The sequence below is a fragment of the Sulfitobacter sp. SBS6 genome (assembly GCF_048285585.1).
Classification (GTDB): Bacteria; Pseudomonadota; Alphaproteobacteria; order Rhodobacterales; family Rhodobacteraceae; genus Sulfitobacter; species Sulfitobacter pontiacus.
On record NZ_JBLWBA010000005.1, the window covers coordinates 783,620 to 1,014,305 of the forward strand.

General features: G+C 59.9%; 207 protein-coding genes, 1 tRNA gene, 1 other RNA gene, 3 pseudogenes and 1 other annotated feature (2 of these 213 cut by a window edge). Of the genes and pseudogenes, 83 read left to right on the forward strand and 129 right to left on the reverse strand.

Going from position 1 to position 230,686, the window contains the following annotated elements:
- The 5 genes from ACNQ62_RS07270 to ppx all read left to right on the forward strand — a co-directional run.
- Positions 1–1,257, forward strand: partial view of an FAD-dependent oxidoreductase gene (locus tag ACNQ62_RS07270; protein ID WP_418094508.1) — the 3' portion only. It extends 105 nt beyond the left edge of the window; the window shows 1,257 of its 1,362 coding nt (coding positions 106–1,362); the start codon falls outside the window, past its left edge; its stop codon occupies positions 1,255–1,257.
- A gap of 148 nt (positions 1,258–1,405) precedes the next feature.
- Positions 1,406–2,485 (forward strand): AI-2E family transporter, encoded by a 1,080-nt coding sequence (locus ACNQ62_RS07275; RefSeq protein ID WP_184582600.1) that lies wholly within the window; start codon positions 1,406–1,408, stop codon positions 2,483–2,485.
- A gap of 4 nt (positions 2,486–2,489) precedes the next feature.
- Positions 2,490–3,173 carry a chromosomal replication initiator DnaA gene (locus ACNQ62_RS07280; RefSeq protein ID WP_418094509.1) on the forward strand — a complete coding sequence of 228 codons (684 nt, stop codon included), beginning with the start codon at positions 2,490–2,492 and terminating at the stop codon, positions 3,171–3,173.
- A gap of 52 nt (positions 3,174–3,225) precedes the next feature.
- Positions 3,226–5,400: an RNA degradosome polyphosphate kinase gene (locus tag ACNQ62_RS07285; RefSeq protein ID WP_039911814.1), complete on the forward strand. Its 2,175-nt coding sequence runs from the start codon at positions 3,226–3,228 to the stop codon at positions 5,398–5,400.
- 179 nt (positions 5,401–5,579) lie between these two features.
- Positions 5,580–7,154 carry an exopolyphosphatase gene (gene ppx, locus ACNQ62_RS07290; protein ID WP_037954289.1) on the forward strand — a complete coding sequence of 525 codons (1,575 nt, stop codon included), beginning with the start codon at positions 5,580–5,582 and terminating at the stop codon, positions 7,152–7,154.
- A 6-nt stretch (positions 7,155–7,160) separates the two neighbouring features.
- Here the strand turns inward: ppx and ACNQ62_RS07295 are convergent, their stop codons facing one another.
- The 7 genes from ACNQ62_RS07295 to ACNQ62_RS07325 all read right to left on the reverse strand — a co-directional run bounded on the left by ACNQ62_RS07295 (position 7,161) and on the right by ACNQ62_RS07325 (position 13,548).
- On the reverse strand, positions 7,161–7,580 hold the full coding sequence (locus ACNQ62_RS07295) for a hypothetical protein (RefSeq protein WP_418094510.1): 420 nt from the start codon (positions 7,578–7,580) through the stop codon (positions 7,161–7,163).
- Between the two features lie 42 nt (positions 7,581–7,622).
- Positions 7,623–8,648, reverse strand: coding sequence for an endonuclease/exonuclease/phosphatase family protein (locus ACNQ62_RS07300; RefSeq protein ID WP_418094511.1), 1,026 nt, complete (start codon positions 8,646–8,648; stop codon positions 7,623–7,625).
- Positions 8,648–9,328, reverse strand: a complete 681-nt coding sequence (locus ACNQ62_RS07305; RefSeq protein WP_418094512.1) for a TerB family tellurite resistance protein — start codon at positions 9,326–9,328, stop codon at positions 8,648–8,650. The genes ACNQ62_RS07300 and ACNQ62_RS07305 overlap by 1 nt, the downstream gene beginning before the upstream one ends.
- Positions 9,329–9,360: 32 nt before the next feature.
- Positions 9,361–9,846, reverse strand: a complete 486-nt coding sequence (locus ACNQ62_RS07310) for a GNAT family N-acetyltransferase (protein ID WP_418094513.1) — start codon at positions 9,844–9,846, stop codon at positions 9,361–9,363.
- Positions 9,843–10,457 (reverse strand): VOC family protein, encoded by a 615-nt coding sequence (locus ACNQ62_RS07315; RefSeq protein WP_418094514.1) that lies wholly within the window; start codon positions 10,455–10,457, stop codon positions 9,843–9,845. Before ACNQ62_RS07315 ends, ACNQ62_RS07310 begins: the two co-directional genes overlap by 4 nt.
- Before the next feature lie 69 nt (positions 10,458–10,526).
- Positions 10,527–12,656 (reverse strand): methylmalonyl-CoA mutase, encoded by a 2,130-nt coding sequence (gene scpA / locus ACNQ62_RS07320; RefSeq protein ID WP_418094515.1) that lies wholly within the window; start codon positions 12,654–12,656, stop codon positions 10,527–10,529.
- Entirely contained in the window at positions 12,619–13,548 is a 930-nt protein-coding gene (locus ACNQ62_RS07325) for a hypothetical protein (protein WP_418094516.1), read from the reverse strand. The genes scpA and ACNQ62_RS07325 overlap by 38 nt, the downstream gene beginning before the upstream one ends.
- Before the next feature lie 168 nt (positions 13,549–13,716).
- Here ACNQ62_RS07325 and ACNQ62_RS07330 point away from each other — a divergent pair, with 168 nt between their 5' ends.
- The gene (locus ACNQ62_RS07330) at positions 13,717–14,178 is read left to right on the forward strand and encodes a DUF4174 domain-containing protein (RefSeq protein WP_418094517.1); all 462 of its coding nucleotides are present in this window, start codon (positions 13,717–13,719) and stop codon (positions 14,176–14,178) included.
- 94 nt (positions 14,179–14,272) lie between these two features.
- Here ACNQ62_RS07330 and ACNQ62_RS07335 read toward each other — a convergent pair whose 3' ends face one another.
- The 6 genes from ACNQ62_RS07335 to ACNQ62_RS07360 form a co-directional block, all read right to left on the reverse strand.
- A complete protein-coding gene (locus ACNQ62_RS07335) occupies positions 14,273–16,318 on the reverse strand; it encodes an acetyl-CoA carboxylase biotin carboxylase subunit (protein WP_009826508.1) in 2,046 nt (681 codons plus the stop codon).
- Between the two features lie 116 nt (positions 16,319–16,434).
- On the reverse strand, positions 16,435–16,641 hold the full coding sequence (locus ACNQ62_RS07340) for a hypothetical protein (protein WP_005852327.1): 207 nt from the start codon (positions 16,639–16,641) through the stop codon (positions 16,435–16,437).
- Positions 16,642–16,825: 184 nt separating this feature from the next.
- Positions 16,826–17,173 (reverse strand): hypothetical protein, encoded by a 348-nt coding sequence (locus ACNQ62_RS07345; protein ID WP_005852325.1) that lies wholly within the window; start codon positions 17,171–17,173, stop codon positions 16,826–16,828.
- Between the two features lie 99 nt (positions 17,174–17,272).
- Complete coding sequence (locus tag ACNQ62_RS07350; RefSeq protein WP_005852323.1) at positions 17,273–17,416, reverse strand: hypothetical protein; 144 nt, start codon at positions 17,414–17,416, stop codon at positions 17,273–17,275.
- 214 nt (positions 17,417–17,630) lie between these two features.
- On the reverse strand, positions 17,631–18,083 hold the full coding sequence (locus tag ACNQ62_RS07355) for a DUF6497 family protein (protein ID WP_418094518.1): 453 nt from the start codon (positions 18,081–18,083) through the stop codon (positions 17,631–17,633).
- 62 nt (positions 18,084–18,145) lie between these two features.
- Positions 18,146–19,678, reverse strand: coding sequence for an acyl-CoA carboxylase subunit beta (locus ACNQ62_RS07360; RefSeq protein WP_037943769.1), 1,533 nt, complete (start codon positions 19,676–19,678; stop codon positions 18,146–18,148).
- A gap of 178 nt (positions 19,679–19,856) precedes the next feature.
- On the opposite strand from ACNQ62_RS07360, the gene ACNQ62_RS07365 reads away from it, so the two are divergent.
- Complete coding sequence (locus ACNQ62_RS07365; protein ID WP_418094519.1) at positions 19,857–21,074, forward strand: multidrug effflux MFS transporter; 1,218 nt, start codon at positions 19,857–19,859, stop codon at positions 21,072–21,074.
- A gap of 71 nt (positions 21,075–21,145) precedes the next feature.
- Positions 21,146–22,546, forward strand: a complete 1,401-nt coding sequence (locus tag ACNQ62_RS07370; RefSeq protein WP_005852316.1) for a helix-turn-helix domain-containing protein — start codon at positions 21,146–21,148, stop codon at positions 22,544–22,546.
- A 4-nt stretch (positions 22,547–22,550) separates the two neighbouring features.
- Here the strand turns inward: ACNQ62_RS07370 and ACNQ62_RS07375 are convergent, their stop codons facing one another.
- From ACNQ62_RS07375 to ACNQ62_RS07410, 8 genes are all read right to left on the reverse strand, one after another.
- Positions 22,551–23,237 carry a thermonuclease family protein gene (locus tag ACNQ62_RS07375; RefSeq protein WP_418094520.1) on the reverse strand — a complete coding sequence of 229 codons (687 nt, stop codon included), beginning with the start codon at positions 23,235–23,237 and terminating at the stop codon, positions 22,551–22,553.
- Between the two features lie 105 nt (positions 23,238–23,342).
- Positions 23,343–25,001: a choline dehydrogenase gene (gene betA / locus ACNQ62_RS07380; protein ID WP_418094521.1), complete on the reverse strand. Its 1,659-nt coding sequence runs from the start codon at positions 24,999–25,001 to the stop codon at positions 23,343–23,345.
- Between the two features lie 261 nt (positions 25,002–25,262).
- A complete protein-coding gene (betB, locus tag ACNQ62_RS07385; protein WP_418094522.1) occupies positions 25,263–26,714 on the reverse strand; it encodes a betaine-aldehyde dehydrogenase in 1,452 nt (483 codons plus the stop codon).
- 57 nt (positions 26,715–26,771) lie between these two features.
- A complete protein-coding gene (locus tag ACNQ62_RS07390; RefSeq protein WP_005852309.1) occupies positions 26,772–27,956 on the reverse strand; it encodes a choline transporter in 1,185 nt (394 codons plus the stop codon).
- A 63-nt stretch (positions 27,957–28,019) separates the two neighbouring features.
- Positions 28,020–29,528, reverse strand: a complete 1,509-nt coding sequence (betC, locus tag ACNQ62_RS07395; protein ID WP_418094523.1) for a choline-sulfatase — start codon at positions 29,526–29,528, stop codon at positions 28,020–28,022.
- A complete protein-coding gene (gene betI / locus ACNQ62_RS07400; RefSeq protein WP_074635535.1) occupies positions 29,525–30,100 on the reverse strand; it encodes a choline-responsive transcriptional repressor BetI in 576 nt (191 codons plus the stop codon). Before betI ends, betC begins: the two co-directional genes overlap by 4 nt.
- Positions 30,101–30,222: 122 nt before the next feature.
- Positions 30,223–31,125 (reverse strand): DMT family transporter, encoded by a 903-nt coding sequence (locus ACNQ62_RS07405; RefSeq protein ID WP_418094524.1) that lies wholly within the window; start codon positions 31,123–31,125, stop codon positions 30,223–30,225.
- A 37-nt stretch (positions 31,126–31,162) separates the two neighbouring features.
- Positions 31,163–31,759 (reverse strand): LysE/ArgO family amino acid transporter, encoded by a 597-nt coding sequence (locus tag ACNQ62_RS07410; RefSeq protein ID WP_037943761.1) that lies wholly within the window; start codon positions 31,757–31,759, stop codon positions 31,163–31,165.
- Positions 31,760–31,959: 200 nt separating this feature from the next.
- Here ACNQ62_RS07410 and ACNQ62_RS07415 point away from each other — a divergent pair, with 200 nt between their 5' ends.
- Positions 31,960–32,199, forward strand: a complete 240-nt coding sequence (locus tag ACNQ62_RS07415; RefSeq protein ID WP_009826495.1) for a hypothetical protein — start codon at positions 31,960–31,962, stop codon at positions 32,197–32,199.
- A gap of 144 nt (positions 32,200–32,343) precedes the next feature.
- On the opposite strand, the gene ACNQ62_RS07420 is transcribed toward ACNQ62_RS07415, so the two are convergent.
- On the reverse strand, positions 32,344–33,084 hold the full coding sequence (locus tag ACNQ62_RS07420) for a YebC/PmpR family DNA-binding transcriptional regulator (protein ID WP_005852303.1): 741 nt from the start codon (positions 33,082–33,084) through the stop codon (positions 32,344–32,346).
- Positions 33,085–33,252: 168 nt separating this feature from the next.
- Here ACNQ62_RS07420 and ACNQ62_RS07425 point away from each other — a divergent pair, with 168 nt between their 5' ends.
- Positions 33,253–35,025, forward strand: coding sequence for an SLC13 family permease (locus ACNQ62_RS07425; protein WP_418094525.1), 1,773 nt, complete (start codon positions 33,253–33,255; stop codon positions 35,023–35,025).
- A 325-nt stretch (positions 35,026–35,350) separates the two neighbouring features.
- On the opposite strand, the gene ACNQ62_RS07430 is transcribed toward ACNQ62_RS07425, so the two are convergent.
- The 3 genes from ACNQ62_RS07430 to ACNQ62_RS07440 all read right to left on the reverse strand — a co-directional run bounded on the left by ACNQ62_RS07430 (position 35,351) and on the right by ACNQ62_RS07440 (position 42,083).
- Positions 35,351–36,004, reverse strand: coding sequence for a hypothetical protein (locus tag ACNQ62_RS07430; protein WP_418094526.1), 654 nt, complete (start codon positions 36,002–36,004; stop codon positions 35,351–35,353).
- A 136-nt stretch (positions 36,005–36,140) separates the two neighbouring features.
- Positions 36,141–39,482: an SIR2 family NAD-dependent protein deacylase gene (locus tag ACNQ62_RS07435; protein ID WP_418094527.1), complete on the reverse strand. Its 3,342-nt coding sequence runs from the start codon at positions 39,480–39,482 to the stop codon at positions 36,141–36,143.
- Positions 39,483–40,586: 1,104 nt separating this feature from the next.
- Positions 40,587–42,083, reverse strand: coding sequence for a recombinase family protein (locus ACNQ62_RS07440; protein WP_418094528.1), 1,497 nt, complete (start codon positions 42,081–42,083; stop codon positions 40,587–40,589).
- Positions 42,084–42,439: 356 nt separating this feature from the next.
- Between ACNQ62_RS07440 and ACNQ62_RS07445 the strand changes: the two are divergent.
- Positions 42,440–42,634: pseudogene (locus tag ACNQ62_RS07445) on the forward strand (SLC13 family permease); the annotation flags it as partial.
- A 79-nt stretch (positions 42,635–42,713) separates the two neighbouring features.
- Here the strand turns inward: ACNQ62_RS07445 and ACNQ62_RS07450 are convergent.
- From ACNQ62_RS07450 to mgtE, 4 genes are all read right to left on the reverse strand, one after another.
- A complete protein-coding gene (locus ACNQ62_RS07450; RefSeq protein ID WP_418094529.1) occupies positions 42,714–44,486 on the reverse strand; it encodes an SLC13 family permease in 1,773 nt (590 codons plus the stop codon).
- Between the two features lie 151 nt (positions 44,487–44,637).
- The gene (locus tag ACNQ62_RS07455) at positions 44,638–45,450 is read right to left on the reverse strand and encodes a TIGR00282 family metallophosphoesterase (protein WP_009826492.1); all 813 of its coding nucleotides are present in this window, start codon (positions 45,448–45,450) and stop codon (positions 44,638–44,640) included.
- 77 nt (positions 45,451–45,527) lie between these two features.
- Positions 45,528–46,079, reverse strand: a complete 552-nt coding sequence (locus tag ACNQ62_RS07460; protein WP_418094705.1) for a 5-formyltetrahydrofolate cyclo-ligase — start codon at positions 46,077–46,079, stop codon at positions 45,528–45,530.
- Between the two features lie 5 nt (positions 46,080–46,084).
- Complete coding sequence (mgtE, locus tag ACNQ62_RS07465) at positions 46,085–47,488, reverse strand: magnesium transporter (protein WP_005852296.1); 1,404 nt, start codon at positions 47,486–47,488, stop codon at positions 46,085–46,087.
- A gap of 117 nt (positions 47,489–47,605) precedes the next feature.
- On the opposite strand from mgtE, the gene guaD reads away from it, so the two are divergent.
- Positions 47,606–48,898 (forward strand): guanine deaminase, encoded by a 1,293-nt coding sequence (gene guaD / locus ACNQ62_RS07470; protein ID WP_418094530.1) that lies wholly within the window; start codon positions 47,606–47,608, stop codon positions 48,896–48,898.
- An 81-nt stretch (positions 48,899–48,979) separates the two neighbouring features.
- Here the strand turns inward: guaD and ACNQ62_RS07475 are convergent, their stop codons facing one another.
- The 4 genes from ACNQ62_RS07475 to ACNQ62_RS07490 all read right to left on the reverse strand — a co-directional run bounded on the left by ACNQ62_RS07475 (position 48,980) and on the right by ACNQ62_RS07490 (position 52,057).
- Entirely contained in the window at positions 48,980–49,414 is a 435-nt protein-coding gene (locus ACNQ62_RS07475) for a CAP domain-containing protein (protein ID WP_418094531.1), read from the reverse strand.
- A gap of 67 nt (positions 49,415–49,481) precedes the next feature.
- Positions 49,482–50,822 (reverse strand): 8-oxoguanine deaminase, encoded by a 1,341-nt coding sequence (locus ACNQ62_RS07480; RefSeq protein ID WP_418094532.1) that lies wholly within the window; start codon positions 50,820–50,822, stop codon positions 49,482–49,484.
- On the reverse strand, positions 50,819–51,613 hold the full coding sequence (gene hisN, locus ACNQ62_RS07485) for a histidinol-phosphatase (RefSeq protein ID WP_037944969.1): 795 nt from the start codon (positions 51,611–51,613) through the stop codon (positions 50,819–50,821). Before hisN ends, ACNQ62_RS07480 begins: the two co-directional genes overlap by 4 nt.
- Before the next feature lie 69 nt (positions 51,614–51,682).
- Positions 51,683–52,057, reverse strand: a complete 375-nt coding sequence (locus ACNQ62_RS07490; RefSeq protein WP_005852284.1) for a helix-turn-helix domain-containing protein — start codon at positions 52,055–52,057, stop codon at positions 51,683–51,685.
- An 859-nt stretch (positions 52,058–52,916) separates the two neighbouring features.
- Here ACNQ62_RS07490 and ACNQ62_RS07495 point away from each other — a divergent pair.
- Positions 52,917–53,693 carry a Bax inhibitor-1/YccA family protein gene (locus tag ACNQ62_RS07495; protein ID WP_418094533.1) on the forward strand — a complete coding sequence of 259 codons (777 nt, stop codon included), beginning with the start codon at positions 52,917–52,919 and terminating at the stop codon, positions 53,691–53,693.
- Positions 53,694–54,026: 333 nt separating this feature from the next.
- Here the strand turns inward: ACNQ62_RS07495 and ACNQ62_RS07500 are convergent, their stop codons facing one another.
- The 7 genes from ACNQ62_RS07500 to gatC all read right to left on the reverse strand — a co-directional run bounded on the left by ACNQ62_RS07500 (position 54,027) and on the right by gatC (position 58,939).
- Positions 54,027–54,716: a VIT1/CCC1 transporter family protein gene (locus tag ACNQ62_RS07500; RefSeq protein WP_009826483.1), complete on the reverse strand. Its 690-nt coding sequence runs from the start codon at positions 54,714–54,716 to the stop codon at positions 54,027–54,029.
- Positions 54,717–54,843: 127 nt separating this feature from the next.
- The gene (gene rpmG / locus ACNQ62_RS07505; RefSeq protein WP_005852281.1) at positions 54,844–55,011 is read right to left on the reverse strand and encodes a 50S ribosomal protein L33; all 168 of its coding nucleotides are present in this window, start codon (positions 55,009–55,011) and stop codon (positions 54,844–54,846) included.
- 181 nt (positions 55,012–55,192) lie between these two features.
- An RNA gene (gene rnpB, locus ACNQ62_RS07510) (RNase P RNA component class A) lies at positions 55,193–55,604 on the reverse strand.
- 101 nt (positions 55,605–55,705) lie between these two features.
- The gene (locus ACNQ62_RS07515; RefSeq protein WP_418094534.1) at positions 55,706–56,374 is read right to left on the reverse strand and encodes an N-acetylmuramoyl-L-alanine amidase; all 669 of its coding nucleotides are present in this window, start codon (positions 56,372–56,374) and stop codon (positions 55,706–55,708) included.
- Between the two features lie 5 nt (positions 56,375–56,379).
- Positions 56,380–57,126 carry a hypothetical protein gene (locus ACNQ62_RS07520; protein WP_074635520.1) on the reverse strand — a complete coding sequence of 249 codons (747 nt, stop codon included), beginning with the start codon at positions 57,124–57,126 and terminating at the stop codon, positions 56,380–56,382.
- Positions 57,127–57,164: 38 nt separating this feature from the next.
- On the reverse strand, positions 57,165–58,652 hold the full coding sequence (gene gatA / locus ACNQ62_RS07525; protein ID WP_418094535.1) for an Asp-tRNA(Asn)/Glu-tRNA(Gln) amidotransferase subunit GatA: 1,488 nt from the start codon (positions 58,650–58,652) through the stop codon (positions 57,165–57,167).
- Positions 58,652–58,939: an Asp-tRNA(Asn)/Glu-tRNA(Gln) amidotransferase subunit GatC gene (gene gatC, locus ACNQ62_RS07530; protein ID WP_005852277.1), complete on the reverse strand. Its 288-nt coding sequence runs from the start codon at positions 58,937–58,939 to the stop codon at positions 58,652–58,654. The genes gatA and gatC overlap by 1 nt, the downstream gene beginning before the upstream one ends.
- Positions 58,940–59,127: 188 nt before the next feature.
- On the opposite strand from gatC, the gene ACNQ62_RS07535 reads away from it, so the two are divergent.
- On the forward strand, positions 59,128–59,820 hold the full coding sequence (locus tag ACNQ62_RS07535; protein WP_418094536.1) for a metal-dependent hydrolase: 693 nt from the start codon (positions 59,128–59,130) through the stop codon (positions 59,818–59,820).
- Between the two features lie 6 nt (positions 59,821–59,826).
- Here ACNQ62_RS07535 and ACNQ62_RS07540 read toward each other — a convergent pair whose 3' ends face one another.
- The 3 genes from ACNQ62_RS07540 to ACNQ62_RS07550 are packed head-to-tail and all read right to left on the reverse strand — an operon-like array spanning position 59,827 to position 61,340.
- Positions 59,827–60,261, reverse strand: a complete 435-nt coding sequence (locus tag ACNQ62_RS07540; RefSeq protein WP_418094537.1) for a hypothetical protein — start codon at positions 60,259–60,261, stop codon at positions 59,827–59,829.
- Positions 60,258–60,878: a DUF5671 domain-containing protein gene (locus ACNQ62_RS07545; RefSeq protein ID WP_418094538.1), complete on the reverse strand. Its 621-nt coding sequence runs from the start codon at positions 60,876–60,878 to the stop codon at positions 60,258–60,260. Before ACNQ62_RS07545 ends, ACNQ62_RS07540 begins: the two co-directional genes overlap by 4 nt.
- 6 nt (positions 60,879–60,884) lie before the next feature.
- Positions 60,885–61,340, reverse strand: coding sequence for a nucleoside deaminase (locus tag ACNQ62_RS07550; RefSeq protein WP_180829047.1), 456 nt, complete (start codon positions 61,338–61,340; stop codon positions 60,885–60,887).
- A 64-nt stretch (positions 61,341–61,404) separates the two neighbouring features.
- Between ACNQ62_RS07550 and ACNQ62_RS07555 the strand changes: the two genes are divergently transcribed.
- The 10 genes from ACNQ62_RS07555 to dtd all read left to right on the forward strand — a co-directional run bounded on the left by ACNQ62_RS07555 (position 61,405) and on the right by dtd (position 69,894).
- On the forward strand, positions 61,405–62,412 hold the full coding sequence (locus ACNQ62_RS07555) for a pseudouridine synthase (RefSeq protein ID WP_005852272.1): 1,008 nt from the start codon (positions 61,405–61,407) through the stop codon (positions 62,410–62,412).
- 97 nt (positions 62,413–62,509) lie between these two features.
- Entirely contained in the window at positions 62,510–62,740 is a 231-nt protein-coding gene (locus ACNQ62_RS07560) for a hypothetical protein (protein WP_418094539.1), read from the forward strand.
- A 3-nt stretch (positions 62,741–62,743) separates the two neighbouring features.
- Positions 62,744–63,631: a 5-bromo-4-chloroindolyl phosphate hydrolysis family protein gene (locus ACNQ62_RS07565; protein WP_418094540.1), complete on the forward strand. Its 888-nt coding sequence runs from the start codon at positions 62,744–62,746 to the stop codon at positions 63,629–63,631.
- A gap of 36 nt (positions 63,632–63,667) precedes the next feature.
- A complete protein-coding gene (locus tag ACNQ62_RS07570; RefSeq protein ID WP_243251582.1) occupies positions 63,668–64,843 on the forward strand; it encodes a toxic anion resistance protein in 1,176 nt (391 codons plus the stop codon).
- 26 nt (positions 64,844–64,869) lie between these two features.
- A complete protein-coding gene (locus ACNQ62_RS07575; RefSeq protein WP_050766222.1) occupies positions 64,870–65,829 on the forward strand; it encodes a DUF2927 domain-containing protein in 960 nt (319 codons plus the stop codon).
- A 33-nt stretch (positions 65,830–65,862) separates the two neighbouring features.
- Positions 65,863–66,981 (forward strand): SPFH domain-containing protein, encoded by a 1,119-nt coding sequence (locus ACNQ62_RS07580; protein WP_005852267.1) that lies wholly within the window; start codon positions 65,863–65,865, stop codon positions 66,979–66,981.
- A 42-nt stretch (positions 66,982–67,023) separates the two neighbouring features.
- On the forward strand, positions 67,024–67,578 hold the full coding sequence (locus tag ACNQ62_RS07585) for a cytochrome b/b6 domain-containing protein (RefSeq protein WP_418094541.1): 555 nt from the start codon (positions 67,024–67,026) through the stop codon (positions 67,576–67,578).
- A gap of 66 nt (positions 67,579–67,644) precedes the next feature.
- Entirely contained in the window at positions 67,645–68,775 is a 1,131-nt protein-coding gene (locus ACNQ62_RS07590) for a primosomal protein N' (replication factor Y) - superfamily II helicase (RefSeq protein WP_418094542.1), read from the forward strand.
- A complete protein-coding gene (locus ACNQ62_RS07595) occupies positions 68,772–69,446 on the forward strand; it encodes a nitroreductase family protein (RefSeq protein ID WP_418094543.1) in 675 nt (224 codons plus the stop codon). Before ACNQ62_RS07590 ends, ACNQ62_RS07595 begins: the two co-directional genes overlap by 4 nt.
- Before the next feature lies 1 nt (position 69,447).
- Positions 69,448–69,894, forward strand: a complete 447-nt coding sequence (dtd, locus tag ACNQ62_RS07600; protein WP_180829035.1) for a D-aminoacyl-tRNA deacylase — start codon at positions 69,448–69,450, stop codon at positions 69,892–69,894.
- Positions 69,895–69,954: 60 nt separating this feature from the next.
- Here dtd and ACNQ62_RS07605 read toward each other — a convergent pair whose 3' ends face one another.
- The 4 genes from ACNQ62_RS07605 to ACNQ62_RS07620 form a co-directional block, all read right to left on the reverse strand.
- Positions 69,955–71,145: an HlyD family type I secretion periplasmic adaptor subunit gene (locus ACNQ62_RS07605; RefSeq protein WP_418094544.1), complete on the reverse strand. Its 1,191-nt coding sequence runs from the start codon at positions 71,143–71,145 to the stop codon at positions 69,955–69,957.
- Complete coding sequence (locus ACNQ62_RS07610; protein WP_340288974.1) at positions 71,142–73,364, reverse strand: ATP-binding cassette domain-containing protein; 2,223 nt, start codon at positions 73,362–73,364, stop codon at positions 71,142–71,144. Before ACNQ62_RS07610 ends, ACNQ62_RS07605 begins: the two co-directional genes overlap by 4 nt.
- Complete coding sequence (locus ACNQ62_RS07615) at positions 73,361–74,668, reverse strand: TolC family protein (protein ID WP_418094706.1); 1,308 nt, start codon at positions 74,666–74,668, stop codon at positions 73,361–73,363. The genes ACNQ62_RS07610 and ACNQ62_RS07615 overlap by 4 nt, the downstream gene beginning before the upstream one ends.
- A gap of 136 nt (positions 74,669–74,804) precedes the next feature.
- Positions 74,805–78,275: an Ig-like domain-containing protein gene (locus tag ACNQ62_RS07620; protein WP_418094545.1), complete on the reverse strand. Its 3,471-nt coding sequence runs from the start codon at positions 78,273–78,275 to the stop codon at positions 74,805–74,807.
- A gap of 367 nt (positions 78,276–78,642) precedes the next feature.
- Between ACNQ62_RS07620 and ACNQ62_RS07625 the strand changes: the two genes are divergently transcribed.
- The 6 genes from ACNQ62_RS07625 to ACNQ62_RS07650 all read left to right on the forward strand — a co-directional run bounded on the left by ACNQ62_RS07625 (position 78,643) and on the right by ACNQ62_RS07650 (position 86,834).
- Positions 78,643–80,637: a CocE/NonD family hydrolase gene (locus ACNQ62_RS07625; RefSeq protein WP_418094546.1), complete on the forward strand. Its 1,995-nt coding sequence runs from the start codon at positions 78,643–78,645 to the stop codon at positions 80,635–80,637.
- A gap of 132 nt (positions 80,638–80,769) precedes the next feature.
- The gene (locus ACNQ62_RS07630) at positions 80,770–82,374 is read left to right on the forward strand and encodes an ABC transporter substrate-binding protein (protein ID WP_243251565.1); all 1,605 of its coding nucleotides are present in this window, start codon (positions 80,770–80,772) and stop codon (positions 82,372–82,374) included.
- Positions 82,375–82,388: 14 nt separating this feature from the next.
- Positions 82,389–83,345, forward strand: coding sequence for an ABC transporter permease (locus ACNQ62_RS07635; protein WP_005852247.1), 957 nt, complete (start codon positions 82,389–82,391; stop codon positions 83,343–83,345).
- Between the two features lie 133 nt (positions 83,346–83,478).
- Positions 83,479–84,294 carry an ABC transporter permease gene (locus tag ACNQ62_RS07640; protein WP_009826461.1) on the forward strand — a complete coding sequence of 272 codons (816 nt, stop codon included), beginning with the start codon at positions 83,479–83,481 and terminating at the stop codon, positions 84,292–84,294.
- On the forward strand, positions 84,291–85,928 hold the full coding sequence (locus ACNQ62_RS07645) for an ABC transporter ATP-binding protein (RefSeq protein WP_418094547.1): 1,638 nt from the start codon (positions 84,291–84,293) through the stop codon (positions 85,926–85,928). The genes ACNQ62_RS07640 and ACNQ62_RS07645 overlap by 4 nt, the downstream gene beginning before the upstream one ends.
- A gap of 69 nt (positions 85,929–85,997) precedes the next feature.
- A complete protein-coding gene (locus ACNQ62_RS07650; RefSeq protein ID WP_418094548.1) occupies positions 85,998–86,834 on the forward strand; it encodes an alkaline phosphatase family protein in 837 nt (278 codons plus the stop codon).
- A 9-nt stretch (positions 86,835–86,843) separates the two neighbouring features.
- On the opposite strand, the gene ACNQ62_RS07655 is transcribed toward ACNQ62_RS07650, so the two are convergent.
- The 5 genes from ACNQ62_RS07655 to ACNQ62_RS07675 form a co-directional block, all read right to left on the reverse strand.
- Positions 86,844–87,788 carry an alpha/beta hydrolase gene (locus tag ACNQ62_RS07655; protein ID WP_418094549.1) on the reverse strand — a complete coding sequence of 315 codons (945 nt, stop codon included), beginning with the start codon at positions 87,786–87,788 and terminating at the stop codon, positions 86,844–86,846.
- On the reverse strand, positions 87,785–89,662 hold the full coding sequence (locus ACNQ62_RS07660) for an acyl-CoA synthetase (RefSeq protein ID WP_009826457.1): 1,878 nt from the start codon (positions 89,660–89,662) through the stop codon (positions 87,785–87,787). The genes ACNQ62_RS07655 and ACNQ62_RS07660 overlap by 4 nt, the downstream gene beginning before the upstream one ends.
- A 218-nt stretch (positions 89,663–89,880) precedes the next feature.
- Positions 89,881–90,312 carry a peptidoglycan-binding protein LysM gene (gene lysM, locus ACNQ62_RS07665; protein WP_037943733.1) on the reverse strand — a complete coding sequence of 144 codons (432 nt, stop codon included), beginning with the start codon at positions 90,310–90,312 and terminating at the stop codon, positions 89,881–89,883.
- Between the two features lie 67 nt (positions 90,313–90,379).
- Entirely contained in the window at positions 90,380–92,179 is a 1,800-nt protein-coding gene (locus ACNQ62_RS07670) for an ABC transporter transmembrane domain-containing protein (protein WP_064217385.1), read from the reverse strand.
- Between the two features lie 137 nt (positions 92,180–92,316).
- Positions 92,317–92,390, reverse strand: a tRNA-Gly gene (locus ACNQ62_RS07675).
- Positions 92,391–92,545: 155 nt separating this feature from the next.
- On the opposite strand from ACNQ62_RS07675, the gene ACNQ62_RS07680 reads away from it, so the two are divergent.
- Positions 92,546–94,060, forward strand: a complete 1,515-nt coding sequence (locus tag ACNQ62_RS07680; RefSeq protein ID WP_286759420.1) for a malonate--CoA ligase — start codon at positions 92,546–92,548, stop codon at positions 94,058–94,060.
- Here the strand turns inward: ACNQ62_RS07680 and ACNQ62_RS07685 are convergent, their stop codons facing one another.
- From ACNQ62_RS07685 to ACNQ62_RS07700, 4 genes are all read right to left on the reverse strand, one after another.
- Positions 94,061–94,672 (reverse strand): hypothetical protein, encoded by a 612-nt coding sequence (locus ACNQ62_RS07685; protein WP_353628290.1) that lies wholly within the window; start codon positions 94,670–94,672, stop codon positions 94,061–94,063.
- On the reverse strand, positions 94,669–96,909 hold the full coding sequence (locus tag ACNQ62_RS07690) for a xanthine dehydrogenase family protein molybdopterin-binding subunit (RefSeq protein ID WP_353628289.1): 2,241 nt from the start codon (positions 96,907–96,909) through the stop codon (positions 94,669–94,671). Before ACNQ62_RS07690 ends, ACNQ62_RS07685 begins: the two co-directional genes overlap by 4 nt.
- 1 nt (position 96,910) lies before the next feature.
- On the reverse strand, positions 96,911–97,369 hold the full coding sequence (locus ACNQ62_RS07695; protein WP_005852225.1) for a (2Fe-2S)-binding protein: 459 nt from the start codon (positions 97,367–97,369) through the stop codon (positions 96,911–96,913).
- A gap of 176 nt (positions 97,370–97,545) precedes the next feature.
- On the reverse strand, positions 97,546–98,658 hold the full coding sequence (locus ACNQ62_RS07700; RefSeq protein WP_418094707.1) for an S-(hydroxymethyl)glutathione dehydrogenase/class III alcohol dehydrogenase: 1,113 nt from the start codon (positions 98,656–98,658) through the stop codon (positions 97,546–97,548).
- 234 nt (positions 98,659–98,892) lie between these two features.
- On the opposite strand from ACNQ62_RS07700, the gene pcaC reads away from it, so the two are divergent.
- The 5 genes from pcaC (at position 98,893) to ACNQ62_RS07725 (ending at position 102,585) form a co-directional block, all read left to right on the forward strand.
- Positions 98,893–99,273: a 4-carboxymuconolactone decarboxylase gene (pcaC, locus tag ACNQ62_RS07705; RefSeq protein ID WP_037954272.1), complete on the forward strand. Its 381-nt coding sequence runs from the start codon at positions 98,893–98,895 to the stop codon at positions 99,271–99,273.
- Positions 99,270–100,001, forward strand: coding sequence for a protocatechuate 3,4-dioxygenase subunit beta (pcaH, locus tag ACNQ62_RS07710; RefSeq protein WP_418094550.1), 732 nt, complete (start codon positions 99,270–99,272; stop codon positions 99,999–100,001). The genes pcaC and pcaH overlap by 4 nt, the downstream gene beginning before the upstream one ends.
- Positions 100,001–100,606, forward strand: coding sequence for a protocatechuate 3,4-dioxygenase subunit alpha (gene pcaG, locus ACNQ62_RS07715; protein WP_317937843.1), 606 nt, complete (start codon positions 100,001–100,003; stop codon positions 100,604–100,606). The genes pcaH and pcaG overlap by 1 nt, the downstream gene beginning before the upstream one ends.
- A complete protein-coding gene (locus ACNQ62_RS07720) occupies positions 100,599–101,435 on the forward strand; it encodes a 3-keto-5-aminohexanoate cleavage protein (RefSeq protein ID WP_418094551.1) in 837 nt (278 codons plus the stop codon). The genes pcaG and ACNQ62_RS07720 overlap by 8 nt, the downstream gene beginning before the upstream one ends.
- A 133-nt stretch (positions 101,436–101,568) precedes the next feature.
- Positions 101,569–102,585, forward strand: coding sequence for a glycosyltransferase family 2 protein (locus ACNQ62_RS07725; RefSeq protein ID WP_418094552.1), 1,017 nt, complete (start codon positions 101,569–101,571; stop codon positions 102,583–102,585).
- An 80-nt stretch (positions 102,586–102,665) separates the two neighbouring features.
- On the opposite strand, the gene katG is transcribed toward ACNQ62_RS07725, so the two are convergent.
- Positions 102,666–104,882 (reverse strand): catalase/peroxidase HPI, encoded by a 2,217-nt coding sequence (katG, locus tag ACNQ62_RS07730; protein WP_418094553.1) that lies wholly within the window; start codon positions 104,880–104,882, stop codon positions 102,666–102,668.
- A 164-nt stretch (positions 104,883–105,046) separates the two neighbouring features.
- Between katG and ACNQ62_RS07735 the strand changes: the two genes are divergently transcribed.
- Positions 105,047–105,928 (forward strand): hydrogen peroxide-inducible genes activator, encoded by an 882-nt coding sequence (locus tag ACNQ62_RS07735; RefSeq protein ID WP_009826441.1) that lies wholly within the window; start codon positions 105,047–105,049, stop codon positions 105,926–105,928.
- Between the two features lie 28 nt (positions 105,929–105,956).
- Here the strand turns inward: ACNQ62_RS07735 and ACNQ62_RS07740 are convergent, their stop codons facing one another.
- The 11 genes from ACNQ62_RS07740 to ACNQ62_RS07790 form a co-directional block, all read right to left on the reverse strand.
- A complete protein-coding gene (locus tag ACNQ62_RS07740) occupies positions 105,957–107,117 on the reverse strand; it encodes a lytic murein transglycosylase (protein WP_418094554.1) in 1,161 nt (386 codons plus the stop codon).
- Positions 107,118–107,210: 93 nt separating this feature from the next.
- Positions 107,211–107,684: a CreA family protein gene (locus tag ACNQ62_RS07745; protein WP_418094555.1), complete on the reverse strand. Its 474-nt coding sequence runs from the start codon at positions 107,682–107,684 to the stop codon at positions 107,211–107,213.
- Positions 107,685–107,751: 67 nt separating this feature from the next.
- Positions 107,752–109,179 (reverse strand): DUF6880 family protein, encoded by a 1,428-nt coding sequence (locus tag ACNQ62_RS07750; protein ID WP_418094556.1) that lies wholly within the window; start codon positions 109,177–109,179, stop codon positions 107,752–107,754.
- 57 nt (positions 109,180–109,236) lie between these two features.
- Positions 109,237–109,989 (reverse strand): adenosylcobinamide-GDP ribazoletransferase, encoded by a 753-nt coding sequence (locus ACNQ62_RS07755; protein ID WP_037943715.1) that lies wholly within the window; start codon positions 109,987–109,989, stop codon positions 109,237–109,239.
- Positions 109,989–111,014: a nicotinate-nucleotide--dimethylbenzimidazole phosphoribosyltransferase gene (cobT, locus tag ACNQ62_RS07760; RefSeq protein WP_289081951.1), complete on the reverse strand. Its 1,026-nt coding sequence runs from the start codon at positions 111,012–111,014 to the stop codon at positions 109,989–109,991. The genes ACNQ62_RS07755 and cobT overlap by 1 nt, the downstream gene beginning before the upstream one ends.
- Positions 111,015–111,064: 50 nt before the next feature.
- Positions 111,065–111,601 carry a bifunctional adenosylcobinamide kinase/adenosylcobinamide-phosphate guanylyltransferase gene (gene cobU, locus ACNQ62_RS07765; RefSeq protein ID WP_418094557.1) on the reverse strand — a complete coding sequence of 179 codons (537 nt, stop codon included), beginning with the start codon at positions 111,599–111,601 and terminating at the stop codon, positions 111,065–111,067.
- Between the two features lie 54 nt (positions 111,602–111,655).
- A complete protein-coding gene (gene cobO, locus ACNQ62_RS07770) occupies positions 111,656–112,279 on the reverse strand; it encodes a cob(I)yrinic acid a,c-diamide adenosyltransferase (protein WP_037943712.1) in 624 nt (207 codons plus the stop codon).
- Positions 112,280–112,282: 3 nt separating this feature from the next.
- Positions 112,283–113,137 (reverse strand): ABC transporter substrate-binding protein, encoded by an 855-nt coding sequence (locus tag ACNQ62_RS07775; RefSeq protein ID WP_418094558.1) that lies wholly within the window; start codon positions 113,135–113,137, stop codon positions 112,283–112,285.
- Complete coding sequence (gene cobD / locus ACNQ62_RS07780; RefSeq protein ID WP_418094559.1) at positions 113,134–114,111, reverse strand: threonine-phosphate decarboxylase CobD; 978 nt, start codon at positions 114,109–114,111, stop codon at positions 113,134–113,136. The genes ACNQ62_RS07775 and cobD overlap by 4 nt, the downstream gene beginning before the upstream one ends.
- Before the next feature lie 12 nt (positions 114,112–114,123).
- Positions 114,124–115,065, reverse strand: a complete 942-nt coding sequence (gene cbiB, locus ACNQ62_RS07785) for an adenosylcobinamide-phosphate synthase CbiB (protein WP_418094560.1) — start codon at positions 115,063–115,065, stop codon at positions 114,124–114,126.
- Positions 115,062–115,943 carry a hypothetical protein gene (locus ACNQ62_RS07790; protein ID WP_304949998.1) on the reverse strand — a complete coding sequence of 294 codons (882 nt, stop codon included), beginning with the start codon at positions 115,941–115,943 and terminating at the stop codon, positions 115,062–115,064. The genes cbiB and ACNQ62_RS07790 overlap by 4 nt, the downstream gene beginning before the upstream one ends.
- Before the next feature lie 267 nt (positions 115,944–116,210).
- On the opposite strand from ACNQ62_RS07790, the gene ACNQ62_RS07795 reads away from it, so the two are divergent.
- Positions 116,211–122,036: a GEVED domain-containing protein gene (locus ACNQ62_RS07795; RefSeq protein ID WP_418094561.1), complete on the forward strand. Its 5,826-nt coding sequence runs from the start codon at positions 116,211–116,213 to the stop codon at positions 122,034–122,036.
- 135 nt (positions 122,037–122,171) lie between these two features.
- Here the strand turns inward: ACNQ62_RS07795 and ACNQ62_RS07800 are convergent, their stop codons facing one another.
- From ACNQ62_RS07800 to ACNQ62_RS07810, 3 genes are all read right to left on the reverse strand, one after another.
- On the reverse strand, positions 122,172–122,930 hold the full coding sequence (locus tag ACNQ62_RS07800) for a glutaredoxin family protein (RefSeq protein ID WP_260005106.1): 759 nt from the start codon (positions 122,928–122,930) through the stop codon (positions 122,172–122,174).
- A gap of 7 nt (positions 122,931–122,937) precedes the next feature.
- On the reverse strand, positions 122,938–123,414 hold the full coding sequence (locus ACNQ62_RS07805; protein WP_009826428.1) for a DUF305 domain-containing protein: 477 nt from the start codon (positions 123,412–123,414) through the stop codon (positions 122,938–122,940).
- Between the two features lie 143 nt (positions 123,415–123,557).
- Complete coding sequence (locus ACNQ62_RS07810; protein WP_005852172.1) at positions 123,558–124,055, reverse strand: lactoylglutathione lyase family protein; 498 nt, start codon at positions 124,053–124,055, stop codon at positions 123,558–123,560.
- A gap of 93 nt (positions 124,056–124,148) precedes the next feature.
- Here ACNQ62_RS07810 and ACNQ62_RS07815 point away from each other — a divergent pair, with 93 nt between their 5' ends.
- Positions 124,149–125,033: a LysR family transcriptional regulator gene (locus tag ACNQ62_RS07815; RefSeq protein WP_418094562.1), complete on the forward strand. Its 885-nt coding sequence runs from the start codon at positions 124,149–124,151 to the stop codon at positions 125,031–125,033.
- A 20-nt stretch (positions 125,034–125,053) separates the two neighbouring features.
- Here the strand turns inward: ACNQ62_RS07815 and ACNQ62_RS07820 are convergent, their stop codons facing one another.
- The 11 genes from ACNQ62_RS07820 to ACNQ62_RS07870 form a co-directional block, all read right to left on the reverse strand.
- Positions 125,054–125,461: a universal stress protein gene (locus ACNQ62_RS07820; RefSeq protein ID WP_037963283.1), complete on the reverse strand. Its 408-nt coding sequence runs from the start codon at positions 125,459–125,461 to the stop codon at positions 125,054–125,056.
- Positions 125,462–125,548: 87 nt separating this feature from the next.
- Positions 125,549–126,301 carry a transcriptional regulator FnrL gene (gene fnrL / locus ACNQ62_RS07825; protein ID WP_168593173.1) on the reverse strand — a complete coding sequence of 251 codons (753 nt, stop codon included), beginning with the start codon at positions 126,299–126,301 and terminating at the stop codon, positions 125,549–125,551.
- 48 nt (positions 126,302–126,349) lie between these two features.
- Positions 126,350–127,525, reverse strand: a complete 1,176-nt coding sequence (gene kynU, locus ACNQ62_RS07830; RefSeq protein WP_418094708.1) for a kynureninase — start codon at positions 127,523–127,525, stop codon at positions 126,350–126,352.
- Between the two features lie 11 nt (positions 127,526–127,536).
- Positions 127,537–128,367, reverse strand: a complete 831-nt coding sequence (locus tag ACNQ62_RS07835; RefSeq protein ID WP_418094563.1) for a tryptophan 2,3-dioxygenase — start codon at positions 128,365–128,367, stop codon at positions 127,537–127,539.
- Entirely contained in the window at positions 128,364–129,134 is a 771-nt protein-coding gene (locus ACNQ62_RS07840; RefSeq protein ID WP_418094564.1) for a GntR family transcriptional regulator, read from the reverse strand. Before ACNQ62_RS07840 ends, ACNQ62_RS07835 begins: the two co-directional genes overlap by 4 nt.
- Positions 129,135–129,240: 106 nt before the next feature.
- A complete protein-coding gene (locus tag ACNQ62_RS07845; protein WP_418094565.1) occupies positions 129,241–130,200 on the reverse strand; it encodes a 2-hydroxyacid dehydrogenase in 960 nt (319 codons plus the stop codon).
- A 3-nt stretch (positions 130,201–130,203) separates the two neighbouring features.
- Positions 130,204–130,365: a hypothetical protein gene (locus ACNQ62_RS07850; protein ID WP_005852160.1), complete on the reverse strand. Its 162-nt coding sequence runs from the start codon at positions 130,363–130,365 to the stop codon at positions 130,204–130,206.
- 12 nt (positions 130,366–130,377) lie between these two features.
- On the reverse strand, positions 130,378–131,724 hold the full coding sequence (locus tag ACNQ62_RS07855) for an amidase (protein ID WP_418094709.1): 1,347 nt from the start codon (positions 131,722–131,724) through the stop codon (positions 130,378–130,380).
- A 4-nt stretch (positions 131,725–131,728) separates the two neighbouring features.
- Complete coding sequence (locus ACNQ62_RS07860; RefSeq protein WP_005852158.1) at positions 131,729–133,147, reverse strand: TRAP transporter large permease; 1,419 nt, start codon at positions 133,145–133,147, stop codon at positions 131,729–131,731.
- A complete protein-coding gene (locus ACNQ62_RS07865) occupies positions 133,144–133,728 on the reverse strand; it encodes a TRAP transporter small permease subunit (protein WP_005852157.1) in 585 nt (194 codons plus the stop codon). The genes ACNQ62_RS07860 and ACNQ62_RS07865 overlap by 4 nt, the downstream gene beginning before the upstream one ends.
- Before the next feature lie 73 nt (positions 133,729–133,801).
- The gene (locus ACNQ62_RS07870) at positions 133,802–134,932 is read right to left on the reverse strand and encodes a TRAP transporter substrate-binding protein (protein ID WP_037943698.1); all 1,131 of its coding nucleotides are present in this window, start codon (positions 134,930–134,932) and stop codon (positions 133,802–133,804) included.
- Positions 134,933–135,124: 192 nt separating this feature from the next.
- Between ACNQ62_RS07870 and ACNQ62_RS07875 the strand changes: the two genes are divergently transcribed.
- The 4 genes from ACNQ62_RS07875 to ACNQ62_RS07890 all read left to right on the forward strand — a co-directional run bounded on the left by ACNQ62_RS07875 (position 135,125) and on the right by ACNQ62_RS07890 (position 137,855).
- Entirely contained in the window at positions 135,125–135,811 is a 687-nt protein-coding gene (locus ACNQ62_RS07875; RefSeq protein ID WP_418094566.1) for a ZinT family metal-binding protein, read from the forward strand.
- 65 nt (positions 135,812–135,876) lie between these two features.
- Positions 135,877–136,182 carry a DUF6525 family protein gene (locus ACNQ62_RS07880; protein ID WP_278424732.1) on the forward strand — a complete coding sequence of 102 codons (306 nt, stop codon included), beginning with the start codon at positions 135,877–135,879 and terminating at the stop codon, positions 136,180–136,182.
- Between the two features lie 110 nt (positions 136,183–136,292).
- Complete coding sequence (locus ACNQ62_RS07885; RefSeq protein WP_418094567.1) at positions 136,293–137,243, forward strand: class II glutamine amidotransferase; 951 nt, start codon at positions 136,293–136,295, stop codon at positions 137,241–137,243.
- A gap of 3 nt (positions 137,244–137,246) precedes the next feature.
- On the forward strand, positions 137,247–137,855 hold the full coding sequence (locus ACNQ62_RS07890) for a poly-gamma-glutamate hydrolase family protein (protein ID WP_418094568.1): 609 nt from the start codon (positions 137,247–137,249) through the stop codon (positions 137,853–137,855).
- Here the strand turns inward: ACNQ62_RS07890 and ACNQ62_RS07895 are convergent.
- Complete coding sequence (locus tag ACNQ62_RS07895; protein ID WP_418094569.1) at positions 137,839–138,915, reverse strand: alpha/beta hydrolase; 1,077 nt, start codon at positions 138,913–138,915, stop codon at positions 137,839–137,841. The genes ACNQ62_RS07890 and ACNQ62_RS07895 overlap by 17 nt on opposite strands.
- Positions 138,916–139,120: 205 nt before the next feature.
- On the opposite strand from ACNQ62_RS07895, the gene ACNQ62_RS07900 reads away from it, so the two are divergent.
- The 4 genes from ACNQ62_RS07900 (at position 139,121) to ACNQ62_RS07915 (ending at position 144,230) form a co-directional block, all read left to right on the forward strand.
- Complete coding sequence (locus ACNQ62_RS07900; protein WP_418094570.1) at positions 139,121–140,071, forward strand: asparaginase; 951 nt, start codon at positions 139,121–139,123, stop codon at positions 140,069–140,071.
- A 161-nt stretch (positions 140,072–140,232) separates the two neighbouring features.
- Positions 140,233–141,660 carry an alanine/glycine:cation symporter family protein gene (locus tag ACNQ62_RS07905; RefSeq protein ID WP_037943691.1) on the forward strand — a complete coding sequence of 476 codons (1,428 nt, stop codon included), beginning with the start codon at positions 140,233–140,235 and terminating at the stop codon, positions 141,658–141,660.
- 163 nt (positions 141,661–141,823) lie between these two features.
- Complete coding sequence (locus ACNQ62_RS07910) at positions 141,824–142,981, forward strand: saccharopine dehydrogenase family protein (RefSeq protein ID WP_418094571.1); 1,158 nt, start codon at positions 141,824–141,826, stop codon at positions 142,979–142,981.
- Positions 142,982–143,147: 166 nt separating this feature from the next.
- Complete coding sequence (locus ACNQ62_RS07915; RefSeq protein ID WP_418094572.1) at positions 143,148–144,230, forward strand: SMP-30/gluconolactonase/LRE family protein; 1,083 nt, start codon at positions 143,148–143,150, stop codon at positions 144,228–144,230.
- Positions 144,231–144,265: 35 nt separating this feature from the next.
- Here the strand turns inward: ACNQ62_RS07915 and ACNQ62_RS07920 are convergent, their stop codons facing one another.
- The gene (locus ACNQ62_RS07920) at positions 144,266–145,444 is read right to left on the reverse strand and encodes an aromatic amino acid transaminase (protein ID WP_418094573.1); all 1,179 of its coding nucleotides are present in this window, start codon (positions 145,442–145,444) and stop codon (positions 144,266–144,268) included.
- Positions 145,445–145,449: 5 nt separating this feature from the next.
- Positions 145,450–146,370, reverse strand: a complete 921-nt coding sequence (locus ACNQ62_RS07925; protein WP_418094574.1) for a DMT family transporter — start codon at positions 146,368–146,370, stop codon at positions 145,450–145,452.
- A gap of 114 nt (positions 146,371–146,484) precedes the next feature.
- On the opposite strand from ACNQ62_RS07925, the gene ACNQ62_RS07930 reads away from it, so the two are divergent.
- Positions 146,485–146,943: an Lrp/AsnC family transcriptional regulator gene (locus ACNQ62_RS07930; RefSeq protein ID WP_418094575.1), complete on the forward strand. Its 459-nt coding sequence runs from the start codon at positions 146,485–146,487 to the stop codon at positions 146,941–146,943.
- A gap of 6 nt (positions 146,944–146,949) precedes the next feature.
- Here the strand turns inward: ACNQ62_RS07930 and ACNQ62_RS07935 are convergent, their stop codons facing one another.
- Positions 146,950–147,423 (reverse strand): MarR family winged helix-turn-helix transcriptional regulator, encoded by a 474-nt coding sequence (locus ACNQ62_RS07935; protein WP_005852132.1) that lies wholly within the window; start codon positions 147,421–147,423, stop codon positions 146,950–146,952.
- Between the two features lie 96 nt (positions 147,424–147,519).
- Between ACNQ62_RS07935 and ACNQ62_RS07940 the strand changes: the two genes are divergently transcribed.
- The 4 genes from ACNQ62_RS07940 to ACNQ62_RS07955 all read left to right on the forward strand — a co-directional run bounded on the left by ACNQ62_RS07940 (position 147,520) and on the right by ACNQ62_RS07955 (position 153,328).
- On the forward strand, positions 147,520–150,663 hold the full coding sequence (locus ACNQ62_RS07940) for a 2Fe-2S iron-sulfur cluster-binding protein (RefSeq protein WP_418094576.1): 3,144 nt from the start codon (positions 147,520–147,522) through the stop codon (positions 150,661–150,663).
- 118 nt (positions 150,664–150,781) lie between these two features.
- Positions 150,782–151,837, forward strand: a complete 1,056-nt coding sequence (locus ACNQ62_RS07945; RefSeq protein WP_418094577.1) for a methionine ABC transporter ATP-binding protein — start codon at positions 150,782–150,784, stop codon at positions 151,835–151,837.
- Positions 151,827–152,501, forward strand: a complete 675-nt coding sequence (locus ACNQ62_RS07950; RefSeq protein WP_260005069.1) for a methionine ABC transporter permease — start codon at positions 151,827–151,829, stop codon at positions 152,499–152,501. Before ACNQ62_RS07945 ends, ACNQ62_RS07950 begins: the two co-directional genes overlap by 11 nt.
- A 50-nt stretch (positions 152,502–152,551) precedes the next feature.
- Positions 152,552–153,328, forward strand: coding sequence for a MetQ/NlpA family ABC transporter substrate-binding protein (locus ACNQ62_RS07955; RefSeq protein WP_064217347.1), 777 nt, complete (start codon positions 152,552–152,554; stop codon positions 153,326–153,328).
- Positions 153,329–153,391: 63 nt separating this feature from the next.
- Here the strand turns inward: ACNQ62_RS07955 and ACNQ62_RS07960 are convergent, their stop codons facing one another.
- The 10 genes from ACNQ62_RS07960 to ACNQ62_RS08005 form a co-directional block, all read right to left on the reverse strand.
- Positions 153,392–155,293: a beta-galactosidase gene (locus ACNQ62_RS07960; RefSeq protein ID WP_418094578.1), complete on the reverse strand. Its 1,902-nt coding sequence runs from the start codon at positions 155,291–155,293 to the stop codon at positions 153,392–153,394.
- A 6-nt stretch (positions 155,294–155,299) separates the two neighbouring features.
- On the reverse strand, positions 155,300–156,145 hold the full coding sequence (locus tag ACNQ62_RS07965) for an SMP-30/gluconolactonase/LRE family protein (RefSeq protein WP_418094579.1): 846 nt from the start codon (positions 156,143–156,145) through the stop codon (positions 155,300–155,302).
- Positions 156,142–156,750 carry a 2-dehydro-3-deoxy-6-phosphogalactonate aldolase gene (locus ACNQ62_RS07970; RefSeq protein ID WP_418094580.1) on the reverse strand — a complete coding sequence of 203 codons (609 nt, stop codon included), beginning with the start codon at positions 156,748–156,750 and terminating at the stop codon, positions 156,142–156,144. Before ACNQ62_RS07970 ends, ACNQ62_RS07965 begins: the two co-directional genes overlap by 4 nt.
- A complete protein-coding gene (locus ACNQ62_RS07975) occupies positions 156,747–157,661 on the reverse strand; it encodes a 2-dehydro-3-deoxygalactonokinase (RefSeq protein ID WP_418094581.1) in 915 nt (304 codons plus the stop codon). Before ACNQ62_RS07975 ends, ACNQ62_RS07970 begins: the two co-directional genes overlap by 4 nt.
- A gap of 11 nt (positions 157,662–157,672) precedes the next feature.
- On the reverse strand, positions 157,673–158,443 hold the full coding sequence (locus tag ACNQ62_RS07980) for an SDR family NAD(P)-dependent oxidoreductase (protein WP_064217342.1): 771 nt from the start codon (positions 158,441–158,443) through the stop codon (positions 157,673–157,675).
- Entirely contained in the window at positions 158,443–160,152 is a 1,710-nt protein-coding gene (locus tag ACNQ62_RS07985; RefSeq protein WP_418094582.1) for an IlvD/Edd family dehydratase, read from the reverse strand. The genes ACNQ62_RS07980 and ACNQ62_RS07985 overlap by 1 nt, the downstream gene beginning before the upstream one ends.
- The gene (locus ACNQ62_RS07990; RefSeq protein WP_418094583.1) at positions 160,149–162,230 is read right to left on the reverse strand and encodes an alpha-galactosidase; all 2,082 of its coding nucleotides are present in this window, start codon (positions 162,228–162,230) and stop codon (positions 160,149–160,151) included. Before ACNQ62_RS07990 ends, ACNQ62_RS07985 begins: the two co-directional genes overlap by 4 nt.
- A 6-nt stretch (positions 162,231–162,236) precedes the next feature.
- Entirely contained in the window at positions 162,237–163,085 is an 849-nt protein-coding gene (locus ACNQ62_RS07995; protein ID WP_005852118.1) for a carbohydrate ABC transporter permease, read from the reverse strand.
- Positions 163,085–164,017: a carbohydrate ABC transporter permease gene (locus ACNQ62_RS08000; protein ID WP_418094584.1), complete on the reverse strand. Its 933-nt coding sequence runs from the start codon at positions 164,015–164,017 to the stop codon at positions 163,085–163,087. The genes ACNQ62_RS07995 and ACNQ62_RS08000 overlap by 1 nt, the downstream gene beginning before the upstream one ends.
- Positions 164,018–164,130: 113 nt before the next feature.
- Positions 164,131–165,390, reverse strand: a complete 1,260-nt coding sequence (locus ACNQ62_RS08005; protein ID WP_180828926.1) for an ABC transporter substrate-binding protein — start codon at positions 165,388–165,390, stop codon at positions 164,131–164,133.
- Between the two features lie 177 nt (positions 165,391–165,567).
- Between ACNQ62_RS08005 and ACNQ62_RS08010 the strand changes: the two genes are divergently transcribed.
- From ACNQ62_RS08010 to ACNQ62_RS08020, 3 genes are all read left to right on the forward strand, one after another.
- Entirely contained in the window at positions 165,568–166,353 is a 786-nt protein-coding gene (locus tag ACNQ62_RS08010) for an IclR family transcriptional regulator (protein WP_005852114.1), read from the forward strand.
- A 13-nt stretch (positions 166,354–166,366) separates the two neighbouring features.
- On the forward strand, positions 166,367–167,425 hold the full coding sequence (locus ACNQ62_RS08015) for an ABC transporter ATP-binding protein (protein ID WP_418094585.1): 1,059 nt from the start codon (positions 166,367–166,369) through the stop codon (positions 167,423–167,425).
- Positions 167,426–167,594: 169 nt separating this feature from the next.
- A complete protein-coding gene (locus ACNQ62_RS08020) occupies positions 167,595–168,374 on the forward strand; it encodes an ion channel (RefSeq protein WP_418094586.1) in 780 nt (259 codons plus the stop codon).
- Between the two features lie 33 nt (positions 168,375–168,407).
- Here the strand turns inward: ACNQ62_RS08020 and rlmF are convergent, their stop codons facing one another.
- From rlmF to ACNQ62_RS08055, 7 genes are all read right to left on the reverse strand, one after another.
- Positions 168,408–169,334, reverse strand: coding sequence for a 23S rRNA (adenine(1618)-N(6))-methyltransferase RlmF (gene rlmF / locus ACNQ62_RS08025; RefSeq protein ID WP_418094587.1), 927 nt, complete (start codon positions 169,332–169,334; stop codon positions 168,408–168,410).
- A 133-nt stretch (positions 169,335–169,467) separates the two neighbouring features.
- Positions 169,468–170,010 carry a cytochrome b gene (locus ACNQ62_RS08030; RefSeq protein ID WP_340241509.1) on the reverse strand — a complete coding sequence of 181 codons (543 nt, stop codon included), beginning with the start codon at positions 170,008–170,010 and terminating at the stop codon, positions 169,468–169,470.
- 182 nt (positions 170,011–170,192) lie between these two features.
- Positions 170,193–170,903: an arsenical resistance protein ArsH gene (arsH, locus tag ACNQ62_RS08035; protein WP_132996975.1), complete on the reverse strand. Its 711-nt coding sequence runs from the start codon at positions 170,901–170,903 to the stop codon at positions 170,193–170,195.
- On the reverse strand, positions 170,896–171,318 hold the full coding sequence (gene arsC, locus ACNQ62_RS08040; RefSeq protein ID WP_074635384.1) for an arsenate reductase (glutaredoxin): 423 nt from the start codon (positions 171,316–171,318) through the stop codon (positions 170,896–170,898). The genes arsH and arsC overlap by 8 nt, the downstream gene beginning before the upstream one ends.
- Positions 171,315–172,382 carry an ACR3 family arsenite efflux transporter gene (gene arsB, locus ACNQ62_RS08045; protein WP_074635383.1) on the reverse strand — a complete coding sequence of 356 codons (1,068 nt, stop codon included), beginning with the start codon at positions 172,380–172,382 and terminating at the stop codon, positions 171,315–171,317. The genes arsC and arsB overlap by 4 nt, the downstream gene beginning before the upstream one ends.
- A gap of 103 nt (positions 172,383–172,485) precedes the next feature.
- Positions 172,486–172,818, reverse strand: a complete 333-nt coding sequence (locus tag ACNQ62_RS08050; RefSeq protein WP_418094588.1) for an ArsR/SmtB family transcription factor — start codon at positions 172,816–172,818, stop codon at positions 172,486–172,488.
- A gap of 161 nt (positions 172,819–172,979) precedes the next feature.
- Complete coding sequence (locus ACNQ62_RS08055; protein WP_418094589.1) at positions 172,980–173,975, reverse strand: zinc-binding alcohol dehydrogenase family protein; 996 nt, start codon at positions 173,973–173,975, stop codon at positions 172,980–172,982.
- Between the two features lie 101 nt (positions 173,976–174,076).
- On the opposite strand from ACNQ62_RS08055, the gene ACNQ62_RS08060 reads away from it, so the two are divergent.
- The gene (locus tag ACNQ62_RS08060) at positions 174,077–174,982 is read left to right on the forward strand and encodes a LysR substrate-binding domain-containing protein (RefSeq protein WP_418094590.1); all 906 of its coding nucleotides are present in this window, start codon (positions 174,077–174,079) and stop codon (positions 174,980–174,982) included.
- 191 nt (positions 174,983–175,173) lie between these two features.
- On the opposite strand, the gene ACNQ62_RS08065 is transcribed toward ACNQ62_RS08060, so the two are convergent.
- A complete protein-coding gene (locus ACNQ62_RS08065) occupies positions 175,174–176,028 on the reverse strand; it encodes a MurR/RpiR family transcriptional regulator (protein ID WP_418094591.1) in 855 nt (284 codons plus the stop codon).
- A 174-nt stretch (positions 176,029–176,202) separates the two neighbouring features.
- On the opposite strand from ACNQ62_RS08065, the gene ACNQ62_RS08070 reads away from it, so the two are divergent.
- Both ACNQ62_RS08070 and ACNQ62_RS08075 read left to right on the forward strand, forming a co-directional pair.
- Positions 176,203–177,531 (forward strand): aspartate aminotransferase family protein, encoded by a 1,329-nt coding sequence (locus tag ACNQ62_RS08070; RefSeq protein WP_418094592.1) that lies wholly within the window; start codon positions 176,203–176,205, stop codon positions 177,529–177,531.
- Positions 177,528–178,307: a 3-keto-5-aminohexanoate cleavage protein gene (locus ACNQ62_RS08075; RefSeq protein ID WP_418094593.1), complete on the forward strand. Its 780-nt coding sequence runs from the start codon at positions 177,528–177,530 to the stop codon at positions 178,305–178,307. Before ACNQ62_RS08070 ends, ACNQ62_RS08075 begins: the two co-directional genes overlap by 4 nt.
- 353 nt (positions 178,308–178,660) lie before the next feature.
- On the opposite strand, the gene ACNQ62_RS08080 is transcribed toward ACNQ62_RS08075, so the two are convergent.
- From ACNQ62_RS08080 to ACNQ62_RS08110, 7 genes are all read right to left on the reverse strand, one after another.
- Positions 178,661–180,211, reverse strand: a complete 1,551-nt coding sequence (locus tag ACNQ62_RS08080; RefSeq protein ID WP_418094594.1) for a TniQ family protein — start codon at positions 180,209–180,211, stop codon at positions 178,661–178,663.
- Entirely contained in the window at positions 180,211–181,179 is a 969-nt protein-coding gene (locus ACNQ62_RS08085; protein ID WP_386173305.1) for a TniB family NTP-binding protein, read from the reverse strand. Before ACNQ62_RS08085 ends, ACNQ62_RS08080 begins: the two co-directional genes overlap by 1 nt.
- A 2-nt stretch (positions 181,180–181,181) precedes the next feature.
- Complete coding sequence (locus ACNQ62_RS08090; protein WP_418094595.1) at positions 181,182–183,389, reverse strand: Mu transposase C-terminal domain-containing protein; 2,208 nt, start codon at positions 183,387–183,389, stop codon at positions 181,182–181,184.
- A gap of 92 nt (positions 183,390–183,481) precedes the next feature.
- On the reverse strand, positions 183,482–183,643 hold the full coding sequence (locus tag ACNQ62_RS08095) for a hypothetical protein (protein ID WP_386173301.1): 162 nt from the start codon (positions 183,641–183,643) through the stop codon (positions 183,482–183,484).
- Between the two features lie 131 nt (positions 183,644–183,774).
- Entirely contained in the window at positions 183,775–184,452 is a 678-nt protein-coding gene (locus ACNQ62_RS08100; protein WP_418094596.1) for a hypothetical protein, read from the reverse strand.
- 1,050 nt (positions 184,453–185,502) lie between these two features.
- Positions 185,503–186,075 carry a transposase gene (locus tag ACNQ62_RS08105; RefSeq protein WP_386173294.1) on the reverse strand — a complete coding sequence of 191 codons (573 nt, stop codon included), beginning with the start codon at positions 186,073–186,075 and terminating at the stop codon, positions 185,503–185,505.
- Positions 186,076–186,239: 164 nt separating this feature from the next.
- Positions 186,240–186,563: a hypothetical protein gene (locus ACNQ62_RS08110; RefSeq protein ID WP_386173292.1), complete on the reverse strand. Its 324-nt coding sequence runs from the start codon at positions 186,561–186,563 to the stop codon at positions 186,240–186,242.
- Positions 186,564–186,714: 151 nt separating this feature from the next.
- Between ACNQ62_RS08110 and ACNQ62_RS08115 the strand changes: the two genes are divergently transcribed.
- Complete coding sequence (locus tag ACNQ62_RS08115) at positions 186,715–186,903, forward strand: hypothetical protein (protein WP_418094597.1); 189 nt, start codon at positions 186,715–186,717, stop codon at positions 186,901–186,903.
- A gap of 75 nt (positions 186,904–186,978) precedes the next feature.
- A protein-coding gene (locus ACNQ62_RS08120) for an IS3 family transposase (RefSeq protein WP_418094598.1) occupies positions 186,979–188,207 on the forward strand; the annotation gives its coding sequence in 2 pieces (ribosomal slippage) (positions 186,979–187,273 and positions 187,273–188,207; 1,230 coding nt in all).
- Positions 187,266–187,382 (forward strand) — a sequence feature (AL1L pseudoknot). Its footprint overlaps the gene before it by 117 nt.
- A gap of 254 nt (positions 188,208–188,461) precedes the next feature.
- On the opposite strand, the gene ACNQ62_RS08125 is transcribed toward ACNQ62_RS08120, so the two are convergent.
- Positions 188,462–189,385 (reverse strand): alpha/beta hydrolase, encoded by a 924-nt coding sequence (locus ACNQ62_RS08125; protein WP_386173288.1) that lies wholly within the window; start codon positions 189,383–189,385, stop codon positions 188,462–188,464.
- Positions 189,386–189,677: 292 nt separating this feature from the next.
- Here ACNQ62_RS08125 and ACNQ62_RS08130 point away from each other — a divergent pair, with 292 nt between their 5' ends.
- Positions 189,678–191,357: a hypothetical protein gene (locus tag ACNQ62_RS08130; RefSeq protein WP_418094599.1), complete on the forward strand. Its 1,680-nt coding sequence runs from the start codon at positions 189,678–189,680 to the stop codon at positions 191,355–191,357.
- Positions 191,358–191,375: 18 nt separating this feature from the next.
- Here ACNQ62_RS08130 and ACNQ62_RS08135 read toward each other — a convergent pair whose 3' ends face one another.
- A complete protein-coding gene (locus ACNQ62_RS08135) occupies positions 191,376–193,112 on the reverse strand; it encodes an ATP-binding protein (RefSeq protein WP_418094600.1) in 1,737 nt (578 codons plus the stop codon).
- Positions 193,113–193,142: 30 nt separating this feature from the next.
- Positions 193,143–193,685, reverse strand: coding sequence for a heme NO-binding domain-containing protein (locus ACNQ62_RS08140; RefSeq protein ID WP_418094601.1), 543 nt, complete (start codon positions 193,683–193,685; stop codon positions 193,143–193,145).
- Between the two features lie 294 nt (positions 193,686–193,979).
- On the opposite strand from ACNQ62_RS08140, the gene ACNQ62_RS08145 reads away from it, so the two are divergent.
- The 10 genes from ACNQ62_RS08145 (at position 193,980) to galU (ending at position 204,407) form a co-directional block, all read left to right on the forward strand.
- Positions 193,980–195,155 carry a PP2C family protein-serine/threonine phosphatase gene (locus ACNQ62_RS08145; protein ID WP_418094602.1) on the forward strand — a complete coding sequence of 392 codons (1,176 nt, stop codon included), beginning with the start codon at positions 193,980–193,982 and terminating at the stop codon, positions 195,153–195,155.
- 2 nt (positions 195,156–195,157) lie between these two features.
- Positions 195,158–195,502, forward strand: a complete 345-nt coding sequence (locus ACNQ62_RS08150; RefSeq protein ID WP_353628481.1) for an STAS domain-containing protein — start codon at positions 195,158–195,160, stop codon at positions 195,500–195,502.
- A gap of 17 nt (positions 195,503–195,519) precedes the next feature.
- Complete coding sequence (locus tag ACNQ62_RS08155) at positions 195,520–195,954, forward strand: ATP-binding protein (protein ID WP_353628480.1); 435 nt, start codon at positions 195,520–195,522, stop codon at positions 195,952–195,954.
- A gap of 8 nt (positions 195,955–195,962) precedes the next feature.
- The gene (locus tag ACNQ62_RS08160) at positions 195,963–197,723 is read left to right on the forward strand and encodes a DUF3131 domain-containing protein (RefSeq protein ID WP_418094603.1); all 1,761 of its coding nucleotides are present in this window, start codon (positions 195,963–195,965) and stop codon (positions 197,721–197,723) included.
- Positions 197,720–198,871 (forward strand): acyltransferase, encoded by a 1,152-nt coding sequence (locus ACNQ62_RS08165; protein ID WP_418094604.1) that lies wholly within the window; start codon positions 197,720–197,722, stop codon positions 198,869–198,871. Before ACNQ62_RS08160 ends, ACNQ62_RS08165 begins: the two co-directional genes overlap by 4 nt.
- Position 198,872: 1 nt before the next feature.
- A complete protein-coding gene (locus ACNQ62_RS08170) occupies positions 198,873–200,699 on the forward strand; it encodes a glycosyltransferase (protein ID WP_386173271.1) in 1,827 nt (608 codons plus the stop codon).
- The gene (locus ACNQ62_RS08175; protein WP_418094605.1) at positions 200,696–202,048 is read left to right on the forward strand and encodes a DUF3131 domain-containing protein; all 1,353 of its coding nucleotides are present in this window, start codon (positions 200,696–200,698) and stop codon (positions 202,046–202,048) included. The genes ACNQ62_RS08170 and ACNQ62_RS08175 overlap by 4 nt, the downstream gene beginning before the upstream one ends.
- A 119-nt stretch (positions 202,049–202,167) precedes the next feature.
- The gene (locus ACNQ62_RS08180) at positions 202,168–202,725 is read left to right on the forward strand and encodes a peptidoglycan-binding domain-containing protein (RefSeq protein WP_418094606.1); all 558 of its coding nucleotides are present in this window, start codon (positions 202,168–202,170) and stop codon (positions 202,723–202,725) included.
- 140 nt (positions 202,726–202,865) lie between these two features.
- A complete protein-coding gene (locus ACNQ62_RS08185) occupies positions 202,866–203,135 on the forward strand; it encodes a hypothetical protein (RefSeq protein ID WP_418094607.1) in 270 nt (89 codons plus the stop codon).
- Positions 203,136–203,498: 363 nt separating this feature from the next.
- Positions 203,499–204,407, forward strand: a complete 909-nt coding sequence (gene galU, locus ACNQ62_RS08190; protein WP_418094608.1) for a UTP--glucose-1-phosphate uridylyltransferase GalU — start codon at positions 203,499–203,501, stop codon at positions 204,405–204,407.
- A 109-nt stretch (positions 204,408–204,516) separates the two neighbouring features.
- On the opposite strand, the gene ACNQ62_RS08195 is transcribed toward galU, so the two are convergent.
- The 4 genes from ACNQ62_RS08195 to ACNQ62_RS08210 form a co-directional block, all read right to left on the reverse strand.
- On the reverse strand, positions 204,517–205,140 hold the full coding sequence (locus tag ACNQ62_RS08195) for a response regulator transcription factor (RefSeq protein WP_418094609.1): 624 nt from the start codon (positions 205,138–205,140) through the stop codon (positions 204,517–204,519).
- Between the two features lie 703 nt (positions 205,141–205,843).
- A complete protein-coding gene (locus ACNQ62_RS08200; RefSeq protein ID WP_418094610.1) occupies positions 205,844–207,430 on the reverse strand; it encodes a choice-of-anchor L domain-containing protein in 1,587 nt (528 codons plus the stop codon).
- Between the two features lie 265 nt (positions 207,431–207,695).
- Complete coding sequence (locus ACNQ62_RS08205; protein ID WP_418094611.1) at positions 207,696–209,087, reverse strand: sensor histidine kinase; 1,392 nt, start codon at positions 209,085–209,087, stop codon at positions 207,696–207,698.
- A complete protein-coding gene (locus ACNQ62_RS08210; RefSeq protein ID WP_418094612.1) occupies positions 209,057–209,530 on the reverse strand; it encodes a hypothetical protein in 474 nt (157 codons plus the stop codon). The genes ACNQ62_RS08205 and ACNQ62_RS08210 overlap by 31 nt, the downstream gene beginning before the upstream one ends.
- A 305-nt stretch (positions 209,531–209,835) precedes the next feature.
- Here ACNQ62_RS08210 and ACNQ62_RS08215 point away from each other — a divergent pair.
- The 4 genes and pseudogenes from ACNQ62_RS08215 to ACNQ62_RS08230 all read left to right on the forward strand — a co-directional run.
- Positions 209,836–210,139 (forward strand): annotated as a pseudogene (locus ACNQ62_RS08215) (transposase); the annotation flags it as partial.
- Between the two features lie 396 nt (positions 210,140–210,535).
- On the forward strand, positions 210,536–211,426 hold the full coding sequence (locus ACNQ62_RS08220; protein WP_418094613.1) for a metallophosphoesterase: 891 nt from the start codon (positions 210,536–210,538) through the stop codon (positions 211,424–211,426).
- 232 nt (positions 211,427–211,658) lie between these two features.
- Positions 211,659–212,036: a DUF6634 family protein gene (locus tag ACNQ62_RS08225; protein ID WP_418094710.1), complete on the forward strand. Its 378-nt coding sequence runs from the start codon at positions 211,659–211,661 to the stop codon at positions 212,034–212,036.
- A 327-nt stretch (positions 212,037–212,363) separates the two neighbouring features.
- Positions 212,364–212,714: a hypothetical protein gene (locus ACNQ62_RS08230; protein ID WP_418094614.1), complete on the forward strand. Its 351-nt coding sequence runs from the start codon at positions 212,364–212,366 to the stop codon at positions 212,712–212,714.
- A 163-nt stretch (positions 212,715–212,877) separates the two neighbouring features.
- Here the strand turns inward: ACNQ62_RS08230 and ACNQ62_RS08235 are convergent.
- A pseudogene (locus ACNQ62_RS08235) lies at positions 212,878–213,153 on the reverse strand (integrase core domain-containing protein); the annotation flags it as partial.
- 56 nt (positions 213,154–213,209) lie between these two features.
- On the opposite strand from ACNQ62_RS08235, the gene ACNQ62_RS08240 reads away from it, so the two are divergent.
- Together ACNQ62_RS08240 and ACNQ62_RS08245 are read left to right on the forward strand one after the other, a co-directional pair.
- Positions 213,210–213,527, forward strand: a complete 318-nt coding sequence (locus ACNQ62_RS08240) for a helix-turn-helix transcriptional regulator (RefSeq protein ID WP_418094711.1) — start codon at positions 213,210–213,212, stop codon at positions 213,525–213,527.
- A 124-nt stretch (positions 213,528–213,651) separates the two neighbouring features.
- A complete protein-coding gene (locus ACNQ62_RS08245; protein ID WP_418094615.1) occupies positions 213,652–214,284 on the forward strand; it encodes a tyrosine-type recombinase/integrase in 633 nt (210 codons plus the stop codon).
- A 256-nt stretch (positions 214,285–214,540) separates the two neighbouring features.
- On the opposite strand, the gene ACNQ62_RS08250 is transcribed toward ACNQ62_RS08245, so the two are convergent.
- Complete coding sequence (locus ACNQ62_RS08250) at positions 214,541–214,651, reverse strand: antitoxin Xre/MbcA/ParS toxin-binding domain-containing protein (protein WP_418094616.1); 111 nt, start codon at positions 214,649–214,651, stop codon at positions 214,541–214,543.
- Between the two features lie 18 nt (positions 214,652–214,669).
- Positions 214,670–214,921, reverse strand: a complete 252-nt coding sequence (locus ACNQ62_RS08255) for a hypothetical protein (RefSeq protein ID WP_418094617.1) — start codon at positions 214,919–214,921, stop codon at positions 214,670–214,672.
- A 464-nt stretch (positions 214,922–215,385) separates the two neighbouring features.
- On the opposite strand from ACNQ62_RS08255, the gene ACNQ62_RS08260 reads away from it, so the two are divergent.
- The 4 genes from ACNQ62_RS08260 (at position 215,386) to ACNQ62_RS08275 (ending at position 219,583) form a co-directional block, all read left to right on the forward strand.
- The gene (locus ACNQ62_RS08260; protein WP_418094618.1) at positions 215,386–217,050 is read left to right on the forward strand and encodes a phosphoethanolamine transferase; all 1,665 of its coding nucleotides are present in this window, start codon (positions 215,386–215,388) and stop codon (positions 217,048–217,050) included.
- The gene (locus ACNQ62_RS08265) at positions 217,047–217,448 is read left to right on the forward strand and encodes a diacylglycerol kinase (RefSeq protein WP_237271140.1); all 402 of its coding nucleotides are present in this window, start codon (positions 217,047–217,049) and stop codon (positions 217,446–217,448) included. Before ACNQ62_RS08260 ends, ACNQ62_RS08265 begins: the two co-directional genes overlap by 4 nt.
- A gap of 114 nt (positions 217,449–217,562) precedes the next feature.
- The gene (locus ACNQ62_RS08270) at positions 217,563–218,219 is read left to right on the forward strand and encodes a response regulator (RefSeq protein ID WP_418094619.1); all 657 of its coding nucleotides are present in this window, start codon (positions 217,563–217,565) and stop codon (positions 218,217–218,219) included.
- Positions 218,216–219,583 carry a sensor histidine kinase gene (locus ACNQ62_RS08275; RefSeq protein ID WP_418094620.1) on the forward strand — a complete coding sequence of 456 codons (1,368 nt, stop codon included), beginning with the start codon at positions 218,216–218,218 and terminating at the stop codon, positions 219,581–219,583. Before ACNQ62_RS08270 ends, ACNQ62_RS08275 begins: the two co-directional genes overlap by 4 nt.
- Before the next feature lie 84 nt (positions 219,584–219,667).
- Here ACNQ62_RS08275 and ACNQ62_RS08280 read toward each other — a convergent pair whose 3' ends face one another.
- From ACNQ62_RS08280 to ACNQ62_RS08295, 4 genes are all read right to left on the reverse strand, one after another.
- Positions 219,668–219,898: a hypothetical protein gene (locus ACNQ62_RS08280; protein ID WP_386173244.1), complete on the reverse strand. Its 231-nt coding sequence runs from the start codon at positions 219,896–219,898 to the stop codon at positions 219,668–219,670.
- A 184-nt stretch (positions 219,899–220,082) separates the two neighbouring features.
- A complete protein-coding gene (locus tag ACNQ62_RS08285) occupies positions 220,083–220,256 on the reverse strand; it encodes a ribbon-helix-helix protein, CopG family (protein WP_418094621.1) in 174 nt (57 codons plus the stop codon).
- 155 nt (positions 220,257–220,411) lie between these two features.
- Positions 220,412–221,083, reverse strand: coding sequence for a hypothetical protein (locus tag ACNQ62_RS08290; protein ID WP_418094622.1), 672 nt, complete (start codon positions 221,081–221,083; stop codon positions 220,412–220,414).
- A 324-nt stretch (positions 221,084–221,407) separates the two neighbouring features.
- Positions 221,408–223,690: an adenosylcobalamin-dependent ribonucleoside-diphosphate reductase gene (locus ACNQ62_RS08295; protein ID WP_064217329.1), complete on the reverse strand. Its 2,283-nt coding sequence runs from the start codon at positions 223,688–223,690 to the stop codon at positions 221,408–221,410.
- Positions 223,691–223,824: 134 nt separating this feature from the next.
- Here ACNQ62_RS08295 and ACNQ62_RS08300 point away from each other — a divergent pair, with 134 nt between their 5' ends.
- A complete protein-coding gene (locus tag ACNQ62_RS08300; RefSeq protein WP_005852088.1) occupies positions 223,825–224,256 on the forward strand; it encodes a DUF1489 family protein in 432 nt (143 codons plus the stop codon).
- Positions 224,257–224,391: 135 nt separating this feature from the next.
- On the opposite strand, the gene hisG is transcribed toward ACNQ62_RS08300, so the two are convergent.
- The 3 genes from hisG to hisS are packed head-to-tail and all read right to left on the reverse strand — an operon-like array spanning position 224,392 to position 227,665.
- The gene (gene hisG, locus ACNQ62_RS08305; RefSeq protein ID WP_418094623.1) at positions 224,392–225,081 is read right to left on the reverse strand and encodes an ATP phosphoribosyltransferase; all 690 of its coding nucleotides are present in this window, start codon (positions 225,079–225,081) and stop codon (positions 224,392–224,394) included.
- A complete protein-coding gene (locus ACNQ62_RS08310; protein WP_180828887.1) occupies positions 225,078–226,157 on the reverse strand; it encodes an ATP phosphoribosyltransferase regulatory subunit in 1,080 nt (359 codons plus the stop codon). The genes hisG and ACNQ62_RS08310 overlap by 4 nt, the downstream gene beginning before the upstream one ends.
- Positions 226,157–227,665 (reverse strand): histidine--tRNA ligase, encoded by a 1,509-nt coding sequence (hisS, locus tag ACNQ62_RS08315; protein WP_418094624.1) that lies wholly within the window; start codon positions 227,663–227,665, stop codon positions 226,157–226,159. Before hisS ends, ACNQ62_RS08310 begins: the two co-directional genes overlap by 1 nt.
- Before the next feature lie 158 nt (positions 227,666–227,823).
- Here hisS and ACNQ62_RS08320 point away from each other — a divergent pair, with 158 nt between their 5' ends.
- A complete protein-coding gene (locus ACNQ62_RS08320; protein ID WP_037943646.1) occupies positions 227,824–228,018 on the forward strand; it encodes a SlyX family protein in 195 nt (64 codons plus the stop codon).
- A 45-nt stretch (positions 228,019–228,063) separates the two neighbouring features.
- Here the strand turns inward: ACNQ62_RS08320 and dnaE are convergent, their stop codons facing one another.
- On the reverse strand, positions 228,064–230,686 hold the 3' portion of the coding sequence (gene dnaE / locus ACNQ62_RS08325) for a DNA polymerase III subunit alpha (RefSeq protein ID WP_418094625.1). 911 nt of this gene lie beyond the right edge of the window; the window shows 2,623 of its 3,534 coding nt (coding positions 912–3,534); its start codon lies off the right edge, out of view — the gene reads right to left on this strand; it ends in the stop codon at positions 228,064–228,066.

Genomic DNA, 230,686 nt, shown 5'->3' on the forward strand with positions numbered 1-230,686 from the left:
GCCCGCGCCGGGGCAGAGGTGACGCTGCTCGACCGGTTCGGCTGCTTTGGCGGCAATATCACCGTGGTCGGGGTCGAAGGCTTTGCCTGGTACCGCCATGAACAGACGATAGAGGCCGGCGGCATCGGCTGGGAATTCGAGGAACGCGCCAAGGCGATGGGGGCAGCCAGCCCTGAATCCCAATCGCTCAGCTATGAGCTGGACAGCGAGGGGTTCAAACTTGTCGCCGACCGGCTGGTGACCGAAGCAGGCATCCACCCGATGCTGCACCGCCAGTTCGTAGCGCCCATCATGGAGGGCGACACGATCCGGGGTGTCATCGTCGAATCAAAAGCGGGCCGCGAGGCGATCCTCGCCAAGATCGTGATCGATGCCACGGGCGACGCCGATGTCGCCCACCGTGCCGGTGCCCCGACCTACAAGACCCCGGTCGAGGAGATGCAGGCCGCCTCGGTCATGTTCCACATCTCGGGCGTCGATAAGGCGGCCTTCATGGCGGGGGTCAAGGCCGACCCGCAGACTTACGCCAATTGGTCCACAGGCGAATGGGTGGTCGAAACCGATGGCAAGGAAGACGCGATGTTCTCTCCGTTTCTGGCCAAACCCTTTGCCCAGGCCATCCGCGACGGGCGTATGCCCGCCAACCTCAATACCATCGGGGGCACATGGGGCGCTGTGCATGACAGTGGCGAAATGACCTATATGAACCTGATCCACCTTGCGGAATGCGACGGCACCGACCCCGACAGCATGACCCGCTTCGAGATCGAGGGCCGCGCGCAGGCGATGCACGCGATTGACGCGCTCAAGGCCTATACGCCGGGCTGCGAGACCGCGCGGCTGCGCAATTTCGGCATGAGCATCGGCATCCGCGATACGCGCAAGATCGACGCGGTCTACAATATGACCGAAACCGACGTGCGCCAGCAGGCCCGCTTTGACGACAGTATCGGCATCTACCCCGAGTTCATCGACGGCTACGGCGTGTTGATCATCCCCACCACGGGGCGCTACATGCATATCCCCTACCGTGCGATGCTGCCCAAAGGGGTGAAGAATCTGCTCGTCGCGGGCCGCGCCATCGGCGGCGATAAAATTGCCCATGCCGCCACGCGCAACATGGCGTGCTGCACAGTGGCGGGCCAAGGCGCGGGCGTCGCGGCGGCCATCGCGCTGGCTTCGGGCTGCCCGCTGGACGCCGTCCCGCTGGAGCGCGTGCAAAAAACCCTGCAAGATCAGGGCGTCCGCCTGCATTGACCGCGCCACGCCCGCTTCCAAATGGCTCTAAATCCTCGCCGAAGGCACCTGCCCTATCGGCGGGTGCTGCCGATCCATTTCACCTCGGGCCTTGAAAAACCGGCCCCGTTGCGCAATGTCGACCGAAACCAGAATGCGAGGATGCGGCATGGGCCTGCCTATCAGAGATCAGATGAAATACTGGGGTGTCGCGGGGGCGCTTTTTCTGGTGTTCCTGTGGTTCACCGGTGACGTGCTGCTGCCGTTTCTGATCGGGGCGGCGATTGCCTATTTCCTGGATCCCGTGGCCGACCGGCTTGAAGCCATGGGGCTGAGCCGCGCGATGGCCACGATGGTGATCACGCTCGTCGCCTTGCTGATCTTCGTGCTGATGGCGCTGCTGGTGATCCCGACCTTGATCAATCAGGCCGTCAACCTGTTCGAGGTCGCCCCCGAGCTGGCCCGCAATTTCACCAATTTCCTGACCGAACGTTTCCCCGCCCTGCTGGACGAAGGATCGACGCTGCGCAGCTCGATCAACTCTATCGGGTCGACCATTCAGGAACGGGGCGGCGAGGTGCTGAACACGGCGATCTCCTCGGCGGCGTCGCTGCTGAACGTGATGGTGCTGTTTGTGATCGTGCCGGTGGTTGCCGTCTATCTGCTGCTGGACTGGGACCGTATGGTCGCCCAGATCGACCGTTTGCTGCCACGCGACCACGCGCCGGTGATCCGTCGCCTTGCGCGTGACATCGACCGCACGCTGGCGGGGTTCATCCGCGGCATGGGCACCGTCTGCCTGATTTTAGGGGCCTACTATGCCATCGCACTGATGCTGGTGGGGCTGCAATTCGGCCTTGTCGTGGGCTTTATCGCGGGTCTGGTCACCTTCATCCCCTATCTCGGCGCGGTTCTGGGCGGAGCCTTGGCCATCGGTCTGGCGCTGTTCCAGTTCTGGGGGGATTGGTTCTCGATCGGGATGGTGGCGGGCATCTTCGTGCTCGGCCAGATGATTGAAGGCAACTTCCTCACCCCCAAGCTGGTGGGCAATTCGGTCGGGCTGCATCCGGTCTGGCTGATCCTCGCGCTGTCGGTCTTTGGCTCTTTGTTCGGCTTTGTCGGCATGCTGGCCGCCGTGCCGATTGCCGCCGCCCTTGGCGTGATTGCACGCTTCGCGACCGAGCAATATGTCGAAAGTTCGCTGTATCAGGGCACGCAGCGCAAGACCTTGGACGAAACGGCGGACTGACACGATGGCACAACAGCTTGGACTTGACCTTCCCAGCCGCCCCGCACTGGGACGGGACGACTTTTTCGTCGCCCCGTCCAACGCGATTGCCGTGGCCATGATCGAGGGCTGGCAGGCCTGGGCGGGGCGCAAGATGGTGCTGACCGGCCCGCCCGGATCAGGCAAGACGCATCTGGCGCATGTCTGGGCCAATCTGTCCGGCGCAGGTATCGTCGACGCGCGCGACATTGCCACAGGCGATATCCCCGCGCTGGCCCAAGGCCCGCTGGCGGTCGAGAACGTCCCCGACATCGCGGGCGATAATGCGGCCGAGACGCATCTTTTCCACCTGCACAATCTGGTCCTGGCCGAAGGCCATAGCCTGCTGCTGACCGGCACCCCGGCGGTGCCCCAATGGGGGCTGCATCTGCCTGATCTGACCAGTCGCATGCGCGCGGCGACGGCGGCCGCACTTGAAGCGCCCGATGACAGCCTGCTCACGGCCGTCATGGCCAAGCTGCTGGCCGACCGCCAGCTGACCCCCAAACCCGACGTGATCCCCTATCTGCTGCTGCGCATGGACCGGTCTTTCGCAGCTGCCGGTGATCTGGTCGCGGCCCTGGATGCCGCCAGTCTGGCGCAACAAAAACCGGTGACACGGGCGCTGGCCGCACAAGTGCTGGACAATGGGTTTAACGCCGCGCGATAATCTTCTCAGATTTCGTCACAAACCCATTACAATGCAACGCCATAAGGCCGTCATGACAAACGCTGACTTTCTCGAATCCGCCTTCGTGCCGCCGCAGGATATGCCCGATCTGGACATCACCGGCCCCGGTCGTTTCTATAACCGCGAGCTCAGCTGGCTCGGGTTCAACTGGCGTGTTCTCGAAGAGGCCAAGAACCCCCGCGTGCCGCTGCTGGAACGCCTGCGCTTCCTGTCGATCTCGGCGGGCAACCTTGACGAATTCTATACCGTGCGTGTCGCCGGCCTGCGCGAGCTGGCTCAAGCGGGCAACACCACCCCCGCCAGCGACGGGCTGACCCCTGCCCAGCAACTGGTGCTGATCAACGAAGACGCGCGCAAGCTGATGACCGAACAACAGCGCGTGCTGGTCGATCTGATGTCCGAGATGGACGACCAGAATATCATGCTCGAACGCGCCGCTGATCTGGACGAGGCCGATCTGGCCTATCTTGACGATGTATTCCTGCACCGCGTCTTTGCGGTTCTGACCCCGCTGGCGATTGACCCCGCGCACCCCTTCCCCTTCATCCCCAACACCGGCTACGCGCTGGCGCTGCAACTGGAACGCACCAGCGACAAGCGCCCCCTTCAGGCGCTGCTGCCGATCCCGGCGCAGATCGACCGTTTCGTCGCCCTGCCCGCCGCCGAAGGGTCGCTGCGGTTCCTGCCGCTCGAAGATCTGCTGGTGCTCAAGGTGCCGGGGCTGTTTCCGGGCTACAAGCTCAAGGCGCATTTCGAATTCCGCGTGCTGCGCGACAGCGATCTTGAGGTCGAGGAAGAGGCCGAAGACCTGGTGCGCGAATTCGAGGTCGCCCTGAAACGCCGTCGCCGCGGCGAGGTCGTGCGCCTGACCCATTCCGCCGGTGCCCCCGAAAAGCTGAAATCCGTGGTCATGGCCGAACTGGGCGTGCGCCCGCAGGATGTGATCGAACTGGACGGGATGATCGGCATCAACGACCTGTCCGAACTGGTGACCGATAGCCGCCCCGATCTGCTCTGGCCGCAATTCACCCCGCGCATCCCCGAACGCGTGACCGACCACGAAGGCGATATGTTCGCCGCGATCCGGTCCAAGGACATGCTGCTGCACCACCCCTACGAGACCTTCGATATGGTGGTCCGCTTTCTGGCACAGGCCGCGCGCGATCCCGATGTGGTGGCGATCAAACAGACGCTCTACCGCACCTCGCGCGACAGCCCCATTGTCGAGGCGCTGTGCGAAGCCGCCGAAGACGGGAAATCCGTCACCGCGCTGGTCGAGCTCAAGGCGCGCTTCGACGAGGCTGCCAACATCCGCCAGTCGCGCCGGCTGGAACGCGCAGGCGCACATGTCGTCTATGGGTTTCTCGACCTCAAGACCCATGCCAAGATCTCGACCGTGGTGCGCCGCGAGGGCGATCAACTGGTCACCTATACCCACTATGGCACCGGCAACTATCACCCGATCACCGCACGGATTTATACCGATCTGTCGCTGTTCACCTGTGACCAGAAGCTGGGCCGTGACGCGACCAAAGTGTTCAACTACCTGTCGGGCTACGCGCAACCCGACACGCTGGACAACCTCGCCATCTCGCCCATCTCGTTGAAGCCGCGACTGCTGGCGATGATCGCCGCCGAGGCCGACCATGCCGCCGCTGGCAAACCGGCAGAGATCTGGGCCAAGATGAACTCCATCGTGGATGCGGATGTGATCGACGCGCTTTACGCCGCGAGCCAGGCCGGGGTAAAAATCAGCCTGGTGATCCGCGGCATCTGCGGGTTGCGCCCCGGCATCAAGGGGCTATCCGAAAACATCCGCGTGAAATCCATCGTCGGGCGCTTCCTGGAGCATTCACGCATCGTCTGCTTTGGCAATGGCTACGGGCTGCCGCATAAGAAATCGCGGGTCTTCATGTCCTCCGCCGACTGGATGGGCCGCAACCTGACCCGCCGCGTCGAAACCCTGGTCGAGATCGAGAACCCCACCGTCAAGGCGCAGATCACCAGTCAGGTCATGGCGGCCAATCTTGCGGATGTGGCGCAAAGCTGGGTCATGTCCCCCGATGGCAGCTTTGCCCGCCCCGAGATTGCAGAAGGCACCTTCGCCTTCAACTGCCACCGCTTCTTCATGGAGAACCCCTCTCTCTCCGGGCGTGGCACGGCGGGCGCATCCGACGTCCCGAAACTGACCCATACCGAAGACTAACCGCTTCATTTTGCCTGTAAACTCTCGCCGAAGGCGCATCTGTCCGATTGCGTTCCCGCTGGCGTTTATATCCCCCCATCACGGCGGGGTTTTTCACTTGCCCGTTTGCGTTAACGATTGACGCGGCGGGCCGGCTGGGCCAACTTGCCCCCCAAACAAAGGCCCCCGCAGGAGCGTCCGTGGCAGATAAAACCGACACCCCTCCGCCCTCTCCCGTCCCCGAAACGGGCGTCGCTGATCTGGGCCTGTTCGGCAAACCCCTGTTCCAAGACCCATCGGCCCGTGCGCTGGCGCGTGTGGGTGTGGTCGATGTGGGGTCGAACTCTGTCCGGTTGGTGGTGTTTGACGGGGCCGCGCGGTCGCCTGCCTATTTCTACAACGAAAAAATCATGTGCGCCCTTGGGGCGGGCATGGCCGAAACAGGTCATCTGTCGCCCGAAGGCCGGGTCCGCGCCCTCTCTGCCATGCGCCGCTTCAGCAAGCTGGCACAGGGCATGGGCCTGTCCGAGCTGACCGTCGTCGCCACCGCCGCCGTGCGCGATGCCAGCGACGGGCGTGATTTCTGCGACGAGGTGCAGCGCGAGACGGGCCTGAAGATCTGGGTCATCGACGGCGAGGAAGAGGCGCGGCTGTCAGCGCAGGGTGTTTTGCTGGGCTGGCCCGGTGCCTTTGGTCTGGTCTGCGACATCGGCGGGTCGTCGATGGAGCTGGCGGAAATCTCGGGCGGGCGCGTGGGCAAACGGGTGACCTCGGCGCTCGGGCCGCTGAAATTGCGCGACATCAAGGGCGGTGCCAAGGCACGGCAGGCGCAGATCAAGACGGTGATCGAAGGGCTGGCCGAAAAGATGGGCGCACAGCGCGACCGTCTGTTTCTGGTGGGCGGCTCATGGCGCGCGATTGCGCGCATCGACATGGTGCGCCGCGGCTACCCGCTGCACGTGCTGCATGAATACCGGATGACCCCGAAATCCGTCCGCGAGACGGTGAAACACATCCAGACCAGCGACCATGAAGAGCTGCGCAAGATCAGTGGCGTCTCCTCCAGCCGGATGGCGTTGGTGCCCTTTGCCGCCGAAGTGCTGTCGCGGCTGGTCAAGACCTTCAAACCCAAGGATATCGCGATCTCCAGCTACGGGATCCGCGAGGGGATGCTGTACGAACAGATGCCCCAACGCCTGCGCGACCGCGATCCTCTGATCGAGGCCTGCCGCTTTGCAGAAGCCAAGGACGCGCGCACACCGGGGTTCGGCAAGGCGCTGTTCGACTTTATCCTGCCGCTCTATAAATCTGCGCCGCCGCAGCGCAAACGTCTGGTCAAGGCCGCCTGCCTGCTGCACGACGTCAGCTGGCGCGCGCATCCCGACTACCGCGCCGAAGTCTGTTTCGACAATGCGACGCGGGCGAATCTGGGCGGGCTGAAACACTCAGAACGGATCTATCTGGGGCTGGCGCTGCTGCACCGCTATTCCAACAAGCGCGAGAATACCCGTTTCGAAGACCTCTATGAAATGGTCGATGAAAAGACACGGCTAGAGGCTGAAATTCTGGGCAAGGCCATGCGCTTTGGCGCGATGCTGTGGATGAACCCCGAGGAAGAGCGCGGCCACCTGCGCTGGTTCCCCAAGAAAAAGCTGCTGGAGCTGTGGCTGACCGACGACATGATGCCCCTGTTCGGAGAGGTCGCCGAAGCGCGGCTGAATTCCCTCGCCCTGTCCCTGGGGGCCGAGGTCCAGCTTAAGACCTGCAAGAAATAGCCTGTCTTACAGGTCGATCTGCGGCACCTCGTCCAGATAGATCGCGGGCGGGGGCGGCGTTTCCTCGGGTGTCTTGTCTTCGGGCATGCCATCTTCCGGCGCGGGGTCTGGCTTGCGGCGGATCACGATATCACCATTGGGCATCTTTTGGGGCGGCTCATAGACGCTCCAATCCTCGACCTCTTCCAGCAGATCGGTAAAGGCGGGCCCCATCTCGGAGATGAAATTCCGCAGCGCGGGGCTGGCCTTGCGCCCCCACTCGCCCAGTCCTTCCAACGCGGGGGCCATCTCTTTCTTCATACCGTCAAAGAAATCCCGCGCCCCGCGTTCCATCAAGGAAAAGCCGGAGCCGTCGTTTTCCTGCTCTTGTGCCACGGCGACACTGGACAGGCAGATCAGGGTGGTGGTCAAAAGAAACTGTCTCATGCGGTGAAGACTGCCCTATTTCATCTTGTGATGAAAGCGGGATTAAAGGCGGGTCGACAGGTCCAGATCAATCGTCACCGGAAAGTGATCCGACGCCGTGATCAAGGCGTCGCGCAAGGCGGCATCCCCCCAGCATTCGGGGTCGTCCAACGGGTGCCAGATGCGCCAGTGCGGCCGATGCGCGGTCAGCGCCGGGCTGATCATGATGTAATCCAGTAGCGCCTGCAGATAGCGTTTTTCGGGCGCGATCCAGAAGCGTGACGTGGTGGGCATCGCCCCGATCCGCTGGCCCAAGGCGCGGGTCGCATGGGGATCGACGAGCGCGCGATCCTGCCGGTGGCCCATCACAATCTCGACCGAGGACCGCCCAAAAAGGTCCTCGAAACTGTCCAGGCCCGGCCCGTCGTTCAGATCGCCCAAGACCATCAGCGGCGTGCCATCGTCGAGCCGCGCATCGATCCGCCGACGCAGCCAGATCGCCTGCGCCAGCTGCTTGCGCCGGTTGGCGATGCCGATGCGCAGCGCATCCTGCGGCGTCTTGGCCCCATGGGGGGCCTTGGATTTCAGATGCGCGCCGATCATGTGAAACGCCACCCCTTCGCGGGTAACGATATCCAGCTCGAGCGGCGGCTTGGAAAAGACGACATGATCCTCGCGCGCGTCGATATCCAGATCAATGTCCAACGTCCCGTCAAAGCGCGGCGCCTCCCCCTGCCCGACCGAACCACCGGGCGCATGGGTGGCCGACAGCCGGTCCGGATCGAACAACAGCGCGATTTCCTGCTGCGTGTCATTGGCAAAGCCGATCACCGCCTTGCGCGTGCGCAGATCGAAATGCGCGGCAAAGCGTTCCAATGCGGCCACGGTGCCGCGTTTTCGGCTTTGGTCTGGGGCCTCGATCACCATCACAGCATCGGCATCCATCGCCCGAAACACGGTGCCCAAAGCCTGCGCCTGCTGCGCACGGGTGATATTGTGGCGTGCCGACCAGCCGTCATCCAGCAACAGTTGGTCCTCATCGTCGAACAGATCTGTGAACCATTCAACGTTATAGGTCGCGATCCGCATTACTGCGCCTTGCCTGACCAGGTCTCCCACGCGCGGTTGATGTCGATCATGCGTTTTTCGGCCATGGCGATGGCCTCTTGTGGCAGGCCACGGGCGACCAGAGCGTCGGGGTGATTGGCCCGCACCAGCTTGCGCCAGGCCGCGCGCCCCTCTTCAAGCGAGGCATCGGGCGGAATGCCCAGAACCGCATGGGGCAACGGCGAGGTATCGGGCACGAACCGCGCCCGAAGCGAGGCAAAATCGCTGTCATCCATCGCGAAGATCTGCGCGACACGCACCAGAAACGCATCCTCGTTCGGATGGTACATGCCATCGGCCATGGCAATGTGGAACAGCCCTTCGATCAGGTCATGCAGCGTCTCGGGCTGGTCCGCGAACATCTGCGCAATGCGCCCGGCGTAATCCTCGAACCCGGCCACATCGTGCCGTGCCAGATTGAACACCCGCGCCGCCCCCTGCTGGTCGGCCTCGGCAATCTGGAACACTTCGCGAAAGGCGGTGACCTCGTCGCGGGTCACCTGCCCGTCGGCCTTGGCCATCTTGGCCCCAAGCGCGATCACCGCAATGGTAAAGGCCACCGACCGCTCTGGCGGGGTGCGCAGACGGTCGAAAACGGCCGACAGCCCCTCACCGGCGGTGAGCGCTGACAAAGCTTCGGTGATGCGAGACCAAATAGACATGACGCCCACCATACGGGGCAGCGCCGGGGAAGTCAGCGGGGCGTCAGCATTTTCTGCATCAAAATTAGGTCAAGCTGCTGCCCGTTCTTCTGCCCGATGCGCGGCATCCTGCCCACGTGGTCAAACCCGAGCGCTGCATGAAAGCCGACGGCACCCGGATTGGCCCCGCTGATCGCCGCCACCATGACGCGCCGCCCCTGTGCGACGGCCGCATCACAGGCGGTTTGCATCAAGGCACGGCCGGCACCCGCGCCCTGTGCAGCGGCATCAAGCACGATCGAATGCTCCACCGCATCGCGATACCCCACCCCGCTGCGAAAGGCCCCGTAGGTGATGAAACCGGCGACACCCTCCGCGTGGGCCACCCAGAACTGCCCCGCGCGACCGGCGATCAGCGCCGCGACCTCTGCACCGGTCTTGGGCTGCGACGTGAAGGTGAACAGCGTTTGCGTGATCATCACATTCCACAGGGCCGCCACGGCCGCGGCGTCGCTGCCCTTTGCTGGCCGGATGATCACGCCAGCGCAGCACGGCCCGCAGGCGTGTCAAAACGGGCAGACAGCGCCGGTGTCCCGACCTCGAACACCACGCGCGCATCGGTGAAGATCGGGGCGAGCGTTGCCGCCAATGCCTCGGCCTGCGGATGCTGGACCGTCAATGTCACCAAACGACAGCCAGAGACATCAAGCCGCTGGGTCGGATGGGCCTCGCCCTCCCATTGCATGAAGGCCGGGGCGCAATTGTCATAGGGCAGCATACCGGTTTCCGGCACCGCCATACGCCAGCGCAGATCCCCACGCTGCAACGCCACCGGCGCGCCATAGCCTTCGGGCAAGACTTCCAGCGTCGCGTCAAGATCATCGCAGCGGCAAATCCAGTTGGACAGCCGCGCCGGGCCGTTGAACCGGTCCAGATCAAACCAACGCGCATAGGCAGGCGCAGGCGCGTCGGGGTCTACGGCAATCGCCTCCAGATACAGCGCATCGCCAAGCCCCAGCAGATGGTTATGCGTGCCAAACACCGCATGCGCGCCGCCCGGTTGCAACGGCACCCCAAGCACCTGTGCGGCCAAGTCAGACGCGGCTGTCAGGCTCTCGCCCGCGACGGCAAGATGGTCCAGTTCGATCATTGGTCCTGCTTCCAGATGGTTCAAATCCTCGGGGGAGTGTGAGGGGGCAGACAGCCCCCTCGCGTCCGTTTAGCTGCGTGCGGCACGGATCAGTTTCAGGATATCCTGCGCGGCATTGGGGATATTGGTCCCCGGCCCGAAGATCGCCTTGACCCCCGCATCCTTGAGGAACTTGTAATCCTGCTGCGGAATGACCCCGCCGCAGATAACCAGAATATCCTCGGCTCCTTGATCCTTCAGCGCCTTGATCAGCTGCGGGGCGAGCGTTTTGTGACCCGCCGCCTGGGACGAGATGCCGATGACATGCACGTCGTTGTCCACGGCATCCTGCGCGGCCTCGGCGGGGGTCTGGAACAGCGGCCCCACATCCACGTCGAACCCGATATCGGCAAAGGCGGTCGCAATGACCTTGGCCCCGCGGTCGTGCCCGTCCTGCCCCATTTTGACCACCAGCATACGCGGACGGCGGCCTTCGGCTTCGGCGAAATCCTCGACCGATTTCTGGATTTCCGCAAAGCCGCTGTCGCCCTCATATGCCGCGCCATAGACGCCGGCCAATGTCTTGACCTCGGCGCGGTGACGTCCGAATTTTTCTTCCATCGCCATGCTGATCTCCCCTACGGTGGCGCGGGCGCGGGCGGCTTCGACCGCCCCTTCCAACAGGTTTCCGCCCTCTGCGGCGCGGCGGGTCAGCTCGGCCAGGGCGGCTTTGCAGGCCTCTTCGTCACGCGCGCCACGGATCGCTTCGAGACGCTTGATCTGGCTGTCGCGCACCTTGACGTTATCGACGTCCAGAATGTCGATCTCGTCCTCGACCTCGCGGCGGTATTTATTGACCCCGACGATCACCTCGGTGCCGCGGTCGATCTTGGCCTGACGGGTGGCGGCGGCCTCTTCGATGCGCAGTTTCGGCATGCCGGAGGCGACGGCCTTGGTCATCCCGCCGAGTTCTTCCACCTCTTCGATCAGCTTCCATGCGGCGTCTGCCAGATCGGCGGTCAGCTTCTCGACATAGTAGCTGCCGGCCAGCGGATCGACGACATTGGTAACGCCGGTTTCTTCCTGCAGGATCAACTGCGTGTTGCGCGCAATGCGCGAGGAGAAATCGGTGGGCAGGGCAATCGCTTCGTCCAGCGCGTTGGTGTGCAGCGACTGCGTGCCGCCCAGAACCGCGCTCATCGCCTCGTAGGCGGTGCGGATCACGTTGTTATAGGGGTCTTGTTCCTGAAGGCTCACGCCGGAGGTCTGGCAGTGGGTCCGCAGCATCGAGGATTTGGGGTTCTTCGGTTTGAATTCATCCATGATCCGCGACCACAGCAGACGCGCCGCGCGCAGTTTCGCGGCCTCCATAAAGAAGTTCATGCCGATGCAGAAGAAGAAGCTCAGGCGGGGTGCAAACCGGTCCACATCCATGCCCGCCGCAATCGCCGTGCGCACATATTCGCGGCCATCGGCAAGGGTAAAGGCCAGTTCCTGCACAAGGTTCGCGCCCGCCTCTTGCATGTGGTAGCCCGAGATCGAGATGGAGTTGAATTTCGGCATGTGGTCCGAGGTATATTCGATGATATCCCCGATGATCCGCATCGAGGGCTCGGGCGGATAGATATAGGTGTTGCGGACCATGAATTCTTTCAGAATGTCGTTCTGAATGGTGCCCGAGAGCACGGATTTATCATGCCCCTGCTCTTCGCCCGCGACGATGAAATTCGCCAGGATCGGGATCACCGCGCCGTTCATCGTCATGGAGACCGATACTTTGTCGAGCGGGATGCCGTCGAACAGGATCTTCATATCCTCGACGCTGTCGATCGCCACGCCCGCCTTGCCCACGTCGCCCTCGACGCGCGGGTGGTCGCTGTCATAGCCGCGGTGGGTGGCCAGATCGAAGGCCACCGACACCCCCTGCTGCCCCGCCGCAAGGGCGCGGCGGTAAAAGGCGTTCGATTCCTCTGCCGTAGAGAACCCCGCATATTGGCGGATCGTCCACGGGCGGCCGGCGTACATGGTCGCCTTCACCCCGCGGGTAAAGGGTGCCTCGCCCGGGATGCCGCCCAGATGGTCCAGCCCTTCGGTGTCTTCCGCGGTGTAAAGCGGTTTTACATCAATGCCTTCCAGCGTGTGCCACGTCAGATCATCGAGGCTACGCCCGCGCAGTTCCGCCTCAGCCAGATTGCGCCAGTTTTCTTTGTCCGCTGTCATGGTGGTGTCCTTTTCTTCTATCGCCGTCTGGCCAGTTTGTGCCGGCTCTTGAGGCGGTTGAGGTCTCTGTCAGGGTGGCAAGACCATCCGCACCGGCTGTCAGCCAGAACAGATCGTCCGCATAGGTTTCACGCAAGGCCGCGGCCTGCGCGTCGCTAAAGGGGTGCCAGTTGCCCAGCCCGTCGCTGCGCAGCCCTGCCGCGGCAGGGCCCATCTGCGCACGCAGGCTGGCCTCGTCCGGGCGGCGGTTCAGCCAATAGCCTTGGGTGGTGGCGGGGGCAGCACGACCGGTGAGCTGCGTAAACAGCGCATCGGGGCGGCCAGCGTAATCGTCATAGCGGGCGATGCTGATCTTCGCCTCGGGCAAGGCGCAGGCAAGATCGGTGATGACATCGCGCCAGCCGCGCCGGTCATGGGCGATGCGGTCAATCTGGTCGGCATCCGGTACGGGATGCCCGCGCCCCACGGTATAGGCCAGCGCAGAGGCCCACCAATGGTCCGTCTGCCGGATGGTCAGCACCACCTGCGTCACGCGCCCGCCAAAGCTGGCCCCGAACCGCGCCATACGTTCGCCGATGGCCGGAAACAGCCGCCCGCTGCGCACCGAATGGCGCGCCGAGCCGATCATATTCTCGTCCGAGATCAGCAGCTGATCCGCCCCCAGGTCCCGCGCCTTGCCCATCAGCAGCGATACGCGCCCGTTTACCAAATTCGGCCCCGAGGCCAGCATTCCCGACGCCGGAAACAGCCCTGCAAACAGCCCGCCACGGGTCTGGCGCGGCCCCCAGACGCAGGTGCCCTGCGCCGCGATGGGATCGGCGTGATCCGCCAGATAGCGTTGAAAACTGGTGGTTCCTGTACGGTGTGCACCGACGTGAAGAAGAATATCCATGATCTGCTTGCCCAATCCTTGAACGGGGGCCAGCCATTGTGGCCCACTAAGAGTTTGAGCCACAGTCATGCCCGCAAACCTGTTGCAGAGTGCTTAATATGCGCAGATGTCCGGTTGTGCATCGCAATTGCGTCGCGCAAGCTTATATCTGTACGGACAGGAGACAAAATGAAACCAGTGATAGCCCTTGTTTTTGCAGGATTGTTTGCGGTCTCGGCGGGGGCGCAAACGGCCACGGAACCCCAGGTTCCCGCGTTGTTCCTGCCCGCAGATATGGAAGATTTGAGTGAATTCCACTGGAAAAAAAGACCGGTTCTGGTCTTTGCGGACAGCGAGGATGACCCCGCCTTCCAATCCCAGATGGAGCTTTTACGCGAACAGCCCGAAGACCTGATCGAGCGTGATGTGATTGTCCTGACCGATACCGATCCAGCCGCACGCAGCCCGTTGCGGCTGCGGATGCGGCCGCGCGGGTTCATGTTGGTGCTGGTGGGCAAAGACGGCGGGATCAAACTGCGCAAGCCCCGCCCCTGGGATGTGCGCGAAATCACCCGCAGCATCGACAAAATGACCATCCGGCAACGCGAAATTCGCGAAGCCAAGGAAAAGTCAGGTAAAATCTTTGACTGAACAGCCAGCAGCCGCTGCAATATGGGCCGGTGCTGCGAAGGGATTCCCCGCAGCGCCGTGTTGTATCCCATGATGGCAACGGCTGGCATGGCGCTTATTCGAACTCGATGATGACATCATCCACAGCGAGGCTGTCACCCGCTGCGGCATTGACCTTGGACACTTTGCCCTTCTTCTCGGCGCGCAGGATGTTCTCCATCTTCATCGCCTCGATGGTGCAGAGGTTCTGGCCTTCCTGCACCTCGTCGCCGACCTCTACATCGATTTTCACCACCAGACCCGGCATCGGGCACAGCAGCATTTTCGATGTGTCGGGCGGCAGTTTCTCGGGCATCAGACGGGCCAGTTCGGCCTGACGCGGGTTGCGCACATGCACTTTCATATCCGCGCCACGGGCCCGCACGCGGAACCCGCCAGAGATTTTGCCGACCTTGAACACCAGCGGTGCGTCGTCGATGGTCATCTCGGCCAGTTGGTCGCCCGGTGTCCAGTCGCCCGCGACGCGCAGCGCTGTGCCGTCGTCGAACGTCACCGTCGCGCCCTTTGGGTCGGCCTGAATTTCCACATCGAACGACTGGCCTTGCAGCGCGACGTTCCAGGCGGTGCCGACCTTGCGTTCGTGGTTGTCCATGCGGCCCGACACGCGAGTCCGGCGGATCTCTCCGACGCGGTGCATTGCTGCAGTGGCCGCCGCGATCCGGCGCAGTTCGGCCTCGGGCAGCTCTACCCCGTCAAAGCCGTCGGGGTATTGTTCGGCGATAAAGGCGGTGGTCATGTTGCCTTCGACAAAGATCGGATGATCCATCACGGCAGAGAGGAACGGCAGGTTGTGCCCGATGCCTTCGACCTCGAAGCTATCCAGCGCCACGCGCATGCGTTCAATCGCCTCGGCGCGGGTCGGTGCCCATGTACACAGCTTGGCGATCATCGGGTCGTAATACATCGAGATCTCGCCGCCCTCGTAGACGCCGGTATCGTTGCGCACAGCCGTGTCACCCGCTGGCGCATCGCCCTGCCATTTGTCGTTGGTCAGCAAGGGGCCCGCCGCGATCTCCATCGGAGGGCGGTAGCGCGTCAGACGCCCGATGGAGGGCAGGAAGCCGCGGTACGGATCTTCGGCATATAGCCGGTTTTCGATGGCCCAACCGGTCAGTTTCACGTCGTCCTGGGTGATGGTCAGCTTTTCGCCATTGGCGACGCGGATCATCTGTTCGACCAGATCGACACCGGTGATCAGCTCGGTCACGGGGTGTTCCACCTGAAGACGGGTGTTCATTTCAAGGAAGTAGAAGTTCTTGTCGCCGTCCACGATGAATTCGACCGTACCGGCAGAGGTATAACCAACGGCCTGCGCCAAGGCGACGGATTGCTCGCCCATGGCTTTGCGGGTGGCTTCGTCAAGGAAAGGCGACGGGGCCTCTTCCACGACCTTCTGGTTGCGGCGCTGGATCGAACACTCGCGTTCGCCCAGATAGATACCGTTGCCGTGGGCGTCGCAAAGCACCTGAATTTCGATGTGGCGCGGCTGGGTGACGAATTTTTCGATAAAGATACGGTCATCGCCAAAGCTGTTGGCGGCCTCGTTCTTGGACGACTGGAACCCCTCGCGGGCCTCTTCATCGTTCCACGCGATACGCATCCCCTTGCCGCCCCCACCGGCAGAGGCTTTCAGCATCACCGGATAGCCGATTTCGTTCGAGATCTTCACCGCCTCGTCCGCGTCTTCGATCAGCCCCATGTAGCCGGGGACCGTGGAAACACCGGCTTCCTGCGCGATTTTCTTGGAGGTGATCTTGTCGCCCATCTTCTCGATCGCGCCCTTAGGGGGGCCGACAAAGGCGACGCCAGCGGCCTCGAGCGCCTCGGCGAATTTCGCGTTCTCGGACAGGAAGCCATAGCCCGGGTGTACGGCCTGCGCGCCCGACTGCTTGATCGCGTCCATGATCTTGTCGATCACGATATACGACTGGTTCGCGGCAGGCGGGCCGATGTGGATCGCCTCATCGGCCATCTGGACGTGCAACGCCTGCGCATCAGCGTCGGAATAGACGGCGACGGTTTCGATGCCCATCTTCTTGGCGGTCTTGATAACGCGGCAGGCAATCTCGCCGCGGTTGGCGATCAGGATCTTATTGAACATCGACTGTCCCTTTTGGTCTTGAGTGAACGGAAAAACCCCGCATCAGCACGCGGCTGAGCGGGGCAAAATCTTTGGCAATGCAGCTACCGCGACCCGAGGCCGCGGCACATGTCAGATTATTGGCAGCGCACTGCGCCGGTTTGGCACGCCAGTACGTTTGCGCCGGCACCGATGGCCGCGCCTTGCGCGAGGCTACCGCCTGTGACGGCTGCTGCACCGGCACCCACGACACCACCGCCGAGCGCTTGTTCGCCCAGTGTGTCACCGCATGCAGCGAGGCCAGCGGAGGCAGTAACGGCGAGAAGAATTGTTTTGATGGACATGGGATTAAACCTTTTATTGATCGTGCGTTATTCGTGATGTGATACTGACAAACGCATGGTTTCGCAGAAGGTTCCACCGCGGTTTGAATAACCGCGCGCGCCCCTGCCCCGACGGGCAAATTACCGCCCAACATGCCGCGCATGTGGCAAAAACCAGCCGAACGGAAGGGGGCGACGCGCATGATCAATCCTCGAACGCGTCGGGGAAAGACGCCCGGGCAAGGGCTTCGTTGATGACCAGCATCGCGTCATAGTCGGCTGGATCAAAGGGGTCGTCTACCGCGACGACCTCGCGGCCAAAGAGCCAAGACAGACGGCCCGCGTCCAGATTGCCCCTTTCGAACGGCTGGTCGCCAAAGGCTTCCCACAGCGCGCGCATAAAGGCCGTGTCAACGCGACGGTCCGCCGCCTTGCGGTCGGAGCGGCGTTCGCGACGGGTCAGCGGGGTGACCCCACGCGGATTGGCGCGACGGATAACGAATTGATAGTCTGATCCGGGCATACGCCCCGGAAAACCGCGATGTTTCAGCATGATACCCCCCAGACTGCGAGGGCGATGCGCGGTGCTACCCCTGCGTTACATGCCGCAGAGGGGTTGGAGACAGGCGCAGAGGCCTGTCCCCGACAAGCATTACTTGTACTTGCCTGTGTACACGGGCTCAACCGAGATGGGCTCGGGTGCGACCACGACATATTCTTCTTGCTGCTTGGGTGCGCATGCCGCAACGGCTGCGATAAGGCCGAATGCGGCCAGCATTGTGATGCTCTTGGACATCTAAGTCTCCTGTCACTGTTTAAAGGGCCCGGCACTGCCTCATGCCAATCAGACCCCGATGTTAAAGTAAGAAATACGTCGGTATTCCCCGCCGCGACATTATCGCAGTTCATTGGCGTTGCATACGGTGTGCTTTCCAATGCGGCCAGATGTGACGCCAAAGCCGCAGTTCGGCGCGCTGGTGCCGCAGCGCTCGCAAGATGTTGTGGGTGCATCAAAGGCCCTCCCAGATACAGGTGTCGTTGCTCAGGCGAAATGCCTCGAAAAACTGTGTGGCCTCGGGGTCGGACACCCCGAATTCCGTGACGCGATCAGCCAAAGAGATCACGATGACCTCTCCGTCCAGCGCATGTTGCGCCATGTAGGGAATGGCCAGCGCGTCGCACAGATAGGTCATATCGGCCCCAACCCGCGCAAAGTCCACAGCGCCCGTATCGCGCGCGATATAAGGGGCCACAAAACGGAAGCGCAGCCATGTCTGCACCCCCACCTCGTCTATCAGCACCTCTTGCAATTCGATGCTTTCGCCCGACGGCACCTCGACCGGCTGCGCCGCGGCAGAGGCCGTGGCGAAAGCTGCGCCAACCGCAAGCCACTTCAGTGCCGCACCCGCTGGATGCAGACCGTAAGCCAAAGACGCGGAAAGAGAGGGGTGATCGATAACCAAAGCGGTCTCCTGCCCCTCGCGGTGCCCGCAAAGGCCCCGCGAGGGATATGGATTAAACGACGTTAGAGCGGGATGTTGTTATGCTTTTTCCAAGGCATCGCGGCTTTCTTGTTGCGCAACGAGGCAAAGGCGCGGGCAATCCGCTTGCGCGTGGTACGCGGCTGGATCACCTCGTCGATAAAGCCACGCTCTGCCGCGACAAAGGGGTTCGCGAAACGCTCTTCGTAATCGGCGGTATGGCGTGCGATCTTTTCAGGGTCGTTCAGATCGGCACGGTGGATGATCTCTGTCGCGCCCTTGGCCCCCATCACGGCAATCTCGGCTGTGGGCCACGCGTAGTTGAAGTCGGACCGCAAGTGCTTGGACGCCATCACGTCATAAGCGCCGCCATAGGCTTTGCGGGTGATGACCGTCACCATCGGCACCGTCGCTTCGCCATAGGCGAACAGCAGCTTGGCGCCGTGTTTGATCACGCCGCCATATTCCTGCCCCGTACCGGGGAGAAAGCCGGGCACGTCCACCAGCGTCAGGATCGGAATTTCGAACGCATCGCAGAAGCGCACAAACCGCGCCGCCTTGCGCGAGCTGTCGATATCAAGGCAGCCCGCCAGCACCATCGGCTGGTTCGCGACCACACCCACGGTGCGCCCTTCGATACGGATAAAGCCGGTCAGGATGTTCTTGGCGAAGTCTTCCTGAATTTCGTAAAAGTCGCCTTCATCCGCGAGCTTGTGGATCAGCTCTTTCATGTCATAGGGCGTGTTGGCGTTGCTGGGCACCAATGTATCAAGCGACGCCTCGATCCGGTCGGGTTCGTCAAAGAACGGGCGCACAGGCGGCATGTCGCGGTTGTTGGCGGGCAGGAAATCGACCAGACGACGCACCTCGGCCAGTGCTTCGACGTCATTTTCAAACGCGCCATCCGCGACGGAGGATTTGCGCGTGTGCGTCGTCGCGCCGCCCAGTTCTTCTGCGGTGACCTGTTCGTTGGTCACGGTTTTGACCACGTCAGGGCCTGTCACGAACATATAGGACGTGTCTTTCACCATGAAGATAAAGTCGGTCATCGCAGGGGAATAGACCGCCCCGCCCGCACATGGCCCCATGATCACGCTGATCTGCGGGATCACACCGGAAGCTTCGATATTGCGCTGGAACACCTCGGCATAACCCGCGAGGCTGTCGACGCCTTCCTGAATACGCGCACCGCCGGAATCGTTGATCCCGATGACAGGCGCACCGTTCTGGATCGCCATATCCTGAATCTTGCAGATTTTCTGCGCGTGGGTCTGGGACAGCGATCCGCCAAAGACCGTGAAATCCTGACTGAAGACATAGACCAGACGGCCATTGATCGTGCCCCAACCGGTGACAACGCCGTCACCTGCGGGTTTTTGCTGCTCCATCCCGAAGTCGGTGCAGCGGTGGGTAACGAACATATCGAATTCTTCAAACGACCCATCATCAAGCAATAGGTCGATCCGCTCGCGGGCGGTCAGCTTGCCACGGGCGTGCTGCGCATCAATGCGCTTTTGCCCTCCGCCCAGTCGGGCGTCGTCGCGGCGGGTTTCAAGCTGTTCCAGAATATCTTTCATCACGCACCTCTATAAGATTTCCGCCACCGTAACGCCGCCCCCGCGCGAACCAAAGCGCATTTTTGCAAATTTGCAAAAACTATACACCCTTCTCTTTGCTAATTGAAAATTTGCAAATCGTTCGGTTACCGTATGGTTCTGGATAGACAAGATGCAACCGCAGGCATACTGATATGCAATGATCAAGGATAACCCCGTCCGTTTTCTGGATAAAACATCCCCCCCGCATATTTCCACACTGATCCTTCTGTCGGGGATCGGGGCGCTGGCGATGAATATGTTCCTGCCAAGCCTTCCCGCTATGGCTGAGTATTTCGACGCCGATTACGCTGTGATGCAGCTTTCCGTGCCGCTTTATCTACTGTGTAGTGCGGTATTGCAGGTGCTGATCGGCCCGATTTCGGATAATCTGGGCCGCCGGAATGTGCTGCTGTGGGGGTTGGCTATATATATGGTCGCGACGGTGGGCTGTATCTATGCCCCCACGACGGCTGTGTTCCTTGCCTTCCGCTGCGTGCAGGCCATCGTCGCCGTGTCGATGGTGCTGAGCCGCGCCGTGGTGCGCGATATGTTCGCCCAAGATAAAGCCGCCTCGATGATCGGCTATGTCACGATGGGCATGGCGCTGGTGCCCATGATCTCCCCCGCGGTGGGCGGGTTGCTGGAACAATCTTTCGGCTGGCAGGCGACCTTCTGGGCGATGTTTTGGATCGGGGCGCTGGTACTGGCGATCACATGGTTCGACCTTGGCGAGACCCACATCGCGTCAGGGCGCACGCTGACCCAGCAATTCGCCGAATACCCCGAGCTGCTCGGCTCTCCGCGGTTCTGGGGGTACTCGATGGCGGCGGCCTGCTGCTCGGGCGCGTTCTTCGCCTACCTTGGGGGCGCACCCTTTGTGGGCAGCGTCGTTTTCGGCATGGAACCGGCCGAGCTTGGCATCTATTTCGGCGCGCCCGCCGTGGGCTATTTCCTTGGCAACTTTATCACGGCCCGCAAAGCGACCATGGTTGGCGTCAACACGCTGGTGCTTTGGGGCTGTCTGGCCAATGCGATTGGCGGGTCGGTGTCGATGATGATCTTCCTGCTGGGCTATGGATCGCCGCTGTCGTTCTTCGGGATGATGACGCTGGTGGGCCTTGGCAACGGGCTGTGCATCCCCAACGCCACCGCGGGCCTGTTGTCGGTGCGCCCGCATCTGGCGGGCACGGCGTCGGGGCTTGGCGGCGCGATCATGATTGGCGGTGGTGCGGGGCTGAGTATTTTAGCCGGTGCCCTGCTGAGCGAGGAGACCGGAGCCTATCCGCTGCTCTGGATCATGCTGGCCACCGCCGTCGCGGGCGTCGCGTCGATCTTGGTCGTGATCCGCCGTGAACGGGCACTAGGCATCGCCTGACGGGCCTTGCCGCCGTTAGTTTGCAAAGATACGCTTTGCAGAACTAATAACTTTGCAAAGGCCCCACCCCGATGGCGATCCAAAAGCTATACGCTGGCGCAAAACTGCGCGAGCTGCGCACCAATCTGGCTCATACCCAGAAAGAATTCGCCGCGCGGCTTGGCGTATCCCTCCCGTACCTTAACCAGATGGAGAACAATAACCGACCCGTCAGCACCACGGTCGTCTTGGCACTGGCGTCTGAATTCGGGATGGACGTCACCGAACTGTCGAGCGGGGACAGCGAACGGTTGGTCAGCGACATGCGCGAAGTCCTGTCTGATCCGGTGTTCGAGGGCGATGTGCTGCCACTGGCCGATGTGCAGCTTGCGGCCTCCAACGCGCCGGGATTGGCGCGGGCGTTCATCAAGCTGCACCAAAGCCACCGCCAGACCCAAGAACGGCTGGCCTATCTGGACGAAGCCTTGGGCCGCGAAGATGCCCGCCCCTCCCCCAGCCCGTGGGAAGAGGTGCGCGACTTCTTCCATTATTGCGACAATTATCTGGATGCCGTGGACCGCGCGGCCGAGTATTTCGCCCGCGACACCGGCACCGGCCAAAGCCTGCGCGACACCACGCTAGAGGCGCTGTCCAGCGCAGGCATCACCGTCGCCTTCGACGAGACAGATGCCCTGCGCCGCTATGATCCGGCCAGCGGCGTATTGCATGTCTCGGCCCGCGCATCACAAGCCACACAGACGTTCCAGATGCTGCTGCAGGTTGCCCTTGTGCGCCAGAACGACCTGCTCGAGGCAACTTTGGATTTCGCGCGTTTCAACAGCCCTGCGGCCCGTGACATCGCGAAGATGGGGCTGGCGAACTACTTTGCCGGGGCCGCGCTGATGCCCTACGCCCGGTTTCTGGAGCGCGCCCAAAGCTGCCGCCACGACCTGGAGGTGCTGGCCTCTGATTTCGGGGCGTCGATCGAACAGGTCGCGCATCGGCTGTCGACGCTGCAACGCCCCGGGTCAAAGGGGATTCCGTTCTTCTTTGTCCGTGTGGATCAGGCGGGCACGATCACCAAACGCCATTCGGCCACCCGTCTGCAATTTGCGCGGTTTGGCGGAGCCTGCCCCCTGTGGAATGTGCACAGCGCCTTTGAAACGCCGGGCCGCTTCCTGCGCCAGCTGGCCGAAACGCCGGACGGGGTACGCTATATCTCGTTGGCGCGGGACATCTCGAAGCCGGCGGGGCGGTTTGGCGCGCCCGTGCGGCGCTATGCGATTTCACTGGGGTGCGAGGTGCGCCATGCGCCCGCGCTGGTCTATGCAGACGGGATGGACACCACCCGCGCCTCGGCGTTTGAACCCATCGGCATATCTTGCCGTATTTGCGAACGTAAACATTGCCACCAGCGGTCTGTGCCGCCGCTGGAACGCCAACTGGTGGTGGACCCGAACCTGCGCGACGTGCTGCCCTATCAGGTGGATTGACCGCTTACCGCTTGGCCGCCCGCCACCCGGCGGCACGCGCCTGCGCCGCGGTGCAGAACCAGCGTTCGCCCTTGTCGGTGCGGATCACGGTCCGGTCATAGTCGTGCTGTCCGGGCATGTGAAAGATCCGCGTGCCCTTGCTGCTGACATTCCCCTTGATCACACATCTGCCCGGTCCCGATGATGCAACGGGCTTTGGCGCTGCTTTAGAGGCTTTGCGATAGGCTTCAGGGCGCTGCGTTTCATAGGCATACACCCCGCGTCCCGCCCGCTTGGCCGCCGCTTCACGCGCGACATAGGCGCGGCTGTAGCGCGCGTAGGAAAAGGCCAGCCCCGCCGCGACCAAGACTTGCCCCATATCCTGCCCCAAGGCGGCACAGCGCGCGACAATCCGGCCATAGCGGTCGGTATCCACCCGCTGGCAGTCGGCCCGCTGACCGTCATAGGTGGCGCGCACCTGCGCCGTCACCCAAGCGCCGCAGTTCAACACGCGCCCATCCGCTGCACGGCAAGGCTGATCCCCTTCGACCGCATCGATGCCGAAAAGCCGGATCCGCGTCTCACCCAATGCGATCGTATCGCCGTCGATCACCCGGATCTCGCCCGTCAGGCGCGGTTCAACCGCCGCAGCGGGTTGCGTGAAAACGGCAAGCAAAGCCGCTGCGAAACATGAATGAAGGACGGCTTTCATATCCCGTTGATTGGGCCGTTTCCACGCCCCAATCAACCAGAGATATTAACTAAGGTTAACTTTCGTTAACACTTGTGGCCTCTCGACCAAGGGAGGGGCAGCCCCTTAGCGCTGCGCGGTTTCCCAGTCGGGGTGAATCCAGGGCACGTCATTCGCCGCGGCCAATGGATCAAGCCCCAACACATGGTCCGAGATTTTCTCGCCCACCATGATCGACGGAGCGTTCAGGTTGCCATTGGTGATCCGCGGGAAGATCGAGCTGTCGGCGACGCGCAGCCCCTCTACCCCGATCACACGGCCCTGCGGATCGACCACCGCCTGCGGGTCGTCGGCGCGGCCCATGCGGCAGGTACCACAGGGGTGATAGGCGCTTTCGGCATGTTCGCGGATGAAGGCGTCAAGCTCTGCGTCGCTTTGCACATCGGCCCCCGGCTGGATCTCGTGTTTGACGAAGGGTTTGAAGGCGTCCTGCGCAAAGATCTCCCGGGTGAGGCGAATGCAGGTGCGGAATTCCTCCCAATCCTTGTCTTGCGACATGTAGTTGAAAAAGATCTTCGGCGCGTCGGCCGGATTGCCCGAGGCCAGCGTGACAGACCCGCGCGAGGTCGACCGCATCGGCCCCACATGCGCCTGAAACCCGTGGCCTTCGGCAGCGGCCTGCCCGTCATAGCGCACGGCGATCGGCAGGAAGTGATACTGGATATCGGGATATTTAATCCCTGCCTTCGACCGGATGAACGCCGCGCTTTCAAACTGGTTCGACGCGCCCATGCCGGTTTTCGTAAACAGCCACTGCGCGCCGATCACGGCCTTGGAAAAGATGTTCCAGTGCTTGTACAGCGTAATCGGCTGGCTGGCGGCCATCTGGATATAAAGCTCAAGGTGGTCTTGCAGGTTCTGCCCCACACCGGGGCGGTCCGCGATCACCTCGATGCCATGCTCTGCCAGATGCGCGGCAGGGCCGATGCCCGACAGCATCAGCAGCTTGGGCGAGTTGATGGAGGACGCCGCGATGATCACCTCGCCGCTGGCACGCAGCACCTCGGTCTTGCCACCGCGCAGCACTTCGACCCCGACAGCGCGACCGTCTTCGATCACGATCCGCTGCGCCAAGGCGCGGACGAGTTCGACGTTGCCGGTCTTTTGCGCGGGCCGCAGATAGGCGTTGGCGGCGGACCAGCGACGGCCCTTCCAGACCGTCTGCTCCATCGGGCCGAAGCCTTCCTGTTTCTCGCCGTTATAATCGTCGGTCGCCTCATAGCCCGCTTGTTTGCCCGCCTCGACAAAGGCTTCGAACAAGGGGTTTTCACGGGGGCCACGGCTGACATGCAGCGGGCCGTCAGTGCCGCGCCAGTCGGGGTCGCCCCCGTGGCCGCCATCGTGCCAGCTTTCCATGCGTTTGAAATAGGGCAGCACATCGGCATAGCCCCAGCCGTCGGCCCCCTGCTCTTCCCAGTGGTCATAGTCCATCGCGTGCCCGCGCACATAGACCATCCCGTTGATCGACGACGATCCGCCGATCACCTTGCCGCGCGGGGTCGCCAGCCGACGGTTGTTCAGATGCGGTTCGGGTTCGGACTGGAACCCCCAGTCATAGGTTTTCATGTTCATCGGATAGGACAGCGCCGCCGGCATCTGGATGAACGGGCCCGCATCACTGCCACCATGTTCGATCACCATCACCTTGCGCCCTGCCGTGGCCAGGCGGTACGCCATCGCGCAGCCCGCGCTGCCCGCCCCTACGATAATAAATTCAGCTTCCATCCTATCGCCTTCCTTCCGTGAGTCTTGCGCGGGTCAAGGAGGCCGCAGGCCCCGCGCCCCCGGCGCGGCTTGTCCCTGACGCGCGCAAGACTCGCATCCCAACATTGACGAGGTGACTTGAGGATCAGACCGATCCCTCAAGCACCTCTCAGCATATTCCCGCACGCCCTGCCCAAGCCCCCCTTTGTTGCCGAAGGAAAGCTTGGGCCGGATGCGCGCCCATCTATCGCATACGCGTCAGCGCAGCGTTGGATCAGCGCCCTAGAAAGGCGCTTCCATATCGCCCATGCGCACATAGACGGTTTTCAACTGGCTATAGTGATCAATCGCCGCCTTGGAGTTCTCGCGCCCCACGCCCGAATTTTTCATGCCGCCAAAGGGAGCTTCGACCGGTGCGTCGTTATAGGTGTTGATATAGCAGGTGCCCGCCTCGAACCCCGCCGCGACGCGGTGCGCGCGGGACAGGTCTTTGGTGAACACACCGGCGGCGAGACCGAATTCGGTCGCATTGGCGCGGGCCATCACCTCTGCCTCGGTCTCGAAATCCAGCACCGACATGACCGGCCCGAAAATCTCTTCGCGGGCGATGGACATGTCGTCGGTCACATCGGCAAAGACGGTGGGCTGCATGTAAAACCCGTCGCGGTCGATTGCTGCCCCGCCATAGACCAGACGCGCGCCTTCGGCCTTGCCCTTTTCGACATAGCCAAGCGCGATCTCCATCTGACGTCTTGATACCATCGGGCCAAAGCTGGTGTCAGGGTCCAACGGGTCGCCGATCACGGCGGTGTCCAGACGTTCGGCCAAGCGTTTCAGGAACGCCTCTTTGATGTCGCGGTGCACGAAGACGCGGGTGCCGTTCGAACAGATCTGACCCGAGCTGTAGAAATTGCCCAAGATCGCGCCGCTGATGGCGTTTTCGATATCGGCGTCCTCGAACACGATCATGGGGGACTTGCCGCCCAGTTCCATCGTGACATGTTTGATGCCTTCCGCGGCCGCGGCATAGACCTTGCGGCCCGTGGGCACAGAACCGGTGAGCGAGACCTTGTCGACGCGCGGGTCGGTCACGAGGGAGGCCCCCACTTCGCCCATGCCTTGCACAACGTTATAAAGACCGGCGGGCAGCCCTGCCTCTACCAGAATTTCCGCGACTTTCAGCGCGCAAAGCGGCGTCGTCTCGGACGGTTTGAAGATGATCGAGTTCCCGCAGGCCAGCGCCGGTGCGCCTTTCCAGCAGGCGATCTGCGTCGGATAGTTCCATGCGCCGATGCCGACACAGACCCCCAGCGGTTCGCGGCGGGTATAGACCCAGTCTTCGCCCAGCTGGATATGCTCCCCCGTCAACGAGGCCGCCAGACCGCCGAAATATTCCAGCGCATCCGCACCGCTGGTCGCATCCGCAACCGAGGTTTCCTGATAGGGTTTGCCCGTGTCATAGGTTTCAAGGATCGACAGATCGTGGTTGCGTTCGCGCATGATGTCGGCGGCGCGGCGCAGGATACGGCCCCGTTCGGTACCGGTCATCGCGGCCCAAGCAGCCTGCGCGTCCCGCGCGGCGGTGATGGCTTTCTCGACGATTTCCGGCGTGGCGGCATAGACGGTCGCGATGACCTCGCCCGTGGCCGGATAGATCACCTCGATCGGGGTGCCGTTGGTATCTTCGACATATTCGCCGTTGATGAAATGGCTGGCGATGGGTTGCGTTTGCATAGGTCTCTCTTTTCGGTTGGGCCCCGCCCGTATGGCGGGGCCGCTTAGGTTTAAGGGTTATTCGGCCGGGATATTGGCGTTGCCATCCAGCCCGTGCAGGTGACGGCGTTTGACAAAGAACATATAGCCAAGCGCCAGCAGGTAGATGCCGATCACGATGGTCCCGACCCACTGGATCTGCAGCCATTGGCTTTGGAACAGCAGGGTCAGCACGAACAGGCCGATGGCGTTGGCCAGCACGTAAGACACCGTGCCAAAGCGTTCGGTCGTGAAGTTGAGGTTATCGGTGTAAAGCCGGATCAGACTGTCGAAAGAGTTGATCACGAACACGATGCCCACGATGGTCATGGCCCAATTCGGGAAGCCCGCGGTGCCGATGCCGTTCAGGTGGTAGTAATACAGCACCGAGAACCACAACCCCAAGGGGATCGACGGGAATACCAGCAAGGACGCCAGCAGTTGCCATGTCTTCAGCCCGCCGACAAAGCGGCTGACGAACTGCCCGATCATGATTGACCAAGCGAACCACCAGAACAGGTAGAATTCGTGGTAATCCGTCAGCGGGATGATGAACTTGTGGATATTCGCGAAATAGCCGCCAAGGTTGCTGGCGCTAGAGGCAAATTCGCCCAACCCCATGCCGGCGTTCAGCCACATGTAAGCGATCAGCGCCAGAAACAGCAGGGTCGAGCTGACCGACAGCACACGCACGAACTTCAGATCGGTGGAGCTGAAAGCCGCAATCAGGATCACGAGGAAGCAGATCAGGTAGAAGACCGGCAGGATCGTCTCTCCGTCGCCGACCTCGGCGATGTAATACGGCATATAGATCAGGAACAACGCACCGGTGAAGGCGCAGGTGGTGATGATCACGATGTTGTTCAGCAGTTTGATCGCGGGGATTTCAAAGAACTTCACCCGCGGCTCGATGGCGCAGAAATAGAAGGTCGTCAGGAAGTAGAACGTCCAGATCAGAAAGCCCCAGAACCCGAATTCAAGCGCCAGCGGGTTGGTGAACCCATAGGCCGGCTCGGTCGCCGTATCCGCATAAAGCGGGAAGTCGAAGGCCAGCGGGAACATGATCAGCCCCACATCCAGCCCCGACGTGAAGAGGATCGCGATAAAGGTGAACAGCGGCACCGGCGTCACGCCGGTCAGCGGCAGGTTCCACCACTTGATCGTACAGAAAATAGTTAAGCCCAAAGCCAGTATGACCCCGAACGAAATGATGGTCGTTAACATTGTGTCCCTCCGTGTTGGGGGTGCATTATTGGTTTGGTTGCCCGCACCCCTTGGGCAGTCGTTCTATTCGCCGCGCGGAAAACGTTTGTTCTCTTCCAGCACGTTCAGATCCATGTGGTTGCGCATGTATTGCTCTGACGCATTGCGCAGCGGCTGGTGATCCCACGGATAGTACCCGCCCTTGCGCAGCGCCTCGTAGACGACCCAGCGGCGGGCTTGGCTTTTGCGCACATCGGCATCAAAGGCGGCCAGATCCCAGCGGGCGTCGGCCTTGGCCGACAGGGTCAGCCGCGTGCCCTGATGGGCAGGTTCTTCGGCAAGGTTGGTCAGCTCTTGCGGATCGGTTTCCAGATCAAACAGTTGGTCAGGATCAAGGGCGCAGCGGTTGAACTTCCACTTGCCGTAGCGCAGTGAGACCATCGGCGCGTAAGACGCCTCTGCCGCGTATTCCATCGCAACGGGTTCGGTGCGTTCCACCCCCTGCCCCATGGGCACCAGCGATTGCCCCGTGGTCCATTCCATCACCTCGTCCATGGACACGCCTGCCAGATCACAGACGGTCGGGCACACGTCGATATTGCTGACCGGCGTGGTCTGCAAACCGGGTGCCATCTGCGGGGCGGCGATCATCATCGGGACGCGGGACGACCCTTCGAAAAAGCTCATCTTGAACCAGAGCCCCCGCTCGCCCAGCATATCGCCGTGATCCGAGCAGAAGATGACAATCGCCTCTTGGCGCGTGTCCTCTAGCGTTTGCAGGATCTCACCGATCTTGTCGTCAAGATAGCTGATGTTGGCAAAGTAAGCCTGACGCGAACGTCTGATGTCGCGTTCGGTGATGTCGAAACTGCGCCAATCGTTGGCGTCAAAGATACGTTTCGAATGGTTGTCCTGATTTTCATACCCCAGATCCGGCACCTCGGGCAGCAGGTGATCGCAATCGTTGTACAGATCCCAGTATTTCTTGCGCGCGACATAGGGGTCATGGGGGTGCGTAAAGCTGGCGGTCAGGCACCAAGGGCGCGGATCCAGACCGCGGGACAGGTCGTAAATCTTGCGCGTCGCCTCATAGGCCACGGCGTCGTCATATTCCATCTGGTTGCTGGTTTCCGCCACACCTGCGCCGGTCACCGACCCCATATTGTGATACCACCAGTCAATGCGTTCCCCCGGCTTGCGATAGTCCGGCGTCCAGCCGAAATCGGCGGGGTAGATATCGGTGGTCAGGCGTTCCTCGAACCCGTGCAGCTGATCGGGGCCGACGAAATGCATCTTGCCAGACAGGCAGGTCTGATAGCCCGCACGCCGTAGATGGTGGGCGTATGTGGGCACGCTCGACGCGAACTCTGCCGCGTTGTCATAGACGCCTGTGGCCGACGGAAGTTGCCCCGACATGAACGCCGCCCGCCCCGGCGCGCACAGCGGGCTGGCGGTATAGGCGTTCTTGAACCGCGTCGACCGCGCCGCCAGCTTTTTGAGGTTCGGGGCATGCAGCCAGTCAGCTGGGCCGTCGGGAAACAGCGTGCCGTTCAACTGGTCGACCATCAAGATCAGGATATTGGGCTGGGTCATTCTTTGGTCCCCACAAGCATATGAAGCACCGACAGGGCGCGGTCGCTGGCGGCACGGGCGCTGCCCTCGTCCGACAAGGCGGCACGCAGGTAAAGCCCGTCGATCAGGGCGGCCAGCGTATCGGCATCCCCTGCCGGATCATCCGAGATCGGGCGCAGCGCATAGGTCAGGTTCGACCGCAGCCGCTTTTGATACACCACCAGCAAACGGTAGGTTTCGGTATTGGTCCGCGAGGAAGCATAGAGCGTCATCCAGGCGCTGACCGTTGCCGGATCGAAATAGCTTTCGTCAAAGCTCGCGCGGATGATCGCCTCGGCCCGTCCCAGCGGGGATTTGTTCAGACGCAGCTCGCGGCGGACCTCGGCGCTGTATTCCGTCAGGATATAGCGCATGGCCGCCAGAAAGATCTGGTCCTTGCCGCCAAAATAGTGATGCGCCAGCGCCGAGGACATCCCAGCGCGGCGCGCGATCTGGCCGACTGTCACATCCAGTGACTGGGCAGCACCGATTTCGGCAATCGTCGCTTTGACCAAGGCGTCGCGGCGAATAGGCTCCATTCCGACTTTGGGCATAAAGAATCCTTAGTGGTTTGATAGCGTCTGGCCATCAAACCTACGTTCATTGACTGACAAGTCAATAAAAACCTGAGAGCGGATCAACTCAGGGTTTAGTCATTTTCCAGCCGGCGGCGTTGCTAGAATTTCGTCGCCGGCGTGGCGGGGGTGATCTGGCGTTTCAGCATCGCCTCGCGCCATGTGATAAAGGTCACCGACCCCAGGATTACCGCCCCGCCGAGAACGACCCAGATATCAATGGGTTCAGCAAAAACGACAGCACCTAGCGCCGTGGCCCAGACCAGTTGCAGGAAGGTCACCGGTTGGGTCACCGTCAGCGGTGCTGCGGCAAAGGCCAGCGTCATGGTATAGTGGCCTACGGTTGCAAAACACGCGACAGCGGCGAGGATTCCGATCTCTTCCCACGTAGGCGTGATCCAGTTGGCAAGCGCGAAGGGGGCCAGAAACAGCGTCACGAACAGCGACATCATCGCGACGACGACCGACGGGCGCACCTCATCCGCAAGCACTTTGGCCAGCAAATAGGCCCCGCCAAACACCACCGCCGCGATCAGCATCGCGAAATGCCCGCCGGTCAGCTCTCGAAACCCCGGTCGCAGGATAATCGCGGCCCCGACCAGCCCCAGCACGACCGCAATGATCCGGCGCAGGGCCAAGCTCTCGCCCAGAAACAGCGCGGCCCCGATGGTGACATAGATCGGCGCAAGATAGTTCATCGCCGTCACCTCGGCGATAGAGATACGCGTCATGGCGTAGAACCACAGGATAACGCCCACCCCATGCAGCCCGCCGCGTACCGAAAAAAGCGCCCATTGGCGGCGCGACAGCTTCGCCTCGCGCAGCGCGCCAATCGCGGGCAGCAGGAACACCAAGCCAAAGCCATAACGGATAAAAGCAGCTTCGGAGGACGGCAGGCGCGGGCCCATATGTTTGACCAAGGCGGTCACGCAAATGAAACACAGGCCGGTCACGACCATCCAGAAGATACCGGTGACGGGGCGTTGGGGATGTGCAGTTGTCATGGGCGCAACATTCCCCAACCCTTCCCCAAGGGCAAGGTCACATCAGCAGAAGTTTCAACGCAATCGCCCACATGGTCAGCGCAATCACACCATCCAGAATTTGCCAGCTGCGCGGCTTGCTGAAAAACGGCCCCAACAGGCGCGCGCCATAGCCCAGGCTGAAAAAGAAAACAAAGCTCGCCGTGACCGCACCTGCCCCGAAGGCGAGGCGGCTTTCATATTGCGCGGCGATGGACCCCAGCAGCACGACGGTATCAAGATAGACATGCGGGTTCAGCCAGGTCAGCGCGAGCAAGGTCAGGATCGTGCGGCGCAGGCTGGTTTGCGCGGCCCCGTCAGCGGCCAGCGCATGTCCGCCCTGCCAAGCCGATCGCGCATTCTGGAAGCCGTACCAGATCAGGAACGCCGCCCCGCCGTAGCGCATCAGCGTTTCGAACCACGGCACCGCCGTTGCCAGCGCACCGAACCCCGCCACCCCTGCGGCGATCAGCACCGCATCCGACAAGGCGCAGGTCAGGCAGACCCAAAAGACATGCTGCAACCGCAAGCCTTGGCGCAAGACAAAGGCATTCTGCGCCCCGATAGCCAGAATCAAGGTCAGGCCCAAGGCAAAGCCGGGAAAGAAGGCGGTCATATATCAAAAGCTCCGTCGGGAATCTGGGCCGGTCTCGGGCAAGATGCACCGCCGGACCCCACCCAAAAATAAATTTTCATCCCCTGCAACCCCAACTTTATTGTTGCGGCCGCGAAACATTTGCGTGATTGGGCCCGTTACTACTAGCGAACCACAGATACAGCGCCTATCTGACCCGCATACAACCAAGGAATAATGTCATGTTCGACGACAAACAGAAGCTGGAAATCAGCCAAGATGAATTGGCGCTTATCGAAGCAGCCCTGCACACACAGTCCAAAATCCTGAGCGTTCAGGCAAGCGCAGGCGGATCAAAGGCCTTGGGGCACCTGAATGAGGTCAAACGCGTCCTCGCCTCTATCTCGCAGCAGCGCGTGCGCGACACCACGACCAAACCGGCCTGGGGTGGTCTTTTTCGCATGGCGCGCCTTTTGGGATAAATTCGGCCCCAAACGCTGACACAAAAAAACCGCCCCGCAGCTAAGCCAGGGGCGGTTTTTTTGTGTCTCGCGGGCGCGTGACGCACCCGCCCCCCGCCAAAGCAAAGCCCCGCCGCGACATGGGTCGCTGGCGGGGCGTAAATGTTACAGCTGCTCCATCACCTCGTCAGAGGCTTCGAAGTTCGCGGTGACCCGCTGCACGTCGTCGTCGTCTTCCAGGGCGTCGATCAGCTTCATCAGCTTTTCCATCCCTTCCAGATCCATCTCGGTCGTGGTGGTCGGACGCCAGACCAGCTTGGTGCTGTCGGATTCGCCCAACTCGGCCTCCAGCGCGGTGCTGACATCGTTCAGGTCGGTATCCATGCACCAGATCACATGCCCGTCGTCCGAGCTTTCGACGTCTTCCGCACCGGCTTCGATGGCGGCCATCATGACGGTGTCGGCATCGCCAACGCTGGCGGGATAGGTGATTTCGCCCTTACGGTCGAACATAAAGCCGACGCTGCCTGTCTCGCCCAGATTGCCACCGTTCTTGGTGAAGGTGGACCGCACGGTCGACGCGGTGCGGTTGCGGTTGTCGGTCATCGCCTCGACAATGACGGCAACACCATTGGGGCCGTAGCCTTCATAGCGGATTTCTTCGTAATCCTCGCCCTCGCCGCCGACGGCTTTCTTGATCGCGCGTTCGATGTTGTCCTTGGGCATGGACTGACCCTTGGCCTCTTTCACCGCCAGACGCAGACGCGGGTTCTTGTCCGGATCGGGTTCGCCCATCTTCGCCGCGATGGTGATTTCTTTGGAGAGCTTGGAAAACACCTTGGCGCGCAGTTTGTCCTGACGGCCCTTACGGTGCTGGATATTTGCCCATTTTGAGTGACCTGCCATGGTGACCTCACATGCTAAAATTCTCGGTTGGCTCTCTATACGGCAGCCCACGCGCCTGAACAAGTCACCGCGCACGACCGCGCACGCGGGCGGTATGGCCGGGTTTGGGGCAGACAGGCGCGCGGGCGGCTGCTAGGGCTTTGGTCGCAGTTCACGCAAGGTACGCTCATGACCACCGACCAAATCATCCTGTTCACCCTGTTTGCCGCCGTGTTTGGCATGCTCTTGTGGGGGCGGTTCCGCTATGACCTTGTCGCCTTTGCTGCGCTGATGGTTGCCGTGGTGCTGGGGGTGGTCGACAGCAAGGACGCCTTTGCCGGCTTTGGTCACCCTGCGACGCTGGTGGTCGCGCTGGTGCTGATCGTATCGGCGGGGCTGACGCGGTCTGGCGCGGTGTCGCTGATCACCCGCACCCTGGTCGATGCCTCGCGTAGCCTTGGCGGGCATATCACGCTGATGGGGGTCATCGGCGGGGTGCTGTCAGCCTTCATGAACAACGTCGCGGCCCTCGCGCTGCTGATGCCGGTCGACATCCAGACCGCCCGCAAAGCCGGAAGATCCCCGGGATTGAGCCTGATGCCGCTGAGCTTTGCCACGATCCTTGGCGGCATGGCGACGCTGATCGGGACGCCGCCCAATATCATCATCGCCTCGATCCGACAGGAATCCCTTGGCGAACCGTTTCGCATGTTCGATTTCGCCCCTGTGGGAGGGATAGCGGCGGCGGCGGGGCTGGCCTTTGTCGCGCTGATCGGCTGGCGCTTTATCCCACAGCGCGAGAACAATGTGCTGGGCCCCGAAGACCTGTCCCCCTATCTGGCAGAGCTGACGATCCCCGAAGGCAATGCCCAGATCGGTAAACGTCTGGCAGAGCTTCAGGACGCTGCCGAGAAGGCCGATGTCGCCATGCTGGGGGTGATCCGGGACGGCAAGCGCCGCTACGGCCAGTCACGCAACCTGCCCCTGCGCGCAGGCGACGCGCTGGTGCTTGAGGCGACGCCCGATGCGCTGGACGAATTTCGCAGCACGCTGGACCTGCATGTCGCCGACGCCGACCGCGAAGACCGTCTGCGCGCCGATGGCGAAGGGGTTGAGATCATCGAGGTCGTGGTCACCAGCGATTCCCGCCTGAACGGCCGGTCGGCTCAGGCGGTTGGCCTGTCGTGGCGGCAGCGCTCCGTGCTGCTGGGGGTATCGCGGCGCGGCAAACGCATCACCTCGCAACTGCGCAAGACCGAGCTGCAGGTGGGTGATATTCTGCTGCTGCTCGTACCGCGCGATACCGCGTCCCATGTGGTCGAATGGCTGGGCGTGCTGCCTCTTGCTGACCGCGGGTTGGCAGTGACCGAAAACCACAAGGTCTGGCTGGCGATCGGCCTGTTTGGCGGCGCGGTCACGGCGGCGAGCTTTGGGTTGATCTACCTGCCCGTCGCCCTGGGACTGGTCGTCATCGCCTATGTGCTGGCGCGGATCGTCCCGCTGTCGGAGCTGTATACCCATATCGAATGGTCGGTCGTCGTCTTGCTGGGGTCGATGATCCCGTTGGGGGCAGCGCTCGAAAGCTCTGGCGGGACGGAGCTGATTGCCGGCGCGCTTGTCGGATTAACCCAAGGGCTGCCCGCATGGGTGGTGCTGACGGTGCTGATGCTGGTCACCATGACCCTGTCGGATGTGCTGAACAATACCGCCACCACCATCGTCGCCGCCCCCGTGGGCATCCAGATGGCGGCAAGCCTTGATGTCTCGCCCGACCCGTTCCTGATGGCGGTCGCCGTCGCCGCATCGAGCGCGTTCCTGACGCCCATTGGGCATAAGAACAACACCTTAATTCTATCCAGTGGTGATTACCGCTTCGGGGACTATTGGCGTATGGGACTACCCTTGGAGATCATAGTCGTATGCGTTTCGATACCTGCTATCCTTTACTTTTGGCCTTTGTAGCATAGAAAAAATGGGGGATTTACCCGGCATAGCTTAAGAAATCCAAGCCTCGCTGAAGTACACCTCACGCCCCCTTACAGCCTCACTGAGGGGCAAGATAGGGGTATGCCACGCAACCCACCTATGACACCCAATCCCCGCCTCCCTTTACGACAAGCCGGGGGAAACGAGGGGGCAAGGGGGGGGAATGGATAAAAGGCTCAGGTACAGTAAGGACCTCGAATTTTTGGGGCTAAATCGAAGAGACCTCTAGCCCTCGCGATGCAACCTAACTTGGCACTGCAGCATGCCTGTGGCCATCAAAAGCGGCAAACCCATTCAATAGTCACTTTGCTTCCAGCCGCAACACAGGAACAAGAAAGTCCTCAATCAGCTTAACCTGCTCTTCGATCAGCACGTTCATACGGTTCGGTCTGTCGCGTCCGCTGGAGCTGCTTAGCTCTTCGCGAAGGGTACGGGCAAAGTCGGGGTCGTTTCCATCCTCGCTATTCGCATCTACAGCTATGCTTACCAAGTGGAATTGACGGTTTAGCAACTCCAAAGCTTTCTCGACCTGCTCACCAAACAAAGCACGTGCCATCGGAAGACATTCCTCCACTGCGCGCCGTTCATCCAGTACAGCGTTCAATCGGTTGTAGTGGCCTTGCGCCGAGATCAGCCTCTGCTTCCGGTCGGCATCGACAGTGGACCAGAAACCCTTTGCGTTGAGGTGCTCCTCTGCCGCACGGAGCTCATGCGCTTCCATCAAAGGGCTTCGGACGTAGCCCAGCGCACGACGTGCATTGTATGCCGCCGTCAAAATGCGCTCCGCCTGATCTATGCGCCGCTCGGACAACTTCTGTCTTCGCCATCCATCAAAGGTGTTGGAGGCTAATACAGCGGCAACAATGACTGCCACGGCCCCGATGACGGCTCCCGTGCCCGAAAGCACCGCGCCAAGTGCCGTCAATTCTGCTGCTGTCCAACCAGGTTCCGCCATTTCGCTCCGTCAATCTACGTCGACTGATTATGGCGAATTTGGTCTCTCCCCGCCAGTGCTATTGGATTGGCTTGAATAACCTTAACAAGTCCAGTTCCATCACTAGTGATCGATTGGCGTTTGACGTGACCATTTCTTAGAATAGCGTCCCTTTGGATTTACGCACCTCAGGTAGCGGGTCTTCGCTAAGTTCGCTTACGGTAACTTGGAGGTGACTAGATCGGTCAAGAAGTAGTGACGCCAATCTATGGACGCGTTTTCTAACGAGAGGTAAGTCAGCCAGCGAAGGAACTTCGAGGCGAACCTGATCGTAACGATACTCCTCCAGTAAGGTAGGGATGGTGGCAACTATGCGATCTTTATTTGCGTCACTTAAGCGGCCGTTGACAACTAGATCACCGATGAGATCGAGCGCACTGCTCAAGCCGGGTTGAGTGCGCTGTTCGATGGCGTGCATCAGCAGCTCAACAATTGATCCACGGCTCGGGCTCTCCAAAGCCTCATCTTGGGTATATTGCATCATCGCGACATATGCGGGATAGACGCGATCTGGGTCTCGGCTAGCCAGTGCCATTCGCACTTGTGAAAGTGCAAAAAACGCATGTTCAGGAAAAAGGCGTTCTACTTGACACGCAACGGCAACGAGTTGTGGCAGCCGTTGATAGCTTTCACTCGCAATAAAACGTGATCTAAGCTCTTCACTAAAGGGCGTTTCATGGTTCAGCTTCGGTAGAAGTGTCCGCGCTAGAACCTCACCAATCTCCCGTGATGTAATTCGATTGACCTGCATATCGCCATCAAGTGCGATTTCGAAGTCAGATCGCCCTTCCAAGTTGATAGGGCTCCAATTTAGGCATGTCGTAATGCATGATGCCAGAGTTTCCTGGTCTAACTGAATTTCCCCCACCCTGATGCCAAGCCTGAGGCTCACTAATAGATCATGGCTGACGCTCCCATTTGCAACAGCCTCTATGATGTTCGAACGGAATAGCGCTGACGCTTTTTTTTGGCCGGGCAAATCGAGAAATAACCATGGATACAAATCGGTGTCGGCTGGCCAGCCGGTTTCGTCTGTCCTATTCCAGATCGCGACTTCAAAAGCTTTGGACTGATCTGAAGTGAGTTTTCTAGCTTTAAATAGCTTATAAAGACGGCGAACGGCACGGCCACGATCAAGCTTTTCGCCGTCTGCGGCGTGTAAGATCAGTTCGTCGATACGAAGCGAAGTAGAAATTGATATTTCTAGACCACTGGCATCTTCATCAGAAAATGCATCTATTGGCTCTGGCCAGTCGCGCTCTATTGCAGTTGCGCCACCCTCGCTCGGAGTTTTGAGATCGACGGCCGTAATTAGAGCGTCTTGCCTGTGTGTGGAATTCATTGCTTCTACTGCCGCCTCGAGCACAGCATTTCCCGCAGAGTAGCCACCCCACCAAATGGTTGGCTTACTAAACAACGATACGGCCCAATTAAATAACTCAAGCGCTTTAATCGAGGACGCACGAATAGCGACCCTCGACAAAACCTCCAGGAGGAACGCCAAATGGTTCTCCCCTTGACGGCGATCACCGAGCGCACGCAAACGCACAACTCGCTTTGGAATTCCTTCTAGTAGCTGTTCAATGGCTCCCGCACTTAGCTGCGCGACCTTCGTTCTTGGCAGCAGCCAGTCGAGCATCTTTCGGTCCGTACCACGGTAACGAGCTAAAAATGCCATGAAGTCATCTTCGTCAGGATTAGTGATAGCTCTATACGCTGTCTCGAGACGGGTAGAAAACATGTCAAAATTCGAAATTGTTTCCGGAGCGCCTGTGCGCTCCATGAGTTCAAGCAATCCATAAAATGGGCACTGTGCGTCTCCGCCGAGACGGGTCGCCCCGCCTTGTCGGTAACTACCGGGTTTGAACGCAAGGGACCACAGTTCGTTCTCTTTCCTGTTTCTATCAATTCGCTTAGTTGTCAGCTTGTCGTAGTAAGAAATCGTGTCCCATGGGTCCGCTTTCGCACCAAGAAAACGCATGCGCGTTTCGTCGGTCTCATCCTCTAGGTAACTGGAATGCTTGTCGTTTAGCGCAGATTTGGAACCCCGATGGCAGAAAGCTGCCCAGCCTTCCAAAGAAATAAGCCACGCAGACTTCGGGTCAGATACCTGCCTTTGCCTGACCCTTAAAAGTGCAGCCTGATACAGTTCAGCAGCGTCGCGGTGGTGGTACAACATCGCCAATAAACTGGCGCGTCGCATCATCCAAAGAGGTTCTTCGGATTTAAGGCGATTGGCAGCTTCCAGGATTGCAGCATCATCCCATCGCAAAAGTGCTTGTTGAGCAGTCTCATACGCATGTACGAGCTGCGCTTCCTCGCTACCGATCGATTGCAAACGCTCCATCCAGACAGACCACTTGGGCCAATTCTGAAATCTACGCCACTCTGTCGCACATGCCGCGCACAGTACGATGCGCTCAGATGATGAGAGATGAGAATGTTCAGCTTCATAATGCTGATCTGCTTCGTCGAGATCGGCTGGAGGTATCCAGATACATGCGGTGCGGTGCCGCCAAATCTTCTCTGCTGCAAATCTCAAATGGGCTTCTGGCGTTTCTGGACCTTGTTGCAAAGTCGGGAAGCCGTACGTCAAGGAGTTGGTTTGCCGAACTGGAGCTATAAGCCAGCCGGGATAAGAAATACGATCTCCGGCCCATACCTCGGCAACGTGCTTTCTACTCGCCTTCTCATGATCCAGGGCGTTCGGAGGCGCTGAAAACCGATCAGGGGATTTTACCCACTCGAAAGGAGACGGTGGTTTGGCTTGGTTCAGAGCTTCAAAGAATATCTCAAGTGCTCTCTCATGCTTTTCGCTGCGGTGAGTATTCTCGACCAACGGCCACAAATCTATCGGCGTTACGTTTCTTGCTTCAAGAAGGGCTCTAGCCGATGGCGATAGGTTCAACGATCCGACAAGCCTGATCCGCCGTGTCGACGCTCCTAATGTATCGCGAGCCCAGCCGCTCCAAGCAAGGAAGTTTGGATCAATGCCCGAAAAGCCGATGAGACAAAGTTCATGCTCAAGCATAACCTGTTGTGCAAGATTGACGAAGGGGGCGAATTTAGCTGGGTAGGTACGGAATTCATCCTCAGTGAAAATGAATGGCTTATGTGAGGGTAGCGACCCGTGAAGCTTAACGATCCGGGGAGATGCTTGGTGTGCAATATCCTGCACTGTCCTCACACAACTATAAATACGATCAGGCGTCTCAAGTGTGGTTCGCTCCAGTAATGTATCCCAGTTGGTGGTCAACACATCTCGCCAAGGCAGCTCAAGTAGCTGTTTATGAAGCGGACCTGGCGACCAGCGCCCATCCGGCACTAACTCACGGATCAGCCGATCTAAACCGTCCTCTCCGTGGAGGGTCCGGTATTCCTGCGCGAGGCGTAGAGCATCAGGTCCATCACCAGAACTGTATCCTAGCGCGATTTCCATCCTCTCCTTGAAGTCTCCCCACAGCGGTGGAAAAGGTGCTGTCGGTTCGCGTAGGCATGACCTGCTAAAACCTGAACCGACCATAACCGCAGCTTGCTTTTCCCAAAGTGCACGAGCGAAACTTTGAAATGCTGGAAAATCTGGTAGTTTTTCAAAATCTTTTGGCCAGCTGCCGGTCGGACTAGACTGCAAAACTCTTACCTCAATTTAATGTCACAATTACTTTAGCAGACATAAGTGACTTGGGCTACGCATCTGTCTCGGGGTTGATCTGCTTAGTCGATATGGTGAGCAGAACGGCGACATTCACGCTAGAAAACAAAAGCCTGCTATTGGCGGGAAGCGGTTTTCTCATCTATTTCGCAACAATGATGGCGTCCGGTGCATAGCCTGCAGTAAGACCCCATTCCAAAGTTCATTGAAGGATATTGCACGCAGTCGATTGACGGCAATGTATTAGAAACTGAAAGATTGATTTGTATAATGCTGTGCCCGCCTACTTGGAATTTATGGCAAAAAAGGTTGGGTAAGCCGGAAGCAACCTATCAAAAGCGTATGTCTGCAACGCAGTCTAAAACCTTGGTTAAATTTACGCCCTCACATTTCGCATTGTGTGCGCTGGGCCTGCTGCAAAGCCTTCAGCGCATCAAGCCTCCACTTGGTATGAATTCATCTGTAATCGCCCCACACAGCCAACTCTGCAAGCCTAGAGAAAAGCTTTGCGCCATCGCTGCGGAACAAGCGAGATTGCTGCAACGGGTTGCATACTAGACCTCCTTGCTGATTGCTTTAAGTGTCAAGCAAGACGTCACAGCCAGCTTAAGGCACTTGGCAGGTCTGCTTAGGGGGGTGGCATTGGAGATAACCCACCTTCAGGGTCTGATACTAATCGTCCATACACCGATTACATCAGCAGACGAGAAACTGCTGTTCACCCGGTGTACAAACTACACGTGGTTTGTCGTGGGAGGATCACTATTCACTAATACGCACCGTGCACTAAAGGTAAACCTGACGAATACTCGTATAGGAACTATAGTTTAATCTCTCGTATGTCTTATCATAAGGGGGGTACAATTCCCTACCCCTCAACATTTGGCTCAGTTAGGCCCGTGGCCGAAGCCCTACAGAGGCGTCACCGATAGACAAGCTCACACCGTTCTTCAAACGGAGCCAGATCGATATTCGTTGGCTAGAACCTCGCCCATCGCGATAAACCTTAGCTTCTTCAATCAGCTTGCGGACCCACTGGTTGGCCTCTGGAATGGACAGCAGGACTATCTCGGAAGGAACTGAACCGAAGACGCGAGTTGATCTCGAGACAGTTTCTAGATTTCGAAGGCACTCTTCCACCTCCGCTTCGGCTGCAAGAACAAGCCTATCTAAAGCAGCATTGGGGCGCTTTCCAACACGAGCGTGGAGATACTCTAGGTTGTCCTGGGCGGTAGTGAGTTCCTCCTCGAGGCCTTCAGCTTCTGCACTCGTTTCTACACCAAATGCTTTGACGACTTCTGGCCATTCATCCATTAAAACTTGATCAATATAAGACACAGCGCCCATGTATTTGTTGGTGACATAGTCGACGTAAGACACCGACCTATTGTTCCTCTTAGCCTTGGCCTTGTTGCCACCATCAGACTTCAAGACACCCACCAGACGGCCTCGACACTGGCCCTGCTGTTTGGTTTTGACCGGTGCGGAACCACTTTGAATGCGATGGCGAACGCGGCGGGCGATTTCCTCGTCGACTATACGTGGGTAATAGTCTGCGACAGTATCGATGATCCTTCGCTCCTTTTTAGTCCCTTTACCGATCTGAAGCGTTCCAAAGGGGGTCACTTCGCGAACCAACATGTATATTAACGCACCTGTCCAGTTGCCCTTTCCAGACAACGTGGGGACACCTCTGTCTCGAAGATCAGTCGCCATGCCGCTGGTTGGTTCACCGTTCGCATACCGCTCAAAGAGTTCTCTGATAACGGCAGCCTTGTCTTCGATGACTGTAAATGTGCCATTCTCTAGGCTGTCACCGTTGAACTCGATCCAAGCTGGCACTTTGGTGGAACGCTTACGGCTACCATCAACCACCTTTGCAGCGTTGCTTTTCCATGCCGCACCTACCCGCTCAGATTTATACCTGCTCTCTTGGTTCGCCCTATCGAAACCAGCCAGCATAATGAAGGCATCTCCAAGTGAGAGTGGCTCCCGAGCTTGATATACCTTGTTGTCACTCAATGTGACCGCATTGATACCAGCCACAGTGATACGCTTGATCAGCATGTACCCCTCGTCGAAATGCTGACGTGACAAGCGGTCGAGGTTCTCGACTATGAGAATTGAGCCCTCATCAATCGCCCCCTTCTCTACGGCTTCAAGGAATGCACCCAACTTCCCTACATCAGCGTTGGCACCCTTGAAGGCTGAAACACCCTTATCTTCGAAGGTCTCTGTCGAGAGGGTGTAGCCTTCCCGGCTGCACCATTCCTGCGCCCGTTTGGTCTGTCTCTCAATGGAGTTACCATCTCTCTGTCCCTCCGAGGAAAACCTGACGTAACTATAAGCGATAGTCTGATGTTGATCCGGCATGTTGTACATGTTCATGGCGTATCCTCTCGAAGCGGTCATACGGTAGTGGAGTAAGTCAAGGGGGAAGCAGATGGGGTCCCGAGGGGACCGTGAGAAACGGCCCATCCCCAATCGCCTAACTGACAAGGCAAAACGTCAATGCCAGCTATCCTGTTCATGAGATAGGCAAAACCTTGTTGGAGTACTTTGTGCCCATAAGAACGAGGCCGACAAGTGGGTCCTTGAGGACAGTTGAAGTGGCATGTTGAAAGGCTGCTCCTAGTACCTCAAGACGCTTTAGGTTCACGTATTACCCAACTTATCCTAAATTCAGATCAGCCACCTCCTGCAACACATCTCCTAAAAAAACAAGAAATCAAATAAAAAACAAAACCATAGCTAAGAACCCCATAGGCATTCCTGCTCCATTCTCGACAGCATTAAGCTATACCCCATATAGAAACAACACGCTGATCCTTGGTCCCGGGGGCTATAGCTTTGGCGATTACTGGCGCATGGGCCTGCCGCTTGAGATCATCGTCGTCGCGGTGTCCATTCCGGCTATTCTGGTGTTCTGGCCGCTTTAGAGGCAGAGCCAGGGGAAGGAGCCGGGGGCCAGCCCCCGGGCCCCCGGGATTTTTGCCATTTGGAAGCGCGGGGTCGGCGCTACCAGAAGAGCGGGATCATCATGGAGACGAGCAGCGACATCGACAGGTTGAGCGGAATGCCGATGCGCATGAAGTCGGTGAAGCGGTAGCCGCCCGGCCCATAGACCAGCGTGTTGGTCTGATAGCCGATGGGGGTGGCAAAGGCGCAAGACGCCGCGATCATCACCGCGACCACCAGGGGGCGCGGGTCCATGCCAAGTGCGGACCCGAGGCTGATGGCAATCGGTGTCATGATCACCGCCACCGCGTTGTTCGACACAATCTCTGTCAGGGTTGTGGTCAGCAGGAACACCGCGAAGATCACATAGAAAGGCGACAGCGTGCCGAGGAAGGGTGCGATATTGTCAACGATCAGGCTGATCGCGCCGGAGTTTTGTAACCCTGCCCCGACCGCAAGCATCGAGAAGATCAGCGCCAGCAGACGGCCATCGACAAAGCTGAAGGCCTCTTCCGCGTCGATACAGCCCGTGACCAGGACCAACGCCACGGCCAGCACGGCCAGCAGCAAGATCGGCGCGACGTTCAGCGCGGCCAAGACCACGATCCCCACCAGCGCCGCGATGGCGATCGGGGCATGCCCCCGCCGGAAGGCCCGTGCCGACGGCTGCGAGACGTCGACCATATCCATATCCGAGGCAAGGCGCTGGATATCCTCCATCGCGCCTTCTAGCAGCAGCGTGTCACCGACCTTGACGATGAGGTCGTCAAGCTGGCGACCGATGTTCTGGTTCCGCCGGTGTACCGCCAAAGGGTACACCCCATAGCGCCGGCGCAGACGCAGCGCGCCGAGGGTGCGGCCCACCATCTTGCAGCCCGGCGTGATCAGCACCTCTACGGTCGAGGTTTCCACCGCCGACACCTGATCGACGCGCTTGAGCTCTTTATTCGCCTGAAGGCTGAGCAGTTCCGTCATCTGGGTCCGCAGAACCACACGGTCACCGACCCGCAGTTCGACACTGGCCAGATCGCGGCGCAACGACTGATCCCCGCGCACCACGTCGATCAGCCGCACGCCTTCGCGTTTGAATAGCTGCACGTCAAGCACCTCGCGCCCGATCAGGTTGGAGTCGGGCGGGATCACGGCTTCGGTGAAGAACTTCATCTTGGAGCGGTCGGACAGCATATTCGCCATACTGTCGCGCGCGGGCAGCAGTTTGGGCGCGAAGACGACCATATAGATCAGGCCCCAGGCGCAGACGACCAGACCGATGGGCAGGATTTCGAAAATGCCAAACGGCTCCAGCCCCTGCGACCGTGCGACACCGTCCACCAGAAGGTTGGTCGAGGTCCCGATCAGCGTCAGGGAGCCGCCCATGATCGCCGCATAGCTCAGCGGGATCAGCAGTTTGGAGGCTTTGGTGCCAAGCGTCTGGCTGAGCTGCACCACGACCGGAATCATCACCACCACCACGGGCGTGTTGTTCATCACCGCCGAGGCCGCCATGACGGCCACGATCACGCCCACCACCGCCGTTTTCGGATGCGTCTTGGCATAGCGTTCGGCCATGCGCGTCAGCACATCCAGCGCGCCCGTGCGCACCAGCGCGCCCATCACGATGAACATCGCGGCAATGGTCCAGGGGGCAGAGTTCTGCAGCACCGCCTGCGCATCGTCATAGGGCAAGATGCCAAGCGCCAGCATGATGGCCGCCCCGGATAGGGCCACGACCTCGGTCGGGAGGGATTCGCGCAGGAACATGACGAACATGATCACAACGACGGTCAATGCCAGGATGGCAGAGGTGCTATCCGACAGGTTTAGAAAGTCCATTCAGGTATATCCGGCCTTGGGCAGATGAAAATCAAACTGCAGTGTCGTTGATTGCAACGTCCACGGCAAGCGTCGCCTTGGGGCAAGCGTCAGATGCGCCTGCCCTGCGCTATTCCGGATACGGGTCTAAAGCGCGCCAGCCGCAACGCGGTCAGGGCGCGCTTTGCTGCAGCTTGCCGCCCTGACGCACGGGCACGATACGGGTCGCCTTGCCGGTGCGGTCGTCGGTTTCGATATAGACGCCGGAGAGGGTCGCTTCCTCGTTGGCGGGGGTGAAGCGGTCTTTGGGCATGCCGGTGATGAAGCGGCGCAAAGGCTCTGTTTTCTCCATCCCGATCACCGAATGGTAATCGCCGCTCATGCCTGCATCTGTCAGATAGGCCGTCCCGCCCGGCAGGATCATCGCGTCAGACGTGGGCACATGGGTATGCGTGCCCACAACAAGGCTGGCGCGGCCATCACACCAATGCCCCATCGCCATCTTTTCCGAGGTCGCCTCGCAGTGCATATCGACAATCACCGCCGATGCCATGCCGCCCAGAGGGTGGGTCTTGAGCACGGGTTCAAGCGCCGAGAACGGATCGTCAAAGGGACGCTTCATAAAGACCTGACCAAGCGCTTGGGTGACCAGCACCTTGCGCCCGTTCTTGGCGGTGAACAGACGCGCGCCCTTGCCCGGTGCGTTTTTCGAAAAATTCAGCGGCCGGATGACACGCGGCTCCTGCTCGATAAAACTCAGCATGTCTTTTTGGTCAAAGGCGTGGTCGCCCAGGGTCAGACAATCGGCCCCTGCGTCCAGCAGCGTTTTGGCGTGGCTGCCAGACAGCCCCATGCCAGAGGTGGCATTTTCACCGTTCACCACCACAAAATCCAGCTTCCATTCCGTCCGCAGACGGGGAAGGTTTTCGCTGATTGCGCGGCGGCCCGCGCGGCCCATGACATCGCCGAGGAAGAGTATTTTCATGCCCCAAGCGTTAGGCTGCGCAGCGCCCGAGGGCAAGGGGCGGAGCTGCGGTTTTTGCGCGCGGGGTGCGGGCGCGCCTAGGCGATCTCGATCACGCCCGTCTCTGTCACGATCAGATCAAGCGGCTGGTCGGTGGGTTCAAGCGGCAGATCGTCAACCTCTTGCCCCGCAAAGGCAAAACCGATCGCCAAGGTCGCCCGCCGCGCACGTAGCTGTTCCAGCGTGCGGTCATAAAACCCGCCGCCATACCCCAGACGCCCGCCAGCGCGGTTGAACGCCAGCAGGGGCACGATCACGATTTCAGGGTCAAAGAAATCCTCGACCGCGGGGATCTGAGCGCCAAAGGCACCGTCCACCAAAGGGGTATCCGGGGTCCAGCGCGAAAACCGCAAAGGCTGCGCCGCGCCCATGATCACCGGCACGCCCACGGGGCCGTGGGCCGCCGCCTCGGCCATGGCGGGGCGCGGGTCAATCTCTGTGCGTATGGGTAGAAAACCGGACAGCGGGACGCCGCGATACCCCGCGAGCACTTCGCTCAGATAGCCGGCTTGCGAAGCGTTGGCAGCATCAAACAGCGGCTTGCGGCGGGCGAAGGCCGCCTTGCGCGCTGCCGCCTTGACCGCCGCCATATCCGTCACAGCAAGACCGCCGCCGCCAGCCCCAGAAAGGCGAAGAAGCCCACGACATCCGTCACCGTCGTCACAAAAGCACCAGAGGCAAGGGCCGGATCCACGCCGAAACGTTCCAGCAGGATCGGGATGCCCGTCCCCGCAAGCCCCGCCACGACCATGTTGATCACCATCGCCGTCGCGATCACATAGCCAAGCGCGGGTGACCCGAACCACAGGATCCCGACGATCCCCATGATGATCGCGAAAATCAGGCCATTCACCAGCCCCACAAGACATTCACGTCGGATCACGCGCCAGACGTTCGATCCGGTCAAATCCCGGGTCGCGATGGCGCGCACGGCCACGGTCAGACTTTGCGTACCGGCATTCCCCCCCATAGAGGCCACGATGGGCATCAACACCGCCAACGCCACGATCTGCGCGATCGCTGCCTCGAACTGCGAAATCACCATAGAGGCCGCGATGGCCGTCACCAGGTTCACCGCCAGCCAGGGCAACCGCTGCTTTGTCGTCTCGATCACACGGTCAGACAGCGACCCTTCGCCAACACCGGCCAGACGCAGGATGTCTTCTTCGTGTTCCTCGTCCAGCACCGACATGGCGTCATCAATGGTGATCACCCCGATCAAACGCCCCTCATCATCGACAACGGGCGCAGAGATCAGGTGATACTGGTTGAACGCATAGGCGACATCGCCCTCGTCTCGCAGGGCGGGAATGACCTGAAACGTATCCTCCAGAATGTCGCGCATGGGGGTGGCGCGTTTGGACCGCATCAGCTTGCCAAGAGTGACATTGCCCACAGGGTGCAACCGCGGATCAACCATGACGATGTGATAGAACTGGTCCGGCAGGTCTTCCTCGGGCGTGGCGCGCAGGTGATCAATCGCCTCGCCCACGGTCCAGTGTTCCGGGGCCATGACAACTTCGCGCTGCATCAAACGACCAGCGGAATATTCGGGATAGGTCAGCGCCTGTTCGACAGCGACCCGGTCCGCATCTTCCAGGGCCCCCAGAATGGTCTCGGCCTGCGCATCCTCAAGGTCTTCGATCAGATCGACAACATCATCGCTGTCCATGTCGCGCACGGCGTCCGACAGCACCTCGGGCGTCAGAATCGCAACGACTTCCTCGCGGATCGATTCGTCGAGCTCCGACAGAATCTCGCCATCGAACTCGCGGTCATACAGCCGGATCAGCTTGGTCCGTTCAAAGGCGCTGATCTGTTCCAGAAGGTCGGCGATGTCGGCCGCGTGCAGCGGCTCCATCAGCTCTGTCAGCTTGGCGGCGTCATCGATTTCCACCGCATAGAGAATGGACGCCACGGCCTTCTTGTTCAGCCGATATGCCTCGCCTTCATCCTCGGCGTCGGGGGAGAGTTCAAGTTCCTGTGCGTCGTCAACCATGGCTGCCCCCACTTGCGATTTTGCGCAGACCATAAGCGTGCCACAGCGCGGATACAATGGCGCGGAACCCTGCGCTATCGGATTGTCGGCACGGCGGGCTGCGGTTAGACAGGCGGCATGAAAACACAAACACTCCTCCTCGGCCAAACGCTCCGGTTTACGGGCACTCCCCTCTCTGACCCGTGGGAGGAGACGGTTCATATCGACAGCGACGGTGGCGTGCTGATTGAAGGCGCGCAGATCAAGGCCGTGGGCCGCGCCGACGACCTGCGCAAGGCGTACCCGCAGGCAGCGGTGCAGGACTATGGCGACCGGCTGATCTGCCCGGGGTTTGTGGATGCCCATGTGCATTATCCGCAGACCGCCATCATCGCGAGCTGGGGCAAACGGCTGATCGACTGGCTCAACAGCTATACCTTCCCCGAGGAAATGCGCCTGTCAGACCCCGCCTATGCCCGCGACATCGCCGGGCGCTATCTGGATCTGACGCTGGCCAACGGCACGACCACTGTCTGCTCTTTCGCCACCATCGCCCCCACCAGCGTCGACGCGATATTCGACGCGGCAGCAGAGCGTGGTCAGCGGATCGTGGCGGGCAAGACCTGTATGGACCGCAACGCCCCCGACGGGCTGCGCGATACGGCGCAATCGGCCTATGACGACAGCAAGATGCTGATCGATCGCTGGCACGGCAAAGGCCGCGCCAGCTATGCGATTACGCCCCGTTTCACGCCGACCTCGACGCCGGAACAACTCGCGGCCTTGGGTGCGCTCTGGACGGAGCGCCCCGACTGCCTGATGCAGACGCACCTGAGCGAACAGATCGACGAGATTGCTTGGGTCCAAGACCTTGTGCCCCACGCCCGCGATTATCTGGACACCTACGAGGAACACGGGCTGGTGCGTGATCGCGCCGTCTTTGGCCATGCCATCCACCTGACCCCGCGCGAGATCGACCGACTTGCGGACAGCGGCGCATCGGTGGTGCATTGTCCGACCTCGAACACCTTCATCGGATCGGGACTGTTCGACATGGCGCATATCGCCGCGCAGCGGATACCGATTGGCTTGGCCACGGACACCGGCGGCGGATCGTCTTTCTCGATGCTGCGCACAATGGCTGCGGCCTATGAGATCGGTCAACTGCGCGGCACCCCCACCCATGCGGCGCAGTTGATGTGGCTTGCCACCGCCGGCTCTGCCCGCAGCCTGCATCTGCACGAAAAGATCGGCACACTCGCCGAAGGCTTCGAGGCCGACATCACCGTGCTCGACCTCGCCTCCACCCCCGCGATCAAGCAGCGCAGCGACAATGCGCACAGCATATGGGATCAGCTTTTCGCCACAATCATGATGGGCGACGACCGCGCCATCAGCGATGTCTGGGTCAACGGGGTGCGCCGAGGCTGACGCCAGCCTCCTTCATTTTGCCTTTAAACTCCCCGCGGCACGTCCCGTAGGCGCGCCTTGCGAGACGGCTTCGGGCCCATCCTAACAGGGTGCGGCCAGAACCATTGCCCAAATCCGGTCCGGCCCCTGAAACAGGCCAAAACCCGTGGCATTCCGGCTCATCATATTGCGGTAATGCGGCGCCGATTGCGCCCATCCCCGCATGACCTGCGTCAGATCCCCCTGCCCCTTGGCAAGATTCTCGGCCACATAGCACCAGCGATAGCCCTGCGCCCGCACCCGATCGCCGACACCAGACCCATCGCGCCCCGTGTGCGAGAAATACCCGTGCCGCGCCATGTCCAGCGCATGTGCCCGTGCGGCGGCCTCTAGCCGCGGTGCATAGGACAGCGGGGCCACCCCCTGCTGCGCGCGCATGGCATTCAACATCTGAACCGCCTGTGGGTCGGCGCGCAGAGGCGATATCGCGGCAATCATCAGAGCCACGGCCAAAGCCAGCCTGCGTAGAATATTCATACCGTCAACTCCCCCGCTTTCGCGCTACCCGCGTCTCTACTTCCTCCCAAGACCGAGGCACGCGTGTTTATATCGCGTCCCGCAGCGCCCGCGCGAGCCTGTTTTGTTGCGCGATCTGCGCGGGCAAATCTATGGTCACGACCTGCGCATCCCGCACGACGCTGCGCCCTTCAACAAGCAAATCGCGGACTGTTGTCGGCCCCGCAAGCAACAGTGCCGCAGGATCCCAGCTCCCGGCGCTTTCAATCCCGCTCACGTCCCAGATTGCGATGTCTGCCCGCGCCCCCACCTCGATCCGCCCGCATTCGGGGCGGCCCAGGATGTCTGCACCGCCGCGCGTGGCAATCTCGAGCGCTTCGCGTGCGCTCATCGCATCCGCCCCGCCAGCAACGCGCTGCAAAAGCATCGCCTGCCGAGCCTCTGCGACAAGATTTCCGGCGTCATTGCTTGCGGATCCATCGACCCCGAGCCCTACGGGAACCCCGGCATCTCGCATCGCACGAAGGGGCGCGATCCCCGAGCCCAAACGGCAGTTCGAACAGGGGCAATGTGCAACGCCAGTCTTGGTCTGCGCGAATAACGCGATCTCGCTCGGGTCGAGCTTCACGCAATGGGCATGCCAGACATCGGGCCCGACCCAGCCCAGATCCTGCGCATATTGACCCGGACGACAGCCGAATTGCGCCAATGAATAGGCGATATCCTCCTCGTTCTCGGCAAGATGCGTATGCAGCATCACGCCTTTGTCCCGCGCCAACAGCGCTGCGTCCCGCATCAAGTCCCGACTTACCGAGAAGGGCGAACAGGGCGCGATGCCAACCCGACACATGGAAGAGGCCGATGGGTCATGAAAACCGTCGATCACACGAATGCAATCTTCCAGTATCGCAGCCTCGCGTTCCACCAAAGCATCAGGTGGCAACCCACCGTCGCTTTCCCCGATGCTCATCGCGCCGCGCGTGGGCTGAAACCGCATCCCGATCTCTGCCGCGGCGTGTATTGTATCCTCCAACCGGCTGCCGTTCGGATACATATACAGGTGGTCCGAGCTTAACGTGCAGCCGGACAAGGCAAGCTCTGCCAACCCCACCTGAGCCGAGACATACATGTGATCCGGCGTAAACCGCGCCCAGATCGGATAAAGCGTTTTAAGCCAGCCAAACAGCAGCGCGTCCTGCCCCCCCGGCACCGCCCGCGTCAGACTTTGATAAAGGTGGTGATGGGTGTTCACCAACCCTGGCGTCACAACGCACCCTGATGCTTCTATCACCTCCCCTTCAGTTGTCAGGTTTTGTCCCACCGCCACGACAACCCCATCGCGCAGCAAAACATCAGCCGATACCAATTCGCGCCGCGTCTCATCCATCGTCAAAAGACAATCAGCGTTGCGTATCAGCAGTTCGGTCATATCGGACAATTCCTAACAAACTCTAAAGCTTCGGCGTGAATATCGGCATTGGCCGCCGCGATGGCACGTCCCCCATGATGGGCGGGGCCGCCATCCCAGTCGGTAACGATGCCACCCGCTGCATGGACAAGAGCGATTGGTGCTTGAATATCATAGGGTTGCAGGCCCGCTTCGATGACCAGATCGACCTGCCCCGAGGCCACCAAAGCATAAGCATAGCAATCCATCCCAAAGCGCGCCAAACGCGCATGTCGCGCCACCTCGGCAAAGGCGGCCCCTTCGGATGTCGTCCCGACCTCTGGAAAAGTAGTGAAAACGGTCGCCTGCGACAGTGCACGCGCCCCACGCGTCCGCAGCGGATGAACGCCAGACGGGCCCGACACCTCTGCTTGGCCGCTATGCCCAACAAAACGCTCGCGAATGTAGGGCTGGTCGATGATCCCGAAAAACGGCCCATCCGCATTGCTGACCGCGATCAACACGCCCCAGGTCGGCGTGCCGGAGACAAAACCCCGCGTGCCGTCAATGGGGTCCAAAACCCAGGTGAGCCCGGAGGTCCCTTCCGCGATACCATATTCTTCGCCTAGGATGGCGTCGTTGGGGCGCTCGCGTGCCAAGATATCGCGCATGGCCCGTTCGGCCGCACGATCGGCTTCTGTGACGGGATCATAGCCCGACTGGAATTTGTTGTCCGCAATCAGATCTGCTTGACGAAAATGCGGAAGTATCGCGGCACGGGCGGCGTCCGCCAGCAAATGGCCCACACGCAATATATCGGGATCGGAGTGCATATTTGGTATCATAGCTACCGATCTGACACTTTCGCCAGATCCTTGCAAGATAACACTTCCCGCTAAAGGTTAAGCCACATCACTGAGGACACGCGCCAATTCGAACAGGCGGCGACGCTGGTTTTCGGGGATCGCATAGTAAGAGCGGATCAAATCCATCGCCTCTTTATCGCCGCTCAGATCGGCGGGGATATTGTCCAAGGCCTTTTCGGGCTGCGGTTTTTCGGCTTCCAGACCTTCAAAGAAATGCGAAACGTCCACGTTCAGGGCAAAGGCGATGTCCCAAAGTCTGGACGCGCTGACACGGTTTGCACCGGTTTCATACTTTTGGATTTGCTGGAATTTTATGCCAACAAGTTCTGCTAAGCGCTGCTGTGTCATGCCTGTCAGCCAACGGCGCTGCCGTATTCGCTGACCAACATGAACATCTACTTTATGAGGCATCACGATCTTCTTTCTAACTCAGCGCCCATAATTTCGACGCTTGTATTTGTGGAGAGGAAGTGACCAATTCACGTGGTCATTTCCGACAAAACGTGCTACTTGCAAATATACTCACTATGCGCAAATAAAATGAAAATGGACATACGTTCAGTTATCATTCCAATCAGCGCCAGCACTTAATCAAGCGTTGTTTCCGCGAGAAAAATACCCCTTATACGCGAATTGAACGTAGCAAGCGTTCGGGAACTCGCAAAACTTTTTACCTGAGCCGAGCACCATAAATTCGCCGCAATGCTGTGTGTCAGCATTTCCAACACATTGAGACCTGCTCCTCTCACGTTCAAGAATACCATATTTGTCAGTAAGATAGCCCCGCCCGTCAGCTTCGCCACTACATTCTGCGCGGGTGCGCGATGTTTTGCTCACGGCACCCGAATACCGCCTGATTAACGCAAATAACAAAAACGTTACGGCACAATTGCGCCCGTCGCGGGGAAGAATCATCTTTTTCATGGGCAAAAGGCTTGCAGTCTAAACCTTAAGATACCGTTCAGAGCCGTGAGAACGACGCAGTAAAGCGTCGCGACGCAAAATTCGCAAATGCGTTAGGCAAATCTTCATATCTCTTCTTTAGCTCATTCACCACGGACACGCAGATGTTCAACCGAAAGGCTGCGTGTTTCGAAGGTAGAAATGCCTATGTTGCGCCACATTTGGCAAAGCAAAACGCCAATAGTGCCCACTGCGCTAGAATTGGATGCGAAAGCTCTTGAAAACAAAGACGTGTGTGCCGATATTTGACCCAATACCGAGGTCGGAGAACCGACTTTGCAACACGTCTATTATTTGGAGGATATTCATGGCCGACGTGAACACAATCCGGTCTGCGGCCGGATCCCGCGCCGCCGCTATCGATGAAGGGCTGCGCACCCATATGAATAAGGTGTATGGCACCATGTCGATTGGCATGTTGATCACCTTTGCAGCGGCTTGGGCCATTTCCGGCCTGGCCGTGACGACCGATCCTTCCGGCGCGGTTGCGCAGATTGGCACGGACAAATACCTGACCTCCTTCGGCTCTGCGCTGTATATGTCGCCGCTGAAATTGGTTGTGATGTTTGCACCTTTGGCGTTTGTCTTCGGCTTGGGTGCCGCGATGAATAAAATCTCGGCCGCGACTGCGCAGACATTGTTTTATGTTTTCGCTGCCGTCATGGGCGTTTCGATCAGCTCGATCTTTCTGGTCTTTACGGGCTATTCCATCATCCAGATTTTCTTGATCACCTCGATCGCTTTCGCGGGCCTGTCGCTTTGGGGCTACACCACGAAAAAGGATATCTCCGGCTGGGGTAGCTTCCTGATCATGGGCGTCATTGGCCTGGTTGTTGCGTCGATCGTGAACATCTTCCTCGCCTCCCCTGCCCTTGTGTTCGCGATCTCGGCTATCGGCGTTCTGATTTTCGCTGGCCTTACCGCCTATGACACTCAGAACATCAAGAACACTTACTTGGCGCATGCACATCACGGTGACCAAGAATGGCTGCAGAAGTCCGGTATCATGGGCGCTTTGAGCCTGTACCTGAACTTCATCAACATGTTCATGATGTTGCTGCAATTGTTCGGCAACCGCGAATAACAGACTGCCCCACGACGCGGGGAAATACCTAAGATCGAGCGCCCATCGACATCCGTTCGGTGGGCGCTTTCTTTTGTCCTAGGCGTGATCACAACCGTCGGCCCGACTACCTAATCTGCCCGCGACGCTTCCGTATAACTGCGATCCCCCTTACGCAGTCTGTTCAGTAACATTCGGTGTAACAAGCGTGCTGGCACGACCTTGCGACTGTACGTCTTCCAGTCGGACGAGCAGAGAAGCACACCCGCAGAGGAGCAAACCTCCACTCGAAATGCTCACAGAAGTGATGAATCCAAACGTCTTAGCTTAGGCGCCAGCTCACCCCCGACCAAGCTAAACCGCAACATGGAAGGCTTGCCCCAATGCAGCGGTCACGGCCATCGCAAGCGCGCCCCAGACCACCGCACGGATAATCGCCGAACGCATGGGCGCACCGCCAAGCCGCGCACCGCCGCCGCCAAGCAGTGCCAGAGCGAGCACAGCGGTCACGGCAATCGCGATCAAAGCGTACCCGGCAGGGGCGACAAGTGCTGCGATCAACGGAAAGGCCCCACCCAGAGCGAAGGCGAGCGCGGAGGCCCCGGCGGCCTGCAGCGGATTCGCTTGCCCTGCCAGGCCAAACATACCGAGCTCTTCGCGCGCATGCGCACCAAGAGCGTCGTGGTCGGTCATCTGCGTGGCAACCTTGACGGCGAGCGCGGCATCGACGCCGCGGTTCTCCAACCCTTCGGCAAGCTCTTCCAGCTCGTAGTCCGGGTCTTCCTCCAACGCGATACGCTCACGCTCCAGATCGGCGGCTTCCACATCGGCCTGCGCCGAGACAGAGACATACTCCCCCGCGGCCATGGACAGTGCGCCCGCGGTCAATCCGGCGAAACCGGTCAGGGCGACATTTCCGGTCGCCATCCCTGCCGAGGTAACGCCGACCAGAAGGCTAGAGATGGAAACAATCCCGTCATTCGCCCCCAGTACAGCGGCACGCAACCAGTTGCTCCGGTTGATGTAATGGCCTTCTTTGGGCATTGCCCGTCTCCTTGCGATCACATCCGGTACTCAGCCGCGACAGCAGGGCTGTTCCCATGTCCGAGGTAGAAAAACGCAAAAGGCCGCGCACGAGGCGCGGCCTTCATATCGCGTCGACGGTAAGATCTTACTTGATCTTGCCTTCTTTGTATTCAACGTGCTTACGAATAACGGGGTCGTACTTTTTGATGACCATTTTCTCGGTCATGGTACGTGCGTTTTTCTTGGTTACGTAGAAATGGCCTGTGCCCGCGGACGAGTTCAGACGGATCTTGATCGTGGTTGGCTTCGCCATAGTCGTTCTCCTGCAACGACGAGCAGGCCGCTGATCGACCGCTCGTGAAATCCTGAGTTTTGGGTTCTAGTCACGCCTGCGCCTGAGTCAACCGCTATTTCCTGCCCATGGCCCAAACGAACCGGAAAAATTGAAGTTTTCCGGACCAAGCCCCCGAAGAACAGGGATAAAGACCATGATTATGCGCGGAAGGCCTATAAGCCGGATTTTGTCCCCGTCTTGCGACAGGGGATGACCATTCCTCTGACCATGCAGTTGCCTGCACAGCTACAGCTGCCAACCCGGACCTGCTGGGGCAGAAGTGGCCCCGCCTTGCCTGTTGCCAGACGCGGCGCGCGGTCCCTATTTGGCATTGCTCCCGGTGGGGCTTGCCTTGCCAGAGATGTTGCCACCTCCGCGGTGCGCTCTTACCGCACCGTTTCACCCTTACCTCCCCGGTGGTATCGGTTGCCCGACCCGTCGAAGCGGCGGTCTGTTTTCTGTGGCGCTTTCCGTCGGGTTACCCCGCCCGGGCGTTACCCGGCACCGTTTCTTCTGGGAGTCCGGACTTTCCTCGACCTTGTTGCCAAGACCGCGGCCATCCAGCCTTCCGCGCGCTGCACGCCTAGCGCCTAACTTCAGTTGGGGTCAATCAGTTTCACCCGCCGCGATGCCTTCGGCGAGGATTTTTAACCATTTGGAAACGGGTGTGGTGCTAGAGATCATGCCCGAGGGACATATCCGCGGCGCAGAGCGGCCCCTTGCGCCAGGGGGCATACCGCAGACGCGTGCTGTGCAGCAGGAGGTCAATATCATCGGTGGCGGTGTAGCCTGCCGCATGTGCCGCCGCGATAAAGGCAGCCGGCGTGGGGTCGGATTCGCGGTTTTTCTCCGCGTACTGACGGCCTTTGCCGGCAAGGTTCTGACGCGCCAGACGTTGCCAGTCGAATCGCGGTCCGGGGTCGATCTTGCGTCCGGGGGCCATATCCGAATGGCCGATGATCCCTTCGGGCGGGATCGACCACCGCTCCATAATCCCGCGCAGCAGGGTTTCGAGCGTGACCATCTGCGGTTCGGAGAAGGGGTGATTGCCGCGGTTATCCAGCTCTATCCCGATAGAGCGTGAGTTGATGTCATCGCGACCCCGCCATTCCCCTGCACCGGCGTGCCAGGCACGCTGGTCTTCCGGGACAAGTGGTACAGCCTCGCCCTTGCACGTGATCAGATAGTGGGCGGAGACTTCGGCCGCAGGGTCGCAAAGGCGCGCGCAGGCCGCTTCTGCGCTGTCCATCGCGGTATAGTGGAGCACGATCAAAGAGGGCCGCAACCCGTTGCGGCGCGGCCCATGGTTCGGGGAAAGGTAGCGGTCAGGCGCGTCTGCCATAGGGCCTAGCCCTGCACCCCTTTGCGATAGGGGCTCGGGTCCCAGTTGCAGGCGTATCCGTCGCCGTCAGGGTCCATGCCGGAGCGGTCCTTTTCAGGGCCGCCCGCACTGAGGAAGGCGATCTGCGCCTGATCCGGGTGCGAATACTGGGCGCAGGCCCGTGCGAATTTGCGCTGCTTGTTGAACCCCCGACGGGTGTAGATCGGGGTGCCGACAGCGTGATTGTTCTGCAAAGCATAGGCCACGATATTGGGCCCGGCATCGGCGCGGTCCGGCAGGGCTTCGGGTTGCACCACACGGTATTGCGCGCGGTTGGCCGCGATGCGGGCCGCGTCGCCTTCGATGCTGCGCTCATCAGCCACGGCGTCAAAGTTGTTCTCTTGCGAAATTCCCCCTGCCCCCAGCACCGGTGGCGCAGGATTGGACGGGCTGGCGTTCACAGGGGCCACGCCCGAATTGGTCGCGGCATCATTGCCAAGCCCACCAGGGCGCGTGGCATCCAGGATACGTGCCGTTTCCGCAGCCGTCGCCGCAGCGGAGCCATCATCGACAGCGTCCAGCGGCGTGGCGTCCACCGTGGCGGGTGCTGGCATCGTTGCCACCGCCCCGCCTGCCAAAGCTGTATCCCGCTGGGATTGCGCGGCGTCGAACGACCCGTCAAAACCGACACCCCGTCCACTGTCGGGGATTGCGGGCTGGCAGGCCGCCAGGGCGAGCCCCAAGGCTGCAACAATTGAACAACGTATCATCATCGGACCTGCTTTATCTGCTCTGGTTTATCGGCGGGGGTTTACCACCATTTCTGCGGCTTGGCTACAAAGCCCGCCGCCTGCTCCAGCGCATAGGCGGTAGACAGCAGATCGGCCTCTTCCCATGGGCGGCCGATCAGCTGCAAGCCAAGCGGCAGGCCGGTCTCGCTCGTGCCGGTGGGCAAGGCGATACCGGGCAGCCCCGCGAGGTTCACGGTGACCGTGAAGACGTCGTTCAGATACATTGCCACAGGATCCGTATCCGTCATCTCGCCCAGACCGAAGGCCGCCGAGGGGGTGGTCGGGGTCAGGATGCTGTCGATACCGGCCGCAAAGGCGTCTTCGAAGTCTTTCTTGATCAACGTGCGGACCTTGCGTGCCCGGTTGTAGTAGGCATCGTAGAAGCCCGCGCTTAGTACATAGGTACCGACCATGACACGGCGCTGCACCTCGGCCCCGAAGCCTTCGGCGCGGGTCTTTTCGTACATCTCGGTGATGCCGTCGCCGTGGTCCAGCTTGGCGCGGTGACCATAGCGCACCCCGTCATAGCGCGCGAGGTTCGACGAGGCTTCCGCCGGTGCGATCACGTAGTAGGCAGGCAAGGCGTATTTCGTATGCGGAAGAGAGATATCAACGATCTCGGCCCCGGCGTCGCGCAACATGGCGATACCGTCCTGCCACAGCTTGTCGATCTCGGCAGGGATACCGTCGATGCGGTATTCCTGCGGGATGCCGATCTTTTTGCCACGGATGTCGCCGGTCAAGGCGGCTTCGAAATCAGGGACCGCCAGCTCGGCAGAGGTGCTGTCCTTGGGGTCATACCCCGCCATGGCGCCCAGCATGATCGCCGCATCGCGCACGGTCTTGGTCATCGGGCCCGCTTGATCCAGCGACGAGGCAAAGGCCACGACGCCCCAGCGGGAGCAGCGGCCGTAGGTCGGCTTGATCCCCACGGTGCCGGTAAAGGCCGCGGGCTGGCGGATCGAGCCGCCGGTATCGGTGCCGGTGGCCGCAAGACAAAGATCCGCCGCCACAGCTGCCGCCGACCCACCCGAAGATCCGCCGGGTGTCAGCGCTGTCTCATCGCCCGACCGCCGCCACGGGTTGACGGCATTGCCATACACGGAGGTTTCATTGGACGATCCCATCGCGAATTCATCCATGTTGAGCTTGCCCAACATGACGGCCCCGCTGTCCAGCAGGTTCTGCGATACGGTGCTTTCATACTCGGGCAAGAAGCCTTCAAGGATGCGCGATGCAGCTTGCGACGGCACCCCTTTGGTGCAGAACAGATCCTTGATACCGATGGGCAGACCACACATGGCAGGCGCTTCACCGGATTTGATCCGCGCATCGGCTGCCTTGGCCTGATCCATCGCCAGATCACCGGTGTGGTGCACAAAAGCATTCAGCGCGCCCGCGCCCTCGATCGCGCTCAGACATGCCGCCGTCAGCTCGGCCGAGCTCACATCCCCCTTGCGCAGCGCGTCACGTGCATCGGCAAGGCCCAGTTTATTCAGATCAGCCATTATTCAACCACCTTCGGAACCGCAAAAAATCCTTCGCGCGCGTCGGGCGCGTTGGCCAGCACCTTGGCCTGTTGGTCGCCATCGCGCACCACGTCCTCGCGCTTTTTCAACACCTGTGGCGTGACCGATGTCATCGGCTCTACCCCGTCGACATCGACTTCGTTCAACTGTTCGATAAAGCCGAGGATATTGTTGAACTCTTGCGCCAGCGCGGGCAAGGCGTCGGGTTCGACCTTGATGCGGGCCAGTTTCGCCACCCGTGCGGCTGTGGACTCGTCAATGGACATGGGCGCTCCTTCATCTGATTGGGTGCCGTTTATCGCCCCCTGCCCGCCCCCGCAAGTCTGGGGGCTGCCTCTGACCCGCAATCGCGCCGGTTGATCCTTCATTTTGCCAAATAAACTCCCGCCGGAGGCTCCCCAAAGCGGCATCACGCGCTACAGTCCGCTAAAGACACGGAATAAGGGAGACCCAAATGGATATCATCTGGCTAGGCCACGGCAGCTTTCGCATCGAGATCGAGGATCAGATTCTGCTGGTCGATCCCTGGCTCACCGGCAATCCGATGCTGGACGACGCGCAGCACGAGGCCGCTCTGGCCGGCGTGACGCAAATCCTGGTGACGCACGGGCATTTCGACCACACCCAGGACCTCAAGATGGTGGCCGAGAAAACCGGCGCGCCGGTTGCAGGCATGGTCGAACTGATGGGCTATTTCAGTGCGCAGGACGTGGAAAACACCACCGGCTTCAACAAAGGCGGCACCATCCGCTGCGGCAAGGTCGATGTGACCATGGTACCTGCGTCGCATTCCTCTTCCGTCGATGGGGACGCGGGGCCTGTCTATATGGGGGCCGAGATCGGCTTTATGATCAAGGGCGAAGGCCGCACGATCTATGTCTCGGGTGATACGGATATTATGGCGGATATGGATTGGATGGGCGACTACCACAAACCCGACATCGGCATTCTCAGCGCGGGCGGCCATTTCACCATGGATATGGCCGGTGCGGCCTATGCGGCCAAACGGTATTTTGACTTCAAAACCGTCATCCCCTGCCACTACCGCACCTTCGACGCGCTCGAACAATCTGCGCAGGTGCTGATCGACGGCTTGCCCGGCGTGGATGTGATCGAGCCCGAAGTGCTTAAACCGATCAGCCTGTAAAACGGCCTAGTTCACAGAACCGGCGCGATCCCCGATGAAACAAAGGGTGTCGTTGGCGCGCAGGGCGATGGTGTCTTGATCAAACGCAGCTTTGCGCGCCTCTGCCGGATCAAGCGCCAGTGTGGCGCAGACCTCGAACGCGGTATCGCTGAGGCGGTGATAGGCGTAAGGCGCGCCCGTTGCAGGGTCGCCTTGGGTCAGCACATCGCGCAATCCGGGCCGCATTCCGGGACAATAGCTGTCATCCGCAAGCGCTTGCGGCAATGGTTTGCCCGGGTGACCAAGGCACATCAGATGCCTGTGCAAGGTCCGCAGATCGCTTAGGCGCTGACTGTCCTGCTGGGCGAGCCTTGCGTGCTGCGGGCCACCCACCACGACCAGGCCGCCGATGATGGCACCGCCGACCAGCACAGACATGCAAATCAGCAGCAACTTGTTCACGCCGGGGCCTCTTCGCGCAGATCCCGCAGATAATAGGCAAAGATGCCCCCGGCGACGACCAGCACCACCAGCGCCTTGAGCAGGAATTGCGCCGTCAGGTCACCGGTCAGCAGCGCATAGATGGTGGCAATCGAATCCCCTAACATCGTCAGCGCGGCCAAAAGCAGGCCGATGTAGATCATCCATTTGCGGATCGCAGAGCGGTAGAGCGCAGGGTCGCGCGCCAGTTTCCGCCGCTCGCGCAAGGTCAGCCACAGATACATCGGTCCGGTCACGATCAACACCGCAACACCCCAGCGGATCGACCGGTCGCTGCCGCCGTCGCCCGTGGCAAAGACCACATCGACCAGCGCCTGTAACACGACAACCAGATTGAACGCGCCAAGGATCAAGACGCAGAACGTCAGCGCATAGGTAAAGAAGTCCCGCGCAGACACCGTCGCCACAGGCCGCGGAATGGGCGGAGAGAACGGCATCTCGTCCCAGCCGTTCAGCGCATCCTGCACCTCTGCGCTGCGCCAACCGGCATGGGTCAGCGCGGCTGTGATCTCGGCCCGTGACTTGCCCGCGGCCAAGGCGTCGCGCACGAAAATGCTCAGCTCGTCCCGTTGGGCCATATGGGTCTATCCTTTTCGTTTCTCTGCAAAAAACGCCTTTAGCAGATCTTCGCTTTCGGGCGCTGCGATGGCGTCATAGACGTCGGGGACGTGGTGACATTGCGCGTGGGAAAACACCCGCGCACCCTGCGCCACACCGCCAGACTTGGGGTCTGACGCGCCGTAGTACAAGCGTGCCACCCGCGCGGCAGAGATCGCGGCAGCACACATGGCGCAGGGTTCCAGCGTCACATAAAGCGCATGCCCGCCCAGCCTTTCGGACCCCGCCGCCGCACAGGCAGCCCGGATCGCCAGCACCTCGGCATGGGCGGTGGGATCGTTCAGCTCGCGCGTCCGGTTGCCCGCCTGCGCGACGACCTGTCCGTCGGGTGCCACGATGACCGCGCCCACGGGCACTTCACCACGGGCAGCGGCGGCGCGGGCCTCTTCCAGCGCTTGGGACATATAGGACGTAAAGCTCATACACCTCTCTTGCCCGCAAACGCCGCCCTTTCGCAAGCGCGGGAAACAGGGTAAGCGCTGAAGTATGAGCGCAGATACACCCTCCCAGCCCCCGAAATCCGGCACCCCTCCCGGTGACCGCATTGCCAAAGTCCTGTCCCGTGCCGGCATCGCCAGCCGCCGCGAGGCCGAACGCATGATCGAGGCCGGTCGCGTGCGCGTCAACGGTGCGCAGATCGATTCGCCCGCGTTGAACGTGACGCCCTCGGACGCGATCACCGTCGACGGCAAACCGGTGGGCGAGCCCGAACCGCCCCGCGTCTGGCTGTTCCACAAGCCCACGGGGCTGGTCACCACCAACCGCGACGAAAAGGGCCGCGGCACGATCTTTGACGATCTTCCCGAAGACATGCCCCGCGTCATGAGCATCGGTCGGCTTGACCTCAACTCCGAAGGGTTGCTGCTGCTGACCAATGATGGCGAGGTCAAGCGCCGCCTCGAATTGCCCTCGAACGGCTGGCTGCGCCGTTACCGCGTGCGCGTCAATGGCCGCCCCACCGACGATATGCTTGAACCGCTGCGCAAGGGCATCACCGTGGATGGCGAGGACTTTCAGCCGATGACGGTCACGCTGGACCGGCAACAAGGGGCGAACGCCTGGCTGACCGTCGGGCTGCGCGAAGGCAAGAACCGCGAGATCCGCCGCGCGATGGAGGCGGTGAACCTGTCGGTGAACCGGCTGATCCGCACCAGCTATGGCCCGTTCCAGCTTGGCGAGCTGAAAACCGGCGAGGTCGAGGAACTCAAGCGCAAGGTGGTCCGTGACCAGCTGGGCCTCGAGATTGCCGATACCACCGGCACCGCGATCAAGAAAAAGCCCGCGCGCATCATCAAGCGCAAGGCCCGCAAACCCGGAGAGCCGGGCCCCGGTCGCCCAGGCCTGCCCAAGGAACCCGGTGACAAGACCGCGACAGGCAAGACCATCCCCGGCAAGCCCAAGCCCGGCTATGGCAAGTCCAAGCCCGCACGGCCCGCGTCCGACCCCGCGCCGCGCAAGTTCGGCACCCGCGTAAAATCCACCCGTAAACCCTGATTTCTGTGGGTTTACGGCCCTTTGGCCGCTACTTTTGCGTGCGTGACCCTAGCGGGTGGCGGGCACTGCGACTATATGTCGTGCAAAGGAAGGTCCGATGGGTCGATTGCTTGTCTTTGTCGCCACGCTGGCGCTGATTGTTGCGTTTGGCGCCGTTTTGGTGACAATCATCGCAAGGATTCTGGACGCGGGCCGTCGTGCATCGACACCAGCGCATGGACAGGAGGTTTATCGCCCCATGGCACCGACACCGTTTCAGAAAATCACCTATGCCGCGCTTGTTGTCTTGCTGTTCGGTGTCTCTACCGGCTGGCTCGGGGGGCTTTGATCCATGGCGCAGCGCTTTGGCGGTAAATACAGCAATCATGACACGGACGGCAGCACGCCGCCCCCGCAGGGCACCCGTGCCAAACGGATAGAGGTCGACCCCGCAAGCGGGCGGGCGAAAATCTTGTTCATCCCCGCCATTCCGCTTGTGTTCATGTCGTTGAACGACGGGGCGCAGGGGCTTGCATTGGGGCTGCTGGCGGCGGCGACGTTGACCGGTGCCGCATGGATGCTGCGCGAGGGGCTGAAAGCCGAAGCCGCTTATACCGCGCGCAAGGTTGCTGAACGCCCCGCCCTGCCGCGCAAGATCATCGCCAGCCTGCTGACCGGTGCCGGCGTGGCGCTTGCAGCCTATAAGAATGACCCCGGACTGGCCGCCCCTGTGCTTTATGCGCTCGCCGCGATGGGGCTGCATGTGTCGGCCTTTGGCATCGATCCGCTGACATCCAAAGGGATGGAGGGCGTGGACAGCTTCCAGAAAGACCGCGTCGCCCGTGTCGTGGACGAGGCGGAAAAACACCTTGCCGCGATGAACACCGCCATTGCACGCGCGGGCGATCGCAAGGCGCGCGACCGGCTGGCGCAGTTTCAGGACACCGCCCGCACGTTGATCCGCACCGTGCAGGATGATCCGCGTGATCTGACCGGTGCGCGTAAATATCTGTCGGTCTATCTGCTGGGCGCGCGTGACGCGACAATCAAGTTTGCGGATATCTACGCCAGCACCGGCGATGCGCAGGCACGCGCCGATTATCTGGCTTTGCTCGATGATCTGGACAAAAACTTTGCCGCGCGCACCCAAAAATCGCTATTGGAAGACAAGACCGATCTGAACATCGAAATCGACGTGCTGCGCGAGCGGCTTTCCCGAGAAGGCGTGCGTCTCGACTGACGCGCCCCGCCCCAAGAGCATAGGAATACTTGAAACATGTCTGATACCGTTCGTGACAAAGCGACCCAATCCGTAGCACTGGTGGAAGAGGTCAACGCGCAGATCCTGCCCGACCCCGCCCCTGCGGATGCCGTCGTCTCGCTTGAGAAAGCCGATGCGCCACAATCGGCAGAGATCAAAAGCCGCATGGCAGAGATCGACATGGGCGACACGCAGTCGATCATCGGTTTCGGGTCCGGCGCACAGGCCGAGCTGCAGGAGATCAGTCAGGCGATGTTGCAGGACGTGCGCAACAAGGATGTGGGCCCCGCCGGTGACAGCCTGCGCACGATCGTGACAACCATCCGCGGCTTTTCCGTGTCCGAGCTGGACGTGCGCCGTGAACGCAGCTGGTGGGAACGCCTTTTGGGCCGCGCGGCCCCCTTTGCCAAATTCACCGCCAAGTTCGAAAAGGTACAGGGTCAGATCGACCGCGTCACGGACGAGCTGCTGACTCATGAACATACCCTGCTCAAGGATATCAAATCCCTTGATATGCTGTACGAAAAGACGCTGCAGTTCTATGATGAGCTCGCGCTTTATATCGCCGCGGGCGAGGCCAAGCTGGCAGAGCTTGACGCGACCACAATCCCCGCCAAACAGGCAGAGGTCGACGCCGCACCAGAGGCGGATCAGGTCATGGTCGCACAGGAACTGCGCGACATCCGCGCCGCGCGGGACGATCTGGAACGCCGTGTGCATGACCTGAAACTGACCCGTCAGGTGACGATGCAATCGCTCCCCTCGATCCGCTTGGTGCAGGAGAACGACAAGTCGCTGGTGACCAAGATCAACTCGACCCTCGTGAACACCGTGCCGCTGTGGGAAACCCAGCTGGCGCAGGCGGTCACCATCCAGCGCAGCGTCGAAGCCGCCGCCGCCGTGCGTGACGCCAATGACCTGACGAACGAGCTGCTGACCTCTAACGCGCAGAACCTGCGCGAAAGCAACAAGGTCATCCGGACCGAGATGGAACGCGGTGTGTTCGACATCGAGGCCGTCAAACAGGCCAATGCCGACCTGATCGGGACCATTCAGGAATCGCTGCAGATCGCCGACGAAGGCAAGGCGCGCCGTGCCTCTGCCGAGAAAGACCTGCAAGAGATGGAGGCCAATCTGCGCGACACGCTGGCCTCTGCCAAAGCGGCCAAGCCCGCAGCCCCTGCGGCGTAACCCCGTCAAGACCTGGAGCGCGCGATATGGTATGGCAACGGTTGGGGCGAACAGGATGGATCGGCACGGCGGCTGTGGTCGCCGCGTTGGCCGCCTGCACCCCGCAGCCCCCTGTGGAACCGACGCTGAAACCCATCGCGCGCCCCGACACGCCGCCGGCACCGCCCCCCGTGGTGGCCAAGCCCACGTCGCAAAAAAGCGCCAAGCTGCGCAGCTATTTCAACCAGGTGCAGCAGGCCCAGTTGAGCCAGGGATTGCTGCGCCGGGATGGTGGCGGGCAGGACACGCCCTTTACCGCCGACATGCTGGTGCGCAACTTTGAACAGATCGCTTTTTACAACGAATATAACGCCACCCTGACCGGACGGGGCGATAAGACCCCCATGCGCCGCTGGGAACGCCCCGTCCGGATGGAGGTCGTCTTTGGCGACAGCGTTCCCCCGTCCGAACGTGACCGCGATGCGGCCTCGATCCGCGACTATGCCACCCGCCTCGCCGCCACGACGCAGCATTCCATCACCGTGGGCGGCAAGCCGAACTTTATGGTGATTATCGCGGGCGAGGATGACCGCCCCGCCGCCCTCGCCCAAGCCGCCGAACGCATCCCCGGTGTGACCGCCGAAAGCCTTGCCGCGCTCAGCGATCTGCGCCGCGACACCTATTGCATCGTCGCCGCCTATGCCGGTGGCGCGGACCCCAGCACCTATACCGCTGCCGTCGCCGTCATCCGTGCCGAGAACCCCTCGCTTATGCGGCTGTCGTGTATCCATGAAGAGCTTGCGCAGGGCCTTGGCCTTGCCAACGACAGCCCCACCGCACGCCCGTCGATCTTTAACGATGACGATGAGTTCGCGCTGCTCACCCGTCACGACGAGCTGCTGCTGAAAATGCTCTATGACCCGCGCTTGCACGCCGGCATGACCGCCGAAGAGGCGACCCCCGTGGCCCGCAAGATCGCGTTCGAACTGATCGGCGGGCCCGTTTAACCCGCCACCGACCTCCCCCGAAAGGACCAAGACATGGGTATTCTCGATTTTCTCTCTGGCCAATTCATCGACGTTATCCATTGGACGGATGACACCCGCGACACGATGGTGTCCCGGTTCGAGCGCGAAGGCCACGAGATCAAATACGGGGCCAAGCTGACGGTCCGCGAAGGGCAAGCCGCTGTCTTCGTCCACGAAGGTCAACTGGCCGATGTGTTCACGCCCGGCCTTTATATGCTTGAAACCAACAACATGCCGATCATGACATCGCTGCAGCATTGGGATCACGGCTTCAAAAGCCCCTTCAAATCCGAGATCTATTTCGTCAACACCACCCGTTTCAACGATCTGAAATGGGGCACCAAGAACCCGATCATCGTGCGCGACCCCGAGTTCGGCCCCGTGCGCCTGCGTTCCTATGGCACCTACTCTGTCAAAGTGTCGGACCCCGCGCGGTTCCTGACCGAAATCGTCGGCACCGATGGTGAATTCACCATGGACGAGATCAGCTATCAGATCCGCAATATCATCGTGCAGGAATTCTCGCGCAGCATCGCGCTGTCCAATATTCCGGTCATGGATATGGCCGCCAACACCCGTGAGCTGGGCAAACTGGTGAGCACCGAAATCTCGGCCACCATTGCAGAATACGGGCTGACCATCCCCGAACTTTATATCGAAAACATCTCGCTCCCCCCCGCCGTGGAGGAAGTGATGGACAAACGGTCGTCGATGGGGGTGATCGGGGATTTGAACAAGTTCACGCAGTTCCAGGCGGCAGAGGCATTGGGCCGCGAGGGCGCTGCTGGCGCAGCAATGCAGACCGGTCTGGGCGCCGGATTGGGCATGCAGATGGGCCAGGCCGCCGCCGCGCAGGCAGGCCCGTGGGGCCCGCGCCCCGCGGCTGCGGCCCCCGCTGCACAGACGCCACCGCCCCCGCCGCAACCTGAAAAGGTCTGGCATCTGGCAGAGAACGGCCAGACCAAGGGCCCGTTTTCAAAGGCCGCATTGGGTCGCATGGCCACGGATGGCGGATTGACCCGCGAAACCTATGTCTGGACCCCCGGTCAGGATGGCTGGCTGAAAGCAGACGATGTGGCCGAGCTGGCGCAGCTCTTTACCGTGCTGCCGCCGCCGCCGCCTCCTGCGTAAGGCTCTGTGAAACTTGGAACGGGCAAGCCGCGTGTCTAGGCTATGACCCCACGCCGTCGCCCCTTGCTGCCCCACCGTCGGACCCTGATGAAGCTTTTGCATTGGGGCATGGTGCCGCTGTTTATCTGGTTCCTGCTGGTGCAGCCGGCGGATGTGGCGCGGATCGGGCCTGCGGCGGTGCGGTTCCATTCGGTCATGGGCTTGGTCTTTGTCAGCGCGGCCCTGCTGTGGTGGGTGTCCTACATGCGACGCGGCCTGCTGGGGCGCCCCGGCCCCAAGCTCCGGGGCTGGGCCCGTTGGCTGCATCCGGTGCTGCATAAGACCTTGATCTGGGGTATCTTTGGCGTCGCCCTGACAGGGCTGCTGATCGGGGTGACCTCGACCGTGCAGCTTTGGGCCGGTGGGATTGTCCCGATTGCCGTGCCCCTTGATATGCCGCGCGCCAACGACCTCGTCGGGCTGATCCACAGCATTGAATTCTACGCTCTTGCAGGCATCGCGCTGGCCCATGCCGCATTTCACATCTGGCGTCACCTTCGCCTGCACGACAACGCCCTGCGCATCATGGCTCCGAAAGTGCTGCACCGTTTTTTGTGACCCTGCTCTGGCGGCAGGGGGCGCACTGCCCTATGTCTGGGGCAGGCCTGACCAAAGGACAGCTCTATGCCCGCCAGCACCGGCTTTGACGACCCCGACCTGCCCCCCACACCGACCGAGGAACACCGATTCCCCTGTGACACCTGCGGGTCCGATCTGCGGTTTGATCCTGAAAGATATCTGCTGGTCTGCGACCACTGCGGCAATACCGAAGAGATTTCAGGAACGCGCGGCCTGCATAACCCGATCGCCGAGCTGGATTTCCAGGCCGCACTGGCCAGCGCTCTCCCCCAATCGCAGATGGAGGATACACGGGTCACAACCTGCCCCAACTGCGCCGCACAGGTAGAGTTCGACCCCGGCAAACACGCCACCGAATGTCCGTTCTGCGCCACCCCTGTGGTGATCGATACAGGGGTGAACCGCCATATCAAACCCCGCGCCGTGCTGCCCTTTGGCCTGACCGAGGATACAGCACGCGATGCTATGACCGACTGGCTGGGCAGCCTGTGGTTTGCCCCCAATGGCCTGCAGGAATACGCGCGCAAGGGCCGCAAGATGCAAGGCATCTATGTGCCCTACTGGACCTATGACGCCGACACGCGCTCCAGCTATTCGGGCGAAATGGGCACGGTCTATTACGTCACCCAGACCGTCATGCGCGACGGCAAACGCGTGCAGCAGCAGGTGCCGAAAATCCGCTGGCGGGCGACTTCAGGTCGGGTGGCGCGGTTCTTTGATGATGTGCTGGTGCTGGCGTCGAAATCGCTCCCCAAACGGTTCACCGATGCGTTGGCCCCGTGGGATCTGGCGGCCCTTGAACCCTATGCCCCGGAATACCTCGCCGGGTTTCGCGCCGAAGCCTATGCGGTGACGCTTGATGAAGGCTATGCACAGGCACGCGAGGTGATGGACGCGATGATCCAGCGCGATGTGCGTTTTGATATCGGCGGCGACCGTCAGCGCATCCACAATATCCAGACGCAGGTCAGCGATGTGACATTCAAACATATCCTGCTGCCGGTCTGGCTGGCAGCTTACAAGTACCGCGGCAAGACCTATCGTTTTGTGGTCAACGGCCGCACAGGCAGCGTACAGGGCGAACGCCCCTATTCAGCTGTGAAAATCACCTTTGCCGTGATCCTTGGCCTGATTGTCGCCGGGGTCGTTGGCTATTTTATGGCGCTCCAGAAATGACCCAGATCGATACATTCACCGATATCCTGCGCGCGCGTTCTTCGTGCCGCGCCTTTCGCCCCGATCCGGTCGACGACGCGCTCATCACCCGTATCGTCGACGCAGCGCGCCACGTGCCGTCGTGGTGCAATGCGCAGCCTTGGCAGCTGACCGTCACCAAAGGGGCCGCGACCGACCGCTTCCGCGACGCTTTGGCGCTAGAGATTGCGAAGGGCACACCCCCCGCCCCCGATCTGGACTGGCCGACCTCTTACAGCGGCGTCTACGGCGACCGGCGGCGGACCTGCGGGTTCCAGCTTTATGACGCCGTCGGGATCGAGAAATCGGACCATGCGGGCCGCATGGCGCAGATGATGCGAAACTATGCGTTGTTTGACGCGCCCCATGTGGCGATCGTGACCTCCCCTGCTGAGCTTGGGGCTTACGGGGCAATGGACAGCGGCGGCTTTGTCACGGCCTTTACGCTGGCGGCAACGGCGCTTGGGGTGGCCACCATCGCCCAGGCCGCTATCGCTGCCTATGCGACCACCGTGCGACAGCATTTCGACCTGCCGCAAGACCGCCTGATCCTTTGCGCGATTTCCTTTGGCTATGCGGACGACGCGGCACCGATCAACCGGTTCCGCACGCAGCGGGCCACCCCTGAAGACATCATCGATTGGAAATCCTGATATGCGCGCACTCCTACAACGCGTCAGCAACGCCTCCGTCACTGTCGATGGCCAGATCATCGGTCAAATCGACCACGGGCTGCTGATCTTCGTCTGCGCCATGCCCGACGACACACATGCGACCGCGCAAGGACTGGCACAAAAGATCGCCAAGCTGCGTCTGTTCAAGGATGATGCTGGCAAAATGAACCGCAGCCTGCCGGATACGGGCGGCAGCGCGCTGATTGTCAGCCAGTTCACCCTTGCCGCCGATACCTCCCGCGGGACCCGCCCCGGTTTCTCGCGCGCCGCCAAGCCCGATCAGGCCAAAACGCTATACGAAGATTTCATCACCTGCGTCGACGCCCTCGGCATTCATGTCCAAACCGGTTCATTCGGAGCCGATATGTCCGTCGCGCTCACCAACGACGGCCCCGTCACCCTCTGGCTCGACACAGAAAACCCCTGATCTTCCAAATGGAAAAAATCCTCGGGGGGTCAGGGGGGCAGACAGCCCCCCTTGCCAAACCTACGGCTCCCGAAACGCCTCTTTGGACTTGTAAAGCGGCTTCAACAGATACTGCAAAACCGTCTTTGACCCTGTGTGCAACTCCACGCTTGCCTGCATGCCGGGTCGGATCTGCAAAGACGCCTGCCGCGGGGTGAGGTGTTCTGTGTCCACCTGCAACGTGACCTTATAGTGCGGATCCCCATCCGGCGCGCGGGATCGTTCGTCCTTGAACGTATCGGCCGAGATCAATTTGACCGTGCCCTTCAACGTGCCATAGATCGTATAGTCATAGGCCGACAGCTTGACCGTCGCCTCTTGGCCGGGGCGCACGCCGGCGATATCTTCGGGCTTGACGCGGGCCTCGACGAAAAGCTCTTCGTCCAGCGGGATGATCTGCAAAATCTCCTCGCCCGGGCGCACGACGCCGCCGATGGTGGTCACGCTCAGGTTGTTGACGATGCCGCGCAGGGGGCTGACCAGGACGGTGCGGTTCAACTGGTCCGTGCTCGCCTTGAGGTTCTGTTTCAGCGTCGCCAATTCCTTGAGCACATCGGAATATTCCTGCGCACGCTCCAGTTCTGTGCCGGTGACGATCTCGTCCAGCTTGATCCGCGCATCCGCATGGGTCTTGCGTGCGCGCGTCACCTCGATCAGCGAAACGATCTTTTTCTTGAGCATATTCTCAAGCAGTTCACGCTCTTTCAACGCCTCGGTCAGCACCCGCCCCGCCCCTTCGGAGCGCGAGACAAAGTCCGATTGCCGCGCTTTCAGCAATGCCCGTTCAGAGGCGACGATATCGGGCGTGCGCGTGGCATAGGCGTCGGGCACGTCAAAGTCGTACTGTCCGGCCAGCTCTGCCTCCAGACGCAGACGGCGGATTTCAAAGGCGCTGATCTGGTCGCGCAGCTCGTCCACGGCGGATTGGAACTGGGTACCATGCAGACGGGCCAACACGTCGCCCTTCTCCACATGATCGCCCTCGCCCACGGCAAGCTCTGCCAGAATACCACCTTCGAGGTTCTGGATGATCTGGGGTCGCGAGCTGGAAATCATCGATCCTTCGGCGCGCACGATTTCATCGACCCAAGCAAAGGCAGCCCACAGCAGGAAGACCAGTACCGACGCGCCGCAGAGCCAGATCACCATGGACGGCCCGCGCATCTGCCCCGTCATCTGCGCGCCCAGTGGCGTGGTGCTGAAACTGCTCATGCGACGTGCCCCTTCTGACCGGCCAGATGGGCAAGCACTTTTTCCTTAGGCCCGTCGATGGTCATGCGGCCATCCTGCAGCACCAGCGTGCGTTCGGTCAGCGCAAGGATCGGGGCGCGGTGGGTCGCGATGATCGCGGTGCGCCCTGCCATCCAGCTTTGCAACCGCGAGACCAGCGTTGCCTCCAACCTTTGGTCCAGCGCTGCTGTTGGTTCGTCCAGCAGGCAGATCGCAGGATCCTGCAACCATAGGCGCGCCCAACCGATGGATTGACGCTGCCCGATGGACAGGCCCGCGCCCGCGTCCTTGATCTCTAGGTCCAGCCCCTTGTGGTGGTTGCGCACGAACGGCCCCAGCCCTGCGAAGTCAAGGGCTGCGTGCAGGCGGTCGTCGTCGCGTTCCAGCATGGTGAGGTTCAGGTTGTCGCGCAGCGTGCCCGAGAACAGGCGCACGTCCTGTCCCAGATAGCCGATCAGCCGGCGCAGGTCGCGCGGCTCGATCTGGCCCAGCTCTGTGCCGTCCACCAGAATGCGCCCTTCGGTCGGGGCATAAAGCCCGCTAAGCATCTTCAGCAATGTCGATTTGCCCGATCCATTGGCCCCCAGCACGGCGACATGCTGCCCCGGCTGGATCAACATGGCTTTGATGTCCACCGTCGGGGCACCGTCATCCTCGTAGCGGAAGATCACGTCGCGCAGTTCGAACTGGCCTTTCAGCTTTTCACGGCGCAGATAGGTGCGCGCCTCTGCGGTGTCCTGTGGCGCGGCGACAATCGCGTCGAGCCCGTCAAGCGCGCCTTTGACATTGCCCCACCGCGCCATGGTACCCGACAGTTGTGTCAGCGGCCCCAGCGTCCGACCCGTCAGGATACCGACCGCGATGATCGACCCCACGGTAAATTCCCCTGCAAACACCAGATAGGTGCCCACGATGACCGCCGCGACATAGGTGGCCTGCTGAACCCCTTGGCTCCAGAACGTGAGGAAGGACGCGAGCTTGCGTTGTTCTGACGATTTGACTGACGACAGGGTGTTCAGCTCGGTCCACAGGCGCAGCACGCGGTCCTCTGCCCTTTGGGTCTTGACCGTATCAAGCTCGAATATCGCCTCGTGCAGCAGCCGCGAGGATTTGGTCGACGCGCCTTGGGTCTCCTGCGTCAGTTGGATCGCTTTCTTTTGCAGAAAGAACCCCGGCACAAGCATCAGGATACCGCCAAGCACCAACACCCACACAACATTCCCCGCAATGCTGGCCACGAGGAAGAGGAACACGAAGATAAAGGGGATATCCGCGATCGTGCCAATGGTCGACGCGGTAAAGAATTCACGCACCGATCCGAATTCGCGCATCGCGGAAAACAGCTGGTTTGGGGCTTGGCCGCGCGTGTCGGAGCGCATCCCCAGCAACCGGCGCATCAGGATGTCCTGCACCGACAGCTCGATCTGCCGCCCTGCCCCATCCATCAGACGCGCCCGCGCCATCTTGAGGAAAGCTTCCATCAGCAACGCGAGCCCCGCACCGGCGGCGAGCACCCAAAGCGTCGCTTCGGACTGATGCGGGATCACGCGGTCATAGACCTGCAAGGAAAACAGCGCCACAGCGACGGCCAGCAGGTTAGCCACGAAAGACCCCGTCGCGACCTCTATCAGCTGGCGGCGAAAGCGCGGAAACTGCCCCCAGAACCAATGCGCAGGCGCGCCATCGGTCTTATGGGTTTCGGCCACCGTTTTCAGCGAGGCTTCGGCCCGCAGGATCAGCCCCGCAAAGAAGGGTTTGAAATCGCTGATCGGCACCATCGCGCGATTGTCGGTGCACGTCGTGTCATACAGGATCAGATCGCCACGCTGCTGCCCCATGACAAGCAAGACCTGCCCCGAGGTCATATAGGCCAGCGCAGGCCACATATCCTTGGAAATCCCCCGCGCACGGCTGACTTGTGTTACCAGTCCGGCGCTTTCCATCCCGCGGGCCAGTGCTTCGGCTTCTACCTGCGGATCATTGCCCTGCAAGGGGGCCGTGGCGACGATGTCAAAGATGTCGCGTGGCGCGGTGGTGACGCCCAGCAATCCGGCATAGGTCGCGGCCAGTTTTGCCCGCGCCATCAGACGGTCTTCGGGGCGGTTGGCGTTCTCTGCCTTGGGCCGGGCTGCATCCGCCGCCGCCATCCGACCCTGATTGCCGTTGGTGATTGTCAGCGTAAAGGTCGGCTTCTGGGTCAAATCGCGCTCCCGTCCGCCAACACGCCCTGTATCTGCGCCATCTCGATCTTCAGACGCACGGCCTCGTACTTGAGGGTGATCTGCGACTGCTGCTGACGCGCATAGGTTTCGTAGACGCCGACAACATCCATGACCTGACGCTGACCGGCGTCATATTGTTCCTGAAACAGGTCGAGGTTGCGTTTGGCCTGTGCCGCAAGGGTCGCTGCCTCGGCGGCCTGACGGGTCTTGGCGCTCAGCTGTTTCTCCAGACGGCGCAGCGCGCGGTTGGCATCCTCGACCGATTGCCGGACCTTGCGGGTCGCGGTTTCCTCGGCCATGGCCGACGCATCAAGCGAGGCTTTGGTGCCCAGACCCAGAAGCTGATCCGATTCAAGGCTCAGCCCTGCGCCGCCCCCTTCACCGATGGTCGCACCCGCCGACAACCCCGGCAGCAATCCGGCGCGTTCCACCTTGGCGGCGGCGATGGCGCGGGTCTTTTCGGCCTCGGCACGCACCACGGACAACGGCGCACCGGCAAAGCTGTTCACGGGCACTTCGGGCAAGCCGTGCAGCGTATCCAGCGGGCGGATCGACATGGCGTTCAGCTCGGACATCGACGTGGCTTCGCGTTCGACAGAGGCATCAAGCGTGGCGCGGATTTCAAGGAGCTTCTGGCGCAGGATCGTCAGGTCGGACACATCGGACACGCCGCCTTTGACCCGTTCCTTCATCACCCATTCGAAATGCGTCATATCCTTAAGCGCGACACGGTTCAGCGCGGCGGTATCGCGCGCCTCGATCGCATTGGTATAGAGCTTCAGCGCGGTCGCCACGCGGTCGTTCGTATCTTGCGCCAGCGACACGGCAGCGACCTCGACATCGGCCACGGCAAAGGCGCGTTCACCCGCACGGCGGCCATTGTCAAACAGCACCTGATCCACCACCAGATTGGCCGCCAGCGACCCCAAGGATGTCAGGCTGACCTGCGGCCCGATCTTGGGCAACCAGTTCTTGCTTGCCGCTTCCGAGCGCAGGGTGGCGGCGCGCAGCTCTGCCTCGGCGGTGCGGCTGTTGGCGGCCAGCACGGCAGAGGCCACCTGATCCGACACGGTGTCATCGGGCAAAACAGAAGACCGCAGCGCCAGACCCTGAATGATCTGGCTGTCTGCGGTGATTTTTTCGGCGTAGGTGGGTTTGATCGCCTGCGAGGCATCGGGGGTGCGGAACCGGGTAACGATGTCAGATTGCATCAGGTCACCGGGCACCATGCCGCTGCCGAAATCCGACATGCAGCCGGATAGGGCCAGCGCTGCTGCGCACATGCCCCCTGCCCGTTTTACACTCTGCCTCATTATCCTGCCCTTAACGTGCCGGTTTTTTTATTCTGGAAACGCCTGCGGTCGTTGCCGCCTGCGTGTGCCAACCGCGCCCCCTTGAACAGAGGGCGCGGTGCAATCTTTAGACGATGACGTTGATGTCGTTGTCGATCATCAGCGTGGCTTCGTCGCCCAGTGTATAGATGTCATAGGTTTGATCCCCACGCACCTCTGAACCGCCACGTACCGCGCCTGTGATCGTCACGGTGTCGTCGTTATGCCCGTCGATGATCAGCTCGTTCGTATTGCTCGACAGGTTGACCAGCGCGGTTTCCGTGATCGTCAGATGCGCCTCTTCGGCGAACTGCAGATCAACGGTTTCGATGTTGTAGTTTCCCAGGTTCGGGTTGGTCAGGGTCAACTGCGTGTTCGCCGCTTCATCATCCAGCGCCAGATACGTGCCGGAAAAGTTTCCCGCAGCGTCAGTGGCTGTGACAATCAGGTCGGACCCGTCTGGCACATTGCTTTCGAACTGGAAGTTACGCTCGCCAATGGCTTCGATGTCAAAGCTGGTGGATTCCACTTCCGAGATGGAGCGGTCTGCGTTCACCTGATGCACCTCAAGCGTATCGGGGCTGATCTCGGTCGAGATGCCACGGATACCGTCGCCATCGCGGGTATAGGACGCGATGACCGGACCTTCGGGCGCATAGGTATCGATTGCGAGCGTGTCGGTGATCGACGCGATGTTGCCCACATGGTCCGTCGCGGTGACAGAGATGTCGGCATCATAGGTGCCCTGACGGATTTCCGAAGGCGGGATCGTGACCGACCAGTTGCCCGCACCGTCCACAAACGCGGTGTAGTTGGTGCCGTCAAAGTTGACCACAACGCTAGATCCCGCCTCGACCTGACCGTTCAGATCAATGCCGGTCTGGGCTTCACGTGCGCTAACCACAGCGTCGCTGCCGCCCGCTTGGTTCATGTCGAGCGGATCCACGACCGTGTCGATCAGCACCGCGTGGCTTGCCGTGGCAGAGTTGCCCGCGGCATCCGTCGCCTTGACCGAAACGGTGGTGTTGATCGTGCCCTCGGGCACTTGACCCGGCGCAAAGGTGACGGACCAGTTGCCATTCGCATCCACCGCGCCGTTCACCGATGCCGCGCCAAGCGACACGACGACGGACGAGCCGATTTCAGAGGTGCCGGTGACCAGAACGCCGCCATTCGCCAGACGCTCTGCCCCGCTCACGATGTCATCGCCTTCGACGGTGTTCAGCGACAGATTGTCGACGCGCGTGTCCACGCGCACGCTGTCAGAGGCGCTGCGGCTGTTGCCCGCCGCGTCGGTCGTGGTTGCGGTGATGTCGGCGGTATAGACGCCTTGGGCAACTTCGCCCGCGGCGTAATAGGCGGTCCACTGACCGTTGCCATTTGCAACAACCGTATGGGTGACACCCGCCAGCGTGACCTGCACAACGGCACCCGCATCGGCGGTGCCCGAGATCGCCACACCGTCGCTTGCCTCGGCCGCGTTCACCACATCGTCGCCCTCGACGGGCAGCGGGCTGATGGTCAGCGAACCGGCTTCGGTATCGACTGATACAGACTGCGATACGCTATCAACGTTACCTGCCGCGTCGGTGGCGGTGGCGGTCATTGTGCTGGTGTAGGTGCCTGCGGGGATGTCGCTGGGGGCGAAGCTGACGGTCCATGTGCCGTCCGCCGCAACCGTGGCCGCACGCGACACCTGGCCAAGCTGGACCATAACAGTCGAGCCGGGTTCAACCGTGCCCGTCATCACGATGCCCTGCGCCGCCTCTGCCGCGTTCACGACCCCGTCGCTGCCGCCGGTCTGGCCGGTGAAGGCAAGGTTGTTGACCAAAGTATCGACATCGACTTGGCCGGTTGCGGTGGCCGTGTTGCCCGCCGCATCGGTCGCGACTGCGGTCACTGTCGCCGTTGTCTCGCCCGTTGGGATTTCGGAGGCCGCGAAATCTGCGGACCAGTTGCCGTTTGCATCAACCACCGCATCACGGGTCACACCCCCAAAGGTGACCTGAACGGTCGACCCGGGCTGCGATGTGCCGGTCAGCGTCACGCCGTCGCCACGCTCTGCCGCGTTGATCACGCCGTCAACTTCGACAGTATCCGCCGCAATCGCGACTTCAGAGACGGTATCGACGACCAGCTGCTCGGTCGAGGTGGAGCTGTTGTCGAAAGCATCGGTGGTCACGATGGTGACATCGCTGACGTATTCGCCTTCGGGCAAGGTGCCCGCCTGCCATGTCGCGGACCATGTGCCGTTGTCGCCCACAGTTGCGGTGCGGGTGATGCCACCGATGGTCAGCTGCACAGTCGAACCGGGCTCCCCCGTGCCGTTCAGGGTGACACCGTTGCCAAACGATGCGGCATTATAGCTGTCGCCCACGGATTGCGTGCCCGATGTCACAGCGACGGTCGGTGCGATGGTATCAACCACCAGCGTTTCGGTGGTGGTGGAGGTATTGCCGTATTGATCGGTGGTCTTGATCAGCACCTCTGTCTCGTATTCGCCCCCCTCCAGCGTGCCGGGTTCGAATGTGACGGACCATGTGCCGTCTTCGCCGACGGTGGTGCTGCGCGTGACATCCGCGACAGTCACGTCAACGGTCGCGCCCGCTTCACCGTTCCCGGTCAGCGTGACGCCATTCGCAAAGGAGTCACCGTTAAAGAAGTCGCCGACACTCTGCGTGCCTTCGGACATGGTGACCGTGGGCGCTGTGGTGTCGATGACAAAGCTCGGCCCGTCAAGCACGATCTCATTGCCGTCCGTGGTCACGACGACCTCGGCTTCATAGGTGCCGTCGTCGGGGAAGTTATCGCCTTCGAACACGGCTTCGAATGTGCCGTCGTCGCCAACTGTTGTTGTGACTTCTTTATCGCCGATGGTGACCACGACCTCGGACCCGGGCTCGCCGCCGCCGGTGACAACGACCTGCTCTACCGCGCCGTCGCCGCCGACCGTGCCGGTTGCGTCGGGCTCATTCACGAACGGAGGTGCGACCGAAGGGCTGCCGCCATTGCCACCGCCGCCGCCACCGATGACAGCTGCCCCACCGACAACCGCCGCACCGGCTGCTGCCGCGGCACCACCACCGCCAACGACGCCGCCCAGCAAGGGCGCTGCCAACATCGACACTTCGTCGTCACCCGCGCCCGGCATGACACCGCCCGGCACAGACGCCACATCGCTGCGGCCCAGATAGATCAGATCGTCAGAGGGGCTCCATTTGCCCCACTGCTCGGTCGGGCCGTATTGCGCATAAAGCCCGCCGCCTTCGGCCTCGACGAATGCGACTTCGTTCAGATAGCCATCTGACGAAATGAACAGGCGGTTCGCGGCACCGGTTTCGTTAAAGTAATTCTCGATGGTGATGACCGACCCGTCATTCAGCGTGAGCACAAGATCGTTGCCCGACCGCTGGTGCGATTGGAAATCGGTCTGACGCAGGTTCAGCGAGATTTCCTGACCTGATGTCGCTTGGATAACATGGAAGTTTGCGTTTTCCGCAACCGTGCCACGCTGCAATGCGCCCGCTTGATCGCGAACGACGAAATCTATCGTCTTCATAATATCTGCTCCACCTCGGTGCGCATTCTGCGCGCGACACCTGAGAAATTTTATGACCGCCAACGCGTTGATCGCATCATGCAGCCGCCTGATTATGTCCGTCGTAAAAAACGAAACGTATTATTGAGGCAGAAGGTAGCCGCTTAGACACATAAAAGCCAAGGTTAAAGTGGAACGCCACATTCTTGCCTTATTTCAACAGTGCAACACGGCCACAGTTTCTACCACTGCGGGAAAGCGTTAATAATAGTTAACGTTGCCAGATAATTAACCACCTCATTTCACTCAGGAAAAATCCCCATGGGTACCACACCGCAAGCCCGTGCAAACGGTTGACAATATTGGGCTCCCCCCTGACCTTCGCGGCATGGATACCGCCCAGAACACCCCGCTATCACTGATCGAAGACCCCGACATGGGCATCACCCTCTCGGATGGGTGCCGGCTTTCCGCACGAGTCTGGCGGCCTGAAAATTCCGATACCGCGCCTGTGCCCGTGATTCTGGAATACCTCCCCTACCGCAAACGCGACGGCACCACCGCACGGGATGCGCTGACCCACCCTTGGTTTGCCGAACGCGGATATGCCTGCGTGCGGGTCGATATGCGCGGCAATGGCGACAGCTATGGCGTGATGGAGGATGAATACACCCCTCAGGAACAGGCCGACTGCATAGAGGTGATCAACTGGCTTGCCGCGCAACCGTGGTGCAGCGGGACGGTGGGCATGATGGGCATCAGCTGGGGCGGCTTTAACGGGCTGCAGGTCGCAGCCCATGCGCCAGAGCCGCTGAAGGCGGTGATTACGCTATGTTCCACCGTCGACCGCTTTGCCGATGACATCCACTATAAGGGCGGGTGCCTGTTGAACGAGAACCTTGGCTGGGGGGCGACGATGTGGGCCTATTCCAGCCGCGCGCCCGACCCTGCCCTGCGCCCTGACTGGCGCGAAATGTGGCTGGAGCGGCTAGAGGCAGAACCGTTTCTCCCCGCGCTTTGGCTGCGCCACCAATCACGCGACGCCTATTGGAAGCAGGGGTCGGTGATCGAGGAGTATAGCGCGCTCAAGGCCAAAGTGCTGGCAATTGGCGGCTGGGGCGATTCCTACAAGAACGCGGTCCCTCAGCTGGTCGAGGCGTTGCCCGGTGCGAAGGGGATCGTTGGGCCTTGGGTGCATAAATACCCGCATTTCGCCATCCCCGAACCCCGTATCGGCTTTCTGCAAGAGGCGCTGCGCTGGTGGGATAGGTGTCTCAAGGGGATCGACACGGGCGTCGAGGAAGACCCCGATTATCGCGCGTATCTGATGGACGGCATGCGCCCCGCCACGTGGACACATGAACGCCCCGGCCGCTGGATCACCGAACCCACAGGCGCGACATCGCATCTGCCCGTCAAAACGTTGCATCTAACGGATGAGGGCCTGCAAGACACCGCTGCCCCGCTGGACCGCAGCGTCGCCTCCCCCGCGCATTGCGGGGCGGATGGCGGGGAATATTGTGCGATCTGGCTTGGCCCCGAAATGCCCGGCGACCAAAGGCAAGATGATGCGCTGTCGGTCTGCTTTGACAGCGGGCCCCTGGCGCAGCAGATGGATATCCTTGGCGCGCCGCGTCTGCGCCTGCGTCTGGCCTGCGACAAACCACAGGGCCAGATCGCGGTGCGGTTGAACCATATCCACCCTGATGGGGCCTCGGCGCGGATCACCTATGGCGTGCTGAACCTGTCCCATCGCGACAGCGCCGAACATCCGCAGGCGATGGCGCCCGGTGCCATGACCGACATCACGCTGGACCTTGACCACATCGCCTATCGCATCCCCAAGGGGCACCGGCTGCGGGTGTCGATCTCTACCGCCTATTGGCCCCTGCTCTGGCCTGCGCCCGAAGCGGCAGAGGTCACGCTGTCGTCAGGCCAGATCGACCTGCCGCAGCGCCCGACCAGCGGCGGGGACGAATACAGCTTTACCCCGCCCACCTCTGCCGCCCCGTGGGAGACAGAGACACTGCGCCCCGAAAACCACATCCGCCGCCAAGAGATCGACCGCGTCACCGGCATCGTCTCTTTGATCATCGAGGATGACTTCGGCAAGCTGCGCGATGCCGATCACGGGCTGATCGCGGGCTCTGTCGCGCGGGAGGTGTGGCGCATTCACCCCGACGATCCGCTGTCCGCAAAAGGCACCTGTCACTGGACCGAAGAGCTGGAGCGGGACGACATCATCCTGCGCACAGAAACCCGGTCGCAGATGTGGTCGGACGCGACCCATTTTCATCTGACGGCCCGTCTTGAAGCGTACGAAAACGACAAACTGATCTATGAACGCGACGTGACGGAAGACATTAAGCGACACTTTATGTAACAAACTCGTCACATGGCCGCCGGTATTACCACTTGCGACACGGGCCGAAATGCTTAACGTTGTGCCACCAGTCAATAAAAAAACCTGCGCACCAATGCGTGGAAGTATCACCTAAAACAGGGAGTTCTCATCATGGATGATCAACTGAAACATATGACCGGCCAAGTGGCCAAGGGCACTATGACACGCCGCGAATTCGTCGGGCGTGCCGCTGCTTTGGGCGTGACAGCCGCCGTCGCCAACTCGATGCTGGCGAACCACGCGCAGGCCGCAGCCCACGAAGCACCGATTCGCGGTGGCACACTGAAAATCGGGTCGTCGGGCGGTGAATCCACCAACACGCTCGATCCTGCGCTGACCGCCTCCGAAGTGCCGCTGAACAACCTGCGCCACCTGTACGAAAGCCTTGTAGAGGTCGATCCCAACGGGGAAATCGAAAACCGCATGGCCGAAAGCTACGAGGCCTCGGCCGATGCGAAAACCTGGGCGTTCAAGATCCGCAAGGGCATCCAGTTCCACAACGGCAAGGAAATGACACCCGAAGACGTGCTGAAAACCATGCAGCGCCATTCGGATGAAAACAGCCAATCCGGTGCCTTGGGCATCATGCGCGGCATCGAGAACATGAAGGTCGATGGCGACAACTTCATCGTTGAACTGGGCGTCGGCAACGCTGACCTTCCCTACCTGCTGGCCGACTACCACCTGATGATCCAGCCCGATGGCGGCATGGACAACCCCGGCGCGGGCATCGGCACCGGCCCTTACACACTGGAAGTCGACGAGCCCGGCGTGCGCCACGGCTTCAAGCGCAACGAAAACTACTGGGACGCCGACAACCGCGGCCACACCGATTATAACGAAGTGCTGGTGCTGAACGATGCCACCGCGCGGACCGCGGCGCTGCAGTCGGGTCAGGTCAACATGATCAACCGCGTTGATCCCAAGGTTGCCGCCCTGCTGGACCGCGCGCCCAACCTGACGGTGAAATCCGTTGCCGGTCGGGGCCACTATGTGTTTATCGCTCATGTCGACACCGCACCGTTCGACAACAATGACCTGCGTCTGGCGCTGAAATATGCGATCAACCGCGAGGAAATGGTCGACAAGATCTTGCGCGGCTACGGCACCATCGGGAACGACATGCCGATCAACGGCTCTTATCCGCTGTTCGATGAATCGATCCCGCAGCGCGAACATTCCATCGAGAAGGCGAAAGAGCATTACGCCGCCTCCGGTCACGATGGCAGCCCGATCATCCTGCGCGTTGCAGACGGTGCCTTCCCCGGTGCGGTCGATGCGGCATCGCTGTTCCAAGAATCCGCCAAAGCCGCCGGTATCCCGCTTGAGATCAAACGCGAGCCGAACGATGGCTACTGGTCCGAGGTCTGGAACAAACAGCCGTTCTGCGCCTCTTACTGGGGTGGCCGTCCGGTGCAGGACCAGATGTATTCGACCGCCTATCTGTCGACCGCGGACTGGAACGACACCCGCTGGAAACGCCCCGAGTTCGACGAGATGCTGCTGTCGGCCCGCGCCGAACTGGACGAGGCCAAGCGCAAAGAGACCTACTCCAAGATGGGTCAGATGATCCGCGACGAAGGCGGGTTGATCCTGCCGATGTTCAACGACTTTGTGGATGGTGTCGCCAACAATGTCGGCGGCTGGGTCGAAGATCCCAACGCGGAACTGTCCAACAACAAAGCCGGGATCAAATGCTGGGTCAAAGACGCATAAGGTAAACCCAGCTTATGCATCCCATCGTCAAACTGATCGCCCAACGCTTAGCGTTGGGCCTTCTTCTCCTTTTTGCCGCGTCGATCCTGATCTTCGTAGGCACTTCGATTTTGCCCGGCGACGTGGCACAATCCATCCTAGGTCAATCCGCCACGCCCGAAGCGCTTGCGAACCTGCGCCGAGAGCTTGGCATGAACGATCCCGCCATGACCCGCTATTTCGCCTGGCTGGGCGGCGTGCTTCAAGGAGACTTGGGCACCGCGCTGACCAATGGCCGCGACATCGCAGAAAGCCTTGGCGGGCGTCTGAAGAACACGCTTTTCCTCGCCTTCTGGGCTGCTGCAATCTCTGTGCCGCTGGCGATCTTTCTGGGTCTGCTGGCTGTGCGCTACAAAGACCGCTGGCCCGACAAGCTGATTTCGGCCGTCACGCTGACCACGATCTCTATCCCGGAATTCATGATCGGCTATGTGCTGATCTATTGGGTGGCGATCAAATGGCGGCTGTTTCCATCGGTGGCGATCATCAACGACAGCATGAGCCTCGGGGCCAAGCTGAACGCGATTGCCATTCCGGTGATGGTGCTGACGCTGGTCGTATTGGCGCATATGATGCGCATGACCCGCGCCGCGATCCTGAATGTGATGCAATCGGCCTATATCGAAACAGCCGAGCTTAAGGGCTTGGGCATGTTGAAGATTATCCGCAAGCACGCCTTCCCCAACGCCATCGCCCCGATCGTCAATGTGGTGATGCTGAACCTCGCCTATCTGGTCGTCGGCGTCGTGGTGGTAGAGGTCGTCTTTGCCTATCCCGGCATGGGGCAATATCTGGTCGATCACGTCAGCAAACGCGACGTGCCCGTGGTGCAAGCCTGCGGTCTGATCTTTGCGGCCGTCTATATCGGGTTGAACCTTGTGGCCGACATCGTGTCGATCCTTGCCAACCCGCGCCTGAGGCATCCCAAATGAGCGCCGCGCACCTCCCCCCGAGGCAATGCGCGACGCACGGGGCCGCAGTTCAGCTTCGCATCAACGCGACCCCCTGCCGCATGCCCGTATCGCCACCTGACGTTGACCCATTCATTTGTTTGGGAGCGAACCCATGAAAAACATTCCAATCTCCGCCATGATCGGCCTGTTCTTTACCAGCGTCTATTTCATCATGGCCGTCTTTGCCCCTTGGCTCGCCCCCTATGGCATGGCTGAAATCGTCGGCGACGTGTGGGAGCCTTCATCGTCGGAGTTCCTGCTGGGCACCGACAGCATCGGGCGCGATCTGCTATCGCGCATGATCTACGGTGGGCGCACCACAATCTTTATCGCCACCGCAGCCACCATCCTCAGCTTTACGCTGGGGTCCATTCTGGGCTTCTTCGCAGCCGTCTCGGGCGGTTGGGTCGACCAAGCCATTTCGCGCTTTGTCGATCTGATCATGTCGATCCCGTCGCTGATCTTTGCGCTTGTCGTGCTGTCGGTGATGCCGACCACTGTGCCGATCCTGATTATCCTGATGGGTCTGCTGGACAGCACCCGTGTCTACCGTCTGGCGCGCGCTGTGGCCGTGGACATCACCGTGATGGACTATGTCGAGGCCGCCCGTCTGCGCGGTGAGAAGATCGGCTGGATCATTTTCCGTGAAACCCTGCCGAACGCGCTGTCGCCGCTGATCGCCGAGATGGGCCTGCGGTTTATCTTTGCGGTGCTCTTTGTGTCGACGCTGTCGTTTTTGGGTCTGGGCGTACAGCCCCCTCAAGCCGACTGGGGCGGCATCGTGAAAGAGAACAAGGAAGGCATCAACTATGGTATTCAGGCGGCGCTCTATCCGGCCTATGCCATCGCCACGCTTTGCATCTCTATCAACCTTGTTGCGGACTGGATTTTGAACCGCACCACATCGCTGAAAGGGGGCCGCGGATGACCGAGCCACTTCTCAAGGTACGCGGCCTGAAAATCGGCGCGACCGCCTATCCGCCCGGCGAAAAGCCGATTGATATCAATATCGTGCACGGCGTCGACTTTGATCTGCAACCCGGCAAGGTACTGGGGCTGATCGGGGAATCCGGCGCGGGCAAATCCACCATCGGGCTGGCCGCGATGGCCTATGGCCGCGGCGGGGTAGAGATCACCGGCGGCGAGGTTTGGGTCAACGGGCGCGACATCCTCAAGGAGCGTCTGCGCGCCGTGCGCCGCCTGCGCGGGGCCGAGGTCACTTATGTCTCGCAATCCGCGGCGGCGTCTTTCAACCCCGCGAAAAAAATCATGGATCAGGTGACCGAAGCCGCGATCTATCAGAACAAGTTCACCAAGGCCGAGGCCGAGGAACGCGCGGTTGATCTGTTCCGCAAGCTTGGTCTGCCGGACCCTGAAACCATCGGCAACCGCTACCCGCACCAGGTGTCTGGCGGGCAGTTGCAACGCTGCATGACCGCGCTGGCACTGTGTCCGCAACCCGATCTGGTGGTCTTTGACGAACCCACCACCGCACTGGATGTGACCACGCAGATCGACGTGCTGGCCGCCATCAAAGAAGCCATCGCCGCCACCGGCGTTGCCGCGCTCTATATCACCCATGACCTCGCGGTTGTGGCACAGGTCAGCGATCATATTATGGTGCTGCAACAAGGGGATATGGTCGAATACGGCACCGTTGACCAGATCATCAACGCGCCCAAGGAAGACTACACCAAGGCGCTGGTTTCAGTCCGGTCGATCCGCCACGAGGAAAAGACACCGACAGATACCCCTGTTCTGCGGGTCGAAAACGTCACCGCCCGCTATGCCGGCACGGATTTTGATGTGCTCAAGAAGATCAACGTCGATATTCACCCGGGCCAGACATTGGCTGTCGTGGGGGAATCCGGCTCGGGCAAATCCACGCTGGCCCGCGTGATCACCGGCCTGCTGCCCCCAAGCGACGGGACGATCACCTTTGACAGGCGCGAGCTTGCCCCCGCCCTGGCGCAACGCCCTATCGAAGACCTGCGCGAGATGCAGATGATCTACCAGATGGCCGATACCGCGATGAACCCGCGCCAGACCGTGGGCACCATCATCGGCCGCCCGCTGGAGTTTTATTTCGGGCTGAAAGGCAAGGCAAAGCAGAAGCGTATTCAGGAACTGCTGGACGAGATCGAATTGGGCGACGGGTTTCAGGACCGCTATCCGGCAGAGCTGTCGGGCGGGCAGAAACAACGTGTCTGCATCGCCCGTGCGCTGGCCGCCAAGCCCAAGCTGATCATCTGCGACGAGGTGACAAGCGCGCTTGACCCGCTGGTGGCAGATGGCATCCTCAAGCTGCTTTTGAACCTGCAAAAGATCGAGGATGTCGCCTATCTGTTCATCACCCACGATCTGGCGACGGTAAAAGCCATCGCAGACAGTATCGCTGTGATGTATCGGGGCGAAGTGGTGCGGTATGGCACCAAAAGTCAGGTGCTGTCACCGCCCTTTGACGATTATACCGACCTGCTGCTGAGCTCTGTCCCCGAGATGAAAATCGGCTGGCTGGAAGAAACCATCGCACATCGCAAAATGGAAAGCGCTGGCAATTAAGCCTGTGGGCAACGAGGCGGATTGCATCGGACAAATACAAGCGCTGTGGCCGGCCGAAAAGGTATCGACATGAAGAACAAGCTGCTTTTGATCATCCTCGACGGTGTGCCCTACCGCAATTTCCGTCGGCTGTTCGGCAATCTGGAAGGCTGGGTCGATAGTGGCGAGGCGCGGGTCTGGACCCAGCGTGCGGTGCTCCCGTCAATCTCTGCCTCCTGCTATGCCTCGATCCACACGGGTGTGGCACCGGCTGAACATGGCTGTACCGGCAACGGCAATGTGTTCCGGCTAAAGCACAAGGACGTCTTCGCCCAGACCCGTGCGGGGGGCGGTGTGACAGGGGCCGTGGCCCATTCTTTCTGGTCGCAATTCTTCAATCGCCACCCCTTCGACTATGTGCGCGATGTGGAATACGACGAACCCGATAGCGACACGATCAACCACGGCCGGTTTCACACGATGACCGGCTACGGGCTGGTGAACCAGATGACCCCTTCGGATGTGGATCTGTTTGGCTCCCTCACCAATCTGGCGCTGCGGTTCGGGCTGAACTACGGAATGCTGCACACCTGCACGCTGGACAGCATGGGGCATCGCTTTTTCCACGACTGTCAGGAAATGGACCACGCCTGCGCCGTCATGGACGAGATGCTGGCCCCCTTCATCCCGAAATGGCGCGCCTTGGGGTATGAGGTGATCGTCACAGCAGATCACGGGCAGGACGAACGCGGGCACCACGGCGGACGCAGTGCCTTACAGCAGGAAACCGCGCTGTATTACTTTGGCGATGCCGAAGGGCCGTCCGAAGATACGGTGATCGACCAGCTGCAGCTCGCGCCGACGATCCTTGGCCGTCTGGGTGCGCCGGTTGCTGATACCATGAAGGCGCAGTCTTTCCTGAAATAATGCCGTTTCTTAGGCCGTGCTAATGGCAGGCCACTGCCCTGCCCCGACAGCGCCGATCGCCGCTGTCACCTGATCAAAGAATGCCGCCGCCTTGCGTGACATCACCCGCGCGCGCAGACAGCCGTGGACAAGGCCCGCTGCCTCGTGCCAATGGGCCTGCCCGCCTGCCCCGTTGATCGCGGCGGCATAGGCTTCCCCGTCGCTCGACAGCGGGTCACAGGCGACCGTGAGGATCACCGTAGGCGGCAGGTCGGTAAAGTCGGTATCGTGCAGCGGGGCGTAGCGTGGATCGTCCACAGGCGGTGCCCCACCGGATCGCACCTGCTGGTAAAACTCCATATCCGCAACCGTCAGCTGCGGCGCGTTGGCGTGGGTGATATAGCTGCCCTTGCTGCGATCTCCGCCCAGTCCGGGATAGATCAGAACCTGACCCGCTATGCGCCCGTCATGAGATCCTCGCGCGGTATGGGCGACGGCGGCAGCAAGATTGCCGCCCGCACTGTCCCCCGCCAATACAATCCCGCCGCCATATGCGGCTGCAATCGCTTGAAACGCAGCCCATGCGTCGTTGAAGCAAGCGGGAAAGACGACCTCGGGGGCGAGCGCGTAGTCGACAGAGATCACACGGCAGCCGGTCGCGGCGCAAATTTCGGCGCAAACATCATCGTGACTGTCGAGCCCGCCAACAACAAACCCGCCGCCGTGATAGTAGACGACCGTGATCGCGGATGTGTCGGCCTCGTAAACGCGACATGGGACGCCGCCGAAGGCCACGTCCCATGTGCGGACCCCATCAGGGTGGGGTTGGTGAAAAGCAGCGCACATCCGGTTATAGACAGCGCGCTGCTGGTCGATGGTGAGTGACACCGCGTCCGGTGGATAGAAACTGTCCGAGCGGTCCATATAGGCCCAGATTTCCTCATCCAGTAGAACGCGGTAGTCGGGTTGGATCACGCGGCCTCCCAACCGAAGGTAAAGACGTCCAGCGATGCGCCGACATCAGCCTCGCTTGCGCCATTCATGGCGATTTGCGCAACCAGACCGCGTTTCTTGTCATCGGTGACAGAGGCAACACGCGCGGGCAGACCGGCGGCTTCCAACGTCTCGTCATAGACGCGCGTGATCGCGTTTTTGCGCAGGTCGGGCTTAAAGATCTTGCCGACGGCGGTTTTGGGCAGCTCGCTCATGATGGTCATATGCTTGGGCTGCGCCGCGCGTTCCTGCACGTGCTCTTTGCAGAACTCCAGCAGTTCCGCTTCGGTGATCGACGCACCTGCGACCAGTTCGACAAAGGCGCAAGGCACTTCGCCCGCGTGGGCATCCGGCTGGCCGATGGCACCGGCAAAGGCGACCGCCTCGTGACCCAGAAGCGCCTCTTCGATCTCGGCGGGGTCGATGTTGTGACCGCCACGGATGATCAGGTCTTTGGCGCGGCCCGTAATCCAGAGGTATTTGTCGCTGTCGATACGGCCCAGATCCCCTGTGCGCAGGTGCGTGCCCTGATAGTAGAGATCCTTGTTCTTATCGGCTTCGGTATAGGTATTGCCCGCATAGACGCCGGGGTTCGAGATACAGATCTCTCCGATCTCGTCGACCTCTGCCTCGACCAGCCCGTCGCTGGTGCTTTTGACAATCTTCACATCCGTATAGGGGAAGGTGATGCCAATACTGCCTACCTTGCGCACGCCGTCCGTCGGGTTCGACGACACAAGGCAGGTCGCCTCTGTCAGGCCGTAGCCTTCGATCAGCGTGATGCCGGTGGCCTTTTCAAAGCGGCGGAACAGTTCCAGCGGCAAGGGTGCCGAGCCGGAGAAGGCGGTTTTCACGGTCGAGATATCAGCGTTGATCGGGCGCTGCATCTTGGCGGAAATCGCCGTAGGGACAGTGATGATGAAAGTGATTTTCCAGCGCTCGACCAGTTTCCAGAAATTGTCGAACACCCCGTCCCCGCGATAGCCCTGAGGCGTCGGGAAGACCACATGCGCACCGGATTTCACCGCGGCCATAAGGATCACGTGGCAGGCGAAAACGTGGAACAACGGCAGCGGACACATGATGTTGTCGTTTTCCGTATACAGCAGCGTATGCCCAAGCCAGCCGTTATAGACCATGCCGGAATACTTGTGCTGCGCCACTTTCGGCATGCCCGTTGTACCGCCGGTGTGGAAGTAGAAGGCGACGCGATCCTCTTGCGGATCGTCGAATGTTAGCTCGGCCGGTTGCTTGGCGATTTCGGAATTGAAATTCTTGTAGGTCGCCTGATTGGTGACCTTCAACTTTGGACGGATCAGCGGCACGATCCACGACTTTGGCGCGGTCAGATAGCGGCACAGGTCCACTTCGAGCACGGTCGTGACATTCGGTGCCAGCTTGACCGCCTCGGCGGTTTTCTCGGCCACATCCGTCTTGGGGAAAGGCCGCAGGGTCACAACGACCTTGGCATTGGTTTCACGCAGGATCGATCCGATCTGCTCTGCCTCGAGCAGCGGGTTGATGGGGTTTGCGATCCCTGCGACGGCACCGCCCAGAAGCGTGATGACCGTCTCGTTACAGTTTGGCAGGACATAGGCGACCACATCGGTCGGCCCCACACCCAGCGACCGAAACAGATTGGCCGCACGACCCACCTGCCCCCGCAGCTGCGACCAGCTTAGGGTTTCCGCGTGATCTTTCGGCCCAGAGAAAATCTGGTAGCTGATTGCGTCGTGGCTTGGAAACTTTCCGGCGGTTTCGCTCAACATGCTCCAAAGTGTTTTGGGCACGTCGCGGTCAGCCCACGGCATTTCTGCTTCGATTGCGTTACGGTCTTCTACACCGGCAAATGACATTATTTTCCTCCCTTAGTGGTGCGGTTTGCCCGCATCCCGTTATTCCCTGTTGTCAAAGATGATTGCTAATTTCAGCTTTCGCAAGCATTTGCAGGCGCTCAAACGCTGCGTTCAAGCCCACTGACCCAACGGAAGGCTCGAAAAAGAGCGGCAGACGCCGCCTGCCGCTCTCTTTTATGGGGTAAAAGCACGTGGCGCACCCCTTTTGTGTAGTGCGATTACTTGGCAGGAATACGCAGCATCTGACCGGGATAGATTTTATCGGGGTGGGTCAGCATGGGTTTATTCGCTTCAAAGATTTCTTCATAGCGCGCGCCATTGCCAAGGGTCTTGGCAGCGATAGCCCAAAGCGTGTCGCCCTTTTCAACGGTGTGGAAGGTGCCGTCCCCCTCGCCGCCGTCCATGTCTTCCTCAACCGCGGCAACGCCTTCGACGTTCCCCACGGCCAGAATGACCTTTTCTTTCATCTCTTGGCTCGCCGCCTTGCCCGAGACCTTGACCTTGTCGCCTTCGACAGAAATATCGAGCCCTTCAGCATCAAGCCCGAGGTCTTTCAATTCATCCTGAAGCGCGGCTCCGGTGACTTCGGTATCATCACCGCCGCCAAACACTTTCTTGCCGGCGTCTTTTACGAAACTCCACAAACCCATGTTGTTCTCCTTCTGGATCCATTCGGGTGTGATTGTTTCCATTTAACCGTAAAATTCACAAGGTTTTTTATACGTCCGCGAGACCATCGGTGAATTGCAGCCGCGCCAGGCGCGCATAGAGCCCCCCCTTGGTAACCAGCTCGTCATGGGTGCCCATATCGACGATCCGCCCTGCTTCCAGCACGACAATGCGGTCGGCCTTTTTCACCGTCGCCAGACGGTGCGCGACGATCAGGGTGGTGCGGTCCGCGCTCAACCGATCCACGGCGGCCTGCACGGCGCGTTCGCTTTCGGCATCCAAGGCGCTTGTGGCTTCGTCGAGCAGCAGCACCGGCGCGTCGCGCAGGATGGCGCGGGCGATAGCGATACGCTGCTTTTGCCCGCCCGACAGCATCACCCCGCGTTCGCCCAGATAGCTGTCGTAGCCGTCGGGCAATGCGCTGATGAACCCGTGGGCGGCGGCGGCCTCGGCCGCGGCGTCAATCTCGGCGTCTGTCGCGTCGGGGCGGCCAAAGCGGATGTTCTCGCGGGCAGAGGCGGCGAAGATCACCGGGTCTTGCGGCACCAAGGCGACCGACCGGCGGAAGGCCGCACGCGAGACATCGCGCAGATCGACCCCGTCAAGGGTGATCCGCCCGGAGGCAGGGTCATAGAACCGCAGAATCAACTGGATGATTGTGGTTTTGCCTGCACCCGAGGGCCCGACGAACGCGACCGTTTCACCGGGGTTGATCGACAGGTTGACCCCGTCCAGTGCCTGCACATCAGGTCGTGCAGGGTATCTGAAATGCACGTCTTCAAAGGCAATCCGACCGGCGACCGGGCTGGGCAAGGCGATGGCCGCAGCGGGGTCTTGCACGGTGTCTTCGGTCCGCAATAGCTCTACCAGACGTTCCGTGGCACCGGCGGCGCGTTGAAGTTCACCCCAGATCTCGGACAGCGCTGCGACCCCGCCTGCCACCATTACGGCATAGATCACGAATTGCACCAAGGCACCGGGGGTCATCTGGTCGGCACGCACATCCCGCGCGCCCATCCACAAAACGCCCACGACGCCGGCAAATACCAGAAAGATCACAATAATCGTCATCAGCGCGCGGGTCTTGATCCGACGCTGCGCCGCATCATAGGACGCTTCCGTCATCTGTGCGAATTGCGATTGGCTGGCGGCCTCGTTGGTAAAGGCCTGCACGGTCTGCACCGCGCCCAAACTCTCGGACGCATTGCCCGAGCTTGCCGCGATCCAGTCCTGATTTTCACGGCTCAGCACCCGCAAGCGCCGCCCCAGAACAAGGATCGGCACGATTACCGCCGGTACAATCAACAACACCATCGCCGTCAGCTTGGCCGAGGTGAACAGCATCAGCACCAACCCACCGGTCACGATCAGCATATTGCGCAGCGCGATGGACACGGACGACCCGATCACCGACAGGATCAGCGTGGTGTCCGTGGTGATCCGGCTCAGCACCTCGCCGGTCATCAGGTTCTCGTAGAACGCCGGGCTCATCGAGATCACGCGATCGAACACCGCCTTGCGGATATCGGCAACGACCCGTTCGCCAAAGCGCGTCACCAGCGCATAGCGCAGCCCCGTGCCCACAGCCAGAAGTGCGGCGATGATCAGGGCGGCGACGAAGTACTGGTCCAGCAGTTCGGCCTCGCCGGTGCCGAAGTTATCGATCACGCGGCGCACGGCCAGCGGCAGCGTCAAAGAGATCATCGCCGTGAGCACCAGCGCCAGAATGGCCGCGATCATCAGCCCGCGATAGGGCGCAAGAAACGGCAGCAGCGCGCGCAGGGCCCCCAACTCACGCGATTTTTCGCGTTCTTCGGTGCCGGGGCCGGGCGTCGGGGTACGTGCCATGAGATATCCTTTGGAGTGCTGCCGTGTCATCGCCCGCACATCGCGCGGGGTCAAGGGCTGCACCCCTAAGGCGCTTGCGACAAAAGCGCATTGATCCAGCGCAAACAGCGAAAATCAAAAGGATGTCGGGAAAGGAGTGGAGCGGGCGGCGGGAATCGAACCCGCGTCTTCTGCGTGGAAGGCAGAGGTCTTACCATTACACAACGCCCGCGCTACGGGAGGAGGGGTAAGTCATACGCTGCGGGTCGTCAAGGCCGTCTGCACGCGCGAAATGCAGCAAAGATCAAAATGCGCCATTTGCTGCCCTTTACCTGGCCCTGCCGATGGCGCAAATTCCGCGCTACCAAAGGTCAGAAGGAGACGACGATGCCCAACCCGCTTTACGACGCTTTATTCGGTCGCCACATCGGGCAAAACACGCCGTTCCTGATCCTGCCGGACGGGCGCACCATCACCCACGACCAATTCATCCGCTCTGCCGCGCGCTATGCCAATGCGTTTTCGGACAAGGGGCTGACAGCGGGCGACCGTGTCGCGGTGCAGGTCGGCAAATCGCCGGATGCGCTGGCGCTTTATGCCGCTTGCGTGCAGGCAGGGCTGGTGTTCTTACCGCTCAACCCCGGCTACACCGCGTCCGAGGTGGATTATTTCGTCGGCAACTCGGGCGCGCGGCTGCTGGTTTGCGATCCTGCCGATGTTCCCGAACTCACGCCGGTCGCTGCCGCCGCCGGTGCTGCGGTAGAGACGATGGACAACACCGGCCGCGGCACGCTGCGCGATCTGGCAGCCACCCTGCCCGACACATTCGATACCGTCGACCGAGCGGCCGAGGATCTGGCCGCCTTCCTCTATACCTCGGGCACCACAGGCCGATCAAAAGGCGCAATGCTGAGCCAGCGAAACCTGCTGAGCAACGCCGAAACGCTGGTTGATGTCTGGCAATTTACCAAGGCCGATGTGCTGCTGCATGCGCTGCCGATTTTCCACACACACGGGCTGTTCGTGGCGACCAATATCATGCTGCTTAGCGGTGGCGCGATGGTGTTCCTGCCCAAGCTCGACATCGATCAGTTGATCCGTTTCATGCCGCAGGCCACCGCGTTGATGGGCGTGCCGACCTTCTACACCCGTTTGCTGGGCTCTGATGACTTCACCGCCGGTTTGACGGCGCATATGCGTCTGTTCATCTCGGGCTCTGCCCCCTTGCTGGCCGAGACGCACAAGCAGTTCGAGGAACGCACAGGCCACCGTATTCTGGAACGCTACGGGATGACGGAAACCAATATGAACACCTCGAACCCCTATGACGGGCCGCGGCGCGGCGGTACCGTCGGCACACCCCTGCCGGGGGTCGAGCTCAAGATTTGCGACCCCGATACCGGCGAAACCCTACCACAGGGAGAGATCGGCGTCGTCGAGGTCCGCGGGCCGAATGTTTTCCAAGGCTATTGGCAGATGCCCGAAAAAACCGCCGCTGAACTGCGCGCGGACGGGTTCTTTATCACCGGCGATCTCGGGCTGATTGACGAAGACGGCTATGTGCAGATCGTCGGGCGCGGCAAGGATCTGATCATATCCGGCGGCTATAACATCTATCCCAAAGAGGTCGAACAGGTGCTGGACGATCAACCCGGCGTGCTGGAAAGCGCCGTGATCGGCGTGGCTCATGGGGATCTGGGCGAGGCACCGGTTGGTGTGCTGGTCGCCGATGGCAGCCGTGATCTGGACCTGGAGGCGCTGTCGCAGACCGTCGCGCAATCGCTGGCGCGGTTCAAATGTCCGCGCAAGCTGGTGGTGGTTGATGCCCTGCCCCGCAATACGATGGGCAAGGTGCAAAAGAACCTGCTGCGCGAAACCTATGCGGATCTGTTCAAGGGCTGACTACGGGTGCGGATCGCCCACACAGGGCGTGCCGCCTGCCACCCAGATCGCCAGTGCCTCCTGCATCTCGGGGATGCTACCGGGGGCCGCCGCGCGCCCTGCGCCGGGGTCAAAGCCCCATGCCACAAAGGCCGACGTTCGCAGGTGATCGGACAGGTCTTCGGGCGTAAAGGCACCGTTGCTGTCGGGGTCACGCAGTTGTGCGCATATCTCGGCGCTGGTCTTGCCTTTCCACGCCATCTCAATCGGGGGAAGCCGCCATGCGTCCGCAATCATCGGCGGCGCGTGCGGGACGTTGTTTTCCGACGCGGCGCTGATGTGACAGGTACGGCAGGGCATCGTCTCGGCCCCGATGCGGCTTTCATCGGCAAGGATGTTCATGCCGTGCACGGGCGCTTGGTCGCCAGCCTCCTCGTGGCCCAACCCCTCCCAGAGCGGCACGCCAGCGGGGCCCACGTGGCAATTGGTACAGCGCGGATGCGAAACGACCGTGTGGATATCATCCCACGCCGCCAGCGCCGCCGCGCGATCGGGTGCTTCTTGCGCAAAAGCACCGCCCGCGTAGGCCAGCGCGATGATCCCGCCGATGATCGCCCCGCGAAGGGAGATCATACAAAATCAATCGACTTGGACAGCGGCAGTTCGCGGATACGCTGCCCCGTCGCGGCAAAGATCGCATTGACCAAAGCAGGTGCTGCGGGGGGGACGGCGGGTTCACCGATGCCCCTGATCTTGTCGCCATTCTCAAGCCCGCGCACCATGATCAAAGGCGTCTGGTGCAGGCGCATCCCTTCGTAGGCGTGGTAGTTATCCTGCTCTGCCACGCCGTCGCGGTAGGTCAGCTCGCAGTTCATCGCGTGGCCCAAGCCAAAGATCACACCGCCTTGCAGCTGCGCCTCAAAGTTCACGGGGTCCAGCACGCGGCCCACATCGGCGGCGACGAACACCTTGTCGATACGGATGCCGTCGGGGGTGTTGGTGACCTCGACCACCTCGGCCACGGGCACGCCGAAGGCTAGCGTAAAGGCCAGCCCCCGCCCCCGGTTCGGCCCCAGATCGCTGCCCCACTCAGACATCTCGCCCACGGCCTCCAGCACCTTGCGCGATGCGTCGTGCCAACACAGGCGCAGCCGCTCTTGCAACGGGTCTGCACCCGCGGCGTGGCACATCTCGTCCATGAAGCTTTCGTGCATGAACCCGTTGCCCGATGCCCCGACCGACCGCCAAGAGCTGATGGGCACCATCGCTGGCGTGCGGTAGCCGGTGACGCGGTAGTTGGGGATCTGGAACGGCTGGTCCCAGGCCCCCGCGACAATCGCCACATCAGGGCCGAAGGCGGGCTGGTTCAACCTTGCGAGCGACGATTCAGCGACCGAGGGGGCCGCGATCGACAGATCAAACGTCGCGATACCGGCATCCGCCACAGCACCGCGCCCGCGCGCAATGGCCAGCGGGCGGGGGAAATCATGGGTGAAGTCTTCCTCGCGCTGCCAGATCATCTTGATCGGCGTGTCAGGCATCTGCATCGCGATCTCGACCGCTTGGGCGATATAATCATCCTCAAGGCGCCGGCCAAAGCTGCCACCGGACATCAGCACATGCACGTGGATGTCATCCCCGTCCAACCCTGTCAGCCGCGCCATATTCGCCTTGACGAAACGGGGGATTTGCGTGCCGGTCCAGATATCCAGCCGCCTCTCGGTCAGCTTGACCACGACGCTCATCGGTTCCATCGGGGCATGGGCCAGATAGGGGATGCGGTATTCCGCCTCGACCACCGAGGCATCTTGCAACGCCTCTTCTACATCGCCTTCGTCCTTGAACCGGCTGTCGCGGTGATCCTCGGTGAAAGAGGCCGCCACAGCGGCAAACTGATCGGCGCTGTCACCGATATAGGGCGACGGGCCCCAGTCACATTCAACCGCCTGCGCCGCCTGAAACGCGCGCCATGTGTTATCCGCCACCACAGCGATGCCGCCGGTGATAGGCAAGACCGCGCTGACCCCGCGCATCTGGCGTGCGGCCTCGGCGTCAAAACCGTTCAGCCCGCCGCCAATCGCAGGATTGGTGCGGGTCGTGGCGATCACCATACCGTCCATCTGCATGTCGATGCCGTAGATCTGCCGACCGGTGGATTTCGCCACGATGTCGGTCCGCTTCTGCGGCTTGGTCAGATAGCGCCATTCCGACGGATCACGCAGGGTGACATCCTGTACCGGCTCGATCTCGGCGGCGATGCTGGCAAGGTCGATGTATTCGATCTTCAACCCATCGGGCAGCACGATGCAGCCGTTCTCTGTCCCCAGTTGGTCCCGCGGCAGGCCGGTCTGCTTCATCGCGGCCTTGATCAGCGTCTCGCGTGCGACGGCACCGGCCATGCGCAGGCGATCATACATATCAGGCACGGTGGACGAGCCGCCGGTGATATGCAGCCCCATCAGCTTGCCCATGACATCGACCGCACCGCGCCCGCCGCGTGCCAGCATCGTGTCAGAGGTCGCGGCAATCGGCAGCGCCTCTGCCCCGACAACGCCGTTGTAGTAAATCGCATCCGCCGGACCGGGCGACAGCTTGGCGCTGCGTGGGTCAATGTCGAGCTCTTCGGCGATCATATGCGCCTGCATCGACCACGCGCCCTGCCCCACATCCGCGCGCGGCGTGATCAGCGTGATCCCTTGGGCGTCTATTTTAACGTAGGGGGTGATCGCGGTTTCGCCGGGTTTCAACCCGTCGAGCAGCGGGTTCTCCCCCTCGCGTTTGTAAAGATAGGTGCCAAAGACGACGCCGCCTGCGACAGCGGCAGAGCCGATCAGGAAGCTGCGGCGGGCAATTGTTTTCACACGTCCCATATCACACCGCCTTCAGCTTGATCGCGGCGGATTTCACCGCCTCGCGAATACGGGGATAGGTGCCGCAACGACAGAGGTTCCCGCTCATCGCGGCGTCAATCTGGTCATCCGTAGGGGTCGGGTTCAGCTCGAGAAAAGAGGCGGCCTGCATGATCTGCCCCGATTGGCAGTAGCCGCATTGCGCGACCTGCAGGTCGATCCAGGCCTCCTGCACCGCATGGCGCACCGCCGGAGAGCCCAATCCTTCGATGGTGGTAATCTCGCCCTCGACATCGCCCGCGGCCAACTGGCACGACCGGACCGCGATCCCGTCCATATGCACGGTGCAGGCCCCGCATTGCGCGATCCCGCAGCCGTATTTCGGGCCGGTGATCCCCAGAACGTCGCGCAAGACCCAGAGCATGGGCATGTCTTCCTCGACGTCCACATCATGGGTCACGCCATTTACTGTAAGTTTCATGCCTTGTCTCCCGACGTTCACTCTATAAATACCAGCGGGATCGGGGTGGTAAACCCAATCTGTCCCGCATCCCTTCGTGCCCTCACGTCAAAACATCGTGTCACGAGGGGGTTCAGAAAACATAAAACGCCGCCCCCGTGAGGACGGCGTTTGTCGCAAGTTTTACGAATGCGCGCCTAGAATTCAACGACGGCGCGAATGGATTCACCTTTGTGCATCAATTCGAACCCTTCGTTGATCTGATCCAGCGTCAGCTTGTGGGTGATCATCGGGTCGATCTCGATCTTGCCGTTCATGTACCAATCCACGATCTTGGGCACATCGGTGCGGCCCTTGGCCCCGCCGAATGCCGTGCCTTTCCAGACGCGGCCCGTGACCAGCTGGAACGGACGTGTCGAGATTTCGGCCCCCGCCGGTGCGACGCCGATTATGATCGACTCCCCCCAGCCCTTATGCGCGGCTTCAAGCGCCTGCCGCATGACCTTGGTATTGCCTGTGGCATCAAAGGTGTAATCCGCGCCGCCCTTGGTCAGCTCGACCAGATGCGCGACCATATCGCCCTCGACCTTGGTGGGGTTCACAAAGTCGGTCATGCCGAAGTAGCGGCCTGTCTCTTCCTTTTCGTCGTTCAGATCGACGCCGACGATCTGGTCGGCCCCCGCCATGCGCAGGCCCTGAATGACGTTCAGCCCGATGCCGCCCAGGCCAAAGACCACGCAGCGCGCGCCGATCTCTACCTTGGCGGTGTTGATCACCGCGCCGATGCCCGTGGTCACACCGCAGCCGATATAGCAGATCTTGTCAAAGGGCGCGTCCTTGCGGACCTTGGCAAGGGCGATCTCAGGGATGACCGTGTGATTGGCGAAGGTCGAACAGCCCATGTAGTGGTGGATCGGCGTGCCATCCATCATCGAGAACCGCGTGGTGCCATCGGGCAGCAGCCCTTGGCCTTGGGTCACGCGGATCGCCTGGCAGAGGTTGGTTTTACCCGACAGGCAATATTCACACTCGCGGCATTCGGGCGTGTAAAGCGGGATCACATGATCGCCGACCTCGAGCGTGGTGACGCCCTCGCCGACCTCAAGCACGACGCCTGCGCCCTCGTGGCCCAGAATGGCCGGGAAAATCCCTTCGGGGTCGTCGCCCGAACGGGTGAATTCATCGGTGTGGCACAGGCCGGTGGCCTTGATTTCGATCAGGACTTCACCCCGCTTGGGGCCTTCGAGATTTACGTCCATCACTTCAAGCGGTTGCCCTGCGGCAACGGCGACGGCGGCGCGTGTTTTCATCATAAGAAGCGTCCTTTTGCTGTTTCGGCCAAAAGGACGAAAAAGCGCTGCGATGTCAAGGTCAGGGGGATGCCGGACAGGCATAAGGGGGCGCTGCCCCCGGCACCGCATTGCGGCCCCTCCCCCGGGATTTCCATCCATTTGGAAGGGCGGATATGCGTTTGCGCGCCGCGTGTTTTTCCTGTCCAATCGGTAGCGCGACAATGAACACCCACCGTGACCGAGGAGAAGAACATGGCCGACCGAACCGAGATCGGTATGACCACCCGCCGCGCCGTTTTGGGCGATGCCCATGTGGACCGCGCTGAAGCCGCCAAGACCGAGCTGGACGCGCCGTTCCAAAGTCTGATCACCGAAAGCGCCTGGGGCACCGTCTGGGCCAGCGACAAGATCAGCCGCCGCGAACGGTCGATGCTGACCTTGGCACTGCTGGCGGCGACCGGCAATTTCGAGGAAATCCCCATGCATATCCGCGCCACCGCCAATACCGGCGCCAGCAAATCCGATGTGATCGAGGCGTTCCAGCATGTTGCCATTTATGCGGGGGTGCCAAAGGCGAACCATGCGCTTAAACTCGCCAAACAGACCTTTCAGGAAATGGAAGCCGCCGAATGACCGATCAGAACGGAGCGTTCTTTCACCGTGACCGCAGCTGGCACCCGCCCGCGCTGGCACCGGCCTATAAGACATCGGTGGTGCGGTCGCCGCAAAAGGGGCTGATCTCGATGAATACCACGCTGAGTGAGCAGACCGGCCCGGTCTTTGGCCACAATATGCTGGGGGCGTTGGATAATGACCTGATCCTCAACTACGCCGCCGAGGGCGAAATGGCGATTGGCCAGCGGATCATCGTGCATGGTCGTGTGCTCGACCAGAACGGGCGCGGTGTGCCTGGTGTGTTGCTTGAATTCTGGCAAGCCAATGCGGGCGGACGCTATCGCCACAAGAAAGAGGGCTATCTTGCCCCGCTCGACCCCAATTTTGGTGGGTGTGGCCGCACGGTGACCGATGCGAACGGCGGCTATAGCCTGCGCACAGTCAAACCGGGTGCCTACCCCTGGCCCAATGGGGTGAATGACTGGCGCCCTGCGCATATCCATTTTTCCGTTTTCGGACAGGGTTTTGCGCAGCGCTTGATCACGCAGATGTATTTTGAGGGCGATCCGCTGATCTGGAAATGCCCCATCGTGCAGACGATCCCGTCGCGCGCCGCGGTAGAGCAGTTGATCGCGCCGTTGGACATGGACAATACCGTGCCTATGGATGCGCGGGCCTATAAATTCGACATCGTGCTCAGGGGGCACCGGTCCACCATGTTTGAAAACCGGATGGAGGGGAACTGATGCAAGAGCTGACCCAGTTGAAAGAAAGCCCGTCGCAGACCGCAGGGCCCTATGTGCATATCGGCTGCGTGCCGAATTTTTGCGACATCACTGGCGTCTACCCCGAGGATCTGGGCGCGCGTATGGTCAATGCCGAGACCAAAGGTGAACGGATCACGGTGAAGGGCACGATCTATGACGGCACCGGTACGCCGCTGAAAGACGCGCTGGTCGAGATCTGGCAGGCCGATGCGGCGGGGCTGTATCCGGGCAATGACCCCCGTGGGGCCGCCGATCCGAACTTTACCGGATGGGGCCGCCAGGCGGGCGATTATGACACCGGCGAATGGCAGTTCGACACCATCCGCCCCGGTGCCGTGCCCTTTCCCGACGGGCGTATGATGGCCCCGCATATCAGCTTGTGGATCGTCGCGCGCGGGATCAATATCGGTTTGAATACACGTATGTATTTCCCCGATGCCGATAACAGCGCCGACCCGCTGCTGACCCGTATTGAACATCAAAACCGCGTTGCGACCCTGATCGCGGAGAAAGAAGCCGATGGCGTCTATCGGTTTGATATTTACCTTCAGGGCGAGAAAGAAACAGTATTCCTAGATGTCTGATCCATGCATTCTTTGCGTTGCCATCACCGGCAGCGTACCGACCAAAGCCGCCAACCCCGCCGTGCCCGTCACGATCACCGAGCAGATTGAAAGCACCCACGAAGCCTTTGAAGCCGGGGCAAGCATCTGCCACGCCCATGTGCGCAATGACGACGAGACGCCCTCCTCTGACCCAGAGAAATTCGCGCGGTTGAAAGAGGGGCTGGAGAAACACTGCCCCGGGATGATCATCCAGTTCTCGACCGGCGGGCGGTCAGGTGCGGGCAAGGCGCGCGGCGGCATGCTGTCACTGCGGCCTGATATGGCCTCGCTGTCGGTGGGGTCGAACAATTTCCCCACCCGCGTCTACGAGAACCCGCCGGATCTGGTGGATTGGCTGGCGTCCGAAATGCGCGCCCATGAGGTTGTGCCCGAGATCGAAGCCTTCGATCTGAGCCACATCCTGCAGGCGATCCAGCATCACAAGGACGGCAAGCTGTTCGGGCGGCTTTATGTGCAATTCGTCATGGGGGTGAAAAACGCCATGCCCACGGATAAAGAGGTTTTTGACTTTTACGTCGCGCAGTTGAAGGCCCGCGCGCCTGAGGCCGCGTGGTGTGCCGCAGGGATCGGGCCGAACCAGATCGTCGTAAACGAATGGGCGATTGCGGCGGGCGGTCACACGCGGGCCGGCCTGGAAGACAACGTGCGTCTGGACCGTAACACGCTCGCCCCATCCAACGCGGCGCTGATCAAACGCGCGGCGGATCTATGCGAGAAATACGAACGCCCCGTGGCGACCTGGCAGCAGGCGCGCGACATTCTGGGGCTGCGCAGCGTCGCAGGATAACCGCTGTCGCCTCGTGCTTACATAAAGTCTCAAGCCGGCGCGGCATCGCCTGTGGCAAAGATTGACTTGCCCTGACCCGCATGAGAGTCATTTGCCCAACCTTTGATATCCTGACCCAAGGGACCGCCCGCCCGTGACACGTATCCTTGCCGTAACCTGCATGCGCAACGAAGGGCCCTATTGCCTTGAATGGATCGCGCATCACCGCGCGGCGGGGGTGACGGATTTTCTGATCTTTACCCATGATTGCACCGATGGCACGCCGGCCCTGCTGGACCTGCTGGATGATGTGACCCATGTGCCCTTCACCCCGGAGGGCGACACATCGGTGCAATGGCAGGCCATGCGTCTGGCCGACCGCCATGACCTGATGAAACAGGCCGATTGGGCGCTGTTTTTTGACGCGGATGAGTTTCTAACCCTCGCAGCACCGATGCGCAGGCTGCCCGATCTGATCGCCTCTGTCCCCGCGGATACCGACGCGATTGCCCTGCCTTGGCGGTTTTTCGGCGCGGACGGGCAAGAGGCGTTGCAAGATAATCTCACCCCGCTGCGGTTTCGTCATGCGGCCCCTGATCCGTTCTTTCTGCCTGCGGGAAGCTTCTTCAAGACCCTGCACCGGCCCGCTGCCTTTCAGAAGCTCGGCGTGCATCGGCCCAAGAAAAAGCGCGATGTCAGCCCGCTGTGGAATCTCGGCGGTGTTCAGGGCGCCCCCGGGGGCTTTGCCGAAACTGACAACCGGATCAACTTGTTCGGCGTGATGCAGACCCAAGCGCGGGCGCGGCTGAACCACTATTCCCTGCGCTCGGCGGGCGAGTTTATGGTCAAACGCGGGCGCGGTCTTCCCAACCGGACGACAAAGCGGCTGGATCTGCATTACTGGGCGGAGCGTAATTTCAACACCGTGACTGACACGATGATTGACCCGATGCTGGACGCAACAATGGCAGAGGTCACCCGCCTGCGCGCCCTACCCGGTGTCGCCAATGCGCACGCGCAGGTGGTGCAGTGGCACCATGACAGCTTTGCCGCATTGATGACCGATCCGGCCGAGGTGCAATTCTACTGGCATCTGCTGTTGCTGGGCGGCAGCACCCCACCCACGGCAAAGCAGGCACAGGCCCATCTGCTGCGCCACGCGGGCAGATAAGCCCCGTTACATCTGACACCACGACATAAAAAAGGGCGCGACCGGATACCGGCCGCGCCCTTGGCACTCGTTACCTACCCTTAGGCGAGGTCAAAACGGTCGAGGTTCATCACCTTGGTCCAGGCGGCGATGAAGTCGGTCACGAATTTGTCTTTCGCGACATCACCTGCGTAGACCTCTGCAATCGCGCGCAGCTGCGAGTTCGACCCGAAAAGCAGATCAACAGCGGTCCCGGTGTGCTTCAGCTCACCCGTGGCGCGGTCGCGGCCTTCATAGATGTCGTCCGTCGCGGTCTCTTCCGCCTTCGACCACACGGTGCCCATATCCAGCAGCGTGGTGAAGAAGTCGTTGTTCAGCGTGCCGGGCGCATCGGTGAACACGCCGTGTTTGGCGCGGCCCACGTTCACGTCCAGTGCACGCATCCCCCCGACCAGAACCGTCATCTCTGGCGCGGTCAGCGTCAGAAGCTGGGCGCGGTCGACCAGCAGCTCTGCCGTGGTGACCGAATAGCGGGTCTTGGCAAAGTTGCGGAAACCGTCGGTGACGGGTTCAAGATAGGCAACCGAGTCAACCTCGGTCTGTTCAAGCGAGGCATCGCCGCGGCCCGGTGCGAAGGGCACGGTCACGTCATGGCCCGCGTCCTTGGCGGCTTTCTCGATCCCGGCGGCACCGGCCAGCACGATCAGGTCAGCGACAGAGATTTCTTTATCCCCCGACTGCGCGTTGTTGAAGTCTGCGCGGATCGTTTCCAGCACGCCAAGCACTTTGGCCAACTGATCGGGTTCGTTCACTGGCCAGTCTTTCTGCGGTGCCAGACGGATGCGCGCGCCATTTGCACCGCCGCGCTTGTCGGACCCGCGGAAGGTCGCGGCAGAGCCCCAAGCGGTGGCCACCAGTTCCTGAACGCTCAGCCCCGACTCCAGCACTTTGGCTTTCAGCGATGCCACATCTGCGTCATCGACCAGCGTATGCGTCACGGCGGGGATCGGGTCCTGCCAGATCAGCTCTTCGCTGGGAACGTCCTTGCCGAGATAGCGGGCAATCGGTCCCATGTCGCGGTGGGTCAGCTTGAACCATGCACGGGCAAATGCGTCGGCAAATTCCTCGGGGTTTTCGTGAAAACGCGTCGAGATTTTAAAATACTCGGGGTCTTCGCGCAGCGCGAGGTCGGAGGTGAACATGATAGGCGCGTGACGTTTGGACGGATCATGCGCATCCGGCACGGTGCCTGCGGCGTCGCCGTTCTTTGGGGTCCACTGTACGGCACCGGCAGGGCTTTTGGTCATTTCCCATTCGAGCCCCAGCAGGTTGTCGAAGTAAGTCATGTCCCAGCTTGTCGGAGTTTGCGACCATGCGCCTTCAAGCCCGCTGGTCAGGGCGTGGATGCCGTGGCCGGTCTCGTGCTTGTTGGTCCAGCCGAAGCCCTGTGCTTCCAATGGCGAGGCTTCGGGATCGGGGCCGGCATTCTCGCCGCCCACGGCACCATGCGCCTTACCAAAGGTGTGACCACCCGCGATCAGCGCGACGGTTTCATAGTCGTTCATTGCCATCCGGCCAAAGGTGTCGCGGATGTCATTGGCAGAGCCTTGCAGATCGGGTTTGCCGTCCGGCCCTTCGGGGTTCACATAGATCAGGCCCATCTGCACAGCGGCCAGCGGGTCTTCCAACGCGCGTTCCTGGCTGTAGCGTTTGTTGCCCAGCCATTCGTCTTCGGGGCCCCAATAGACATCCTCTTCGGGTTCCCAACGGTCCACGCGGCCACCGGCGAAACCGAATGTTTTCAGCCCCATCGATTCCAGCGCGATATTGCCGCACAGGATGATCAGGTCACCCCAAGAAATCTGGTTGCCGTATTTTTGCTTGATCGGCCACAGCAGGCGGCGCGCCTTGTCGAGGTTGGCGTTATCCGGCCAGCTGTTGAGCGGCGCGAAACGCTGCGTGCCCGTGCTGGACCCGCCACGGCCATCCGCCGTCCGGTAGGTGCCTGCCGCGTGCCATGCCATACGAATGAAAAACGGGCCATAGTGACCGTAGTCCGCGGGCCACCAGTCTTGCGAATCCGTCATCAGCGCATGCAGGTCAGCCTTGACCGCGTCAACGTCGAGCTTCTCGAACTCTTCGGCATAGTCAAAGTCTGGCCCAAGCGGGTTCGAATCGATGGTGTTCTGGTGCAGCAGCTTGAGGTTCAGCTGGTTCGGCCACCATTCGTTCAACGACCGCGCACCGCGCTTTGAGTTGCGGCCGTGGCTGCCGACGACCGGGCATTTGCTGATGTTTTCGACGTCATTTCCGTCCATGGTGGTCTCCGATATTATCTGTCTGGTGCGCGGTTTTGCACCGCGTCACGGGGGATGGATGTCGGGGGCGCGATACGGTCTGCCCCGTCTTTCTGGAATTGTTCTAACAGCAGTTATTGATTAGTTTAAGTTGGCATTTCCTATCAGTTTGATAATAATTAACTATGACCAACATCACCCTTAAACAGCTTCGCTACTTCGAGGCCGTTGCCCATCACCGTCACTTTGGCCACGCCGCCGAGGCCTGCGCGATCTCGCAGCCCGCCTTATCCGTGCAAATCAAGGAGTTGGAGCAGAACTTGCAAACGCCTCTCTTTGATCGCGGCGGGCGGAATATCACGTTGACCAGCTTTGGCGTCGATTTCGCGCCGCGCGCGCGGGCGATCCTGCAGGGGGTGGACGAGCTTCAGGATATGGCGCGCGCCTCCAAGGACGGGCTGATGGGCCGGCTGAGAATCGGCATCATTCCCACCATCGGCCCCTATCTGCTGCCCTCGATCATCACCAAGCTGACCCGGATGAACCCCGCGCTGGATATCCACGTGCGCGAAACCATGACCCCGCGGCTGATCACCGAGCTGACCGAGGGGCGGATCGACACCGCCATCGTCGCCCTGCCCGTGTCAGAACCCTCGCTCACCGAAGTCACCCTGTTTGACGAGAAATTCATGCTGGTGCGCCCCGAGGCTGATCGCGGCAAGCCGATCCCCAGCAGCGCACATCTGAACGAGATGAAGTTACTGCTGCTTGAGGAAGGGCATTGCTTTCGCGATCAGGCGCTGTCGTTTTGCGATATGCAGTCGGAAACCGCGCGCGAGGGGCTGGATGCGAGCTCCCTGTCCACGCTGGTGCAGATGGTCGGCGCGGGCATTGGCGTGACGCTGATCCCCGAGATGGCCGTCGCCGTGGAAACGCGGTCGGCGCAGGTGGCGGTCAACGCCTTTCCCGCGCCCGAACCGACGCGCCGTGTGGGGATGATCTGGCGCAAGACCAGCCCGCTGGCCAGCAAACTGTCCGAAATCGCCGACCTGATCCGCCCGAGCTAAGCGGGCGGATTATCCTTTCATCGCGGTATCAGCCCAACCGCGCCAGCAGCTCGCGCGACGGGTCACCGGTTGCGGGCAGCCCCTGGCTTTGCTGATAGGCGGTGATCGCCTTGCGGCTGTTCGGGCCAATCACACCATCGGTGCCGTCTGTGTCAAAACCGCGGGCGGTCAGCCGTTCTTGCAACGCCTTGCGGTCATCAATGGTCAGCCCGTATTTATCGGGGCCAAAGCTGGCCTGAATAGGCCCGCCCCCTACGATACGATCCGATAGATGCCCGACGCCAATCGCGTAATTGTCCGAGTTGTTATAGCGCTTGATCGCCTTGAAGTTGTTAAAGATCGCAAAGCGCGGCCCGCCCGCATCCGGCTGGAGGATCTGCACCGGCGTGGCAGAGCTTGCCGCCGCGGTGCCCATCTCTGCGCCCCATTTCTGGCCGGACTTCCAGCCCGACTTCGCCAGATAGGCGGCGGTGGAAGCAAGTGAATCCGACGGGTCGTCAGACCAGATGTCGCGTTTGCCGTCGCCGGTGAAATCTACCGCGAAGGATTGATAGGATGTGGGGATGAACTGCGTGTGGCCCATGGCACCGGCCCAGCTTCCGGTCAGACCGGCAGTCGAGACATCGCCGCGCTCAAGGATACGCAGCGCCGCGATCAGTTGTTTCTCGAAAAAGGCCCCGCGACGACCGTCATAGGCCAGCGTCGATGTCGCCGACACGACCGGCACATTCCCGCGCCGTTCCCCGTAAAAGCTTTCCAGCCCCCACACGGCGGTGACGACTTCGGCAGGCACGCCGTAGCGCGCCTCTATCTGGCGCAGCACGCCTTGGTGGCGCGCGAATGCTGCGCGCCCCTTGGTGACACGCTCGTCCGATGCCGCAATGGCAAGGTAATCTTCAAGCGAGCGGCTGAATTCCGTCTGGTTACGGTCCCGTTTGACGACCCCCGGCAGATAGCCCGCCCCCGCAAAGCCGCGACGCAGCGTGCTGTCGGAAATGCCCTGCGCCGCAGCGCGTGACTTGAACGCCGAAACCCACGCGTCATAGCCCGCGTTCGGTTGGGGTTGCAGGTCCGGTGCCAGCCCCGCATCGCTGCGCGGCGCAAAGCTGCCTGCCCTGTTGCCGGTGCTACAGGCCGCAAGGCCCAATGCTGCCAATCCGACGGTGAAACTTCTTCGAGAAATGCTCATACTGCCCGCGCCCTTGTTTGTTATGACTTCGGCATAGAATAGCCGAAGCACGGGGGCGGGCAAAGCGGATGATACGCCTTGGCAAAGCTTTGCCTATTTGGTCGGCACAAAGAGCGGCACAGTCGACATCGACATTTTGGCAGATCCGTTCTGCACATCGCGCGCGTGGCTGATATAGACCAAGGTGTTGTTTTCTTCGTCGAAAATCCGTTTGACCTTCAGCGTCTTGAAGATCACGGAGCGGCGCTCGCTGAACACCGTCTCGCCCTCTTCATCGCGCGAGATGTCCCCAATCTCGATCGGGCCGGTCTGGCGGCAAGAGATGGAGGAATTCGACGGGTCCTCGAACCAATTACCCTTTTGCAGCCGGTCGATCAGACCGCGTTCAAAATAGGCCAGATGGCAGGTGACCCCCTTGACCTCGGGGTCTTGGACCGCCTCTACCACGATGTCATTGCCCAGCCAGTCCACATCGACATTGCCCACCACATCAGCGGTAGCTGCAAGAGGAAGGGCAAAGCCAAGGGCGGCAATGGGGGCGAAGGCGGCGCGTTTGAAAATACTCATGCATCCATACGCGCGGCGTGCCTGTTGGTTCCCGCGTCGTGGCAAGAAAAGCCCCAGCACGCGCAGATCAGGTGACCCGCGTCCAGAACCCCGCCTTATGGGCATAGCGTTTGCGCAGGCGCCGGACAAAGGCGTCGTGGCTTTCGAAAGCTCCGTAATCCTCGATCTCGATATCCGCGGCGGCGCAGTCCATCAGGTGATCTGCCGCCTGCGCGTACCGCGACTTGGCGCTTTCCCACAGCGCGGCTTCGATCATGGCGCGCCAACACAGCGCTGCCGCCAGAGGATGGCGCGCCCGCAGCGCATCGGCGGCATCACAGAGTGGGGCGACATGGGTGCCATTCAACGTCTCGGCGCGCGCTTCGATCATCGCTGCAAGCCCGCGCAGGTCGGGCCACGCGAGGAAAAAGGCGATCGCCGCGTTGAGATCCTTGAACGTGGCCGCATGGGCCTTGGCGGCCTCCTCTACTTCAAGGTCATCGAAATCCGGTAGCTGTTTGAGGTGCGCCCGCAGCATCTCTGGGTCGAGCGTTTCGGTAAAACAGCGCCAGCGGTGGGCTTGCGCCTCGTCCTCGCGCCCCGATGCGATCAGCGCGTGGATATAGGCCGCGTCCCATGCCTGCCGCCCCGCCTCTTTCCCCTTGGGGCGCGCGCCCTCAAGCACCTCACGCGCGGCATCGTGATTGCCAGCAGCCGACCAGAGCGCCGCCACCTCGACCGCGACAATGGCGCGCGCCAGATCGGTGGGTGAAAACAGCGAGATGTAGGTCTCCGTATCGCCCTGCGCCAAGGCCACCTCGCGCAGGTGCATCTGGACAAAGCGTTTCTTGCGTTGCGCGGCGTAGTTTGCATTGCGCCCGCGCAGTTCGCGCAGGAATTGCAAGGCGGGGTGATCCTCTGTCGCGTCCAGTGGCGCGGCCTCGAAGGTCTGGATCAGCTCCTTCAGATGTGCGAGCCCGCTGTCGCCCAAGGACGGGGCCATGCGCGTGATAATCCCGTCAAAAGCGCCGTCGGTATTCCCCTGCACCGCCTCCCACGTGCGTTCCGCCAGCGCGATCGGGTCCAGCGGGGCGCGGGCGGCAATCTGGCCGATCTCAGCAAGCGCGTCAGCAAAGACGGCCCCCACATCCCCCTTGCTGTCGTCCACCCGATCCATGACCGAAGGGGCGAGCGCTAGAAACTCCCACAGCAGGTCGAAGGCGTCGGCGGGGGCGTCTGGCGCGATCTTGTCGATGATCATCGCGGATTGGGTGCGCAGGTCTTTGATCAGCGCCGTCCGCTTGCGCCACCCGACATAGCTTTTGGCCCGCCGGATCGTGACCAGCCGCTTGCGCACATCGCGCGCGAGTTCAGCGGGGCCGAGGTTGTGGCTCAACTCAAGCCGCAGACGACGTTTCATATCGGCGCTGCCGGTGCTGACCTCGATCAACAGTTCGGCCAGCCGCTCCGCCCCTAGGGCGGCAAGATTTGCGGTGTTCAGGGTCTTTTTCGACATGGGCCCTTGCTACATCGGATTTGCGGCCGGTCAAAGGGGGCGCGCGGCTCGGACGCGTCAGGCAAAGAGATAGACGGTGACGCCCCAGCCCGCCAGTTCGGCCAGTTTCTGCATCGCGCCGATCACGTCGCCGGTCTGCCCGCCGATTTGCCGCAGCGCCAGCGCGGCCACCAGCGCGGTGGCCACGACGACCCCCGCAAAGATCACCGCCGCCGCGCCAAAGCCCAAGGGCAGCAGCCCAATCAAGCCAAAGGCGACCGCGATATAGACGCAAGTCGCCGGCACCTGCGCCGCGCCGTGCCCCAGCCCGTCGGCCCGCGCGGCAGGCATCCGCGCCAGCCAGAACGGCAGCATCGCGCGGCTGGCCATCGACAGACCAAGCGCGGCAGGCACGACCAGTGCAGGATGATCCAGCCGTGCGATCAGCGCCACCTGCAGCGCCACCGTCAGGATCAGGGCCATCACCCCGTAGCTGCCAATGCGGCTGTCGCGCATAATCTCGAGCTTGCGCGCGCGGGTCTGCCCGCCGCCGAACCCGTCGGCCATATCGGCCAGCCCGTCTTCGTGCATCGCGCCGGTCAGCAGTGTCGTGGCAAAGATCAGACCAAGGGACGCAACCGTCGGGCCAAAGCCCGCCGCGTGCAGCACCCAGTAGATCAGACCGGCAGGCAGCATCGCGACCGCCCCCGCCAAAGGCCAGCCCCAGGCCGAGGCTCCTGTCGCCGGGATCGGATCGCGCAGATATCCCACGGGGATACGGGTCAGCAGCAGCATCGCCAGCCGCGCCTCTGCCACCCGGGCGCGCAGCATCAGCCGTCCGCCACGCCGGCTTCGGCAAAGGTCGCCATGCCGCTGTGGCACGCCAGCGCCGAGCGCAGGATACCAAGCGCCAGCGCGGCGCCCGATCCTTCGCCCAACCGCATGTCGAAATCAAGCACGGCCGTCTTGCCGATCGCATCCAGCAGACGTTTATGCCCGGGCTCGACGCTCAGGTGCCCGATCAGACAATGGTCCAGCGCCGCAGGGGCCAGCGCGAAAAGCGGTGCGACAGAGGCGGTGCAGATGAACCCGTCAAGGATCACCGGAATACGCCGTTGCCGTGCGGCCAGCACCGCGCCGCAGATCGCCGCCTGCTCGCGCCCGCCCAAGGTCATCAGGATAGACGCCCCATCCTGCGGGGTAGCGGCGTGGCGGGCAAGTCCGCGGGTGATGGCGTCGACCTTGCGGCGCAGACCTTCGTCGTCCGAACCGGTGCCGCGCCCGACCCAATCTTGCACAGCCCCACCAAAGACCGCCGCCGTCAGCGCTGCCGCGACCGTCGAATTACCAATCCCCATTTCGCCCAGGATCAAGACACTGGCCGCCGGATGCAGCGCCGCCGCCCCCGCGTTGAGGGCCGCGACACAATCCGCCTCGCTCATCGCGGGGCCTTGTGTGAAATCGGCAGTGGGGCGGTCAAGGTCCAGGTCAATCACCGACAGCTGCGCGTCGTTGGTGCGGCACAGCTGGTTGATCGCAGCGCCCCCCGCCTTGAAGTTCTGCACCATCTGGGCAGTCACCTCTTGCGGGAAAGGGTTCACCCCCTGCGCGCAGATCCCGTGGTTACCGGCAAAGACGAGGGCCTGCGCCATGTCGATCTGCGGCATCGCCTGTTGCTGCCACCCCGCCATGAACACCGCCAGCTCCTCCAGCCGGCCCAGTGATCCGGGCGGTTTGGTCAGCGCATTCTGCCGGTCGCGCGCGGCGTCTTGAGCGACGGCATCAACCTGAGGCAAATCGCGGGTCAGCGCGTCAAGGTCGGACAGGGAAGTCAGGGGAAAAGTCACATGCGCCATGCAAAGGGGTCTCTTTCGTTTGGAAATCTATCGTATGTCGGGATCATGGGTCAGGCAAGCGAGGCCGGAGCCGACGCACTGCCCTTCAGCGTCAGGGGCAGACCACAGCTGACCAACACGACATGCCCCGCCACCGCTGCAATGCGCTGGTTCATCAGGCCCGAGGCATCGCGGTAGCGCCGTGCCAGCGCGGACATCGGCACGATGCCCCCGCCCACCTCATTCGTGACCAGCACCACCGGAGAGGACTGTGTGCGCAAGCTGTCCAGCACTTTTTCAAGCTCCGCCTGCCAGTCGCGTTCGGCATGCATCACGTTGGACAGCCACAGCGTCATGCAATCGACCAGCCGCGCGCCCGCCCCATCGGTGCGCATCAGCGCGCCGCGTAGATCAAGGGGCTCCTCCACCGTGTCCCAACCGTCACCGCGTTGCACCCTATGTGCGGCGATGCGGTCCTCCATCTCGGGGTCGAAGGCCTGGCTGGTGGCAATATAGACCAGCGGCAGCCCGTAGGCGCGTAGGTGGTTTTCGGCAAAAAGGCTCTTGCCCGATTTTGCTCCGCCGGTGACCAGCGTGATCTTGTCCATGATATCCGCCCTTTGCCAAGCGGGGCGCGGGCGAATGCCCTGCCCCGGTGGCGATCAGAATTCCACACCGGCCTGTGCGGCGATACCCTGTTTGCGGAAAGGATGTTTGATTTCCTTCATCTCGGTCACCAGATCCGCAATCTCGATCAAGGCGTCGGGCGCGTTGCGGCCGGTGATCACCACATGGGTCATATGCGGCTTCTCGGCCTGCAGGAAATCGACCACATCCTGCACGTCGATATAGCCATAGCGCAGCGCGATGTTGAGCTCGTCGAGCAGCACCATGCGGTTGTTGGGGTCGCGGATCAGCTCTTTGGCTTTTTCCCATGCGCGTCCGGCGGCGGCGATGTCGCGTTCGCGGTCTTGCGTGTCCCAGGTAAAGCCCTCGCCCATCACATAGACCTGACAGATGTCGCTAAAGCGGTCCTCAAGCAGTTGACGGTCCGCCGACACCCGTGCGCCCTTGATGAACTGCACCAGCGCGCAGGGGAACCCGTGCCCGATGCAGCGCATGATCATCCCGAAGGCAGAGCTGCTTTTACCCTTGCCGGTCCCGGTGTGGACGATGATCAACCCCTTGGTCACGGTCTTTTCCGCCATCATCTTGGCGCGGGCCGTCTGGACCTTCGCCATCTTTTCGGCGTGGCGCTTGTTCTGGTCTGGGGTGCTGTCGGTCATCTGTTATCTCTCCTCGTGGCGTATCTGGTTGCCTGCCCTGCGTACGTCTTGCACCGCCCGCAGCGCCAACGGCGTGCCGCAGACCCAATCGGGCGAGCTATACACCATTCTTCCGGTCTTGGCGTATTGTGCGAGCGCAGGATGTAGCATGATCTCTTCGGATCGGGAACCTCCGGGATAGGGTGTCGTGGTGACCAGAACATCGGGGGCGTTCATCACCAGTTCTTCCAGCGCCAGACGCCCGCTGGTCCGGCGTCCGAGTTTCTGCGAGAGGTTGCGCAGTCCGCCGGTGGTCACGATGTCGTGCCCCAAAGTATCCACCCCCAGCGAATAGCCGTTCGGGTAATAGAACGCCGCAACAGGGGCATCGGGGGCCAATGCGGGCTGTGCGGCCAATGTCTGTTCGACGTCGCGGGCCATCGCCTCTGCCCGCGCGGGCTGTTGCAAGAGGTCGCCCATCCACCGGATCTGCGCGGGAATATCGTCAAGCGCCTTGGTGATCGGCATCTGCTCTACCCGCAAGCCGAGGTGGCGCAGCATCGCGAGGGTCGCTTTGTCGGAGTATTGCCCCGCCAACACCAGATCCGGCGCGGAAAGGTATATTTCTTCAGCACCGCCCGCGTTCTGCGGATGTGCCGAGGCTTCCTGCGCCAACGACGACGATCGCGGATCGCGCGCCAATCGGCTGAGAGAGGTGATTTGATCAGAATCCGCCAGTAGCAGCACCATCTGGTCCGTGCACAGGTTCATCGACACCACACGGGGCAGGTCTGCGGCGCTGGCTGACGTGACGGCTATCAGGGCGGCCACCAGCCCCAGCAGCACCCGCCGCGCCGTCAAAGTGATCCGCCGGATCACGCGCCGTCTTTCAACGCGGTCTCCAACCGGGCCCAATCACCGGCCGGACCGGGCAGGCCCAGACGGATCCAGCTGTCGGAATAGGGGAAGATCCGCGACCAGATGTGATGTGCGGCCAAGGCGTTTTGCGCAGCCGTGGCTTCCGGCGTCGCGTAGGTGCGAAACAGCGGGGTGCCGCCTACCAGCCCCCACCCTGCCCGCGCCGCCATCGCATCCAATTGCGCCGCCTCTCCTTGCAGGCGCGCGGTGGTCTGCGCCGCCCAATTCGTGTCGTTCAGCGCGCGCAAGGCGACCTCTATCGCTATGCCGGAAACGGGCCATGGCCCCGTCATCGCGCGCAGCCTTTCGGCCAAAGGCTCTGCCGCCAGCACAAAACCCAAGCGCAGCCCCGCCAGCCCGTAGAACTTGCCAAAGGACCGCATCACAAGGATATTTTTCGGCAGTTCGGCCCCGCCGTGGACCAGCGACACCTCTGGATCAGGGTCGGCAAAGCTTTCATCCACGATCAACAGCTCGACCGTTTCGGCAAGCGCGCGCAAGGTGTCAGGGGCGTGGCGCTGCCCGTCGGGGTTGTTCGGGTTGACCACCACGGCAAGGGCATACCCTTCAAGCGCGGCAAGATCCGTGGCCTCGGTGATCTGCCAGCCTTCGGCCCGTAGTGCGGCGGCATGTTCATTATAGGTGGGCGACAGGATCGCGGCTTGCCCGGGCGCGATCAGGCGCGGCACCAGTTGGATCGCCGCCTGCGCCCCTGACACAGGCACAACAGCACAGCTTGCGTCATAGGCCCGCCGCGCGGCGTCTTCCAGCGCGCCAAGGGCACTGCGTTCGGGCAGACGGGTCCATGCCTCTGGCGAGATCGGCCCCACCGGATAGGGCACCGTGTTGATCCCCGTGGACAGATCGATCCAATCGGTGCGGTCGCCGCCGAACGCCTTGATCGCCCCATCCAGATTGCCGCCGTGGTCCCGCATCGCTTGCCCCTGTCAGATCAGCGCCACCAGCGCCAACACGACTGCTAATACGAACATGGCGCGAAGGTAAAGCGTCAGCGCCCGTCGCAGGGTGGCTGCATCGGCCTCGGTCCCTTCGGCATTGAGCCAGGGTTCATCCGCGATCTCTGCGCCGTACACACGCGGGCCGGACAGGCGCACGTTCAGCGCACCGGCCATCGCCCCTTCGGGCCAACCGGCATTGGGGGACCGGTGGTGACGCGCATCGCGCAGCATCACGGCGGCGGCGCGCCGTGGCTGGCCCGAGACGATCACGAACAGCAGCCCCGTTGCCCGCGCCGGGATCAGATTGACCAGATCGTCGAGCCGCGCAGCCACCATCCCGTAGTGACGGTAGCGCGCGGACCGGTGCCCGATCATCGAATCCATCGTGTTGATTGCCTTATAGGCCACCAGCCCCGGCAGCCCCAGCAGCACGCCCCAAAACACCGGAGCCACCACCCCGTCCGAGGCATTCTCGGCCAGGCTTTCGATAGAAGCACGGGCAATCGCGGCAGCGTCCAGCTGATCAGGATCGCGCCCGATGATCATCGATACGGCATAGCGTGCCCCTGCAATATCTCCCTGTATCAAAGGCGTAGCGACGGCCTGAACGTGGTCGAACAGCGACCGCGGTGCCAGAAAGGGCCACGCCAGCAGCCCGCCGACAACGTAGCCCGCCCAGCCAGAGGGTAGCACCGCGGCAACCACAATCGCAGGCAAGACCGCAAGCGCAAGCACGAGGCAGACCCCAACACCGCCCAACAGGCGCAACCGTGCGGGCGATGTATCGGCGCTATTCAACTGCGCCTCGATCGTGCGAATGGCGCGGCCGATCCAGGACACCGGATGACCGATTTTCGCATAAAGCGGCGCAGGCCAGGACAAAGCCGCCTCGATCACAAACCCCAGCAGGATGCCCGCCGCGCCGATCATGCGTCCCCTCCGGTTGTAAATCGCATCGCACCGGTCAGCCCGTGGTCGGCCAACAGCTGTTCAGCATCATCCGGGGCAGTGCCCGGCGCAAAGATGAACGCGCGCGCGGACCCTGTGTGTGCGCGCGCATAGCCCAAAGCACCGAGCCGCTGCGCCAGTATCGTGCTCGGGTCGTTCAGAGGGCCGCGCAACGCGGTGGTGCGGTCTGCGCTGATGCGCGCCAATCGCGCCACCTGAGGCAAATCACCCTGCGCCACGGCGCTTTCCCAGGCTGGCAACAGGTCGGCAATATCCGCAAAACCGCTATCCGCCGCATCGGTCCGGATCGGCTCGCCAAAGTAGCCGCCGATGATGTCAGCCCGTGGCGGCGCGCCCAGCGCCCCCTTGCTTTGCGCCAACCGCGAGGCCCAGATCACGCGGTCCGGATGCGGTAACATTAACGGATCGGTGGCCCCTTCCACCGCCAAGCACAGCGACGGCAAACGGTCCTCGGCAATGCCCGCAGCCCGCGCCAAAGCCACCAGCGCCGCAGTGGATGCACCTGCCCCGACCCCGACAGGAAGGTTACCAGACAAGGTAAAACTGCCCCCATTTTCCCCTGCGGCCTCTAGCAGGTGTCGAAGCTGCGCGAGACTCACCGCTGCGGGTTCACCCTGCGTCAGGCCCAATGCCCCCCCGCGGGCAAACTGCGCCCTCACCCCATGTGCACGGCACAGCATCGTGACCAGAACCACAGGGCCCTCCGGCCCCAGCCGCCCCTGCACCCATTCACCGAAGTGTCCGAAAACAGGTGGAGTTTCTGCAGACGCCCCTGATTTGTCGAAAATTGTCTGCAAAATACTGGCTTTCGTGCGGCGCGAGAGAATTGGTGCCGACATATTCACCATCCGCGGGCAAACGGCAACAGAGCAAGGGCCTATGGATTAAAGGCTTTTCCGCATCGCGCCGCCTACCGATTCTGGGTGGGACGCTCTCGAAAGTATAGGGCGCTATTCTGGAAGGCAGGGGGATTGTACCTGCGCATTGTCGCTCGCGTTAACCTTGTATGAGAACTTTAGACATATCCCGGGGGGCAGGAAAGACGGCGAGGTCGTCTCCGGCCAATGTACAAGGTGTTTGGGACACCGCAACAAGAGGTCCGTCTGATGTCGATTTCAAAGTTAACCTTTACAACACTGAATTGTGCTGCCGCTTTGGCGGCTTTGGTCGTTACAGGCGCCGGCAAAGCTGATGCCGGCGAGTTCGAACTTGATTGGGGCACATACGACTGGCCCGGCGGCAATCTTGGCCCGCTGACACGCACCTTGCGGGACCAATACGGGTTCGAGGTTGACCTGACCTTTGAACATACAGGCAACTACACTGGCTTCAGCGGCGAAGGGACACCCAACGATTCTGCTATCTTTGGGGGCAATGTGGAATCGCTCGTAGTCATTTCCAACGCGCCGCGAAACCGCGGGCGTATCGGGGATGCGCGGACAACGTCCTCCATCTCCTCCAGTTCGGGCGGGGTCGCCTTTCCGATCGACAATCTGCAGATCGACATTTTGGATATTGACGCCAGCGATAGCAACGCCGGGTCTGACCGTTGCGATTTTGTGACCGCCTTTGGCGATAACGGCAATCCGACGCTGGCACCGGTGAGCGCCGCACCCGCACTTCTGGTCGGCCCCGGCCCCGGGTCTGGCTTCACCGGCACCATCGGCGCGAACCAGGCCCAATGTATCTATGTCGAAGGGTTCGGGGCCTCGCCTACATCGAACAACGATGACACCGGCACCGTGCGCGCGACCTTCCCCGACAGCACCTCGACGGTCACTTTCTGGTATGATGAATCTATTGCCGACGTGCGCAATTATAACCAGTTCACCAATTATGACCCCGCCCCGCGGGGTATCGGGATGTTCGGTGCGGCAACGTTCAACGTGGATCAAAGCATTTCATTGACACGTACCGCCAGCCCCAGCACAGGGACGCAGGGTGAGACTGTGACCTATACTTACACGGTCACAAACACCGGCGCGCTGCCGTTCAACACCGGGCAGGACATTGTGATCGACGACGATCTGCTGGGGCCTGTGCTCTGCCCCGCGATCACCACGCCTGTCGCCCCGGGTGGAACGGTCGTCTGTCAGGAGGACTACACCATTCAGGCGGCCGATGTGCTGACGGGGTCCGTGGACAGCAACGCGGTTGCGGGCATTGGCCGCATCGGCCAGCCTTTTGTTTCACGGTTGCAGTCGAATTCTGAATCCCTGTCCATCGTCAGCAGCGTGCTGTCAGGCGAGACCGGTTCGCAAAGCTGCACGCCTCAGTCCGTCTTCCGCCAGCCATCGACCCAGTTGGCAGGGTCCGGCAGCCGGACGAATGTAACCCCGTCAGACATCTTCCTGTTCGACGACGTGACAACCGATATAAACGGCAACCCGATCGATGTCGTCATGCAGGTCACCAGCATCAATAATGCGACCGCGCTTGAGCTGGACACCTCGCTTGAGGCGCGCATGACGCCAGAGGACGACGCATACATCACCTACCGTCTGCGACTGGTCCAGGATGGCACGGCCACGGCGGCCAACCCGCAAGGTCTGGCCATTGACCAAAGCCGCATCAACGGGGTCATTGTACAGCAAACGGATGTCGACAGCCGCGGCGAGGGCGATGACTCTTCGGATGTGGTGGGCACGCTCACCAACCCGACGGTGACCTCTTTCTTCAACACCGCGCCCTTATCCTCCTTTCCCGCCGGGCCGAACGCGATCGCGATGGATCCTGCCAAGACAGGCAACCCGCTTGATTGGGTGGACGAGCCGAATGAATCGAGTTTTGACAACTACGCCACCTATGAATTCAACACCTTCGTCGAAGCTGAATTTATCCACGGCTACACAGGGTCATCCGACCGTCGCGCGACGCGGGGGTCCGGCATCCAGCTTTGCGCAATCTCGAACACCTCGCCCGATATTGTGGCGCAAGACGACGACTACACCGCGTCGCCCGTGAACACCTTGCTGGGCGGCACCGCAGGCGAAGTCATGTCGAATGACACAATCAACGGCCTGCCCGCCGCCTTCCCGACCGCGACGCTGACTGTATTGACCGAAGCCGTGCCGCAGAACACGGGCGATCCTGTGCCGATTCTGGAAACAGCCGGTGCCGAAGCCGGTCGCGTCATTGTGCCCGCGGGCGTTCCCGCTGGCGTCTACACCATCGAATACCAGCTCTGCGATGCGCTGGACCCCGCAGATTGTGACCGCGCGTTGGTCACGGTGGCGGTCTTTGCAGGGCTGGGTGTGGATTTTGGCGATGCACCGCTTAGCTACCTCACACCGACCCACGGCGTTGATGCCTCTCCGGGTGTGTATCTGGGCCTGATCGAGCCGGATATCGAACTGGTTGCACAATCGGATGCGACGGCAACGGCGGATGACCTGATCGGCACCGACGACGAAGACGGGATCACCTTTCCCGTCCTGACCCAGGGCACGATCAGCACGCTCGACGTGACCGTAACAGGCAATGGTAACCTGCAGGCCTGGATCGATTTCAACGGCGACGGTCTGTTCGAAGAGACACTCGGCGAGCGTATCGCGCTTGACCTCAAGGATGACGGCACGCAATTCGACAATGTCGCGGGCGATGGCGTGATCCAGATCGACGTGACCGTGCCTTCGGATGCGACCACATCGACCACCTACGCGCGCTTCCGCTACAGCTCCGAGACGGGGTTGAGCACATCGGATTTTGCCGTGGATGGCGAGGTAGAGGATTATTCGCTGGTCATTGCGGCTGCTGATCTGTCCGACCGCGGCGATGCGCCCGCGACCTATGGCGATCCGCGTCACATCGTGGTCCAGGACATCTATCTGGGTGCCGCCGAACCCGACACCGAACAGACCCCTCAGCATAGCCCCGATTCCGATGCGGATGACCTGTCGGGCTTTGACGACGAGGATTCCATCGCCGTCTTTCCCATCCTGGAGGCCGGCACAACCGTGCCCCTGACCATCGTGACCCATGAAACCCTGAGCGCTCAACTTGCCTTGGGCATCCCGGTAACCGCGGGGATCACGAACCTGCAGCTTTGGGTCGATTTTGACCAAAGCGGCACCTTCGATCCCTCCGAACACATCGCGGTCGACTACCGTGATGGGGGCGCGGGCGATACGGATGGGGTGTTCAACAACCAGATCACCCTGAACATCCCTGTCCCTGCGAATATCACCAGTGGCTTTACCCATGCACGTATCCGCTGGTCGACCTCCAGCGCCGTCGCGGCGGACCCTTTTGATGGTCTGAATTTCGATGGCGAGGTCGAGGACTACAAAGTGATCCTCTCGGCCGGGGCGGTGCCCTTTACCTGCGATGGCTCGCTCTATCGTGTGACGCAGACGGATACGCAGCTGCAGCGGCTCAGCTTCGCGGAAAGCGCTGGCGTGTACAGCATCACCGCGACCGACATCGGTGCCCCTGCGGGCGTGCAGTATGACGGCGGCTGGGGCTATAATGCGCTCGACGGGTTGTTCTACGGGGTGCGCAGTGCAACGCGCGAGCTGATCCGCCTGGACTCCACCGGCAACTACGAGGTCGTCTCGACCCTCCCCGCGTCGGCGGCGGTGGGCTCCACCGCGGGCGACATCCTGCCCAACGGGGTGATGGTCTATCGTGTGAACGGGGCCAACGCGTTGCAGCTGCTGGATCTTTCCGATCCGTCCGCACCCGTTGATCTGGGCCTGATCACGCTGTCGGCTGCCGTTGAACCGTCGGACATCGCCTATAATCCGAACGACGGCATGTTGTACGGCGTCAACGAGGCCTCTGACCGTTTGTTCTATATCGACCCTGCGGATGGTACGTCTGGCACCCGCGCGCCGGTTGAATTCGGCCCGACCGCCTGGACAGGGTCCTATGGCGCGGTGTGGTTCGATTTCTACGGCCGCATGTACATCAACCAGAACGCCACAAACGAGGTCTATGAGGCCGACGTGGGACTTCAGGGCTCCGGCTCGGGCGGGGGGCAGTTGATCAATACGGTACCCGTCGGCGAGGGTGGCCTGAACGACGGTGCCGCCTGCCCGTCGCGCTTTGGCCCGCTGCCGCCCGAAGGTGACCTGTCCGGCGTCGTCTACCGCGACACCAACTATTCGGACAGCTACCAGCCCGGTGAAACCGTGCTCAGCGCCGTGACCGTGTCCCTGTACGACGACAATGGCACAGCCGACACCGCGGATGACACGTTCCTGACCAGCGTAGAGACAGCCAGCAACGGCACCTATCTCTTCTCTGACCTGTCTGCCACAGCGACCTACCGCGTAGAGGTCGACGCAGCCGATCCCGACATGCCCCCCGGGCTTGTGGCCGGTACCGTGAACCCGCAGACGGGCGTATCAATCACCGCCGGCAGCGTGCGCACCCTTGATTTCGGGTTTGTGAACGGCGGGGCGACGGCGGACCTGTCCCTGACCAAGGGCGTGTTCGACACCAGCGGCCAGCCGGTGACCCAAGCGGGCCCGGGCACAGAGCTTGATTTCGTGCTCACCGTGACGAACGACGGCCCTGACGGTACCACCGGTGTGCGGGTCCGTGACCTGATCCCCGACGGGTTCACCTTTGTCTCTGCCACACCGGCGGATGGCACCGATACCTATGACGCCAACACCGGTACATGGGACGTCGGCGAGGTGGCCAATGGCGCGAGCGAAACCCTGACCGTGCGGGTCACGATGAACGCCACAGGCGAGCATACCAACGTGGCCGAGATCATCGCCTCTGACCTGCCGGATCCCGATAGTGATCCGCTCGTGGGTCCGCTGACGGACGATCTGGGCGACGGGGTTGGCGATGACGACGAAGCCGCCGTGAGCGTGAGTTTTGCCGGATCTGGCCCAAGCTTGTCTGGTAAGGTCTTTATCGACAATGGTGCAGGTTCCGACACAGCCTATGACGCGCTGCAAGGGGCCTCGGAAGCCGACACTGGTGCGGCCGAAGTCCGGATCACCGATAGCAGCGGCACGTTGATCGGGTCGCCGCAGGTTGCCAGCGATGGCAGCTGGAGCCTGACCCTGCCCGAAGGCTTTGCCGATGACGTCACCATCACCGTGGTCCCGGACAACGGCTTGCTCACCGTGTCCGAAAACCCCGGTGCCCTGCCCGGCTTGGTCAACCCGGCCAGCGGCGATGGTACCTTTACCTTCACGCCTGCGGCGGGGACATCCTATCCTGATCTGGATGTCGGCCTGATCGAGGACGCCCGGCTGAGCGAAAGCCAGCAAAGCGCGATCCGTCCGGCACAGGTGGTGACCCTGCGGCATGAATATCTTGCCGATGCAGAAGGCTCTGTGGTGTTTGACACCGATATCCAGTCGATCACCGCGCCGGGGCTCTTTTCCGTCGCCCTGTTCGAGGATGCCGCCTGCGACGGGACGGCCACCAACCCCATCACCACCGCCCTGCCCGTGACCCCTGACACGCGTATCTGTCTGGTGGCTCGTGTCGCCGCCTCGGGTGCGGCGGCACCGGGATCGACCATCGCCTTTGATGTGGTCGCCGACACGACCTATGGCGCGACCGGCGCGACCGAGCAGGACCGCAACACCGATCTGGTGCGGGTAGAATCCTCCGAAGGGGTGCTGAAACTGCGCAAGACGGTCCGCAATGTGACCCAAGGCACGCCCGAAGGCGTCAGCAACGGTGCCGCTGCGGGGGATGTGCTTGAATATCGCATCTTCCTCGACAACCCTGGCGAACTGCCCGCGACCAACATCGTGATCCACGACCGCACGCCGCCCTACACAGAACTGGCAACCGCCATCCCAAGCCCCGTCTCCATCGGCGGCGATGTGGTCTGCACGATGACCACGCCCGGGGCGGATACGGCGGGCTATGCGGGGGCGCTGCAATGGGACTGCACCGGATCACATGAACCGGGTGCAACGGGGTCTGTGTCCTTTGAGGTGCGGATCGCCCCCTAAGGCGGCGCTTGTCAGGCGCGGAAGGGGGTGTTTCCCGCGCCCCACACGAACAAAAATCCCCCCGTACCGCGGATGCGGCGCGGGGGGACTTGCAATAGGAATAGGCTTCAATTCCGCTGAGCAGGTGCCAGAATATCACCCGAAGAGCCGTACCAGCATCCAAAGCCCCATGCCCAGCATCATCACGTTCTCGGTCAGGGACACAAAGCCAAGCGGCACATTGCTACTGCCGCCCACGCAGGCGCATTTCAGCTCGCGTTTGTCGATATAGACCGCCTTGATCACCGAGATCGCCCCGATGCCACCGATCACGATCGCGATCGGTGCCGCCAGCCACAGCAGCGCCCCTGCGGTCATGGCGATGCCTGCAAAGGCCTCTCCGAACGGGTAGATCTTGCCGTAGGGCACCCAGCGTTTTGCCAGCAGGTCATAATTCAGGAACATGGTCGAGAAACTCTCGATATCCTGCAACTTTTGCACGGCGAGGAAACACATGGAGATCGAGATAAACCACTGGAACGCCTGTACGGTAAAGATGCTTTCGAAGGCAAACCACGACAGGCCAAGCGCCATCAGAAAGGCGACCGAAAAGATGGCGATCACCGGCTGGTACGACGTGTCAGATTGCTGATCCTTGGGTTTATCCAAGCCAAAATAGACCCGCAGATCGTCATAGCCGCCGATCCGTTCCCCGCCGATAAAGCTCTGCGGCGTCGTTTCGACATCATGCTCCGCTTTGAACGCGTCTGTCTCTTCGCGCGTTGTCAGGTGGTGATCCTCGACCTCGAAGCCCTGACGCTCCAGCAGGTCTTTGGATTTCAGACCGTAGGGACAGGTATGGTCAGGCATCACCATACGGTAGAGTTTTGCCGGTTGTGTCTGCTGTTGCGTCATTATGTCCTCACTTCCCGTCGATTTCTGGTGTTGCGGCTGGCCCGCCTTCAAGATCCGCGATCAGGGCCTTCATCTCGTCGATCTCAAGCCGTTGCGCTTCGATGATATCGTCCGCCAGCTTGCGCACCCGCGGGTCCGAGATATTGGCACGCTCGCTCGTCAGGATCGCAATGGAGTGGTGCGGGATCATCGCACGCATCCACGCCGTATCATCGACCGTGGACTGGCTGCGCACCAGAAACAGCGACACCGCAAAAACCAGCGCGCTGCCTGCAAAAATCGCGATATTCACCCCACGGTTGCTGTACATCCCCAGCATGAACGCCAGCATGATGACCGCCATCACCGCGCCCATATACAGCGCCATATAGCTGCGGGTTTCGCTAAAGAACACGTGATCGATTGCGTAGGTGTTCAGATACATTAAGCCGAACATCACCACGGTAGAGGTGATGATCATTGCAAAGAAGCGCCAGTATGACATGAGAAGACCTTTCGTGATGTTGCTATGACAACAAAACCGCCTTCCCGCGCAGGAGGGTTCCCGCCGACCTGCATTATTTGACATATCTTGCGCTGATGACTGCGGGCGAAAGCCCTGCATTCGCCCGCAGAACAGACTTGAGTTTAGCTATAGGCACCGGCGGAATAGGTCAGCTCGTAGCTGTGGCTGTACAGCTCGAACACGATGCCAAAGGGGTCTTCGACATAGACCATGCGATAGGGTTTATCGTCGGGGAAGTATTCGCGCACCGGCATCCGCTGCTTGCCCCCTGCCGCGACAATCTTGGCCAGCAGGTCTTCGAGGTTGGGATCCTGAATGGCGAAATGGAACGTGCCGTGCTGGCGGAAATTCAGCGGGTCTGCGGGCGCGTGGTTGCCGTCAAATTCAAACAGCTCGATCCCGATACGGTCTGCCGTGGCAAGATGCGCGATACGCAGGCGGCCCCAGCCTTCGCCAAAGACATCGGTACACATCTGCCCGATATCGCTGCCGTCTTCGACAATCTCTGTCGGTTGCATGATGACGTAGAACCCCAGCACGTCGGCGTAGAATTTTACGGCTTGGTCCAGATCCGGCACGGAAAGCCCGATATGAGAGAAACTGCGTGGTGTCGGTGTCATGGTCTATCCTTTGTTCTGTGATACCCCGTGATTTAGGTGGACCGCGCGCAAACATAAAATTATCATATTAAATTGAAATGATAACTTTATGGAATGATCCGCGTGCTAAACGCCTCCTGGCTCGAAACCTTCACGACCCTATGTGACATCGGGCATTTCACCCGCACCGCAGACCGGTTGGCCATGACCCAGCCCGGGGTGTCGCAGCATATCCGCAAGCTGGAACAACAGGTCGGCCAGCCGTTGATCCTGCGCGAGGGAAAATCGTTCACCCTCACCCCCGCCGGAGAAGAGCTGCTGTCGATCGGCCGTGCCCGCCGGACAGAGGAGCGCGGCTTGCGCGAAAGGATGCAGCGCGATGATCCTTTATCAGGCACGGTCAGGATAGGGTGTTCTGGCAGCTTTGCATTACGGCTGTATCCGTATCTGATCGCGCGGATGCAGGAGGCCCCGAAGCTGGAAATGCACCTCAGCGCCGCGCCGCAGGCGCGTATTCTGGCGGATATACTGGCAGGGACGCTTGATCTGGGCGTGGTGACCGCGGTGCCCGATATGCCCCGCGTTCAGGCCACGCCCCTGTCGCAAGAGGAACTTTGCCTCGTGCTGCCCGCCACCTTTAACGCGGCGGATCTGACCCTGCAGAGGCTTGATGACTTGGGGTTCATCGCGCATCCCGATGGCAATGCCTATGCCGATGATCTTCTCGGGCGCAACTTTGATGACTACCGCGGGGCAGAGCATTTGCGGCTGCGCAGTTTTATCAACCAGATCGGGCAAATCCCCCTGCCCGTGGCCCAAGGACTGGGCTATACCATCCTGCCGCGGTCGGGGGTGGAGGGGTTTGCGCACCGCGACGCGCTGGCGGTGCATACCCTGCCCCAACGGCGGTTTCACGACCTCTGGCTGATCGCACGCAAAGACCGCGCCGCATTCGCCCGCGTTGCTGCCACCGCTGACGGCATACTTGGGCTGCAATAGCCCGTTGGCGGTGCCCCGACCTATCTGACCACATGCACCGCACATTTGGCGTGACGCACCACATATTGCGCGACCGACCCCAGCAGGATGTCAGACAACGCGGGCTGATGCGACGCGATCACGATACAGTCGGTCCCGTTTTCCTCGGCCCAGCGTGTCGCCCGTGGCCCGGCGCGCCCGTCCGCAATCGCTGTCGCGGCCCCCGGCACGCTTAGCGCCAGCGCATCCAGCCGCGCCTGTACCGCCTCGCGCGTGGAGGTCACGATGTCGGTGGGAATGTATTCAGCGACATAGACCGGCACCGCCTCTATCACATGCAGCAGGGTCAATCTGGCGTCCGGTGCCGCCAGCGCCTGCGCCGCATCAAAGGCGGTCTGGGTGATCTCGGGGGTCTCGAAAACAACGGGGATCAGGATATTCTTGTACATGCTGCACTCTCCTATGAAGGTGCAGACAGGGAACGCCTTGGGGTGCCCTGCGGCGTTGATACAGATCAAATCAAAGGGAATATTTCCCTAGTCGCAGTCGTCGCCCGAGGCCGCGTGCAGCGCGTCCACATCGGCCACGCGGAAACGGCGACGGTCGACAAAGCTCAGGATACCCTCTTTCTTCATCGCGCCGAGCTGGCGGCTGACCGTTTCAAGCGTAAGCCCCAGATAGTTGGCGATCTCGTACCGTGTGAGAGGCAAGACCAGCTCTTGCCCAGGGGTATCCGCATTGGCCAATTGCTGCCGCCGCGCCAGCATTTCAATGAAGGTCGCGATCTTTTCGCGCGCGGTTTTGCGGCCCAGCAACAGCATCCAGTCGCGCGCCGCGTCCAGTTCATCGAGTGCCATCTCCATCAACCGTTGGGCGATATGCGGCGTGGTCTCGATCAGCGCCTCGAAGGGTTTGCGCTGGAAGCAGCACAGCGTCACATCGGTAACGGCGACCACGTCGAAATCAATCGCCGCGCGGCCCGGACGGCCGATGAAATCCGACGGGAAAAGCAGCCCGACCATCTGGGTGCGCCCGTCTTCCATCGTTTTGCCAAGGCTCGCGACGCCCGACACAACCGACGCGACATAGGTCAGCCCGTCGCCCCGCCAAAGCATCGGATCACCCGCCTTGAACGACCGATAGGTCTTGATCTGCTCCAGCATCAGCAGTTCATCATCATCGCACCGCGCACAAACGGCGCGGTGGCGGATCGGGCATTCACTGCATTTCGGGCGCGACTGAAGATCAAGCATGGTGCGATCATAGCGTTCATTCGCGCGGACCACCATCACCAAGACGCACCGCCACCGCGCTGCGTCCCGATGTCGCTTGGCCCTTCAGGTCACGTCGCGCTTCTGGTGATACTCGGGCCGGTCCCAACTGCGGGTCGCAAGGATGTCGGCAAGGATATCGACCGCGCCACGTACGTCGTCTTCGTCGATGTACAAGGGCGTGAAGCCAAAGCGCATGATGTCAGGCGCGCGGAAATCACCGATCACGTCCCGTGCGATCAACGCCTGCATCACCGCATACCCGTTCTTTGACGCGAAAGACACCTGACTGCCCCGTTGGTCTGCATCCCGTGGGCTGGCCAGCACAAGCTCGGGGCATTTTTCTTCGACCAGCGCGATGAACAGCTCGCTCAGCGCGACAGACTTGTCCCGCAGCTCGGCCATATCCACCGCGTCCCAAAGCCCAAGCGCATGTTCCAGCGCGGTCATCTGGATCACAGGGGGCGTGCCGACGCGCATGCGTTCGATGCCCGCAGCGGGGCGGTATCCGGTCTCGAAGGCGAAGGGCGCATCATGCCCCAGCCACCCGGCCAAAGCGGGCTGGATGTCCGCGACGATATCGGGGCGCGCATAGATGAAAGCAGGGGCCCCCGGCCCGCCGTTGAGGTATTTATAGGTGCAGCCGACGGCGAATTCCGCGTCGCAGGCCGCCACATCGACGGGCACCGCGCCTGCGCTATGGGCCAGATCCCACAGCATCACCGCCCCTGCCCCATGGGCCGCCGCAGTCACCTGCGCCATGTCATGCATGCGGCCCGTGCGGTAGTCGACTTGGGTGATCATGGCGACAGCCACGTCATCGGTCATGGCGCTGGCGACATCCTCGGGGGCGACGATGCGCAGCTCGTAGCCTTGCCCCAACTGCTGGATCAGCCCCTCGGCCATATACAGATCCGACGGGAAGTTGCCACTGTCCGACAGGATCACCCGCCGGTCGGGGCGCATCTTGAGAGCGGCAGACAGAGCCTGAAACACTTTGACCGACAGCGTGTCGCCCATGGTGACCGACCCCTCGGGTGCGCCGATCAGGCGGGCAATACGGTTGCCGACCCGTGCGGGCTGCGCCATCCAGCCGTCAAGGTTCCAGCCCTTGATCAGATGCGCGCCCCATTGCGCCTGCACCACATCCTGCACCTTTTCGGCCGTCCCCACAGGCAGCGGCCCAAGCGAGTTTCCATCAAGGTAGATCATGCCCTCGGGCAGGGAAAAGCGGTCTTTCATCGGCAATCGGGTCACAGGGCACCTCGTACGTTCCAGAGTTCGGGGAAAAGTTCGACCTCGAGCATCCGGCGCAGGTATTTCACCCCCGACGTGCCGCCCGTGCCGCGTTTGAAGCCGATGATGCGTTCCACCGTGGTCACATGGTTGAAACGCCAGCGGCGGAAATAATCTTCGAGATCGACGAGCTTTTCGGCCAGCTCATAGAGCTGCCAATGGGCGCGCGGGTCTTGGTAGACGCGCACCCATGCCTGCATCACCGCATCATCCGCCGCATGAGGCGTGTCCATCGCATAGGCCTGCGGGGCAAAGCTTTGCCCCGTTGCCTCTGCCAGCAGATCAAGCGCCACGTGGTACAACGATTTTGTGCCCAGTTCCTGCGTCAGCATGTGGTGCAGTTCGGGGCGATGTTCATGCACTTTCATCATCGCGCGGTTGCGGTTGCCGAGGATGAATTCGATCAGCCGGTATTGATGCGACTGAAACCCCGAGGACGCGCCAAGGTCGTCGCGAAAATCGCTGTATTCACTGGGGGTCATCGTGCGCAGCACATCCCACGCGCTGTTGAGCTGTTCAAAAATGCGCGCCACACGGGTCAACATCTTCATCGCAGGCGCAAAATCGCCCGCCGCGAGATGGGTGCGCGCCGACGACAGCTCGTGCAGGCACAGGCGCATCCATAGCTCTGAGGTCTGATGCTGGATGATGAACAGCATCTCGTCATGGGCGTCGGATTTGCAATTTTGCGCCCCGAGGATCGGGTCGAGCGACAGGTAATCGGTATAGGACATATCCTTGGCAAAGGACATTTGCGCCCCTTCGTCAGCGGGGTTGTAGCCGGTCATGCGGGGGTCTCCGATTGGGGGCCTAGGGTTCTTGCAAAGGGTGAATGGGCCGGCATCAGCGTCGAAAGCTCCTCGAACGCGGCGATGCTCAGGCCGGTGTGATGGCGAAAGGCCGCAAGCGCCGCCGCCGGATCATGATCAACTGCTGCCTGATAGAGCGCGCGATGCGGCTCTAGCGCCATACCGGCAGAGAATACCTCTGCCGCTTTGGCCGCCAGCGGGGGCGCGCTTTGGGTCAGATCGCGCAGGCCCGCCTGAATAAAACGGTGGTAGCGTCCCAACTGATCCTGCAACTGCCCCGCAAACCGCGCCATCCATTCTGACCGCGCCCCCGCCACCAATGCCTGATGAAAGGCCAGATGCCGCCGCGTCCATTGGGCCAGTGCCTCGTCATTATGGATCACCGAAGGCACGGGCGTTTGCGACAGATGGTGATAGGCGCCGATCACCCCTGCCTCCCACGTGTCATCGGCGTGGCTGACGGAATGGGCCAGCATCGCGCCCTCGATGGCATCGCGGCTGCGTTCCAGATCCAGAAGATCGGCACGGGTCAGCGGGGTGACGCAAAAGCCCTTGTTATGCTCGGGCACGACAAGCTGTTCAGCCGCCAGCCGGTTCAGACATTCGCGCAGCGGCGTCAGGCCGATGCCATAGCGTTCCGACAGGGCCGGTAGGCGCAGCGCCATGCCCGGTTGCAGATCCAGCGTCAGGATATCATGGCGAAGCCGGTCAAATAGAATGTCCGATTTCGATTGCCGAAGTGTCATGATGCGCCCCTTTCGAAACACACCATGACAAATAAATACGATCATGTAAATCGTATACGATTTTTTTCGCGTAGGTCCGCATTGAGTTCTTCGGACCCCTTCTAGACTAGAGCGCGTTCGGCGGGGACTCTCCACGGAAGAACGCGTCAAGATTATCCAGTGCCTTGAACCCCATCGCATCGCGGGTCTGCACCGTGGCGCTGCCCACATGGGGCATCATCATCACGTTGTCATAAGACGCGAAGGCCGGATTGCCCCCCGGTTCGGTGACAAAGCAATCCAGCCCCGCCGCCCCGATATGCCCCGCATCCAGAGCGTCGACCAAAGCGGCCTCGTCGATCAAATTGCCGCGGGCCGTGTTGACCAGCACCGCCCCTTTGGGCAGCTGCGCCAAACGGTCGGCGTTCATCAGCCTGACCGTCTCGGGCGTCGCGGGGCAATGGAGCGACAGGAAGTCGGACACGGCCAGCAGGCTTTCCAGCGTCTCGTGATAGATCGCGCCCGCTTCATCCTCGGGCGACAGACGGCTGCGGTTGTGATAGTGGATCTCCATATCAAAGCCGCGCGCCTTGCGGGCAAAGGCACGACCCACACCGCCCATCCCCACGATCCCCAGCCGCGCACCGGTCATCTGTTTGCCCACCAGAAAGGCCGGCGACCAGAAATCCCATGTGCCGGACCGCACAGTCCGGTCCCCCGCGACCGCATTGCGCGCAGCCCCCAGCATCAGCATCATCGCCAGCTCTGCCGTGGCATCCGACAGCACATCGGGCGTGTTGGTGACGACGATCCCCTTGCCGCGCAGTGCGTCCAGATCGCAATGGTCCACCCCGACCGAATGGTTCGCGACGATTTTCAGCCGCGGGTCGAGCTGCGCCACGACATCTGCGCTGAAATGTTCGGAGTGGCACGGGATGATCCCGTCGACGGATGCGCTCATCCTGATGATATCCTCGGCGCTGCCGGGGGTGTCGGCGGCATCCCAGATCACCTCGTAGTCGCGGCGGGCGCGTTCCAGCGTGGCATTCGACAGGGTGCGGGTGATCCAGATCACGGGCTTGGACATCGGCTAGTCTTTCTTGTTGCGACTGGAGGTGAACAGATCAAAGGCGATGAACGCCAGCGTGATCGCCACGATGATCACCAGATCGGGGCTGGGCACCTTGACCGCCAGTATCAGCAGAAAGGTGGTGATGGTCGCAAACGCCACAAGTGCGAGAAGTCGGTTCATGTCAGATATCCTTTATGCAGAGGCACCGGCGGCCCAGTCGGTCAGCCATTGTGCCGTGCGCAGCAACCGCGCGTCATTGTGGCGTGCGCCGACCAGCTGGACGCCCATGGGCAGCCCTTCGGTCGAGGTGAAAAGCGGCAGGTTGATGCAGGGCGTGCCGCAGAAGGTCCACAGCCCGTTGAACACCGGATCGCCCGTGGTTTCCAACCCTTTGGGGGCCGGACCGGGGGCCGAGGGGCACAGGATCACATCGCAGCGGGTGAACATCTCGTCCAGCGCGGCGTTCAGCACCTTGGGCATGTCGCGGGCAGACAGGTAATCGCGGGCAGGCACGGCGTTGCCTTGCTCTATCGCGTCGCGGGTGATCGGCCCCAGCTTGTCCGCGCCCCGGTGCCAATAGGGGTAGTAGTGATAGGACATCTCGGCCAGATTGATCAGCTTGCGCTGGTCTGCTGCCGTGTCGAACACCGTTGGCAACGGAAGCTCGAACGCCTGATCGCCAAGCGCGTCCAGCAGCTCGGCAAAGGCGTCATGCAGCTGCGGCTCCGCATCCTCCCATCCCGGCGGGCGGATGAAGCCGAACACGGGCGGCAGCGGCGGGGCCGAGGTCGCCGCCGCATGCAAGGCGGGCGCGGCGCAAAGCGTGGTCGCGCTGTCTTCGTCATCCTGCCCGAAAAGCACCTCGGCCAGCAGCGCGGCCCCTGCGGGATCGCTGGCAAAGACCCCGATCGTATCAAGCGAGGGCGATTGCGTCAGCACCCCCCGCCGCGGGATCGCGCCGAAGGTGGGTTTATATCCGGTCACCCCGCAGAAGGACGCCGGACGGATCACCGACCCGCCGGTCTGGGTGCCGATGGCAAGCGGCACCATCCCGTCCGCCACCGCCGCGGCAGAGCCTTGCGACGATCCGCCGGGCGTATGCGCCAGATTATGCGGGTTCGCGGTCTTGCCGGGCTGCATGAAGGCAAGCTCGGTCGTGACCGTCTTACCCATCAGGATCGCCCCTTCCTTGCGCAGCCTCTCAACCACAAAAGCGTCGCGCAGGGGCACGCGCCCAGCATCCTGAACGCAGCCGTTTTCCGTGGGAATGCGTTGGGTGTCGATCACGTCCTTCAGCGCGACCGGCAACCCGTGAAGCCGCCCCAAGGGACGCCCTGCCCGGCGATGCGCATCCAGCGTGCGGGCCTGTGCGCGCGCGAATTCGGGATCGAACCACGCCCATGCACCCACCTGCGGCTCGCGCGCCTCGATCCGTTTGATATAGCTGTCGACCAGCGCCAGCGCATCCAGCGCGCCGGACGCCAGCCTGTCACGCAGTAGTGTCACGCTGGGGGTGCCGTCCACCCCGTGACCCGTCATCCGATTACCGTCCATAAAACAGATCCGGCAAATAGAAGACGATCTGCGGGAAGACATACATCAGCACCATCGACAGGATCACGCAGAAGAGGAACGGCATGACCCCCTTGAAGATCTGCGTCAGCAGGAGCGACGGCGGCGCGATGCCCTTGAGGTAATAGGCCGACATCGCCATCGGCGGGGTCAGGAAACTGGTCTGCAGGTTCAGCGCCACGAGGATACCGAAGAACAGCGGATCAATCTCGAAAACCGCGAGCAGCGGCAGGAAGATCGGCACGAAGATGATGATGATCTCGGACCATTCCAGCGGCCAGCCCAGCAGGAAGATGATGAGCTGCGCCATGATCAAGAACTGGATCGGCGACAGGTTCATGGATTGCACGAACTCCGAGATCACATGCTCCCCCCCGAGGTAGGAGAACACGGCAGAGAAGGTGTAGGAGCCGACGAACAGCCAGCAGACCATCGCCGTGGTGCGCACGGTGAGATAGACGCTTTCACGCAAACGCTGCCATGTCATCGCGCGGTAGATGAAGGCAAGGAAGATACCGCCCAATGCACCGATGGACGCCGCCTCTGTCGGGGTGGCGAGACCGAAAAGGATCGACCCGAGCACCGCAAAGATCAGGAAAGCCAGTGGCACGAAAGAGGTGATGATCATCATCACCAGCTTGCCCATCGGCATATCCGGCACCTCATCCGCCGTAGGCTTTGGCGCCGACGATGGCTGCAGCAAAGACCGCCCGATGATATAGACCAGATACAGCCCCACCAGCGTCAGACCCGGCAGCAGCGCCGCCGCATAAAGGCGCACGATCGACACGTTGGTTGCCGCCGCATAGACGATCAGCATGATCGACGGCGGGATCAGGATGCCCAGGGTGCCGCCCGCACAGATGATGCCCGCCGCAAAGGACGGGTCATAGCGCGCTTTCAACATCGCCGGCAGCGCCAACAGGCCCATCAAGGTCACAACCGCGCCCACGATCCCTGTCGCCGTGGCAAACAGCGCGCAGGTGATCAGCGCCGCCACCCCCATTGAACCGGGGACATTCTTGGACGCGATGTTCAGCGTGGTGAACAAACGGTCAACGATGTTGGAGCGTTCGACGATATAGCCCATGAACAGGAACAAGGGCACAGCCGTCAGCACCTCGTTCGACATCACGGTAAAGGTCTGGTTCACGAAGAGGTCAAATATTCGGTTGTTATAAAATCCCTCTATCCAACTCGACCATTGTTCCCATTGTCCGGCGGTTTCATCCAGCCGGTCAAAACCGCGCCACATGCGGCGCGCATCGAAATAGGCGTAGTAGCCAAAACCGATGCCCATGGCCATCAGGGTAAAGGCGATCGGGAAGCCCAGAAAAACAAAGATGATGAACAGCCCAAGCATCATCAGGGCGATTTGCGGATCGGTCATGTGATATGGTCTTTCTCGGCCATGTTGGCCTTCTGGATCAAAAGGTCTTCGGTCTCGAAAACGTCTTCGTCCGCTTCAAGCCAGTAATTGTCCCGGATCGCGATAATGCAGCGGCATACCTGCGCGATCCCCTGGATAAACAGCAATATGCCCGCCGCCACGATCACCGCTTTGAACTGGTAGATCGGCACACCCGCGGGACTGTTGACGGAGACCTCTCCGTATTGCCAGGACCGCGCGGCGTATTTCCAGCCGGACAGGATCAGGGCCAGCACACCGGGAAAAAAGAAGACGATATACAGCACGATATCGATTTTGCCCTGGGTCTTGGGTTGCAGCAGCCGGTACAGGAAATCGCCCCGCACATGCCCGCCACGCGACAGCGTATAGGCCCCGCCCATCATGAACAGCGTGCCGTACATGATAAAGGAAACGTCCAGCGCCCAGGCCGTCGGGCTGTTAAGCACATAGCGTACGAAAACCTCGTAGCCCGTGCCGATGGACATCAGCAGGATAAGCCACGCGAATGACTTGCCAAACCATGCCGACAGGCTGTCGGCGAACCGTATAAATGAAATCATGATGTCCCCATGCCTCGTCTGAAACCCCGGCACACAAAGGTGCCGGGGTTCTGTACTTTACCTGTCAGCGGGATCAGAGCTTGATCTTGCCAGGGAAGTAATGCTCGTACGCCAGACCATAGTCGGGCGAGTTCATCAGCTCGTAATACGACACACGGCTGACCCACTCGCGCTGGCTGTCGAGGGTCTTTTTCATGAACGGATCGGCTTCCAGCTCGGGGATCAGTTCGTCCCATGCCTTCAGCTGTGCGTCCAGAATCTCTTTCGAGGTGCGACGCACGGTGACCCCTGCTTCATCCTGCAAGAACTGAAGATCCGCAGAATAGCGGTTCATCGCCTTGGCTGTGTTCGCGGTAGAGGCCGCTTCGACAGCATATTTCAGGATCGCCTGCAGGTCCGGGTCCAGATCCTCAAGGAAGGTCCGCGAGAACAGGAACTCGAAGCTTTCCGACGCCTGGTGATAGGACGACAGATAGTAGTTCTTGGCCACGTCCTGCGCGCCGAAGTCCTTGTCCGACGAGGGGTTGTTGAACTCGAAAGCGTCGATCACGCCACGCTCCATCGCAGGCACGATTTCGCCGCCCGGCAGCTGAGCGACGGACATGCCCAGCTTGGCCATCAGATCGGCCGCCAGACCCACGGTGCGATATTTGAACCCTTGCAGATCCTCGACCGAATTCACCTCTTCCTTGAACCAGCCAAAGGGCTGCGCAAACATCGGGAAACCCATGTAGCCAACCACGTCGAGGCCCATGATGTCCTGTGTCAGCTCGTTATACAGCTCTTGGCCGCCGCCTTCGTAGAACCACGACAGCATCGTCGTTGCGGACCCGCCGAAAACCGGACCGGTGCCGAACAACGACGCGGCCTTGTTCTTGCCGTACCAATAGACAGGCACCGAATGCGCGGCATCGATCAAGCCGTCATTCACAGCGTCCAGCACCTGGAACGCCGCAACAACCGCGCCCGCAGGCAGCACATCGACCTTGACGCGCCCGCCCGACATTTCTTCGACGCGGGTGGCATAGTCGCGTGCGAAGTCCTGCCAGATGTTGGCATCATTCCATGACGTTTGCATTTTGATAACCAATGGCGCTTGCGCCAGAACCGCCGGAGCCGCCAGCATGCTGCCAGCCGCAGCCCCGCCAGCGACGGCCGATTTGGTCAAAAACGAACGTCGATTAATACTATTATTAGTCTTCATTTTGTTCTCCTCCCAGAGCGACTGCACGGCCCTTTTTCAAGTTCCCTACCGGCAATCGTGTCCCGACCTTACCGCCTTGACTGATTTAATCAAGAATTCTGATCATTGCTCTCCGCGTGGCTTGCCTGTAGGAAAAAAAGTTACGTTATAACATAACGAATCACTTCCTTACCGACCTGAATGGAGCCCATGATGACCCGCATCCACACCGCATTTCTTTCCGCTCTGGCCGCGACCTCTCTTGCCGCCACAGCCCTGCCCGCCCTTGCGGATCACGCCAAAGACAAGGCGCATGACCACGAAGCCCACGATCATGATCATGATCATGATCATGACCACGGCGACGACGACATCTACAAAGGCTACTTCGACGATGCGCAGATCAAACCGCGCCCGCTGGCCGATTGGGAGGGCGACTGGCAGTCCGTCTACCCGCTGTTGCAAAGCGGTGATCTGGACGCGGTGATGGCGCATAAGGCGGCCAAGGGTGACAAAACCGCCGAGGAATACAAAGCCTATTACACCACCGGCTATGCCACCGATGTCGACCGGATCGTATTCTCGGGCGATACCGCAACCTTCTACACGGGCGAGACATCGGTGCAGGGGCGGTATGAAAGCGACGGCTTCGAGGTGTTGACCTATGAAAAGGGCAATCGCGGTGTGCGCTATATCTTTGAAAAGATCAGCGGTGACGCCGAAGCTCCGATGTTCTTCCAGTTCAGCGACCACAAGATCGCGCCCGCCAAGGCAGATCACTATCACCTATATTGGGGGGATGATCGCGCGGCCCTGCTGAAAGAGGTCACCAACTGGCCGACATATTACCCCGCGGCCCTCAGCCCCGCTGACATCTCTGCCGAGATGCAGGCGCACTGATATCCTGCGCCGCTGCCTGCCTTGACGGTGGCGGCGCACCCCTTGCTTCCAGCGACAAAAGTACCATGCCGAAAACCACCCTTCGCCAGCCCAACTGCCGCAGCAGCCTTGCCGCACGCCGCCGCACGCAGGACCCGATGGCCGCCTATGACCGCTTGCCGCCGGAACTGCGCGGCTGGCTGGCCCAAGCGGCATTGCCTTGGTCCGCACGCTCTGCGCTGCGGGCGTGGCATCGCGCCTTGCAGCGGTTCAGTGGCGATACGGATGCCGCAAAACAGCACCTATCGCGCTGTGAGCGCAACACGCTGACCCGCGACCGTCTGCATATGCCGGACGCCCCTGCCACATGCGCAGGTGTTCGCCCCCTCTGATCCGCTGATCTGGCCTTTGGCCCGCGCCGCCCTACCTGAGCTGACAGAATGATACGGGATGCCGCCGCTTGGTGGTGCCCGTGATCGACCCTTGATGTGATAGGAAAGCCATGTGCCGCGTTCTCGCCTATATCGGGCCTGAAATCCCGCTTGAAAGCCTGCTGATCAAGCCGGAAAACAGTCTGATCAACCAAAGCCTTGACCCCGAGCTGCACCCGAACCTGCAACTGGCCGGTTGGGGCTTCGGATTATGGAGCGCGCATCTGCTGAAGCCCGAGGAACCGCTGCTGTATCACCGCCCCATGGCCGCGTTCCACGATGACAACGCCCCCGGCATCATCCCCAGCCTACAGACCAGCACCATGCTCGCCCATGTCCGCGCTGCGGCCTATGATGCACGCAATGTGCTGGCGGACGAGAACTGCCACCCGTTCTCGTTCAAGGGCACCCCGTGGATCATCGCGCAGAACGGAGCCCTACCCCATTGGCGGCTGCTGCAGCGCGAATTGCTGCCCCTGTGCAAAGACGATTTCCTGCGGCAGATGAAAGGCACGACGGACACGGAATTCTTCTACGTACTGCTGCTGTCCCTGCTGGAGGGCGATAGCGATGACGCCGTGCAGTCGGCGTTCGAGAAGCTGCTTGATGCCGTATTGCAGGCGATGCGCAAGCTAGATCTGGTCGCCCTGACCAAGTTGAAGATCGCGCTGGTGTCCACCGACCGGATCATCGGCGTGAACTATGGGGCCGGCCACAAGGGCGAAACCGCCCCCGAAGGCGACTGGAAAGAGCTGCGCAAAGCCGGCCCCGGCACCGATGACTACGCCCTGTCGATGCTGCTTGAACCGATGTACCTGTTGATGGGCGAGAATTTCGAGGACTACGCCGACAGCTACAAGGTTGATGCCAGCCCCGAGGGCGAAGCGACCTCGGCCATTTTCGCGTCGGAGCCGTTGACCGAGGATGGGTCAGACTGGCTGCACATCCGCTTCGGAGAGATGGTGAGCCTGCGTCGCGTCGGCGGCAAGATCAGCAAGACGATCACCAAGCTGGACGTATAGACTATGGCCGACCGCTACCCCGATTTCGCCACGCTCGCCGCGGCGCATGAGCAGGACCGGGACTACCGTATCACCGTGCAGGATCGCGGCACGCGCGTCGTGATCCTTGCGCCCCACGGGGGGACGATCGAACCGGAAACGGCAAGCATCGCACGGGCTGTCGCCGGGGATGATCTGTCGTTCTACCTGTTCGAGGCGCTGCGCGCCGGGGCGCATGGCGATTACCACATCACCTCGCATCGGTTTGATGAACCTCGGGCGCTGGCACTGGTGGCTGGCGCGGACACGTCGATCGCCATTCACGGGCGCAAGGATGATGGCACCGACACGGTCTGGCTGGGCGGGCGTGACGAAACCCTGCGGGATGCTGTCGGCGACGCATTGCGCGCGGCGGGCTTCGGGGCCGCGCTGAATACGGCCCTGCCCGGCGTGCATCCCAGCAACATCTGCAACCGCACCCGCAGCGGCACGGGCGTGCAGTTGGAGCTGCCCCGATCCCTGCGCCGCAACTTGGCAGAGGATGGCAGGATGATAGCGCGCTTTAGCACAGCGCTTCGGGCGGCAATTTCAGCGGCGGGCCTGGACGGCGACGCGGCTACCCGCCCAGCTTGATGCTTACCGGTCCGACCGACAGGGATTGCGGGGCCAGCGCATCGGCGTCTCGCAACCCCTTTATCAGCGCGATGGCAGAGGCCGAGGTGCCCGGCAAGAAGTGATTGCTGCCCGTGTCGGCGATGCCCGTCATATCCACCACGAAGACGCCAAGCCCTTCAAGCTGGTCCAGATCCTCTACCGATCCCAAACGCGCAGCCCCCCCTGACAAGCCCGACGACAGGCGCAGCAACCGGTCGTTCTGCGCAATCGCCACGGTAAAGGGCTGCGGCAAATGGCCAAGCGCATGGGCCTGCGCGCGGAACAGGTCCATATCGATATCGGGCGAGATCAGCGTCGTCGCAGACAAACGGTCCAGCAGGGCGCGGTCCCCGCTCAGCGCGATCTGGCGCAACATCTCCATAATCAGCAGCCCGCCCATAGAATGCCCGACCAGCGACACGCGCAGCCCGTCCTCGCGCAGCAGTCGCCGCAACAAAGTCGCCAGCGCATCGCGGGCGATCAGCACGCTGTCGCGGTCATAGGTATATTCGAACGGGTTCGCCGCTGAAGACCACGAAAAGTGGATCTGCGGCCCCTTCAATTCATAGTCCCACGCCACCTGCGCATGACGGTACGCGGCTTTGGCAAAGCCGTTGTTATAGCCATGCACAAAGACCACCGCCTCTTGCCCCGGTGTCGACGCGGCGCGGGCGGCAAAGACCAGCGCCTCCAGATCCGGCAACGTCTCTGCCCCGGTGAGGGCGAAATGGCGTGCGGGGTCGGCCCGCGATCCGCGGCTGCGTTCGATCTGCCCGACCTTGTGGTTCGGCGGGATCGAGATGGCAAGCCGCGCGAAATCCAGCGTCTTCGCCCGCCCCGCCCCATAGGCGATCGGCGCGGGATCGGCGGTGCGTGTGGTCGCAACGAGCAGCTTTTGCACGCCCGCGCCCACATCCGCCCCGGTACCTGCGCTGGCGTGGTCCGGATCAACGACAGAGAACCCGCCCTGCCCGCCACATCCGGCGACGGCACCCGCACTGGCAAGGGCGATAAAGTGGCGGCGGGTCGGTGTGCGCATCAGGGGGCCTTCCGGTCGTGTCGGGCGTATATACGCGCCGCCCTACCCTGCCCGTCAAGCCGGATGTCACGTCATGGCGGCTTTGGCCCCATGCGCCGACGGTCAGCAGGCTTGACAGCGACGGGCGCTTCTGGTCCGCCTGCGGCAGCTTTTGCAGGGCTCCGGAGGGGGCGTATTGGGCGGCAATCAACACAAAGGGCGCAGCATGGCGACACTCTTGATCCACACGGGCGGCACGATTGGCATGGCCCAGACCTCTGACGGTTTCGCCCCTCGCGACGGGGTGGTCGAAGATGCGGTCGCAGCGCTGGTGGCCAGCGGCAAGATCGCCGGAGAGGTCGAGGTGCTGCGCCTTGATCCGCTGATCGATTCCGCCCTTGCCACGGCGCAGGATTGGGCACGCATCGCGCAGACCATCCATCAGCATCGGGGCCGCTTTGACGGCTTCGTCGTGACCCACGGGACGGATACGCTGGCCTATACCGCCGCCGCCCTGTGCCTTGCGCTGCCCGGTCTGGCGCAGCCTGTGATCGTGACCGGCGCGATGCGACCGCTGACTGTGGCTGACACGGACGGCACGGCCAATCTGATCGATGCGCTTGCCGCAGCGCGTACGGCACCGGCGGGGGTCTGGGTGCAATTCGGCGGCAAACGGCTGCATGGCGGGCGGGTGCGCAAGGCCCATTCGCAGGCGCTGGACGCCTTTACCGCCGCGCCAACCGACAGGGAACCGCGTGTCACCGCACCCGACCCGCAGCTCAGCCCCCTGCGCCCCCACGATGTTGCCCTTCTGACCGTCACCCCCGGTTTCAGCGCCGCCCTGCTGGATCATGCGGCGACCACCTGCGACGGGATCGTTCTGCGCTGCTTTGGCGCGGGCACGGTCCCCGACAGCCCCGCCCTGCGTGCCGCCTTGCGCAAAGCGCAGGACAAGGGCGTTCCCGTGGTGGCCGTCAGCCAATGCGCCGAGGGCGGCATGCAGATCGGCACCTATGCCGCGGGCAAGGCGCTGCGCGACAGCGGGGTGGTCGACGGCGGCCAGATGACAGCCGAGGCAGCCTTCGTCAAAATCCACCTCGCGCTGAGCTGCTTTGCGCAGTTTGACGCGCAACACGCCTATCTGGCTGCGGATCAATGCGGAGAAATGGCCGATTAACGCGCGAAGGGCTAACCCGCGAGAGTTGAATTGCGAAATAACCTGTATAAGGATCAACGCACTAGACGTCGCACAGGGGCTGCGTGCTTCGCGCTGCGTCATTCGGCTTTACGCTTTGGCCAAGAACACCGTAAAACGCGGCAAAACAAAGGGACATGTATATGGAATTTCTACAAACGCTCTTCGGCTGGATCGGAGACTTCACCTGGGGATGGTCGCTGATCCCGATCCTCGTCATTTTCGGTATCTTCATCACCATTGCCACCGGTTTTGTGCAGATCGAATACTTTGGCCGCATGTTCCGCGTGCTGTCGAACAAGAACAACGCGGATGATTCCAACCAGATTTCAGCGCGCGAAGCCTTGCTGGTGTCGGTCGGTGGACGTGTCGGTGGCGGCAACATCGCGGGCGTCGCGGTTGCGATCACCCTTGGCGGGCCGGGTGCGGTCTTCTGGATGTGGGCCATCGCGTTGGTCGGGATGGCCACCAGCCTTGTCGAATGTTCACTGGCACAGCTCTTCAAACGCAAAGTCGGAGAGCACAGCTACCGCGGCGGTCCGGCAGCGGCCATCATCCACGGGTTGGGCAAGGAATACCGCTGGCTGGCAGTGATCTATGCGATCTGCCTGATTGCGGCCTTCGGTCTGGGCTTCAACGCGTTCCAAGGCAACACGGTTGCAGGTTCGATGCAGGACAGCTTTGGCATTGACCGTCTGTGGACCGGTATCGCGCTGGCGGCCATCTCGGGCTTTATCATCTTTGGCGGCATCCACCGTATTGCCAAAGTGTCGGACGTTGTCGTGCCGATCATGGCCATCGGCTATCTGGCAATGGCGCTGATCGTGATCCTGCTCAACATCACCAGCCTGCCCGGCGTGATCTATGACATCGTGACCAATGCCTTCGGCCTACAAGAAGCCGTTGGTGGCGGTATGGGTGCTGCGGTTGCGCAGGGCCTGCGGCGCGGTCTGTTCTCGAACGAGGCGGGTCTGGGCTCTGCCCCGAACGTCGCGGCCACCGCCGAGGTACGTCACCCCATCAGCCAAGGCATCACGCAGTCGTTTTCGGTCTTTATCGACACGATCATCATCTGCTCGTGCACGGCTTTCGTGATCCTGCTGGGCGACGTCTATGTCCCCGGTGCCGAAGGCATCGACGGCGTGGCGCTGACACAGCAAAGCATGGTGTCGCATCTGGGCACATGGGTGCAGTATTTCCTGAGCGGCGCGATCCTGCTCTTCTCGTTCTCGTCGATCATCTACAACTACTATCTGGGTGAAAACGCGATGACGGTACTGACCAAGAGCCCCTTGGGTATTCTGGGTCTGCGGATCGCGATCATCGCGATTGTCTTCCTGGGTGCGACAGCACCGGCGGCGACGGCGGTGTTCTTCTTCTCGGATCCGATGATGGGTATCCTGGCGCTGGTCAACTTGCTGGCGATCATGATGCTCTTCCCCGTGGCCATGCGCCTGCTGCGCGACTTCCGTCGTCAGCTGAAGGCAGGCGTCGAGCGCCCCGTGCTGAACCCGGACGATTATGCCGATCTGGATATCGACCGCGACGCATGGAAGCTCCCGGCAGAGTGATCCGGACGCATCTTACCTGAATTCGAGACGGGCCGTAGCATCTGCTGCGGCCCGTTTCTTTTGCCCCCCGACGCAGCGTTCTGAAACTCGGCAATGGTCAATACCGTCTGCGCTGTCCCATAGTCGGCGCAAAGACATGCAACCAATCGGGGAGGAACGGCACATGGCTGAATTCGATATCATCATCTACGGCGCGACAGGGTTTACGGGGCGGCTGGTCGCGGAATACATCCACGCGACCTATCCGGACCGTCCTTGGGCGATGGCAGGGCGCAGCGCGTCCAAGCTGGCGCAGGTGCGCGACGAGATGGGCCTGCCCGCCGACACCCCCCTGATCGAGGCCGATGCCTCTGACCCGGCCTCGCTTGACGCGATGGTCGCGCGGGCGCGGGTTATCATCACCACGGTCGGCCCCTATCTGCTGTATGGCGAGCCGCTGGTCGCGGCCTGTGTCAAGGCGGGCACCGATTACGTCGACCTGTCGGGTGAGCCGCCCTTCATGTGGGACATGATCGAAAAGTACAACGATGCCGCCAAGGCCAGCGGAGCCCGGATCGTACACTCCTGCGGCTTTGACAGCATCCCCTTCGATATGGGCGTCTATTTCCTGCAGCAAGAGGCACAAAAACGCTTTGGCGCGCCGCTGAAAGACGTCAAAGGACGCGTGCGCGGGATGAAGGGCACGTTCTCGGGCGGGACGGCGGCGTCGGGTAAAGAGACGATGAAGCTGGCCATGGGCGATCCCGATGTCATGAAACGTCTGGTCTCGTCCTTCGCGCTGACACCGGGGTTTGAGGGGCCGACACAGCCTTACGGCAACAAACCCTACGAAGACCCCGATTTAGGCATCTGGGTCGCCCCCTTCGTGATGGCGTCGATCAATACCAAGAACGTGCATCGTTCCAATATGCTGATGGGCCACCCCTACGGCACGGATTTCACCTATGAAGAGATGATGTTCACCGGCAAGGGCGAAAAAGGCGAGGCGATCGCCAAGAGCATCGCCAAGTCCAACCCGATGGGCGACGATGATATCAAACCCGGCGAAGGCCCGTCGAAAGAAGAACGCGACAACGGCAGCTATGACCTGATGTTCACCGGCACCTCCGCTGACAAAGAGCGGCTGACCGTTGGCGTCAAGGGCGACCGCGATCCGGGCTATGGCTCCACCTCCAAAATGCTGACCGAAGCGGCGCTTTGTCTGATCGAGGAAGCCGCCGACACCCCCGGCGGCGTGCTGACAGCGGCCCCTGCCTTTGGTGGTGCGATCATTGACCGGCTCATAGCCAATGCGGGGCTGACGTTTCAGGTAGAGAGCTAAGCAACACCCCCTCGCGGTGTTCACCACTGCGGGGGATGCGACCTCGGCGCGGGCCAAAGCGGCTGACATAAATCGCGCGGCGTAGCCTCTTGCACCTGTCCGAGGGATCGGCAACCCTACGCTGTGCGCCACTACTTCGGCGCGAACTCTGGGGAGGAGATCACCGATGAAAAAACTATTTACACTTCTGGGCATCGCCCTGCTGGCCTTGCTTGCCTATCTTGCGTTCTGGCCCGTATCCGTCGCCCCCGTCGCGTGGGAGGCACCGCCGGATCAGGGCTACACCGGTGATTTCGCGGTCAACGACCGTTTGACCGCATTGAAGATCGTCGAGCTTGAGGGCCGCAGCGGGCCGGAGGATGCCGATATCGGCCCGGACGGGCTGGTACATGTCGCCACCCATGATGGTGAAATCCTGCGGATCGAAGAGAACGGGGACATCACCGTTTTTGCGCAGACCGGGGGCCGCCCTCTTGGGATCGAATTTGACGACAGTGGCACGCTTTACGTCGCCGACGCCTATCGTGGCCTGCTGTCGGTGGACCGCGGCGGCAAGGTGGCCCTGCTGGCCGAGACGACCACGGACGGCAGCCCGATCCTTTACGCCGATGATGTGGATATCGCCGCCGATGGGAGCGTCTATTTCTCGGATGCCTCGACCCGCTTTGGCGCGCAGGATAACGGCGGCACGCTGGCGGCGTCGGTGTTGGATCTGGTGGAGCATTCGTCGAACGGGCGCATTCTGAAATACGACCCCGCAGCGGGCGAAACGACTGTCTTTGCCGATGGTCTGAACTTTGCCAACGGGGTGGCGGTGGATGACGCGAACAGCGCGGTATTTGTGGTCGAAACCGGCAGCTACCGCGTCTGGCGCTTCCCCATGGACGGCAGCGCAGGAACGGTGGTGCTGGAGAACCTGCCGGGATTTCCAGACAATATCAACAACGCCCCCGATGGCACATTCTGGGTCGGTCTCGTCAGCCCGCGCAACCCCGTCATGGATCAACTGGCAAACAGCCCCTTCCTGCGCCGCGTGATCATGCGCCTGCCCGACGCAATGAAACCCGCGCCGCTGCGCTATGGCTTTGTCCTGCGGATGGATGCCTCGGGCAAGGTGCTGGAAACGCTTCAGGATCCGGCAGGGGACTATGCGTTGACCACGGGTGCCGTGACCCTGCCCGACGGGCGCATTGCCGTGACCTCGCTGACAGAGCCACGTCTGGGGATGCTCGACGCCGCTCCGCGCTAAGGCCTACAGACGCTGGCCCAGGGGGCGGGCCAGTGTCACGCCTGTGACACATCCCGAAGCGCCGCCGCGACCTGTTCGATCTGCGTGCTGCGCAGACCGGCGATATTGATCCGACCGGTGGCCGTGCCATAGATCGCGTGGTCATGGCGCAGGCTCTCCATCTGGTCGGGCGCGAGGGGCAGCAGGGAAAACATCCCCTGATGGTGCCGCAACGCCTGAAACGCGGGGGCCGCATCTATCGCGGCCAGCGCATCTGCCAATTGCTGCCGCAGCGATTGGACACGGGCGCGCATGCTATTGAGCTCTTCCTCCCAGATGGTGCGGGTGTCAAAGACGTGGCAGGCGACAGCGGCACCATGTTCGGGGGGCATCGAATAATTCGCGCGGGTCAATGTCTCTAGGTGGCGGCCCACATGGGCGATGGACGCCGCATCCGGCCCCAGCACCATCGCCGCCCCGATACGTTCGCAATATAGACCCATGTTCTTGGACCCGCTTGCCGCAACCATCGCCACGGGCACCGCATCGACCATCACCCGTAGCCCCGCCGCATCTTCGTCAAGCCCGCGGCCAAAGCCCTGATAGGCCATGTCGATCAACGGGATCAGCCCCCGCGCCGCGCAAAATCGGGCCAGCGCATGCCACATATCCGCATCGGGATCGATGCCCGTGGGGTTGTGGCAGCAGCCGTGCAGCAGCACCACATCCCCCGGCTTCGCCGCCGCCAGATCCGCGAGCACGCGGTCAAGATCCAGTGCGTCGCCCTTGGCCTGCCAGCGATACAACTGCAGCGTCAGCCCGGCCCCCTCGAATATCGGACGATGGTTCACATAGCCGGGGTCCGTGCTCCAGACCGTGGTGCCGGGGCGCAGGCTGGCCAGCATATCCCCCAGCACACGCAAAGCGCCTGTCCCGCCGACCGTCTGGATCACATGGCTGCGCGCGATCCGCGCGGGCGCATCGCCCAAGACCAGCCGCGCCATGCCCGCGTTGAACACCGCATTGCCCGCCAAAGCGCGGTAGGTTTTCGGCGCACTGTCCTGCGCCAAGGCGCGCTCGGCCATGCGCACCGCCTTCATATTCGGCGTGGCCCCGTTGTCATCGCGGTAGACGCCGATGACCATGTCGATCTTGTGGGCGCGCGGATCGGCGCGAAAGGCAGAGGTCAGACCCCAGATCGGGTCTTCGGGAAGGGCGGCAAGCGCGTCGAGCATCGGGGTTACTCCTTGGGGCGGTTGGCCAGCATGACGCCGGCGCAAATGATGAGAACGGCCAAAATCGTGCCAAGCGTCAGGGCCTCGTGCAGCAGCGGCACGGCAAGCACCGCCGCAATCGCAGGGGCGAGCGACCCGATCGCGGCACATTTCGCGACACCAAGGCGGGCGATGGCGATGGCATAGGTCAGGCTCGAGACAAGGCCGACGCCGACCCCTTGGGCAAGGATGAATGGCATCGCCTCGGCTAGTCGCACCTGCGGCAGGTTGCTGGGCAAGACCCCCGTGGCGAGCAGCGGCAGCAGCACCAGCGTGGACGGCAGTGCCAGCACCAGCGCGCAGCCGATCGGGTCCAACCCACTGCCCCGCAGCCCCAGCGTATAGCACCCCCAGAGCAGACTGGCCGATAGCAGCAGCGCCACGCCGGTCAAACTACCTGCCGCAAGATTGCCCGAGGCCCCGATCAGCGCCGCCACCCCCACAAGGATGATCCCCAGCGGCAGCATGACCGCGGGGCGCTGGCGGTAGATCACCCACGTCAGAACCGCCACCGACACCGGTGTCGTCCCGGCAATCAACGCCCCCACATGCGTGGCCGAGGTCTGCGCCCCGCCCATAGCCGCGAGCCAGAAGAACGGCAGCCCCGCCCCCGCCGCGATCATCAGCCAGCGATGCGCGGGCAACCGCCTTAACACAGCGATACGTTTTGGCAGGAAGGGTAAAAAGAACAGCGCCGGAATACCCGACCGGATCAGCGCCACATCGCCAAACGTCAACTGCGCCCCACTGGCGGCACGGGTGGACAGCGCGAACCCCGCCCAGACCAGCACGGTCACCGCAATCGCGAGATAGCCAACCAAGGGCCGAAGGGGGATCTGCCGCGGACCAAGTCCATGCGCGGCGGGCAGAGAGGGGGAGCTGAGCATATTCGTCCTGCGCGTTGTATTTTCGCTGTTTTACGCTGTATCCACGGGCAGATGCTTGCTAATGATTGCGCGATAGTATGAATTTGGGGCATATCCTGCCCTTAGAGGGCCAAGATGGATAGTAAAGATCGCGACATCATCAAAGCGCTGCAGCGTAACGGGCGTCTGACCAATCAGGATCTGGCGGCTCAGGTGAATCTGTCGCCCTCACCCTGTTTGCGGCGCACCCGCGCGCTTGAGGAAAAGGGCGTGATCAAGGGCTATACCGCGATTGTGGATGAACGCGCCTACGGGCTGCCCGTGACCGCGCTGGTGCGCATCCGGCTAAGCAGCCACACGGGCGACGTGGTGAAACTGTTCGAGAAGAAGGTGCACGAGACCGAACAGATCCTCGATTGCTATGTCATCACCGGCAGCGAGGATTATCTGTTGCGCGTGCTGGTCGAGGATCTGAAAAGCTACGAGGAATTCGTGCGCCACAAGCTGCACAACATCCCCGGCATCGCGTCGATTGATTCCAGCTTTGCCTATGGCGTGCTGAAGCAGTCGAATGTCTTTCCCGTGGTGACCTGAAACCCCCTACGGATCGTCGAACCGGTCGTGAACCCCTTCAAGCAGTGTATCCAGCGCGGATAGGAAATGCGCCGCCGCTTGGGGGTCGAGCTTATCCAGAAACCGCGCCTGATGCGCGTCAACCAGCACCCGCGCACGCGCCAGCAGGTCTTGCCCCGCCTCGGTCAGCGTGATCGCACGGGCGCGCCCGTCGCCTTCTGTCAGGTTCTGCACCAGCCAGCCCTTGTCGCGCATCTGCTTGAACGTCCGCGACGCCGTGGGGCGGGTGATGCCGATATTCTCGGCGATACCGGAGGGCGCGGTGATGCCTTCCAGCGCGATACTGGCCAAAACGCACCATTCCAACCGTGTCAGCCCAAGCTGCGAAAGCTCTGCATCCAGACTGGCACGCATAACCGCGGCCAGCCGCGACACGCGAAAGCCCAGCCTGTCGTGCAGACGATAGGAGGCAGTGGCTGAGGTGTTCTCGGGTCCGGTCATAAGGCATGAATACTTCATTTTTGCCGCACCGCTACTGTTTGCTTGCAAAATAGTTGATCTAGGACAACTATGGCGCCGAATTAAGAGGCAATACCCATGACCCCACGGCTGCGTTCACGCAAAAACCGCCCCATCCATATGGGTGCCTACCCGACTGAAAAGCTGCGGCGGGCGGAGGGTGTTGCAGGGCCGGTGCCGGCCTTCACCCCCTTGGGGGTGACGGGCGACGCGCGTCCGCTGGCCCAAGCGACGCGGGATCACCGCGCCATGCTGGATGCGATCCGCGAGGGTCTGGTGAACAAGGCCTTGGCCGAGATCCCCGCCGATCTGACCGAGCGAGCGCAGCACCTCAAGGCCTTTGCCCATTTCAACGATGCGACGATGGTGGGGATTTGCAAACTTGCCCCCGACCACCATCTGGCACAGCCCCTGCGCAATGCGGATGTGGCGCGGCTGGCGCAGGATTTGCAGACGCGTCAGGTCAAAACGCTCGCCTCTGGTGTGGATGCGATTATGGCCGACCTGCGCGACTCCGTCACCGCACCCGAGACGGATATCGCAGGCCATACCCATGCGCTGGTACTGCTTTTCGCGCATCCTCGCGCGGCCGAGCAGGATGAACCCGGTGCGACATGGATCGCAGGGATGGAGGATCACCGGTCGTCCCTTTTGGCCGCGGAATCGGCGGCGGTATTGTCGAATTACATCCGCCTGCTGGGGCGTCCGGCGCGCGGGCATACCATGACGGCAAGCGATGTGGACCTGAACCAGCTGGCGGTCGCGGCGGGGCTGGCGCTGCCTCAAGACGGTCAGCTGACCGCTCCTTTTGTCGGCACGCGCTTTTCGCTGGCCGCCGTCACCATAGCGATGGATCTGGCCTGTGACCGCCCTTTGGCCACGGCTGCCCTGCCCCGCACGCCGCCCGCCTATGCAACACGGCGCTTTGTCGATGGCGCGCAGCCTTTCGAAAAGCTTAAACGCGTGGACAGCCCCACGACCTATATGGACGAACCGCGCATCCCACGTCTGCCCAAACGCACCGATATGTTCAGCCGTGCGCTGTTCGGGGACATGGGCAAAAAGCTGCAAGACGGGGCCACCGGCGGGCGCTACATCCGCAAGACGCCGACCTCGATGGCGCAGCGGCGCGCGCTTGGGGCCTTTGGTCTGCTGCAAGACGGGCAAGCTGCCGAAACGCAAACCGCCCTAGCCTCGCAACAGGCGGCAGAGATGGTCAAGGCGGTTGCCTATTTCCTGGGGGCCGATGCCGTGGGCGTCAGCCGTTGTCCCGATTGGGCATGGTACAGCCATGACGCCACCGGCACCGCGATCGACCCGCCCCATGATCAGGCGATCAGCCTCGTGATCGATCAGGGGTTCGACACGATGGAGGGGGCCTCGGGCGATGACTGGATCAGCGTGGCGCAATCCATGCGCGCCTATCTGCGGTTCAGCCTTGTGGGCGGCGTGCTGGCGCGGTTGATCCGCGATCTGGGATATCCGGCCAAGGCGCATACGGTGATGGATGGCGATGTGCTGCAACCCCCGCTGCTGCTGCTGTCGGGCTTGGGCGAGGTCAGCCGCATCGGCGAAGTCATCCTCAACCCCTATCTCGGCCCGCGTCTGAAATCGGGCGCGGTGACGACCACCCTACCGATGACCCATGACAAGCCGATCGACTTCGGCCTGCAGAAATTCTGCGAAAGCTGCCAGAAATGCGCGCGGGAATGTCCCTCGGGGGCGATCACGGCGGGGCCGAAGCTGATGTTCAACGGCTACGAGATCTGGAAATCCGACAGCCAGAAATGCGCCACCTACCGGATCACGACCGAGGGCGGCGCCATGTGCGGGCGCTGCATGAAGACCTGCCCGTGGAACCTCGAGGGGATCTTGGCCGACAGCGTGTGGCGCTGGACCGCGATGAAGCTGCCCGCCACCGCACCAGCGCTGGCCAAGCTCGACGATCTGCTGGACCGTGGCGACATCAACCCCGTCAAGAAATGGTGGTGGGATCTGGAGGTGCAGGACGACGGTGGCTACCGCCCCACGGACAAGCCGGTGAACACCCGCGGTCTGCAAAAAGACCTGAAGCTGCGCGCGACGGACCAGACGCTGGCCGTCTACCCAGCGCCGCTTGCCCCGCATCCCTACCCCTACCCCGACCCGATGGACCGCGAGGCCGGCATCCGCGCCTATGGCGCGATGATCCCCGCCGCCACACACCGCGCGCGGGTCGCAAGCGGAGACACGCAGGGGCTGGTCCCTGCGCTCAAGCCCTTGGCGGATAGTCCGGTATTGCCGCTGACCGTCACCCGCGCGGATGTGTTAAGCGACGGCATCACGCGATATGAACTGCGCGATCCCGACGGGGCCGATCTGCCCCTGTGGCAGGCAGGGGCGCATCTGGATGTGGTGATCGCGCCTGAATACCTGCGCCAGTATTCCATGTGCGGCGATCCCTCGGACCGGTCGCGCTATGTCATTGCCGTCCAGCGCGAGGATCAGGGCCGCGGCGGCAGCGCCCTGATGCACCGTATCTTCACGCAGGGGCGCAAGATTTTCGCGGCGCGTCCGATCAACCATTTCCCCCTGACCGAAGACGCCCCCTTGAGCGTGTTGATGGGCGGTGGCATCGGTATCACCCCGATGATTGCTATGGCGCACCGCCTGCACCATTTGGGCCGCGACTTCGCGCTGCATTATTCAGCCCGCACCGCCGCTGATCTGGCTTTTGCGGCAGAGATCGCTGCCGCCCCTTGGGCCGCCCATGCCGTGCTGCACGTCAGCGATCAGGGCAGTCGGGCAGAGTTTGACACGATCCTGTCGGGCCACCCTGCGGGCAGTCACGCCTACGCCTGCGGCACCCCTGCCTATATGGAGGCCGCAATGACCGCCGCCGCCCGCGCGGGCTTTGCCGAGGATCAGTGTCACATCGAATATTTCGCCGTCCCCGAAGCCCCCCCGCGCGAGAACCACAGCTTTACCGTCCATCTGGCCAAGACCGGCAAAGACATCCACGTCCCCGCCGACCGCAGCCTGTCGGATATGCTGACAGAGGCAGGCGTGCCCGTGGATGTGAAATGCGCCGACGGGATCTGCGGGGTTTGCGCTTGCGGGCTGGTCGAGGGCGACGCCGATCACCGCGATTATGTGCTGTCACAGGCGCAGCGTGAAACCACGTTGATCACCTGCCAGTCGCGCGCGGCGGCAGCGGGGGGGCATCTGGTGCTGGACCTGTGAAAACCTAGCGTTCAGCACATCGGTAAAGTCAGGGCGGGTATGCGAAAACTGCGCTTGCAATACCCCCTGCCTTTCTGTCTACGGGCGCCACCGCAACCGACCGCAGGCTGGACCGATCATGACAGAACCCAACGGCGCTTCGATCACGTTCGAGAACGTGGGCAAAGCCTATTCCAAATCCGGCGGCACGACTGTCACGGCGCTTGAAGGCGTCTCTTTGGCGATGGAGCCGGGATCAATCACCGGCATCATCGGACGGTCGGGGGCTGGCAAATCGACGCTGCTGCGCATGGTCAACGGGATCGAGCGGCCTACGGCGGGTTCGGTTCTGGTGGGCGGGCAGAATGTGGGGGCTGCAAAAGGGTCCAAGCTGCGTGCGATCCGTCGCGATGTGGGGATGATCTTTCAGCACTTTAACCTGCTGGCCTCGCGCAGCGTGGCGGGCAACATTGCCTTGCCGCTGGAAATCGCCGGTGTGCCGTCCTCGCAAATCAAACCCCGCGTGGCCGACCTGATCGAACGGGTCGGACTAAGCGCGCACGCCACACGCTATCCGGCAGAGCTGTCGGGCGGGCAAAAGCAACGCGTCGGCATCGCGCGGGCACTGGCCACCGGCCCCAAAGTGCTGCTGTCGGACGAAGCGACATCCGCGCTGGACCCTGAAACGACGCAAACGGTGCTGTCGCTGCTCAAGGACATCAACCGCGAGCTGGGGCTGACCATTCTGCTGATCACCCACGAGATGGCCGTGGTCCGTGACATCGCGAGCCACGTCGCCGTGATCGACGGGGGCCGCATCGTCGAACATGGCGAGACCTACGATATCTTCACCGCGCCTCAGCATGCGACCACGCGGTCTTTCCTGTCGGGGGTGACCGGCGTCACCCTGCCCGCTTTCGTCAAGGATCGTCTGGTCCCAAACGCCCCCGCGCAGGGCGGCGAAGAGGTGATCCGCGTGACCTTTGCGGGCCAGCACGCCACCGACCCGATGCTGGCGCGGCTAACGCAGGACATGGGCATTCCGGTCAATATCCTTGCCGGTGCGGTCGAGGAAATCGGCACCCGCCCCTTCGGCAATCTGCTGGTATCGCTGCCTGTGGCCAAAGCCGCAGAGGCGCGTTCATTTTTGGAAAGCCACGGGCTTATGACGGAGGTGCTTGGCTATGTCGGCTAACCTTATCAACCTACTGATCGAGGCCACGGGCCAGACGCTTTATATGGTCGCCATTTCGGCGCTGCTGGGGACGCTGCTTGGCCTGCCCTTGGGGTTGTTTCTGGCGACCTCGCAACGTGGCGAGCTGTTGTCGGCCCCGTGGATCAACAAGGTGCTCGGGCTGGTGGTCAATGCCACGCGGTCGGTGCCGTTCATCATTCTGGTGGTCGCGATCATCCCCTTCACGCGGATGGTTGCGGGCACGTCAATCGGCACGACAGCCGCGATTGTGCCGCTGACGATTGCCACCGTGCCCTTCATCGCGCGTCTGGTGGAAAACGCGATCCGCGAGGTTGATTCCGGCCTGATCGAGGCGGCGCGCGCCATGGGCGCGACCCCGTTGCAGATCATCCGCAAGGTGCTGCTGCCCGAAGCGCTGCCAGGTATCACGCTTGGCCTTACACTCGCCATCGTGAGCCTGATCGGCTATTCCGCCATGGTCGGTGCCGTGGGCGGCGAAGGTCTGGGCGATCTGGGCATTCGCTATGGGTATCAACGGTTTATGCCCGACGTTATGGCGGTTGTCGTGATCATCCTCATCGTCTTGGTGCAGCTTGTGCAATCGATCGGCGAACGCATCGCAGCCGCTGTCGACAAACGCGCCACCAAAAGCGGCGGGCAATAGCCCTCCGCCCTTTCCTCCCAATTTCGTTTCCCAGTTAAAGGAGCATATACATGCTACGCATTGCGACCCTGACCTCTACCCTCGCGCTTATGGCGACATCGCTGATGGCCGAGCAGATCAAAGTCGGCGTTTCCCCCGGCGAGCACGCCGAGATCATGGAAGAGGTCGCCCGTGTGGCCGAACCGATGGGCCTTGAGATCGACGTTGTCGAATTCTCTGACTATGTGGTGCCGAACCAGGCGCTGGCGGATGGCGACATCGAGGCGAACTCCTTCCAGCACGTGCCTTACCTTGAGGCACAGATGAAAGACCGCGGCTTTGCGCTGGCGGTTGTGGGCAACACGATCACCACGCCGATGGGCATCTATTCGGACAAGATCACCGATATCGCCGCGCTTGAAGAAGGCGCGACCTTTGGCATCCCGAACGACCCCACCAACGGCGGGCGCGCGTTGCTGGTGCTGCAACAGCTTGGCATGATCAAGGTCGACCCCGCTGCAGGTCTGGTGCCCACCGTTCTGGACATCACCGAGAACCCCAAAGACCTGTCGTTCAAGGAACTCGACGCGGCGCAGCTGCCCCGTTCGCTGGCCGATCTTGATGCGGCGCTGATCAACACCAACTACGCCATCGCCTCGGGTCTTAGCCCCAAGGAAGATTCCATCGCGATGGAAAGCGCCGACAACCCCTATGTGAACGTGATCGTTGTACAAGAGGGCAAGGAAGACGCGCCTTGGGTCAAGACCCTGCTAGAGGCGTATCACTCGGACGAGATCAAAGCCTTCATCGACGAAAGCTACCACGGGACCGTCATCACATCGTGGTAAAATGACGCGCCGGATACCGCCAATGACAGGCGGTATCCGGTCTCTTGGGCCGCGCCCCTGTGGTCAGACCGGCACACGCAGAACGCCCGCGGCGGGCAGTTCGACACCGTGGCAGGCAATGTCTGCATCTGAATAATTGAACCAGAACCGTTCGCCCCCCGTCGTGCGGGTACGTACCCCTTCGGGCATCGGCAGCACGTCGATCCCTGCCTCGCCGCACAGACCGCTGACGAATTGGTCGAGCGTGCCCTCATCCAGCCAGCCCCCCAGATAGATCTGCTGCCCGTCGCGCATGGCAACCGGCTCTGCGTCAGCGGTCTGCAAGATCACCTCTGCCGTGCCGTCCAGCACATCACGGTAGCGGATCACTTTCCCACCGCCCTCCAGCGGCACGAAGATGTCATGCCGCAGGCTTTCGACCTGCGAGACTGTCACGTCCAACCCGTCGATTGCGGGGGGCAGCGGCACGGGGATCGCCATCTCGGACGTGCGCGCGCCGCTGCGGGGGCCATAGACGACCATCGCCGCGCTGCGCGCCAGCGCCTGCTTCAGACCGTCCGGCATGTGCATCACCCCCGGTGCCATCACCAGCCCGTAGCCGTCAAAATCGCGGCAGGTGGCGGGCAGGATATCAACCGACAGCCCCTGACGCCGCAGCGCCTTGTAGGTGTGAAAGACCAACCCGAAATAGCTTAGATCCGCGCCATGGGGCTGGGTTGCCCATGCGAAATCCGCGTCATAGTCGAACAGCAGCGCGACCGGTGCCTGCGCGGGCTGCACATCCGGAGCCTTGGCCATCTCTGCGCCGACCTGCCGGACCTCCGCCATCGCGAAGGCGTCGGCACTGTCGGGGCGCAGCAAGCCGGCGTGCAGTTGCTCTTGGGCGAAAGGGGCCTGTCGCCAGCGGAAATAGCACACCGCTTCGGCCCCGTGGGCGAAGGCCTCCCATGTCCACAGACGCACCATACCGGCCAGTGGCACAGGGTTGTGCGGGGCCCAGTTCACCGGCCCCGGCTGCTGTTCCATCACCCACCAGCGCCCCTTGCCCACGGCGCGGTAAAGATCGTGGTGGAACGCCTGAAAGTCGGGGTCGCCCTGCCGCGCATAGCGGTGCTGCTGCGCTGCATCCGCGCCCACCCGATCCTCGAGAAAGCCCAGCGGGTAGCTGTCCCAAGTGGCGATATCAAGATTTTCACCCACCGCGAAATGGTCAAAGTCGGTGATCCGGCCCATGTAGTTATGGCTCACGGGGGCGGCGCTGTGCTGGCGGATCACATCAAGCTGAAGCCGGTTGAATGCCACTACCTGATCCGAGCTGAACCGCCGGAACGCCAGACGATGCGCAGGGTTGGCTTCGGTCACGGTCAGGTTGGGCGGGTCGATGTCGTCAAAACTGTCGTAGTCCATTGACCAGAACGTGTTCCCCCACGCGGCATTCAGCGCGGCGGGGGTACCGTAGCGTTTTGCCAGCCAGCCCCGAAAAGCATGGGCTGCCGCGTCACTATACGAGATCACCGTGTCGTGGCAGCCGTATTCATTGTCGATCTGCCACGCGGCCACATGGGGGTTCGCGCCATAGCGTTTGGCCATCAACGTGGCAATCGTGACGCATTCCTGCTGATACCCCTCGTGGCTGAAACAGTAGTGCCTGCGCGACCCGAACTTGCGCGGACGCCCTTCAATATCCACAGCAAGCATGTCGGGGTGGCGTTTCAGCATCCAGCGGGGCGGGGTGGCGGTGGGGGTGCCCAGTACAACCCGCAGACCGGCAGCCCCCAAAACCTCGATCGCGCGGTCCAGCCACGCCCAGTCATACTGGCCGGGTTGCGGTTCTAGTTTGCTCCATGAAAACTCGCCGATGCGCACCCATGTCAGGCCCGCCTCTACCATGCGGCGGGCGTCGGTTTCCCACATCTCTTCGGGCCATTGTTCAGGGTAATAGCAAGTCCCTAGGGTTCGTTTCATCACGCCTCACAAAATTATCCGGTGTTCCCGCTGGCCTCGCACGTCCGATGCAAGCTGGAAGGTCTGGCCATCCTCCGCCTCGTCGCGGCCCTGCGCGGCAGAGGTGACAAAGAGCGTCCGCAGATCCGCACCGCCAAAGGCCGGACAGGTGGCCTGCGCTGCGGGTATATCAACGGTCTGCAACAGGGAGCCATCGGGGCTGTAACGGGCGACCTGCGCGGCCCCCCATTGCGCGTTCCACAAGCAGCCGTCGCTGTCGACAACCGCGCCGTCGGGGTTACGCTTGTCTTTCTTGAGATCGACGAACACCTCTGGCGGGGCCGAGGGCCAGCCGTCTGTCGCATCAAGGGGCACGCGCATGATCTGGCGCGTGGGCGTGTCGGTGTAATAGGCATAACGTCGGTCGGGCGAAAAGCAGATCGCGTTCGAAATGGTAATCTCCGCGAAAAGCTGTCGCAGCGCGCCCTTGTAGTAGCGGTAGATCGCCCCAGCCCCCCGCTCTGCGTTGAAGCCCATTGTCCCGATCCAGAAACCGCCCCACGGGTCGGCGCGCCCGTCGTTTGACCGCGTCAGCGGCTGATCCGCCTCGAGTGGCACGACGAGGGAACGCTCCCCTCCGTTTAGGTCGAACCGCCACAGCGCGGTTTCGGACGCGACAAGCAGGGTATCCCTATCGATCCACCCCGCGGCAGAGACGCATTCCTCAAACTGCCACGACAGCGTTTTGTCGCCCTGCCGCGACATCAGGGTTTTGCCGAGGATGTCGAACCAGAACAGCTGGCCCCGTTCGGGGTGCCACAGCGGCCCTTCGCCCAACTCGCACGTCCGTGCATCAAAGAGTGTGGCGCTCAAGAGAGGGTCGCCTTGTCATATGCGCTTACCGCCGCGCGCGCGCTTTGTGCCACATCAGCCGCGCTTTGCCCCGGTTTATACAGGCTGGACCCAAGGCCAAAACCCGTCACCCCAGCCGCCAGCCATTCCGCGAAATTCGCCGGGCCGACGTCGCCAACCGCATAGGTTTCGGTCTGCGCCGGAAGCACCGCCCTGATCGCCTTGAGCCCTTCGACCCCCAGCAGGAACGACGGAAACAGCTTGAGCCCATCGGCCCCGGCCTTAAGCGCGGCAAAACATTCCGTGGGCGTCATCACACCGGGATAGGACATCATGCCCGCCGCCTTGCTTGCCGTGATAACAGAAGGGTCCGCATTCGGAGAGACAATCATCCGCCCCCCCACAGCCGCCACCGCCGCGACGTTTTCAACGTCCAACACCGTGCCCGCGCCGATCAACGCGTCGGCCCCATAGGTTTGGGCCAGCGTTTCGATGGATTTCAGCGGTTCTGGCGAATTCAGCGGCACCTCGATGCGGGTGATGCCTGCGTCGATCAAGGCGGCGCAGATGTCGGCGGCCTCATGCGGCTGGATGCCACGCAGAATGGCGATGATATTGCGGCTCATACAAGGGCCCCTTTCAATGAACGATAGGCAGAGGTCAGGCCCGCCAGCGTCAGACCCGCGTTATCCAGTGTTTCGGCCTGCACGCCCTGTGCGGCCAATGCGCACCGGTAATGCGCGGCGACGCTGTCTGCGCCCAGAATGGCGACATGGCGGCCCAGCCAATAGGGGCGCGTGCCGGCCAGTTCTAGCCCCACAAGCAGCCCTGAAAGCCGCGCCCGCGCCGCCCCTGCAGGCGTGCCCTGCAACAGCCCCCCTGCACGCAGGCCAAATAGTCTGGAGGCAAAGCTTTGCGGGCTGTCCATCGCCTGCGTGACGCCGTCGATAAAGCTGTCCTCGTCCCACTCTGCCGTGGTGACCGAATGGCGCAGGACCGACTGGCTGGCCAGCAGCGCGAAGATCTCGCCGGTCATGCAGGTCTGGAAGCTCACGATCTCGCCCGCGCTGATATGGACCCATTTGGTGTGGGTGCCGGGCAGACAGAGGATGCCGTCAAACTCCGGCTGACTGTGCAGCACCCCTGCGATCTGGGTTTCCTCGCCGCGCATCACGTCAGGGGCAGCCATCTGTTTCACGCCGGGCAGGATGTGCACTGCGATCCGCGGGTCATGGGCTTGTACCGCAACTGCCGCCCGCGCATCCGGAGGCGCGCAGGGCGTGGCGACATAGGCGGCCTCGCGCCAGCCTTCGCGGGCGCCCACCATACCCGCGCAGATCACTGGGGTCACATGGTCCGGATTTAGGTGGGGGGCTATCAATGAAAGCAAGGCAGGTTCGAACCCGTCCTGCGTCAGCCCCGCCATCCCCTTGTCAGACCTGTTAGCGGCAAAGGGCCGCCCATCGGCCCCCATCATCCAGACCCGCAGGTTTGACGTGCCCCAATCGACAGCGATCCATTCAGCGTAGTGTTGCACGGTATCCCTTCCTATCCGGTGACCACGACGCCGCCATCGACGGCCATCAACTGCCCCGTCATCATGCGGCTGGAGGCAGAGGATAAAAACAACACCGCATCCACGATGTCTTGCGGCTTCAACGTATCCTTAAGGCATTGCCGGTCAATATGCGCCGCCAGTGCTTCGGGCGTGACCCATTGTTCGATCTGCTTTTCCGTCAACACCCACCCCGGTGCCAGCGCGTTAAAGCGGATCTTGTCCGGCCCGAATTCCCGCGCCAGCGAACGGGTCATACCGTTGATGCCGGCGTTGGCGGTCGTATAGGCAGGATAGCCCGCATTCCCCATCATATACGAGATCGAGCTCATGTTCACCACGGCCCCGCCGCCCGCGGCGCGCATCCCTGCGACCACGGCCTGACAGGCGAAGAAATAGGACTTGAGGTTGATCGCCTGCGACTGGTCCCAGAAGTCTTCGGTGACCTCTTCGGCGGTGTGACGGGCATCATTGGCGGCGTTGTTCACCAGAACCGTGACAGGGCCATGTTCATCGGCGGCTGCGGCCAGACTGGACCGAAGTGCAGCAATATCCGAGATATCGCAGGTCTGCGCAAAGGGGCGCTGGCCATGTTTTTCTTCCATCTCGTTGCAAAACGCGGTGGCGTCGCTGCGCTGGACAAAACTGACCTTGGCCCCCTGCGCCAGAAAGCCGTCGGTCAGAAAGGCACCGATCCCCGCGCCGCCGCCGGTGATGAACACCGACCGGTCGCGCAGGTCTGGAAATGTAGCGTTCAGGGTCATCAGTGGCTCTCCCGTGTGACGGGGCGGGTGTCTTTACCCACCAGAAAATCAAGGTCCGCGCCTTTGTCTGCCTGCAATACCGTCTCGGTATAGAGCTTGGCATAGCCGCGGTCGTATCGGGGCGGTTCGGGTACCCAGGCAGCGCGGCGCTGTGCCAGCACCTCGTCAGAGACAAGCACGTCCAATGTGCCCTGCCCCACCGACAGCCGGATACGGTCGCCGGTCTGTACCAGCCCCAGATTGCCGCCTGCGTTGGATTCAGGGCTGACGTGCAGGATCACGGTGCCATAGGCGGTGCCGGACATACGCGCGTCGGACACGCGGACCATGTCGCGCACGCCTTCTTTGACCAGACGCGCGGGGATCGGCATGTTGCCGACTTCGGGCATACCGGGGTACCCCTTGGGGCCGCAGCCCTTGAGCACAAGAACCGTATCCGCGGTCACCGGCAGATCCTCGCGGTCGATATTGGCTTTCATATCCTCGATATTCTCGAAGACATATGCCTCGCCCTCGTGTTCCAGCAAGGCGTCCGTCGCCGCCGAGGGTTTCACGATCGCCCCATTGGGCGCGATATTGCCGCGCAGCACCTTTAACCCGGCCGCAGGGCGCAGCGGATTATCCAGCGGGCGGATCACATCCTCGTTGTAGCATTCGGCCCCTTCGGCGTAGGCAAGGATATCCCCGCCCATGACGGTCTGCGCGGGCCGCAGCTTGTCGCGCAGATGGGATAGCACCACGGGCATCCCGCCCGCATAGCAGAAATCTTCCATCAGATATTTACCCGAGGGCATGCAATTGACCAGCAGCGGGATGTCCGACCCAAGCTCGAAATCATCGAGCGTCAGGTCGATGCCGACGCGGCCCGCGATGGCCAGCAGATGGATCACGGCATTGGTCGACCCGCCGACAGCGGCATTGGCCAGAATGGCGTTCTCGATAGAGGCACGGGTAACGACCTGCGACAGCTTGATATCTTCCTCGACCATCTCGACGATGCGCTTGCCGGTCAGATGCGCCAGCGCCATGCGGCGCGCATCAACGGCAGGCAGCGCGGCGTTGGTGGGCAGTGACATCCCCATCGCCTCTACCACGCTTGCCATCGTAGAGGCCGTGCCCATCGTCATACACACGCCCTTGGACCGGCTCATGCCGGATTCAGCGGCCATGAAATCCTGCAAGGTCATCTCGCCCGCGCGCACATCTTCCGAGAACTTCCACACATCCGTGCCAGAGCCGATGTCCTTGCCCTTCCACTTGCCGTTCAGCATCGGGCCGGAGCTGACAACGATCGTCGGCAGATCGACGCTTGCCGCGCCCATCAGTTGACCCGGCGTGGTCTTGTCACAGCCGCCCAGCAGAACCACACCGTCGATACCGTACGCGCGGATGCTTTCTTCGACGTCCATCGCCAGCAGGTTGCGAAACAGCATGGCGGTCGGCTTCATCTGGGTCTCGCCAAGGCTCATCACCGGAAATTCGACCGGAAAGCCCCCTGCCTCCCACACGCCGCGCTTCACCCCTTCGGCCAGATCGCGCAGACCGGAATTGCACGGGGTCAGTTCGGACCATGTATTGCAGATACCGATAATGGGGCGGCCATCAAACGCGTGGTCGGGAAAGCCCTGATTTTTCATCCAGCTGCGGTGAATGAACCCGTCCCGATCATTCTTGCCGTACCAAGCGCGGTTGCGTTTCTCTTTTGTCATAGCCGTGTTCCTTCAATGACCCACATGCGTTCAGGGAACGACCATGGCAGGGTCACGCCATGGTTCATGAGGTACTGGCCCGACAGCACCAGATCGCGGGTCTTGAGCGCGGCATCGCCCCGTGACAGCGCGACCGCATCGTCGCGGTTTGCCAGCGTGATCCGGTAGCGCGCCTGCGGGTCAAGTGCGGTCAGCCGCAGCGGGCGCGGTGAGATCTGGGCCGAGGTCGCGGCCTTGCCCGCGAACACCACGAAACGCATCCCATCGGTGGCCTGTTGCTGCTCTGCGATCACCGCCGGATCAGCGCTGTCGAGCCGCAGGATATCCGCGGTGCGCATCCATCCGCGATTGTCCTTCCACCACTGAGTGACCTGTTTCAGCACATCGGTTTCGCGGGCGTCCAGCTCGCGCGGGTCCATCTCGAACCCCATGTGGCGCTGCGCGGCGACCCAGGCGCGAAAGCTGATGTCCAGCGTGCGCCCAGAGGTGTGGCAGTGGCGTGGGCCGACATGGCTGCCCGTCACAGCAGCGGGCAGGAACAAGGCAGCGTCATGCTGGATGCGCAGCCGTTCCAGCGCGTCGTTGCTATCCGACAGCCAGACCCGCTGGGTCCGCGCCATGATCCCGAAATCGATCCGTCCCCCGCCTGACGCGCAGCTTTCAATCTCGACCAGCGGGAAATCGGCGCGTAACCGGTCCAGCAGCGCATAGACGCCCCGTGTCTGCGCCGCGTCGGGTGCGGGCAACACGCGATTATGGTCCCATTTGATATAGTCGATGGCATTGTCGCGCAGCACCGTGGCGATACGGTCGTAAAGCAGGTCTTGGACCTGCGGCAGCGCCATGTTCAGCACCAACTGCTGACGCCCCTCTATCTGGTCCTGCGGGCCGAGAATCCAATCGGGGTGGGCGCGGTAGAGGTCGCTATCGCGCGAGACCATCTCGGGCTCGAACCAGAGGCCAAAATGCATCCCCAAGCCCTGAACATGGTCGATCAGCGGGGTCAGCCCCTTAGGGTATTTGCGCGGATCGATGATCCAGTCGCCCAAACTGCTGGTGTCATCGTCTCGCTGTCCGAACCAGCCGTCATCCAGCACGAAACGCTCTGCCCCCAAAGCGGCAGCACGGTCGGCGATATCGGTCAGGACAGACCAGTCGTGGTCGAAATAAACCGCTTCCCAACAGTTGTAATGGACGGGGCGCGGGGTGTCGGGCTTGGGCCATGTCACGATGCGGTCGCGTAGATGGCGCTGAAAGCTGACGGCACAGCCGTTCAGGCCCGTGTCAGAATAGGTCAGGTAAAGCGGTGCCGTCTGGAACCGCGTCGCGGGGGCGTCCTGGGTGCCAGCCGCATGGCCCCATTGCACCTGCCGCCGCCCGTCCGGAAGCTCTTCGGCGATCATCGTATGACCGCCCGACCAGCCATAGTGGAACCCGTAGCACGTCCCTTGGGTGTTTGTGGTCCCCGTGGTCGGGATCAGCAGTCCGGGGAAGTGCTCGTGGCCCGTGCGGCCCGTGCGGTTGTCGCGCGTGTGGATGCCTGCCCGCCACGGGGAGCGGTTCAACTGGAATTCACCGCACCACCGGCCCGAGACGTCGATCATCTCTGTGCTAAGCTGCGGCGCGGGCATGACCGGCGCGGCAAGCCAGTGCAGGCGCACGGGCTGCGCGGCCTCCAGTGTCGTCTGGCAGGTGATCACGCCGGTTCCCGCATCAACCGCAAAGTCAAAGGTCAGCGTCAGCCCCTCGTCCGGTGCCGCGCAGGTAAACCGCAGCCCTGCATCCTGCACCACGTTGCGCAGGTGAAACACGGGGCGCAGCGGCGTGCCATCGGCGCGCGCAAGCGCGATCCCCGCCTGCCCCGGAAAGCTACGCCCGGCTTCGGGGCATAGCGACAGATCAGGGGTCTTGTCCAACATGCCGCCGGTCACGTCGATGGCATGGGCGGCGCAGATCTCTTCCAGATTTTCGCCGTCGGGCAGCGGGCTGCCCCAATAGACCACCTGCGGCAAGCGGTCGTGCGCAGAGGCCAGAACAAGCGTCTGGTGCCCGTCATCAAGGCGGTAGGTCTGTGTCATAACTCTCTACTTTACTGCGCCAAGCGTGAGACCGGCGATGAAGTGTTTTTGCATCAGAAAGAACATCGCGACCGGCGGAAAGGCGGCGACGATCGATCCCGCGCTCATCAGGTGATAGGCTGCGCGGAACTGCGAGTTGAATTCGGTGATGCCCGCGGTGACAGGTTGCGCGCTTGGCCCTTGGGTCAGCACGACGGCCCAGAAATAATCGTTCCAGATGAAGGTAAAGACCAATACCGCCAGCGCGGCCAGCGCGGGCTTCATCAATGGCAGCACGACAAAGAAGAAGATGCGCCATTCGGCCACGCCCTCGACGCGGGCGGCCTCGATCAAGGGGAAGGGCAATGCGCGGATGAAGTTGCGCATGAAGAGCGTGCAAAAGCCCGTCTGGAACGCCACGTGAAACAGGACCAACCCCTGAATGCTGTCATACATCCCCAGCGATATGGTCAGGTCGCGCACGGGCACCATCAGGATCTGGAACGGGACAAAGTTGCCCGCGATGAACATGAAGAAGATCAGCAGGTTGCCCTTGAACTTGTAGATCCCCAAGGCGAACCCCGCCATGCTGGACAGCGCAATCGCCCCCAGCACAGTGGGCAGCGTGATAAAGACCGAGTTCATCAGATAGCGCGGCATATTGCTTTCAAAGAAGACCTTGCCGTAGTTCGTCAGCCCCTCGAAGCTGGACGGCCATCCCCAGTAGTTCCCGGCGGCGAAATCCGACCCCGGCTTGATAGAGAACAGCGCCACCGCGATCAGCGGCAAGAGCCACAGGATCAGCGCGACGGGCAGCAACGTCTGATAGGTCAGCTGGCGGCTGCGCGATTGTTTGGCGATCGGTGTAGGGAACATCAGCGAGCCTCCCGCTCTTCGCGCCACATGGCATAGAGGAAATAGGCGATGAACCCGAGCATGATGAGGAACAGGATCACCGCGATGGCAGAGCCGTAGCCCATGCGGAAGCCGAACTCGGACAGCGCTTCTTCGAACATGTAGAACGACAGCACGCGGGTCGATCCGAAGGGGCCGCCGTTGGTCATGACGCTGATCAGGTCAAACGACCGCAGCGCGCCGATGATGGTGACGACAAAGGCGATGAACGTCGCGGGCTTGAGCTGCGGCAGGATAATGTACCACAGCATCTTGCGCCCCTTGGCCCCGTCCAGTCGCGCGGCCTCGATCTGTTCGGGGTCCACCGCATTCAGGCCGGTCAGATAGAGGATCATGCAATAGGCCGTCTGCGGCCACAGCCCCGCCGCGATGATCCCGTAGGTCGCCGTAGACGGATCGCCTAGGATATTCACCGGCCCTGCCCCGAAAATCGCCAGCATCGCGTTCAGCAGCCCTTCGCGTGGCAGGTAGAACCACGAAAACACCAGCCCGACGACCACCTGAGAAATGACAAAAGGAAAGAAGAACAAAGACTTGTAGATACGGATGCCGCGCACGGTCTGGTTCAGGAACAAGGCGATGAACAGCCCCGCGGGCACCGCCAGCAAGTACAGCACCAGCCATTTGAGGTTGTTCCAGAACGAAATCTCGAACTTGCGGTCCATCTTCTGGTCGCCGACCCCCAGCAACCTTTCATAGTTCGCGGTGCCGACAAAGGTCTTCTCCCCCAGTCCGTCCCACTGGTAGAAACTGATCGCGACGCTTTGGCCGATGGGAATGATCACATAGACCGCAAAGAACAGCATCGCCGGCAGCAGGAAAAGCCACGGCGTCAGCGCGATCTCGTTGCGTTTGTACCAACTGCGCGCGGGGGGCGGTGTTGTTGCTGCCATGCCGTGGTCTCCGGTAAATCAACACATGCGAAAACCGGCCGTCGGCGGGCTTGCGAATGGATTGAGGCGGTGGGTTGCGTCCCCCCGATGCGGGAGGACGCGACGCTTTAGCGTTATTCGTAGATGCGCTGACGCGTTTCTTCGAGACGTTCGAGAATGTCGTCGAGGTTGTCGGGAACCACCATGAATTCCTGCAACCCCTCCATGCCGACGCTGGCCATCTCGGCGCTGAAGTCGCGGTCAAAGAACTGGGCCACACCGCCCTTGGCGCTGGTGTTCAGCATCTCGAAACCCTGCTCGAGGAACTCGTCCTTATCGACCGAGGATTCAGAGTTGATGGGCAGCTGCCCCAAGGCGTCGCCTGCGTTGATCTTGGTCTGCACATCAGCCGATGTCACATACTGAAGGAACGCGCGGGCGTTTTCCTTGTTCTTGGCGCCTGACGGGATGTGGAACGTGTCGGTCGGGGCATCCTCGCCCTGTGGCACATCCGCGATCTTCGGGAACTGGTAGAAGTCGATCTGGCTGTCGTCCAGGCCGCCTTCGCGCATCGCGGCAACGGCGAAGTTCCCCATCAGATAGGCAACCGCATCGCCTTCGATCATGAAGTTCAACGCTTCCTGCCAGGAATAGGATTGGTGATCGGCGACATAGCCACCCATGTCGATGATCTTGCGCCAGTTGGCAAAGGTTTCGCGGACGCGCGGATCGGTCCAGGGCACCTCGCCACGGGCCAGCTCCATATGGAAGTCGAAGCCGTTGGTGCGCATGTTCAGATAGTCGAACCAGCCGCCAGCGGTCCACAGGAACTTGGTCCCGATGGCATAGCACGCACGGCCCGAGGCAACGATCTTTTCGCAGTTCGCAAGCTCTTGCTCAAAGGTTTCAGGCTCGGTCAGTCCCAGTTCCTTGAAGATATCTTCGCGGTAGTACATGCCCCACTGATAGTAGGTATAGGGCACGCCATATTGCTTGCCGTCGATGGTCAGCGCACCCTTGACAGACTCAAGCCCGGGCAGATCGCCGTTGGCGTACATATCAGAGATGTCTTCGAACAACCCGGCAGAGACATAAGGGCCCATGCGGTTCGCGGCATACCAGTTGACCACATCGGGCGGGTTCGCCCCCAAGGCGTTCCGGATCTGCGTCTTCCACGCTTCGCGGTCGACGATCGTCAGTTCGATATCGACGTCCGGATGCAGCTCTCCGAAACCGGCTGCCAAACTCTCCATCACCGCGCGCGGCGCGGGGTTCGACATGTCAGAGGTGATCTTGAGCTCCCCTGAAAGCTGACTTTCGTCCGCGACAGCAAACGATGTTGAAAATCCCGCAGCGACAACGGCGGCGAGTGACCTCTTGAGAATGGAATGCATGGTATCCTCCCTGATGCTTCCGCAATCCAAAACTGTCTCATTATTTGAAACTTAGTTTTGTATATTGATATATAAGATCAAGCTCGCTAGCCTTGTCAACAGTTTGGTGTGCCGCATGGGAGATGGGTCAGTCAAAAGACCCCACAGGATGCAGCGCCCTGAGGGACGGAGAACGATATGAATGTGGTGAACAGCGACGGGACTGTTGCAAAGGCGCTGAGCGTGCTGGATCAGGTGACAGCAATGGGCCGCCCTGTCCGCATGCGCGAATTGCTGGAGACATCGGAGTTTCCAAAACCGACGCTGTATCGGCTACTTCAGACGCTCACCAGTCAACGTATGTTAAGCTATGACAAGGATCAGCAGACCTATGCGCCGGGCATCCGTCTGGTCAGCCTTGCCCATTCCGCATGGTCGCAAGCCTCGCTTGCACCCATTGCCGCCCCCTATATCAGCGCACTCGGCGAACGCCTGCGCGAGGCGATCCACCTTGCGCAAATCGACAACGGTCAGGTCGTGTTCGTCGACAAGCGTCAGGCCAGCAGCCGTTTTGCCACGCTGGCGCGCACCGGTCAGGTCGCCCCTGCCTATTGCACAGGAGTCGGTAAGGCGATTCTCGCGCATCTTGAACCCGAGGCACAGGCGCAGGCGCTACAGCAGCAGGCGTTTTTGAAATATACCGACGCGACCCATACCAGCACCGAAACCCTTGTGCGCGAGCTGGAACAGATCCGCGCCGAGGGCATCGCCTTTGACCGCGAGGAACACGAGGCCGGCATCATCAGCATCGCCGCCCCCATTCTGACCGACGCGGGTCGCGTCGTGGGTGCCGTATCCATTGCAACCGCAACACACCGTCATACGCTGGACGGTCTGAATGCGTTCCGCCCTGCCCTGCTAGATTGTGCCACCCGCATCGGGGCCGAGGCGCAGTCCTGGCAGTCCCCCTCTGTCCCCTCATAAAAGGAAGTCGTATATGGCCGGTGTCGTCATGAAAGATGTCGTGAAACGCTATGGCGGTGTTCAGGTGATACACGGGATCGACCTTGAAATCGAAAATGGCGAGTTTTGCGTTTTTGTCGGCCCGTCAGGCTGCGGCAAGTCAACCTTGCTGCGCATGATTGCCGGGCTGGAAGAAACCACCGAAGGCAGCATGAGCATCGGCGACCGGGATGTGACCCGCATGGACCCGGCAGAGCGCGGGGTCGCGATGGTGTTCCAGACCTACGCGCTCTATCCGCATATGACCGTGCGCGACAACATGGGGTTCGGCCTGAAAATGAACGGCCATCCCAAAGCCGAGATCGCCCAGAAGGTGGCCGAGGCGACGCGGATCCTGAAGCTGGATGAGTATCTTGACCGCAAGCCCGCCGCCCTGTCGGGGGGCCAGCGGCAACGCGTATCTATCGGGCGCGCCATCGTACGCGGCCCCGAAGTCTTTCTGTTCGACGAACCGCTGTCCAACCTCGACGCCGAGCTGCGCGTCGAAATGCGCGTCGAAATCGCCCGCCTGCATAAGGAAATCGGGGCGACGATGGTCTATGTCACCCACGATCAGGTAGAGGCGATGACCCTCGCCGATAAGATCGTGGTGCTGCGCAAGGGCCGGATCGAACAGGTCGGCGCACCGCTTGACCTGTACCGCGATCCTGACAACCGCTTTGTGGCCGGCTTCATCGGTTCGCCCGCGATGAATTTTCTGGATGGCACCACCAGCGGCGGCAAGGTCGTGCTGGACGGGTTGGACGGCAGCTATGCCCTGCCCGTGACCCCACCCGAAGACGGCCGGGACATCACCCTCGGCATCCGGCCGGAACACATCGAAATTGACCCCCAAGGCAAAGGCTTCACCGTTGAAATGACCGAGGCCCTTGGCGGCGTGTCCTATGTTCACCTGCTGTCCGACACCGGTGCCAAGATCATCGTCGAGGAACGCGGCGACGACCGGTCTCGTGAAGGGGCGCAGGTTGGCGTGAAAATCCCGCCCGAGCGGGCGATGCTGTTTGACGCCAACACGGAACAACGTCTGCGCTAACCTTGCGCTGGACTTACGTCTGAGGTGTTCGACGGGCCGGTAGGGCCAGCCCGAACGGTGTCCGTGCGCCGTATCCGCGCAAGCTATTGATTTCGAGGTAACCTGCTCCAGTTTGATGGCCAGCACCATCTCGCGTGACCGTCCCCGAAACAGGTAGCAAGTTGAAACGATGAACAGTCTACGCAGTACGATTAAATCTTTATACGATGGGCAGAACACGCGCTCGCGGCGGTTTCGTTACGGGTTGATCATGTTTGATTCCCTGACGATCATCTATTTCATCGCGACCGCCGCGCTGCCGTCAACGCCGGTGATTACGGCGGTCAATGCGTTCTTTGGCTTGTTCATCCTGTTCGATCTTGCCGCGCGTCTTTGGATCTCTACGAACCTGCGCAAAGAGCTGACGCGCATCTACACCCTTGCTGATCTGGTGGTGGTGATATCGTTGGTGCTGGCACCGCTTATGGCCGAAAGCTTTGCGTTCCTGCGGGTCTTGCGCGGTTTGCGGCTGATCCATGCCTATCACTTGCTGCACGATCTACGACGCGAAAGCGCGTTTTTCCGCAAACACGAGGACGCGATCCTTGCGGCGGTCAACCTGCTGGTGTTCATCTTTGTCATCACATCGCTGGTGTTTGTGCTGACCTTTGAAGAGGACGCGGGCGTCGCGGGCTATGTCGATGCACTGTACTTTACAGTGGCGACGCTGACGACAACGGGTTTTGGCGACATCACGATGACAACAACGGGTGGCAAACTGCTGTCGGTGTTCATCATGGTGGTCGGGGTCGCGCTGTTCGTGCAATTGGCGCGGACGATTTTCCAACCCTCCAAGATCAAGCACACCTGCCCCGAATGTGGCCTGAACCGTCACGAGACAGACGCCGTTCACTGCAAACACTGTGGCACCACGCTCAAGATCGAGACGAAGGGCGATACGGGCGGTTAATGTCGCGGGGCATCGAACATGTGCATGGCGGATCTAGCGCGCGGATCCCTTCATAAAGGACGCACGCTGGTCTTTCTTGATGAATGTCCAGGCGATGAACCGGCTGGTTTTTTGCCCCTGCGCCATTTCGACCACATCGCAGTTGGCGACTTTGGCCTTTTTCAGGATTTTATAAAGCGTCTGCACATTGTCCTTTTTCGACACAAGCGACGTAAACCACAGACATTGCCCCGCAATCGCGCGGCTTTGGTCGACCATGCTGGCGATGAACCTGATCTCGCCGCCGGGGCACCAGAGCTCGGCGTTTTGCCCGCCGAAATTGAGCTTGCCTGATCGCCCTTTGCCAAGGTTCGCCCATTTCCGTTGCGTGCCCTTCGTCGCCCTTTCCATTGAGGCATGAAAGGGCGGGTTGCACAGGGTGACGTGAAAACGGTCGTCAGGATGGATCACCCCGTCGAAAATATCCTCGCGGTTCTCTTGCAGCCGCAGGTCCACGTCCAGCGCGTTGGCCTTTGCAATCTGTTGCGCAGACTTGATGGCCACAGGGTCGATATCGACACCGGTAAACTGCCAGCCATAGGCGCTTTGCCCCGTCAGCGGGTAGACCAGGCTTGCGCCGGTGCCGATGTCCAACGCCTTGATCTGCGGCCCGCGCGGAATCTCGTTGTTGTTGCTGCGCGCAAGCAGATCGGCCAGATGGTGGATATAATCGACGCGCCCCGGAATGGGCGGGCAAAGATAGTTCGGCGGGATGTCCCAGAAATCAATGCCGTAGTCCGCCTTGAGCAGCGCCCGATTGAGCATACGCACAGCCGCCACGTCCCGGAAATCGATGGTGGTCTGACCTGCTGGATTGGGGCCGGTAAACGGCTCCAGCTCGGGGAGGGCCGCAATCAGACGCGCGAAATCATACCCCTCGTTGTGGAGGTTGCGGGGGTGCAGGTTGGTTTTGGTGGCCATGGGAAAGCCTTTGTTGAAAGTGGTGAAAAGCAGCCAGGCCGTTAGCCTGTCTTACCCCCTGAAGGCCCCATAGTAAAACCGAAGACGCGGGCATTGACCTCGGGAAAGACCCAAGTTCCCTATTTTCAGCGTCTTACCGCCCCGCCATCGTGGATAGGACATCATCACGCTGCATCAGGCGATGCCAAACGACTGCCATGAAGATATGCCCAAGCACCACAAGGGCAAGGATCCAGCCCAGCTCTCCATGCCATTCCGCGGGCGCTTGCATCCAGGCGACCTCGGCGGTTTGGGGCGAAAATATCTGTACCCCGAAATAGCTTAGCCCACGGGTGCCGCCCGCTGCGGCCAAGAGCCGTACGCCCGGAACGATCACCATCAAGGCATATAGAACCACATGACCCGCGACAGCCGCCTGCCCCATCAAACCGGCATGCGCAGGCCGCCGTTGGATGTTCGCCAGTCCCCACAGACCGCGCACCAAGATTAGCGCAAACAGCGTCACCCCCAGCGTCGTATGGTAGCCCCAAAGTAGCTCGCGCAGGGTGTTCTCTCGCGGAAGCGCCCAATGCGCCGCGGCGGAGATAAACTGCGCCGCAAACAATGCAGCCATGCCCCAGTGAAGCAGCCGGCTTACGGCGCCGTAACGGGTTGGTGTATCAGATAGTTGTGTCACAAAATGCCCCTGTCTCTGGCGATATCACAATCATTATATGCAGCCGCTGCGCGGTCACCTTAGGCAGGCAACTGCGCTGGATGAACCTTTAACAGACCATCCAGCGCAGTTGTCGCGCAAATCATTCAAGCCGCGTCCCGTTCAACATACGGATATTCCTGCCCCTGCGGTCGACAAATCGGTCAGATCGACTTCTGGTTCACGCGCTTCGACAGCTCGGCGGCGCTTTCCTTCCGCTCGCTATAGCGATCCAGCAGGTAGTCTTTCCTGTCTTTGGTCAGCACCGTGAACTTCACCAGCTCTTCCATGACATCAACGACCCGATCATAGAACGGCGATGGCTTCATCCGATCCGCGTCGTCAAACTCAAGAAAGGCTTTGGGGGTGGAGGACTGGTTCGGGATCGTGAGCAACCGCATCCAACGCCCAAGAATGCGCAGCTGGTTCACGGCGTTAAAGCTTTGTGACCCCCCGCTGACCTGCATGACGGCAAGCGTTTTGCCCTGCGTCGGACGCACACCGCCCAAGGACAGCGGAATCCAGTCGATCTGGGTTTTCATAATGCCGGTCATGGCCCCGTGGCGTTCGGGTGAACACCAGACCATCCCATCGGACCATGTGACCAGATCGCGCAGTTCCTGCACTTTGGGGTGACTGGCGTCGGCATCATCTGGCAGCGGCAGGCCCGACGGCGAATAGGTACGCGTCTCGGCCCCCAGCCGTGTCAGAATGCGCGCGGCTTCCTCTGTCATGAGCCGGCTGAACGACCGGTCCCGCAGTGATCCGTAAAGCAACAGGATACGCGGGCGGTCCGCGTCTGCTGCGGGCTCAAGCAGACGCGCCGCATCAATCGCTTTGAAATGGGTGTCATCAAGGTTCGGGGTATCAGGCAACTCGGTTTCCTTCCGCGTCAATCAGTAAAGAGCCGTCTTCCTTGGTCAGCGGCCCCTGTGGGAGGTGGTCAAGCAGGTCCAACACGGCCTCGCTTGGGCGGCACAGCCGGACGCCTTTGGGTGTGCAGACAATGGGGCGATTGACCAGAATGGGGTGTTCCAGCATGGCGGCCAGAAGGGCTTCGTCCCCCACGTCAGGATCCAGCAGCCCCAATGCCTCTGCCGGAGATCGCTTTACCCGCAAAGCGCTGCGCGGTGTCAGACCCGCCGCCGCGAAAAGCCCCAGAAGCTGTTCGCGCGTCCAGCCGGTATCAAGATAGGGGATCACCACCGGCTCCACGCCCGATGCTTTTATGATGGCCAGCACATTGCGGGACGTGCCGCAGTCGGGGTTATGATGAATGACAACACTCACGCTGACCCCTCCGAGGCAGGGAACCAGTGCCGGGTTCTGTTTGCAAAAGCGACAAGCGACAGCATGACAGGCACTTCGACCAAGACACCGACCACCGTCGCCAATGCCGCACCGGATCCGAGCCCGAAAAGGCTGATCGCAACCGCGACCGCCAGCTCGAAAAAGTTGGAGGTGCCGATCAAGGCGCAGGGTGCCGCGACGTTGAAGGGGATACCCCAGGCCCGCGCGACCCCATAGGCCAGAAAGAATATCCCGTAGGACTGGATCAGAAGCGGCACAGCGATCAGGGCAATCACCAGCGGCCGGTCCAGGATCACCTCGCCCTGAAACGCGAAAAGCAAGACCACCGTCACAAGCAGACCGATGATCGAGAACGGCTGCACACCCGCCTTGAACCGATCCACCGCCGCCTCGCCGCCTTGCGCAATCAGCCGCTGGCGCGTCAGATACCCCACAAAAAGCGGCAGCATCACGTAAAGGCCCACGGACAACAGCAGCGTATCCCAAGGCACAACGATATCCGTGGCCCCCAGCAAGAAGGCAACGATGGGCGCGAAGGCGAACACCATGATGACGTCGTTCACGCTCACCTGCACCAGCGTATAGGTCGCATCCCCCCGCGTCAGGTTCGACCAGACGAACACCATCGCGGTACAGGGCGCGGCCCCCAGCAGGATAACGCCCGCAAGATAGGCCTGCGCGTCATCCGGCGGGATCAGGCCTGCGAAAAAATAGTTAAAGAACAACACGCCAAGGGCGGCCATGGTGAAGGGTTTGACCAGCCAGTTCACCACCACCGTGACTACCAACCCTTTCGGCTTGTCCCCCACCTGACGCAAGGCTCCGAAATCCACCCCGACCATCATCGGGAACACCATCGCCCAGATCAGCACCGCAACGGGCAGGTTCACCGACGCCACCTCAAGCCCGGCAAGCATACCAAACGCCGTCGGGAACAGATTGCCAAGCAGCAGCCCCGCGCCAATCGCCAGCGCCACCCAGACGGACAGCCATTTTTCAAACGTGCCCAGTCCCGCCGCCGCGGGAAGTGTCGTATCAGTCATGTCGAACCTTCAAAAATTGCAGCCCCTTGGCCGTGAATATGTAGTTGCCCGATGTCAGCACAGGAATGTTACAGGACCAATGCGGCACCTCCCCCATGCGCGCCTAACAGGGGCAAGCGAGCTCGTTTATGATGGGCTGGCAGAGTTCAGGGCGCCCGCCGCAGCAATCCTGCATCAGAAAGGCGAGCAAACCGCGCAGCCCCTCCATATCGGCAAAGTAACGAATGCTTCGCCCTTCGCGCTTGCTGCGAATAAGGCCCGAACGCGCCAAAATCGCGAGGTTGGTCGACATCGTATTCTGCCGCACCCCCAAAGTGTCGCCGATATCGCCTGCCGACATCCCCCCTTCTCCGGCTGTGATGAGAAGACGGAAGACATCAAGGCGGGTGACCTGACTGAGCGCCGCAAAAGCGTCGAGAGCGTTATTCTTATCCATATATCGGGAATTATTGATTCATTAGACGCAGGTCAAGCCCTGATGAGCAACCCGTTGCGCTTGCGCGAAACTATGGGCAATCCACGCGCCCCTTCAAAGGCGCAAGGGACGCGGGGGCGTGGCGCGAACATGGCACCACGCCCCCGCGTGATCTCTATGACTTAAAGTCCGCCAAGCACCTGTTTGCCAATCACACGACCGCTTTCCTGCCGCAGATGCGCCGCGCGCAGCGCCTCGACGGTCAGCGCCTCGCCGCGCTCGGTAACTGTCGACTGCAATGTGCCTGCGTCGATCATCGCTGCGACGCGGTTCAGCAGGTCTTGCTGCGCATCCATATCGTCGGTCGCGAACATCGAACGGGTGAACATGAATTCCCAATGGATGCTCAACGCCTTGGGTTTGGCCGCCTTGATATCCAGCGCCTCGGGGTCGTCGATCAGCGCGATCTGGCCGCGTGGCGCGATCAAGTCGATGATTGCGGGCCAATGCTGATCCGTCGCCGTCAACGCGGCGACATAGCTTGGGGTCTGGCCCAGCTCTGCCAGCTGCGCGGCTAGGTCACCGCGATGGTCAATCACGTGATCCGCCCCCATCTTGCGCACCCAATCCTCGGTCTCGGGCCGAGAGGCCGTCGCAATGACGGTAAGCCCGGTCAGCGCTTTGGCCAACTGGATGAGGATAGAGCCGACGCCGCCAGCGCCACCGATCACCAGCAAGCTTTGCCCCGCGCCGCCCCCTTCGGTCAGGCGGAATGCGTCAAACAACATCTCCCACGCGGTGATCGAGGTCAGCGGCAGCCCCGCCGCTTCGGTAAAGTCGAGGCTGGCCGGCTTGCGCCCGACGATCCGTTCATCGACGGCATGGAATTCCGCATTGGTGCCCGCGCGCGTGACGTCGCCCGCATAGAAGACCTCGTCGCCGATCGTATAACCGGTGACCGACGCGCCCACCTCGGCCACGACACCTGCCGCGTCAAAGCCCAGGACGCGCGCCCCGCCCTCGGGTTGAGCGGCTGCGCGCAGCTTCACGTCGACCGGATTGACCGAGATGCCTTTCACCGCGACCAGCAGATCACGCGGTCCCACCGCGGGCCGGTCGATTTCAATCATATCGAGCGTGTCCGCAGGGCCCGCCGCGCTATAGCCAATGGCTTTCATTTCTTTCTTCCTTCATTGTGTCGCTGAAAAATAGGTCTTGTGAAACGGTAGAAAACCGGCATTTTTCCGATTTGATTATTCGGATAACGGAGATAATAGCGGTGGATACTGACAACCTGCGCCTTTTTGTGATGGCCGCCGACCGGCTGAACATCTCTGCTGCCGGACGGAATCTGGGTCTTGCCCCTGCGGTCGCCAGCGCCCGCCTTGCCAAACTGGAACAGGAGCTTGGCGTAGAGCTGCTGCGACGGACCACCCGCAAAGTGTCGCTGTCGCTCGAAGGGTCCGACTTCCTTCCCTACGCGCGGGAGATTCTGGCGCAGGCAGAGGCCGCGAAGGCCGTTCTTGGCAGCCATGAAACCAGCCCCAAAGGCACCATCCGATTTGCCGCGCCAAGCAGTTTCGCGCAGCGCCACATCATGCCGCTTCTGCCGCAGTTTCACGCGGCGTTCCCCGACCTTACGCTCGAACTTCGCCTGTCTGACGCACGGTTTGACCCGATCGAGGGCAGTTTTGACCTTGCGTTGCGCGCGGCCCCCCTGACCGACAGCAGCCTCAAGGGGCGCAAGCTGGCGGATGATACCCGCGTCCTTTGCGCCTCTCCTGCATATCTTGAGGAACACGGCGTACCGCCGTCACCGGCAGAGCTTCGGGGGCATCGGTTTCTGGCATGGATCGACCTTGAGCCGCGCGAATTGATCGGCCCAGAGGGCGAAACCGCACCGCTTGACCCAGCCCAGATGATCTGCCGGACTATCGTTGACGATGGTGACGCTCAACGTGAGGCCACGCTTGCGGGGGCCGGTCTGTCGATCAATTCTCTCTGGAGCGTCTCGGACGAGCTGCGCTCGGGCCGGTTGATCCGTGTCCTGCCGGAATGGAAGCTGAACGACAGTTCGGTCTTGTGGTTGATGTACCCGCGCTCAAACGTGCTTACCCCCAAGACGCGCATCCTGATCGACTTTCTCATCGCGCATCTTGGGTCACATGCAGAATGGGGCGCGTAGCAGCCAGACCCGCGCCCACAACACGCCCGTTATCGGTATAACCGTCACTTATGCCGCGGACTGGCACAACGCCTATCCTATGCGGTCATCGTCGCGCTGGACGAAAGCGACCTGCGGTCCACGGGGTTGATCACCGGTGGCTCTGCCGTGGCATTGGGCCTGCCGGATGATTTTCACCCGCGCAAGACAACTCACACGTTGTAGCCGCCATACTGCCGGATACGGTCCTCGAAGCTCGATACCCGCTCTGCCGCGTCATCCGAACGCGCGGCCATTCCGACCAGCAGCATCTCCACCGCTAGAAACGCCGAATTGAGCGACGGCAGGAAATGGGGTCCGGCCATGGGCAGCGGTACCACTTTCCAAGCGCCAACCGCGATTGGGGAGGCATGACTGTCCGTCAGCGCCAGAACCCGCGCGCCGCGGGACTGAGCGATCTGGCAGGCCTGAACCACCTCTGCCGCGTAATGTTCATAGGTGATCCCCACGATAATATCCTCGGACGTGGCCTGAGACATAACATCGACAATGCCCCCCGGCAGGGTCGGCACGTCTACGAAATTCGAAAACGCCATGCCGCCCACATACGAGAAATAATGCGCGATCGCATAGCAACTGCGCACGCCGACCACATAGACTTTGCGCGCCCCGAGCAACGGGTCGATGCACGCATTCAACGTGTCCAGAATATCTGCCGAGAAAAGCATCGCCGTGTTTTTACCATGCGCTTCCATGAGCGCGGCAAACGCGCTGTCGCGATGTTCGTGTCTTAGTGTCTGGGCACGCGCGCCGTAGTTTGGCGCAGGTGTCTGGATCGTTGCCTGCACATCCGTGCGGAAGGCGTCAAAGCTGGTATAGCCAAGCTCCTTCGCCATACGGGTCACGGTATTCGGATTGACCCCTGCCTGCTTTGCCAGCCCGCGAATCGAGCTAAAGGCCACGAGAGAAAGGTTATCCAGAAGCCACCGCGCAAAGGACCGAAGCGCGGGCGTACCTTGCGCACTTACCTGTGACAAGCGGTCTTTCAGCGTTTCATCGTTGCTCATCAAACCCTTACCTTTTGTTTATGTGTGCCAGGGTTCACGCCCCTGTCACACCCAATGCACAGTAAAAATACATTTGCTTAATCCAGCACAATAAAATAATACAAACGCATCATCGCGCAGGCAAGTGCTGATGTCACGTCACCCAAAGCGCGTCTTCAAGCAAGGACTACAGTCATGAAAAGTCATATCTTCGGCAGATCCACCAAAGGCGCGCTGCCGGTCGCCACCAAGGGGGACGGCTGCTATCTGATCGATGCGGATGGACGTAGATATCTTGATGGCTCGGGCGGCGCTGCTGTTTCCTGTCTGGGGCATTCAAATCAGGCCGTCCGCGCTGCCCTGCACGCCCAGATTGACCAGCTTGCCTTCGCGCACACCGGATTTTTCACGTCCGATCCGGCAGAGCGTTTGGCCGATCGCCTGATCGAGAACGCGCCGGCGGGCATTGATCGGGTATATCTCGTCTCTGGCGGCTCCGAAGCGGTCGAGGCATCGATCAAGCTCGCGCGGCAGTATTTTCTGGAAATCGGGCAGCCCAAGCGCCACCGCGTCATTGCCCGGCGCCAAAGCTATCACGGGAATACATTGGGCGCTTTGGCAGCAGGGGGGAATGCGTGGCGTCGTACCCAGTTCGCGCCCCTGCTTGCCGACACCACCCATATCAGCCCCTGCTATGAGTACCGCGACCGGCAGGACGGCGAAACGCAAGAGGCCTACGGCCAGCGCGTGGCGAATGAGCTGGAAACCGAAATCCTGCGGCTCGGCCCTGATACGGTGATGGCCTTCCTCGCGGAGCCTGTCGTGGGTGCGACCTCGGGCGCGGTTCCTGCCGTGCCGGGGTATCTCAAGCGTATCCGCGAGATTTGCGACCAATACGGCGTGCTGCTGATCCTAGACGAGGTGATGTGTGGCATGGGCCGGACCGGTAAACTGTTCGCCTGCACCGAGGATGGCATCGCCCCGGACATGATCACCATCGCCAAAGGACTTGGGGCGGGCTATCAACCGATCGGCGCGCTGCTGACTTCGGCTGCCATCTATGATGCGATTGCAGCGGGCACCGGTTTCTTCCAGCATGGCCACACCTATATGGGGCACGCCTTAGCGGCCACGGCGGCCAATGCCGTGCTCGGCGAAATTCTGGACCGCGGTCTGCTGGCCCATGTCACCACCCAGGGCGACAAGCTTGACGCAGCACTAAAGGCGCAGTTCGGCGATCATGACAACATTGGCGATATACGCGGGCGCGGGTTGTTCCGCGGGATCGAACTGGTTGCAGACCGCAGCACCAAAGCACCGTTCGATCCGTCCCGTGGCCTCGCCGCGCGGATCAAGAAGGAGGCCTTTGCCGCCGGTCTGATCTGCTATCCGATGTCCGGCACAATCGATGGCCAACATGGCGACCACGTGCTGCTCGCGCCGCCGTTTATCATCGAGGACGCACAGATTGATGAGCTAGTGGGCAAGCTATCAACGGCCATCGACAAGGCGCTTGCCGCATGACCGCATTGCCCAGATTTATGGTCGCGCCGAATGGGGCGCGGCTGACCAAGGCGGATCACCCCGCCCTCCCCGTCACCATAGAAGAGATGGTCGCCTGCGCGCTGGCCTGCCATGCTGCGGGTGCCGATGGCCTTCATGCGCATGTGCGCGATACCGAGCAACGGCATGTTCTGGACGTCGGGCTTTATGCCGAGCTTCTGAGCGAGCTCGGCCAGCGCGCCCCTGACCTCTATATTCAGATCACCAGCGAGGCCGCGGGCCGCTTTACCCCCGCAGAACAACGCCATCTGGTCGAAACCCTGAAACCTCGCGCCGTGTCGGTCGCGCTGCGCGAGATCACGGCCAATCAAGACAATGCCGTCACCCGACGGTTCTTTGCCATGTGCGCCGAAGCGAAGATCGACGTTCAACACATTCTCTATGACGCCGCGGATATTGCCCATCTTGCCCGGCTTGTCGCACAAGGCGATGTCCCCTGCGACGGGCTGAAGACCCTGATCGTTCTGGGGCGTTATACCAACGGCCAGACCAGCACACCCACGCAAGTTGCAGCACTGGCACAAAGGCTAAAATCGGCCTTGCCGGACACAGACTGGGCCGCCTGCGCCTTCGGGCCACAAGAAACCGCCTGCCTGATCGAGGCCATGCGCCACGGCGGCAAGACCCGGATAGGGTTCGAGAACAACCGCTTGAACGCAGACGGACAAGTCGCGGCAAACAATGCCGAGAGGGTCACCGAACTGGTAACAAAGGCCAAGCGCGCTGGATTTGCGTGACCGTTATCGTGAAACGCAAATCCAGCGGGTTCGGTGAGGGTCTTGAACGCTGACTCGAAGCAACACCACACACAGGCCCGCGGCCTTGATTGTGCATTCAACTGCAGATCTTGGGGATCCGAAAATTGGACGCAGTGGTTTGAGGAATACGGGTGAGGTTTTGAAACTGTGGCGACATAGCAAAACGTGACCATTCTATCATTCTCGGGCGCTGATTTCATTGGATAATTTTTGTCCACCGGCGGCCAAGATGACCTTTTGCACAGATCAAATGGCCATCAAAAGTCCGAAAAAATGCCGCCCGCAGGCGGCATTTTGGAGAAGCGTGTGGCTTTCAAGCCACTGAAGCCCGCTCACCCCATCCAGAACCGAATCTCGTCAGACGCATCGGGCGGCGGGTCTTCGATGCATACCATGATCTCATCCGGTGAAACCAAGACTGCTTCGAACCCGTGGCAACCCTGTAGCCGATAGACCGTTTGCAGGAATTGGCCAAATAGCATTTCGAGAATTGCCCGTAATGTGACCCGGGATTTCTCAGCAGCTTTGGCTAGGTGGACGTGAGTTTCGGGAGGCTCCTCTACAAGCGGGCCGAAACCTTCGATGAACTTGAGCGTCCGTTGAACCGACATTCCGTCGATCGACTTCCCCAGCTTGCTTTGCAGCTGACCGTGGTCCTGTATTCTCGTCAGCTGTCCTAGTGAAATCAACTCAGCCACGATCGGGCGGGACGCGGAGAGCATATCAGGCACCTGTGTCACCGGTACCGCGCGCTTTGCCCTGTCGATCAGGACCTTCGCCTTGGCATAGTCGGCAACCACATTCCGAGCGCTTTTCTGCTCCTCTCCAACCTCAATCACCCCGGCGACGCGTAGGACATTGGCCAGTGTTTTCGAATGCAATCCCTCAGCCTTCGCGATCGACGTGATGCTCGACAACCGCGGATGTTCCACTGCCTTGCCGAGCAAGATCTGGCCCGGGACCAGGGGAACATGTTCGACGATGACGTCTCGAACGATGTCGCGGATTGGCCCCGGATCTTTGGTCAATCGGCTGGCAAACAGCCACCCGTAGAGCATGCCGAATGCGCTGCGTGGGCTCGGATGCCCGTTCTGACGGAGACAGCCTGTGAGGGTTTCAGCCAGAACCGTCCGAATTGCCTCAGGACCATTCTCCAACAATGACCAACCGGTGCGGCCCGCAGCGTCCCACATGTCTTCCGTCATCTCGGCGGCCTTTGTGGCGGGCCCGTAATGCAATAGGCCACCCAGCATTTCACCGGCACGGCAAACTTGGTCGACCCTCTGACCGTCCAGAAAGGCAGGGCCAGTCTCACCCGCGAACCGGCGTTCCACATATGTCTGCAAAGGAGACGGCTCTCTCCGGGCACGTTTCTTCGCAACCTCCAGCTGCTCCGCGAGTGCTTCCGGCACGGCCTGAAGCTCGTGGAGCATGTCGCTCCACTTTCCCATGCGGATGTCGCTCATTGGCAGATTGTGTTTCGGACAGGTCCGATATGGCGCAAGCCGCCACTGAACCCGGTGACGCATCGCTTCACCGGGATGTTGATGGCCGTCGACGTCCTCAGCAATGCAGAGCGGACAAAACCGAGTGACCGGCCCCGTGGTGAACTCTGCTGAGAATTCCTCGTCACAAAGTTCGAAGCGACGATGTCCGACCGCGACGATACTGTCGCGGATAACCTCTGCAGGATCTGCGCCAGCCTTCGCACAGAGCCTCTCCACTGCGTCCCGCTTGCCACGCGCAAGATCGGCAACCGGGATCCCCAGATCGTTCAGGAACGGTACAACACGGCCTCCCGTATGGAAGGCCGCCTGCCGCGATGCCCATGACATCGGCGTTTCACCGATACGGAACGCGATCTTCGGAAACAGCGCACTCATCAAGTGCGCCCCTTGCCTGAACGGCGCTTGGGAAAGGCAACAGCCTCATCATCCGCGTCCGGCTTGAGAAGCAGGTAGTGGTCCGCATAGAAGACATTCTGCGATGCGACACATGCCTCGTTCATCGCATAGGCGGAGGCAAAGTCGTCGATCGTCAAATGCTCCGCATTGCGGGCAATCGCAAACTCCATGGCAACCAGCAAGAGCTCGACAGCGCGGCCAAAGCGATACCGTGCGCCATGGAAAACGCGTGCAACAAGGTCGGCTTCCACCGGCGGCTCAAGATCGACCCGCGCACAGTAGTCCGCCAACACCGTGCGGAACATGTTTCCGTGCGCCGCCTCGGTGAGCTCCGGCAAAACCATCGCGGTGAACCGACGTTTCACCTGGGGGTCGGTCCGAATGACCTGTGCAAGATCTTCGGTGCCAGACAGAATGACGGCGACAGCATCATCGCCCTGCATCAGCGACTTGAGGGCCCGCAGAATGGCCTTTCGATCCGCGCAAAACAGATCCTGGGCCTCATCGATCCAAAGTACAGCGACGCCCAGCTTGCTCAGTCGATGGCGAAAGAGCTGCCAGAGAGACCATGCCTCTTGCCGCGGATTTGCATCGGGATATCCGGACCGTTCCAGCAGCGCGAGGGTCATGCTCTTGAAGGTTGCAGGACTGGGCACAGGACATGCAATGACACGCGGCACCCCATCTTCGGCCGGAGCCAGTTCCGGGATCTTCTTCAGCGTACGGTCCATCAGGTGCGACTTCCCACTGCCGGGATCCCCTACCAACATCATTCCACGGGTCTCCCCAGTCTTGGTGAAAAAGCGGGCTGTGGGGAGGAGATGGCCCTCCCCGTCCCGTGCGAGGAGCCGCTTGACATGCAGGGCAGCCTCAGCATCCCAATCCAACCCGATGTGCAGTTTGCGGACCGCGTCCAGAGCGGCGTCCTTGTTGACGAAATCCTTCATGATCAGTCCTCCTCGATCGTGATGTTGGTTGGCTTGGCGGGCAGGTCTCCGGTCATTGTCGCACCGCCAGACGGCTTCTTCGGCGCGTTGTGATCCATGGGAACACCCGTCAATTCTTCCGTGGACGGAATGTGATGGCCCAGTTCGCCCTTCTGCTGCGAAGGCGCCTTGCGCTCGAAGAACTCGACCCCCGCCAACAGATCCCGCTCGGCGCGCTCCATGCGCTCCTCAGACCAATCTTCAAGGTTCAGGCTGGATGCCTGCTTGGCTTGCTCATTGCGGTCGTTGATGGCCTTGATGGCTTCGCGCACCGCCACGTTGTCCAACCGGTTCGAGGTCGGGTTCGCGGAACGTGTGCGCCGAATGGCCGTCAGCCAGGTCTGTGCAGCTACCCCCTTAAGGGAAGTATCCAGGGCCGGAACCTCGAACCATTCCTTGCCCAACCGGACCGAAATCGCGCCCATATCTTTAGGGTGCCACCGCACATCAACCATGTGCGGATCCTTGCGGCGCATATAGGTCTGTAGGTGTTCAGCCTGGTAGCGGACCCCGAGGATCGTGATTCCGGTCTTGTCGAGGCGATACTGACGCTGCTGCCCGAAACACAGGCGCATCATCTCCATGTCCGGCGGAGGCAGAACCCCGTATTCCTTGCTCAATCGACGCCATGCCTTGACCGGGGTCTCACCGCCCAGTCCACCGTGGGGCGTGTTGTGATAGATGTCTGTCACCCAGCGGATCAGAGCGAAGGTGAAATCATCCAGGGTAAGAACAGCCCGCTTTTCCGGATCGGCATCACCTTTTTCCAGAATGCTGCTGAAGGTGTGGCCGGCCAATCGCGGTGCGAAATCGCTGGCGACTGTGCCAAACACCCGCTCAATCATACCCCGGTTCTCCGGCACACCGTTCATCGCCATTTCCCACGCGACGCCGAGATCGCTAGCCGACATGCGAAACCGCTGCGACTTGAAGGCTGCGCCGCCGTCGAAAACGATCAGTTCAGGCGTGCCATGCATGTCCCAAGGCGTCATGCCACCTACAGCATCCGTCCACGCGCCTTTGTTGGTCGTGATCATTTGGAGAAGCTGAACGGCCGCTTCCTCCCCTGGATTGCGGCTCAGCACCATGCCGACGATGCAGCGCGTGGCACAACAGATTGCAGCCGTAAGGGTCCAGCGTGCGGCCTTTTTGCGCTTCTTCTTCCCGGACTCGTCTTCCTCTCCCTCGACATGCAAGCCCAGAGAACGCTTTTCGTCATCCTCCAGAAGATCGTACATCCCACTGCTCTTCATCAGCGTCATAACATCGACGGTCCATTCGTCGATCTCTACGCGCTCCAAAGGCCGCGTCACCGAGATGCCGTTCAGAACCGGCCGGAACTTCTTGCGTGCAGCGGCTTCGCCGTTGCGGGCCAATTCAACCTGATATGGATCAAGCGCCCGAATGGCGCGGCGCACGGTTTCACGGCTGGGGATGTTAAGCGGTGTTTGCCCGTTGGCGATGCGATGTTCGTTCCGATCATGGAAGCTGATTTGCACCTGCTCATGGATATGCTTGATCGTCGGCTTTTCGGGAGAGAGATACGTGCGTACCTCCTTCATCATCAGCCCGATCGCTTCCGGGCCCATCCGGTTTGATCGGTTGCCGCGGCTGTCGATCCGATCGACAAGACCTCCTCGACCCATTTGACCCATCGATGCGAGCCACCGTCGCAGAGTTCTTGGGGATGGGCGGGCGCTAAAATCCTCCGCCTTGGTCAGCTTCACCTTACCTGAGGGGTTGAGGTTTTCCGCTAACTCCATTGCAAGTCCAGCCAACTCACGAATGTTGGCCTTGATGGAATCGTCTGTAAATTTCAGACGCTTCTCCTGATACATTTCCAGCGCAGCTTGACAGTAAGCCTCTCTCTTGCTGACTCGCGTCTTGATGTCGCCAACAAGCCCACCATGCGCTGTAGTCATACTAAGCTGACGCTTGAACGCGAAGTTCGGATCAAAATACCCACGCTCTACCCGAATTGCATGCGCATTTCCGAGCTGCTGCATTTTCTGATGCGTGAACTGCTGTGCGAGTTGCGTTTCGTCATCGCGGACGAATACGAAGCCGACTTCCGTTTCTTGATGAAGCCGATAACCGACACCTTCGATGGTGACGCGATCGAATTTGCCAAAGGCGTAACGGGCGTTTTCGTTAGTGAACGAGAGATCCATGGGAATTTCCTTTCAAGGGATCGGACGGCATGAGGCCGCAGGGAAGCTGCCTGCGCAGGCAAGCGAATGAACTCGTAGGTAGGTTTGAGACCTCAGAGCGTTGTCGGAAGGGTCTCGGACAAATCCTCGAACCATGCGTCGAACTCCACGCGCTCCAGCGGATGGCGCGCGCGGTAGAAACCGCTGGCAAAATCAGGCGTCTGGTCGCCAATCGGCTCAATGGCGCAAGGGGCATCATACAAAATGCAGGTCATGCTGTGTCCTTTCATCAGGCATAGAGAGGTCAAACCCAGGCGAAGGTCGCCTCGGTGGATTCAGGAAAAGGGGGGGGTGAAGATCGGCTACGCCAATTCGCTTAGCGCTAGCCGACCTTCCGAGAGAACGATCAGATCATGCGTGTCCGGATGACTTCCGTGCTGCGCTCAATGCGCTCATGGCGCAGCATCTGGAGGTGCCCGGAACGGATCAGGCGAACGACCGCCCGAAAACCCATCCCTTCGAGGCGGGTTCGATCTACCAGATCACCAACTGTTGTGACGATGGCAGCATCGGCCAACGCATCCAGAACAACCGGATCGGCGAAGTCATCTGGACGACGGACCGAGTGAAACAGCTTCGCATTGTGCAACTCGATCGGGCATACGTTCTCTTCAGTGAACAGGCGGAAATCGTCCAAAAAGCACTGGGCAATGGCCTGCTCTTTGATACGCGCAAGCTTACACTGATAAGCATGGCTAACCCGGCTCGTAGGGCGAACGGCGTAACCGACGACGGCGCCATCAACCCGTGTGACGACGAGGTCGATGAAGTGGTCAAAATACTCGCCATGCTCATCATACCAGGAGAACCGCACCTGTTCGACGAGGTCGAGCGTTGTCGGTCGATAGCTGAGCAGCAGCGCTGCGTTGGTCTCAAGATGGCTTTCAGTGCCAAGGCGCACGCCTTCGTTTTCACCAAAGACGAGGCCACCGGTGAAATGCTTGGTTGAGCCAACTTGCGTCTTCCTGTTGCCGCGGCTGAATTCGGGAAGGCGGATACCGCCAGAGGAGAAGTGATAGGACATGATCGTCTCTTTCTTTCGAACATGGAAAAGGGAGCGCTCCCCCGGAGAAGCCGGAAGGCGGTTGATCCCAGCTGCCGCTCATCAGGTCGACCGAACGCGCGAAGCGCCGACTACGACACGGATGAAGACATGCCTCTCCCGTTCCGATCCGAAAATCATTTGGGTGGGATCCGTCATGCGTCGAAAAACCGATGTCCTTGAAACGACCGACCGTAGGTGGTACGTTCACGATGAAAACAGGAGGACTTCGGTCTTTCGAGGTAAGTCGCGGTCTGTTGGCGCAGGCCGCGATTTTAATTTTAGGGCCAAGTCATTGTTGTTCCTTTCAGGTGTTTGGTTTTCGTCGTTGGCTGGGCTTAACGGTATCTCAAACTGTGGCTTGCGAATACTTTTTTCTGTTTTAAATCAGCGCCTTAAACAACGCTTATAAGTCCATTTTTCGCATATGGCACAGTAACCAGGTTTGTGCCGTTCGAAGATGGATTTGCGAAATGCTGCGTCATATCGTTCTTCGCCCATTCCATCCAACCATGCGAAAATAATTCTGACTTTTTCAGTCAGAAATTTTTTCCGCGACATGAGCGGTCATCAATGTTTGAAAACGAAGCTCTGGAGGTACGCTGATCTGGCTCTGATTCGCAGGTAACCACCAACCGATGGTTCAGCTTTTTCAGTGGACAGCAGAAAGGTAGCGATCGTTCAGCTTTCCGCCTATGTGTTCCGTTCCCTGGCATTGTCTTCCTTTCTACGAGGCAAGCCATTTGTTTTTGGCTTGGTGCGTTTCGATAAAGCTAGAAGTGCTCAATCGAGTTTGGAAGTGCTGCCGGGCTTGTTTTTGTTCACTTGAGTCAGGTTGGGCGGTAGGTTTTTATGCACTTGAAACAGGTCGATACGCCAGCCTGCCAGTAGTGCTGCGACCGACTAGTTCGTTGTAGCCCACGCACTGAAATGATCGGCGTGCGAAACTGGCGGCGAGACATGTGAGAACACGGGATCTTCTCAGGCTAAGTTGAGCGCCCGCTTGATGCGGAGGGAAATTCAGCATCATGCTTACTTACCAAATTTTAGCGAGCTGTCCTTAAGATCCTCGAAATCATAGTAGTTCAGGAGATCCTCCAGACGGTCGCCGTTGTACAGGTATTCGTCGAAGTCTTCATTGCAAAGCAAGCTTCCCCAAAAGCCACCCATCGGTTTTTTCAGCTCCTCGAACATTTCCAAACGCAGCGTGCGGGCGGGCCGATAACTGAGGCCAACAAGCTTTGCGAACCGACTGATCGTTTGGATGTGTGGTTTGTTGCCCGCCATGGTTTCAATAATAAACTCGGCGCCCTTGAAGCAACCAAGTAAGGACGCCCGCTTCCCGTACATCTGGCTGACAGATCTGCCTGTGTATTGGTGTCGACAATTCGGACACTCATATTTACGTCGCGTCTTTATGATCCAGATGTCACCTTCGAAATCACACTTCGGGCATCGATACCCAAGCTTCCAGATCGTTTGGAATAGGACTTCCTCACAGTCTTCTTCCGTCAAGTATCGATCGGCAACTTTGCCCGGTTGGAGATTTGCGCTTAGGCCACGCCAGTGCTGGATATCAACTTCATCATCACTGATCCGAAGCATTACAGTGTTTTCCCCGCAAAAGTCACGAAAGACAGAGGCATATGCCGCAGCGGGCCTAAGGAGCGGGTGATTTCGGCAAGGCTTTGAGGCTTGCAAATCCGGTGGTTGCGCTTCTGGAGAGACCAATTTGAGTTTTCGGCAAACATACGTTTGTTCTCATCCCCTTAGAAGTTCAACTCGTCATCGGATAATTTATCTTGAGCCGTCTGCAAAGGCGGGTTCAGCACATACTCAACCGCGCCCTCACGCGTTGCAAACTCGCCCCAAGACTTAGGGCGGGTATCCGTTGGTCCGATGTAAAATATCTCGCGACTCTCTCCTGTTTCGGCAATCCAAGGCTGTCTCACCCAAACGCGTTGGGCCTGGCTCTCCCAGCGCCGGATCGGGTCAATGTGGCCCATGAACGGCGGCTGCAGTGGATTTATCGGGATCCCCTGGATCTCCGCCTCTGCGAATATCGGCCCTTCTTTGGTGTCGATCCTGATCATCTCATGGCTTCTCGGCAGACCCGTTCTCTCGGTAGCAGACCTCCGCGTCGTCGCGATCTCGCCCGAAATCCACATCTTTGTCGGCTTCTCATATCTTCTTCCTTTGCAGGATGGAAGAAAGCACCCTAGTCTGTGGCAAAGGACACGAGAAATGCCTGATAAGCAATCGAAACCGGCCAACCTGAACCTGAAGATCACCGAGGACGAGCGGTGGGACTTCAAGGAGTTCTGCGTCAGCCACCGGATGAGCCAGGTGAACGGCTTCCGGCTGGCGTTCAGGTTGATGAAAGAGCATTTCGAGGCAGAAGACAAGTCAGCCCGTCAGGGCAAGAAGGACTAAGGCATTGAGCGACACACAAACCAACAATGAACCGCCCCTTGTTTGCCGGAGACCCAGAAGTAAGGATACTGGGTTATGGAAAAGAACAAATGTGGAAACAGATATTCACCTGAAGTGCGCGAACGTGCTGTGCGGATGGTGTTCGAACATCAGGGCGAATTTGACAGCCAGTTAGCGGCTATCAAGTCGATTGCACCCAAGATTGGTTGTGGGCCTGATACACTTCGTGCTTGGGTTCGGCGTGCTGAGACGGACAGCGGTCGACGTGATGGCGTAACGACAGCCGAACGTGATCGGATCAAAGCCTTGGAGCGTGAGAACCGCCAGCTTCGGCAAGCCAATGAGATCCTGAAAAAGGCATCAGCGTATTTTGCTCAGGCGGAGCTCGACCGCCCGTTTCGGAAATGATTACCTTTATCAAAGAGCATCGAGAGATGTGCGGGGTCGAGCCAATCTGCCGTGTTTTGCAGATTGCCCCCTCGACGTTCTACGCGCATCTGGCCGTGGAGAATGACCCTGACAAAGCGTCAGATCGGGCCAAACGGGACGCTGAACTCCGCCCAGAAATGAAGCGTGTCTGGGAGGAAAACCTTGAGGTGTATGGCGCACGTAAGCTGTGGCGCGCAATGAAGCGAAAGAAGTTTGATGTCGCCCGCTGCACCGTTGAACGTCTAATGCGCGACATCCGTATTAAAGGTGTTCGACGCGGCAAGAAGGTCAAAACGACTTGGCCGGACAAAGCTCTGGCCAGCCCTCTGGATCGAGTGAACAGGCAGTTCCGTGCAACGATGCCCAACCAACTTTGGGTATCAGACTTCACCTATGTCTCAACCTGGCAGGGGTTTGTCTACGTCGCCTTTGTGATCGACACCTTCGCCAACAAGATCGTTGGCTGGCGAGCATCCAAGTCACAACAAACGGAGTTTGTATTAGATGCTTTAGAGCAGGCGCTCTACGAACGGAAACCTGCCGACAGCCTTATCCATCACAGCGACAGGGGCAGCCAATACCTGTCGATAAAATACACAGAACGCCTGGCTGATGCTGGGCTGGAACCCAGTGTCGGCACCGTCGGTTGTTCGTATGACAATGCACTCGCCGAAACAATGATTGGCCTGTTCAAAGCCGAAGTCATTCACAGATTGGGCCCGTGGAAATCAGCGGATGCCGTCGAGTGGGAAACCCTTAAATGGGTCGATTGGTTTAACAATCGTCGCCTGCTCGAACCCATCGGATACATCACGCCAACTGAAGCTGAGGAGGTGTTCTATGCAAACATAAACACACTCGATAAAGTCGCTTGAGAAGAACTAAACAGTCTCCGGTAAAACCGGGGCGGTTCACACCTCATGTACCGCTCACAGACATATTCCTTTGAAAGAATCTGGAGTTAGGCTGCCAGATTCTAAACGCGCTTCATCCCACTTGCCAATCTTCCAGCGTTTCACGGACGTTTCTTAATGTGCCAAACGGCGTTCAAGTAAGACACTCATCTGTAAGCCGGCCATTCAGGATTTTGTTGAAATCGCTATATTGAGATCAACGTTAAGCGCGTGGGCTACTCACCATAGCCCCGCGTAAAAACAGCATCGATGTGAAAAATTGCCTCTTCAAGTGATTGTCTCCAGAAAATCCAATCGTGACTGCCTTCGCTAACCAAAAATCTGTGTTTGATGCCAGCGTCTAGCAAAGTGATGTGCAATTCGGCCGCGCCCTGAAAAAACGGATCATCTGCGCCCATATTAAAATACAAGCGCGGGATACGACCAAAGTTGCTTTTGTCCACGGCAGACACGAGCACTGAGGGGGAGATAGCTTGCCAACTCGAATTCAGCCGATCTTCGCCGCTTAGACTAGGCCCCAACACTCCCGCGTACCGGCTTTCATAGGCTTCAGGAGACAGCGCAAGAACCTGATCCTTCGTTCGAAACGCAACACTCAGGGCCGCGCTTCCAGCAAAGTCATAGGGTTTTTTTAAATTATATAGAGTGGCTGCTACGCCGCCCATGGAGATACCAAGGACCGCGCGCGCATCTCCGGTACCCAGGGCTCGATGTCGCTTCTCGACCGCAGGGATAAAATCCTCGAAGAACATCGTCTCCCAATTCAACCCGCCATCATGATCGTTTAGGAAATATGTCGCGACATTGTTGGATTCGTTTCTACGACCGTCGGGTGCCACCGCAATGAATGGCCGGATAGCTCCCTCAGAAATCAACCGATCTAATAGCTGATCCAGACCGGCGAGCGTGAACCAGTCACTTGGCCGGCCGCTTCCACCCCCGTGTAAAAGGTAAAGCACAGGGTAGGAGCGGTTGTCCGTTTCGTACCCCGGAGGAAGATACAGCGAGTAATTTACAGGCCGTGCAAAATTATCACTCCCTACCGCGTTCTCAAATCGCACTTCAGGTATCGCAACAGTTGCCATTAGCAAGAGAAGGATACTGTGACAGATCAAACTGGCAGCCTTTTGTACATTCATGCGTGCGACATCCTATCAGGTCATCCTATTCAGTATGGCAAATTATTTCTCTGCCATCAGCCTCGCTAAATTCTCTATGGAAAAGTGGCAGCATGATGGACATGAGACAAATAAAAACGCATCGCCTCAAGTAACGTGATCTATTAGCTATACTAGCAACTCTGGCTAAACACGTCTTTGAGCCATTATTGTACTTTGGTAAGTTGCATTGGTGTCCGCCGCCCACCATCCTCCAAAACAGAAATACCCGTGCGATAGGGAAAACCTCGAATACTGTTAAAGGCAAAGTAGCATGCCAGTCGATCAGTCAGAAACCGTAACGTCCGGTGCATCGCAACGCCGTCAAAGCTTGTTCCATCGAGTATCGATCTCGAGCCTCTGCAATGGCGGTGCATTCGTGTGCTCAATCTCTTTGGGATGTGCAACGATGATTCAGGCGCAGCCACTGGCTGAAAGCTCCGTTTCCGAACTATCGACCGGCCCCGTAACTAGTGTCACCACTATTAACACCACGGATCCTGCCATTCCTTCGGCACGGGAAGTCGTTCAAGACCTGCCAAGCGCGCTGCATTTATCGCGCCACCAACGGGGCGAGATCAACGGACTGCGCTACGTCCTTTTTCCAGATGGAAGCGGAAAGGTTATGCACGCAAAGCAACTGAGCAGTGCCCTGTTTCGGTTGTCGTGTAAGAAGGGCGTCGCTTGCACCGTCTATGGCGCGGATGGCGATACGTTTGTGGTTCCCGCCGTCGGTGGCCCGCGGCCTGTCATGCCTCCGGCTCCCTCGGGGAAAGCGTTAGCACAGTACCTATCCGAGTGGATCCTGTCCGGAACCGGGACTCCTATCTCAGAGCCTATCGCGCCCCCCCCGCAGCGGATCGATGAAAGACGCGTAGCCCAGGTGCAAAGCCCTCAATCCACAAACTCCGCCGACGGCACCGCTGATGCTGGGAAAGAAACGGCGGCAGTGACTGCAGTACCGCGCGACCAGAACGCCCTTGGAACGGCGGTGTCAGAGACAGAAGCCGCGCCGGTCGCTCCGGCGGGGATTACAGACGAGGCGGATACCCAATTCCTCGTACCGTTAGAGCAACCCGCTCATCTACCGTGTACAATCGAGGATCCGGATGTGGATTGCAGCGAGCCGCAGCTGGAGAAATTGAATGCGATAAAAGCGGTTCAAACCACGACAAAGCAGGTCAAAACGGCATCTTCATCCGTGGCAAGACAGACCTCGCCTCGGAGGGCCAATGTTGTCACTCGAGGGTCAGATCCGTCCCTCGCGCCGTCGGGAGAGGAAACTTTCTTCAAACGGATCAACCTTGCCTGTTCTATTACCGGAAGTGTGACACTCCGCTACAAGCACCACGACACAGGCGCGAAGCGGTTTGGCAAACCACGCGCTAGTTTGTCTTGTGGGGCGCGATTGTCCGAAAAACTCTCGCTACGTGCGTCCGTGATCGGGTATGCTGACACCAAGGAGAAGTCGCCATCCGATGCAGAGTTCACCTATGCTTTATCTTATAAGGCCACTAAAAATATCACGCTGAGTTACTCAAATTATTCTGGCCGCTTCGACGGCACCAACGCCTCATTTTTTGACTCACTCATATCTGGAGCGCTTCGCGCCAGTTATAGCTTGCCAAAAATTAAACTGCCGAATGAGAAGGTCATAGGCTGTTCCACAAGCGTCAACTTGCTGGACCTTGAGTATGGCTCCCTGAACTTGTTCTGCAGCTACGCCGTAACAGACCGGCTGCGCATCAGCGGGACGGCCTACGCCTATCTGCCCGGAAAACAAGACCCCTGGGATCCGGACTTTGCTTACGGGATAAGCTACAAGATCAGCGATGATTGGAGTGTGACCTACAGCAATTATGCAAACAATCGCTTTTTCTGGAACCAAAGTCAAAATTCCGGTGAGGGTATTTGGGGCGGAACTATCTCTGTAGCCTACAAATTTAACTTTTAACCTCTACTGTGTAATGTATCATGCGAGCGTCCGAAGATCCGCGAGTTCATTTCGAATATTATTAACGCAATCTCGCGGATTTCCGTTACCCAAAGGCGTTTCCTCAAGAAGTTTTGCCCACTCGGCGATGTTGTTGAATCCCAGCATCAGCGAAGAACCCTTGATTGAGTGAGCTTCAGCTTTCACCGTATTTGCATCGCCCTCTTCAAACGCAGTTTCCAAACGCTCGAAACGCCTGGAACAATCGTCCACATACTTGTGGGCGAGCTGGATCAATTTCTCTTCGGTAAAAAGCTCTCGAATGTCACTCAAGCTGCGATCGGACATCCGGTCAAGTATCGAAGCACTTTGCACGTTAGTACCCAAAGCTCCCTCCGCCACCAAACTTGCTTGTTCGTCTGAGCTAGGTGTTTGCCCGCATAACGCGATCTCTAGCGCGAATTTAAGTTCTAGGAACGGAATAGGCTTAGATAAGATAGTCTCGATTCCCACTACTTTGGCTTCTTCTTCAATAGCATCCATCAGGTGCGCTGTGAGTGCGATGATTGGAGGATAACTGAACGCGCCCCATTTCTCACGAATACGCTGCGTGGCCTCTAGTCCGTCCATTTCAGGCATGGCGACGTCCATTAGTACTAGATCGTACTTTTTGGGATCAAACATTTTCACTGCAACACGACCATTTTCTGCAAGGTCACTTACAAGGTTTAAACGATCAGCGTAGGCTAGCAAAAGTTTTTGATTGACTATGTTATCTTCGGCAATAAGCACCCGCTTCCCGTCGAGAGCGTTACCATTGGGCTGATCCCGCCTCTCCGTGTCAGAAGCGACATTGGTAATTTCACCGGTTTCGACAGGAAGCTCGAACCAAAACGTAGATCCAACGCCGACCTCGCTATTCAAACCAACCGCACCACCTGAGCCCTCAATAATTCGTTTACAGATGGCTAGGCCGAGGCCCGTACCCTGAGCCGCGGCGGTCAAAGAGTTGGATACCTGTGAAAAGTCCTTAAACAAATCGAGTTTGGCAGCATCCGAAATGCCAATACCCGAATCTTCAACTTCAACTCGAAGTAGACATCCTTTCGGATGCTTTGATGCCGAGGCACGAATATGGATTGGCCCTTCGGTGGAATACCGCAAAGCGTTAGAAACCAAGTTTGAGATGACTTGCCGGATGCGCGTTGCGTCCCCGAAAAATATCTTGGGTACGTCGTGGGTAACCTCGATCTTCAGGTTGCGGTGTCGGGTCGTTTCATTGCTCCCCGCAAGCACGCATACGCTCTCAATCAACGCACGAATATCAACGTTTTCTCTCTCAAGAATAAATACACCAGCTTCCATCTTTGAAAAATCGAGAACATCATTCACGATCCTTCCCAAACTGATGCCCGCCGTGGACGCAAGCCTAAGGAGTTCTTTCTTTTCAGGATCTGTTTCGTCCATCTCCAACAGATCAATCATGCCCAGCATACCGCCAAGCGGCGTCCGTATCTCATGGCTCATCGTGGCTAGAAATCTGCTTTTTGCTTTTCCTGCAAGTTCGGCCTGTTTCAGCGCTTCTTCCAACTCTTCAGTGCGCACCCGCACCGCTTCTTCTAACTCCGATGAATAGGCACTAAGCTTTTCATTCGCCAAAAATAGTTCACGACTTTTCTGCTCCAACAGGTTTTCCGCTTCAGCTCGGGCCGCCTGCTCGCGCTGATAGCGCCGCCGAGAAACTGTAGTATTGATAGATGAGACTTCATTAGGCATTTCAAAACTTACCTCAAACGATACCAATGGTTATCCATTCAAACGAATATCGAAGTTCGTAGCATTTGCTGGATGCGGGGCGGGGCTACGTGCAATCTCTGCCGTTTGGCCGTAAAGTTCCAAGCAAGCTTCGACCATACCATGGCAAAATTCGACCAATGGACGTGGAGAAGAATAGGTAAGCACTAGGCGGTCATCGCTTATGCGATCCGTGGAGAACGCCGGAAGCTCGGCACTAGGGTATAATTTTTTAACCTCGACGTGAATTTGGCCGTCGACAGCTTCAAGAAGCGAGAAGCTATCGGCCTTGCCCTCAAACGATCCGCCGAAGTTTTCGACGAAGTGTTTCATCATCCAGTGCCCAAACATGCGCTGTAGCTTTTCCGAGCTAATACCCGATAACTCGCTGAATGCAGTCACAATTTTGATAAGTTCTGAGCAAGGATAATTTCCTACCGTGGTAAACGCGCCGCCGTTGTCGAGATTTGCGTTATCTAACGCAATATCTACGACATCCTCGCCAAACGCATCTTCGGCCATTTTGATTAGTTCAACAAAAATAGTACCCTTCATATCGCCCCACTTTCATAAATGTTAACCTTCCCTCTTCAACAAGATGGTTATGGCGGAACCCACATATATCAGACCATTCATTTCCACCCTTCCAGAAGACAGTGTCAGTCTCTTGGGACCCGAGCCTGTTAACCTATACCCTTTGTTTACCTATCAGAGGAGCCCACCTGAAAATTGTCAAAATCAAGGTATTTTCACAATTTTTCACAATATCCCGCCAATCAAATGACAAAGTTCGGCTATTAAGTAGGAATCAGCAGGTGGACGTTATAAACTGAGGTTAGCAAACGCGGGATGGTAGAACGGCTGAAAATCATCGTTGCAGAGGATAATGCAGTTCAACGGCTATACCTCTCAAAACTGATCGAGAGTTTAGGGTATGAGGCAATTCCCGTCGACGATGGTCGTGCTGCGATCCAGCAACTAGTTGAAGCGAAAATACAAATTGTCATCAGCGATTATCAGATGCCCAATATGGACGGCATTCAGCTGACCCAAGCAGTGCGCGCGCTTGAATTGGACCATTACGTTTACATTATTATGATTACCGGTAGCGAGAACGAAGAACTTCGATCCAAGGCGCTAGACGCCGGGGTCGATGATTTTCTTGCTAAAACACGCAGCCCCATGAGGCTGAATGCCCGTATCCGTGCGGCGACGCGACTGATTCAACACGCGGATGAGCTTGCCGAACGGACAAGGATTCTTAAGGAATCCAACGACCGTATTCAGGCAGACCTGCGCGCCGCCGCCGCAGCGCAGCGCCGGCTTTTACCTGATTTTAAGGAAGAGATGTCTGGCTTCGACATTTCCTCGGCTTTCGTCCCCTCATCCTTTGTTTCGGGCGATATGTTTGGCTGCTTTCCTTTAAACGACGATACGCTCGGTTTCTACATGATAGACGTATCCGGCCACGGCGTTCACGCATCGCTTCTTTCGGTTGCACTGGGTTATCTCATCACGCCAGAGTTTTTTCGAACATTTGCGCTGCGAGAAGGCCAGCCCCCTGATCCGGCAGCATTGGTCGCCAATCTGAACGACCGCTTCTTCAGCCCGGAGAACGACGAATATTTCACCATGTTCTGCGGCGTTATCGACACGGCAAGCGGCGAGTTGACCTATTGTCAGGCCGCCTACCCATCGCCCTGTTACGTTGATGAATCCGGTGCCGTTGACATGGTGGGCGACGGCGGCTTTCCCGTCGCGATGCTGCCGAGCCTGACCTACGAAAACAACACGATCCACCTTGCCAAAGGATGCACATTGGTCGTTTGCTCCGACGCGGTGACTGAGGCCGAGAACGAGATGGGCACCTCCTTCGGACTTGATCGTCTCAAACGCATGGTCGCCACAATGCCATTCGTCGGCGCAAAGCAAATGCCTGAGACGATCGTCCAGTCATTGACCGATTGGCGCGGCGGGAACACACTGGAAGACGACCTGACCGTTGTCGCTCTTAATAGGAACTGAGAATGATCTATACGACACAACATGACGATTCCATAACTGTCGTTCGCCCCGGCGTAGAGCGGCTGACAGCGCAGAACGCGACCGGGTTCAAAAACGAAGTCGTCGAACTGATTGATCAGGGCAACAGCCAAATCATTGTCGATTTTTCGCAGGTTTCTTTTCTGGATTCCTCTGGTTTGGGGGCACTGGTCGGGGTTTTGAAAAAAATTGGGCATCGTGGCGACTTGCTGGTTGCTGATCTTAACAGCGACGTGGAACAGATGTTCCGTATCTGCCGCATGGATCGGGTGCTTCCCATTCACCGAAACGTCGATGCAGCGCTCCAGTCGCTGCGAGAGCGCCAGTGAAGAGCCAATGCTACACGATGTCCAACGCCCTTGAGGCTGTGGATCCGATGGTCCAGCGTTTAAGCGCTGCGGTCGGGCAATCATTATCTGATACGACACGGTTCAAATTTGAGCTTTGCATCTCGGAGGCGCTGAACAACATCGTGATCCACGCCCGTCCAATACCATCCGCGGCAGAGATCAATATTGAACTTACAGTCCAGCCCGCAGCCATATCGATAGAGATATTCGACCCCGCCGGCGCAGAGCCATTCGATCTGCGCGAAAAGGCAACCGATCTGTCGCAAATTGACGAAATGTCCGAAGGCGGCCGTGGGCTTGGCCTTATTATGGAATTCGCGAATGAGGTCGAATACGGCCCATCCGGCAACGGCCGCAGGCTATTGTTAGCATTTCGGGATATTGAACCCGATAGTACCACCATGCCCCCCGCAGAAGGAGCGTGCGAATGAGGCACCCTATGTCATTAAAATTCGTAAATTGCATTGCAGCAGCTTTTGTCGCCTTGGCCACCGCGCCGCTGGTTCAGGCCCAAGACACGTCAGAAGCCAAGCCCAAGGCAGAAGCTAAGGCCAAGGCAGAAGCTAAGGCCGAAAAGGTCACGATCGGCAATATCATTGTCGAAGGAACGCCTTACGACAGTATGACCATCCGCTCAACAGCGCCTTTGATCATCGATTTCAACGGTGATGGAAGTGCTCGAAATGAATGCAATCGCGGGGCGAGATTTGACAAGGAAAGACACTTTGGCCGCAACGGCCAGTTGACAGACCGCGAGTACGCGATGGCGCAGACCGCTTGGTCTTATTTTGAGAAGCGTTTTCAACCGGATACGGGACTGGTCAATGCCGTGGGTGCCTATCCTTCCACCACCCTATGGGACACGGCCTCTTATATCAGCGCTTTGGTTTCAGCCTATGAGCTTTGCGTAATCGACAAACGGGATTTCGACACCCGCGCAACCAAACTGCTCAATACGTTGCGCAATCTTGACCTGTACCAAGGTGAAGCCCCCAACAAGGTTTACAATGCCAAGACCGGCGAGAAAGTGAACTATGCAAATGAATCTGGCGAAGTCGGCATGTCTGCGCTTGATATCGGCCGGATGCTCGTGTGGCTTCGCATTTTGAAAGAACGCCACCCGCACCTGGCAAACAGTGTCGACAACGTTCCGATGCGGTGGAACTTCTGCAATCTTATCAATGAGGATGGCCGGATGTTCGGGTCATTCAAACGTGGTGACGGGTCCACACGCTATGTACAGGAGGGGCGTTTAGGCTATGAAGAATACGCCGCAAAAGGCTTTGCGCTTTGGGGTTTCGATGTCGACCGCGCCCTATCGCCGGAACCGCTGTCCTATACCACGATCTATGACGTCAAAGTGCCTTTCGACGGTCGCGATCCCCGCATTTTCAAGAACCAGAACTACGTACTAACCGAAGGCTACATTCTGGACGGTCTGGAACTAGGGTGGGACATTCCCTCCGACACAGACGGTGACGGCGAAACTGCCAGCCACGGTTGGCGGGCGGAATTCGCCAACCGCATTTATCTGGTGCAACAGCGCCGGTTCGAACAGACAGGCATCGTGACCGCGCGATCCGAGCATCAGGTCAACGGCAAGCCTTACTTTGTGTATGACACGATCTTTGCCGATGGTTATCCTTGGAATACGCTTGATCCTACGGGAGAATACCAACCCGACCGCGCCGCCATCGCCGCCAAAGCCGCAATCGGCATGTGGGCGCTGTGGGAGACGGACTATACGGACCTTCTGTTCGAAAGCGTTGCCGATCTGTCCGAGCCCGAATTAGGATTCTACGAAGGGCTCTATGAGAACGGCAATGGCTATATCCCGCTTCAATCGTCGAACAACAACGGCATCATCCTCGCGGCTCTTTTGTACAAGGTCCAAGGGCCGATCCTGAAAAAGGTAAACAACAATACGCAGACCTGGGATATGGCAAATATCGGGACTGATTTGCGCGACAACAAATGCCACCCGAACAAGATGATCAAAGAGGTGCCTTGCTGTGCCTGCGCGAACCCCAACCGCGTCGATCCCGTGATACCTGTGGAGGAGTTCACCTATTGCCGCCCCGTTCTGACAGGCGGGGAAATCGGGGCGACCGAATGCCAGCCGACCGAACATAAGATGCCGCCACCCAAAGTGCGTAAAGTGCTACCGAAATCCTGCCCGATCCCCGCTGCTAACCCATGAACCAGAGCAGCAAAACAAGACTGTTGTGGTTTGACGCAAACCGGGTTTTTGCGGCGATGGGCGTTGTGCTGATCCACTCCACCACGGATTTTTCGGGGCAGCCATTTGCCGATGCGGAACCTGCAGCGCGTCTTATTCCGGTGTTCTTGCGATCAATCGGCGAATTTTCGGGCTCCGAAATGTTCTTTATGTTTTCGCTTTTCCTGATGGCGATGCGGGTCGACAGGAAGATGCCAGGCTACGGAACGGCGATCGGACAACAAGCCAAACGGCTGCTGGTGCCTTTTGCTTTTTGGACGCTCTTCTATGTGTTCTTCCGTTTGGCGAAGGCAGAGGCGTTTGGCTACACGCCCTATATCTGGGATCAGATCGCCGACTTGAAGAACTGGGCGGGCTATCTCATCTTGGGCAAGTCCCAGTACCACATGCACTTTTTGCCCACGCTATTTGCCCTCTTCCTGTTCTATCCGGTGATGCGCGTCGCGATGCGCTATCCCATGTTCGGATTTGCCGTATTAGTGACCATAGGCGTCATGAACAGCGCGCAGGCATTTGTATGGAGCACAGGGATCGACCCCTTCTACCGCGACTACATCGTTCGCGCGCTGAAAATATTCGGCTATGTCGGATACGGGCTGGCGGCCTTCGCGATTTATGGCTTGTGGAAGGACGGCATTCCCAGAGGCGAGTCTCGCCTGATCCGACGCGCCGCGTTCTATTTCGTGGCCCTCGCCTATATTGCCACCTTACCCTTCTTCGCCATCGCCTATGAAACCGGCGGCTGGGGCATCCGAAACAATTGGGATTATTACGGGCATTTTCTGATGCCGGTCTTCGTGTTCTTTGTCTTTCTTGGCGGGCAGTTCTTACCGTGGTCAAAGCAGTGGTCGCTCTTTGCGAGGTTCAGTTTCGGCGTCTATCTAGTTCATCCTTTTGTGATCGACCTCTTCGATATCTTCGTGTTCAAAACGGGCCTGTCCCAGATGATGCAACCGTGGATGCTTGTCCTGTCCCGCTACGCCTTCGCGCTGCCGCTGTCTTTCGCCGTAGCCTACGCGCTTTCCAAGGGGGCCTTGGTGGCTTGGACGATCGGCCTTGGGCCGCTGCCTTGGGAACGGGGCAAGGCCAAACCGTTGGCTGGTGCATAGAATGGACGATTATTTTCTCAAGTTCGAAGACCGCCTGCCGGAGCCGCCTCTACCCTACTCGCCACTGCGTGAAATGCTGTGGCAATTCCTTGCGACAATCGCCTTGGTTGTCGGGGGCTGGTACATCTGGTGGCGATGGGCCCACTCGCTGAACCCTGACGCCATGTGGTTTGCGCTACCCTTGGTGGTGGCCGAAACCTGTGCCTATTTCGGCATGTTGCTGTTCGTTTTCAATCTGTGGAAAGACGATCCGCTCAAGATCGAGAGCCCCCCGGCGGTTCTTTCAGATGTCGTTGATGGCCATCCCGAGGGGGATCGGCCAATTTCTGTCGATGTGATGTTTGCCACCTATGACGAAGACCCCGAACTGGTGAGGCTCGGGATCCTCGATGCGAAGCAAATGACCTACCCCCACCCGATCGACATACGCATCCATATTCTCGACGATGGTCGTCGCCCCGAAATGCGCGCAGTTACCGAAGCGGAAGGGGTAAACTACATCACCCGCAGCACGAACGAAGGTTTCAAAGCCGGCAATCTCCGCAACGCGATGGAGCAGACCTCGGGCGACTTCATGGTGATCTGCGACGCAGACACCCGCCCTTTCCCAACGTTTCTTGAACACACAATGGGCTATTTTAGAGACAAGAAGATGGCCTGGGTCCAAACGCCCCAGTGGTTCTACGACCTGCCCGCCGGAGAGCATCTGACTGACAAGTTGCAACGCCGTTTCGGTCAGTTTGGCGGCAAGATCGGCCGAGCGGCCGAGCGGACGATTGGGCCTGTGGTTTACGGCGCGGATCCCTTCGTGAACGACCCCAAGATGTTCTACGATATCATCCTACGCCGTCGGAACTGGGTAAATGCCGCATTCTGTTGTGGCGCTGGTTCTATCCATCGCCGAGAGGCGGTGATGGAGGCTGCGCTGCGCAGCTTCGGCGAAAAGGTCGAACAACGGTCTTTCGCGGTCGAAGAAAATATTACCGTCTCCAGCAAAGAGCGCGAGATTGCCCCCGATCTGATGGCAGCCATCCGCACGGAATCCGCCGCGACAGAGGTGTTGACGCCATATCGATTCCACGTCTCCGAAGACATCTATACTTCAATCGTCCTGCATTCGGATAGCGAGCGCGGCTGGAAGTCAAAGCAGCATCCGATGGTTGAAAGCAAAATGCTATCACCTCAAGATCTGCTGACATGGACCGTGCAACGCTTCAAATATGCTGGCGGTAGCTTGGATATTCTCAAGAACGACAATCCTCTGTTTCGCCGGGGCTTGTCGATCGGCCAACGGCTTATGTATGGCACCACGTTTTATTCCTATCTGGCACCGTTGTGGAACATCATCTTTCTCTTTGCCCCTGTCGTGTATCTTTTTACCGGCGCTTCGCCCGTTTCCGCATATTCGAATGAGTTTTTTTTCCGTCTGATCCCCTTTCTCGTCACGCTGGAGCTGGCAATAATGATCGGCACTTGGGGGATTGCGGGATATGCCGCTAAAAGCAGCTACCTCGCCTTTTTCCCATTGGGCATGAAAGCCCTGCTGGCCGTCGCCAAGGGCGAGAGGATTTCTTTCAAGGTCACCCCTAAAACTCGACAGACAGGCAATTTCCTTGAGCTTGTCCGCCCGCAGATGGCCGTGATCCTGTTTACCGTCCTTGGGGCACTCTGGGGCATCGGGGCACTGATTTATGGCGGCTCCGGGCATTCAGCGGGCGGTGTCGTGGCGAATATTCTGTGGGGACTTAACAATTGCCTCGCCATGGCCGGAATGATCCGCGCCGCCCTATGGCAACCCGAACAATCGCAAGAGGAGCTGAACGCATGAGCTTTCGTTCTAATCTGATAAAGGCCCGCAGCCATATTACATTCCTCGTGGCATTGGGCTTTGGCCTGGCCTTGGTTGTGTTTTTAGAAAACACCATCGATAAACGCGCAACACGTGACCCAGAACTGATGGTGTCCTCCGCCGTGGAACAGCGCTCCCCCCTCGCCGCCTTTGAGGCCGTCACGCCATTGCCACTAGCGATGACGGGCGAAAGTAGCGAAAGCGACCTTGATTATGCGCGGATCGCTTGGCGCTACTTCGAGAATAACACGCATAAGACTACGGGGCTGGTGAATTCTGCAGACAAGTACCCATCGACAACGATGTGGGAAACGGGATCATACTTTATTGCCGTAATATCTGCTGAATTACTCGAAATAATTGACCCAGACGAAGCACAATCTCGACTATTGTTGGCTTTAGAAACGCTCAGCAATTTGCGTTTGTTCGACGACCTCTTACCCAACAAAGCCTATAACGTGCAGACAGCCGAACTTGTAGACTACGGCAATCGACCAGTCGAACGTGGCCTAGGCTGGTCGGCTTTGGACATTGCACGTATGGTCGGTGCCTTGGCTCAGGTTGAAAGTCGCTATCCCGAGCTAGCGCCGCAGGTAACTGCTCTGCTCGACAAATGGCACCTCACTCAGATGGTCGAAGGTGGGCAACTGATCGGCGGCAATATTGCGAACGATAAACTGCGTCGCGATCAGGAGGGACGCGTCGGCTATGAACAATATGCCGCTAAAGCCATGATGCTCTTCGGTTACGATATGGTAAACGCGTACGGTGTAGAAGATCATTTGATGGTGAAAGACGTACTAGGCCACCCCGTACCCGTTGATACTCGCTTGCACCGCAACGTCACCCCTGCCTTTACCGTCAGCGAGCCGTACATTTTCGATGGTCTAGAGTTCGGCTTTGATGATCGGTCCCATCGATTTGCAACGGCGATATACCATGCACAAGAGGCCCGCTTCACGGAGACCGGCATTCTGACCGCCGTAAGTGAGTCCCACCTAGATGAAGCACCTTATTTTGTATATTCATCAATATGGGGCGGAGGTGCGCCTTGGGCTGTAATGACGTTTAAAGGGGACCGCTTAGACAGCAAACGCACTGTTACTACGAAAGTTTCTTTCGCAATGGACGCGTTGTTTGGCACCGAATATACGCGCAAACTGGTTTCTACAATCGCCCCCACCGCGAACTATGAACGTGGATGGCCGGAAGGCATTTACGAAGTAGACGGATCAACAAACACATCAATTACGGCTAATACCAATGCGACTGTACTCGCAGCGCTTGCATTTAGACGTCATGGTCCGTTAATTCGCGTATCTCCATGAGAACGGACTTCGTAATTCTTATACTTTTCAGTGTCGTGATCTATGGGCGCGAAACCTTAGCGGCTCCCTGTATTTCTTCGACGTTCGATGTGCCACTCCCAGGCGCTGTTAACGTTATAATGAACTACGCCGACGTCCCGTCCCCCCTTTTCCCTAGCGTATGGCAAGAAGGCTTAATTAATGGTCTACCCTATGCGATATTTTCGAACGGCGAAGGCTATCTAAAACCCAGTTTTTCATCGGAAGACTGGCACATGAGTTTTTCCTGTGGGAGGGATTCTTGCACTACAACCTTGGTTGGCACCCCCCCCAAAGAAGCCGTGGAGCAGCTAGCAGAGTTGACCTCCTGCGTTTTGGGAAAAGCATCCCCAAGTAAAGGTATCTCGGAACGGAAATCTATCGCATCCCATGAAAGTATTAACGAACCCATCAAGGAAGCTTCGGCTGACGATCAAGAAAAGTGCTTACTTAATGATGACCGGCACGATGTAGACGGTTTTCAACTGCAACGTTTACTTGTGGAGGCTGGTTCTGACCCAGGGCCGATAGATGGCAGTGTCGGCAAACTAACACGAAAAGCTCTTATAGAAGTACTCGGAAATTCTGCAGTTGAAATGAATTTGGCCCAAGCCATCAATGCACTAAAGCAAGTCAATTGCATCGAAGGTTTTAGATAACACGTTACCAGTTGTCAAAATGTAAATATGTCATACGATACATATTGTCGAAGTCAATACATCCTACAATAGAACTCGCATTCAGTATGATCGAATTTGCACTATTGTAAGGTGAATACTGTACTGAAGGAGAACTAAGCATGGCTTGCTATCTCGTGGCTTACAATGCAGCGGTCGAAAACGCGCGGTTTAGTATTTCAAACGATATCAAGGCATACGGAAGTTGGGCAAAAATCGGAGATTCAGCATATATAATCTCAACAGATGCGGAGGTTACAGAAGTTTACGATAACCTATCGAAAAACTTAGACGCTGATGATAACTTCTATGTTATCAGCGTGAGCAAGCCCTGTTGGGGGCAAGGTCCTGGTGCAGTCAACCAATGGCTCAGCGACAATCTTCCGAATTAGGTATGCTATTCAAGATCAGAACGGACGCATATGAAGTCAACACTTCAAAAATTTCATATGAGAACTCTTCTATCGATAGCGCCCATAAAAACGATCTTAGAACAATAATTGGACAAGTATTTCGTAGTATCTAACCTAAAGAAATTATCTGTAGAAGAATACAATGCGGCAAGATGTAAGCCGCTATTGTTGGCTGAATTAGTTTTCGCAAACCTATCGCCTAGTGTTGCGGTTAGAACGTATTGGCTCCTGCCTTAAAAAAGCCTAACTCGCACACCATCCTTTCAGGAAGGACTTTGCTAAATTCCGGCACAAGGTTCAGGCCCAAAAATGTGATCTAACAAAACCAGATAAGGACGCTCAATGGTTAAGAAAGTAACAAAAGCGATTTTTCCGGTGGCTGGTTTGGGAACTCGGTTTTTGCCCGCGACGAAATCTGTCCCCAAAGAGATCATGACCCTGGTCGATCGCCCGCTGGTGCAATACGCCATCGACGAGGCCCGCGCGGCGGGCATCAAGGAATTCATCTTTGTCACCTCCCGCGGCAAAGGCGCGCTGGAGGATTACTTTGATCACTCTCCCGTGCTGGAACAGGAACTACGCTCCAAGGGCAAGACAGAGCTGATGGAGATTCTGAAAAGCACCAATATGGACAGCGGTGCGATTGCCTATATCCGCCAACACAAAGCGCTTGGTCTGGGCCACGCGGTATGGTGCGCCCGTCGTCTGATTGGCAATGAACCCTTTGCGGTGATGCTGCCCGATGACGTGATCGCTGCCGACAAACCCTGCCTGCAGCAGATGATCGAAGCCTATAACGAGACGGGCGGCAACATGGTTGCGGCGATGGAAGTGAACCCTGAGAAATCCTCCTCCTACGGGATGCTGGACATCGACGACGGCCAAACCGATGGCGAACTGGTCAAGGTGAAGGGCATGGTCGAAAAGCCCAAAGCTGAAGACGCGCCGTCGAACCTTGCCGTAATCGGCCGCTATATCCTGTCGCCAAACGTGCTGAAGAACCTGAACCAGCTGAAGTCCGGCTCGGGCGGGGAGATCCAGCTGACCGACGCCATCGCAGCAGAGCTGACCCAAGGCAATGATGTCTATGGTTACCGCTTCAAGGGCCAGCGTTTCGACTGCGGTTCCAAATCCGGTTTCCTGCAGGCGACCGTGTCCTTCGGGCTGGCACGTGAAGAGCTGCGCGATGATTTATTGAAATACTTAAGGTCAGAAATGGCTGAGCAGAGTACTCCGACAACGACCCGCTGAGAAACAAACGCACCCTCTATTAAAAGCAGGTTTTAATTTGGCAGCTATGTCGGAAACGATATTTTGACAACTTAAATTTTAAATCAAATTTGATTGCGGGCAAACCTAGCTAAAACAGGCAGCTTTCAAATGCGTACAAAGCTGCCTGGGTACGGTTTTTAACTTCAAGCTTCCGATAAAGAGATTTCATATGGAACTTAACCGTAGGGACACTGATTGATAGCCGGCTCGCAATTACCTTATTGGATTGTCCTAGACAAAGCCCTTCCAGCATTTCTATCTCACGCGTCGTCAACATGTTCAAACGGGTTCTAACCAGCGAAAAGGTATCATTCACTCCTTTTTGTATATTAGGCTCAAGTTCCTCTGATGCCATATCTATCAGGCTTCGATAAAGGATGGCACTAGACATCTCATATGAAACTGATCCTATCGCTCCGTGAGCTTGAACGCGCTTCAAAAGAGCATCACTACTTTTCTCCAACAACACTACTACGCGTTGCCCTCCAGACATGTTAGAGATCTTCCGTAAATTCGCAAAGTCATTCACCACAGAGAAACCTGAAGATGTACATCCCAATAAGACGAGATCGAAACTGTTATCCTTCTGAATTAAGCTATATGCCTCATTGGGGTGACCGGTCGTTATGACATCCACTGTTCCATTAACGCCCATGATCATTGCGATTGCGTCTCTTGTAAGACGGCTCTCGTGAACAAATAATAAGCGCATATCATCCTCCATCCAAAGCAATGCTATAGCTTAATGTTGACGATAATTTGACCTTTGAACTGATTGAGCTCTATTAGCGAAATTTCTTGCAGTACCTTTGACCTGCCCTCCCCCGGGGCTCCCACGTTCATAACGAGAGACTTCGGGCCGCGCTTACCGATTCTGATCGTCGACTTGGGCAAGAACGCCGGGTGTGGATGCATTCATCCCCTGGCTCGTCTCTGAGTTATCCGATGAACGTTTACGTATAATCGTCTATAGACCGGCATCGACAAGTGGGCAGGCTCGATGCTGTGAGGTGTCATGACCCCGGTTTGCAATCAGTACTACCTCTCGCCTGATATTCGTCAGACATTGCGCTCGAACCAATGCTGCATCAATGGTTAACCATCAGGTCAGTCCAGTAAGCTATTTTTGCAAGACAATGTCCAAGATACCGCTATTCAGCAGGCGTTAGGGCATTGCATTCTCATGGCCATCCGATTGCAGGCGTGGGACACTCGCATATCGCCGTGGTTCGTTTGGAAATTCAGAATGTCTTCGGTTCAGGCCTTGCTTGGGGCACACCTGCAAGGTAGTCATTTTTGGTTTGCTTCTGCTTGATCATACGATGAAATGGCCCTTTCGCATCTGTTTGCTCTTCCGAGCGGCCAAACAAACTCTACATCACAACGAGTGAGGTTTCTGAGGCAGGTCAAACCGGTTACACTCGCACGAACCTATCCTCCTTCGGTGTCGCCTTCAAAAGCCCAGCTTCATATCCCTTTAGGGTTGGTCGTGCCGACCGCATTCCTTTTAAATTATATTGCTCAACTACATACTCCAACGCACTATTCAGCGCAGGGTCGAAACTTTCTCGAGTTTCCTTACCAGGATGGAAGCTTTCACTCAGAACCCCGTCACCCAATATAATCTCATGGTTTTCAAATAATAAATGAAAGTACGTGATCTTCTGAGCAGATTTGGAACGGCAAATTGTATCTCCATTCACCAAGTTCTTAGCCGCAACAAAGACTTCATCGGAACCGTAGAGCAACATTGCGTTGACATCTCGGATAAGGATACGATGCAACGGGGAAACAGACGTGTCCTTTTTCGCGCCAAGTGTACCCTTACTGATTTTGATTGGAGCCTCATTAACTCCGACATAGCGTTCTGATCGCCCTACCCAGAGAAGTGCTTTAGGGCCGTTATCCAATGTTTGCACCAAATCACCCGGGGATAATGTATCAATCAGACGGTCGCCTTCTGGGGTAGAAATATACGTACCCGGAGTGAAACATGGCGTAGTCGTAACCGTAACAAAGCCAATGTCCGAATTGCCATTCTCATCCTGCACAGTGTAAGTGAATACGTTCTCAGCGGCTTCGTTATTCGCCGTTGCAATAACAATGCCGTTCTCTGATAATTCAATCATTTCTCCCGTGGGGAGTGTGATAGTATCACCTACTACAACAGGTTGCCCGTTGATGTGCGTAATTGTCAACAGCCCACCGCTTGCGCTTTGGTCGTTTGCAAGCACGTCGACGTCGACTTCTTGGCCGACACGAACTGAAATGTCATCATCACCTGCAACAAGCGCCGTTTGCACAGAGTCACCTGCAATTAACAAATTACTGTCGTAAACACCGTCCCCGCCATCGGCGATGCCGATTTTAATTGTGTTGGTGGCTCCTGCATTCACCGGGGCCTTCAGGGTAAGGGTTACTGTGAATCCATCCATCTCAGTGTTGTAGGTATCGTCTGATCTGGCATTATCTAAATAGAGGTTTTCGTTCGACCCAGTGTTAATATTGTCAATTGAGATATCACCAGTGCCAACCGTCAATTCCGCCTGAACACCGTTCACCCATATACCGACTGCGTCATTAAATCCTGAATTAACATATTCTAAGTATTCCTCTGACGAAAACACAATTTGCATTGTCAAAATACTACCTTGGGGCACAAACTCCGCTTCAAAAACAGCAGCGTCAAATGTTGCCTGTCCTGAGACAGAACTTAAATCACTATCGCCACTTGTACCGTGGTTAGTAGACGTCCAAGGTAAGGCATTAACATCACCGCTGGCGTTAGTTACATTGACGGCATTCCCAGTAGATAAGATCACTCCGGTGTCGGAAGGAGTCAGCTCTGGTGAGGTTGAATCCCCATCTGAATAGATACCTGATGCGCCAGCAGCACCAGTATAGCTCGCGGAAACGACAGTAATCCCGTTCCCAAACATTGCTTCCGCCATATCATTCGCCGTAGCGCTTGTGTTAATCGGTAGCTTTGATGCAGTTGGCATACTAAATTCCTTCTGAAACTAGCGGTATGAATTTTGTAAGGCAGAAACTCGAAGCAAACAAATATGCAAAAGTATAGTTTGGAAATATATTGGATACTCGCAATATCTACTCATGCAATTAACTCACCCCCGTAAACTTATAGACATTTTCACATCAGCTGCACGACCTGCAGAACAACCTTGATTGCATTGAACATTACGACGTAAAGCTTAGAACCTAACCGTAGAATCCCAACCATTTCAACATAGCAGGAAAATCGTTTTGCTAAGGAACAAGATCAATTTCCAACCAGAAAGTTGATCCCTCTCCTTCAATAGATCGAAACCCGACATTGCCATCGAGTAGCTCCATCAGTTGCTTTGCGATACTCAACCCGAGACCGCTACTTTTTTTTGGGCCCGTAGTGCCGGGATTGACTTGCTGGAAGGCGTTAAAAATATCGTTCTGTGCTTTCACCGGAATTCCGATACCATTGTCTGACACTTCAACACGCGCTTTATCACCCAGTCGCCTTAGCCTCACCTCAACCACATCTCCGGACTGAGTAAATTTTGCAGCGTTAGAAAGAAAGTTATTTAAAACTTGAGATACACGCGGACCGTCCGTATTTGCTAAAGTTTCGTCAGGCGGAATAAGCACATCGTAACACACCCCCCGTGAGACAGCGTAGGGTTGGCAACTTTCCACGGTGTCCCTCACAACTTGATTAAGGTCAGTAGTCACTTTGTTGATAGAGACTTTTCCTTCGTTCAACGCTTGAGCATCCAAGATATCGTTTACAAGCGTGAGAAGGCGATCACCATTTCGCCGCGCAACATCTAGCAATTGGTGAACCGTTTTGTCGTCAATTATAGTGTCGACTTTGGCTTGGAGTAGCGCTAGGCCACCAATAATGGACGTAAGTGGCGTGCGTAATTCGTGACTGACTACGCTCATGAAATTCGATTTCATGCGTGATACAGAATTCGCTTCCTCTACAAGTATTTCCATTTCGCGCTCCCTCTTCCCAGATAGCCGCAACTCGACCATTAACAAAGACATAAAGATACCGAAAATAGCTAGAATGGTCATGCCGAGGTAGGCGATCGTGTGCGAAAGAGAGAGCAAGCCACTTCGAAAGTTTGACAGAGAACTGGTTTTCGCTTGTGCTAGGTCTAGTAAAAAGCTCCTAAGAGAAAAATCATAGCCTTCGAGCTGATGTACTATCATCTCGGCTTTTCTCCTTCTCACTACATCGGTCATGTATTGAGTAGAAAATTCTATTATATGGCTTTCTAGTTCTTGGAACCTGCGATCAAGTGCGTGAAGCACGCTTTTATCAACATCAAACTGTTCGACTATTTTTGCTAGTTTACCTTGTTGGAGGACATAAATCCGGCTCCACGCGATGTTGAACCGCAACGCGACATCGCTCGTAGGCTTTATCCCCAACGCGGCATGGCTAAGTTCTCTCTCAAGACGAAGCATTTCAAACTGAAGTTGAGATCCTACCCATAGGGGGTCGCTTTGTTCTGCAGTTTGAATATTTTCAACCCTTTCACTAAGGTTCAAAATTACGCCAATTCCGAAAGCAACCGCTCCAACAAATAATGCAAGAAGAGTGGATCGGACTAATTTTGCTCTTCTCACTCGACGGAAATCTCTTTGAGCTGCCAAACCAAACGATCATTATATAGGTCGTTGCGAAGCTCCGGATTGTCATCCATAGGATATATGACCCAAACTGGCCCCTTTTCACGCACAGGCATTGTTTTGCCTTCTCGTAGAATTGCCAATATAACGTCATAATCGAAGGCGTCCGATGCAGGCACCGTTGATGTGAAATCGTTTAGAGCAATCATATTAAGTTTAGCATCCCGACCTATTCCAGATGCTTCTAAAACTGAACGCAACAGTGGGCCTTGGAACGACGTCGGTTGGTCAACGTAATCGTTTGCTGTAAGCAACACTACTTGAGGAAGCGAGCTCAGCTCCTCGTGTGTAAATTTGGCAGACGCTTCCTGGTTTGTGACTGTCAGAATAACTTGAGAAAAAGCTAAATTGGGCATCATTGATAGGTAAGCAGCGATCGTAGCGCCAAAAACTTTGTAGTTAAGCATAAATATCTCCTTCTACTCGGTTAGTCGGAATTATCTTTGTCGAAAAATGGGGCAAATTTGCGGCGCTTAACCAGTTTCGCCTTACATGTATGTCACATTTTTTATTCTTCTTGGGCGAGAAGCTGGCTTGGTTCTAAACGTTCAGACGCCTAGACCTAAGCCCGCTTTGTCGTTCTCTGCACGCTGAAAATCGGGGCGATAGGGTAATCCCCCCTGAAATAAGTAGTGTTCAAAAGCAAAATTTCTCGGCAAGATATCTGAAGAGATTTACGATTAAGAACAAACGATACAGCGACGCGTAGCTGATGGCGGTGTTGAAGCAGGCAGAGCGCGGTGTTCCGGTTTCCCAGCTTTGTCGGGAGCATGGATTGAGAAGCTCAAGTATTAAAAAATAGTGGCCGAAGTTCGGCTGCACGGATGCGTCATTGACTTCAGAGATGAAGGATATTGCGGAAGAAAATCGTCACCTTCAGCGCATGTATGCCAAGATGGGCATGTAATACGGCCTGCTTAAGGAAGCGCTTGGAAAAAGGCGTTAAGGTCGTCTCATAGGCGAGAGATGGCCACATGAATGCGGTCGCACGGCATAAGGTTTGCATTGTGCTGGCCTGACGTGCATTCGAACGGCAGATGGCTTAAACGAGCACTTGGGTCGGCACGAAAGCGCGACAGGTCCAGTTCGAAGCTGCGGATGACGTCTGGAGCCAAAAGTAAAAGCTTGAGCCGCTCGAGCGTCCGCCCCTCGATCCACGCTTACCAGTATCTACCCTTTTTGCGAATTAACTACACACAACGCTATTCAAGAATGCCAGAACTGAACAAACCAGCAGAAACCTCCTCTGGATTTGCATATGGGACGGTAAATTCTCGGTTTGGGGAGTTGCGAATAATGAAAACTGCGCAAGACTATCAAAGAAATCGTTTTAAAACAAAAGCTTGACTCGAATCATCAACTGACGGCCACATGGGAGACAAATCAGCTTCCCAAGGATAGAGGCTTCCGGCATGCCACTGACAATCCCATACCACAGTGGCCGCATCGCGATCCTCTCGGACCTGCATGCCAATACATACGAGTACAGGGGGACTGATCCTATTACGTCATTGGACCTCCATGCCGTCGTGAACGACACACTCGATGCGCTTATCGTCGCCGGGGACCTTACGGATGGACCTGCGCCGAGGTGGGTCCAGGGGCTCGCTCAACTGACACCGCATATAGCGCCGCAACGCATCTACGTGATGCCCGGAAACCATGACTATTACGGCGGTACTCTTTCGGATGACTATCTCCTTGCTAGATACACACGTTCCGTCGGCGCACATTCCGTGCAGAAAGAAGACTTGCACCACGGCGACACACGGTTCCTATGTTGTACGCTCTGGACGGATTTCGATCTGTTGGGAGATGCTGAAACAGCGATGGGCATCGCGGGAAGCGTCATGCGGGACTACTTCCATATATGGGTAGCCCCCCCTGCAATTCCAGATGAGGGAGACAGGATCACGTGGCAACCTTCAGCGACCGATATTGAGCCCGCGGACACGCTTGCAGTTCACCGCGACCATCGCACATGGCTTGAGGACAAGTTGATGTCCCCCCACCCTTGGGGGAAGGCAGGTCGCACGGTTGTTGTGACCCATCATGGGCCCCATCTGTCGGTCGCAGGGCCAGTGGATGGCCTTACACCTGCATTCCACTCTGATTTAACAGACCTAATTGAAGGGTTTGCCCCATCAGCATGGTTCTTTGGCCATTCACATCGCCGGCTACGGGCCATGGTTGGACCAACCGACGTTCGGAACGTGAGCGTGGGATATCGTCGGGAGTTCCCTCGGCCAGAGAGTGAATATCTGTTCGAAGCAGGTCTTTGGGTGAGCCACGATGGATCCTAATTGGGCTGACCTCAAGTTTCTTGAGACTATAAGGCGATGCGCCCCACTTGTAATCACTGATACTGATGACGCTGCCTATGCCGTAGCCGACACCATCCCGCCCGAGATTCATGAAGCGGTCGGACAGCTCAACTTGACGGTGACAAGAGTCGACGTGGGCGACAGGCCCTGTTTCCCAGTAGCGAATTGGATGTCGTGCAGGGAGAAGCTGATAGTCGAGCTTATGACACGCATGACGCGGCGGTCCCTCGAACTCAGCAAGTTGGGGCCGTCAACTGCCGAACTTGATCTAGCGCCAACCCTCTCCCCATGGTCTTCCATCCTTGATCCAAAATACGGAGGCGCGATCCTAATCGGAGCGCAGGTTGGACACCCGACACTGCGGGGTAAATTCATTAATACGTCTCGGCTTTGTAGGTTGGACACAGAGGGTGCGTGGGCCCGCACGTCGACCCGATGGTACCGTTTGGGTGATCGTGCAAACCAGCAAGAACTGGGCTCAATACTCTATGGCAGGGTTGGTCTCGCAGACGCCCTTATGCTTACCCCGTCCGAGGTCCAAGCTTACATCAAAGCAGACCAAGTTTCCGCAGGGCTCAGTGATGCTTAGCCTTAGAAGATACTTGAAAGGTCACATCGAAAACTGTCTGGTTTACAGCGCAGATCAGACCCACACCTTCCTGAGCCCCCAGGCAATTTTTTCAATCACAGCTATAATCGGCTGCGGCGCAGCTCTATTTGTATCCTGGCGCGCCTACCACCTATCGGCAAAAAGCACTGGCCCGGACATGGACCTCGTGAGGCGGTTCGTCGAGTCGGCCCCCTTGGAACGACTTGCCGCAATTCAGACGCCTGAGAACCAGGACGCTGCCCAAGTCGAAGACGAAGAAAGAAAGGACGCAGCTGTAGAAACGTCCTAGTCGGAAGGTAGATTGCGATGCACCCAATTGATTGTTTCAACCACCACGGACAAGCTGATGCACGAAAAGTCGCGTTCATCCTGCGGACCTCCGTCACTGAATTAGCCGTAGCAGCCGGGGTCGACCTGGAGGAATTGCAAGGCCCGCAGATGATGTCGGATGAGACGCAGAACCGATTAAACAACCTTGTGGATGTACTGAACAAAGTGGGACCCCGGTTCGCTACACCGGTCATGGCTTATCAGTGGTATAGGTCCGAATCACTGACGGGCTTTGATGGCCAAACTGCGATGCAACTCGTTCAGGCAGGCAAAGCAGAGCAAGTCGTCGAGTACATAGAAGCTGTGGGGGCGGGAATCTTCTACTGAGCAACTCAGAATATGATGATTGCAATCTTATGGCGAGCTTAGGTTCTATTTTTCGGGGGGTTACGTTTTCGCCCCGCTATAAGCGCTTTTACGAAGTTTCTTGTGACTACTGCTGGCCATTCATTGAGCTACTCCCCAATCCTTGGACAGGATCTGGCGTGATTTAAGCTACTCTTTGCACCTGCTGATCGGGGTTGGTTGTTTCGTTTCCCTGCCAATAGTCCACGGCAGGCGGTTGCCCGCCAAGAGCAGAATGCGGTCTCTTGTGATTGTAGAACTCGATCCACTTTCTGACGCCTGTTTTAGCTTCTGACCCGGTCTCCCAAGCATGCAGATAGACGCACTCGTATTTCAGAGACCGCCACAGTCGTTCGACAAAGATATTGTCGAGAAAGCGACTTTCGCCGTCCATCGAGATGCGTACGGCTGATGGCCGCAGCCGATCCGCACATCGGTCAGATATCGCCTTTGCAGGATTTGTCGGACATGGGGAAAATGGACCCCGACTTGCTTGGGGCCTTCGAAACGGTGTTTCTGGGCCGGCACTTCATCCGGTTCGACTATAGCGATGCAAAAGGGCGCAAGACCGAGCGGCAGGTGGAACCGCAAGCCATGCTGATCCTGCCCCCCCTATGGTATCTCGTCGGCTGGGATCCTGCTCGCCACGACTTCCGACATTTCCGTATGGACAGGATCAGCAACCCGGAAGCGGTTCCGACTACAAGCTTTCGCCGTCGGCATGTGCCGTTCGAAAATGATGTCTGTCCTTACAACGAACTGCACCCGGAGCGTCGAAGCAGCCATTCGTGGTAAATGCAGCATCTGACACATTGGGCTCGAAGCGGACCTCGGATGCGTTGCAGCATCCTGTGATATGCTGGTTCGGTCAACGTCGGGTTGTCGATGTGGGGGGGATTGGCGGATCGGAGGATCAGTCATGGAAACACCAAACTTACCTGCCATTCGCGCGCTTCGCCCCGCCTGGAACAAGGGCCGCATTGTCGGTCAGAAACGCCCATTAAAGCCAAAGCATGTCTGGGCGATCAGGGTTCGACTTGAGCTTGCCGAGCACCACCGCGATCTGGCGCTGTTCAACCTTGCCATCGACAGCAAGCTGCGCGGCTGTGATCTCGTGAAAATGAAAGTGATCAATGTCATGGCGTCCAGTCAGATCAAAGAGCGGGCGTCGGTGTTGCAAAGCAAAACCCAGAAACCCGTGCGCTTCGAGATTTCCGAAGGGACGAGAGCCTCACTCGCGAAATGGATGGAAGATCCACTGATGGTTGGGTCTGAGTTCCTCTGGCCGGGTCGTTTTCACGAGCGGTTACACATCTCAACCCGCCAATATGCCCGGATTGTGCGGGACTGGGTTTCATCGATTGGACTGGAAGTGACTGCTTACGGCACCCACTCTATGCCGCGCACAAAAGTCACACAGATCTACAAGAAGACCGGCAACTTGCGCGCGGTCCAACTGCTGTTGGGACATACCAAGATGGATAGCACGGTGCGCTATCTTGGCGTTGAGTTGGAAGACGCCCACGCTATCGCGGAAGCCATCGAAATTTGAACGTTAGGGCCGTCTTCAGAGACGGCCCTGAGCCGACTTTCATCGGCGGTCCTGATGCTGCGGCTCGGCCTGTCATTCCTGCCGTTCTCTGCGACCACAAAGTTCGTTGAATGAAGAAATCACGATATTTAGACGAACCTACCATTCGGTAGGATGCCCAGTTTCTCGGGCGTCCATCAAAGCAATTGGAAGACGAGAGGAAATCTGTAATTCACTGCCCCTGCAAAGGTTGCACTACGACAGTGGTCAGGTTGCCTTATCTGGTGAGCAGTTCGATTACTGCGTCCGCCCCTGCCGGGCTCGATATCGCCAAAGCCATCGGAACTGCGCCTCCAAGGTCAGGATTGGGTTTTTCCAGAAACCGCATCACGAGAGCTCCGTTGCCTTAATGAACTCTGTCTACGACCACATAAGCTCGCGAAAAATCATAGAGTATCTGGCTTTTTGTTGGGCTGAGGGGAATCTTTTCAGACTTAGCCCTGCGAAAGGCCCGCTCGGGAATTAGGTCCAATACTGGCCGTGAATGCATCACTGCTAAAATTTTTTCAAAGGATGAAGTGGGAAGACCACCTTCGACATTGATTTCCAGCGAGGCGGAATCCCAGATTTCTTCAGGTAGTCCCAGAAATTCTGGCAACGCGCTCAACATCCGTTGAGCGTGTGAGTTTGTTGTCCATAGAAAACCTCCCTTTTAGGAACCAACTGACAGTTATGCAGACGTATCGCAACCGTAGCTGCTGGTTGGGCCCATGACCGTCCTCCCTGGCGCATTGGAATCGCAATCACAAAATGCTGCATCAGCTTGATTGGTGTATGGGTCGTTTGCCCGCTTCAGGCACGGTGTCGCGTGGCATCGGCATTAACAGGGGCATCCGACACAGCAAGGATCGGCCCTAAGCGGACATTCATTAGCTGCTGCAATGCTGCGCTGCGGCAGGATAATGGGACCATGTGAGCCTTGACCCCACCGCAATCTTATTCTGGCCGAACCTGCCACTTCAAAGAAAAGGCAGCGTTCGAACTCTAATGGTTTCCATTCGTAAGCTTCTCGTAAGCTTCCAATGATCATGAGCACGCAATTAACCTTGCGAGAGCTTTACAATGCCAACTTTTCACTCCCTTAGATGCCGAACGGCAGAACTGCGTGAGCGGTTAGCTATTTCGCCACTCTTGCTGACCGTTCTGACCATCGCATTCATGTTTTGCATCGACAATGGCACGTTCTGGGTGATCGCTGCGGATGTCTTCTCGGGCCATCTGATTTCCCTGATCGGATATATGGCTGCATTGTTCCTTCTGACGCTCGCGGCATTCAGCCTGTTTGCCTTCCCGTGGACAGTTAAACCTTTTCTGATCTCGATGCTGATCTTGGCTGCTATGACATCGTATTACGTTGATACGCTGGGGATCATCATAGACCGTGACATGATACAGAATATCATGGTCACGACCGTCAGTGAATCCAGACACCTGATAACGGCTGGCTACGTCACCCATGGTGTCATCTTCGGCATTTTACCCTCGCTCGTGGTGATCTGTGTCCGCATTCGACCGTATCGAGCCGTCAGGGCAGCCGTGACACCGATACTGACATGCGTTCTAAGCTTTGCGTTTGCGGCGGGCTTGTTGATGGCCGACCTGAAATCCTATTCTTCCATCCTGCGCGAACGGAAAGATTTCATGAGCAGCTATCAGCCAGGTGCGCCGCTCGTGGCCGCGATCCGATATGCTAAAATGAAGTCGCGTTCAGCCAAGCTGGACCTCGTCAGCACCGGAACGGACGCACAGACCGGCGCTGCGTATGAGGCGCCGCAAAAGCCCATGCTGACGATTGTTGTTGCCGGTGAAACAGCGCGCGCCCAGAATTTCAGCCTGAACGGCTATGATGTCGACACAAATCCCGAGTTGGCACAGTTGCCGATCATCACTTTCAGCAATGTGCAGTCCTGCGGAACCGCCACAGCCGTATCGCTGCCCTGCATGTTCTCGAAATTCAGCCGCGACACCTATTCGTATGAGAACGGGATCTCGACCGAGAACGTGCTGGATGTGCTGGGCCACGCAGGGCTGCATGTTGAATGGTGGGATAACAACACCGGTGACAAAGGGATTGCCGCGCGGTTCAAGATGCGCAAATTTACCGACGTGAACAATTCGGAATTCTGTTCGACGGGTGAATGTATGGACGGAATATTCATTGAGCCCCTCAAAGACTACATCGCGTCGATCACCGAAGATACCGTTCTGGTCCTCCACCAGATTGGAAGCCACGGACCGACCTACTACCAGCGTTACCCAGAAGACTTCGAACGTTTCAAACCGGCCTGCCGCTCCTCAGAATTCAAAAAATGCACGCCACAGGAGATTACCAACGCCTACGATAATACCATTGCCTATACCGATCATATCCTCGCCCGGATCATTGGCATGCTGTCCGCAGATGACCGCCTGGCCACATCGCTGATCTATATGTCGGATCACGGTGAATCTCTGGGTGAGCATGGGCTCTATCTGCACGGCGCACCCTATTTCATGGCTCCGGAAACGCAGACCCATGTGCCGATGATCCTGTGGCTGTCTGATGCCTTCAAGTCCCGCTTTGGCATTGACGAAAGCTGCGTCGCCGCACAGGAGAACAACCCGCTTTCGCATGACAACCTGTTCCACTCGTTACTTGGTTTGCTTAATATCGACACAGCAGAGCGAAATGCCGATCTGGATATCTTTTCTTCCTGCAAAACCAGAGTAGAGTTGGCCAAGATATGAAGTTTGATAAGGCAATCCGGCCTCAGAAACCTGCGCGGGTCACCGGGGTTGCCCATGTCTTTGCCGCAGCAGGGTATTCGATCGGGGGCATCCGCAGGCTATGGTTGGAAACTGCGTTCCGGCATATCGTCGTGGCTTTGCCGCTCTGTGGTGTGCTGTTGTACGTCATGGATGCGGAACTCTTCGACTACCTGATCCTTTTGATCCTGTTCTCCGGCCTGATCGCAGTGGAAGCGCTGAACACGGCGATCGAATGTATCGTCGACCACCTGACACCGCAGTGGGAGGTGTTCGCGCGCGACGCAAAGGATCTGGGATCACTTGCAACGATGTGCCTGTTGTTTGCGAATGGCGTTTTTCTGTGTGCTGTGGTTTTGCGTTCTTACGGCATAGGCTGAAAGGCATCCGATGGATAGGTCGAGAAAGGAGACGTTTCTCATGCGCAAACGGCAGTCGAAATCAAGCGTTGGGCGAACTGTGGCAAGCTTGTCATCGGATCGGACTGGACCAAAATGCGCATCCTCCTGATTGAAGACGAGGCTGCACTTGCGCGGCCGCTCAAAGAGCATCTGGAGGCTGATCAGAACATCGTCGAATGGTTTGACACGCTGGACGAGGCCGATGCCGCGCTGCGCGCCTTGGACTATGATCTGGTTCTTTTGGACCTGAAACTGCCTGATGGAGACGGGCTCATCTTTCTCAGTGCATTGCGGGCGCGGATGCTGCGAACGCCGATCATCATTCTGACTGCGCGCGACAAGGTCTCGGACCGGATTGACGGATTGAACCGTGGTGCCGATGACTATGTGATAAAGCCCTTCGATCTCGATGAGGTAAAAGCGCGCGTTCACACCGTATGTCGGCGGAGCGCAAACCAGATTGCGCAAACTGTCCAGCTGCGCGATCTGGTGATCAACCTGTCGGATCACAGTGTCATCCGTGCTGGGCAACCGGTCCGGCTGACCGCAAAGGAATGGGGTGTGTTTGAAACGCTGCTGCGCCGGAAGTCACAGATCGTGCCAAAGGATAGCCTTGAGGCCTCTATCTATGCTTACGGTGAAGAGATAGAAAGCAACGCTCTCGAAGCACATATCAGCCGCCTCCGCACAAAATTGGGCAAAGACCTGATCGTAACGCACCGGGGTATGGGGTACGCACTGACAAAATGATTAACCGCCGCAAAAGCCTGTTTCAGTCGCTTCTGGGTTCGTTGCTTTTGCCCGGACTGGTCGTCATGGTGGTGAGCGTTTTCATCGTCCTCCATGTATTCATGGACGAATATGACGAACTGCTCGATGCCAGCCTCACTGGCAAGGCCCATCTGCTGCGCGATATCATCGAAACCTCCCAAAGGACCACGGGAAGCATCGGCACCGGTGCGGGCGATCTGCTGGACTACGAAAGCGATCTGCGCAAGCCGAATGAGCGGGCTTTGCTGTGGTATGTCGGTGTGAACGGGGATGTCATTGCGCGATCCATGACAGTAGGAACTTTCGCGCTGCCTGTACCATTGCTTCCGGGTCTGAGCACCACGCGCGGGCATCGTGTCATTGTTCTGCCGTCGGATCAGCCTGGGATGGGAAGCGTGGTGGTGGCCGAGCCGATGATCGAACGCAGCGAAGCGATAACCGACGTGATCATTGGGGTCGTTGTCGGTTTAGCACTGCTGGGACTGCTCTTTGCCCTTGCGTCATTCTGGGCGGTTCGCCGTTCAGTTTCGATGATTGCAGAGCTCAGCCGAAACATCGCCGAAAAGAACGAACACAACCTGTCCCCTATTGATCGTGACAATACATTCGCCGAGATCACGCCGGCGATTGACACGCTCGACGGGCTGATGTCGCGGCTCGACCGCGCGTTGCATGCGGAACGTGCCTTTGCCACCAATGCCGCCCACGAATTGCGCACACCCGTCGCGATTTGCCTGGCCCAGGCGCAAAGGCTTCGGGCAAAGATCAATGACCCGGTCCAAACCGGCAACCTTGTCGAAATCGAGACGGGTCTGAAACGTCTGGAACGCTTGATCGAACGCCTGCTGCAATTGTCCCGGGCGCAGTCCGGGTTGGGCCTGAATGCGTCTGTGACAGACCTAAATCCAGTGATCACGCTCCTGATGAACGAATTGCGCAACCAATGCCCGGATCCCGACAAGCTGGTGCTGAAATTCCCCACAGGCCGCTGTTTAAGCCGCGTCGATCCGGACGCATTGGGTATCATCCTGACCAACATATTCGACAACGCCCTGAAACATGCCTGTGGCACTGCTCCCACGGTCGTGGATGCCAGTCAGCCGGGGGATTTGTTGGTATCAAACGACTGCCCCCCGCTATCCGCTACCGATTTTGAAGCTATGAAACAGCGATTTATCCGACGCGGAACAGTTTCAGACGGATACGGTCTTGGACTGTCGATCGTTCAGGATCTGTGCAATCAGTCTGGCTGCCAATTCGAGATCTATGGCCCCCGTCCGGACAATCCCCGCGGTTTCGCAGCCGTCGTGCGCCTGCCCAAAGTTGAGAATGTCAAAGCATAGCGAATGAGAATGTCGATTTCGCCATCGATGGGCATATGTCGAAACCGCGGCGAATGTCCGCAATCCGCCCCGGACTGCCAGAACCTAACCCTGCTCTGCCTCTAATATCTGCGAGATAACCAACACTTCTGCTGACGTCACGCCGTCAATGACAACATACGGACCAAGTTTATCCATGCTCAGCTCGATACGGACCCGTAACGCGGTTGATATCTTTTTGAGCACAGTATGACTGGCATGAAGCTTTAAAACCGTTGGTGGCCCGCTCTGTTTCCGCCCACTGGCGTTGTCTTCGGGTTTTTCTACTCTGCCCATTTTTGCCAGCTCCTTCAGATCTTTTTACCTTGTGCTTGCTTCAAGCGTAATCAAACGCCGCGCCGCCAATCGCTCTACCGCCCATGCGCGGTGCATTGAATGACATGAACGGGCACATCCGCAGGCCAATCAACATCAGCGCTGAGCTGAGCGCTCATGTCAGCGCTGACGGTATGGACCACCGTTACTGACCGCGCCTGCCGTCGGCCCACGCCTCTACGATACGCCGTATCAGCTCTGGTCGACTGGGGAGGTCTTCTTCACCTCGGCGCGCTTCATCCAGGGCCGCTATCAGTTCAGACGGCATCCGAACCATAATCGGCTGTGTGTCGACTTTGGGTCGCCCGCGTGATTTCATAATATTACCTATTTACGTCATGATTTCTTAGTATCATATATAAACACGTCGGCATCGGAGCTGCAACTCCAACGCCGACGCTAACCACAATGATCGATAGGAGATCACAATGGCTGCTCAACCACGTACCATCCTTCATGCGGTGCCTGAACCGCTTAATCACATGACCCGGCATGCCACTCGCGCAGAGCGGTCTGCATCAGCTTGCCGGGGCGCGCGCTGCCCCAGCCGCGTCGCGCGCCGACCAGGGAGAAGGCTGCTGGCTCACCGGTGGCATCAATGGACGTGGTGGGCACCTCAAGATGGTGCGCAAGGCGGCGCGCCCAGAAGCTCTTGCTGATCCCAGGAGAGCCGACCAGCACCAGCGGATCGAACCGCAGGCCGGACAGCCCGTTGCGGACGGAAGCTCTCAGGCCATGCCAGACGACTTCCGTCGCCGGGGCAATCCAGGGCTTTTCTGCGTGAAGCGCAGCCGCGATTTCGTCCGCCTCGTGCTCGGTCAGAATCCGGGCAACCGGCAGACCACCTTGCAACGGCGTCAGCAGGGCCTCGTCACGCTGAGGCAGATGCTGGGTCCCGGTCGCATTGTGCAGCTGCTCGAGATACCGCATCGCCCGCCGCCTGATCCTGGCCGTATCGGCGTCGGTGATCAGGGCGTGAGAGCTCTGTGGTGTCCCGTTGGCCATCCTGTGGGGTTCACGACTATTCAGCTCCATGCGGATCTGCCGCAGCTTGTGCGTGAGGCGTTCGGTCAGATCTGACAGACGCGGAATCTTGTCGATAATTCTGATGTTGCTGAACGGGATCGTGGCTGTTGCACGTATCATGGCGGAGTCCTTTCAAGGCGCGGCGCAGAGACCGCGGCGGTGCTCTCGGGCCGGCCGGGCCTGAAAGACGGGGATGAAAAGCTCCGGAACCTTGGAAACACATAGGGAACAAAAAGCCCGGCAGATCAAGCCGGTGACGAAAGTCTGTCTCGTCTCAACATCGGTCAGATGCAGAACCTATTAAGCCCCCTAAGTCACTGATCGCAAAAGAAAACCACCGAAAGCAACGCTTCCGGTGGTCATTTGATCTGTGTCAAGAGGTCAAAAAAACCCAAGAATGGACATTATTTCATGGGTCCGACAGAAACCTCACCCCAACTCCAATCAGCCACACTTACTATGGCCGCAGCTGCCGCAGGTCATGCAGCCTTCGACCATGCGCAGGTCGTATTGGCCGCAGCTGCTGCAGGCTTTGCCGCGGGGGGCGTCCAGGCCGACGACCTTGGCTTGCGGGTCGGATTTCAGCCCCTGCCCTTCGCCCGCGATAAAACCGGTGGCGATCAGGTGTTGTTCGATCACGCCCCCGATGGCGGCCAGCATCGACGGGATGTATTTGCCGCGCATCCAGGCGCCGCCGCGCGGGTCAAAGACGGCCTTCAGCTCTTCGACGACAAAGGACACATCGCCCCCGCGACGGAACACGGCAGAGATCATACGGGTAAGCGCGACCGTCCAGGCAAAATGCTCCATGTTCTTGGAGTTGATAAAGACCTCGAACGGACGACGGTGCCCACCGATCACCACATCGTTGATGGTGATATACAGCGCATGCTCGCTGTCGGGCCATTTGATCTTGTAGGTAGAGCCCTCAAGCTCTTCCGGACGGTCCAGCGGATCGGACATATAAACGACCTCGCCGCCTTCCTCAGCGGTGGCTTGGGCCGCGACCTCGCCCGGGGCTGTATCGGCGCTTTCCGACACCGACAGAACCGATCCGGTCACGTCATTGGGACGATAGGTCGTGCAGCCTTTGCAGCCCTGATCCCAAGCGGCCATGTAAACATCCTTGAACGCGTCAAAGCTGATGTCTTCGGGGCAGTTGATGGTTTTCGAGATGCTGCTATCGACCCATTTCTGTGCCGCGGCCTGCATCTTGACGTGATCCAGAGGGGCCAGCGTCTGTGCATTAACGAAATAGTCTGGCAAAGGCGCGTCGCCCTTCAGATCGCGCCACATCTGTACGGCGTAATCGACGACTTCTTCCTCGGTACGGCTGCCATCCTTTTGCAGAACCTTGCGGGTGTAGGCATAGGCAAAGACCGGCTCGATCCCCGAGCTGACGTTGCCTGCATAAAGGCTGATGGTGCCTGTGGGCGCAATCGAGGTCAAAAGCGCGTTGCGAATGCCGTTTTCGGCAATGGCGTCGCGCACGTCCTCATCCATCTGCTGCATGGTGCCGGAAGCCAGATAGGCGTCCGCTTCGAACAGCGGGAAGGCACCCTTTTCCTTCGCCAGATCGACGGAGGCCAGATAGGCCGCCCGTGCAATCGCCTTGAGCCATGCCTCGGTCTGCTCTGCCGCCGCGTCCGAGCCATAGCGCAGCCCGACCATCAACAAGGCATCCGCCAGACCGGTGACACCCAGACCGATGCGGCGCTTGGCTTTCGCCTCTGCCTGCTGTTCATCAAGCGGGAATTTCGACACGTCAACGACGTTGTCCATCATGCGCACAGCGGTCGCGACCAGCTTGTTCAGCGCCTCGACATCCAGCTGAGGGTTGTCGCCAAACGGATCGGATACCATCCGCGCCATATTGATCGACCCCAGCAAACAGGCACCATAGGGCGGCAGCGGCTGTTCCCCACAGGGGTTTGTGGCGGCGATGGTTTCGCAATAGCTCAGGTTGTTGGCCTCGTTGATGCGATCGATAAAGATCACACCGGGCTCGGCGAACTCATACGTGGCTTTCATGATCCGGTTCCACAGATCACGGGCCTGAACGGTGCGGTAGACCTTGCCGTTGAACTGCAGATCCCAGCTGGCATCGGCCTTGACCGCATCCATGAAAGGGTCTGTGATCAACACGGACATGTTGAACATCCGCAGCCGCGCGGGGTCGGATTTCGCGGCGATGAAGTCTTCGACATCAGGGTGGTCACAGCGCATTGTGGCCATCATCGCGCCACGGCGCGAACCGGCGGACATGATCGTCCGACACATCGCATCCCAGACATCCATAAAGCTCAGCGGGCCGGAGGCGTCAGCAGAGACCCCCAGCACATCCGCGCCACGGGGCCGGATGGTGGAAAAGTCATAGCCGATCCCGCCCCCCTGCTGCATGGTCACAGCGGCTTCCTTGAGCATGTCGAAGATGCCGGCCATGCTGTCAGGCACGGTGCCCATGACGAAACAGTTGAACAATGTCACACGGCGCGCAGTACCTGCCCCGGCAGTGATGCGGCCCGCGGGGAGGAATTTGAAATCCTCCAGCGCTTCGTAAAATGCCTCTTCCCATTTTTCCGGTGCTTTTTCGACCTGTGCCAGATCACGGGCGATTCGCCGCCAGCTGTCTTCTACCGTCACATCGCGCGGCGTGCCGTCGGCATCTTTAAAACGGTATTTCATGTCCCAAATCTGTTCGGCAATGGGGGCGGCAAATCGTGACATATTCGATTCCTTGAGGGCTGTTTGGGAAGGTGTTCACCATACCCCAAATCAAAGCGCAAGCACAACAGGTTGAAGCTGCGGCACTTACGTCTACATTATGTCGTGTCCGACGCAGGCGGACGCAGGAGGATTCTGTGAAAAATCATATACATCTCATCAAGTTGTCCGTCGGCACGGAAACCGTCGATGACCTGGCCGCATGGCAGGAAAAAAAACGCGTGCAAACCGAGGACGGTTTTCCCCGCCACGTGACCCGCATGTGGCCCAAACGCGAACCCGAGATTCTGAACGGCGGGTCGATCTTCTGGGTAATCAAAGGTGTGATCCAGTGTCGTCAGAAAATCCTGCGTCTGGACGAGACGTCGGGCGCGGACGGCGTGCGCCGCTGCGCGATCGTGCTGGACCCCAAGATCATCCGCGTGCAAGGCAGCCTCAAACGCCCGTTTCAGGGGTGGCGTTACCTTGCGCCGCAGGATGCCCCTGCCGATCTGCCCGAAGGCCGCGACCACGAAGAGCCCCTCCCCATCGAGTTGAACCGCGCGCTGGCCGAGATCGGCGTGCTCTAGCAGCAGCCCCTGCGCGCGCATCCCCCGCGGAAGTTGAGTTTATTTGGCAAAATGAAGCAGGGCCGCGCGTGCCTCTTCATTTTGCCCTTAAACTCCCGCCGGAGGCGCATCCGCAAGATGCCGCGCGCATGCGCGTCAGGACAGTCGCGCCAGCAGGGCCGTCATCGTCGCGCGATCCACATCATCCATCTCTGCCATCCGGCTGCGCCAAAGCGTCGCCTGTGACCGCAGGATCAGCCCGTCGGAGAGGATCTTGAGGTGGTTGGCGCGCAATGTCTCCCCGCTCGAGGTGATGTCGGCGATGGCCTCTGCCGTTTCATTCTTGATCGTGCCTTCGGTCGCCCCCTGGCTGTCGACCAGCGCATAATCCGCGACACCGGTGCTGCGCAGGAATTCCCGCACCAGCCGGTGGTATTTCGTCGCGATGCGCAGGCGGAACCCGTGTTTGTCGCGGAAGGCCGAGGCGGCGGCATCCAGATCATCGAGCGTATCAACATCGATCCAGGCCTGAGGCACCGCAATGATCAGATCGGCATGCCCGAAGGCGAGCTCTTCTACCGGGGCGACAAGCTGATCCCACAGCGCCAGTTTCTCTTGCACCAGATCGGTGCCGGTGACGCCCAGATGGATACGGCCAGCGGCCAGCTCGCGGGGGATTTCGCCCGCAGAGAGCAGGATCAACGACACGCCCTCAATGCCTTCGACGGCCCCCGCGTATTCACGTTCGGAGCCCGTGCGCTGCAAGGTGATCCCGCGCGCGGCAAACCATTCAAAGGTTTTCTCCATCAGACGCCCTTTGGAGGGCACACCGAGTTTGATCGTCATTGGCCTGCCTCCAGTTCCAGCATCAGCCCGGGGCGCATGACGCCCCCCACCGCGGGAATTTCCCCGCCCTGCCCTAGCCGCCGTGTCAGCGCGTCATAGCGTCCGCCTGTGGCGATGGTGGGCAGGTCGGGCCGTGTCGCCGCGCGGAAGCCGAAGACGAACCCGTCATAATATTCCATCGACACGCGGCCAAAGCTGGCTTCGAACATCAGGTTACCGGTGTCGACACCGCGGGCGGCAAGCGCCTTTTCCCGCGCCGCGACACGGTCCACCGCATCAGAGATCGCGGGCATATCGACGGCAAGGTCATGCAACTGGCTGATCGCATTGGGCATGGTTTCACGCACATCCAGCAGCGCCAGCAGCAAGGACACCTGCGTGCGCGACAGGGCCGGCTCGGTGGCGTCGGCGCGCAGGGCGGCGATGCGTGTTTCAATCTCGTCCAGACTGCGCAGGCCGATCAGTGGTGCGGTAATCGCACCGTCACTGGCCAAGAGCGCCGCGCGGGTCGCGGGCATCGGCGTTTTGCCAGCATAGCGGTCGAGCAACGCACGGAACCGGCGGGGCCGCCAGATGTGGCGCATCAATGCCGCCTTGCGCGACGCCGATGTATCCAGCCCCGCAACCGCAGCCATCAAGATACCGATATCCCCCGTCACGGCAGTGACCGGAAGCCCCTCCAACGCGCCCTGGATCAGGGCAAAGACTTCGGCATCGGCTGCCGCGGGATCGCCACGGTCAAAGACTTCGTAGCCCGCCTGAATATACTCATTGGCGCGGTTGGGGTCACGTTCCTGACGGCGAAACACTTCGCCCGCGTAGGTGTAGCGTGCCGGGTCCGCCCCATGGGCCATATGCATCTGCACCACGGGCAAGGTATAATCGGGGCGCAGCATTTGTTCGCCCCGCATCGCATCCGAGGTGACATAGGCGCGCGCCCGGATGTCTTCGCCATAAAGGTCCAGCAGGGTCTCGGCGGGTTGCAGGATCGGCGGTTCCACCACGGCGGCCCCCTGCGCCTCGAACAAGGCGCGCAGGCTTGCGGCCTTGGCGAGGATGTCGGATCGTGTAGCCATCAGCGGTTCAGCTCCAGTATCTCGCGCACTTTAAAGACAAGATCCCCACGCGCCACTTCATATTGGCTGGGGCGGTCTTTCCATTCCTCCAGCGTGGCGCTTTCAGCGATTTTCGCGCCAAGGATCAGGTCCTTGATCTGGATCATACCCTTGTCGAATTCATCCCCGCCCGCGATCACCGCCACCGGGCTGGCGCGGCGGTCTGCATATTTCAGCTGGTTGCCAAAGTTCTTTGGGTTGCCCAAATAAACCTCGGCCCGGATGCCTGCCTGACGCAATTCGGCAACCATCGCCTGATAGTCGGACATGCGCGCCTTATCCATCACGGTCACCACCACGGGCCCTTCGGCCTGCGCCGACATCCGGCCCTTGGCCTGCAGTGCTGCAAGCAGCCGGTCGACGCCGATAGAGACACCCGTTGCAGGAACTTCCTGACCGGTGAAGCGCTTGACCAGATCGTCGTAGCGCCCGCCCCCTGCGACAGAGCCAAAGTTGCGGGGCCGGCCTTTTTCGTCCTGGATTTCGAAGGTCAGTTCCGCCTCGAACACCGGACCGGTGTAATAGCCAAGACCCCGCACGACGGAGGGGTCGATCTCTACGCGGTCAGCGCCGTAGCCGCCGGCCGCCATCAGATCGGCGATGGTTTCCAGCTCGTCCACGCCCTGCGCGCCTGTTTCGGAACCCGCGACCAGTTCACGCAGCCGCGCGACAGTTTCTGCACCGCTGTCGCGTTTAGCTTGCATAAAGCCCATGACCACATCGGCCTGAGCATCGCTCAGCCCTGCGCCATCGGTAAAGTCGCCGCTGTCATCCTTGCGGCCCGCGCCCAGCAATGCGCGTACGCCGTCCAGTCCCAGCCGGTCGAGCTTGTCAATCGCACGCAGCACGATGCCGCGCTCGTGGGCGAAATTGTCTGGGTTGGCAGGGTCGAGAACGCCTGCGACCTCCATCACACCGTTGAGCACCTTGCGGTTGTTCACCCGCACGATGTAGTCCCCGCGGTCGATCCCGACTTCTTCCAGACAATCGGCCAGCATCGCGCAGATCTCTGCATCCGCCGCGACCGACGGTGCGCCGACCGTATCGGCATCGCATTGATAGAACTGGCGGAAGCGGCCTGGCCCCGGCTTTTCGTTGCGCCAGACCGGCCCCATCGCATAGCGCCGATAGGGCGTGGGCAGATCGTTGCGGTGTTGAGCATAGACGCGTGCCAGCGGTGCGGTCAGGTCATAGCGCAGGGCCAGCCAGTCGCCGGGCTTGTCCGCCTCTGCATCCTCTTGCCACGCGAAGACGCCCTCATTGGGGCGATCCACATCGGGAAGGAACTTGCCCAAAGCCTGCACCGTCTCGACCCCGGAGCTTTCCAGTGCGTCAAAGCCATAGCGATGATAGACCTGCGCAATCTTATGCAGCATCTCGGCACGCTGTGTTACTTCTGCACCGAAATAGTCACGAAACCCCTTTGGCGTTTCGGCCTTGGGGCGGGGGGTCTTTTTTGGCTTGGCCATTGGATCACATCCTGTGGGCTGAATATCGCGCTTCGCGTCTAGCCCAACCCCCCGCCAAGGGCAAGCGACGCGGCCCCGCCGCGGCACGCATCCCCCCTTATCGAACGGCATACAACCTGTTAGGAGGACGGCAAACGCGCAAGCTGCAAGGTGCCCTCATGGATAAGCTCGAAGAACAAATGGCCCATCTGATCCGTACGGTGGATGACCTGTCCGATGTCGTCGCCCGTCAGGAGACAGAGATCGCGACCCTGACACGGCGGGTTCATATGCTGATGCAGCGCGAGGGCGAACGCGAGGCAGCGGGCTCCGACGGGGTTGTCATCGGCAACGAACGCCCGCCGCACTATTGATCGGATGCCCCATCCAGGAAGCTGCCGTCGCCCCAGTGGGGCGCGTCAGATTTCCTCTACCTCCATCACGCCGGTCAGGGACCGGATGGCACCCTTGATCTTGGGGGTGACAGGGTATTCGGCGCAAAGATCGACCTCCACCTCGCCGGGCAGGGTCGGGTCCATCAGGCACAGTTGCACCGGCCCCTTGCCCGCGCTGCGCGCCGCGGATCGGGCACCGGCCAACACATCGGCGACCGCCTGAATAGCCCCCGCATCATCCACAAAGATCCGCAGCCCCATGTTGCCCGCATCCTCGACCACCGTGTCGATCGGCACCACCGACCGGCCCAGCAGTTTCAACTGGTCGCTTTCCATCGTCGCCTCGACCATGACCACGACCTTAGATCCTGTTTCAAGGTGGTCGCGCGCCAGTTCCAGCGTATCCGAGAACAGCGTCACCTCGTAAGCGCCCGTCGGGTCCGACAGTTGCGCAAAAGCAAAGCGGTTGCCGCGCGCTGATTTACGTTCCTGCCGTCCGGCGACGATCCCTGCCAGACGGGCGTTCATCGCTCCTTTGACCGAGACTTTCTCGGTCAACTCGTCCAGCGTCAGGAACGGCACACCGCCTGTTGCGGATTTGCGTTTCATCGGCCCCATGTAATCGTCCAGCGGGTGGCCCGACAGATAGAAGCCCACGGCCTTGAACTCTTCGGTCAGGCGCTCGGCGGCCTCCCAATCGTCGCAAGGCACGATGCGCGGCTCTGGCAAGTCATCCCCCGCCTCGCCAAACAGCGACACCTGATTAGAGGCTTTCTGCTCGTGGATCGCGGCGGAATAGCTGACCAACCCGTCCAGCGACTGCCAGACGCGGCGGCGGTTGTTGTCCAGCTGGTCGAACGCACCGGAGCGGGCCAGCATTTCCAGCGGACGTTTCCCCACCCGTTTCAGATCAACCCGCCGCGCCAGATCAAAAAGCGTGGCAAAGGGCTTGTCCACACCGTCCACCTTGCGGCCTTCGGTGATCAGCTTCATGGCTTCCACCCCGACGTTTTTCAGCGCGCCCAAAGCATAGACCAACGCGCCCTCGACCACCTTGAACGTCGCATCACTGCGGTTCACACAAGGCGGCACCCAGGGCAGTTCCAGCCGTTTGCGGACCTCTTCGAAATAGACCGCCAGCTTGTCGGTCAGATGGATATCGCAGTTCATCACGCCAGCCATGAATTCGACCGGATGGTTCGCCTTGAGCCATGCGGTCTGATAGCTGACCACCGCATAGGCGGCGGCGTGGGATTTGTTGAAACCGTAGTTGGCGAATTTTTCCAGAAGGTCGAAAACCTCAGACGCCTTTTTCTTGTCGACCCCGTTGGCCATCGCGCCTTTTTCGAACTTGGGGCGTTCCTTGGCCATTTCCTCGGCGATCTTTTTACCCATCGCACGGCGCAGCAGGTCAGCGCCGCCAAGGCTATAGCCCGCCATGACCTGCGCGATCTGCATAACCTGTTCCTGGTAGACGATGATGCCCTGCGTTTCCTCGAGGATATGGTCAATCGACGGATGCACGGATTCCCGTTCGCGCTGGCCGTTCTTGACCTCGCAATAGACCGGAATATTCTCCATCGGGCCGGGCCGGTAAAGCGCGACCAAGGCGACGATGTCTTCGATACAGGTCGGCTTCATCCGTTTGAGCGCATCCATCATGCCGCTGGATTCCACCTGGAACACCGCCACCGTCTTGGCACTGGCATAAAGCTTGTAAGAGGCCTCGTCGTCCAGCGGGATGGTGGCGATATCGTCGATCAGCCCCTCGGGCGGCTCGAACAGCTCTGTCCCGTCGGCGGCCACATGCAGGTGACGGCCCGAAGATTTGATCTGATCTACCGCGTTCTGGATGACGGTCAGGGTCTTGAGGCCCAGAAAGTCGAACTTGACCAGACCAGCCTGTTCGACCCATTTCATGTTGAACTGCGTCGCGGGCATATCGGACCGAGGGTCTTGATAAAGCGGCACCAGCGCGTCCAGCGGCCTATCCCCGATCACAACCCCCGCCGCGTGGGTCGATGCGTTGCGCAACAGCCCCTCGACCTGCTGGCCATAGTTCAACAGCCGCGCGACGACTTCCTCGTTCTTGGCCTCCTCGCGCAGGCGTGGTTCATCCGCCAGTGCCTTTTCGATGCTGACAGGTTTCACGCCCTCGACGGGGATCATCTTGGATAGACGATCCACCTGCCCGTAAGGCATCTGCAAGACCCGCCCGATGTCGCGCACCGCCGCCTTGGACAAAAGCGCCCCGAAGGTGATGATCTGCCCCACCTTGTCACGCCCGTATTTGCGCTGCACATACTGGATCACCTCTTCCCGGCGATCCATGCAAAAGTCGATGTCAAAGTCGGGCATCGATACCCGTTCGGGGTTCAGGAACCGTTCAAACAGCAGTTGATAGCGCAGCGGGTCCAGATCGGTAATCGTCAGCGCATAGGCCACCAGACTACCCGCCCCCGAGCCCCGCCCCGGCCCGACAGGAATATTATTGTCTTTCGCCCATTTGATAAAATCGGCAACGATCAGAAAGTACCCGGGGAACCCCATGCCCTCGATGATGCCCAGCTCGAAATCCAGCCGCTTTTCATATTCTTCGACGGTGGTGGCATGGGGGATCACCTTCAGCCGGTTTTTCAGCCCCTCA

Bases quoted from the DNA above. Each gene is read 5' to 3' on its own strand.
- ACNQ62_RS08170 (WP_386173271.1), top strand. From the start codon at position 198,873: ATGGACGATTATTTTCTCAAGTTCGAAGACCGCCTGCCGGAGCCGCCT.
- ACNQ62_RS07790 (WP_304949998.1), bottom strand. From the start codon at position 115,943: ATGTCGGCACCAATTCTCTCGCGCCGCACGAAAGCCAGTATTTTGCAG.
- ACNQ62_RS07285 (WP_039911814.1), top strand. From the start codon at position 3,226: ATGACAAACGCTGACTTTCTCGAATCCGCCTTCGTGCCGCCGCAGGAT.
- ACNQ62_RS07490 (WP_005852284.1), bottom strand. From the start codon at position 52,057: ATGCCTCATAAAGTAGATGTTCATGTTGGTCAGCGAATACGGCAGCGC.
- ACNQ62_RS08070 (WP_418094592.1), top strand. From the start codon at position 176,203: ATGAAAAGTCATATCTTCGGCAGATCCACCAAAGGCGCGCTGCCGGTC.
- lysM (WP_037943733.1), bottom strand. From the start codon at position 90,312: ATGGGTTTGTGGAGTTTCGTAAAAGACGCCGGCAAGAAAGTGTTTGGC.
- ACNQ62_RS07335 (WP_009826508.1), bottom strand. From the start codon at position 16,318: ATGTTCAATAAGATCCTGATCGCCAACCGCGGCGAGATTGCCTGCCGC.
- ACNQ62_RS07935 (WP_005852132.1), bottom strand. From the start codon at position 147,423: ATGACCGGACCCGAGAACACCTCAGCCACTGCCTCCTATCGTCTGCAC.
- ACNQ62_RS07410 (WP_037943761.1), bottom strand. From the start codon at position 31,759: ATGACCGCCTTCTTTCCCGGCTTTGCCTTGGGCCTGACCTTGATTCTG.
- ACNQ62_RS07930 (WP_418094575.1), top strand. From the start codon at position 146,485: ATGGATAGTAAAGATCGCGACATCATCAAAGCGCTGCAGCGTAACGGG.
- ACNQ62_RS07625 (WP_418094546.1), top strand. From the start codon at position 78,643: ATGGATACCGCCCAGAACACCCCGCTATCACTGATCGAAGACCCCGAC.
- ACNQ62_RS08265 (WP_237271140.1), top strand. From the start codon at position 217,047: ATGAAGTTTGATAAGGCAATCCGGCCTCAGAAACCTGCGCGGGTCACC.
- scpA (WP_418094515.1), bottom strand. From the start codon at position 12,656: ATGACAGCGGACAAAGAAAACTGGCGCAATCTGGCTGAGGCGGAACTG.
- ACNQ62_RS07960 (WP_418094578.1), bottom strand. From the start codon at position 155,293: ATGAAACGAACCCTAGGGACTTGCTATTACCCTGAACAATGGCCCGAA.
- ACNQ62_RS07850 (WP_005852160.1), bottom strand. From the start codon at position 130,365: ATGAACCGACTTCTCGCACTTGTGGCGTTTGCGACCATCACCACCTTT.
- cobU (WP_418094557.1), bottom strand. From the start codon at position 111,601: ATGGACAAGATCACGCTGGTCACCGGCGGAGCAAAATCGGGCAAGAGC.
- ACNQ62_RS08175 (WP_418094605.1), top strand. From the start codon at position 200,696: ATGAGCTTTCGTTCTAATCTGATAAAGGCCCGCAGCCATATTACATTC.
- ACNQ62_RS08280 (WP_386173244.1), bottom strand. From the start codon at position 219,898: ATGGGCAGAGTAGAAAAACCCGAAGACAACGCCAGTGGGCGGAAACAG.
- ACNQ62_RS07390 (WP_005852309.1), bottom strand. From the start codon at position 27,956: ATGTTAACGACCATCATTTCGTTCGGGGTCATACTGGCTTTGGGCTTA.
- ACNQ62_RS07615 (WP_418094706.1), bottom strand. From the start codon at position 74,668: ATGTGCGCAGCAGCGCTGGCCCTATCCGGCTGCATGTCGGATTTCGGC.
- ACNQ62_RS08250 (WP_418094616.1), bottom strand. From the start codon at position 214,651: ATGCGGTTTCTGGAAAAACCCAATCCTGACCTTGGAGGCGCAGTTCCG.
- ACNQ62_RS08125 (WP_386173288.1), bottom strand. From the start codon at position 189,385: ATGAATGTACAAAAGGCTGCCAGTTTGATCTGTCACAGTATCCTTCTC.
- rlmF (WP_418094587.1), bottom strand. From the start codon at position 169,334: ATGGCCACCAAAACCAACCTGCACCCCCGCAACCTCCACAACGAGGGG.
- ACNQ62_RS07555 (WP_005852272.1), top strand. From the start codon at position 61,405: ATGAGCGCAGATACACCCTCCCAGCCCCCGAAATCCGGCACCCCTCCC.
- ACNQ62_RS08310 (WP_180828887.1), bottom strand. From the start codon at position 226,157: ATGGCTACACGATCCGACATCCTCGCCAAGGCCGCAAGCCTGCGCGCC.
- ACNQ62_RS07340 (WP_005852327.1), bottom strand. From the start codon at position 16,641: ATGTCCATCAAAACAATTCTTCTCGCCGTTACTGCCTCCGCTGGCCTC.
- cbiB (WP_418094560.1), bottom strand. From the start codon at position 115,065: ATGATCGGCGCGGCGGGCATCCTGCTGGGGTTTGTGATCGAGGCGGCT.
- katG (WP_418094553.1), bottom strand. From the start codon at position 104,882: ATGGACGGAAATGACGTCGAAAACATCAGCAAATGCCCGGTCGTCGGC.
- cobT (WP_289081951.1), bottom strand. From the start codon at position 111,014: ATGGCGCATGTGACTTTTCCCCTGACTTCCCTGTCCGACCTTGACGCG.
- ACNQ62_RS07590 (WP_418094542.1), top strand. From the start codon at position 67,645: ATGCCCGCCAGCACCGGCTTTGACGACCCCGACCTGCCCCCCACACCG.
- ACNQ62_RS07945 (WP_418094577.1), top strand. From the start codon at position 150,782: ATGACAGAACCCAACGGCGCTTCGATCACGTTCGAGAACGTGGGCAAA.
- ACNQ62_RS08140 (WP_418094601.1), bottom strand. From the start codon at position 193,685: ATGAAGGGTACTATTTTTGTTGAACTAATCAAAATGGCCGAAGATGCG.
- hisS (WP_418094624.1), bottom strand. From the start codon at position 227,665: ATGGCCAAGCCAAAAAAGACCCCCCGCCCCAAGGCCGAAACGCCAAAG.
- ACNQ62_RS07450 (WP_418094529.1), bottom strand. From the start codon at position 44,486: ATGGACTTTCTAAACCTGTCGGATAGCACCTCTGCCATCCTGGCATTG.
- ACNQ62_RS07605 (WP_418094544.1), bottom strand. From the start codon at position 71,145: ATGAGCAGTTTCAGCACCACGCCACTGGGCGCGCAGATGACGGGGCAG.
- ACNQ62_RS07890 (WP_418094568.1), top strand. From the start codon at position 137,247: ATGGCCGACCGCTACCCCGATTTCGCCACGCTCGCCGCGGCGCATGAG.
- arsB (WP_074635383.1), bottom strand. From the start codon at position 172,382: ATGACTGATACGACACTTCCCGCGGCGGCGGGACTGGGCACGTTTGAA.
- betB (WP_418094522.1), bottom strand. From the start codon at position 26,714: ATGCAAACGCAACCCATCGCCAGCCATTTCATCAACGGCGAATATGTC.
- ACNQ62_RS07745 (WP_418094555.1), bottom strand. From the start codon at position 107,684: ATGAGTATTTTCAAACGCGCCGCCTTCGCCCCCATTGCCGCCCTTGGC.
- ACNQ62_RS07660 (WP_009826457.1), bottom strand. From the start codon at position 89,662: ATGTCATTTGCCGGTGTAGAAGACCGTAACGCAATCGAAGCAGAAATG.
- ACNQ62_RS07330 (WP_418094517.1), top strand. From the start codon at position 13,717: ATGAAACCAGTGATAGCCCTTGTTTTTGCAGGATTGTTTGCGGTCTCG.
- ACNQ62_RS07575 (WP_050766222.1), top strand. From the start codon at position 64,870: ATGGTATGGCAACGGTTGGGGCGAACAGGATGGATCGGCACGGCGGCT.
- ACNQ62_RS07415 (WP_009826495.1), top strand. From the start codon at position 31,960: ATGTTCGACGACAAACAGAAGCTGGAAATCAGCCAAGATGAATTGGCG.
- ACNQ62_RS08085 (WP_386173305.1), bottom strand. From the start codon at position 181,179: ATGAAGGATTTCGTCAACAAGGACGCCGCTCTGGACGCGGTCCGCAAA.
- ACNQ62_RS07915 (WP_418094572.1), top strand. From the start codon at position 143,148: ATGAAAAAACTATTTACACTTCTGGGCATCGCCCTGCTGGCCTTGCTT.
- ACNQ62_RS07950 (WP_260005069.1), top strand. From the start codon at position 151,827: ATGTCGGCTAACCTTATCAACCTACTGATCGAGGCCACGGGCCAGACG.
- ACNQ62_RS07630 (WP_243251565.1), top strand. From the start codon at position 80,770: ATGGATGATCAACTGAAACATATGACCGGCCAAGTGGCCAAGGGCACT.
- ACNQ62_RS07810 (WP_005852172.1), bottom strand. From the start codon at position 124,055: ATGACACCGACACCACGCAGTTTCTCTCATATCGGGCTTTCCGTGCCG.
- ACNQ62_RS07645 (WP_418094547.1), top strand. From the start codon at position 84,291: ATGACCGAGCCACTTCTCAAGGTACGCGGCCTGAAAATCGGCGCGACC.
- ACNQ62_RS08150 (WP_353628481.1), top strand. From the start codon at position 195,158: ATGATCTATACGACACAACATGACGATTCCATAACTGTCGTTCGCCCC.
- ACNQ62_RS07795 (WP_418094561.1), top strand. From the start codon at position 116,211: ATGTCGATTTCAAAGTTAACCTTTACAACACTGAATTGTGCTGCCGCT.
- cobO (WP_037943712.1), bottom strand. From the start codon at position 112,279: ATGACCGACAGCACCCCAGACCAGAACAAGCGCCACGCCGAAAAGATG.
- ACNQ62_RS07565 (WP_418094540.1), top strand. From the start codon at position 62,744: ATGGCGCAGCGCTTTGGCGGTAAATACAGCAATCATGACACGGACGGC.
- ACNQ62_RS07885 (WP_418094567.1), top strand. From the start codon at position 136,293: ATGTGCCGCGTTCTCGCCTATATCGGGCCTGAAATCCCGCTTGAAAGC.
- ACNQ62_RS07595 (WP_418094543.1), top strand. From the start codon at position 68,772: ATGACCCAGATCGATACATTCACCGATATCCTGCGCGCGCGTTCTTCG.
- ACNQ62_RS07345 (WP_005852325.1), bottom strand. From the start codon at position 17,173: ATGCTGAAACATCGCGGTTTTCCGGGGCGTATGCCCGGATCAGACTAT.
- ACNQ62_RS07305 (WP_418094512.1), bottom strand. From the start codon at position 9,328: ATGTCTATTTGGTCTCGCATCACCGAAGCTTTGTCAGCGCTCACCGCC.
- betI (WP_074635535.1), bottom strand. From the start codon at position 30,100: ATGCCCAAAGTCGGAATGGAGCCTATTCGCCGCGACGCCTTGGTCAAA.
- ACNQ62_RS07805 (WP_009826428.1), bottom strand. From the start codon at position 123,414: ATGTCATACTGGCGCTTCTTTGCAATGATCATCACCTCTACCGTGGTG.
- ACNQ62_RS07405 (WP_418094524.1), bottom strand. From the start codon at position 31,125: ATGACAACTGCACATCCCCAACGCCCCGTCACCGGTATCTTCTGGATG.
- ACNQ62_RS07750 (WP_418094556.1), bottom strand. From the start codon at position 109,179: ATGTCGAAAAAGACCCTGAACACCGCAAATCTTGCCGCCCTAGGGGCG.
- ACNQ62_RS07640 (WP_009826461.1), top strand. From the start codon at position 83,479: ATGAAAAACATTCCAATCTCCGCCATGATCGGCCTGTTCTTTACCAGC.
- pcaH (WP_418094550.1), top strand. From the start codon at position 99,270: ATGACCGATCAGAACGGAGCGTTCTTTCACCGTGACCGCAGCTGGCAC.
- ACNQ62_RS08220 (WP_418094613.1), top strand. From the start codon at position 210,536: ATGCCACTGACAATCCCATACCACAGTGGCCGCATCGCGATCCTCTCG.
- ACNQ62_RS07860 (WP_005852158.1), bottom strand. From the start codon at position 133,147: ATGACCGATCCGCAAATCGCCCTGATGATGCTTGGGCTGTTCATCATC.
- ACNQ62_RS07740 (WP_418094554.1), bottom strand. From the start codon at position 107,117: ATGAGCATTTCTCGAAGAAGTTTCACCGTCGGATTGGCAGCATTGGGC.
- ACNQ62_RS07520 (WP_074635520.1), bottom strand. From the start codon at position 57,126: ATGATGATACGTTGTTCAATTGTTGCAGCCTTGGGGCTCGCCCTGGCG.
- ACNQ62_RS08165 (WP_418094604.1), top strand. From the start codon at position 197,720: ATGAACCAGAGCAGCAAAACAAGACTGTTGTGGTTTGACGCAAACCGG.
- gatC (WP_005852277.1), bottom strand. From the start codon at position 58,939: ATGTCCATTGACGAGTCCACAGCCGCACGGGTGGCGAAACTGGCCCGC.
- ACNQ62_RS07560 (WP_418094539.1), top strand. From the start codon at position 62,510: ATGGGTCGATTGCTTGTCTTTGTCGCCACGCTGGCGCTGATTGTTGCG.
- ACNQ62_RS07900 (WP_418094570.1), top strand. From the start codon at position 139,121: ATGGCGACACTCTTGATCCACACGGGCGGCACGATTGGCATGGCCCAG.
- ACNQ62_RS07920 (WP_418094573.1), bottom strand. From the start codon at position 145,444: ATGCTCGACGCGCTTGCCGCCCTTCCCGAAGACCCGATCTGGGGTCTG.
- ACNQ62_RS08295 (WP_064217329.1), bottom strand. From the start codon at position 223,690: ATGTCACGATTTGCCGCCCCCATTGCCGAACAGATTTGGGACATGAAA.
- ACNQ62_RS07820 (WP_037963283.1), bottom strand. From the start codon at position 125,461: ATGTACAAGAATATCCTGATCCCCGTTGTTTTCGAGACCCCCGAGATC.
- ACNQ62_RS07680 (WP_286759420.1), top strand. From the start codon at position 92,546: ATGCCCAACCCGCTTTACGACGCTTTATTCGGTCGCCACATCGGGCAA.
- ACNQ62_RS08080 (WP_418094594.1), bottom strand. From the start codon at position 180,211: ATGAGTGCGCTGTTTCCGAAGATCGCGTTCCGTATCGGTGAAACGCCG.
- ACNQ62_RS07550 (WP_180829047.1), bottom strand. From the start codon at position 61,340: ATGAGCTTTACGTCCTATATGTCCCAAGCGCTGGAAGAGGCCCGCGCC.
- rpmG (WP_005852281.1), bottom strand. From the start codon at position 55,011: ATGGCGAAGCCAACCACGATCAAGATCCGTCTGAACTCGTCCGCGGGC.
- dtd (WP_180829035.1), top strand. From the start codon at position 69,448: ATGCGCGCACTCCTACAACGCGTCAGCAACGCCTCCGTCACTGTCGAT.
- ACNQ62_RS08185 (WP_418094607.1), top strand. From the start codon at position 202,866: ATGGCTTGCTATCTCGTGGCTTACAATGCAGCGGTCGAAAACGCGCGG.
- ACNQ62_RS08000 (WP_418094584.1), bottom strand. From the start codon at position 164,017: ATGGCAGCAACAACACCGCCCCCCGCGCGCAGTTGGTACAAACGCAAC.
- ACNQ62_RS07315 (WP_418094514.1), bottom strand. From the start codon at position 10,457: ATGATCGAACTGGACCATCTTGCCGTCGCGGGCGAGAGCCTGACAGCC.
- ACNQ62_RS08210 (WP_418094612.1), bottom strand. From the start codon at position 209,530: ATGCTTAACTACAAAGTTTTTGGCGCTACGATCGCTGCTTACCTATCA.
- ACNQ62_RS07925 (WP_418094574.1), bottom strand. From the start codon at position 146,370: ATGCTCAGCTCCCCCTCTCTGCCCGCCGCGCATGGACTTGGTCCGCGG.
- ACNQ62_RS08230 (WP_418094614.1), top strand. From the start codon at position 212,364: ATGCACCCAATTGATTGTTTCAACCACCACGGACAAGCTGATGCACGA.
- ACNQ62_RS08075 (WP_418094593.1), top strand. From the start codon at position 177,528: ATGACCGCATTGCCCAGATTTATGGTCGCGCCGAATGGGGCGCGGCTG.
- ACNQ62_RS08180 (WP_418094606.1), top strand. From the start codon at position 202,168: ATGAACTACGCCGACGTCCCGTCCCCCCTTTTCCCTAGCGTATGGCAA.
- ACNQ62_RS08015 (WP_418094585.1), top strand. From the start codon at position 166,367: ATGGCCGGTGTCGTCATGAAAGATGTCGTGAAACGCTATGGCGGTGTT.
- ACNQ62_RS08065 (WP_418094591.1), bottom strand. From the start codon at position 176,028: ATGAGCAACGATGAAACGCTGAAAGACCGCTTGTCACAGGTAAGTGCG.
- ACNQ62_RS08200 (WP_418094610.1), bottom strand. From the start codon at position 207,430: ATGCCAACTGCATCAAAGCTACCGATTAACACAAGCGCTACGGCGAAT.
- ACNQ62_RS08240 (WP_418094711.1), top strand. From the start codon at position 213,210: ATGGACCCCGACTTGCTTGGGGCCTTCGAAACGGTGTTTCTGGGCCGG.
- ACNQ62_RS07670 (WP_064217385.1), bottom strand. From the start codon at position 92,179: ATGGCACGTACCCCGACGCCCGGCCCCGGCACCGAAGAACGCGAAAAA.
- ACNQ62_RS07875 (WP_418094566.1), top strand. From the start codon at position 135,125: ATGACCCGCATCCACACCGCATTTCTTTCCGCTCTGGCCGCGACCTCT.
- ACNQ62_RS08270 (WP_418094619.1), top strand. From the start codon at position 217,563: ATGCGCATCCTCCTGATTGAAGACGAGGCTGCACTTGCGCGGCCGCTC.
- ACNQ62_RS07535 (WP_418094536.1), top strand. From the start codon at position 59,128: ATGGATATCATCTGGCTAGGCCACGGCAGCTTTCGCATCGAGATCGAG.
- ACNQ62_RS07495 (WP_418094533.1), top strand. From the start codon at position 52,917: ATGGCCGACGTGAACACAATCCGGTCTGCGGCCGGATCCCGCGCCGCC.
- ACNQ62_RS07835 (WP_418094563.1), bottom strand. From the start codon at position 128,367: ATGACCGGCTACAACCCCGCTGACGAAGGGGCGCAAATGTCCTTTGCC.
- ACNQ62_RS08260 (WP_418094618.1), top strand. From the start codon at position 215,386: ATGCCAACTTTTCACTCCCTTAGATGCCGAACGGCAGAACTGCGTGAG.
- ACNQ62_RS08020 (WP_418094586.1), top strand. From the start codon at position 167,595: ATGAACAGTCTACGCAGTACGATTAAATCTTTATACGATGGGCAGAAC.
- ACNQ62_RS07700 (WP_418094707.1), bottom strand. From the start codon at position 98,658: ATGAAAACACGCGCCGCCGTCGCCGTTGCCGCAGGGCAACCGCTTGAA.
- hisG (WP_418094623.1), bottom strand. From the start codon at position 225,081: ATGACGATCAAACTCGGTGTGCCCTCCAAAGGGCGTCTGATGGAGAAA.
- ACNQ62_RS07515 (WP_418094534.1), bottom strand. From the start codon at position 56,374: ATGGCAGACGCGCCTGACCGCTACCTTTCCCCGAACCATGGGCCGCGC.
- fnrL (WP_168593173.1), bottom strand. From the start codon at position 126,301: ATGGTGGTCCGCGCGAATGAACGCTATGATCGCACCATGCTTGATCTT.
- ACNQ62_RS07855 (WP_418094709.1), bottom strand. From the start codon at position 131,724: ATGACGGGTCACGGGGTGGACGGCACCCCCAGCGTGACACTACTGCGT.
- ACNQ62_RS07690 (WP_353628289.1), bottom strand. From the start codon at position 96,909: ATGGGACGTGTGAAAACAATTGCCCGCCGCAGCTTCCTGATCGGCTCT.
- hisN (WP_037944969.1), bottom strand. From the start codon at position 51,613: ATGCACTCCGATCCCGATATATTGCGTGTGGGCCATTTGCTGGCGGAC.
- ACNQ62_RS08290 (WP_418094622.1), bottom strand. From the start codon at position 221,083: ATGATACGTGCAACAGCCACGATCCCGTTCAGCAACATCAGAATTATC.
- ACNQ62_RS07570 (WP_243251582.1), top strand. From the start codon at position 63,668: ATGTCTGATACCGTTCGTGACAAAGCGACCCAATCCGTAGCACTGGTG.
- ACNQ62_RS08225 (WP_418094710.1), top strand. From the start codon at position 211,659: ATGACGCGGCGGTCCCTCGAACTCAGCAAGTTGGGGCCGTCAACTGCC.
- guaD (WP_418094530.1), top strand. From the start codon at position 47,606: ATGAAAACACAAACACTCCTCCTCGGCCAAACGCTCCGGTTTACGGGC.
- ACNQ62_RS07985 (WP_418094582.1), bottom strand. From the start codon at position 160,152: ATGACAAAAGAGAAACGCAACCGCGCTTGGTACGGCAAGAATGATCGG.
- ACNQ62_RS08130 (WP_418094599.1), top strand. From the start codon at position 189,678: ATGCCAGTCGATCAGTCAGAAACCGTAACGTCCGGTGCATCGCAACGC.
- ACNQ62_RS07800 (WP_260005106.1), bottom strand. From the start codon at position 122,930: ATGACGCAACAGCAGACACAACCGGCAAAACTCTACCGTATGGTGATG.
- ACNQ62_RS07295 (WP_418094510.1), bottom strand. From the start codon at position 7,580: ATGAGACAGTTTCTTTTGACCACCACCCTGATCTGCCTGTCCAGTGTC.
- ACNQ62_RS07500 (WP_009826483.1), bottom strand. From the start codon at position 54,716: ATGCCCAAAGAAGGCCATTACATCAACCGGAGCAACTGGTTGCGTGCC.
- ACNQ62_RS07880 (WP_278424732.1), top strand. From the start codon at position 135,877: ATGCCGAAAACCACCCTTCGCCAGCCCAACTGCCGCAGCAGCCTTGCC.
- mgtE (WP_005852296.1), bottom strand. From the start codon at position 47,488: ATGGTTGACGACGCACAGGAACTTGAACTCTCCCCCGACGCCGAGGAT.
- ACNQ62_RS08005 (WP_180828926.1), bottom strand. From the start codon at position 165,390: ATGCATTCCATTCTCAAGAGGTCACTCGCCGCCGTTGTCGCTGCGGGA.
- gatA (WP_418094535.1), bottom strand. From the start codon at position 58,652: ATGGCTGATCTGAATAAACTGGGCCTTGCCGATGCACGTGACGCGCTG.
- ACNQ62_RS08245 (WP_418094615.1), top strand. From the start codon at position 213,652: ATGGAAACACCAAACTTACCTGCCATTCGCGCGCTTCGCCCCGCCTGG.
- ACNQ62_RS08055 (WP_418094589.1), bottom strand. From the start codon at position 173,975: ATGAAAGCCATTGGCTATAGCGCGGCGGGCCCTGCGGACACGCTCGAT.
- ACNQ62_RS08110 (WP_386173292.1), bottom strand. From the start codon at position 186,563: ATGATCAGGATCGACACCAAAGAAGGGCCGATATTCGCAGAGGCGGAG.
- ACNQ62_RS08275 (WP_418094620.1), top strand. From the start codon at position 218,216: ATGATTAACCGCCGCAAAAGCCTGTTTCAGTCGCTTCTGGGTTCGTTG.
- ACNQ62_RS07720 (WP_418094551.1), top strand. From the start codon at position 100,599: ATGTCTGATCCATGCATTCTTTGCGTTGCCATCACCGGCAGCGTACCG.
- betC (WP_418094523.1), bottom strand. From the start codon at position 29,528: ATGACCCAGCCCAATATCCTGATCTTGATGGTCGACCAGTTGAACGGC.
- ACNQ62_RS07350 (WP_005852323.1), bottom strand. From the start codon at position 17,416: ATGTCCAAGAGCATCACAATGCTGGCCGCATTCGGCCTTATCGCAGCC.
- ACNQ62_RS07620 (WP_418094545.1), bottom strand. From the start codon at position 78,275: ATGAAGACGATAGATTTCGTCGTTCGCGATCAAGCGGGCGCATTGCAG.
- cobD (WP_418094559.1), bottom strand. From the start codon at position 114,111: ATGCGGGACCACGGCGGCAATCTGGATGGGGCGATCAAGGCGTTCGGC.
- pcaC (WP_037954272.1), top strand. From the start codon at position 98,893: ATGGCCGACCGAACCGAGATCGGTATGACCACCCGCCGCGCCGTTTTG.
- ACNQ62_RS07840 (WP_418094564.1), bottom strand. From the start codon at position 129,134: ATGACACTTCGGCAATCGAAATCGGACATTCTATTTGACCGGCTTCGC.
- ACNQ62_RS07980 (WP_064217342.1), bottom strand. From the start codon at position 158,443: ATGACCCTGAACGCTACATTTCCAGACCTGCGCGACCGGTCGGTGTTC.
- ACNQ62_RS07955 (WP_064217347.1), top strand. From the start codon at position 152,552: ATGCTACGCATTGCGACCCTGACCTCTACCCTCGCGCTTATGGCGACA.
- ACNQ62_RS07865 (WP_005852157.1), bottom strand. From the start codon at position 133,728: ATGATTTCATTTATACGGTTCGCCGACAGCCTGTCGGCATGGTTTGGC.
- ACNQ62_RS07970 (WP_418094580.1), bottom strand. From the start codon at position 156,750: ATGAGCCGCAATATCATCGCCATTCTGCGTGGCATCCAGCCGCATGAG.
- ACNQ62_RS07815 (WP_418094562.1), top strand. From the start codon at position 124,149: ATGATCCGCGTGCTAAACGCCTCCTGGCTCGAAACCTTCACGACCCTA.
- ACNQ62_RS07425 (WP_418094525.1), top strand. From the start codon at position 33,253: ATGACCACCGACCAAATCATCCTGTTCACCCTGTTTGCCGCCGTGTTT.
- ACNQ62_RS08010 (WP_005852114.1), top strand. From the start codon at position 165,568: ATGAATGTGGTGAACAGCGACGGGACTGTTGCAAAGGCGCTGAGCGTG.
- ACNQ62_RS08100 (WP_418094596.1), bottom strand. From the start codon at position 184,452: ATGTCCTATCACTTCTCCTCTGGCGGTATCCGCCTTCCCGAATTCAGC.
- ACNQ62_RS07275 (WP_184582600.1), top strand. From the start codon at position 1,406: ATGGGCCTGCCTATCAGAGATCAGATGAAATACTGGGGTGTCGCGGGG.
- ACNQ62_RS07440 (WP_418094528.1), bottom strand. From the start codon at position 42,083: ATGAACATGTACAACATGCCGGATCAACATCAGACTATCGCTTATAGT.
- ACNQ62_RS07685 (WP_353628290.1), bottom strand. From the start codon at position 94,672: ATGATCTCCCTTCGCGGGGCGATCATCGGCGGGATCATCGCGCTGGCC.
- ACNQ62_RS07475 (WP_418094531.1), bottom strand. From the start codon at position 49,414: ATGAATATTCTACGCAGGCTGGCTTTGGCCGTGGCTCTGATGATTGCC.
- ACNQ62_RS07845 (WP_418094565.1), bottom strand. From the start codon at position 130,200: ATGTCCAAGCCCGTGATCTGGATCACCCGCACCCTGTCGAATGCCACG.
- ACNQ62_RS08285 (WP_418094621.1), bottom strand. From the start codon at position 220,256: ATGAAATCACGCGGGCGACCCAAAGTCGACACACAGCCGATTATGGTT.
- kynU (WP_418094708.1), bottom strand. From the start codon at position 127,525: ATGAAAGACCGCTTTTCCCTGCCCGAGGGCATGATCTACCTTGATGGA.
- ACNQ62_RS07755 (WP_037943715.1), bottom strand. From the start codon at position 109,989: ATGCTGCGCGCCCGGGTGGCAGAGGCGCGGCTGGCGATGCTGCTGCTG.
- ACNQ62_RS08195 (WP_418094609.1), bottom strand. From the start codon at position 205,140: ATGCGCTTATTATTTGTTCACGAGAGCCGTCTTACAAGAGACGCAATC.
- ACNQ62_RS07580 (WP_005852267.1), top strand. From the start codon at position 65,863: ATGGGTATTCTCGATTTTCTCTCTGGCCAATTCATCGACGTTATCCAT.
- ACNQ62_RS07990 (WP_418094583.1), bottom strand. From the start codon at position 162,230: ATGACACAGACCTACCGCCTTGATGACGGGCACCAGACGCTTGTTCTG.
- ACNQ62_RS07870 (WP_037943698.1), bottom strand. From the start codon at position 134,932: ATGAAGACTAATAATAGTATTAATCGACGTTCGTTTTTGACCAAATCG.
- ACNQ62_RS08090 (WP_418094595.1), bottom strand. From the start codon at position 183,389: ATGGATCTCTCGTTCACTAACGAAAACGCCCGTTACGCCTTTGGCAAA.
- ACNQ62_RS08105 (WP_386173294.1), bottom strand. From the start codon at position 186,075: ATGCTTCGGATCAGTGATGATGAAGTTGATATCCAGCACTGGCGTGGC.
- ACNQ62_RS07695 (WP_005852225.1), bottom strand. From the start codon at position 97,369: ATGAAACTTACAGTAAATGGCGTGACCCATGATGTGGACGTCGAGGAA.
- ACNQ62_RS08115 (WP_418094597.1), top strand. From the start codon at position 186,715: ATGCCTGATAAGCAATCGAAACCGGCCAACCTGAACCTGAAGATCACC.
- ACNQ62_RS08135 (WP_418094600.1), bottom strand. From the start codon at position 193,112: ATGCCTAATGAAGTCTCATCTATCAATACTACAGTTTCTCGGCGGCGC.
- ACNQ62_RS07650 (WP_418094548.1), top strand. From the start codon at position 85,998: ATGAAGAACAAGCTGCTTTTGATCATCCTCGACGGTGTGCCCTACCGC.
- ACNQ62_RS07455 (WP_009826492.1), bottom strand. From the start codon at position 45,450: ATGAAAATACTCTTCCTCGGCGATGTCATGGGCCGCGCGGGCCGCCGC.
- ACNQ62_RS07905 (WP_037943691.1), top strand. From the start codon at position 140,233: ATGGAATTTCTACAAACGCTCTTCGGCTGGATCGGAGACTTCACCTGG.
- ACNQ62_RS07995 (WP_005852118.1), bottom strand. From the start codon at position 163,085: ATGTTCCCTACACCGATCGCCAAACAATCGCGCAGCCGCCAGCTGACC.
- ACNQ62_RS08050 (WP_418094588.1), bottom strand. From the start codon at position 172,818: ATGGATAAGAATAACGCTCTCGACGCTTTTGCGGCGCTCAGTCAGGTC.
- ACNQ62_RS08320 (WP_037943646.1), top strand. From the start codon at position 227,824: ATGGATAAGCTCGAAGAACAAATGGCCCATCTGATCCGTACGGTGGAT.
- ACNQ62_RS08160 (WP_418094603.1), top strand. From the start codon at position 195,963: ATGTCATTAAAATTCGTAAATTGCATTGCAGCAGCTTTTGTCGCCTTG.
- ACNQ62_RS07430 (WP_418094526.1), bottom strand. From the start codon at position 36,004: ATGGCGGAACCTGGTTGGACAGCAGCAGAATTGACGGCACTTGGCGCG.
- betA (WP_418094521.1), bottom strand. From the start codon at position 25,001: ATGGAAGCTGAATTTATTATCGTAGGGGCGGGCAGCGCGGGCTGCGCG.
- ACNQ62_RS07910 (WP_418094571.1), top strand. From the start codon at position 141,824: ATGGCTGAATTCGATATCATCATCTACGGCGCGACAGGGTTTACGGGG.
- ACNQ62_RS07420 (WP_005852303.1), bottom strand. From the start codon at position 33,084: ATGGCAGGTCACTCAAAATGGGCAAATATCCAGCACCGTAAGGGCCGT.
- ACNQ62_RS07895 (WP_418094569.1), bottom strand. From the start codon at position 138,915: ATGCGCACACCGACCCGCCGCCACTTTATCGCCCTTGCCAGTGCGGGT.
- ACNQ62_RS07300 (WP_418094511.1), bottom strand. From the start codon at position 8,648: ATGCGGATCGCGACCTATAACGTTGAATGGTTCACAGATCTGTTCGAC.
- ACNQ62_RS07585 (WP_418094541.1), top strand. From the start codon at position 67,024: ATGACCCCACGCCGTCGCCCCTTGCTGCCCCACCGTCGGACCCTGATG.
- ACNQ62_RS07940 (WP_418094576.1), top strand. From the start codon at position 147,520: ATGACCCCACGGCTGCGTTCACGCAAAAACCGCCCCATCCATATGGGT.
- ACNQ62_RS07360 (WP_037943769.1), bottom strand. From the start codon at position 19,678: ATGAAAGATATTCTGGAACAGCTTGAAACCCGCCGCGACGACGCCCGA.
- galU (WP_418094608.1), top strand. From the start codon at position 203,499: ATGGTTAAGAAAGTAACAAAAGCGATTTTTCCGGTGGCTGGTTTGGGA.
- ACNQ62_RS07435 (WP_418094527.1), bottom strand. From the start codon at position 39,482: ATGGAAATCGCGCTAGGATACAGTTCTGGTGATGGACCTGATGCTCTA.
- ACNQ62_RS07480 (WP_418094532.1), bottom strand. From the start codon at position 50,822: ATGACCGAACTGCTGATACGCAACGCTGATTGTCTTTTGACGATGGAT.
- ACNQ62_RS07325 (WP_418094516.1), bottom strand. From the start codon at position 13,548: ATGGATATTCTTCTTCACGTCGGTGCACACCGTACAGGAACCACCAGT.
- ACNQ62_RS07635 (WP_005852247.1), top strand. From the start codon at position 82,389: ATGCATCCCATCGTCAAACTGATCGCCCAACGCTTAGCGTTGGGCCTT.
- ACNQ62_RS08145 (WP_418094602.1), top strand. From the start codon at position 193,980: ATGGTAGAACGGCTGAAAATCATCGTTGCAGAGGATAATGCAGTTCAA.
- ACNQ62_RS07365 (WP_418094519.1), top strand. From the start codon at position 19,857: ATGATCAAGGATAACCCCGTCCGTTTTCTGGATAAAACATCCCCCCCG.
- ACNQ62_RS08155 (WP_353628480.1), top strand. From the start codon at position 195,520: ATGTCCAACGCCCTTGAGGCTGTGGATCCGATGGTCCAGCGTTTAAGC.
- ACNQ62_RS07735 (WP_009826441.1), top strand. From the start codon at position 105,047: ATGACCAACATCACCCTTAAACAGCTTCGCTACTTCGAGGCCGTTGCC.
- ACNQ62_RS07545 (WP_418094538.1), bottom strand. From the start codon at position 60,878: ATGGCCCAACGGGACGAGCTGAGCATTTTCGTGCGCGACGCCTTGGCC.
- ACNQ62_RS07280 (WP_418094509.1), top strand. From the start codon at position 2,490: ATGGCACAACAGCTTGGACTTGACCTTCCCAGCCGCCCCGCACTGGGA.
- ACNQ62_RS07460 (WP_418094705.1), bottom strand. From the start codon at position 46,079: ATGGCGGCGGTCAAGGCGGCAGCGCGCAAGGCGGCCTTCGCCCGCCGC.
- ACNQ62_RS08095 (WP_386173301.1), bottom strand. From the start codon at position 183,643: ATGACCTGCATTTTGTATGATGCCCCTTGCGCCATTGAGCCGATTGGC.
- pcaG (WP_317937843.1), top strand. From the start codon at position 100,001: ATGCAAGAGCTGACCCAGTTGAAAGAAAGCCCGTCGCAGACCGCAGGG.
- ACNQ62_RS07375 (WP_418094520.1), bottom strand. From the start codon at position 23,237: ATGAAAGCCGTCCTTCATTCATGTTTCGCAGCGGCTTTGCTTGCCGTT.
- ACNQ62_RS07370 (WP_005852316.1), top strand. From the start codon at position 21,146: ATGGCGATCCAAAAGCTATACGCTGGCGCAAAACTGCGCGAGCTGCGC.